The sequence below is a fragment of the Falsiroseomonas tokyonensis genome (assembly GCF_019024325.1).
Classification (GTDB): domain Bacteria; phylum Pseudomonadota; class Alphaproteobacteria; order Acetobacterales; family Acetobacteraceae; genus Falsiroseomonas; species Falsiroseomonas tokyonensis.
The window spans coordinates 233,954-451,733 of sequence record NZ_JAFNJS010000002.1; the positions used below are offsets into that span (position 1 = coordinate 233,954).

General features: G+C 71.0%; 226 protein-coding genes (2 of these 226 cut by a window edge). 100 read left to right on the top strand and 126 right to left on the bottom strand.

Annotated elements, in window-relative coordinates:
• Positions 1 to 138 carry the end of an acyltransferase family protein gene (locus J3S20_RS07225; RefSeq protein ID WP_281419486.1) on the top strand. Its footprint begins 1,035 nt before the window's first position, so 138 of the gene's 1,173 nt are visible here — the last part of the coding sequence; its start codon lies off the left edge, out of view; its stop codon occupies positions 136 to 138.
• On the opposite strand, the gene J3S20_RS07230 is transcribed toward J3S20_RS07225, so the two are convergent.
• The 9 genes from J3S20_RS07230 to J3S20_RS07270 form a co-directional block, all read right to left on the bottom strand.
• The gene (locus J3S20_RS07230) at positions 85 to 1,821 is read right to left on the bottom strand and encodes a ShlB/FhaC/HecB family hemolysin secretion/activation protein (RefSeq protein ID WP_216835779.1); all 1,737 of its coding nucleotides are present in this window, start codon (positions 1,819 to 1,821) and stop codon (positions 85 to 87) included. The genes J3S20_RS07225 and J3S20_RS07230 overlap by 54 nt on opposite strands.
• Before the next feature lie 52 nt (positions 1,822 to 1,873).
• A complete protein-coding gene (locus tag J3S20_RS07235) occupies positions 1,874 to 2,665 on the bottom strand; it encodes a heme ABC transporter ATP-binding protein (RefSeq protein ID WP_216835780.1) in 792 nt (263 codons plus the stop codon).
• Positions 2,662 to 3,729, bottom strand: coding sequence for a FecCD family ABC transporter permease (locus tag J3S20_RS07240; RefSeq protein ID WP_216835781.1), 1,068 nt, complete (start codon positions 3,727 to 3,729; stop codon positions 2,662 to 2,664). The genes J3S20_RS07235 and J3S20_RS07240 overlap by 4 nt, the downstream gene beginning before the upstream one ends.
• Positions 3,729 to 4,589 carry a heme/hemin ABC transporter substrate-binding protein gene (locus J3S20_RS07245; protein ID WP_216835782.1) on the bottom strand — a complete coding sequence of 287 codons (861 nt, stop codon included), beginning with the start codon at positions 4,587 to 4,589 and terminating at the stop codon, positions 3,729 to 3,731. The genes J3S20_RS07240 and J3S20_RS07245 overlap by 1 nt, the downstream gene beginning before the upstream one ends.
• Positions 4,589 to 5,617 (bottom strand): hemin-degrading factor, encoded by a 1,029-nt coding sequence (locus J3S20_RS07250; RefSeq protein ID WP_216835783.1) that lies wholly within the window; start codon positions 5,615 to 5,617, stop codon positions 4,589 to 4,591. Before J3S20_RS07250 ends, J3S20_RS07245 begins: the two co-directional genes overlap by 1 nt.
• 19 nt (positions 5,618 to 5,636) lie before the next feature.
• A complete protein-coding gene (locus tag J3S20_RS07255; RefSeq protein WP_216835784.1) occupies positions 5,637 to 7,673 on the bottom strand; it encodes a TonB-dependent hemoglobin/transferrin/lactoferrin family receptor in 2,037 nt (678 codons plus the stop codon).
• Positions 7,674 to 7,758: 85 nt separating this feature from the next.
• On the bottom strand, positions 7,759 to 7,917 hold the full coding sequence (hemP, locus tag J3S20_RS07260; protein WP_216835785.1) for a hemin uptake protein HemP: 159 nt from the start codon (positions 7,915 to 7,917) through the stop codon (positions 7,759 to 7,761).
• Positions 7,918 to 8,059: 142 nt separating this feature from the next.
• Positions 8,060 to 8,410: a hypothetical protein gene (locus tag J3S20_RS07265; protein ID WP_216835786.1), complete on the bottom strand. Its 351-nt coding sequence runs from the start codon at positions 8,408 to 8,410 to the stop codon at positions 8,060 to 8,062.
• A 21-nt stretch (positions 8,411 to 8,431) separates the two neighbouring features.
• Positions 8,432 to 9,382 carry a LysR family transcriptional regulator gene (locus J3S20_RS07270; protein WP_216835787.1) on the bottom strand — a complete coding sequence of 317 codons (951 nt, stop codon included), beginning with the start codon at positions 9,380 to 9,382 and terminating at the stop codon, positions 8,432 to 8,434.
• 130 nt (positions 9,383 to 9,512) lie between these two features.
• On the opposite strand from J3S20_RS07270, the gene J3S20_RS07275 reads away from it, so the two are divergent.
• From J3S20_RS07275 to J3S20_RS07300, 6 genes are all read left to right on the top strand, one after another.
• Complete coding sequence (locus J3S20_RS07275; protein WP_216835788.1) at positions 9,513 to 11,054, top strand: MmgE/PrpD family protein; 1,542 nt, start codon at positions 9,513 to 9,515, stop codon at positions 11,052 to 11,054.
• The gene (locus J3S20_RS07280; RefSeq protein ID WP_216835789.1) at positions 11,054 to 11,542 is read left to right on the top strand and encodes a GNAT family N-acetyltransferase; all 489 of its coding nucleotides are present in this window, start codon (positions 11,054 to 11,056) and stop codon (positions 11,540 to 11,542) included. Before J3S20_RS07275 ends, J3S20_RS07280 begins: the two co-directional genes overlap by 1 nt.
• A complete protein-coding gene (locus J3S20_RS07285; protein ID WP_216835790.1) occupies positions 11,539 to 12,669 on the top strand; it encodes a bifunctional 2-methylcitrate synthase/citrate synthase in 1,131 nt (376 codons plus the stop codon). The genes J3S20_RS07280 and J3S20_RS07285 overlap by 4 nt, the downstream gene beginning before the upstream one ends.
• Before the next feature lie 294 nt (positions 12,670 to 12,963).
• Entirely contained in the window at positions 12,964 to 13,365 is a 402-nt protein-coding gene (locus J3S20_RS07290) for a hypothetical protein (RefSeq protein ID WP_216835791.1), read from the top strand.
• A gap of 5 nt (positions 13,366 to 13,370) precedes the next feature.
• Positions 13,371 to 14,000, top strand: coding sequence for a hypothetical protein (locus tag J3S20_RS07295; RefSeq protein ID WP_216835792.1), 630 nt, complete (start codon positions 13,371 to 13,373; stop codon positions 13,998 to 14,000).
• A gap of 75 nt (positions 14,001 to 14,075) precedes the next feature.
• Positions 14,076 to 14,546: a GNAT family N-acetyltransferase gene (locus J3S20_RS07300; protein ID WP_216835793.1), complete on the top strand. Its 471-nt coding sequence runs from the start codon at positions 14,076 to 14,078 to the stop codon at positions 14,544 to 14,546.
• A 1-nt stretch (position 14,547) separates the two neighbouring features.
• Here J3S20_RS07300 and otnC read toward each other — a convergent pair whose 3' ends face one another.
• The 12 genes from otnC to J3S20_RS07360 are packed head-to-tail and all read right to left on the bottom strand — an operon-like array spanning position 14,548 to position 23,605.
• A complete protein-coding gene (gene otnC, locus J3S20_RS07305) occupies positions 14,548 to 15,183 on the bottom strand; it encodes a 3-oxo-tetronate 4-phosphate decarboxylase (RefSeq protein ID WP_216835794.1) in 636 nt (211 codons plus the stop codon).
• Positions 15,176 to 16,435, bottom strand: coding sequence for a 3-oxo-tetronate kinase (gene otnK / locus J3S20_RS07310; RefSeq protein WP_216835795.1), 1,260 nt, complete (start codon positions 16,433 to 16,435; stop codon positions 15,176 to 15,178). Before otnK ends, otnC begins: the two co-directional genes overlap by 8 nt.
• Before the next feature lie 4 nt (positions 16,436 to 16,439).
• The gene (locus tag J3S20_RS07315; protein WP_216835796.1) at positions 16,440 to 17,315 is read right to left on the bottom strand and encodes a class I SAM-dependent methyltransferase; all 876 of its coding nucleotides are present in this window, start codon (positions 17,313 to 17,315) and stop codon (positions 16,440 to 16,442) included.
• Between the two features lies 1 nt (position 17,316).
• Positions 17,317 to 18,357: a glycosyltransferase family 4 protein gene (locus tag J3S20_RS07320; protein ID WP_216835797.1), complete on the bottom strand. Its 1,041-nt coding sequence runs from the start codon at positions 18,355 to 18,357 to the stop codon at positions 17,317 to 17,319.
• Positions 18,358 to 18,360: 3 nt separating this feature from the next.
• Positions 18,361 to 18,759 (bottom strand): 6-pyruvoyl trahydropterin synthase family protein, encoded by a 399-nt coding sequence (locus J3S20_RS07325; protein ID WP_216835798.1) that lies wholly within the window; start codon positions 18,757 to 18,759, stop codon positions 18,361 to 18,363.
• A 14-nt stretch (positions 18,760 to 18,773) separates the two neighbouring features.
• A complete protein-coding gene (locus J3S20_RS07330) occupies positions 18,774 to 19,751 on the bottom strand; it encodes a zinc-dependent alcohol dehydrogenase (protein WP_216835799.1) in 978 nt (325 codons plus the stop codon).
• Positions 19,748 to 20,527, bottom strand: a complete 780-nt coding sequence (locus J3S20_RS07335) for a RibD family protein (RefSeq protein ID WP_216835800.1) — start codon at positions 20,525 to 20,527, stop codon at positions 19,748 to 19,750. The genes J3S20_RS07330 and J3S20_RS07335 overlap by 4 nt, the downstream gene beginning before the upstream one ends.
• A 48-nt stretch (positions 20,528 to 20,575) precedes the next feature.
• Complete coding sequence (locus J3S20_RS07340) at positions 20,576 to 21,088, bottom strand: permease (protein ID WP_216835801.1); 513 nt, start codon at positions 21,086 to 21,088, stop codon at positions 20,576 to 20,578.
• Positions 21,085 to 21,651, bottom strand: a complete 567-nt coding sequence (locus tag J3S20_RS07345) for a permease (protein WP_216835802.1) — start codon at positions 21,649 to 21,651, stop codon at positions 21,085 to 21,087. Before J3S20_RS07345 ends, J3S20_RS07340 begins: the two co-directional genes overlap by 4 nt.
• A 60-nt stretch (positions 21,652 to 21,711) precedes the next feature.
• On the bottom strand, positions 21,712 to 22,107 hold the full coding sequence (locus J3S20_RS07350; protein ID WP_216835803.1) for a hypothetical protein: 396 nt from the start codon (positions 22,105 to 22,107) through the stop codon (positions 21,712 to 21,714).
• The gene (locus J3S20_RS07355; RefSeq protein ID WP_216835804.1) at positions 22,104 to 22,496 is read right to left on the bottom strand and encodes a rod-binding protein; all 393 of its coding nucleotides are present in this window, start codon (positions 22,494 to 22,496) and stop codon (positions 22,104 to 22,106) included. The genes J3S20_RS07350 and J3S20_RS07355 overlap by 4 nt, the downstream gene beginning before the upstream one ends.
• Positions 22,496 to 23,605 carry a flagellar basal body P-ring protein FlgI gene (locus tag J3S20_RS07360; RefSeq protein WP_216835805.1) on the bottom strand — a complete coding sequence of 370 codons (1,110 nt, stop codon included), beginning with the start codon at positions 23,603 to 23,605 and terminating at the stop codon, positions 22,496 to 22,498. The genes J3S20_RS07355 and J3S20_RS07360 overlap by 1 nt, the downstream gene beginning before the upstream one ends.
• Positions 23,606 to 23,820: 215 nt before the next feature.
• On the opposite strand from J3S20_RS07360, the gene J3S20_RS07365 reads away from it, so the two are divergent.
• The 3 genes from J3S20_RS07365 (at position 23,821) to J3S20_RS07375 (ending at position 25,180) form a co-directional block, all read left to right on the top strand.
• Positions 23,821 to 24,249: a flagellar assembly protein FliX gene (locus J3S20_RS07365; protein WP_216835806.1), complete on the top strand. Its 429-nt coding sequence runs from the start codon at positions 23,821 to 23,823 to the stop codon at positions 24,247 to 24,249.
• Between the two features lie 133 nt (positions 24,250 to 24,382).
• Entirely contained in the window at positions 24,383 to 24,796 is a 414-nt protein-coding gene (dksA, locus tag J3S20_RS07370; RefSeq protein ID WP_216836391.1) for an RNA polymerase-binding protein DksA, read from the top strand.
• Between the two features lie 123 nt (positions 24,797 to 24,919).
• Positions 24,920 to 25,180: a hypothetical protein gene (locus tag J3S20_RS07375; RefSeq protein ID WP_216835807.1), complete on the top strand. Its 261-nt coding sequence runs from the start codon at positions 24,920 to 24,922 to the stop codon at positions 25,178 to 25,180.
• Positions 25,181 to 25,216: 36 nt separating this feature from the next.
• On the opposite strand, the gene rsgA is transcribed toward J3S20_RS07375, so the two are convergent.
• Positions 25,217 to 26,290, bottom strand: coding sequence for a ribosome small subunit-dependent GTPase A (gene rsgA / locus J3S20_RS07380; RefSeq protein WP_216835808.1), 1,074 nt, complete (start codon positions 26,288 to 26,290; stop codon positions 25,217 to 25,219).
• Positions 26,291 to 26,312: 22 nt separating this feature from the next.
• Entirely contained in the window at positions 26,313 to 27,041 is a 729-nt protein-coding gene (locus tag J3S20_RS07385; RefSeq protein ID WP_216835809.1) for an SOS response-associated peptidase, read from the bottom strand.
• Between the two features lie 246 nt (positions 27,042 to 27,287).
• On the opposite strand from J3S20_RS07385, the gene J3S20_RS07390 reads away from it, so the two are divergent.
• From J3S20_RS07390 to J3S20_RS07400, 3 genes are all read left to right on the top strand, one after another.
• Positions 27,288 to 28,235 (top strand): TAXI family TRAP transporter solute-binding subunit, encoded by a 948-nt coding sequence (locus J3S20_RS07390; RefSeq protein ID WP_216835810.1) that lies wholly within the window; start codon positions 27,288 to 27,290, stop codon positions 28,233 to 28,235.
• 149 nt (positions 28,236 to 28,384) lie between these two features.
• On the top strand, positions 28,385 to 30,238 hold the full coding sequence (locus tag J3S20_RS07395) for a TRAP transporter permease (RefSeq protein WP_216835811.1): 1,854 nt from the start codon (positions 28,385 to 28,387) through the stop codon (positions 30,236 to 30,238).
• Positions 30,239 to 30,372: 134 nt separating this feature from the next.
• Positions 30,373 to 31,194 carry an alpha/beta fold hydrolase gene (locus J3S20_RS07400; protein ID WP_216835812.1) on the top strand — a complete coding sequence of 274 codons (822 nt, stop codon included), beginning with the start codon at positions 30,373 to 30,375 and terminating at the stop codon, positions 31,192 to 31,194.
• A 5-nt stretch (positions 31,195 to 31,199) separates the two neighbouring features.
• Here J3S20_RS07400 and flgH read toward each other — a convergent pair whose 3' ends face one another.
• From flgH to J3S20_RS07420, 4 genes are read right to left on the bottom strand one after another with little or no spacing between them, the layout of a single operon-like run.
• A complete protein-coding gene (gene flgH / locus J3S20_RS07405; RefSeq protein WP_216835813.1) occupies positions 31,200 to 31,928 on the bottom strand; it encodes a flagellar basal body L-ring protein FlgH in 729 nt (242 codons plus the stop codon).
• Positions 31,925 to 32,845 (bottom strand): flagellar basal body P-ring formation chaperone FlgA, encoded by a 921-nt coding sequence (gene flgA, locus J3S20_RS07410; RefSeq protein ID WP_216835814.1) that lies wholly within the window; start codon positions 32,843 to 32,845, stop codon positions 31,925 to 31,927. Before flgA ends, flgH begins: the two co-directional genes overlap by 4 nt.
• A gap of 5 nt (positions 32,846 to 32,850) precedes the next feature.
• Positions 32,851 to 33,636, bottom strand: a complete 786-nt coding sequence (flgG, locus tag J3S20_RS07415) for a flagellar basal-body rod protein FlgG (protein WP_216835815.1) — start codon at positions 33,634 to 33,636, stop codon at positions 32,851 to 32,853.
• A gap of 45 nt (positions 33,637 to 33,681) precedes the next feature.
• Positions 33,682 to 34,428: a flagellar hook-basal body complex protein gene (locus tag J3S20_RS07420; RefSeq protein ID WP_216835816.1), complete on the bottom strand. Its 747-nt coding sequence runs from the start codon at positions 34,426 to 34,428 to the stop codon at positions 33,682 to 33,684.
• A gap of 278 nt (positions 34,429 to 34,706) precedes the next feature.
• Between J3S20_RS07420 and J3S20_RS07425 the strand changes: the two genes are divergently transcribed.
• The 9 genes from J3S20_RS07425 to speE all read left to right on the top strand — a co-directional run bounded on the left by J3S20_RS07425 (position 34,707) and on the right by speE (position 43,268).
• Positions 34,707 to 35,243, top strand: coding sequence for a flagellar basal body-associated FliL family protein (locus J3S20_RS07425; RefSeq protein ID WP_246602480.1), 537 nt, complete (start codon positions 34,707 to 34,709; stop codon positions 35,241 to 35,243).
• The gene (gene fliM, locus J3S20_RS07430; RefSeq protein ID WP_216835817.1) at positions 35,240 to 36,355 is read left to right on the top strand and encodes a flagellar motor switch protein FliM; all 1,116 of its coding nucleotides are present in this window, start codon (positions 35,240 to 35,242) and stop codon (positions 36,353 to 36,355) included. The genes J3S20_RS07425 and fliM overlap by 4 nt, the downstream gene beginning before the upstream one ends.
• A gap of 10 nt (positions 36,356 to 36,365) precedes the next feature.
• The gene (locus tag J3S20_RS07435) at positions 36,366 to 36,812 is read left to right on the top strand and encodes a DUF6468 domain-containing protein (protein WP_216835818.1); all 447 of its coding nucleotides are present in this window, start codon (positions 36,366 to 36,368) and stop codon (positions 36,810 to 36,812) included.
• Positions 36,812 to 37,489 (top strand): MotE family protein, encoded by a 678-nt coding sequence (locus J3S20_RS07440; RefSeq protein ID WP_216835819.1) that lies wholly within the window; start codon positions 36,812 to 36,814, stop codon positions 37,487 to 37,489. The genes J3S20_RS07435 and J3S20_RS07440 overlap by 1 nt, the downstream gene beginning before the upstream one ends.
• Before the next feature lie 70 nt (positions 37,490 to 37,559).
• Positions 37,560 to 37,940 carry a chemotaxis response regulator CheY gene (locus J3S20_RS07445; protein ID WP_216835820.1) on the top strand — a complete coding sequence of 127 codons (381 nt, stop codon included), beginning with the start codon at positions 37,560 to 37,562 and terminating at the stop codon, positions 37,938 to 37,940.
• Positions 37,933 to 38,568 (top strand): protein phosphatase CheZ, encoded by a 636-nt coding sequence (locus J3S20_RS07450; RefSeq protein ID WP_216835821.1) that lies wholly within the window; start codon positions 37,933 to 37,935, stop codon positions 38,566 to 38,568. The genes J3S20_RS07445 and J3S20_RS07450 overlap by 8 nt, the downstream gene beginning before the upstream one ends.
• 143 nt (positions 38,569 to 38,711) lie before the next feature.
• Positions 38,712 to 41,660, top strand: a complete 2,949-nt coding sequence (locus tag J3S20_RS07455; protein ID WP_216835822.1) for a hypothetical protein — start codon at positions 38,712 to 38,714, stop codon at positions 41,658 to 41,660.
• 212 nt (positions 41,661 to 41,872) lie between these two features.
• Positions 41,873 to 42,325, top strand: coding sequence for an adenosylmethionine decarboxylase (gene speD / locus J3S20_RS07460; RefSeq protein ID WP_168034390.1), 453 nt, complete (start codon positions 41,873 to 41,875; stop codon positions 42,323 to 42,325).
• A 73-nt stretch (positions 42,326 to 42,398) separates the two neighbouring features.
• Entirely contained in the window at positions 42,399 to 43,268 is an 870-nt protein-coding gene (gene speE, locus J3S20_RS07465; RefSeq protein WP_216836393.1) for a polyamine aminopropyltransferase, read from the top strand.
• Between the two features lie 122 nt (positions 43,269 to 43,390).
• On the opposite strand, the gene J3S20_RS07470 is transcribed toward speE, so the two are convergent.
• From J3S20_RS07470 to J3S20_RS07485, 4 genes are all read right to left on the bottom strand, one after another.
• Entirely contained in the window at positions 43,391 to 44,797 is a 1,407-nt protein-coding gene (locus J3S20_RS07470) for a hypothetical protein (RefSeq protein WP_216835823.1), read from the bottom strand.
• Between the two features lie 92 nt (positions 44,798 to 44,889).
• Positions 44,890 to 45,612 (bottom strand): flagellar type III secretion system pore protein FliP, encoded by a 723-nt coding sequence (fliP, locus tag J3S20_RS07475; protein ID WP_216835824.1) that lies wholly within the window; start codon positions 45,610 to 45,612, stop codon positions 44,890 to 44,892.
• Positions 45,609 to 45,899: a flagellar biosynthetic protein FliO gene (locus J3S20_RS07480; RefSeq protein WP_216835825.1), complete on the bottom strand. Its 291-nt coding sequence runs from the start codon at positions 45,897 to 45,899 to the stop codon at positions 45,609 to 45,611. The genes fliP and J3S20_RS07480 overlap by 4 nt, the downstream gene beginning before the upstream one ends.
• Positions 45,900 to 45,954: 55 nt before the next feature.
• Entirely contained in the window at positions 45,955 to 46,206 is a 252-nt protein-coding gene (locus J3S20_RS07485; protein WP_216835826.1) for a hypothetical protein, read from the bottom strand.
• 120 nt (positions 46,207 to 46,326) lie between these two features.
• Between J3S20_RS07485 and J3S20_RS07490 the strand changes: the two genes are divergently transcribed.
• From J3S20_RS07490 to J3S20_RS07540, 11 genes are all read left to right on the top strand, one after another.
• Entirely contained in the window at positions 46,327 to 46,761 is a 435-nt protein-coding gene (locus J3S20_RS07490; protein WP_216835827.1) for a flagellar basal body rod protein FlgB, read from the top strand.
• 26 nt (positions 46,762 to 46,787) lie between these two features.
• Complete coding sequence (flgC, locus tag J3S20_RS07495) at positions 46,788 to 47,195, top strand: flagellar basal body rod protein FlgC (RefSeq protein ID WP_216835828.1); 408 nt, start codon at positions 46,788 to 46,790, stop codon at positions 47,193 to 47,195.
• Positions 47,195 to 47,518, top strand: coding sequence for a flagellar hook-basal body complex protein FliE (locus J3S20_RS07500; RefSeq protein WP_216835829.1), 324 nt, complete (start codon positions 47,195 to 47,197; stop codon positions 47,516 to 47,518). Before flgC ends, J3S20_RS07500 begins: the two co-directional genes overlap by 1 nt.
• A 113-nt stretch (positions 47,519 to 47,631) precedes the next feature.
• Positions 47,632 to 47,907: a flagellar biosynthetic protein FliQ gene (locus J3S20_RS30780; RefSeq protein WP_216835830.1), complete on the top strand. Its 276-nt coding sequence runs from the start codon at positions 47,632 to 47,634 to the stop codon at positions 47,905 to 47,907.
• Positions 47,904 to 48,686: a flagellar biosynthetic protein FliR gene (locus tag J3S20_RS07510; protein WP_216835831.1), complete on the top strand. Its 783-nt coding sequence runs from the start codon at positions 47,904 to 47,906 to the stop codon at positions 48,684 to 48,686. Before J3S20_RS30780 ends, J3S20_RS07510 begins: the two co-directional genes overlap by 4 nt.
• 3 nt (positions 48,687 to 48,689) lie before the next feature.
• Positions 48,690 to 49,754, top strand: coding sequence for an EscU/YscU/HrcU family type III secretion system export apparatus switch protein (locus J3S20_RS07515; protein WP_216835832.1), 1,065 nt, complete (start codon positions 48,690 to 48,692; stop codon positions 49,752 to 49,754).
• Positions 49,755 to 49,835: 81 nt separating this feature from the next.
• A complete protein-coding gene (locus J3S20_RS07520) occupies positions 49,836 to 51,407 on the top strand; it encodes a PAS domain-containing sensor histidine kinase (RefSeq protein ID WP_216835833.1) in 1,572 nt (523 codons plus the stop codon).
• Between the two features lie 175 nt (positions 51,408 to 51,582).
• A complete protein-coding gene (gene recA, locus J3S20_RS07525; protein ID WP_216835834.1) occupies positions 51,583 to 52,614 on the top strand; it encodes a recombinase RecA in 1,032 nt (343 codons plus the stop codon).
• A gap of 58 nt (positions 52,615 to 52,672) precedes the next feature.
• Positions 52,673 to 52,954, top strand: coding sequence for a PepSY domain-containing protein (locus tag J3S20_RS07530; protein ID WP_216835835.1), 282 nt, complete (start codon positions 52,673 to 52,675; stop codon positions 52,952 to 52,954).
• Positions 52,955 to 53,047: 93 nt separating this feature from the next.
• On the top strand, positions 53,048 to 55,696 hold the full coding sequence (gene alaS, locus J3S20_RS07535) for an alanine--tRNA ligase (RefSeq protein ID WP_216835836.1): 2,649 nt from the start codon (positions 53,048 to 53,050) through the stop codon (positions 55,694 to 55,696).
• Positions 55,693 to 56,289, top strand: a complete 597-nt coding sequence (locus tag J3S20_RS07540) for a hypothetical protein (protein WP_216835837.1) — start codon at positions 55,693 to 55,695, stop codon at positions 56,287 to 56,289. Before alaS ends, J3S20_RS07540 begins: the two co-directional genes overlap by 4 nt.
• Here J3S20_RS07540 and J3S20_RS07545 read toward each other — a convergent pair.
• The gene (locus J3S20_RS07545; protein WP_216835838.1) at positions 56,266 to 56,451 is read right to left on the bottom strand and encodes a hypothetical protein; all 186 of its coding nucleotides are present in this window, start codon (positions 56,449 to 56,451) and stop codon (positions 56,266 to 56,268) included. The two genes, J3S20_RS07540 and J3S20_RS07545, sit on opposite strands and share 24 nt — an antisense overlap.
• Positions 56,452 to 56,480: 29 nt before the next feature.
• Here J3S20_RS07545 and J3S20_RS07550 point away from each other — a divergent pair, with 29 nt between their 5' ends.
• Both J3S20_RS07550 and J3S20_RS07555 read left to right on the top strand, forming a co-directional pair.
• Positions 56,481 to 57,551 carry a DmpA family aminopeptidase gene (locus tag J3S20_RS07550; protein ID WP_216835839.1) on the top strand — a complete coding sequence of 357 codons (1,071 nt, stop codon included), beginning with the start codon at positions 56,481 to 56,483 and terminating at the stop codon, positions 57,549 to 57,551.
• Between the two features lie 52 nt (positions 57,552 to 57,603).
• Positions 57,604 to 58,014 carry a hypothetical protein gene (locus tag J3S20_RS07555; RefSeq protein ID WP_216835840.1) on the top strand — a complete coding sequence of 137 codons (411 nt, stop codon included), beginning with the start codon at positions 57,604 to 57,606 and terminating at the stop codon, positions 58,012 to 58,014.
• A 3-nt stretch (positions 58,015 to 58,017) separates the two neighbouring features.
• On the opposite strand, the gene J3S20_RS07560 is transcribed toward J3S20_RS07555, so the two are convergent.
• Entirely contained in the window at positions 58,018 to 58,701 is a 684-nt protein-coding gene (locus tag J3S20_RS07560; RefSeq protein ID WP_216835841.1) for a DUF599 domain-containing protein, read from the bottom strand.
• A gap of 80 nt (positions 58,702 to 58,781) precedes the next feature.
• Positions 58,782 to 59,996, bottom strand: coding sequence for an NADP-dependent isocitrate dehydrogenase (locus J3S20_RS07565; RefSeq protein ID WP_216835842.1), 1,215 nt, complete (start codon positions 59,994 to 59,996; stop codon positions 58,782 to 58,784).
• A gap of 159 nt (positions 59,997 to 60,155) precedes the next feature.
• On the opposite strand from J3S20_RS07565, the gene J3S20_RS07570 reads away from it, so the two are divergent.
• Positions 60,156 to 61,043 carry a PAS domain-containing protein gene (locus tag J3S20_RS07570; RefSeq protein WP_216835843.1) on the top strand — a complete coding sequence of 296 codons (888 nt, stop codon included), beginning with the start codon at positions 60,156 to 60,158 and terminating at the stop codon, positions 61,041 to 61,043.
• A 65-nt stretch (positions 61,044 to 61,108) separates the two neighbouring features.
• Positions 61,109 to 61,321, top strand: a complete 213-nt coding sequence (locus tag J3S20_RS07575; RefSeq protein ID WP_216835844.1) for a hypothetical protein — start codon at positions 61,109 to 61,111, stop codon at positions 61,319 to 61,321.
• Between the two features lie 4 nt (positions 61,322 to 61,325).
• Here the strand turns inward: J3S20_RS07575 and J3S20_RS07580 are convergent, their stop codons facing one another.
• The 7 genes from J3S20_RS07580 to J3S20_RS07610 are packed head-to-tail and all read right to left on the bottom strand — an operon-like array spanning position 61,326 to position 67,011.
• A complete protein-coding gene (locus J3S20_RS07580; RefSeq protein ID WP_216835845.1) occupies positions 61,326 to 61,730 on the bottom strand; it encodes a RidA family protein in 405 nt (134 codons plus the stop codon).
• Positions 61,720 to 62,187, bottom strand: coding sequence for an acyl-CoA thioesterase (locus tag J3S20_RS07585; protein WP_216835846.1), 468 nt, complete (start codon positions 62,185 to 62,187; stop codon positions 61,720 to 61,722). The genes J3S20_RS07580 and J3S20_RS07585 overlap by 11 nt, the downstream gene beginning before the upstream one ends.
• On the bottom strand, positions 62,184 to 63,779 hold the full coding sequence (locus J3S20_RS07590; RefSeq protein WP_246602481.1) for an AMP-binding protein: 1,596 nt from the start codon (positions 63,777 to 63,779) through the stop codon (positions 62,184 to 62,186). Before J3S20_RS07590 ends, J3S20_RS07585 begins: the two co-directional genes overlap by 4 nt.
• Before the next feature lie 16 nt (positions 63,780 to 63,795).
• A complete protein-coding gene (locus J3S20_RS07595) occupies positions 63,796 to 64,959 on the bottom strand; it encodes an acyl-CoA dehydrogenase family protein (RefSeq protein ID WP_216835848.1) in 1,164 nt (387 codons plus the stop codon).
• The gene (locus J3S20_RS07600; protein WP_216835849.1) at positions 64,959 to 65,786 is read right to left on the bottom strand and encodes an enoyl-CoA hydratase family protein; all 828 of its coding nucleotides are present in this window, start codon (positions 65,784 to 65,786) and stop codon (positions 64,959 to 64,961) included. The genes J3S20_RS07595 and J3S20_RS07600 overlap by 1 nt, the downstream gene beginning before the upstream one ends.
• Entirely contained in the window at positions 65,783 to 66,280 is a 498-nt protein-coding gene (locus tag J3S20_RS07605; RefSeq protein ID WP_216835850.1) for a MarR family winged helix-turn-helix transcriptional regulator, read from the bottom strand. The genes J3S20_RS07600 and J3S20_RS07605 overlap by 4 nt, the downstream gene beginning before the upstream one ends.
• Positions 66,277 to 67,011 carry an SDR family NAD(P)-dependent oxidoreductase gene (locus tag J3S20_RS07610; protein WP_216835851.1) on the bottom strand — a complete coding sequence of 245 codons (735 nt, stop codon included), beginning with the start codon at positions 67,009 to 67,011 and terminating at the stop codon, positions 66,277 to 66,279. Before J3S20_RS07610 ends, J3S20_RS07605 begins: the two co-directional genes overlap by 4 nt.
• Before the next feature lie 105 nt (positions 67,012 to 67,116).
• Between J3S20_RS07610 and J3S20_RS07615 the strand changes: the two genes are divergently transcribed.
• Positions 67,117 to 69,420: a bifunctional salicylyl-CoA 5-hydroxylase/oxidoreductase gene (locus J3S20_RS07615; protein ID WP_216835852.1), complete on the top strand. Its 2,304-nt coding sequence runs from the start codon at positions 67,117 to 67,119 to the stop codon at positions 69,418 to 69,420.
• A gap of 24 nt (positions 69,421 to 69,444) precedes the next feature.
• Here J3S20_RS07615 and J3S20_RS07620 read toward each other — a convergent pair whose 3' ends face one another.
• Positions 69,445 to 69,768 carry a hypothetical protein gene (locus tag J3S20_RS07620; protein WP_216835853.1) on the bottom strand — a complete coding sequence of 108 codons (324 nt, stop codon included), beginning with the start codon at positions 69,766 to 69,768 and terminating at the stop codon, positions 69,445 to 69,447.
• A gap of 129 nt (positions 69,769 to 69,897) precedes the next feature.
• Here J3S20_RS07620 and J3S20_RS07625 point away from each other — a divergent pair, with 129 nt between their 5' ends.
• A complete protein-coding gene (locus J3S20_RS07625) occupies positions 69,898 to 70,791 on the top strand; it encodes a LysR family transcriptional regulator (protein WP_216835854.1) in 894 nt (297 codons plus the stop codon).
• Between the two features lie 3 nt (positions 70,792 to 70,794).
• Here J3S20_RS07625 and J3S20_RS07630 read toward each other — a convergent pair whose 3' ends face one another.
• From J3S20_RS07630 to J3S20_RS07655, 6 genes are read right to left on the bottom strand one after another with little or no spacing between them, the layout of a single operon-like run.
• Positions 70,795 to 71,511 carry an ABC transporter ATP-binding protein gene (locus J3S20_RS07630; protein ID WP_216835855.1) on the bottom strand — a complete coding sequence of 239 codons (717 nt, stop codon included), beginning with the start codon at positions 71,509 to 71,511 and terminating at the stop codon, positions 70,795 to 70,797.
• Complete coding sequence (locus J3S20_RS07635; RefSeq protein WP_216835856.1) at positions 71,505 to 72,275, bottom strand: ABC transporter ATP-binding protein; 771 nt, start codon at positions 72,273 to 72,275, stop codon at positions 71,505 to 71,507. The genes J3S20_RS07630 and J3S20_RS07635 overlap by 7 nt, the downstream gene beginning before the upstream one ends.
• On the bottom strand, positions 72,268 to 73,215 hold the full coding sequence (locus J3S20_RS07640; protein WP_246602483.1) for a branched-chain amino acid ABC transporter permease: 948 nt from the start codon (positions 73,213 to 73,215) through the stop codon (positions 72,268 to 72,270). The genes J3S20_RS07635 and J3S20_RS07640 overlap by 8 nt, the downstream gene beginning before the upstream one ends.
• Positions 73,215 to 74,138: a branched-chain amino acid ABC transporter permease gene (locus J3S20_RS07645; protein ID WP_216835857.1), complete on the bottom strand. Its 924-nt coding sequence runs from the start codon at positions 74,136 to 74,138 to the stop codon at positions 73,215 to 73,217. Before J3S20_RS07645 ends, J3S20_RS07640 begins: the two co-directional genes overlap by 1 nt.
• A 3-nt stretch (positions 74,139 to 74,141) precedes the next feature.
• Positions 74,142 to 75,332 (bottom strand): ABC transporter substrate-binding protein, encoded by a 1,191-nt coding sequence (locus tag J3S20_RS07650; RefSeq protein ID WP_216835858.1) that lies wholly within the window; start codon positions 75,330 to 75,332, stop codon positions 74,142 to 74,144.
• Between the two features lie 35 nt (positions 75,333 to 75,367).
• Positions 75,368 to 76,183 carry an alpha/beta hydrolase gene (locus J3S20_RS07655; protein WP_216835859.1) on the bottom strand — a complete coding sequence of 272 codons (816 nt, stop codon included), beginning with the start codon at positions 76,181 to 76,183 and terminating at the stop codon, positions 75,368 to 75,370.
• A gap of 103 nt (positions 76,184 to 76,286) precedes the next feature.
• On the opposite strand from J3S20_RS07655, the gene J3S20_RS07660 reads away from it, so the two are divergent.
• From J3S20_RS07660 to J3S20_RS07685, 6 genes are all read left to right on the top strand, one after another.
• Entirely contained in the window at positions 76,287 to 76,856 is a 570-nt protein-coding gene (locus J3S20_RS07660) for a nucleoside 2-deoxyribosyltransferase (protein ID WP_216835860.1), read from the top strand.
• A gap of 58 nt (positions 76,857 to 76,914) precedes the next feature.
• Entirely contained in the window at positions 76,915 to 78,624 is a 1,710-nt protein-coding gene (locus J3S20_RS07665; RefSeq protein WP_216835861.1) for a gamma-glutamyltransferase family protein, read from the top strand.
• On the top strand, positions 78,621 to 79,373 hold the full coding sequence (locus J3S20_RS07670) for a DUF1194 domain-containing protein (protein ID WP_343215180.1): 753 nt from the start codon (positions 78,621 to 78,623) through the stop codon (positions 79,371 to 79,373). Before J3S20_RS07665 ends, J3S20_RS07670 begins: the two co-directional genes overlap by 4 nt.
• Positions 79,374 to 79,481: 108 nt before the next feature.
• Positions 79,482 to 80,960, top strand: a complete 1,479-nt coding sequence (locus tag J3S20_RS07675; protein WP_216836396.1) for a circularly permuted type 2 ATP-grasp protein — start codon at positions 79,482 to 79,484, stop codon at positions 80,958 to 80,960.
• A gap of 5 nt (positions 80,961 to 80,965) precedes the next feature.
• Positions 80,966 to 81,907 (top strand): alpha-E domain-containing protein, encoded by a 942-nt coding sequence (locus J3S20_RS07680; RefSeq protein WP_216835862.1) that lies wholly within the window; start codon positions 80,966 to 80,968, stop codon positions 81,905 to 81,907.
• Positions 81,904 to 82,638 carry a proteasome-type protease gene (locus tag J3S20_RS07685; RefSeq protein WP_216835863.1) on the top strand — a complete coding sequence of 245 codons (735 nt, stop codon included), beginning with the start codon at positions 81,904 to 81,906 and terminating at the stop codon, positions 82,636 to 82,638. Before J3S20_RS07680 ends, J3S20_RS07685 begins: the two co-directional genes overlap by 4 nt.
• On the opposite strand, the gene J3S20_RS07690 is transcribed toward J3S20_RS07685, so the two are convergent.
• Genes J3S20_RS07690 through J3S20_RS07705 form a run of 4 tightly spaced genes read right to left on the bottom strand, consistent with a single transcriptional unit; the run spans position 82,639 to position 87,248 of the window.
• Positions 82,639 to 84,048: an FAD-binding oxidoreductase gene (locus J3S20_RS07690; protein ID WP_216835864.1), complete on the bottom strand. Its 1,410-nt coding sequence runs from the start codon at positions 84,046 to 84,048 to the stop codon at positions 82,639 to 82,641.
• Positions 84,048 to 85,400: an FAD-binding oxidoreductase gene (locus J3S20_RS07695; RefSeq protein ID WP_216835865.1), complete on the bottom strand. Its 1,353-nt coding sequence runs from the start codon at positions 85,398 to 85,400 to the stop codon at positions 84,048 to 84,050. The genes J3S20_RS07690 and J3S20_RS07695 overlap by 1 nt, the downstream gene beginning before the upstream one ends.
• Entirely contained in the window at positions 85,393 to 86,211 is an 819-nt protein-coding gene (locus J3S20_RS07700; protein WP_216835866.1) for a creatininase family protein, read from the bottom strand. The genes J3S20_RS07695 and J3S20_RS07700 overlap by 8 nt, the downstream gene beginning before the upstream one ends.
• A gap of 23 nt (positions 86,212 to 86,234) precedes the next feature.
• A complete protein-coding gene (locus J3S20_RS07705) occupies positions 86,235 to 87,248 on the bottom strand; it encodes an ABC transporter substrate-binding protein (protein ID WP_216835867.1) in 1,014 nt (337 codons plus the stop codon).
• A gap of 227 nt (positions 87,249 to 87,475) precedes the next feature.
• Here J3S20_RS07705 and J3S20_RS07710 point away from each other — a divergent pair, with 227 nt between their 5' ends.
• From J3S20_RS07710 to J3S20_RS07730, 5 genes are all read left to right on the top strand, one after another.
• Complete coding sequence (locus J3S20_RS07710; RefSeq protein WP_216835868.1) at positions 87,476 to 88,489, top strand: aromatic ring-hydroxylating dioxygenase subunit alpha; 1,014 nt, start codon at positions 87,476 to 87,478, stop codon at positions 88,487 to 88,489.
• A 218-nt stretch (positions 88,490 to 88,707) separates the two neighbouring features.
• Positions 88,708 to 89,634, top strand: a complete 927-nt coding sequence (locus J3S20_RS07715) for an NAD(P)-dependent oxidoreductase (RefSeq protein WP_216835869.1) — start codon at positions 88,708 to 88,710, stop codon at positions 89,632 to 89,634.
• A gap of 60 nt (positions 89,635 to 89,694) precedes the next feature.
• Complete coding sequence (gene egtB, locus J3S20_RS07720; protein WP_246602485.1) at positions 89,695 to 90,897, top strand: ergothioneine biosynthesis protein EgtB; 1,203 nt, start codon at positions 89,695 to 89,697, stop codon at positions 90,895 to 90,897.
• On the top strand, positions 90,894 to 91,835 hold the full coding sequence (egtD, locus tag J3S20_RS07725; protein WP_216835870.1) for an L-histidine N(alpha)-methyltransferase: 942 nt from the start codon (positions 90,894 to 90,896) through the stop codon (positions 91,833 to 91,835). Before egtB ends, egtD begins: the two co-directional genes overlap by 4 nt.
• A gap of 64 nt (positions 91,836 to 91,899) precedes the next feature.
• Complete coding sequence (locus tag J3S20_RS07730) at positions 91,900 to 92,325, top strand: response regulator (RefSeq protein ID WP_216835871.1); 426 nt, start codon at positions 91,900 to 91,902, stop codon at positions 92,323 to 92,325.
• A 24-nt stretch (positions 92,326 to 92,349) separates the two neighbouring features.
• Here the strand turns inward: J3S20_RS07730 and glgX are convergent, their stop codons facing one another.
• Entirely contained in the window at positions 92,350 to 94,575 is a 2,226-nt protein-coding gene (gene glgX, locus J3S20_RS07735; protein WP_246602486.1) for a glycogen debranching protein GlgX, read from the bottom strand.
• Between the two features lie 182 nt (positions 94,576 to 94,757).
• Between glgX and treZ the strand changes: the two genes are divergently transcribed.
• The 3 genes from treZ to J3S20_RS07750 all read left to right on the top strand — a co-directional run bounded on the left by treZ (position 94,758) and on the right by J3S20_RS07750 (position 99,650).
• Positions 94,758 to 96,569, top strand: a complete 1,812-nt coding sequence (treZ, locus tag J3S20_RS07740) for a malto-oligosyltrehalose trehalohydrolase (protein WP_246602488.1) — start codon at positions 94,758 to 94,760, stop codon at positions 96,567 to 96,569.
• The gene (gene treY / locus J3S20_RS07745; RefSeq protein WP_216835873.1) at positions 96,566 to 99,244 is read left to right on the top strand and encodes a malto-oligosyltrehalose synthase; all 2,679 of its coding nucleotides are present in this window, start codon (positions 96,566 to 96,568) and stop codon (positions 99,242 to 99,244) included. The genes treZ and treY overlap by 4 nt, the downstream gene beginning before the upstream one ends.
• A 97-nt stretch (positions 99,245 to 99,341) precedes the next feature.
• Positions 99,342 to 99,650 (top strand): HU family DNA-binding protein, encoded by a 309-nt coding sequence (locus J3S20_RS07750; RefSeq protein ID WP_216835874.1) that lies wholly within the window; start codon positions 99,342 to 99,344, stop codon positions 99,648 to 99,650.
• Between the two features lie 73 nt (positions 99,651 to 99,723).
• On the opposite strand, the gene J3S20_RS07755 is transcribed toward J3S20_RS07750, so the two are convergent.
• Together J3S20_RS07755 and J3S20_RS07760 are read right to left on the bottom strand one after the other, a co-directional pair.
• Complete coding sequence (locus J3S20_RS07755; RefSeq protein WP_216835875.1) at positions 99,724 to 101,157, bottom strand: NAD-dependent succinate-semialdehyde dehydrogenase; 1,434 nt, start codon at positions 101,155 to 101,157, stop codon at positions 99,724 to 99,726.
• Between the two features lie 78 nt (positions 101,158 to 101,235).
• A complete protein-coding gene (locus J3S20_RS07760) occupies positions 101,236 to 102,279 on the bottom strand; it encodes a C-terminal binding protein (RefSeq protein ID WP_216835876.1) in 1,044 nt (347 codons plus the stop codon).
• A 103-nt stretch (positions 102,280 to 102,382) separates the two neighbouring features.
• On the opposite strand from J3S20_RS07760, the gene J3S20_RS07765 reads away from it, so the two are divergent.
• Positions 102,383 to 103,144: an SDR family oxidoreductase gene (locus J3S20_RS07765; protein ID WP_216835877.1), complete on the top strand. Its 762-nt coding sequence runs from the start codon at positions 102,383 to 102,385 to the stop codon at positions 103,142 to 103,144.
• Positions 103,145 to 103,146: 2 nt separating this feature from the next.
• Here J3S20_RS07765 and J3S20_RS07770 read toward each other — a convergent pair whose 3' ends face one another.
• From J3S20_RS07770 to J3S20_RS07790, 5 genes are read right to left on the bottom strand one after another with little or no spacing between them, the layout of a single operon-like run.
• Positions 103,147 to 103,761: a flavodoxin family protein gene (locus tag J3S20_RS07770; protein WP_216835878.1), complete on the bottom strand. Its 615-nt coding sequence runs from the start codon at positions 103,759 to 103,761 to the stop codon at positions 103,147 to 103,149.
• A 58-nt stretch (positions 103,762 to 103,819) separates the two neighbouring features.
• A complete protein-coding gene (locus tag J3S20_RS07775) occupies positions 103,820 to 104,734 on the bottom strand; it encodes a carbohydrate ABC transporter permease (RefSeq protein ID WP_216835879.1) in 915 nt (304 codons plus the stop codon).
• Entirely contained in the window at positions 104,727 to 105,686 is a 960-nt protein-coding gene (locus J3S20_RS07780) for a carbohydrate ABC transporter permease (protein WP_216835880.1), read from the bottom strand. The genes J3S20_RS07775 and J3S20_RS07780 overlap by 8 nt, the downstream gene beginning before the upstream one ends.
• 58 nt (positions 105,687 to 105,744) lie before the next feature.
• Positions 105,745 to 107,079 (bottom strand): ABC transporter substrate-binding protein, encoded by a 1,335-nt coding sequence (locus J3S20_RS07785; RefSeq protein ID WP_216835881.1) that lies wholly within the window; start codon positions 107,077 to 107,079, stop codon positions 105,745 to 105,747.
• 35 nt (positions 107,080 to 107,114) lie between these two features.
• On the bottom strand, positions 107,115 to 108,161 hold the full coding sequence (locus J3S20_RS07790) for an ABC transporter ATP-binding protein (RefSeq protein ID WP_216835882.1): 1,047 nt from the start codon (positions 108,159 to 108,161) through the stop codon (positions 107,115 to 107,117).
• Between the two features lie 234 nt (positions 108,162 to 108,395).
• Here J3S20_RS07790 and J3S20_RS07795 point away from each other — a divergent pair, with 234 nt between their 5' ends.
• On the top strand, positions 108,396 to 109,577 hold the full coding sequence (locus J3S20_RS07795) for a multidrug effflux MFS transporter (protein ID WP_216835883.1): 1,182 nt from the start codon (positions 108,396 to 108,398) through the stop codon (positions 109,575 to 109,577).
• Positions 109,578 to 109,584: 7 nt separating this feature from the next.
• Here the strand turns inward: J3S20_RS07795 and tgt are convergent, their stop codons facing one another.
• From tgt to J3S20_RS07820, 5 genes are all read right to left on the bottom strand, one after another.
• On the bottom strand, positions 109,585 to 110,703 hold the full coding sequence (gene tgt / locus J3S20_RS07800; protein WP_216835884.1) for a tRNA guanosine(34) transglycosylase Tgt: 1,119 nt from the start codon (positions 110,701 to 110,703) through the stop codon (positions 109,585 to 109,587).
• Entirely contained in the window at positions 110,700 to 111,782 is a 1,083-nt protein-coding gene (queA, locus tag J3S20_RS07805; protein ID WP_456305690.1) for a tRNA preQ1(34) S-adenosylmethionine ribosyltransferase-isomerase QueA, read from the bottom strand. The genes tgt and queA overlap by 4 nt, the downstream gene beginning before the upstream one ends.
• 43 nt (positions 111,783 to 111,825) lie before the next feature.
• Positions 111,826 to 112,152 carry a hypothetical protein gene (locus J3S20_RS07810; protein WP_216835885.1) on the bottom strand — a complete coding sequence of 109 codons (327 nt, stop codon included), beginning with the start codon at positions 112,150 to 112,152 and terminating at the stop codon, positions 111,826 to 111,828.
• A 61-nt stretch (positions 112,153 to 112,213) separates the two neighbouring features.
• Positions 112,214 to 113,425 (bottom strand): DUF1501 domain-containing protein, encoded by a 1,212-nt coding sequence (locus J3S20_RS07815; protein ID WP_216835886.1) that lies wholly within the window; start codon positions 113,423 to 113,425, stop codon positions 112,214 to 112,216.
• Positions 113,422 to 114,732: a DUF1800 domain-containing protein gene (locus J3S20_RS07820; protein WP_216835887.1), complete on the bottom strand. Its 1,311-nt coding sequence runs from the start codon at positions 114,730 to 114,732 to the stop codon at positions 113,422 to 113,424. The genes J3S20_RS07815 and J3S20_RS07820 overlap by 4 nt, the downstream gene beginning before the upstream one ends.
• A 245-nt stretch (positions 114,733 to 114,977) precedes the next feature.
• On the opposite strand from J3S20_RS07820, the gene fusA reads away from it, so the two are divergent.
• Positions 114,978 to 117,059, top strand: coding sequence for an elongation factor G (fusA, locus tag J3S20_RS07825; protein WP_216835888.1), 2,082 nt, complete (start codon positions 114,978 to 114,980; stop codon positions 117,057 to 117,059).
• A 60-nt stretch (positions 117,060 to 117,119) separates the two neighbouring features.
• Here the strand turns inward: fusA and J3S20_RS07830 are convergent, their stop codons facing one another.
• The 8 genes from J3S20_RS07830 to J3S20_RS07865 all read right to left on the bottom strand — a co-directional run bounded on the left by J3S20_RS07830 (position 117,120) and on the right by J3S20_RS07865 (position 123,387).
• Complete coding sequence (locus J3S20_RS07830; protein WP_216835889.1) at positions 117,120 to 117,563, bottom strand: MaoC/PaaZ C-terminal domain-containing protein; 444 nt, start codon at positions 117,561 to 117,563, stop codon at positions 117,120 to 117,122.
• Positions 117,560 to 119,053, bottom strand: a complete 1,494-nt coding sequence (locus J3S20_RS07835; RefSeq protein ID WP_216835890.1) for a tripartite tricarboxylate transporter permease — start codon at positions 119,051 to 119,053, stop codon at positions 117,560 to 117,562. The genes J3S20_RS07830 and J3S20_RS07835 overlap by 4 nt, the downstream gene beginning before the upstream one ends.
• Before the next feature lie 10 nt (positions 119,054 to 119,063).
• Positions 119,064 to 119,528: a tripartite tricarboxylate transporter TctB family protein gene (locus J3S20_RS07840; RefSeq protein WP_216835891.1), complete on the bottom strand. Its 465-nt coding sequence runs from the start codon at positions 119,526 to 119,528 to the stop codon at positions 119,064 to 119,066.
• Positions 119,529 to 119,622: 94 nt separating this feature from the next.
• Entirely contained in the window at positions 119,623 to 120,612 is a 990-nt protein-coding gene (locus J3S20_RS07845; RefSeq protein ID WP_216835892.1) for a Bug family tripartite tricarboxylate transporter substrate binding protein, read from the bottom strand.
• 122 nt (positions 120,613 to 120,734) lie between these two features.
• Positions 120,735 to 121,424, bottom strand: a complete 690-nt coding sequence (locus J3S20_RS07850; RefSeq protein ID WP_216835893.1) for an MlaA family lipoprotein — start codon at positions 121,422 to 121,424, stop codon at positions 120,735 to 120,737.
• Positions 121,424 to 121,879 carry an NfeD family protein gene (locus J3S20_RS07855; protein ID WP_343215181.1) on the bottom strand — a complete coding sequence of 152 codons (456 nt, stop codon included), beginning with the start codon at positions 121,877 to 121,879 and terminating at the stop codon, positions 121,424 to 121,426. The genes J3S20_RS07850 and J3S20_RS07855 overlap by 1 nt, the downstream gene beginning before the upstream one ends.
• On the bottom strand, positions 121,864 to 122,814 hold the full coding sequence (locus tag J3S20_RS07860) for an SPFH domain-containing protein (protein WP_216835894.1): 951 nt from the start codon (positions 122,812 to 122,814) through the stop codon (positions 121,864 to 121,866). The genes J3S20_RS07855 and J3S20_RS07860 overlap by 16 nt, the downstream gene beginning before the upstream one ends.
• Positions 122,815 to 123,039: 225 nt before the next feature.
• Positions 123,040 to 123,387, bottom strand: a complete 348-nt coding sequence (locus J3S20_RS07865; protein ID WP_216835895.1) for an HPF/RaiA family ribosome-associated protein — start codon at positions 123,385 to 123,387, stop codon at positions 123,040 to 123,042.
• A 101-nt stretch (positions 123,388 to 123,488) separates the two neighbouring features.
• Between J3S20_RS07865 and J3S20_RS07870 the strand changes: the two genes are divergently transcribed.
• Entirely contained in the window at positions 123,489 to 124,913 is a 1,425-nt protein-coding gene (locus J3S20_RS07870) for a M20 family metallopeptidase (protein WP_216835896.1), read from the top strand.
• A gap of 240 nt (positions 124,914 to 125,153) precedes the next feature.
• On the opposite strand, the gene J3S20_RS07875 is transcribed toward J3S20_RS07870, so the two are convergent.
• The 4 genes from J3S20_RS07875 to J3S20_RS07890 form a co-directional block, all read right to left on the bottom strand.
• A complete protein-coding gene (locus tag J3S20_RS07875) occupies positions 125,154 to 126,449 on the bottom strand; it encodes a TRAP transporter large permease (RefSeq protein WP_216835897.1) in 1,296 nt (431 codons plus the stop codon).
• A 2-nt stretch (positions 126,450 to 126,451) separates the two neighbouring features.
• Positions 126,452 to 126,964: a TRAP transporter small permease gene (locus tag J3S20_RS07880; protein WP_216835898.1), complete on the bottom strand. Its 513-nt coding sequence runs from the start codon at positions 126,962 to 126,964 to the stop codon at positions 126,452 to 126,454.
• Between the two features lie 55 nt (positions 126,965 to 127,019).
• Positions 127,020 to 128,060 carry a TRAP transporter substrate-binding protein DctP gene (dctP, locus tag J3S20_RS07885; protein ID WP_216835899.1) on the bottom strand — a complete coding sequence of 347 codons (1,041 nt, stop codon included), beginning with the start codon at positions 128,058 to 128,060 and terminating at the stop codon, positions 127,020 to 127,022.
• A gap of 96 nt (positions 128,061 to 128,156) precedes the next feature.
• Complete coding sequence (locus J3S20_RS07890; protein WP_216835900.1) at positions 128,157 to 128,930, bottom strand: sulfotransferase family protein; 774 nt, start codon at positions 128,928 to 128,930, stop codon at positions 128,157 to 128,159.
• Between the two features lie 200 nt (positions 128,931 to 129,130).
• On the opposite strand from J3S20_RS07890, the gene leuB reads away from it, so the two are divergent.
• Positions 129,131 to 130,240 carry a 3-isopropylmalate dehydrogenase gene (leuB, locus tag J3S20_RS07895; protein WP_216835901.1) on the top strand — a complete coding sequence of 370 codons (1,110 nt, stop codon included), beginning with the start codon at positions 129,131 to 129,133 and terminating at the stop codon, positions 130,238 to 130,240.
• Here the strand turns inward: leuB and J3S20_RS07900 are convergent.
• Positions 130,237 to 130,956 (bottom strand): carboxymuconolactone decarboxylase family protein, encoded by a 720-nt coding sequence (locus J3S20_RS07900; protein ID WP_216835902.1) that lies wholly within the window; start codon positions 130,954 to 130,956, stop codon positions 130,237 to 130,239. The two genes, leuB and J3S20_RS07900, sit on opposite strands and share 4 nt — an antisense overlap.
• Positions 130,953 to 131,906, bottom strand: coding sequence for a Bug family tripartite tricarboxylate transporter substrate binding protein (locus J3S20_RS07905; protein WP_216835903.1), 954 nt, complete (start codon positions 131,904 to 131,906; stop codon positions 130,953 to 130,955). The genes J3S20_RS07900 and J3S20_RS07905 overlap by 4 nt, the downstream gene beginning before the upstream one ends.
• 180 nt (positions 131,907 to 132,086) lie before the next feature.
• Between J3S20_RS07905 and J3S20_RS07910 the strand changes: the two genes are divergently transcribed.
• Together J3S20_RS07910 and J3S20_RS07915 are read left to right on the top strand one after the other, a co-directional pair.
• Positions 132,087 to 132,611, top strand: a complete 525-nt coding sequence (locus J3S20_RS07910) for a cysteine dioxygenase family protein (RefSeq protein WP_216835904.1) — start codon at positions 132,087 to 132,089, stop codon at positions 132,609 to 132,611.
• 70 nt (positions 132,612 to 132,681) lie between these two features.
• Positions 132,682 to 133,566, top strand: coding sequence for a DMT family transporter (locus J3S20_RS07915; protein WP_216835905.1), 885 nt, complete (start codon positions 132,682 to 132,684; stop codon positions 133,564 to 133,566).
• Here J3S20_RS07915 and J3S20_RS07920 read toward each other — a convergent pair.
• The 6 genes from J3S20_RS07920 to hutU form a co-directional block, all read right to left on the bottom strand.
• Positions 133,563 to 133,784: a YdcH family protein gene (locus tag J3S20_RS07920; protein WP_216835906.1), complete on the bottom strand. Its 222-nt coding sequence runs from the start codon at positions 133,782 to 133,784 to the stop codon at positions 133,563 to 133,565. The genes J3S20_RS07915 and J3S20_RS07920 overlap by 4 nt on opposite strands.
• A gap of 184 nt (positions 133,785 to 133,968) precedes the next feature.
• Entirely contained in the window at positions 133,969 to 134,658 is a 690-nt protein-coding gene (locus J3S20_RS07925; protein WP_216835907.1) for a CBS domain-containing protein, read from the bottom strand.
• Positions 134,659 to 134,716: 58 nt separating this feature from the next.
• On the bottom strand, positions 134,717 to 135,127 hold the full coding sequence (locus tag J3S20_RS07930) for a PaaI family thioesterase (protein ID WP_216835908.1): 411 nt from the start codon (positions 135,125 to 135,127) through the stop codon (positions 134,717 to 134,719).
• Entirely contained in the window at positions 135,124 to 136,329 is a 1,206-nt protein-coding gene (hutI, locus tag J3S20_RS07935) for an imidazolonepropionase (protein ID WP_216835909.1), read from the bottom strand. Before hutI ends, J3S20_RS07930 begins: the two co-directional genes overlap by 4 nt.
• Positions 136,326 to 137,801, bottom strand: a complete 1,476-nt coding sequence (gene hutH, locus J3S20_RS07940; protein ID WP_216835910.1) for a histidine ammonia-lyase — start codon at positions 137,799 to 137,801, stop codon at positions 136,326 to 136,328. The genes hutI and hutH overlap by 4 nt, the downstream gene beginning before the upstream one ends.
• The gene (gene hutU, locus J3S20_RS07945; protein WP_216835911.1) at positions 137,798 to 139,468 is read right to left on the bottom strand and encodes a urocanate hydratase; all 1,671 of its coding nucleotides are present in this window, start codon (positions 139,466 to 139,468) and stop codon (positions 137,798 to 137,800) included. The genes hutH and hutU overlap by 4 nt, the downstream gene beginning before the upstream one ends.
• A 64-nt stretch (positions 139,469 to 139,532) precedes the next feature.
• Here hutU and J3S20_RS07950 point away from each other — a divergent pair, with 64 nt between their 5' ends.
• The 4 genes from J3S20_RS07950 to J3S20_RS07965 are packed head-to-tail and all read left to right on the top strand — an operon-like array spanning position 139,533 to position 143,209.
• A complete protein-coding gene (locus J3S20_RS07950) occupies positions 139,533 to 140,258 on the top strand; it encodes a UTRA domain-containing protein (RefSeq protein WP_216835912.1) in 726 nt (241 codons plus the stop codon).
• Positions 140,255 to 141,619 carry a formimidoylglutamate deiminase gene (locus J3S20_RS07955; protein ID WP_216835913.1) on the top strand — a complete coding sequence of 455 codons (1,365 nt, stop codon included), beginning with the start codon at positions 140,255 to 140,257 and terminating at the stop codon, positions 141,617 to 141,619. The genes J3S20_RS07950 and J3S20_RS07955 overlap by 4 nt, the downstream gene beginning before the upstream one ends.
• Positions 141,616 to 142,371, top strand: a complete 756-nt coding sequence (locus tag J3S20_RS07960; protein ID WP_216835914.1) for an SDR family NAD(P)-dependent oxidoreductase — start codon at positions 141,616 to 141,618, stop codon at positions 142,369 to 142,371. Before J3S20_RS07955 ends, J3S20_RS07960 begins: the two co-directional genes overlap by 4 nt.
• Before the next feature lies 1 nt (position 142,372).
• Positions 142,373 to 143,209, top strand: coding sequence for a GNAT family N-acetyltransferase (locus J3S20_RS07965; protein WP_216835915.1), 837 nt, complete (start codon positions 142,373 to 142,375; stop codon positions 143,207 to 143,209).
• 5 nt (positions 143,210 to 143,214) lie between these two features.
• Here the strand turns inward: J3S20_RS07965 and J3S20_RS07970 are convergent, their stop codons facing one another.
• From J3S20_RS07970 to J3S20_RS07980, 3 genes are read right to left on the bottom strand one after another with little or no spacing between them, the layout of a single operon-like run.
• The gene (locus J3S20_RS07970; RefSeq protein WP_216835916.1) at positions 143,215 to 144,303 is read right to left on the bottom strand and encodes a site-2 protease family protein; all 1,089 of its coding nucleotides are present in this window, start codon (positions 144,301 to 144,303) and stop codon (positions 143,215 to 143,217) included.
• A complete protein-coding gene (locus J3S20_RS07975) occupies positions 144,300 to 144,830 on the bottom strand; it encodes a lipocalin family protein (RefSeq protein ID WP_216835917.1) in 531 nt (176 codons plus the stop codon). The genes J3S20_RS07970 and J3S20_RS07975 overlap by 4 nt, the downstream gene beginning before the upstream one ends.
• Entirely contained in the window at positions 144,827 to 145,732 is a 906-nt protein-coding gene (locus J3S20_RS07980) for a polysaccharide deacetylase family protein (RefSeq protein WP_216835918.1), read from the bottom strand. Before J3S20_RS07980 ends, J3S20_RS07975 begins: the two co-directional genes overlap by 4 nt.
• Before the next feature lie 126 nt (positions 145,733 to 145,858).
• Here J3S20_RS07980 and cydD point away from each other — a divergent pair, with 126 nt between their 5' ends.
• Positions 145,859 to 147,532: a thiol reductant ABC exporter subunit CydD gene (gene cydD, locus J3S20_RS07985; protein WP_216835919.1), complete on the top strand. Its 1,674-nt coding sequence runs from the start codon at positions 145,859 to 145,861 to the stop codon at positions 147,530 to 147,532.
• Positions 147,529 to 149,184: a thiol reductant ABC exporter subunit CydC gene (gene cydC / locus J3S20_RS07990; RefSeq protein ID WP_216835920.1), complete on the top strand. Its 1,656-nt coding sequence runs from the start codon at positions 147,529 to 147,531 to the stop codon at positions 149,182 to 149,184. Before cydD ends, cydC begins: the two co-directional genes overlap by 4 nt.
• Here the strand turns inward: cydC and J3S20_RS07995 are convergent, their stop codons facing one another.
• Entirely contained in the window at positions 149,185 to 149,532 is a 348-nt protein-coding gene (locus J3S20_RS07995) for an antibiotic biosynthesis monooxygenase family protein (RefSeq protein WP_216835921.1), read from the bottom strand.
• 73 nt (positions 149,533 to 149,605) lie between these two features.
• Between J3S20_RS07995 and J3S20_RS08000 the strand changes: the two genes are divergently transcribed.
• On the top strand, positions 149,606 to 150,076 hold the full coding sequence (locus J3S20_RS08000; protein ID WP_216835922.1) for a cupin domain-containing protein: 471 nt from the start codon (positions 149,606 to 149,608) through the stop codon (positions 150,074 to 150,076).
• Between the two features lie 3 nt (positions 150,077 to 150,079).
• On the opposite strand, the gene J3S20_RS08005 is transcribed toward J3S20_RS08000, so the two are convergent.
• Positions 150,080 to 151,156, bottom strand: a complete 1,077-nt coding sequence (locus J3S20_RS08005) for an asparaginase (RefSeq protein ID WP_216835923.1) — start codon at positions 151,154 to 151,156, stop codon at positions 150,080 to 150,082.
• A 231-nt stretch (positions 151,157 to 151,387) separates the two neighbouring features.
• Between J3S20_RS08005 and J3S20_RS08010 the strand changes: the two genes are divergently transcribed.
• Positions 151,388 to 152,572, top strand: a complete 1,185-nt coding sequence (locus tag J3S20_RS08010; RefSeq protein WP_216835924.1) for an MFS transporter — start codon at positions 151,388 to 151,390, stop codon at positions 152,570 to 152,572.
• A 3-nt stretch (positions 152,573 to 152,575) separates the two neighbouring features.
• Here the strand turns inward: J3S20_RS08010 and J3S20_RS08015 are convergent, their stop codons facing one another.
• From J3S20_RS08015 to J3S20_RS08025, 3 genes are all read right to left on the bottom strand, one after another.
• Positions 152,576 to 153,547 carry a Bug family tripartite tricarboxylate transporter substrate binding protein gene (locus J3S20_RS08015; protein ID WP_216835925.1) on the bottom strand — a complete coding sequence of 324 codons (972 nt, stop codon included), beginning with the start codon at positions 153,545 to 153,547 and terminating at the stop codon, positions 152,576 to 152,578.
• A gap of 113 nt (positions 153,548 to 153,660) precedes the next feature.
• Positions 153,661 to 155,394 carry a calcium-binding protein gene (locus tag J3S20_RS08020; protein ID WP_216835926.1) on the bottom strand — a complete coding sequence of 578 codons (1,734 nt, stop codon included), beginning with the start codon at positions 155,392 to 155,394 and terminating at the stop codon, positions 153,661 to 153,663.
• A 350-nt stretch (positions 155,395 to 155,744) separates the two neighbouring features.
• A complete protein-coding gene (locus tag J3S20_RS08025) occupies positions 155,745 to 156,800 on the bottom strand; it encodes a serine hydrolase domain-containing protein (RefSeq protein ID WP_216835927.1) in 1,056 nt (351 codons plus the stop codon).
• A 161-nt stretch (positions 156,801 to 156,961) separates the two neighbouring features.
• Here J3S20_RS08025 and msrA point away from each other — a divergent pair, with 161 nt between their 5' ends.
• The 4 genes from msrA (at position 156,962) to J3S20_RS08045 (ending at position 159,883) form a co-directional block, all read left to right on the top strand.
• The gene (gene msrA, locus J3S20_RS08030; protein WP_216835928.1) at positions 156,962 to 157,507 is read left to right on the top strand and encodes a peptide-methionine (S)-S-oxide reductase MsrA; all 546 of its coding nucleotides are present in this window, start codon (positions 156,962 to 156,964) and stop codon (positions 157,505 to 157,507) included.
• Between the two features lie 10 nt (positions 157,508 to 157,517).
• Positions 157,518 to 157,943 carry a peptide-methionine (R)-S-oxide reductase MsrB gene (msrB, locus tag J3S20_RS08035; protein ID WP_216835929.1) on the top strand — a complete coding sequence of 142 codons (426 nt, stop codon included), beginning with the start codon at positions 157,518 to 157,520 and terminating at the stop codon, positions 157,941 to 157,943.
• Positions 157,944 to 158,027: 84 nt separating this feature from the next.
• A complete protein-coding gene (locus tag J3S20_RS08040; RefSeq protein WP_216835930.1) occupies positions 158,028 to 159,128 on the top strand; it encodes a YVTN family beta-propeller repeat protein in 1,101 nt (366 codons plus the stop codon).
• Positions 159,125 to 159,883 (top strand): polysaccharide deacetylase family protein, encoded by a 759-nt coding sequence (locus J3S20_RS08045; protein WP_216835931.1) that lies wholly within the window; start codon positions 159,125 to 159,127, stop codon positions 159,881 to 159,883. Before J3S20_RS08040 ends, J3S20_RS08045 begins: the two co-directional genes overlap by 4 nt.
• Positions 159,884 to 159,942: 59 nt before the next feature.
• Here the strand turns inward: J3S20_RS08045 and J3S20_RS08050 are convergent, their stop codons facing one another.
• The gene (locus tag J3S20_RS08050) at positions 159,943 to 160,287 is read right to left on the bottom strand and encodes a YMGG-like glycine zipper-containing protein (protein WP_216835932.1); all 345 of its coding nucleotides are present in this window, start codon (positions 160,285 to 160,287) and stop codon (positions 159,943 to 159,945) included.
• Between the two features lie 205 nt (positions 160,288 to 160,492).
• On the opposite strand from J3S20_RS08050, the gene J3S20_RS08055 reads away from it, so the two are divergent.
• Positions 160,493 to 161,605: a Kelch repeat-containing protein gene (locus J3S20_RS08055; protein WP_216835933.1), complete on the top strand. Its 1,113-nt coding sequence runs from the start codon at positions 160,493 to 160,495 to the stop codon at positions 161,603 to 161,605.
• The gene (locus J3S20_RS08060) at positions 161,605 to 162,201 is read left to right on the top strand and encodes a histidine phosphatase family protein (protein WP_216835934.1); all 597 of its coding nucleotides are present in this window, start codon (positions 161,605 to 161,607) and stop codon (positions 162,199 to 162,201) included. Before J3S20_RS08055 ends, J3S20_RS08060 begins: the two co-directional genes overlap by 1 nt.
• Here J3S20_RS08060 and J3S20_RS08065 read toward each other — a convergent pair.
• The 6 genes from J3S20_RS08065 to J3S20_RS08090 all read right to left on the bottom strand — a co-directional run bounded on the left by J3S20_RS08065 (position 162,198) and on the right by J3S20_RS08090 (position 167,375).
• Positions 162,198 to 163,229, bottom strand: coding sequence for a hypothetical protein (locus J3S20_RS08065; RefSeq protein WP_216835935.1), 1,032 nt, complete (start codon positions 163,227 to 163,229; stop codon positions 162,198 to 162,200). The two genes, J3S20_RS08060 and J3S20_RS08065, sit on opposite strands and share 4 nt — an antisense overlap.
• 65 nt (positions 163,230 to 163,294) lie before the next feature.
• On the bottom strand, positions 163,295 to 164,638 hold the full coding sequence (gene chrA, locus J3S20_RS08070; protein ID WP_216835936.1) for a chromate efflux transporter: 1,344 nt from the start codon (positions 164,636 to 164,638) through the stop codon (positions 163,295 to 163,297).
• Positions 164,638 to 165,468 carry a chromate resistance protein ChrB domain-containing protein gene (locus J3S20_RS08075; RefSeq protein ID WP_216835937.1) on the bottom strand — a complete coding sequence of 277 codons (831 nt, stop codon included), beginning with the start codon at positions 165,466 to 165,468 and terminating at the stop codon, positions 164,638 to 164,640. Before J3S20_RS08075 ends, chrA begins: the two co-directional genes overlap by 1 nt.
• 139 nt (positions 165,469 to 165,607) lie before the next feature.
• Entirely contained in the window at positions 165,608 to 166,423 is an 816-nt protein-coding gene (locus J3S20_RS30150) for a chromate resistance protein ChrB domain-containing protein (RefSeq protein ID WP_246602489.1), read from the bottom strand.
• Positions 166,424 to 166,494: 71 nt separating this feature from the next.
• A complete protein-coding gene (locus J3S20_RS08085) occupies positions 166,495 to 166,635 on the bottom strand; it encodes a hypothetical protein (RefSeq protein ID WP_216835938.1) in 141 nt (46 codons plus the stop codon).
• Positions 166,632 to 167,375: a sulfite exporter TauE/SafE family protein gene (locus J3S20_RS08090; protein WP_216835939.1), complete on the bottom strand. Its 744-nt coding sequence runs from the start codon at positions 167,373 to 167,375 to the stop codon at positions 166,632 to 166,634. The genes J3S20_RS08085 and J3S20_RS08090 overlap by 4 nt, the downstream gene beginning before the upstream one ends.
• Positions 167,376 to 167,550: 175 nt before the next feature.
• Between J3S20_RS08090 and J3S20_RS30785 the strand changes: the two genes are divergently transcribed.
• On the top strand, positions 167,551 to 169,170 hold the full coding sequence (locus J3S20_RS30785) for a thiamine pyrophosphate-binding protein (RefSeq protein ID WP_281419460.1): 1,620 nt from the start codon (positions 167,551 to 167,553) through the stop codon (positions 169,168 to 169,170).
• Between the two features lie 10 nt (positions 169,171 to 169,180).
• Positions 169,181 to 169,798, top strand: a complete 618-nt coding sequence (locus J3S20_RS08100; RefSeq protein ID WP_216835941.1) for a pyridoxamine 5'-phosphate oxidase family protein — start codon at positions 169,181 to 169,183, stop codon at positions 169,796 to 169,798.
• A 1-nt stretch (position 169,799) separates the two neighbouring features.
• On the opposite strand, the gene J3S20_RS08105 is transcribed toward J3S20_RS08100, so the two are convergent.
• The 5 genes from J3S20_RS08105 to J3S20_RS08125 all read right to left on the bottom strand — a co-directional run bounded on the left by J3S20_RS08105 (position 169,800) and on the right by J3S20_RS08125 (position 175,943).
• A complete protein-coding gene (locus tag J3S20_RS08105) occupies positions 169,800 to 171,035 on the bottom strand; it encodes an Hsp70 family protein (protein ID WP_216835942.1) in 1,236 nt (411 codons plus the stop codon).
• A 71-nt stretch (positions 171,036 to 171,106) separates the two neighbouring features.
• Complete coding sequence (gene serA, locus J3S20_RS08110; RefSeq protein WP_216835943.1) at positions 171,107 to 172,354, bottom strand: phosphoglycerate dehydrogenase; 1,248 nt, start codon at positions 172,352 to 172,354, stop codon at positions 171,107 to 171,109.
• 90 nt (positions 172,355 to 172,444) lie between these two features.
• On the bottom strand, positions 172,445 to 173,935 hold the full coding sequence (locus J3S20_RS08115) for a sensor histidine kinase (RefSeq protein ID WP_216835944.1): 1,491 nt from the start codon (positions 173,933 to 173,935) through the stop codon (positions 172,445 to 172,447).
• 185 nt (positions 173,936 to 174,120) lie between these two features.
• Positions 174,121 to 175,368: a M20 family metallo-hydrolase gene (locus J3S20_RS08120; RefSeq protein WP_216835945.1), complete on the bottom strand. Its 1,248-nt coding sequence runs from the start codon at positions 175,366 to 175,368 to the stop codon at positions 174,121 to 174,123.
• Entirely contained in the window at positions 175,365 to 175,943 is a 579-nt protein-coding gene (locus tag J3S20_RS08125; RefSeq protein WP_216835946.1) for a GNAT family N-acetyltransferase, read from the bottom strand. Before J3S20_RS08125 ends, J3S20_RS08120 begins: the two co-directional genes overlap by 4 nt.
• Positions 175,944 to 176,095: 152 nt before the next feature.
• On the opposite strand from J3S20_RS08125, the gene J3S20_RS08130 reads away from it, so the two are divergent.
• Positions 176,096 to 177,067 (top strand): Bug family tripartite tricarboxylate transporter substrate binding protein, encoded by a 972-nt coding sequence (locus J3S20_RS08130; RefSeq protein WP_216835947.1) that lies wholly within the window; start codon positions 176,096 to 176,098, stop codon positions 177,065 to 177,067.
• Positions 177,068 to 177,100: 33 nt separating this feature from the next.
• Here J3S20_RS08130 and J3S20_RS08135 read toward each other — a convergent pair whose 3' ends face one another.
• The 4 genes from J3S20_RS08135 to J3S20_RS08150 all read right to left on the bottom strand — a co-directional run bounded on the left by J3S20_RS08135 (position 177,101) and on the right by J3S20_RS08150 (position 182,199).
• Entirely contained in the window at positions 177,101 to 178,810 is a 1,710-nt protein-coding gene (locus J3S20_RS08135) for a hypothetical protein (RefSeq protein ID WP_216835948.1), read from the bottom strand.
• Between the two features lie 117 nt (positions 178,811 to 178,927).
• The gene (locus J3S20_RS08140; RefSeq protein ID WP_216835949.1) at positions 178,928 to 180,121 is read right to left on the bottom strand and encodes an FAD-dependent oxidoreductase; all 1,194 of its coding nucleotides are present in this window, start codon (positions 180,119 to 180,121) and stop codon (positions 178,928 to 178,930) included.
• A gap of 4 nt (positions 180,122 to 180,125) precedes the next feature.
• Positions 180,126 to 180,869, bottom strand: a complete 744-nt coding sequence (locus J3S20_RS08145) for a maleate cis-trans isomerase family protein (RefSeq protein WP_216835950.1) — start codon at positions 180,867 to 180,869, stop codon at positions 180,126 to 180,128.
• Positions 180,870 to 180,930: 61 nt separating this feature from the next.
• The gene (locus tag J3S20_RS08150) at positions 180,931 to 182,199 is read right to left on the bottom strand and encodes an HlyC/CorC family transporter (protein ID WP_246602490.1); all 1,269 of its coding nucleotides are present in this window, start codon (positions 182,197 to 182,199) and stop codon (positions 180,931 to 180,933) included.
• A 263-nt stretch (positions 182,200 to 182,462) separates the two neighbouring features.
• Here J3S20_RS08150 and J3S20_RS08155 point away from each other — a divergent pair, with 263 nt between their 5' ends.
• From J3S20_RS08155 to J3S20_RS08180, 6 genes are all read left to right on the top strand, one after another.
• Positions 182,463 to 183,644, top strand: a complete 1,182-nt coding sequence (locus J3S20_RS08155; protein ID WP_216835952.1) for a urate hydroxylase PuuD — start codon at positions 182,463 to 182,465, stop codon at positions 183,642 to 183,644.
• Positions 183,641 to 183,979, top strand: a complete 339-nt coding sequence (gene uraH / locus J3S20_RS08160) for a hydroxyisourate hydrolase (RefSeq protein WP_216835953.1) — start codon at positions 183,641 to 183,643, stop codon at positions 183,977 to 183,979. The genes J3S20_RS08155 and uraH overlap by 4 nt, the downstream gene beginning before the upstream one ends.
• Before the next feature lie 65 nt (positions 183,980 to 184,044).
• Complete coding sequence (locus J3S20_RS08165) at positions 184,045 to 185,007, top strand: 3-hydroxyacyl-CoA dehydrogenase family protein (protein ID WP_246602492.1); 963 nt, start codon at positions 184,045 to 184,047, stop codon at positions 185,005 to 185,007.
• On the top strand, positions 185,004 to 185,768 hold the full coding sequence (locus J3S20_RS08170; protein WP_216835954.1) for an SDR family NAD(P)-dependent oxidoreductase: 765 nt from the start codon (positions 185,004 to 185,006) through the stop codon (positions 185,766 to 185,768). The genes J3S20_RS08165 and J3S20_RS08170 overlap by 4 nt, the downstream gene beginning before the upstream one ends.
• 83 nt (positions 185,769 to 185,851) lie before the next feature.
• Complete coding sequence (locus tag J3S20_RS08175; RefSeq protein WP_216835955.1) at positions 185,852 to 186,277, top strand: VOC family protein; 426 nt, start codon at positions 185,852 to 185,854, stop codon at positions 186,275 to 186,277.
• Positions 186,274 to 186,744, top strand: a complete 471-nt coding sequence (locus J3S20_RS08180) for a VOC family protein (protein WP_216835956.1) — start codon at positions 186,274 to 186,276, stop codon at positions 186,742 to 186,744. Before J3S20_RS08175 ends, J3S20_RS08180 begins: the two co-directional genes overlap by 4 nt.
• 5 nt (positions 186,745 to 186,749) lie before the next feature.
• On the opposite strand, the gene J3S20_RS08185 is transcribed toward J3S20_RS08180, so the two are convergent.
• Entirely contained in the window at positions 186,750 to 187,817 is a 1,068-nt protein-coding gene (locus J3S20_RS08185; RefSeq protein WP_216835957.1) for an LLM class flavin-dependent oxidoreductase, read from the bottom strand.
• Positions 187,818 to 187,940: 123 nt separating this feature from the next.
• Here J3S20_RS08185 and J3S20_RS08190 point away from each other — a divergent pair, with 123 nt between their 5' ends.
• A complete protein-coding gene (locus J3S20_RS08190) occupies positions 187,941 to 188,894 on the top strand; it encodes a tripartite tricarboxylate transporter substrate binding protein (protein WP_216835958.1) in 954 nt (317 codons plus the stop codon).
• A gap of 160 nt (positions 188,895 to 189,054) precedes the next feature.
• Here J3S20_RS08190 and J3S20_RS08195 read toward each other — a convergent pair whose 3' ends face one another.
• Positions 189,055 to 189,441, bottom strand: coding sequence for a RidA family protein (locus J3S20_RS08195; RefSeq protein WP_216835959.1), 387 nt, complete (start codon positions 189,439 to 189,441; stop codon positions 189,055 to 189,057).
• A 74-nt stretch (positions 189,442 to 189,515) separates the two neighbouring features.
• Here J3S20_RS08195 and J3S20_RS08200 point away from each other — a divergent pair, with 74 nt between their 5' ends.
• The gene (locus J3S20_RS08200; protein WP_216835960.1) at positions 189,516 to 190,715 is read left to right on the top strand and encodes a Zn-dependent hydrolase; all 1,200 of its coding nucleotides are present in this window, start codon (positions 189,516 to 189,518) and stop codon (positions 190,713 to 190,715) included.
• On the opposite strand, the gene J3S20_RS08205 is transcribed toward J3S20_RS08200, so the two are convergent.
• The 5 genes from J3S20_RS08205 to J3S20_RS08225 form a co-directional block, all read right to left on the bottom strand.
• Entirely contained in the window at positions 190,700 to 190,879 is a 180-nt protein-coding gene (locus J3S20_RS08205; RefSeq protein WP_216835961.1) for a hypothetical protein, read from the bottom strand. The two genes, J3S20_RS08200 and J3S20_RS08205, sit on opposite strands and share 16 nt — an antisense overlap.
• A 144-nt stretch (positions 190,880 to 191,023) precedes the next feature.
• A complete protein-coding gene (locus J3S20_RS08210; RefSeq protein ID WP_216835962.1) occupies positions 191,024 to 191,854 on the bottom strand; it encodes an alpha/beta hydrolase in 831 nt (276 codons plus the stop codon).
• The gene (locus tag J3S20_RS08215; RefSeq protein ID WP_216835963.1) at positions 191,851 to 192,828 is read right to left on the bottom strand and encodes a D-2-hydroxyacid dehydrogenase family protein; all 978 of its coding nucleotides are present in this window, start codon (positions 192,826 to 192,828) and stop codon (positions 191,851 to 191,853) included. Before J3S20_RS08215 ends, J3S20_RS08210 begins: the two co-directional genes overlap by 4 nt.
• A gap of 79 nt (positions 192,829 to 192,907) precedes the next feature.
• Positions 192,908 to 193,354: an acyl-CoA thioesterase gene (locus tag J3S20_RS08220; RefSeq protein WP_216835964.1), complete on the bottom strand. Its 447-nt coding sequence runs from the start codon at positions 193,352 to 193,354 to the stop codon at positions 192,908 to 192,910.
• Positions 193,351 to 194,253 carry an ABC transporter substrate-binding protein gene (locus J3S20_RS08225; RefSeq protein WP_216835965.1) on the bottom strand — a complete coding sequence of 301 codons (903 nt, stop codon included), beginning with the start codon at positions 194,251 to 194,253 and terminating at the stop codon, positions 193,351 to 193,353. The genes J3S20_RS08220 and J3S20_RS08225 overlap by 4 nt, the downstream gene beginning before the upstream one ends.
• 64 nt (positions 194,254 to 194,317) lie before the next feature.
• Here J3S20_RS08225 and J3S20_RS08230 point away from each other — a divergent pair, with 64 nt between their 5' ends.
• The 4 genes from J3S20_RS08230 to minE all read left to right on the top strand — a co-directional run bounded on the left by J3S20_RS08230 (position 194,318) and on the right by minE (position 197,414).
• On the top strand, positions 194,318 to 195,280 hold the full coding sequence (locus J3S20_RS08230) for a Bug family tripartite tricarboxylate transporter substrate binding protein (RefSeq protein WP_216835966.1): 963 nt from the start codon (positions 194,318 to 194,320) through the stop codon (positions 195,278 to 195,280).
• A gap of 195 nt (positions 195,281 to 195,475) precedes the next feature.
• Positions 195,476 to 196,237, top strand: coding sequence for a septum site-determining protein MinC (gene minC, locus J3S20_RS08235; RefSeq protein ID WP_216835967.1), 762 nt, complete (start codon positions 195,476 to 195,478; stop codon positions 196,235 to 196,237).
• Between the two features lie 68 nt (positions 196,238 to 196,305).
• Positions 196,306 to 197,124 (top strand): septum site-determining protein MinD, encoded by an 819-nt coding sequence (minD, locus tag J3S20_RS08240; protein ID WP_216835968.1) that lies wholly within the window; start codon positions 196,306 to 196,308, stop codon positions 197,122 to 197,124.
• Positions 197,121 to 197,414 carry a cell division topological specificity factor MinE gene (gene minE, locus J3S20_RS08245; RefSeq protein WP_216835969.1) on the top strand — a complete coding sequence of 98 codons (294 nt, stop codon included), beginning with the start codon at positions 197,121 to 197,123 and terminating at the stop codon, positions 197,412 to 197,414. The genes minD and minE overlap by 4 nt, the downstream gene beginning before the upstream one ends.
• Here minE and J3S20_RS08250 read toward each other — a convergent pair.
• Positions 197,411 to 198,640, bottom strand: coding sequence for a glycosyltransferase (locus tag J3S20_RS08250; protein ID WP_216835970.1), 1,230 nt, complete (start codon positions 198,638 to 198,640; stop codon positions 197,411 to 197,413). The two genes, minE and J3S20_RS08250, sit on opposite strands and share 4 nt — an antisense overlap.
• A 69-nt stretch (positions 198,641 to 198,709) precedes the next feature.
• On the opposite strand from J3S20_RS08250, the gene J3S20_RS08255 reads away from it, so the two are divergent.
• The 4 genes from J3S20_RS08255 (at position 198,710) to J3S20_RS08270 (ending at position 202,302) form a co-directional block, all read left to right on the top strand.
• Positions 198,710 to 199,708 (top strand): LLM class flavin-dependent oxidoreductase, encoded by a 999-nt coding sequence (locus J3S20_RS08255; RefSeq protein WP_216835971.1) that lies wholly within the window; start codon positions 198,710 to 198,712, stop codon positions 199,706 to 199,708.
• Positions 199,709 to 199,814: 106 nt separating this feature from the next.
• Positions 199,815 to 200,957: an acyl-CoA dehydrogenase family protein gene (locus tag J3S20_RS08260; protein ID WP_216835972.1), complete on the top strand. Its 1,143-nt coding sequence runs from the start codon at positions 199,815 to 199,817 to the stop codon at positions 200,955 to 200,957.
• On the top strand, positions 200,954 to 201,727 hold the full coding sequence (locus tag J3S20_RS08265; protein ID WP_216835973.1) for a PIG-L deacetylase family protein: 774 nt from the start codon (positions 200,954 to 200,956) through the stop codon (positions 201,725 to 201,727). The genes J3S20_RS08260 and J3S20_RS08265 overlap by 4 nt, the downstream gene beginning before the upstream one ends.
• Complete coding sequence (locus J3S20_RS08270) at positions 201,724 to 202,302, top strand: SAM-dependent methyltransferase (protein ID WP_216835974.1); 579 nt, start codon at positions 201,724 to 201,726, stop codon at positions 202,300 to 202,302. Before J3S20_RS08265 ends, J3S20_RS08270 begins: the two co-directional genes overlap by 4 nt.
• Here the strand turns inward: J3S20_RS08270 and J3S20_RS08275 are convergent.
• The 5 genes from J3S20_RS08275 to J3S20_RS08295 all read right to left on the bottom strand — a co-directional run bounded on the left by J3S20_RS08275 (position 202,247) and on the right by J3S20_RS08295 (position 207,640).
• A complete protein-coding gene (locus J3S20_RS08275) occupies positions 202,247 to 203,383 on the bottom strand; it encodes a glycosyltransferase (RefSeq protein WP_216835975.1) in 1,137 nt (378 codons plus the stop codon). The genes J3S20_RS08270 and J3S20_RS08275 overlap by 56 nt on opposite strands.
• A 105-nt stretch (positions 203,384 to 203,488) precedes the next feature.
• The gene (locus tag J3S20_RS31090) at positions 203,489 to 205,105 is read right to left on the bottom strand and encodes a GMC family oxidoreductase (protein WP_216835976.1); all 1,617 of its coding nucleotides are present in this window, start codon (positions 205,103 to 205,105) and stop codon (positions 203,489 to 203,491) included.
• Positions 205,102 to 205,560: a RidA family protein gene (locus tag J3S20_RS08285; RefSeq protein ID WP_216835977.1), complete on the bottom strand. Its 459-nt coding sequence runs from the start codon at positions 205,558 to 205,560 to the stop codon at positions 205,102 to 205,104. The genes J3S20_RS31090 and J3S20_RS08285 overlap by 4 nt, the downstream gene beginning before the upstream one ends.
• A 68-nt stretch (positions 205,561 to 205,628) precedes the next feature.
• A complete protein-coding gene (locus tag J3S20_RS08290; RefSeq protein ID WP_216835978.1) occupies positions 205,629 to 206,666 on the bottom strand; it encodes an LLM class flavin-dependent oxidoreductase in 1,038 nt (345 codons plus the stop codon).
• An 83-nt stretch (positions 206,667 to 206,749) separates the two neighbouring features.
• The gene (locus tag J3S20_RS08295) at positions 206,750 to 207,640 is read right to left on the bottom strand and encodes a LysR family transcriptional regulator (RefSeq protein WP_216835979.1); all 891 of its coding nucleotides are present in this window, start codon (positions 207,638 to 207,640) and stop codon (positions 206,750 to 206,752) included.
• A gap of 102 nt (positions 207,641 to 207,742) precedes the next feature.
• On the opposite strand from J3S20_RS08295, the gene J3S20_RS08300 reads away from it, so the two are divergent.
• Together J3S20_RS08300 and J3S20_RS08305 are read left to right on the top strand one after the other, a co-directional pair.
• Positions 207,743 to 209,302, top strand: coding sequence for a proton-conducting transporter transmembrane domain-containing protein (locus tag J3S20_RS08300; protein WP_246602497.1), 1,560 nt, complete (start codon positions 207,743 to 207,745; stop codon positions 209,300 to 209,302).
• 25 nt (positions 209,303 to 209,327) lie between these two features.
• Positions 209,328 to 211,751: a YbcC family protein gene (locus J3S20_RS08305; RefSeq protein ID WP_216835981.1), complete on the top strand. Its 2,424-nt coding sequence runs from the start codon at positions 209,328 to 209,330 to the stop codon at positions 211,749 to 211,751.
• Here J3S20_RS08305 and J3S20_RS08310 read toward each other — a convergent pair.
• Positions 211,679 to 212,653 carry a LysR family transcriptional regulator gene (locus J3S20_RS08310; protein ID WP_216835982.1) on the bottom strand — a complete coding sequence of 325 codons (975 nt, stop codon included), beginning with the start codon at positions 212,651 to 212,653 and terminating at the stop codon, positions 211,679 to 211,681. The two genes, J3S20_RS08305 and J3S20_RS08310, sit on opposite strands and share 73 nt — an antisense overlap.
• A 97-nt stretch (positions 212,654 to 212,750) precedes the next feature.
• On the opposite strand from J3S20_RS08310, the gene J3S20_RS30165 reads away from it, so the two are divergent.
• From J3S20_RS30165 to J3S20_RS31095, 3 genes are read left to right on the top strand one after another with little or no spacing between them, the layout of a single operon-like run.
• Positions 212,751 to 213,080 carry a nuclear transport factor 2 family protein gene (locus tag J3S20_RS30165; RefSeq protein WP_246602499.1) on the top strand — a complete coding sequence of 110 codons (330 nt, stop codon included), beginning with the start codon at positions 212,751 to 212,753 and terminating at the stop codon, positions 213,078 to 213,080.
• Positions 213,077 to 213,319: a hypothetical protein gene (locus J3S20_RS30170; RefSeq protein WP_343215202.1), complete on the top strand. Its 243-nt coding sequence runs from the start codon at positions 213,077 to 213,079 to the stop codon at positions 213,317 to 213,319. The genes J3S20_RS30165 and J3S20_RS30170 overlap by 4 nt, the downstream gene beginning before the upstream one ends.
• Positions 213,319 to 213,402 (top strand): hypothetical protein, encoded by an 84-nt coding sequence (locus J3S20_RS31095; protein ID WP_343215199.1) that lies wholly within the window; start codon positions 213,319 to 213,321, stop codon positions 213,400 to 213,402. Before J3S20_RS30170 ends, J3S20_RS31095 begins: the two co-directional genes overlap by 1 nt.
• Positions 213,403 to 213,443: 41 nt before the next feature.
• Here J3S20_RS31095 and J3S20_RS08320 read toward each other — a convergent pair whose 3' ends face one another.
• Positions 213,444 to 214,352: a LysR family transcriptional regulator gene (locus J3S20_RS08320; protein ID WP_216835983.1), complete on the bottom strand. Its 909-nt coding sequence runs from the start codon at positions 214,350 to 214,352 to the stop codon at positions 213,444 to 213,446.
• Between the two features lie 110 nt (positions 214,353 to 214,462).
• Between J3S20_RS08320 and J3S20_RS08325 the strand changes: the two genes are divergently transcribed.
• Together J3S20_RS08325 and J3S20_RS08330 are read left to right on the top strand one after the other, a co-directional pair.
• Positions 214,463 to 215,002 carry a carboxymuconolactone decarboxylase family protein gene (locus J3S20_RS08325; RefSeq protein ID WP_216835984.1) on the top strand — a complete coding sequence of 180 codons (540 nt, stop codon included), beginning with the start codon at positions 214,463 to 214,465 and terminating at the stop codon, positions 215,000 to 215,002.
• A gap of 65 nt (positions 215,003 to 215,067) precedes the next feature.
• On the top strand, positions 215,068 to 215,694 hold the full coding sequence (locus tag J3S20_RS08330; protein ID WP_216835985.1) for a pyridoxamine 5'-phosphate oxidase family protein: 627 nt from the start codon (positions 215,068 to 215,070) through the stop codon (positions 215,692 to 215,694).
• A gap of 117 nt (positions 215,695 to 215,811) precedes the next feature.
• Here the strand turns inward: J3S20_RS08330 and guaA are convergent, their stop codons facing one another.
• A complete protein-coding gene (gene guaA, locus J3S20_RS08335; RefSeq protein WP_216835986.1) occupies positions 215,812 to 217,407 on the bottom strand; it encodes a glutamine-hydrolyzing GMP synthase in 1,596 nt (531 codons plus the stop codon).
• Positions 217,408 to 217,483: 76 nt separating this feature from the next.
• On the bottom strand, positions 217,484 to 217,780 hold the 3' portion of the coding sequence (locus tag J3S20_RS08340) for a calcium-binding protein (protein ID WP_216835987.1). It continues 312 nt past the right edge of the window; 297 of the gene's 609 nt are visible here — the last part of the coding sequence; its start codon lies off the right edge, out of view; the stop codon is at positions 217,484 to 217,486.

Consider the following 217,780-nt stretch of genomic DNA (forward strand, 5'->3'; position numbering starts at 1 on the left):
CTGGCCGCGCTGATGTTCAGGACCGTGGAACTGCCCTGCATCCAGCTCAGCCGCCGCATCGCCAAGGCGGTCGCCCGGCCTGCATCAGAAGCGGATCAGCAGCCGGGTGAAGACCGCACCCTCATCCAGCGCGCGTAGGCCCGCGCCGTCCGGCTGGCGGGTGATGCGGCGCAGGCCCTCGAATTCGATCTGCGCCTGCTCCGACAGCTGCAGCCGCACCCCGCCGCCCCAGGACGCCAGGCGCCGCGCGCCGACATCGCTGCCATTGTCCGTCGCGCGGGCCTCGTCGTGGAACAGGTAGAACTGCACGCCGCGCGGATCCCCCGACCAGGGCAGCGACAGATGGGTGTCGGCCCGGATCTCCAGGCTGCCGGCGATCGCCCGGTCGCCGGCCAGCTGCCCGGAATGGAAGCCGCGGCCCAGGCGGTTGCCGCCGAGGTAGAATTTCTCGGCGGGCGGCAGCGCGTCATCCGCCCATTGCACGGCGCCGGCGCCATACAGCGAAAGCATCCAGCCTTCCGCCGGCTGGAACAGCGGTTGCAGCCGGGATGCCTCGGCGACCAGGCGGGCAAAGCCGAAGTCGCTGCCGAACCGGGCGCTGGTGCCGTGGCTGCCGTCGCTGGCGCCGAACACTTCGAGCCCGCGATGCAGGCGCAGGCTGGCGGTGCTGACCGCGGCGGCGGGCGCGAAGCCGAGCAGCGCATCGCGCGCCTCGCCCTCCAGCCCCAGGCGCAGTGCGCGCACCGCGTCCCGGCTGAACCGCTCGCGCGGGGCACCATCGCCCCTGCGGAGCCGCACCAGGCTTTCGAAGGCATCGAGCTGCGCCGTCAGGGTCAGGTTGCGCGGGCGGGACCGGATCAGCGGCTGGGCCAGGCTGAGTCCTGCCACCCGCGTCTTCCCGGCATAGCCGAGCGCCGCCAGCGCCCCGCCCGGCGCGGCACGGCCGGCGCCGGCAAAGCCGCGCAGCCGCAGGCCGGAGCCGCCGAGGAAGACCTCCTGGCTGAACTGGCCGAAGGTCTGGCCATGCTGGTCGGACTGGAACACCGCCAGCTCGCTGCGCTCGCCGAAGCGGGTGAAGGCGTTCAGCTGGCCGACCAGAAGGCCCTGCCAGGCGCCGGTCGCGGTATTGCCGCGGTTGTCCAGGCTGGCGAAGCCGGAAATGGGTTCGCGTTCGAGTTGCACCAGCAGCTGCAGCGCGCCGGGGTCGCCCTCGATCGGGCGCAACAGCCCGCGGGCGGTGATGCCCGCAATGTCGCCGGCCAGCAGCAGGGCGCGTTCCAGCGCGGCATGGGGCAGGGGGCGCTGGCCGACCAGCGGGTCCAGGAAGCGCCGCACCTGCCGGGCCGCGGGGCCGATTGCGCCCTCCAGCGCCACCTCGGCCACGAAGCCTTCGGTGACCGTCAGCAGCAGGTCCAGCTGGCCCTCCGCCCCGGCCACCAGGCTGGCGCCGACCGCGACATAGGCGAAGCCGGCGGCGCGATAGGCGCCCAGCACGGCCAGCCGCGCCGCCTCGATCTCCGCCAGGGTGACGATGCGCTGGGCGAGATGGCCCGGGCGCAGCGCGGAGTCGGGCAGGGCGGTGTTGCCCCGGATCCGCACGGCGCCCAGCGCCAGGCGACGGCTGGCGCCCGGTCCGGTGGTGGCCAGGGGTTCCGGCGGCAGCAAGGGCGGGCCGAGGCTGGGGGCGGGGGCGGGGGCCACGCGCTCGATGAGGCCCGGCTGCGGCGGCACGGCCTGGGCCAGCGCCAGGGCCGGCGCGCAGGCCAAGGCGAAAGCGGCCAGGCGGGTCGCGGAAAAAGCCCGATACGCCCCCACTGCCACCCGAAACCCCGCGCCTTGTTCAACCGCCGCGCGATGGACCGTGGCGTAACGTCTAGCCTGGCGTCAACGCACCTTCGGCGCCGAGCATCGGAATCGGCCCCAGCCCGGGCAGGTGGCGGAAGGGCAGGCCATAGACGCGTTGCAGCAGCGCCGGGTGCAGCGCCTGCTCCGGCGGGCCGCAGGCGATCAGCCGGCCTTTTTCCAGCAGGGCCACGCGATCCGCGACGAAGGCGGCCTCCTGCAGGTCGTGCAGAACCACCAGCACCGCGAGGCCGCGGCGTGCCAGGCGCTTCAGCAGGCGCAGCAGACTGGCGCGGTGGCCGGCATCCAGGCTGGCGGTGGGCTCGTCCAGCAGCAGTGCCGCCGGCATGGCGGCGCCATCCAGCTGCGCCAAGGCGCGCGCCAGATGCACACGCTGGCGCTCGCCGCCCGAAAGCGTGGCGTGGTCGCGACCGGCCAGATGCGCGACATCGGCCTCGGCCAGGGCGGCGGCGATGGCGTCCTGGTCCCGTGCGGTCTGGGCCGGCTCGCCATGCCAGGGCAGGCGGCCGAGCGCCACCACGGCCCGCGCCTGCATCGGGAAGGCGACGCCGACATGCTGGCCCAGCACGGCGCGGCGTCGCGCCAAAGCGCGCGGATGCCAGGCGGAAAGGCTGCGGCCCTCCAGGCTTGCGGTGCCGGCGCCGGGCTTCGTCTCGCCGGCCAGGATCTTCAGCAGGCTGGACTTGCCCGCGCCATTCGGCCCGGCCAGCACCAGCACCTCGCCCGGCCGCAGCTCCAGCGACACATCGGTGAGCAGCGCGCGTCCGCCGGCGCGCAGCCCGAGGCCCTGGCCGGCGATCATGCCGCAGCCTTCCGGCGCAGCAGCCACAGGAAGAACGGTGCGCCGAGCAAGGCGGTGACCACGCCCACCGGCAATTCGGCCGGCGCCGCCAGGCTGCGCGCCGCCAGGTCCGCCAGCACCAGCAAGGCGCCGCCCAGCAGCGCGGAGCCCGGCAGCACCAGCCGATGGCCGGACCCGAAGCCAAGCCGCAGCAGATGCGGCACCACCAGGCCGACGAAGCCGATCAGCCCGGTGAAGGCGACGCCCGCGGCGACGGCGATGGCGGCCAGAGTCACCGCCAGGTGTTTCAGGGCTTCGACGCGGTGGCCCAGGTGAAACGCCTCCGCCTCGCCAAGCAGCAGCGCATCCAGCGGCCGGGCGAGGGCGATCAGGCCCAGCGTCGGCAGGCCGATCAGCACGGCCACCACCGGAACCTGCTCCCAGCGCGACCCGGCCAGGCTGCCCAGCGTCCAGAAGGTGATGTCGCGCACCTGGCGGTCATCGGCTGTGAAGATCAGCAGCCCGGTCAGCGCGCCGGCCAGGGCATTCACCGCGACGCCCGCCAGCAGTAGCGTGGCCACGCCGGTGACGCCGCCGATGCTGCCGAGGCGGGCCATCAGCAGCGTCGCCCCCAGCCCGCCGAGGAAGGCGGCCAGCGGCAGCATCCACAGCCCGAGCGCACCCGCGGCGACGCCGAAGACGGTGGCGCCGAAGACGATGGCGGCCACCGCCGCCAGCGCCGCGCCGGCCGAGACGCCGATCAGCCCCGGATCGGCCAGCGAATTGCGGAACAGTCCCTGCATCGCCGCCCCCGCCGCGCCGAGCCCGGCGCCGACCAGCGCCGCCATCAGCACGCGCGGCAGGCGTATGACGCCGAGTACCGCGGCATCCCGCCGGAATTCCGGCGGCAGCGGCGCCAGGCCCAGCCAATCCGCCAGCACCGCGCCGAGCCCGCCGGGCGAAATCCGCGCCGGTCCCAGCAGCACGCCCGCCGCCATGGCCGCCAGCAGCAGAACCGCGCCGCCGGCCAGGACGACGGCCGTCAGGTCACGCGCGGCCGGCGGGGCGATTCGAGAAATATGCATCACACCCAGGGCCGGGCGGGCAGGGAAGGCAGGTTCGCCCGGGGATGTAGCAGCGCCGCCAGGTCGCGCCGAGCATGGGCGGCGCGCGGGCCGAAGCCCAGCGCATAGGCGCCGTCCACGGCCATCACGCGCCGCGCCGCGGCGGCCGGTGTCACCGCCAGCGCGGTGGTGCGCAGCACGGCATCCACGCCACCCGCCTCGGCCAAGGCATGCTGCATCATCACGATCGCCTCTGGCGCCAGCAGTGCCGCGGCCTCGGCCGAAAGGGGGCGGTAGCCGGTGAAGTCGCGCAACACATTCTCCGCCCCCACGGCGCCGAGCAGCGCATCGGCATGGGTGCCGCGGCCGGAGACCAGCGGCGCGCCGCGCGCGGCGGAGAGCACGAAGATCGCCCGCACCGGGCGCAGCGCCGCCACCGGCGCATCCAGCCGCGCCCAGTCATCCGCCACCGCTTCCGCCAGCGGCCGGCCCTCCAGCCCCAGCGCCTGGGCGATGGCCAGGATCTTGCGCGGCACCGCCGCCGCCCCCGCGCCGTCCGGTATCAACGCCACCGGCGCACCGGCGGCGCGCAGCACGGCGATGGCCTGCGGCGGCCCGGCCTCATCCGACAGCAGGAGCAGGTCCGGATTCAGCGAGATCAGCCCCTCCGGCGCCAGGGACCGCAGGTAGCCCACCTGCGGCAACGCCCGGACCGGCGCGGGGAACAGGCTGGTGCTGTCCACCGCCGCCACCTGCGACCCGGCGCCGAGGGCGAAAACCGTTTCCGTCACCGCGCCGCCTACCGTCACAAGGCGGCGCTCGGCCGCCCGGGCCGCCAGCGGCAGCGTAGCCGCCAGGCCGAGCAGGGCGCGGCGCCGCATCACGCGGCGCGGTCCGAAGGCCAGGGCGAGCCGGACACCTCGGCCACCACCGCGCGCCAGTCCTCGCGTTCCGGCTGGCCCGGCTTGCGGGCGCCGAAGAGCAGGGCGATGGTCTCGCCCGCCGCGTCCAGCAACTCGATCGAGGTCACCTCGCCATCCGCGGTCGGCTTCACGACGCGCCAGGCCTCGGCGACCCCCGCCTCGCGCAGATGCAGGTTGAAGATCGGGTCCAGCACATTGAACCAGCCCGGCGTGGGACGCAGGCGGGTCACCGGGCCGGTGTGGATCTGGATGGCGCTGCGATTGCCGACGAAGACCATGATCGGCACCTCGGCGCTCGCCGCGCGCTGCAGCGTGGCGGCGGCGGCGGAGGGCGGCAGGCGCAGCGCCAGGTCCTCGCCGGCCAGCCGGAACGCCTGGCGGCGGCTGGCCTTGTGGCGGCGCAGCAGGGTGATGAAGTCGTGCGTGTCCTGCAGCGCCAGCCAGTCCTCGCGCAGCCTGGCCTGGTCCACCGGCGTCTCGACGGCGGGTGCCGTGGGCTCCGGCGGCGTCATCGGCGGCAGGGCGGCCAGCGGGGTGGCGAATTCAGCCACCAGCGCGTCCCAGGCGGCGCGGTCGGTTTCCTCGGTGGCGAAGACCTTGTGGACCGCCACGCCGTCCTTCTCGAAGATCTGGATCGAGGGGCGTTCGCCGGCCAGCGCATAGGCATGCGCCCAGCGGCTGGGAAACAGCCGCAGGTCGATATCGGGCCCCAGCACCAGGATATGGCCGGGGCCGGAGGAGACATCCTGGAAGGCGCCGTGCCGCTCATGCACCGCATGCTCGTTGCGGGTCAGCGCCATGATCCGGCCGAGGCGCGGCATGGCCCCGACCAGCGCCGCCCATTCCGGCTTCAGCGCCGTGACCGTGCCGGTGGCGCCGCAAGCGACCAGCGCGGCTTCCGTGGTGCCGAGGCGCTGCGCCGCGTCGCGGGCCCGCACCGGGCCCGACTTCAGCAGCTCCGCATGGCGTTCGTTCAGGCTGGGCATCTTGGGTTCACTCCCTGGATCAGAAGCTGACGCGCAGCGCGCCGCGGATGTTGCGGCCCACATCGTAGAAGGGCGGGGAGGGGTCGCTGTTCCAATTGGCCCGGCGGTAGGCCTGGTCGAAGACGTTATCGATCGCGAGGGAGAGCCGGACATTCGGGGCGAAGTTCGGCGTCCAGGCCGCATGCAGGTCGAGCAGCCCGTAGCCGCTGGTCTGCTGCGCCACGCCCGCCACATTCGGCGCCCGGTCCTGTTCGGCGGTGGCGGTGATGCGTCCGCCCACCACCACGCCATGCTCCAGGAAGCGATAGCCGGCCGAGAGCGTCACCCGATGCGCGGGGATGGAGGCCAGCGGCTGGTCGGTGACGCGGTTGTCGCCCTTCAGCGCCGCGGCGCCGATGCCGGCATACCAGAGGCCCGCATCATACTGCGCCTCCGCCTCCACGCCCTCGATCCGCGCCTCCGCCACATTGGCGCTGACGGTGGTGGTGCGCAGCACGGTCTGCTCGATGAAGTCGTCGATGTCGTTGCGGAAGGCCGCGACGCGGATGCGCAGGCGGTCGCCGCCCTGCAGCACGTCGGAGAAGCGGAGATTCGCGCCCACTTCCTTGTTGCGCGAGACCTCGGGCCGCAGATTGGGGTTGGGCACGAAGCTGTTGCCCGGGAAGTGCTGCCCGCCGACATAGAGCTCGGTCAGGGACGGCGCCCGGAAACCCTCGGCATAGCTGACATAGGGCTGCAGCCAGGGCGTCACCTGCCAGGCGAGGGAGATGCGGGGCGAGGCGCGTTCGGAATTGCGGTCGTTCCGCCCGTCCGGGCTTTCCTGCTCGAAGCGGTCGAGGCGCACGCCCGGGGTCAGGGTGAAGGCGCCGAGGCCGATCTCATCCTGCACGAAGAAGGCGGTGATGGATTGCTGGGCGGAAGGGAATTGCTGGCGCGGCACGCCGTTCGCGGTGCCTTCCTGCTCGTCCCGGTAGAGCTCGGTGCCGAAGGTCAGGGCGTGCCGCGTCGGGCCGAGGCCGAAGCGGGAGGTGTTCTGGGCATCAATGCCGACCGTCGTCAGCTCCGTCCGGTCGCGCACCCGCGTGCCGGTCAGGCGCTGCTCCGTCAGGTCCACATGGGTGCGGTAGAGCACCACCTGCGGGTTGAACAGCGGCAAGGCGGGGTCGTCATAGGACCAGCGGAAGGAAAGGTTTTCCGACACCGTGTCGCGGTCGGTGATGCCGGTGGTGGTCGCGGTATTGGCCGAGATCGGGATCTGGTGGTCGTCGCGGAAGCGCAGCGCGGAGAGCTGGAAGCGGTGATGGCCGGGGTTCCAGCTCAGCTTGCCGAGCAGGGAGGTCGCATTGTCCCCCGTATAGGGAATGGTGTTGTCCGCGCCGTCCGTGAAATTGTTGTTGGTGAAGCCCGCCACGGCGCCGAGCAGCGAGAAATCGCCGGCCCGCGCGCCGAGCGCCAGGCTGCCGCGCGGCCCGCTGCCCTGGCTCTGCCAGCCGGCGCCGAGCGTGCCGCCGAAGGCAGCCCCCGGCTGCAGGATATCCTCCACCTCGATGGTGCGCAGCGAGATCGCGCCGCCCAGCGCGCCGGAGCCATAGAGGGTGGAGGCCGGGCCGCGCAGCACCTCGACCTGGCGCAGCAGGTCCGGGTCGACGAAGGTGCGGCCGCGATGGCCGGCATTGAAATTGTTCCGCGCCCCATCGGTGCGCAGCACGATGCGCTCATCGCCCAGGCCGCGGATGATCGGCTGCAGCGCCGTCGTCCGGGGGGCACCGGAAGACTCGATGCCGGGGATGTCGCGGATCAGGTCCACCACGCTGCGCGCGTCGCGACGCTCGATCTCCTCCCGCCCCACCACCGTCACCGGCGCGGCGACATCGCCGGAGACGGCGGGCGTGCGGGTGGCCGTGGTGGTCACCGCATCGAGCGGCGTGACCGCGGTGCCGGCCGGCACGGCCGGCTGGGTGCTGGCCGGCGCCGCCTGCTGGGCGGAAGCCGGGGTGGCGGCGAGGGCAAGGATGGCGGCAGTCAGCGAGGCATGGGCCAGGCGGCGGTGAGCCATGGGGGCGCTCCGGTTCGAGGTCGGGGGGCCTGGCTGGCAGTCACGGGGGCTGGTGCGCGTGGGCTGGCTGGGCGGCAGGTCGCGGCTATTTCGTCAGGATGAGCTTGTCGTTGCTGGTCAGGCGCAGTCGGTAGATCTCGCCATGATGCTCGATCAGCAATTCACGCGCGCCGCGCAGCAATTCGGTGCTTGGCACCATCGCGGGGGCCGGTGTGTCCCGGGTCACGAGGGCGGGCTGGGTCATGTGGGGACTCACTGGGAGGTGTCACAAGCTTGCTACCGCAAGTGCGAGTCATTCGCAATAGATGTGACGCCGCGCCGGCATCCGGCGCGCCTCGGCGCCGGGACTCAGCCGCGGAAGTTGGCGGGGCCTTGCGCCCCGCCGGTCAGCCCCCGCGCGGGCCGCGCGGCCGGCCGCGCCGGATGACCTGCGCGCCGCGCCCGGCGCGGCTTTCGGTGGCCAGGGCCAGGGTGGCGGAGGCATCGGCGGCTTCCGCTTCCTGCAGCGTCTCCGCCGGTGGGGCCGAGACCTCCCCTTCGGTGGCGCCGAGCAGCGGCTTCAGCGTGCCATGCGTCTCGTAGAAGCCGCTATCGGCGCGTTGGGCCAGATGCGGCACGCCCTCGATGCGGAAGATGCGCCGCTGCATGGTGAGACGGGCCACCTGATCGTCGGTGGCGGGGATGAAGGCGCAACCCGCCGCGCGGGCTGCCCTGACCTGGTCGGGGGAGAGATCCATGCGCCGGGGTTAGCGCATCCGTCAGGCTTTGTCTGCCGGGGGAAGCGACGCCACAGCCTGTTGTTGTGCCTCCGCCGGGCCGGGGAACAGGCTCTCGGCGAGGGACAGGGCCAGGCGCACCGCCTCGCTCTCCCGCTCCGCATGCCAGGCGAGCGCCACGCCCACGGCATGGATCGGCCCGGCCAGCGCCCGGAAGGCGACTCCGGGCGGCCGCAGCCGCGCCATGCCGGCCGAGACCAGCGCCACGCCGAGTCCCGCCGCGACGAAGCCGAGCTGCGCCATGGCGGAGCCGACCTCCCGCTCCGCGCGCGGCGCGAAGCCGGCATCGCGGCAGGCGGCGACCATGGCATCCGAATAGGCAGGGCTGATGGCGCGCGGCAGCACCAGCATCGGCTCGTCTGCCAGTTCGGAGAGGTCCAGCGGACCGCTGCCCGCGGCCAGGCGATGCGCCTCCGGCAGCGCCGCCGCCAGCACGTCCCGGCCGAGGCTGCGCAGCCGCAGCGGGTGGCGATCGCGATCCAGGCGCAGCAGCGCGAGGTCCACCTCGCCCCGGCGCAGCGCCTCCACCGCATCGGCCGTGTCCATCTCCCGCACCGCGATGGCGGAGGACGGGCGCGCCGCCTGCAGGCCGCGCACCAGCGGCGGCAGATAGTCAAACAGTGCGGAGGTGACGCAGGCCAGCGCCACCGGCGCATGGCGGCCCTCGCGCAATTCGCGGGCGAGCTGTTCGACCTGGCCCGCGCCTTCGGCCAGGCGGCGCGCCAGCGGCAGAAGCGCCTCCCCGGCGCGGGTCGGGCGCACGCCCTTGCCGGTGCGGTGCAGAAGCAGCACGCCGAGCTCCCGCTCCAGCGCCTGGATCTGCGCCGTCAGCGGCGGCTGGGAAATGCCGAGCCGCGCGGCGGCGCGGCCGAAATGCCCTTCCTCGGCGACGGCGAGGAAATGGCCGAGGCGTCGGACGAGACGGAAATCCATGTGCCTTCAGCCTCACGCGATCCGGAAAGCCTATCGCGTTGTCACGGCAATCGGAATGGACGATGACGCGCATGCGGTCCACAAGAACCGCGGGCCCATTTCCGTCCACGGCAGATCGAGGAAGCCACACATGAAACTGCATCCCGTGAAGGTGCATCCCTCCAAGGCGCTGCTGGCGCGCGAGGACCAGCTGGCCTGGAAGATGGCTGGCGTGGCGACGGACAAGGTGGCGGTGCCGAAGGACACCGCCGCGATGATCATCAACCGCATGATCGACAATGCCAGCGTGGCGATCGCCGCGATCAACCGCCGCCCCGTCGTCTCCGCCCGCGGCATGGCACTGGGCCATGCCAAGAAGGCCGGCGGCGCGACCGTGTTCGGCGTGAAGTCCGGCACCACCGTCTCCCCCGAATGGGCGGCCTGGGCGAATGGCACGGCGGTGCGCGAGCTCGACATGCACGACACCTTCCTGGCCGCCGACTATTCGCACCCCGGCGACAACATCCCGCCCGTTCTGGCGGTGGCGCAGGCCATGGGCCGATCGGGGCGGGACCTGCTGCGCGGCCTGGCCACGGCCTATGAGCTGCACATCAACCTGGTGAAGGCGATCTGCCTGCACGAGCACAAGGTCGACCACATCGCCCATCTCTGCCCCGCGGCGGCGGCCGGCATCGGCACGCTGCTCGGCCTGAAGCAGGAGGTGGTGTTCCAGTCCATCCAGCAGGCGCTGCATACCAGCATCTCCTTCCGCCAGTCGCGCAAGGGCGAGATCAGCAGCTGGAAGGCCTATGCCCCCGCCCATGCCGGCAAGCTGGCGGTGGAGGCGGTGGACCGCTGCATGCGCGGTGAGGGCGCGCCGAGCCCGATCTATGAAGGCGAGGATTCGGTCATCGCCTGGGTGCTCTCGGGCCGCACCCAGGCCGACAGCAAGGGCCGCAAGACGGTCTATGACCCTATCTACTACGAGGTGCCGCTGCCCGAGCCCGGCGAGGGCAAGCGCGCCATCCTGGACAGCTACACCAAGGAACACTCGGCCGAGTACCAGTCCCAGGCGCTGATCGACCTGGCCTTCCGGATGCGGGAGCAGATCGCGGACATGGAGGCGATCGAGAAGATCATCATCCATACCTCGCATCACACCCACTACGTGATCGGCACCGGCGCCAACGACCCGCAGAAGATGGACCCGAAGGCGAGCCGGGAGACGCTGGACCACTCCATCATGTACATCTTCGCCGTCGCCCTGCAGGACGGGCGCTGGCACCATGTGGACAGCTACGCGCCGAAGCGCGCCGGACGGGCGGATACGGTCCGCCTCTGGCACAAGATCGAGACCACCGAGGATCCGGAGTGGACGCGCAAGTACCACTCCCGCGATCCGAACGAGCTGTCCTTCGGCGGCCGGGTGGAGATCCTGATGAAGGATGGCTCCAGGCTGGTGGATGAGCTGGGCGTGGCGAACGCCCATCCGAACGGCGCCCGCCCCTTCGGCCGGGAGCAGTACATCCACAAGTTCCGCACCCTGACCGAGGGCATCATCACCACGCGGGAGCAGAACCGCTTCCTCGAACTGGTGCAGGACCTGCCGCGGCTGACGGCGGAGCAGCTGGCGGGGCTGAACGTGGTGCTGCCGGCGGGGACGCTGGCCGAGGCGAAGCCGGGCATCTTCTGATGGCCGCGGTGGCGCTGCGGGACGCGGTGGCGGGGGATGCGGCGGCTTTGGCGTGCATCTACCTGTCGGCGCGCCAGGCAGCGCTGCCCGGCCTGGTGGAACGCTTCGACACGACACAGGTGGCGGGCTGGCTGGCAGGGCATCTGATGGCCCGGCACGCCGTCCGCCTGGCCGAGGCCGAGGGCCTGCCGGTGGGCTATGTCGGCCACGGGGTGGATCCTCAGCACGGGCCGATGGTCTTCCACCTCTACATCCATCCCGACTGGCGGCGCCGCGGCCTGGGCAGGCTGCTGCTGGCGGAGGCGTTAAGCGCCCATGCCGGGCGCCTGTCGCTGTTCTGCATCGCGCGCAACGCCGCCGCGCGCCGCTTCTACGAGACGCAAGGCTTCCGCATCATCGGCCGGTCCGATGGCGCCGAGACGGAAGAAGGGGAGCCGGATCTGCTCTACGCGATCTCTCCCACGCCGAAACACGGAGAATCCCAATGACCGAACCCACCCTCTACAAGGGCCTCGTCGGCGTCTACGCCGATGTCTCCGCCATCTCCAAGGTGATGCCGGAGACCAACAGCCTGACCTATCGCGGCTATGCCGTGCAGGACCTCTGCGAGGAGACCGACTTCGAGCAGGTGGCCTATCTGCTGTGGAACGGGGAACTTCCCACCGCGGCGCAGCTTCAGGCCTTCCAGGCGGAGGAGCGCGCCAATCGCGCGCTGTCGCCGGCGCTGCTGCGCGTGCTGCGGGACTTCCCGAAGGACGCCCACCCGATGGACGCCATCCGCACCGCCGTGTCCTTCATGGGCATGGAGGATCCGGAGGCGGGCGATGTCTCCGACGCTGCCCAGCGGCGCAAGGCGATGCGGCTTTTCGCCAAGGCGCCCACCGCCGTGGCCGCGGCCAATCGCCTGTCGAAGGGGCTGGAGCCGATCGAGCCCGATCCCGCGCTGCCCTATTGCGAGAACTTTTTCCACCTGGTCTTCGGCAAGGTGCCGCAGCCGGAGGTTATCAAGTCCTTCGACGTCTCGATGATCCTTTACGCCGAGCACACCTTCAACGCCTCCACCTTCACGGCGCGGACGGTGACCTCGACCGGGGCGGACATCCACGGCGCCATCACCGCCGGCATCGCCGCCCTGAAGGGGCCGCTGCATGGCGGCGCCAACGAAGCCGTGATGCATATGTTGAAGGAAGTCGGCAGCCCGGAAGCGGCGGTGGACTGGCTGGAAGGCAAGTTCGACCACCGCGCCTTGGTGATGGGCTTCGGCCACCGCGTCTACAAGAGCGGCGACAGCCGGGTGCCCACCATGACCAAATACGCCGAGAAGATGGCAGAGGTGGTGGGCGACCGGCGCTGGATGGAGACCAGCCGCGTGCTGGCGAAGCAGATGCTGGAGCGCAAGAACATCCATCCCAACCTCGATTTCCCGGCAGGCCCCGCCTACTACCTGATGGGATTCGACATCCCGATGTTCACGCCGATCTTCGTCTGCTCCCGCATCACCGGCTGGGCGGCGCATGTCTTCGAACAGGCCGCCGACAACCGGCTGATCCGCCCGCTGTCGCACTACACCGGCGTGGAGCAGCGTGCGGTTCCGCCTCTCGCAGCAAGGGGTTAATGCAATCCGTCGCGCCGGCTTCGGTCGGCGCGACGCAGCGATTTGCGCCGGCCGTGGCCGGCGCGATGGGCATCGCGCGGCGTCCTTCCCGCATCCTGCGCCGCGCTTCGTGCACAGCGGATGCACAAGCCTGCACCGCTTTCGTGCGATTCCGTTTGACAGGCAGGTTGCACACACGGATAGCGTGACGATGCACGCATCGCTTGACGCGATTCGCGCAGCTTCCGCCGCCAGATTACGCGACAGAACGCTGCGCATCGCGACAGCGAGGTGCGCAGCAGGAAGGATCGGTCCATGGACCGCAGGCTCGTGGGGCAAAGGATCGTGCATCGCACGCCGCGTCCCGCACCGTCGCAGGACATCACCCTGGCGCTGCCACAAGGCGCCATCGTGATGCCGCCTTGCGGCGGGAGAGTGGTCGGGGAAGGCGTCGCGCGGCATTCCGTCGCGCGCCACGCAATGCGGCAGGGCGCCGCGCGCCATGCGATGCGGCAGAGCGCCGCAGCGCGGGCGCCTTTCACCGGCACCGGCGCGAGACGGACGGCGGCAGGACGTGGCACGGCGCGATACGGGATTCGTGCCGACCTCGGAACCGCAGGTTCCAACCTGACTTTGTGGGGTGCGGCGCGGCGCGAGCCGGGCAGCCCCGCCAGCACCAGCGGAACACCAATCACCGGAACGAAGCGGAGATCCTGACCAACATGACCGACATCAACGAGACCATCGCGACCGAAGAGGCCGCGTCGCGCGCCCAGCCGATGGCGATGGCCGCCGCCCGCAAGACGGCGAAGAAGCCGGCCGCGAAGAAGCCTGCGGCGAAGAAGCCGGCCGCGAAGAAGGCCGCGCCGAAGAAGGCCGCCGCTGCCAAGAAGCCGGCCGCGAAGAAGGCCGCGCCGAAGAAGGCCGTTGCCGCCAAGAAGCCGGCTGCCAAGAAGGCCGCGCCGAAGAAGGCCGCCGCTGCCAAGAAGCCGGCCGCGAAGAAGGCCGCGCCTAAGAAGGCCGCCGCGCCGAAGAAGGCCGCTGCTGCCAAGAAGCCGGCTGCCAAGAAGGCCGCGCCGAAGAAGGCTGCCGCGCCGAAGAAGGCCGCCGCTGCCAAGAAGCCGGCTGCCAGGAAGGCCGCGCCGAAGAAGGCCGCTGCGCCGAAGAAGGCTGCTCCGAAGAAGGCCGCCGCGCCGCGCAAGCCTTCGCCGACCGCCGCCGCCAAGGCCGCGTCCTCCGCCCGTTCGGAAGCCGCCCGCAAGGGTGCGGCGACCCGCGCCGCGAAGAAGGCCGCCGCCGCTGCGGCTGCTGCCTCCGACGCGCCGGCCGCGACGCCCGAGGCCGCTTCCTAAGCCTTACCTGCCATCCCGGCGAAAGGGCGTCGTCCGCTTGCGGGCGGCGCCCTTTTCGCGTCCGAGGCCCCACGCATGACCCCTCGCATCATCGCCCTGCCGCGCGACCAGCGGCATCGCCTGGCGCCGCTGCTGGCCCTCTATGCGGCGGAGATGCGCGGCGTGCTCAACGGCGCCGTCACGGCGGCGCCGGAGGCCCAGGCCGCGCTGCTGGCCGCGCATCCGGTGGCGGAGGTGCTGCTGGCCGAGGATGCGGCCGGCGCGCCGCTCGGCTTCGCCATTCTCTTCGACCTGCCGGAGGTGGTCTTCGCCCGCCATTGCGGCATGCTCGACGACCTGTTCGTGCGGCCGGAAGCGCGGGGCCGCGGCCTCGCCCGCGCGCTGATCGCCGCCGCCGTGGAGCAGGGCCAGGCGCGTGGCTGGAGCCATCTGCGCTGGATCGTGCCGGAGGGCGATGTCGCCGCCATCGCGCTCTATGACCGCATCGCGACCCGCGCCGACTGGCGCAGCTATGTGGTGCGGATCGACCCGGCCGCCTCGCTGTGAGTCAGCCGAAGGTCCGCAGCAGGTCGTCCACCTGTTCCGCGTTCAGGCTCCGCACGCCGGGCACGCCGCGCAGCAGCAGCGCGAGGCGCGCGGCCTCCTCCAGCTCCTCCGCCGCATGCACCGCTTCGGCCAGCGTGGCGCCGGAGACGACGGGGCCGTGGTTCGCCAGCAGCAGTGCCTTGGCCGCGCGCGCGGCCTCATGCACGGCCGGTTCCATCGCCGCATCGCCGGGTCGGTAGTAGGGCACGCAGGGCAGGCGGCGGCCGATGCGCATGACGAAATAGGGCGTCAGCGGCGGGATCTCGGCATCGCCGCCTTCCGGCGCGAGGCAGGAGATGGCGGTGGCGTGGGTGCTGTGCAGATGCACCACCGCCCCCGCCTCCGGCCGCGCATCCAGCACGGCGCGATGCAGGAAGACCTCCTTGGACGGCTTGTCGCCCGAGAGATGCGCCCAATCCGGGGCGAGCTTGCTGATCCGCCCCGCCTCCAGCCGGCCGAGGCAGGAATTGGTGGGCGTCATCAGATAGCCGTCCGGCAGCCGCACGCTGATATTGCCCGCGGTGCCGACGCTGTAGCCGCGCTCGAACAGGCTCTTGGCGAGTTCGACGAGCTGGGTGCGGGCGGCCTCTTCAGACATGGGCGAAGGCCTTCAGGAAGAAGTCGCGGGCACCGAAATTGCCGGACTTCAGGGCCAGATGAATCCCGGCAGGCTCCGCAAAGGTCCAGGGCACGCCGGGGTCGATCTCGGCACCGATGCGCAGCTGCCGCACGCCGAGCGCGGAGACCACGGCGCCCGAAGTCTCGCCACCCGCCACCACCAGCCGGCCGACGCCACGTGCCACCAACCCCTGCGCCACGGCCGCCAGCGCGTGTTCCACCAGCGCGCCGGCAGCGTCCCGCCCGACCTTCGCCTGCAGCGCCGCCACCTTCTCGGGCGGCGCGCTGGCGGCGATCACCACCGGTGTCTCGGCATTCAGCTTGCCCTCGGTCCAGGACAGGGCCTGCGCCGCCAGCGCGGCGGCATCGGGGGTTGCCAGCACATCGAGCTCCAGCACAGGCGCGTGGTCGCGGGCAAAGCCGATCTGGCCGAGCGTGGCGCGCGAACAGCTGCCGGCGACGACCGCGCAGAAACCTTTGGCGGGCGGCAGGTCCGCGGCGTCGGGTCGCAGCGGCAGCAGGCCGCGCGCGCGGAAATTGGCCGGCAGGCCCATGGCGATGCCGGAGCCGCCGGTGATCAGCGGATGGCTCGCCGCGGCTTCCCCGATCGCGACCAGATGCGCATCCGTCACCGCATCGACGATGGCATAGCGCCGGCCGCCCTCGGCCAGGCGGGTCATGGCGTCGCGGATGGCATGCGCGCCCTGTTCCACCACGGCGAAGGGCACCAGCCCCACCGAGCCCTCCGTCTGCCGGCCCAGCACGCGCACCAGGTTGGGGTCGCGCATCGGCGTCAGCGGATGGTTCTCCATGCCGCTCTCGTTCAGCAGATGCGCCCCGGCAAACAGGTGCCCCTGGTAGATGCTGCGGCCATTGGCGGGGAAGGCCGGGCAGGCCAGGGCGAAGCCGGCGCCGAGGCGCTTCAGCAGCGCATCCGCGACGGGGCCGATATTGCCGGCATCGGTGCTGTCGAAGGTGGAGCAGTATTTGAAGAACAGCTGCTTCGCGCCTGCGGCCAGCAGCGCCTCCGCCGCCGCCAGGCTCTCGGCCACGGCCTCCGCCGCCGGCGTGGTACGCGACTTCAGCGCGACGACGATCGCATCGGCCTCGGGCAGCGGACCGTCTGGCACGCCGATCACCTGCACCGTCGCCATGCCGTGCTTCACCAGCATGGAGGCGAGGTCGGTCGCGCCCGTGAAATCGTCGGCGATGCAGCCGAGCAGCAGGGGCATGTCTCTATTCCTTGGGCGGCAGGCATAGCACATCGGCATGGCCGATGCGGGCGGAAAGGCGGGCGAGGCCGGCCTGGGCGCGGCGGTCCACGGCCCAATGCAGGATCCGGCTTCGGTCGCGGCGCAGCTGGCCCATGGCGGCCTGGGCATGGCCGCTGGCGAGCTGCGCCACCATCTCGGGGTCCTGGCGCGGAATCCGCCAGTCGCTCGGCGCGCGCTGCACGCTGTAACCGTGCGCCGCGAAGGCCGCCGCGATCACGCCCGGCGCGCGGGCGCCCAGCGCGATGCCACCGAATCCCTTGTCGCGTAGCTGGTCGCGGGCGAAGCCGCGGGCTACCAGCGCATCGGCCCGGTGCGGCGGGTCGAAGCGTTCGCGGCCGGTGACGTTCAGCGCGGCATAGAAGGGCAGCCGGTGCTTCGCGCAGCCGGCGGCCATGCGCGAGACCCAATCCTCGGAGACGAGGTCGCAGAGCGCGGTGTTCACCACCGCATCCACCTGGCCGAGCGGCAGGCCCTGCGGCGCCTCGCGCAGATCGGCGATCAGCCCTTCCATCCGCCAGGCGCCGCCGGGCGCATGCACCAGCAGCGTCTTGCGATTGGCGAAGGTGGCGGGCCAGTCCTGGTCCTCGGCGAAGGCGGCCGTGGTGGTGAAGGCGCGCGACAGCAGCCCGCCATCCGCATCCACCAGCGTCCAGGCCTGGGCGCGGCCGATGATGGGCGCCATCCAGCGCATCAGGGACCCGGTGCCGGCGCCGAGATCCAGCAGCCGCGGCCGCGCCGGCAGGGCGGCGGCCAGTTGCTCGGCGAGCGCCAGGTTGCGTGCGGCGCCGTCATGCGGCTCGCGCAATTCCAGCCAGTCGCCATCGAAGCTCTCGGCCATGTCAGCCTGCCTTGTCGAGTTCGGCGAGGAAGGCCGTCGCGCGATCCTCCCAGCGCGGCAGCTTCTGGCCGGCGGCCCAGGCGGCCTCCGCCATTTCCGCGCGCAGGTCGGTGTCGAAGATCACGCGGCGCATCGCCTTGCCGAGCGAGACCACGTCGCCGGGCGGGGAGATCACGCCCGCCGCCACCGGCACCACCTCCGCGATCGCGCCGCCGGCGGTGATGGCCACGGGCAGGCCGCGCGCCAGCGCCTCGGCCGCGGCCATGCCATAGCCCTCCCAATGCGTCGCCAGCGCGAACAGGTCCGCGCCAGCCCAGAGCGCGTCCAGCTGCGCACCCGAAACCTCGCCGGCGAAGGTGACGCGGTTCGCCAGGCCCAGCTCCTCCGCCAAAGCGCGCAGGCCATCCGCATGCACCGCATCGCGCGGCGGGCCGACGATGGTCAGCGTCCAGTCCAGGTCGGAAAGTCCGCCGAGCGCCCGCAGCAGCACGTCATGCCCCTTGCGCGGCACCAGCGTGCCGATGGTGAGGATGGCGCAGCCCGGCCCGCCGGAGCCGGTGCTGCGCGGCGCCGGATCGGTGCCCGGCTCCACCACGCCGATGCGCGCTTCCTCCACGCCGAATTCCGGCGGCAGGCGGCGTGCGGTCAGCGGGCTGGTGGCGACGAGGCGGGCGAAGGCCGGGAACATCGCCTGTTCCGCCGCGCGCAGCGCATCGCGCACCGGGCCGGGATTGCCGTGTTCCAGCGCGGTCGGGTGGTGGATCAGCCCGACCGCCTTTCGCTGCACCAATTCCTCCAGCTGCGGCTGGAAGGCGGGCAGGCCGAGGCCGTCGATGATGATGCGCGCATCGGGCGGCACGGCGTCCAGCGCCGCGCGGGCGCCGGCCAGCGCCTCGGTATCCGGCAGCGGATGCACGCCGGGCAATTCGATCACCTGCACGGCATGGCCCTGGGCGCGCAGGCCGGCGACCAGGCGGCGGTCATAGCCGTAGCCGCCCGAAATGGCGTCGAAGGGGGCGGGGACGAGAAAGGCGATATCCACAGGTCAGACAGGTCCCTCGAAGGCGGCCCAGGCGACGTGGCTTTCGCGCAGCAGGATCTTCAGGCCGGTCACCGCGCGGCCGCCATCGCCCAGCACGCCATCCCGGCAGGCCTTGGCCAGCAGCCCGTGGATATGCAGGCAGAGATATTCGGTGGTGGTGTTCTTGCCCGCAAAAACCTCCTCGGCATCGAGGTTGCGGTAGTCCAGCGGCGCAAGGATGGCGCGCAGGTGATCCTTCGCCAGGCCGATATCGACCAGCAGATGCAGGTCATCCAGCTGCGGCGCGCGGAACTCCGCCTCTACGATGAAGGTCGCGCCATGCAGCCGCTGGGCGGGGCCGAAGGCTTCGCCGCGGAAGGAATGGGCGATCATGATGTGATCGACGACGGTCAGGCTGAACATGCGCACACTCACTCTTATAGATAGGTGACGACGGGGCAGAGCGGTTGATGTGCGCCCGATGGTGGCGACAGCAAGGCGCCATAGGCCTCCGGCAGGTCGGAAAACGCCGTGTCGGGGCCGAGCAGCGCATCGAGGCGCGCATCGTCCAGCAGCGACAGGGCCAGCGCGAGGCGTTCCCCATGCGTGCGGCGGCCGCGCATCGCGGGGGCGACATGGCCGACCTGGGTGGAGATCAGCGACAGGCGTTTCGAATGAAAGGCCTCGCCCAGTGGCAGCTCGCAGGACTTGTCGCCGAACCAGGAGGCCTCGACCACGCGCCCCTCGAAGCCGCAGCGCGACAGCGCCAGGCGCAGGCCTTCCGCGCTGGCCGAGGCATGGATCACCAGGTCGCGTTCCGCGGGCGCCTCCGCCGGCGCACAGAAGGTCGCGCCGAAGGACTGCGCCAGCTCGGCGCGGGAGGCGTCGAGGTCGCAGACATGCAGGTCGAGGCCGGGGATGCGGCCAAGCAGGAAGGTGACCAGCAGCCCCACCACGCCGGCGCCGACCACCAGCACCCGCTCCCCGACCAGCGGCCGCGCATCCCACAGGATGTTCACCGCGGTTTCCATATTCGCGCCGAGCACCGCGCGGCGGTCCGGCACGGCATCGGGGATGGGGATGCACATGCCGGCGGGCGCCACGAAGGCATCATGGTGCGGGTGCAGGCAGAAGACGCGCTTGCCGTGCAGATGCGCGGGCCCGGCCTTCACCGTGCCGACCGCGGCATAGCCATAGGAGAGCGGTGCCGGAAACTCGCCGTATTGCAGCGGCGCACGCATCGCCGGCCATTGGCTTTCGGGCACGTGGCCCGCGAAGACCAGGCGTTCGGTGCCGCGCGAGATGCCGGAGGCGTGGGTGACGACCAGCGCCTGGTCGGGGCCTGGCACGTCCAGCTCCTGCCCGCGCAGCTCGGCCTGGAAGGGGGCGGTGATCCAGAGAGCCTGGGCCTTCATGGCGCGGAACCTTCAGAGCAGATGCCAGGCCGCGCGCGGCCGAGGGCGATGTCGAAGAGCATATCCTCGCCTATGCGGTGCGGGGTCCATTCGAAACGCAGCCCCTGGGCGATGCGGTTCGCCGGCGGCAGGGAAAAGGCGGGGATGCCGGAGCCCAGGATGATGGGGGCCACGGTCAGGTGCAGCCGGTCCAGCAGGCCGGCCGCCAGGAAGGCGGAGACGGTGCGCCCGCCGCCTTCGACGAAAATTTTTGTCAGTCCGCGCGCGGCGAGGTCGCGCAGCAGGCCGGGCAGGTCCGGCTGCACCAGCACCTCCGCCTGGCCATGCGTCGCGGCGCCGGGCGTGCTGGCCACCAGCAGGGTAGGCGCCGCATTGTCACAAAAAACCTTGTGCGTGGCGGGCAGGCGGCGCTGCGGGTCCAGCACCACGCGCACCGGGTTCGGGCCGGTCACTTCGCGGGTTGTCAGCCGCGGATCGTCGTGATGCACGGTGCCGGCGCCGACCAGCACCACGTCACACAGCGCGCGCAGGCGATGCGTGTGCAGGATATCGCCGCGCCCGCCGATCCATTGGCTGGACCCGTTGTCGCAGGCGATGCGCCCATCCAGCGTCTGCGCCAGACGGCCGATCACGATGCAGCCATCGGGCGCCGTGGGCGGCGTCAGCAGCGGCGCGAAGAGCTGGCCGAGCGTGCCGGGCGGCACGGCGCCGTCGGCGCGCGCGGCCAGCAGCGCGTTCCAGTCGGCGGTTTCGGTGGCGAGGGCTGCGTCTGTCATCTGCGGGGGATGCTATGCCGAAGCGGCAGGATTGCGGCAACTCGCGCCTCAGCGCAGCGACGCCCCCGGGAACAGCGGCAGCAGCAGCTCCGCCGCCATGCCGGCCAGCAGCGGCAGCGCAAAACTCGCCATCAGCCGCAGCACGATGAACCGGCCGCCGAGGATCGGCAGTTCCCAGGCCAGGGTCCGATGCATGCCAAGGATCGCCCAGCCGGAGATCAGCGCCACCATCTGCGCCGGCCCCGCGCCCGCCTTCAGGAAGCCCAGCACCAGCGGGAAGGTCACGAAGGGCCCGCCCGGCAGCATGCCGCCGGCCAGCGAGGCCAGCACCACGCCCACGAAGCCGCTATCCGGGCCCAGCCATTGTTCCGCCCAGCCGGCCGGGATCAGCTCCGCGATGAAGGCGGCCATGGGCAGCGCCATCAGCATCACCGGCAGCACGCGCCACAGCGCGCCGCCCGCATCCGCCACCGCGCGACGGCCGAGCGCCGGGCTGCGCCGCAGGCACATGGCCAGCGCGCCGAGCGCCACCACCCAGATGGCGATCACGCCGAAGCTCATGCCGCGCGGTCCGGCCGCGTGGTGGCCACGCCCTGCATGCCGGGCGCATCCGCGGGGCTCCAGCGGATCGGCAGCCAGCGCGCGATCAGCCCGGCCAGGATCGGCAGCGGCAGGCCGCAGAGCAGGCGCAGCAGGGCGAAGTCATGCCCGAGGATCGGCAATTCCCACACGACGATGCGCTGGAAGCCGTTCAGCGACCAGGCGAGCACGAAGGCGATCAGCGCGCCGCGATCGGCCCCGGCCTGGGCCAGCACCAGCACGACGGGAAAGGCAGCCACCGGCCCGCCCGGCATGGCCATGCCTGCGGCGGTCGCCACCAGCAGCCCGCGCAGCCCGCTCTCGGCCCCCATCCAGCGGGCCAGCGCGCCGGGCGGCACCAGCTGGCGCAGCGCGGCAGAAAGCAGCAGCCCGCCGAGGATGGAGGGCAGCACGGTCAGGATCAGGTCCCAGGTGGCGCCCAGCGCATGCTGCACGGCAGCCCAGCCGCGCAGCCACCAGACCGCGAGGGCGGAGGCCAGGGTCAGGGCGGAAATAACCAGGAATGTTGCGTTGCGGCGGAGCATGCGGGGACGCCAAGCTGCGCCCCCGCATGCGATCCGGCAAGCGGCCCCGCCGTGACAGAGTCAGGCGCGGGCGGAGAGCGACAGCGGCGCATGCCGCCCGTCGCGGTGCAGCCCGCGGTCGCCATAGGTGCCGGGACCCGAGGGGCGGGTGGCGCCGGCGATGGTCTCGATGACGCGCGACTGCAGGTCGATGGCGCGTTCCAGCAGGCGGCGATTCTCCGCGCCCAGGTCGCGCAGCCGCAGCGCCAGCTCCTCCACCCGGGCGCGATCGGCGCCCTGCGCCTTGCTGTCGGTACGGCTGGCCGCGTCATAGGCGGCGGCGAAGGCGTCGGAGGCCTGCTGCTTCGGCCGCGCCAGGGCGGCGGCGGAGGTCAGGTCGAGTCGGGCCAGTGCCTCGTTCTCGGCGCGCAGCGCCTCGGTCAGGCGTTGGGCAGCGACGATCAGCGGCTGCATCATGGGGAAGATCCTTCCGGGGTGGCGGTGGGGGAGCGTGTCGTGCCGTTTTGGGTGCCGTGGTTTTGGCGGGCGTGGCTTTGTGCCGCCGGGTCTTGTCCGGCGAGGCGGGTGAGCTCGCGCAGCACCGCCTCTCCGATTCCGAGGCCGCCGGCCTTGGCCAGGTCCTTGGCGATGGCGTCGACCAGCATCGGGCGCCACTGGCCCTCCGCCGCGCCGCCGCCGAAGGGGGCCTTGGTGTCCAGCCCCTGGAACATCGGCTGCAGCAGCGCGCCGAGGGCCTGGGCCTCGAAATCCTGGGCCGCGCGCCGCAGCCCGGCCGGGTTCTGATTGCCGCGCGGCGTGGCCAGCGGGGCAGGGGCGGCGGTGGCGCGCGGGGGGGGGATGCTCATCAGCGCACCTCCAACTCGGCCTGCAGCGCGCCGGCCGCCTTGATGGTCTGCAGGATGGTGATCATGTCGCGCGGCCCGACGCCCAGGCCGTTCAGCCCGCGCACCAGCTCCTCCAGCGTCACGCCGCCGCGCAGGATGCCGAGGCGTCGGTCCGCCTGGTCGTCCACCTCCACATTGGTGCGCGGCACCACCGCGGTCTGCCCGCCGGCCAGCGCATTGGGCTGCACCACCTGCGGCGTTTCCGTGATGCGGATGGTCAGGTTGCCCTGGGCGATGGCCACGGTGGACAGCCGCACATTGGCGCCCATGACGATGGTGCCGGAGGCTTCCTCGATGACGACCCGGGCGATCTGGTCCGGCTGCACGCGCAGCTGCTCGATCTGGGCGATGAAGGCGACCGAGTCGCGCCCGGTGAGGCTGACGCTGACGGTGCGCGGGTCGGTGGCCGTCGCCGGATTGCCGCCGGTGCTGCCATTGATGACGGCGGCGATGCGCCGCGCCGTGGTCAGGTCCGGGTTGCGCAGCGACAGGCGCAGCCGGTCGCCGCCGGCAAAGCTGTAGGCCACCTCGCGTTCCACCGTCGCGCCATTGGCGATCCGGCCGGCGGTCGGCACGCCGCGGGTGACGGAGCCGGCGGCGCCGCGGGCGGACACCGCGCCGGTGACGATCGGCCCCTGCGCCACCGCATAGACCTCCCCATCCGCGGCCAGCAGAGGGGTGACCAGCAGCATGCCGCCGGTGAGGTTCGTGGCATCCCCCAGGGCGGAGACGGAAATGTCGATCCGGCTGCCGGTGCGGGCGAAGGCGGGCAGATTGGCGGTGACCATCACCGCCGCGACGTTCCGCGTATCCAGCTGGCGTTCCTGGTCGCGCGTGTTCACGCCGAGGCGTTCCAGCACGCCGATCAGCGACTGCCGGGTGAAGACCGCGCTGCGCAGCTTGTCGCCGGTGCCGTTCAGCCCGACCACCAGGCCGTAGCCGACCAGCTGGTTCTCGCGCATGCCCTCGACATCCGCGATGTCCTTGATGCGCACCTGGGCCAGGCCGCCCATCGGCGAGAGGAGCAGGATGAACAGCAGCACGGCCAGGCCGCGCCGCAGGTCGCTCATCCTCAGGCAAGGTTTTGTCGCCACACTGCTCCTCCTCGCCGCCGCCATCCTGGTGGAGGGGCGCGGGGGTGCCTCCGCAAGCCCTGTGCCAGGGCGGAGGCGGTCCGCAGGGCGTTCCAGGCGGCAGGATTTGCCGGGGCGGGGCAGGGGCTGCCGATGGGCCTGCCGACTGGCCGGCAGATTTGGGCGGCAGATTTGGGCGGAGGAGAATGCCGATGACGGTGGGACCGGTGCGGCCGACGGGGTTCAGCGGCGTGCAGGCGGGAAGGGCGCGTCGCGCGGGCGCCGCCTTCGCCCTGCCCGGCACGCCGGAGGAAACCGCCGCCCCGCCGGCGGCCAGCGCCCCGGCCGACCTGACCGGGCTGCTGGCGCTGCAGGAATCCGGCACCCCGGCGCCGCCCGAGGCGCCCGCCGAGCGGGGCCGCAAGCGCGCCAACCGGGCGCTGGAGGAGCTGCGCGGGCTGCAGCTGGACCTGCTGCGGGGCTCCGCCGGGGATGCCGCCCGGCTGGAGCGGTTGGAGCGCCTGGCCGCGCCGCCGGAGCCGGGCGTGGAGCCGGCGCTGGCCGCGCTGCTGGCCGAGGTTCGGCTGCGCGCCCGGCTGGAGTTGGCCCGCCGAACCGTCGCGCGACCGTCATCCAACTGAAAACCGCGCGCAGATCAGGAACTTGCGCCGAAACGAGGCCTTGCACCCGCCCCATTGCCGCCACTATGGTCCGGCCGCTTTCGCCACCCGGGCGCGGGGCCCTGGGCGGCAAAGTTGGGGAAGTCCTGCCATGCTGGTAACCTTGCCGCCGGACTATCGTCCGAGCAGCGACGAAGAGTTCATGAACCCGCTCCAGTTGGAGTATTTTCGACAGAAGCTGCTGAAGTGGCGGAGCGACCTGGTGCGCGAGGCGGGGGAGACCCTGACCTCCATGGGCCAGGGCGGCATCATCGAGGCGGACCTGACCGACCGCGCCAGCGTGGAGACCGACCGCGCGCTGGAACTGCGCACCCGCGACCGGGCCCGCAAGCTGATCTCCAAGATCGACCAGGCGCTGGAGCGGGTGGAGAACGGGACCTACGGCTATTGCGAGGAGACCGGGGAGCCGATCGGCCTGCGCCGGCTGGAGGCCCGCCCGATCGCCACCCTGTCCATCGAGGCGCAGGAGCGGCATGAGCGCATGGAGCGGGTCCACCGCGACGACTGAGCGCCGAAGGCTCGCCTGGCGGGCGGGCCCGACAGGTTGCGGCTATCGCTGCCATAGGCGACCGGCGGATTGCCAGGGCGGCTGCGGCGCCGGCAACATCGGGCGTCCAGGAGGCTTCCCACCATGCAGGCATCGCCCATCGCCATCTTCGCGGCCGGCTTCATCGCCGGCGGCATCCTCCTCGGCGGCGTCGTCGCCCAGGCCCGGATCCACATGCTCACGACGGCCGTTGGGGGCGTTCCGCCGAATTCGGAAGGCAGCCTGCTCTGCGTGACGGCCACCAATGCCATTCGCGCGACCACGGGGGCCAGCCGCAACGCGAGCGTCAATGTGCCCGGTGGCGTGGGGGTATCGTACGGCGTGACCATGCGCTGCCCGCCCTGAGGCCGGCGCCGCCGCCTCAGGCAGAGTGGTCCCGCCTCAGGCGGAGGGGTCCAGCAGGTCCTTCTTGCCGGCGCGATAGGCGCGCTGCGACGAGGCCTGGCGGCGGCGCTGCATCGCCTGCGCCGCCCGGTCCCGCGCCCCGCTGGCCTCGGCCAGCTCCTGCTCCAGCTTGCGGAAATGCGCCCAGCGCGCGGCATCCAGCGCGCCCGCCTCCAGCGCCGCGCGCACCGCGCAGCCGGGCTCGGTGGTGTGGCTGCAATCGCCGAAGCGGCATTGGCTGGCCAGCTGCTCGATATCCTCGAAGACCGTGCCGAGGCCGGCCTCGGCCTCGACCAGCCCGACCTCCCTTATGCCCGGCGTATCCAGCAGCAGCCCGCCGCCGGGTAGCAGGATCAGGTGGCGGGCGCTGGTGGTGTGGCGGCCGCGGGCATCGGCCGCGCGGATTTCCTGAGTCGCCATCCGCTGCTCGCCCAGCAGGGTGTTCACCAGCGTGGACTTGCCGACGCCGGAGGAGCCGATCAGGACGCAGGTCTCGCCCGGCCGGATCTGCGCCCGGATGGCGTCGAGCCCGATTCCCTGGCGCGCCGAGACGACCAGTACCGGGCAGCCGGCGGCCAGCTTCGCGACCTCCGCCGCCGCGGCTTCCGGCGCCTCGGACAGGTCGGCCTTGGTCAGCACCAGCACGGGCCGCGCGCCGCTCTGCCAGGCGGCGGCCAGGAAACGCTCCAGCCGGCGCGGATTGAGGTCCGCATTCAGCGAGGTGACGACGAAGACCACGTCGATATTGGCGGCGATCACCTGCAGGGTCTGCTGGCTGTCCGCCGCCCGGCGGATGAAGGCGGTGCGGCGCGGCAGCACGGCATGGATGGTGGCGCTGCCCTGGTCGGGCTTGGCGGCCAGCGCCACCCAGTCGCCGGCCGCCGGATAGCCCGCCTGCCGCGCCGCATGCCGCAGCCGGCCGGAGAGCCGGGCCTCCAGGATGCCGAGGTCGGTCGCGACCAGATCGGCCTCCCGCCGCTGCACGACGATGCGGCCGGGGATATGGCCGGCGGCTTCATGCGGGGCGAAGGCCTGCGCCCAGGACTCGGACCAGCCATAGGCCCCGATCAAGAGGCCGGCCCTCGCGCCGGCATCAGCCCACCCAGTCCGGCGGCGCGTCGTCCAGCTCGGGCGGCGGGCTGGCGGTGGGGTCGCGGCGGGGCAGGCGGGCGTCGTTTTCCGTCACCTTGCCGACGCGGTTGTCGACCGGCCAGGCCAGCAGCTCCTCCGCCGGGCAGGGCACCAGAAGCTCCTGCAGGTCCTCGGGCTCCGCCGGTTCCTCGCCCAGCCAGGCATCCCAGACCTCGAAGGGCAGCACCACGGGCATGCGGTGATGCACCAGGGCCTGCTTCTCATTCGCCTCCGTCGTGATGACGGTGAAGGTGCGCAGCCAGGCGCCGTCCGGCTGCTTCCAGCCCTCCCACAGCCCGGCCACCGCCATGGGCTCGCCGCTCGCCAGCGCCACGGCATAGGCCTGCTTGCTGCCATCCTCGGCCTTCTTCCATTCGTAGAAGGCATCCATCGGCACCAGGCAGCGGCGCTTGCGGAAGGCCTCGCGGAAGGAGGGTTTCTCGGCGATGCCATCGGCGCGGGCGTTCATCAGCTTCGCCGCGTCCTTCGTATCCGTGGCCCATCGCGGCACCAGACCCCAGCGCAGCCGGTCCAGGTGGCGTTCGCCGCTTTCCGGATGCCGGCGCACCACCAGGCTGTCCTGCGTGACGGCGATGTTCCAGGAGGCGGCGTGGTTGGGGATGGGATTGGTCGTGGCGAAGAACTGCGCCAGTTCGGAAGGCGATCGCTGCAACAGGTACCTTCCGCACATCCGCCGGCGCGCTCCCTTTCCTGGCCGTGGGCAGCCTAGCCTGCCTGCGCGCGGACGGGAAACGCGGGTCAAGGGAATGTCACGGATGCAACTCATGGAAGTATTATAAATACAAACAATCCACCATATGGCGAAAACCTGCTGAATTTGTGGCGAAAATACGGCTTGCGGGCGCTTTCCGGGGTTGTCCGGGCTGGCCTCATCGGGAATAGCCACAGGGCGACCAAGACCGCAGGGAGAACGACAATGACCATTCGCACCGCAGCCGCGGCCTTTGCCATGCTCGGCACCGTCGCAATGGCGACCCCCGCCGCCGCGCAGCAGGACACGCTGCGCTTCATGACCGGGCCGCAGGGCGGGTCCTGGGTGCCGATCGCCGGCGCGCTGAAGAACATCTGGGAACGCGCCATCCCCGGCCTGACCGTGCAGACCCTGCCGGGTGCGGGCGTCGCCAATGTCCGCGGCGTCGGCGGTGGCCGGGCGCAGGTGGCCTTCGGCAATTCCATCAGCACCGTGGACGGCCTGGCCGGCCGCGCACCCTTCCCCGAGGCGGTGAGCAATGTCTGCAACATCGGCTCGCTCTATCCGCAGTGGTTCCAGGTGGTCGCGCTGGCCGATTCCGGCATCAACTCGATCGAGGACATGCGCGGCAAGCCGATCGCGCTGCAGCCGCGCGGCAATACGGCCGAGGTGGTGACGCAGCACATCCTGCAGGCGGCCGGCATGTCCTACAGCGATGTCCGCGCCAGCTTCCAGTCCAGCTACACGGATGCGGTGGGCCTGCTGCGCGACGGCCATGCGCAGGTCTTCACGCTCGGCACCACCATCCCGGCGAGCTCGGTGATGGACCTGGCGAGTGCGCGCAACATCCGGATCGTCGACCTGTCCCGCTATGTCGACCGGATGCGGGAGATCAATCCCGGCTACCAGGGCGCGCCGCTGCCGGCCGATACCTATCCGCAGCAGCAGGGCAGGCCGACGCAGATCACCTACACGGCGCATCTGATCACCAACTGCGACCGCAATCCGGAGCAGGTGTACCAGATGGTGAAGCTGCTGTGGGAGAACGTGGACACGCTGCGCAACATCGTCAGCGCGATGCGCGAAAGCACGCCGGCGACGGCGGCGGCCGATATCGGCGTGCCGATGCATCCGGGCGCGGCCCGCTTCTACCGCGAAGCGGCGTCCCGCTGAGAACGTGACAAGGCGCGCCCGGCCCGGCTGGGCGCGCGAGATGACAGGAAGGGCCGGATGACGCGCTGCCGCGGCAGCACCGTCGCCGGCCCTGATGCTTCCGACCCGCAACAAGATTACGCAGCGTCCAGGATACGGGAATCACGGCGATGAGCTACGCGCGCGCCATGCATTGGTTGGCCGGCACCGTCGCGGCCGCCATGGCCGTCTATCATATGTGGGCCATCGCCGCCTCGCCGCCCGAGGCGGTGATCTTCCGCGGCACCCATCTGCTGTTCGCGATGGCGCTGGTCTTCATCCTGTTCCCGCTGCGCCAGCGAAAGGATGCCGAGCAGCGTGCGCCGGGGCCGGAGGACTGGCTGCTCTGCGCGCTGTCCATCTGGGCGGTGGGCCGGCTGTTCGTCGACTACGACTGGCTGGTGAACCGCATTCCCTATATCGACGATCCGCGTCCCGCCGATGTGATCGGCGGCTGGCTGCTGGTGGCCCTGATCCTGGAGGCGACGCGCCGCGTCATCGGCTGGGCACTGCCGGTCACGGCGCTGGTCTTCCTGAGCTGGTCCTATTTCTTCACCGATGTCGGCGCGCTGGCCATGCTGGACCAGCTGTACCTGACGACGGACGGCATCTTCGGCTCCACGCTGGGCGTCTCCGCCGGCTTCGTGGTGATCTTCGTGCTGTTCGGCTCCTTCATGGAGCGGTCGGGCGTCGGCAAGCTGTTCATGGACTTCGCCCTGGCGCTGACCGGGCGCAGCAGCGGCGGTCCCGGCAAGGTGGCGGTGATCTCCTCCTCGCTCTTCGGCTCCGTCTCCGGCTCCGCCGTCGCCAATGTGATGGTGACGGGGCAGGTGACCATCCCGCTGATGAAGCGCAGCGGCTTCCGGCCGCAATTCGCGGCGGGGGTGGAGGCGGTGGCCAGCACCGGCGGGCAGATCATGCCGCCGATCATGGGCGCTGCCGCCTTCGTCATGGCGGAGTTCCTGGGCGTCGGCTATCTGCAGGTCATCACCTGGGCGCTGATCCCGGCGCTGCTCTATTACGTCGCGACCTTCGCCGCCGTGCATTTCGAGGCGAAGCGCTCCGGCCTCGCCGGCCTGCCGGAGCATGAGGTGCCGAAGCTCGGCAATGTCATGCGGGAAAGCTGGCACCTGTTCCTGCCGATCCTGGTCATCATCATCGGCCTGTTTGCCGGCTATTCCGCGCCGCTGGTGGCGCTGATCGCGACACTGGCCTGCTTCCCCGCCGCCGCGCTGCGCGCCAACAGCCGCCACCACGTCAGCTTCCTGGGCGTGTGGGAGGCGCTGCTGGATGGCGCGCGCAATGCGCTCGGCATCGCCATGGCGTGTGCCTGCGCGGGCATCGTCATCGGGCTCATCGCGCTCACCGGCCTCGGCATCACCTTCACCCAGCTCGTGGTGAATGTGGCGGACAACAACCTGATCTTCGCCCTGGTGCTGACCATGATGGCGGGCATCATCCTCGGCATGGGGATGCCGACCACGCCGGCCTATATCGTCATGGTCTCCCTGCTGGTGCCGGCGCTGATCGCCATGGGCGTGGTGGTGCCGGCGGCGCACCTGTTCGCCTTCTACTTCGCCATCCTCTCGGCCATCACGCCGCCGGTGGCGCTGGCCGTCTTCGCCGCGGCGGGGCTGGCCAAGACGGATATGTGGAGCAGCGGCTGGGCGGCGATGAAGATCGGCGCGGCGGGCTTCATCGTGCCCTTCATCTTCGTCTTCCAGCCGGCGCTGCTGCTGATCGGCAGCTGGGGCGAGGTGGCGCTGGCGGTGGCCAGCGCGACGGCGGGCTGCCTGCTGCTGGCCGCGTCCCTGCACGCCTACCTGCTCCGGCCCATGCCGATGTGGGAGAGGGTGGCGCTGTTCGTCGCGGCGCTGGCCCTGATCAAGCCCGGCCTCTGGACCGATGGCATCGGCATCCTCTTCGGCGGCGGCGTGCTGCTGCTGCAGCTGGTGCAGCGCCGCCGCGCCACCGCGGCGGCCTGAGCCCCACCGCGCGTAGCGCGGCCAGACCGTTCCGCGGAGCGCAGCGCGGCCCGACTGTTCCGCCGCGCGCAGCGGCGGGCAACGCGGGCTCGCCGCCCGCGTTCCTCCGTCTCACCAGCACAAGGACTGACCCGATGCCGCAGATCAAGACCCGCGACGGCACCCAGCTCTATGCCAAGATCTGGGGCAGCGGGCGCCCCGTGCTGCTGACCCATGGCTGGCCGCTTTCCGCCGATAGCTGGGACGACCAGGCGATGGCGCTGGCCGAGGCCGGTTTCCAGGTCATCGCCTATGACCGCCGCGGCTTCGGCCGGTCCGAGCAGCCCTGGACGGGCTACGACTACGACACGCTGGCCGACGACCTGGCCGATGTGATGCAGGCGACCGGGGCCCAGGACGCCGCCATCATCGGCTTCTCCATGGGTGGCGGCGAGATTGCGCGCTACATGTCCCGCCACGGCGGCAAAAGCGTGCGCCAGGCCGGGCTGATCGCCTCGGTCGTGCCCTATATGCTGAAGACGCCGGACAATCCCGAAGGCGTGGCGCAATCCGTCTTCGACGAAATGTTGGCGCAGCTGAAGGCCGACCGGCCTGGCTTCTTCGCCGCCTTCTTCAAGCAGTTCTATGGCGTCGGCATGCTCTCCAGCCCGGTGAGCAGCGAGCTGGTGGACTGGACGGTGCAGACCGCGATGCTGGCCGGGCTGAAGCCGACGCTGGCCTGCGCCGCCGCCTTCGCCACCACCGATTTCCGGCCCGACCTGCCGGCCATCACGGTGCCGACGCTGATCGTCCACGGCACGGCGGATGCCACCGTGCCGATCGATGCCTCCGCCCGCCCCGCCGCGCGCGGCATCCGCCAGGCGCAGCTGATCGAGTATGATGGCGCGCCGCATGCCCTGGCCGCCACGCACAAGGACCGGCTGACGCAGGACCTGCTGGCCTTCCTGCGCAGCTGAACCCCCTAGAAGGGCAGGATCGTATCCAGGATCTGCTGCCCGTAGCGCGGGGCCTGTACGTCGGACAGCGTGCCCCGCCCGCCATAGGCGATGCGCGCCTCCGCCAGCCGGTCGTGCTTCACCGTATTGTCGCTGGCGATGTCCTGCGGCCGGATCACGCCGGTCACGGTCAGGTCGCGCAGCTCATGGTTCACCCGCACCTGCTGCCGGCCGGCGACGACGAGGTTGCCGTTCGGCAGCGTCTGGGTGACGGTGGCCGCCAGGCGCAGCGTCACCGTTTCCGTCCGCCGCATGGTGCCTACGCCGCTGCTGGTCTGCGCGCCATTGGTCTGCACCAGCGCGGAGGGGTCGATCGTATTGGGCAGCAGGCGGGTGAGGGAGCTTTCCAGCCCCAGCAGCCGCGGCAGGCCCAGCGTATCGGTGCCCTCGCGCTCACGCTCCGTGGTGTTCTGCAGCTGGGCGGTATCCTGGATGCTGACCAGCACCGTGATCAGGTCCCCCACCGAGGCGGCGCGCTGGTCGCGCAGGAAGGTCCGGCTGCCGGGGCGCCAAAGGCTGTTGCCGCCATGGGTCGGCGCCTGCGGCGTCGGCATCGGCATGCTGACGGGCTGGTAGCCCGGCGCCGCGGTGGGGCTGGTGACCGGCGCCAAGGCGGGGGCGCGGCCGATTTCGGACAGGCGCTCGCAGGCCGGCAGCGCCAGCAGCAGCGGCAGCAGAAGGCGAAGACGGGTCATCGGCGGGACTCCACACGGACACGGCCGGGCCCGATCACCCGTGCCTCCACCACGATTCGGCTGCCGAGGTTCATCACCGGCACCAGGGCGCCGCGCGCCGCCCCTTCCATCGCGCGGCCCTGCGCGGTCACGGCCAGGCCGGGGATGTCGTACTGCATGGTCACGGTGCTGCCGCGCTCCACCACCAGGGGCTGCGACAGGTTCACCATCATCAGCGGCTGGCCGGGCGCGGCCGGGCGCCGCAGCGCCTGGCCCACGGCCTGATCCACGCGGCTGGCAACCCCCGGGCGCAGCTGGGTGGCGGCCACGCGCTGCAGCCGCACATCCTCGGGCTGCAGCACCTCGCCCGCCGCCAGGCGGCGCGCGGCCACCAGCATCTCCGCCGTCACCACGGCGCGGCCGGCCACGCGCAGGCGCTGCGTCGCCATGCCCTCCGCCATCACCGCCAGGCTCGCGCCGAAGCGCTGCGTCGCCGGGTCGAAGACCACCTGCTCCACGGCGACCTGCGGAAAGGCAGCGGCCGGGATCAGCGGCGCGTTGAAGGCCTGCAGCTCCAGCTCGGCCTCCTCCTCCGCCCCCTGCGCGCGCAGCGCGATGCGCAGCGGCTCCATCACATCCTCCCGCGCCAGGGCGCGGCCGGGGCGGTCCAGCACCACGCGATCGGCACCGCCGGAGGGGCGCCAGGCGATGTTGTTGCGCCGCGCGATGGCTGCCAGCTGCGCGGCCTCCACCACCAGCTGCTGGCCGGGGGCGGGGGCGGGGCCGAGCGGCGTGGCGCCGCGCGCGCCCAGCCCCTCGAACAGGTCCTCGAGCTTGACCGTCGCATCCTCCACCATCGCGAAGGGGCGCAGCCGCGCCATCTCCTGCGCCAGGGCGGGTTGCGCGAAGGCCAGCAGCAGCAGGGGCAGGATGCGCATGGCCTTCACCGCAGCCGCGACAGGGTGGAGAGCATTTCGTCGCTGGCCGAGATGACGCGGCTGTTCATCTCATAGGCCCGCTGGGCGGTGATCAGGTTGGTGATCTCCTGCACCACATTGACGTTGGAGGTCTCGACGAAGCCCTGCAGCACCTGGCCGAAGCCGGGCGCGCCGGGTGCGCCCTGCTGCGCGGCGCCGGAACCCGGGGAGGCCAGCAGCAGGTTGTCGCCGATCGCCTCCAGCCCCGTCTCATTGGCGAAGATCGCGAGCTGGATCTGCCCCACATTCTGCGGATCCACCTGGCCATCCAGCTTGGCCAGCACCTCGCCATTGGCATTGATGGTGACGTCGCGTGCCGCTGCCGGAATGGCGATGCCGGGCTGCACCACATAACCATCCGCCGTCACGATCGTGCCCTCGGGCGACAGCGCGAAGGTGCCGTCGCGGGTATAGGCGGTCTCGCCGGAGGGCAGGGTGATCTGGAAATAGCCATTGCCGCGGATGGCGAGGTCGAAGCGGTTCTCGGTCTGCGACAGGTTGCCCTGTTCGGAGATGCGGTAGATCGCGCCGGTCTTCACGCCGAGGCCGACCTGCGCGCCGGACGGCAGCACGCTGCCGGTATCGGCGGACTGACTGCCGACGCGGCGCAGGTTCTGGTAGATCAGGTCCTGGAATTCGGCCCGCCGGCGCTTGTAGCCGGTGGTGCTCATATTCGCGATGTTGTTGGAGATGACCTCGACGTTCGTCTGCTGGGCCATCATGCCGGTCCCAGCGATGTGCAGGCTACGCATTTTCTTCAATCTCCCGCGGCAGCACGCTGGTCTTCAAGGTCCATGTCACCGGCGCCGCAGGATGCGGTCGACGGCGGAGCCGAGGCGCTCGCCTTCCTTCTCCGCCATCTGCGCGACGAACTGGAATTCGCGCATCTCCTCGGTCATCCGCGTCAGCTCGATCACCGGGCGGACATTGCTGCCCTCCATCGCACCCTGGACCACGCCGGGGCGGTCCACCGCCTCCGGCTGTTGGCTGGCCGGCGCGGCATAGAGGCGGTCGCCCTCGGCATTCAGCTGCTGCGGATCGGCGAAGCGGACCACGCGCAGCCGGCCGACCGGGCCGTTCTCCGTGCGCAGCGTGCCATCGCCCATCACCTCGATGCGGCTGTCGCCCTGCGCCACGCGGATCGGCTGGCGGTCGGTGTTCAGCACCGCGAAACCCTCCGCCGTCACCACCTGGCCATCGCCGTTCAGGCTGAAGCGGCCGGAGCGGGTGAAGCGCTCGCCGCGCGGGGTCTCCACCGCGAAGAAGCCCTCCGGCGTGCCGAGCGCCAGGTCCAGCGGATTGCCGGTGGTGGCGACGGCGCCCGGCATGGTGTCGCGCCAGGTGGCGCGATCCTGCGCGAAGGCCAGGTCGCGGCCGCCGGACGGCACCTGCGCATCCAGCTGCCGCTCCAGCACCGTGCCGAACAGCGGCCGCGCGGCGCGGAAGCCCGGCGTATCCGCATTGGCGATATTGTTGGCGGTGACCGTGGCGGCACGGGTCTGCGCCACCAGGCGGGACAGGACGATATAGCCGGGGCTGTCCATGGCAATCGGGCTCCGCGAAAGGTCTGGGACGGCGTTCGGGGGGGTGAGGGCAAGCCCCGTGCCAGCCGGGGCGGGGGTCGGGGGCGGCGCCGGCCATGCAGCTTCTGCCGGGTCGGGGCAGGAATCGCCGCCGCACCCGGCAAGCGCGGCCTGCATTCATCCCGCCCAGCCCGCCGGTTCATCCCCATCGGGCCGCCGTCACCCTTCCTTAAGGGACCCGCGTCATGCTGGCGGTCCCGGGACGCAGCCCGGCCATTAGGAAAGGCGCGAGCGGAAGCATGGCGGCGGCAGCGGCAGCCAAGATGGATGCGGCGGCGGAGGGCGAGGCCCCCCCGGCCAAGGGCGGCGGCAAGAAGAAGCTGCTGCTCATCCTGTTGCCCGTGCTGCTGCTGGGTGGCGGCGGCGCCGGGCTGTGGTTCACCGGCATCCTGCCTGGCCTGCTCGGCATGAATCCGCCCCCCGCCGAGGCGGAGGCGGCGGAGGCCGAGCCGGCCCCCCCGCCGCGCAGCCCGCCCGCCTTCGTCGAGCTGCCGGACATCATCGCCAACCTGAACGCCACCGGCCGTCGCCCGGTCTTCGTCCGGCTGAAGGCCAAGCTGGAGATCAGCCGCGCCGAGGACGCCGCCGCGGTGACCGATGCCATGCCCCGGCTGATGGACCTGTTCCAGACCTATCTGCGGGAGGTGCGGCCGGAGGAGCTGCGTGGCAGCGCCGGCACCCACCGGCTGCGGCAGGAGCTGATGGCCCGCGCCAGCCTGGCCGCCGCGCCGGCCCGCATCACCGACGTGCTGTTCATGGAAATGCTGATCCAATGAGCGGCGAGAATCCCAATGGCACGCAGGAGGAGGACGACCTCGCCGCCGCCTGGGGCGCGTCCCTGGAGGCCGAGGGCGCGGCCGCGCCGGACCCCTTCGACGATGCGGAAGCGGCCCCGCCGGCCGATGCCGCGCGCGTGCTCAACCAGGCCGAGATCGACAGCCTGCTGGGCTTCGACAATGGCCCGGCCGGCGACAATGGCGAAAGCGGCATCGAGCGGATCATCTCCGCCGGCCTCATCGCCTATGAACGCCTGCCGATGCTGGAGATCGTCTTCGATCGCCTGGTTCGGCTGATGTCCACCACGCTGCGCAACTTCACCTCGGACAATGTCGAGATCTCGATCGATGCGATGACCTCGCTGCGCTTCGGGGACTACCTGAACTCCATCCCGCTGCCGGCCATGCTGGCGGTGTTCAAGGCGGAGGAGTGGGACAATTACGGGCTGATCGTGGTCGACAGCAGCCTGATCTATTCCATCGTCGACGTGCTGCTGGGCGGCCGCCGCGGCACGGCCGCCATGCGCATCGAGGGACGGCCCTACACGACCATCGAGCGCACGCTGGTGGAGCGGCTGATCACCGTGGTGCTGGGCGACCTGCGCGCGGCCTTCGAACCCCTCTGCCCGGTGAACTTCCGCTTCGACCGGCTGGAGGTGAATCCGCGCTTCGCCGCCATCTCCCGCCTCTCCAACGCCGCCGTGCTGTCGCGCCTGCGGGTGGACATGGAGGATCGCGGCGGGCGCATCGAGATCATGCTGCCCTATGCGACGCTGGAGCCGGTGCGCGAGCTGCTGCTGCAGCAGTTCATGGGCGAGCGCTTCGGCCGCGACAGCATCTGGGAGACCCACCTGGCGGAGGAGCTGCGCCAGACGGACGTCTCGCTGGACGTGGTGCTGGACGAGCAGACCATGCTGCTGTCGCAGGTGCTGCGGCTGAATGTGGGCGACCGCATCACGCTGTCCTCGCCGCCCGGCGCGCCGGTGCGGCTGCGCTGCGGCGATGTGGCGCTGTTCGAGGGCCAGCTGGGCCGGCGGGAGAACCGCTTGGCGGTGCGCATCGACAGCGGCCGGGAAATCCCGCTCGAAGCCGCCCTGGGGCGCGCGGCATGAGGGCCTCGCTATGAGCACGCTGGAATGGCTCGCTCAGGGCGCGCTGCTGCTGCTGCTGGCGCTGGCCGTGCCCTTCGCCTGGCGGCTGGAACGGCAGATCGTGGCGTTGCGGCGGGAAGGTGCTGCGCTGGAAGCCGGCGCCGCCGGCATCGCAGAGGCCACCGAGGCCGCGGAGGCGACGCTGACCCGGCTGCGCGGCACGGCCGAACAGGCGGGCCGCGCGGTGGCCGAGCGTGTCGCGGTGGCGGAGCCGCTGCGGGAGGATCTGCGCTTCCTGACGGAGCGGGCGGAGATGCTGGCGGACCGGCTGGACGGCCTGGTGCGCCAGGCGCGCCCCGCCACGGGCTATGCCGGGCCCGGGTCCGAACCCGCCGCGGCGCCCGAACCGCCGCCCGGCCCCGCGCCGCGCAGCGAGGCGGAGCGTGAATTGCTGCGCGCCCTGCGGGGGATCCGCTGATGTCGCGCTTACTCTCCGTCCTGCATCGCCGCCTGCCGGCCAGGCTGGCGCGGCCGCGGCTGCTGCCGATCTGCTTCGGCATCATGGCGCTGCTCGCCGTGACGAAGCTGGAGCGCATGTGGCGGATGGGCGATGCCGGCTTGCCGGGGATCAGCTCGGCGCAGGCCGCCGATCCGCCGCCGGCGGCACCTGCCCGCCCGCCCGCCGCCGCCCCTGCCGCCGCCCCCGCCGCACCCGCCACGCCGCCCCCGCCGACGGCGGAGGAGGTGGCGGAACGGGCCGTGCTGGAACAGCTCCGGGCCCGCCGCGCCGCCATCGAGCTGCGCGAGGCGCAGGCCGTGGCGCGGGAGACCATGGTGGCCGCCGCCGAGCGCCGCCTGGCGCAGCGGGTGGAGGAGCTGGTCGCGCTGCAGCGCCGGCTGGAGGCGCTGGAGCGCGAGCGCGCGGCGCGCGAGGAAGCCGGGCTGCGGGGCCTGGTGAAGCTCTACGAAGGCATGCGCCCGCGCGATGCGGCGACGATCTTCGACGAGCTGGAGATGCCCGTGCTGGTCCGGATCATGGACCAGATGCGCGAAGCCAAGGCCGCGCCCGTGATGGGGGCGATGCGTCCCGACCGGGCGCGGTCGCTGACGGCGGAGCTGGCGCGGCTGCGCGCGGCCCGCGTGTCGGCCGAGTGACGGGTGCCAGGATGGCATCGCAGCTTTTCGCCAGGATGGCGGTGGATTGGACAACAGGGGCGCAAGGCCGATGGACAAGAACACGTCAGTCCTGATCGTGGACGACTACAAGACCATGCTGCGGATCATCCGGAACCTGCTCAAGCAGCTCGAATTCGAGAATGTCGAGGAGGCGACGGATGGCAGCGAGGCGCTGGCCAAGATGCGCGCCGGCAATTTCGGCCTGGTCATCAGCGACTGGAACATGGCGCCGATGACGGGCCTCGACCTGCTGAAGGAGGTGCGCGCCGATGCGCGGCTGAAGCACACGCCCTTCATCATGATCACCGCTGAGAGCAAGACCGAGAACGTGGTCGCCGCCAAGGCCGCCGGCGTCTCCAACTACATCGTCAAGCCTTTCAACGCCGAGACGCTAAAGGGCAAGATCGAGAAGGTGATGGCGAATGCCTGACGGAAGCCCCCCTGGCGGGCCCGATCCCTCACCGGATGGCGCGCGCATCGAAACCGCGGTGCGCGCGGTGCTTGGCAGCATGTCCGGCGACCTGACGGTGGTTGAGGCCGCGCTGCTGGCCGAGCTCGAAGGGCTCGGCCGCACCGTGGCGCGCGCGAAGCAGGAAATCGCCTCGCTCCGCGTCGACGACATCACGCTCAGCCACATCCCCTCCGCCACCGATGAGCTGGATGCCATCGTCGGCCACACCGCCCAGGCGACGAATGAGATCCTGGACGCCTGCGAGACGCTGGAAGCCGTCGCCGGCCGCATCTCCGGGGCGGAATCGGACGCCCTGGCCACCGCCGTCACCCGCATCTACGAGGCCTGCAGCTTCCAGGACATCACCGGCCAGCGCATCAGCAAGGTGGTGACGGCGCTGAAGGCGATCGAGGCGCGGATCGACCAGGTGGTGTCCCGCTTCGGGGCCGCCACCACCGGCCTGCCGCCGCCCTGCAGCGAAGCCCCGGCGCCGGCCCCGGCGGAAACCGGCGAGACGGAAGGAAGGCGCCTGGCGAATGGGCCGCAGCTTCCCGGCGGCGGCGTCAGCCAGGCCGATATCGACAAGCTGCTGGCGGACTTCGATTGAGACCCGCACTGGAAAGGTCGGCACCGCAAGGGGGCGGCGCGCCGCGCCACCCGCGCCGACTTTCCGGTGCGGTCGCCCTTCTGGCGGCAGGCCTCTGGGTCGCGGGGCCGGCCAGCCCGGCGCAGGCCCAGGACAGGGTGGCCGTGCGCGCCGGCGACCATCCGAGCTTCGGCCGCCTGGTCTTCGACTGGCCCTCCAGCGTCGCCTATCGCGTGGAGGAAGCGGAAGGCCGCCTGGTGCTGCGCTTCGGCACCGCCGCTGCCTTCGACCTCGGCGCCCTGCGCCGCCCGCCGCGCAATGTGCTGGGCGTGACCGCCGAGGCGACGCAGGCGGAGATCCGGCTCGCCCCCAATACCCGCACGCGGCATTTCCGGCTCGGCAACCGCGTGGTGGTCGATGTGCTGGACGCCGATGCGCCGCGCAATGCGCCGGCCGCCGCCCCGGCGTCCGTGCCCGCCGCCCAGGCCCAGCCGGCCCCGGCGGCGACCGCCGCCCAGCAGGCCCCGGCGACCGCCGCCCAGCCGCCAACGTCCCGCCCTAGCGCGCCCACGGCCCGCGCCGCTACGACGCCTGCCGCGACATTGCCCGCTGCGACTACGCCGGCCCCCGCCGAAAGGCCGGCGCGCGCCGCGACCCCGCCGCGCGGCCAGGCCATGCCCTTCCAGCCGGCCAGCCCGCCGCCGCCCGAGGCGCCGGTGCGCGTAGAGGCCGCGCCCCGCATCCCGGTGCAGCAGGAAAGCCTGCCCGCCGCCACGCCCCCCGCCGCCGCGCCCGCGCCGGCCAGTCCAGCCCTGGCCGCGCCCGCCGGGCCGCGGCTGGTGCCGGTGCGGCTGATGCCCGGCCCGGCGCTGTCCATCCCGGCCGCCGCCGAGGTGGGTGCGGCGCTGTTCCGCCGCGGCGGCATCTGGATGGTGGTGCTGGATGCGCCGCTGCCGCTCGACCTGGCCGCGCTGCGCGCCAATCCGGCCCTGGCCGGCGCGGAGACCAGCACCGGCCCGGATGCCACCACGCTGCGCCTGCCTGCCGCCGGGCTGCGCACGCCGCGGCTTCGGCGGGAAGGCAATGCCTGGCTGCTGGACAACCCGGCCGAGGAGGCGCCGCTGCGCGCCCTGCTGCCCGAGGTCGAGCCCGGCCCGCCCGCCCGCCTGCTGCTGCGCGCCGCCGCGGCCAGCGGCAGCGTCTCCGTGCTCGATCCAGAAACCGGCACCGCCCTGCTGGTCGGCACGGTGCGGGAGGGGGCGGAGGCCGTGCCGCTCGGCCGCCGCGCCGCGGTCTTCGACCTGCTGCCGACGCGCCTCGGCGCCGCGCTTCTGCCGCGCGCGGATACGGTGACGCTGCGCGCGCTGCCCGGCCGCTTCCTGGCCGGCGCCGCCGCCGGCGCGGAGCTGGCGCTGGGGCCGGAAGTGCCCGGTGCCGCCGCCGCGGTCGCCGCCGCCGCCATGACCCGCAGCTTCGACCTGCCGGCGGAAGCGCCCGCCGCGCTGCAGGAAAGGCTGCGCAACGCCACCGCCGCCGTGGCCGCCGCCGCGCCGCTCGGCCGCGGCGCCCCGCGGCTGCGCGCGGCGGAGGCGCTGCTGGCGCTCGGCCTGCCGCAGGAAGCGCAGTCCATGATCAGCCTGGCGATGCAGGAGGATCCGGTGGTGGCGGAAGCGCCGCGCGCCCGGGGCCTGCTGGGCATCGCCGCGCTGCTCGGCGGCAGGCTGCCGGATGCGGCGGGGCTGGATCATCCGCGGCTGCCGGAGAATGACGAGATCCGGCTGTGGCGCGGCCTGCTGGCTTCCGCCCGCGGCCAGGACGGGCCGGGGAATGCCAAGGGCATCGCCGCCAGCATGCCGCTGCTGCTGTCCTACCCCGAACCGCTGCAGGCGCGCCTCGCGCCCCTGGTGGCGGAGGCGCTGCTGGCCGGCGGCGAGGCGGAGGCGGCCCGCCGCCTGCTAGCGACCCGGGAGGCGGAGGAGCCGAGCCTGCTGCTGGCCCGCGCCCGCCTGCTGGAGGCGGAGGGCGAGGTGCAGCCGGCGCTTGCCGCCTATGACCGCATCGCGCGCGGCCGCGACCGCCGGGCACGCGCCATCGCCATGCGCCGCGCGGCGGAGCTGCGCCTGGCCCAGGGCCTGCTGGATGCCGCCGGCGCCGCCGCGGCGCTGGAGGCGACGCTGGCCGCCTGGCGCGGCGATGCGATGGAGACGGAAGCTAGGTCCCGCCTGGCGGAGCTGCGCCAGCAGGCCGGTGATTCGCGCGGCGCCTTCGACCTGCTGCGCGAAACCGCGGCGCTGTTCCCCGACCTGGCCGCCGGCCTGCGGCCGCGGCAGGTGGAGGCGCTGCTCGGTGCGATCGACCGCGAGCCGCCGATGGCGGCCGTGGTGCTCTACGATGCGCATGCGGACATGCTGCCGCCGGGGGAGGCGACGGAACACGCCCTCGGCGCGCTGGCCGACCGGCTGGCGGCGCTCGACCTTCTGGACCGCGCCGGCCATGTGCTGCGCCGGGCCATGACCCGCAGCACGGACCGGGAGGCCAAGGCCCGGCTCGGCGCCCGCCTGGCCGGGCTGGCGCTGGGCGCGGGGGACAACACCGCCGCCCTGGCCGCGCTGCAGGAGACGGAGGCGCCGGGCCTTTCGCCCGAGCTCACCCGGTCCCGCCTGCTGCTGCGCGCCCGCGCCCAGGCCCGCGCAGGGCAGGCCGCGGCGGCGATGGCCAGCTACCGCGAGGCCGGGCCCGCCGGCGCCGCAGAACTCGCCGTGCTGCTGGAGGAGAAGCAGGACTGGGCCGGCGCCGCCGCGGCGCTGCGCCAGCACCTGGAAACGCTGGTGCCGCCGCCACCGGCACCGCTGCCGGAAGCCCAGAAGTCGATCGTGGCGCGCATCGCCGCCCTGCTGACGCTGGCGGGCGACGAATCGGGCCTGGCGGCGCTGCGGGCCGAGGAACAGACGCGCATGTCCGACGGGCCGCTTTCCGAGGCGTTCACGCTGTTCACCTCGGGCCGCGTCGCGGGCCTCGGCGACCTGCCGCGGCTGCGGGAGGAACTGGATACCGCGCGCGGCCTGCCCTCCCGACTGGACCGGTTGCGGGAGGAGACCGCACCGACAAGGTGATTTTCGTGCCTCCCCCCGGGGGTGACCGGCGAACAAGCCGGTCCCCCCCGGGGGGGGACCCGCTTTTTTTGCGGCCTCCGGTCCCGAATTCGCTTGCACCCCCCCCTGGTTTGCCCCATATGCCGCCGCCTTGACCCGATCTGCTTTGAACAGCCGCACTCCCGCGGCGAGCGATCATCCCGGTCATCTGCTGGCTGGAAGGAGCCCAAACCATGGAAGCTCTCGTCCAACTGGGGATGGTCTCGGATCTCCCGAGCGACGCCCAGAATGATGAGAACCGCTCGGCGGAGACGAAGGACTATTTCGTCCATCGCAACGGCGTGCGCTATGCGGGAACGCATCTGATCATCGACCTGTGGGGGGCGACGAATCTCGACGACCCCGACCATATTGACGCGGTGCTGCGCGAGGGTGCGCTGGCCACCGGCGCCACCATCCTGCACGGCCATTTCCACCACTTCTCGCCCAATGGTGGCGTGTCCGGCGTGCTGGTGCTGGCGGAGAGCCATGTGTCGATCCACACTTGGCCGGAGCGCGACTATGCGGCGCTCGATATCTTCGTCTGCGGCGAATGCGACCCCTACAAGGCGCTGCCGGCGCTGAAGAAGGGTTTTCTCGCGGAGCGCGTGCAGCTGGCCGAGCACAAGCGTGGCTTGATCGGCTAAGTCCGGCCTCAGGGCCGGACGGGTTTGGGGCGGGCCGCAGGGTCCGCCCTTTTTTGCGCGCATGGGGTTGATGATGACGACCGAAAACTGGGTGAACGAGACGCTCTACGCCGAATGGGGCCAGCGCTTCCTGGTGAAGCGCGAACTGGCGCATCTTAAGTCTGAGTTTCAGGACATCCGCATCTTCGAAAGCCACCTGCATGGCCGCGTCATGCTGCTGGACGGCGTGGTGCAGATCACCGAGGCGGATGAATTCGTCTACCAGGAAATGCTCGCCCACGTGCCGCTGCTGGCGCACGGCGCCGCAAAGCGCGTGCTGATCATCGGCGCCGGCGATGGCGGCGTGCTGCGGCGCGTGCTGCAGCACCGCACGGTGGAGAAGGCCGTGATGGTGGAGATCGACGGCGAGGTGATCCGCCTGGCGAAGGAGCATCTGCCCGCGATCGGCGGCGATGCCTGGACCGATCCGCGCGCGACCGTGATCGTGGGCGACGGCATCGACCATGTCCGCACCGCGGAGCCCGGCAGCTACGACGTCATCATCGTCGACAGCACGGACCCGATCGGGGTGGGGGAGGTGCTGTTCACCGACGAATTCTACGCGAACTGCGCCCGCATCCTGACCGAGCGCGGCCTGGTGGTGAATCAGTGCGGCGTGCCCTTCATGCAGGCGGAGGAGCTGCGCGAGACCTCGCTGCGCCGCGCGAAATCCTTTCCGGATGTGTTCGCCTATGTGGCGGCGGTGCCGACCTATGTGGGCGGCTTCATGACGCTGGGCTGGGCGGCGAAGGATGCCGGCTGCCGCCGCGTCGATGTGGCGGAAATCCGCCGCCGCGCCGATGTGGCGGGGGTGCTGGACACCACGCGCTATTGGACGCCGGAGATCCATGTCGGCGCCTTCCAGCTGCCGCCCTATATCGCGATGCACCTGCCGCGGGGGTGAAGGCCCTCTCCACCCAACGGGGGGGCGGGATGCATGCCGACGGTTGGGTGAGGGGGGCTTCACGCCATCGTCCGCTGGCGAAGACCCCCCGCCCAACCCTCCCCCCTAAGCAGGGGGAAGGGCTATGCCACCCCGGGCGGCTGCGCCCTTTCGCCCGGCTGCAATCCGCGCAGGCGTGATTCACAAAATCTCTCGCTGAAGACATCGCGCAGCGAACTGGCGATCGCGTTGCGCGCGGTCTCGAAATCCTTGCGCGCCGCGGCATCGGCCGGGTCGGCCATCGCGCGCTGCTCGGCGGCGCGGATGCTGGCGACTTCCTCGTTCAGGCGCTTGGCAGAATCGCGCGGCAGGGCGCGGCCGGCGACATAGACGGCCTGGCTGATGCCGATCAGCGTCACCAGCTGGTCCGGCAGGACGAAATTCTCCAGGTCGCCGGTGCCGCTGACCACCAGCGCGACGGCGGCGAAGAGGCTGAACAGCAGCGCCTGCACCCGCGTCACATCGATCTCGCCATCCGATTCCACCAGGTCGGTCCAGCGCGGCAGCCGCGGCGTCGGGTCCAGCACGCCGGTGCCGAGCAGCCAGAGCCGGTTCGCCGTCTGCATCGGCGAACCCTCGGTCAGCCGCGCCAGGGTGGATCCGGTCAGCGTCACGCCCAGCAGCGTCAGCACGGATTGCGACAGGTTCGGCAGTTCCCCGGTGCGCCCCATGACATAGGCATAGACCCCGGCCAGCACGAGCGTGAACAGCAGCACCTGGAAGCGCGACAGGCTGCAATAGCCGAAACTGTCCTGGGCGATGACGGTGGGCCGCAGCGCATAGGCGAGAGGGGCGGGTGCGCCCGGGCCGAGCAGCCGGCGGCTATGCTCGTATTGCCGCGCATGGATGCGCGCCGCGGCGAAGGCGAGCACCAGATAGGCCGCCAGCACGGTCAGCAGCCCGACGGCGGCGGACAGGCGCAGGGTGGAAACGAAAAGCGGCTGGCGCGCATAGGCCCGCAGCTCCCGCCCCTGGGCGCGCAGCGCACTCGCCCCCTGCTGCACCGGATCCAGGCAGAGCAGCAGCAGCACCTGCCAGGAGGAGGGCCGCCAGCCGCTGTCCAGCGTGGGAAACAGCACGGAGACGACAGTCTCGCCATCCTGCGGCGAGGGCGGCAGCACGGTGCCGCGCTGCAGGTGGCTTTCGCGCAGCTCGATCGGGGAGATGCCGTCGGGATAGGCCACCGCCTCGAAGAAGGCATGGCGCCATTCGGCGGGGGTCAGCCAGTCGGGCCGTGACACCGCGATCTCCAGCGTCGGCACCGCCTTCGAGGTCTGCCGCACGGGGCCGAGGGGCAGGGAGGGCGCGCTGGTGTTCAGGTGCCGCGCCAGGTCTTCCATCATCATGAAGCCGGAGCCAACGCGCCAGGCCTGGTCGCTCGGCAGCGGCGCGCTGCACTGGATGGCGCGGGACGGGGCGGGCTGGCCCTGCGCCAGGGCCGGCAGGCCCGCCAGCGCCAGCAGCAATCCCGCGATCAGCCCGCGCAGCATGGCATCCGCCCCCGCAACCCGCGCCGAAGCCTGGGCGCGGAGCGGCGGATGGCGCAATGCCTATTCGGTTTCGCGCGTTTCAACCTGCCGGGTCATCCGGGCACGAAGCCCTGCACCAGGCTGCCCGCGATCAGCCGCCAGCCATCCACCAGCACGAAGAAGGCCAGCTTGAAGGGCAGCGCGACCACGGTGGGCGGCAGCATCATCATGCCGAGGGACATCAGCAGGCTGGCGGCCACCAGGTCGATCACCAGGAAGGGCAGGAAGATGAGAAAGCCGATCTCGAAGGCGCGGCGCAGCTCGCTGACCATGAAGGCGGGGGTCAGCGCGCGCCAGGGCGCCTCCGCAGCCCCGGTCATCGGCAGGTTGCCGAGGTCGAGGAACAGCGCCAGGTCGGCATCGCGCACCTGCGCGGCCATGAATTTCCGGAACGGCTCCGCCGCCGCCTGCAGCCCCTCCAGCTCCCCGATCGTGCCGGCGGCCATGGGCTGCAGCCCCTGCTGCCAGGATTGCTGGAGAACCGGCTCCATGACGAAAAGTGTGAGGAACAGCGCCAGACCGATCAGCACCGGATTGGGCGGGATGGAGGGCGCGCCGATGGCGCTGCGCAGCAGCGCCAGGACGATGGCGATGCGGGCGAAGGCCGTCATCATCACGATCAGCGAGGGTGCGAGCGAGAGCAGCCCGATCAGCGCCGTCAGCTGGATCAGCCGCGCCGTGGTGCCGGAGCTGTTGGCCCCGAGGTCGAGGCTGAGGCTCTGCGCCAGGGCGCTGCCCGGCAGAAGCAGCAGCAGGGGAAGCAGCCAGCGCATCATCGCGGCGGCACCTCCGCCCCCGGGGTGCCGGGGGGCAGCCAGCCGAGCACCACCTCCTGCGCGCCGCCCGTCAGCAGCAGCAGGGACCGGTCGTCGCAACGCAGCAGCAGCAGGCGCCGGCGGCCGTCCAAAGCGAGCGTTTCCTCCACCGCCAGCCGGCGCCCGGCGCGGGCACCCATGCCCGCGGCCCGCGCCGCGCGCCCGGCCAACAGCAGGGCGGCGAGCACGGCGACCAGGGCGGCGGCGGCGGTGAGGGTGGCGGTGATCAGGCTGGCGGTCTCGGTCATCCTGTCCTCTCGGCGCCGGCCTTTTGGCGGCGCATGCGGCGGGCCCGCATCGGGCTCAGCGGCGGGCCACCTCGGCCGCCAAGTCGTTCACCTGGTGCAGCAGGCTCTCCAACGCCGGGCGCAGCAGGCGGCCTTCCTCCGGCCGCAGGGCGAGCACGGCGGCGCAGAGCGCGGTGGCGTCGCGGTCCAGCCCCTCCAGGTCCACCTGGCGGCCGCCCTGCACCAGGGCGCGCGCCACCAGAACGGTGCCGCCCATGGCCTCGATGGCGGCATGCACGGCCTGGGCGTGGGTGGCGACTGACGGCATGGCGGCATTAGCGCAGGGCGGGGTGAAGGAAGTCTCAACGGCGGCGGATCCAGGTGAGAAAGGGGGTTCGGGCCCGGCGCTGGAAACTCTTCCTTCACCCCTGCGGGCCAGGATGGGCGCATGGACGCCATCCCACCTGCATCTGCCGCGCCTGCGCGGGCCCAGCCGGCCCGCGCCGTGGGGCCGCTGGACCTCGCCGCGCGGCGGGTGAACTGGCTGGACCGGCGGCAGGCGGTGCTGGCGCAGAACATCGCCAATGCCGATACGCCAAACTACCGGCCGCACGACCTGCTGCCCTTCGCCCGGCACCTGGCCGCGTCCCTTCCGCCGGCCATGGCGCGCACCGCGCCCACGCATCTGGCGCCCCGCGGCGGCGGCCAGGCCGGCGCGCCGGAGGATCGCCAGGTGGCGGAGGCGGTGCCGGATGGCAATGCCGTCTCCCTGGACCGAGAGGCGGTGCGCATCGCGGAGACCGATACGGCGCATGCGCTGGCCATGGCCGTGCATCGCAGCTTCATGGGCATGTTCCGCCTCGCCCTCGGCCGTCAGGGCTGAGGCGGGCGTCTGGAGGAGAGCAGGAGATGGATCTCGATCGGGCGCTGCGCATCTCGGCCGCCGGCATGGCGGCGCAATCCACCCGGCTGCGCGTGGTCGCGGAGAACCTGGCCAATCGCGACAGCACGGGGGAATCCGCCGGTGCCGATCCCTATCGCCGGCGCACCGTCACCTTCGCCAATCGCCTGGACCGCGCCATGGGCACGGAATCAGTCGAGGTCTCCCGCATCGGCACCCAGCCGGGCGAATTCCCGACCCGCTTCGACCCGGCGCATCCGGCCGCCGATGCCAATGGCTACGTCAAGCTGCCCAATGTCGACAGCGTGGTCGAGGTGATGGACATGCGCGAGGCGCAGCGCAGCTACAGCGCCAATCTTTCCGTCCTTGAGACCACGCGCGGCATGCTGACGCGGGCGATCGAGGCGCTGCGCTGATGGCCATTGGCCCCGCGGTGTCCTCTGTGCAGGCGGCGGCTGCCTATGCCTCGGCGGGGGCCGGGGCGGTGGGCGCCTCCGGCGCTTCCGCGGCGGCGGCCGGCGGGGTGGATTTCGGCGCGGCGCTGTCGCGCGCGATGGAAACCGGCGTGCAGATGGGCCGCACCGCCGATGCCAGCGCGACCCAGGCGCTGATGGGCCAGGGCAGCGTCTCCGACGCCGTGCTCGCCATCTCCCGCGCCGAGCTGGCGCTGCAGACCGCCGTCTCGCTGCGCGACCGGGTGGTCGCGGCCTATCAGGAGGTGATGCGCATGCCGATCTGACCCGGCTGCGCGCTGCCGCCCGGACCTGGCCTGCCGGGGGAGACGTGACGAGGCTGCCCAAAGGGGCGGCGACGAGGCGCCCGAGGGCGTCGGTGAGGGGCCAGGAGGGCCGGATGTCGGAACAGGCCATGGGCCAGGCGCTGAGGGAAGCGCTGTGGATCTCCACCCAGGTCATGGGACCACCCCTGCTGGCGATCCTGGCCATCGGCCTGGTGGTATCGCTGGTACAGGCGCTGACGCAGATCCAGGAGGCGACGCTGGCCTTCCTGCCCAAGCTTGTCATCGGCGGTGCGCTGATGCTGCTGCTGGGCCCTTTCACCACCACCGTCATGTCGGCCTGGACCGCCTCGCTCTTCGACCGGATGGTCGCCATTGGCGGGGCGCCGTGACCGAAGCCGACCTCGCTCTGGTACAGGCGCTGCCGGCGCTGGCCTTCCAGGCGGTGCTGGTCTTCGCCCGGCTGGGGGCGGCCGCGATGCTGCTGCCGGGCCTGGGGGAACAGGAGGTGCCGGCGCCGCTGCGGCTGGGCCTCGGCCTGGCGCTGCTGGCGCTGCTGTTCCCGGTGGTCGCCCCCGGCCTGCCGCCGGCGCCGGAGGATGCGGCGGAAGCGGCCCGGCTGCTGTCGATCGAGGTGGTGGTGGGGCTCTGGATCGGCGGGCTGGCGCGGTTGGCGATGACCGCCTTCGCCATGGCCGGCCAGGCGATCTCGGCGCTGATCGGCCTGGCGGGGCTGCTGGTGATGGATCAGACGCTGGGCGCCCAGGCCACCGCGCTGGGCCGCGCCTTCGCGCTGCTGGCGGTGGTGCTGGTGCTGTCCACGGGGCTTTATGCCCTGCCGCTGCGGGCGCTGGCCGAAAGCTATGCGGTGATCCCGGTGGGCGATCCCTTCCCGGCCGGGGCGGCGGTGGAGGCGCTGGCCCAGGCGGGGGCGGATTGCCTGGCCCTCGCGCTGCGGCTGGCCGCGCCCTTCGTCGTCGGGGCCGTGGTGCTGAACGTGGCGCTGGGCCTGCTGGCGCGGCTGGCGCCGCAGGTGCAGACCTTCTTCGTCGCGGTCCCCGGGCAGATCCTGGCCGGGCTGGCGCTGCTCGGCCTGCTGGCGCCGCCGATGATCGCGAGTTTCGCCGAGGCCGCGCGCGCCAGCTTCGGCGCCCTGCCGGGGCTTCGCTGAGCCATGGCGGAAGGCGGCGAAGGCGGCGATGCCGCCGATCGGACAGAGGCCGCCACACCGCGGCGGATCGAGAAGGCGCGGGAGGATGGCCAGGTCGCCATGTCGCGGGAGGCGGTGGGCTGGGCGGCGCTGGCCGGCGGCACCCTGGCCGCCATGCTGGCCCTGCCCGTCACCGGCAGCGAGATGCTGCGCGCCATGCGCGCCACGCTGGAACGCGGCCATGCGCTGGAGATGACGGACACCGTGCTGCGCCTGTCCGGCCACGGGCTGATGGCGGTGCTGCCGGTGGCGGCGGCGGCAGGCTTCGGGGCCGTGGCCGCCACCCTGCTGCAGACCGGCGGGCTGGTGACGGCGAAGAACATGGCGCCGCGGCTGGACAAGATCAGCCCCTGGGCCGGGCTGAAGCGCCTGGTTTCGCCGGAATCGGCGGTGGAGCTGCTGCGCAACCTGCTGAAGCTGGGGCTGGTGGGGGTCGCGCTGTGGTATGCGCTGGGCGACCTGCAGGAGATCCAGGCGGCGCTGCACCAGGCGCCCGGCGCGCTGCCTGCCACCGCCGGCGCCGCCGCCCTGCGGCTGATGCTGGCCGCGCTGGTCGCCTTCGCCGGCATTGCCGGGCTGGATGTGATGTGGGTGCGCTACCGCCACTTCAGCCGCCTGCGGATGAGCAAGCAGGAACTGCGCGAGGAAGCGAAGGACTCCGAAGGCGACCCGATGCTGAAGGCGCGGCGCCGGCAGATGCGCCAGGCGCAGGGCCGGCGACGGATGATGGCCGCCGTGCCGCGCGCCGATGTCGTGGTGACGAACCCCACCCACTACGCCGTGGCCCTGTCCTATGGCGGCGACAGCGCCGCGCCGAAGGTGGTGGCCAAGGGCGTGGATGCCATGGCCGCCCGGATCCGGGACGTGGCGCAGCAGCATGGCGTCCCCCTGGTTGCCAATCCACCCCTGGCCCGCGCCCTGTGGCGGCTGGAGGTGGATGCCGAGATCCCGCCCGAGCACTACCAGGCGGTTGCCGAAATCATTGCTTACGTCTGGAGACAACGTGGTGCATCCTCGCGTTCAGGTTGATCTTCATTCGGTGTTTTTCGCGTGGAACGCATGGGCAGCACAGATCCGGTGCCTCCCAGCCCCGGGGCCGAGGAGCGCGGCATGACCGAATCTCGAAACCGGTTGCAGGCGCTGCTGCGCCGTGCGCTGCGCCCCAACCCGGACCCCATGCTGCGGGCGGTGCTGGAAGCGGCCGGGGTGGGCATGGCCCTGCTGGATGCCGAAGATCGGCTGACCGCCTGGAACAGCGACTTCGCCGGCCTCTGCGGCCCCATGCTGCCGCCGCGGGACGGTCTGCCGCTGACCCAGCTCCTGGCGCGGGAGGGGCGGGAGGAAGTGCTGGCGGCGCTTTCCGGCGGGCAGAAGCAGCTGGTCACGCTGGCCGGGGAAGGCGGCCCGAAGCTGGAGGCGGAGCGCCGGCCGCTGCCGGGACCGGACCGGCTTTCGGTCCTGCGCCTGGCCCGCCCGGCCTCCCGCCCGCCGGAGCAGGCGGCGGCGGCGGCGCGGCTGCAGGCGGTGGGCGCACTGGCCGGCGGCATCGCGCATGACTTCAACAACCTGCTGACCGCCATCGCCGGCAGCGCCGAGGCCGCCCTGACCCGGGCGCCGGATGGGCCGGCGGCGCCGGAGCTGCGCCAGGTGATGGAAAGCGCCGGCCGCGGCGCCGCCCTGGTGCGCCAGCTGCTGGCCTTCGCGCGCCAGCAGGCGCTGCGGCCCCGCGTGGTGGACCTGAACGAGGCCGTCGCCTCGATGGGCGAGCTGCTGAAGCGGCTGCTCGGCAGCCGGGTGAAGCTGGCCCTGACGCTGGAGGAGCCGGCGCGGCGTGTGCGGATCGACCCGACGCAGCTGGACCAGGTCATCATGAACCTGGCGCTGAATGCGCGCGACGCCATGCCGGAAGGCGGCGCCATGCGGATCGGCACCGGGCATGCCGTGGTGCTGCGGCCGGAACAGCTGGGCAATGAGACGCTGCCCGCCGGCCGCTATGCCCTGCTCGAGGTCTCGGACAGCGGCGTCGGCATCCCGGCCGATGCCCTGCCGCGCATCTTCGACCCCTTCTTCACCACCCGGCGCGACCAGGGCGGCACCGGGCTGGGCCTGTCCACGGTGCATGGCATCGTCCGCCAGTCGGGTGGCTTCATCTCGGTGGACAGCAAGCAGGGGGAGGGCTCGCGCTTCCGCATCTGGCTGCCGCGCCATGACGGCCCGGCCGATCCGCCGGTGCCCACCGCCATGGTCGCCGCGCCAGGCCCGGCCCTGCCGGCGCCCGCGGTCCCCGCGGTGCATTACGGCAGCATGCCGGTGCTGTTGGTGGAGGATGAGGTGCCGCTGCTGCGCCTGGCCGAACGCGCGCTGCGCCGCGCCGGCTTCGAGGTGATGAGCGCCGGCTGCGCGGAGGAGGCGCTGGAGATGCTGGACCGCGGCGCGCCGGCGCCGCTGGCCATGGTCTCCGACGTGGTCATGCCCGGGATGGACGGGCTGGAACTGGCCGGCCGCCTGCGCGCCATCTGGCCGGACCTTCCGGTGCTCCTGGTCTCCGGCTATGCGGAGGCGGCGCTGGGCCGCGACCTGGCGGCGGAGCGGATCCGGCTTCTTGCCAAGCCCTATAGCCTGGGCTCCCTGGTGGCCGAATTGCGGGCCATCCTGCCGGCGGGAGCGGTAAAAGTTTCCTAAATGTTCTTGTCGGAATCGCTGTTCCGCGCGATATTCCGCTCAGCAGGCAGAGAGGCCTCGGCGGGCCCACAGGGCACAGCTGAAGGTTTTTCCCGCCAGGGGATTGACCGGCAGGTGGTGAACCTGCCTCAATTTCACCCATAGGTTGAGATCGGATTTCGGGAGAGCGAGCCGCATGGACAAGACCAAGGCTCTGGATGCCGCGCTGAGCCAGATCGAACGCGCCTTCGGCAAGGGCTCGATCATGCGGATGGGCAACAAGGCCGCGACGGATGAGGTGGAGGTGGTCTCCACCGGCTCCCTCGGCCTCGACCTCGCGCTCGGCATCGGTGGCGTGCCCAAGGGGCGGATCATTGAGATCTACGGGCCGGAAAGCTCGGGCAAGACCACGCTGGCCCTGCACATGATCGCGGAGGCACAGAAGAAGGGCGGCACCTGCGCCTTCATCGACGCGGAACATGCGCTCGACCCCGGCTATGCCAAAAAGCTGGGCGTGGATGTCGAGAACCTGCTGATCAGCCAGCCGGATGCCGGCGAGCAGGCGCTGGAGATCTGCGACACGCTGGTGCGCTCGGGCGCCATCGACGTGCTGGTGGTGGACAGCGTGGCCGCCCTGGTGCCGCGGGCCGAGCTGGAAGGCGAGATGGGCGACAGCCATGTCGGCCTGCATGCCCGGCTGATGTCCCAGGCGCTGCGCAAGCTGACGGGCAGCGTCAGCCGTTCCAACACCCTGCTGGTCTTCCTGAACCAGATCCGCCTGAAGATCGGCGTGATGTTCGGCAATCCGGAGACCACGACGGGCGGCAATGCGCTGAAGTTCTACGCCTCCATCCGCATGGAGATCCGCCGGATCGGCGCCATCAAGGACCGCGACACCACCACGGGCAACCAGACCCGGGTGAAGGTGGTGAAGAACAAGATGGCGCCGCCGTTCCGGCAGATCGAATTCGACATCATGTATGGCGAGGGCATCTCCAAGGTCGGCGAGTTGATCGACCTCGGCGTGAAGGCCGGGATCGTCGAGAAGTCCGGCGCCTGGTTCAGCTGCGACAGCCAGCGGATCGGCCAGGGGCGGGAGAATGCGAAGCAGTTCATGCGGGACAACCCGGCCATGGCGGAAAGCGTGGAGAAGCGCATCCGCGACCAGGCCAGCGGCCTGGCCAGCGCCATGCTGGCCGGGGAGGGCGAGGAAGCGGCGGCCGAATAGGGAACCTTCGGGCTTCCGGGCGTTGGATGACGGAACCGTAATTTAGCCTGGAGGCTTCATGGTCCGTCTTCCGCTCGCCGGCTTCGCTGCCGCTGTTCTTCTGCTGGCCACGCCGGCCTTCGCGCAGGCCCCTGCGCAGCTTGCGCCCGGTCGCTGCGCCGGGCAGGTGGATATCAGCCGCGCCATCGAGATCGCGCGCGGCGCCGGCATTGCCCGCGTGGACCAGGCGGAATGCGACGATCGGCACTGGGAGGTGAAGGGCCGCGACGCCCAGGGCCGGGAGATCGAGGTGGATGTGGCCCCGGCCGATGGCCGGGTGGTGAAGGTCGACCGCGACTGAGGCCGGGTGGCGGGGCGGCCGCGCATCGCCCCGCTTCCGGTTTGGCCTATTCTGCTCTAACGATCGCGGCCCCTTGCGAGACATGCCGAGACCATGAGCAGCAGCAACGATATCCGCGCCACCTTCCTGGATTACTTCCGGCGCAATGGCCATGAGGTGGTGGAAAGCTCCCCCCTGGTGCCGCGCAACGACCCGACGCTGATGTTCGCCAATAGCGGCATGGTCCAGTTCAAGAACGTCTTCACGGGCCAGGAAAAGCGCGGCTACCAGCGCGCGACGACGGCCCAGAAATGCGTGCGGGCGGGCGGCAAGCATAACGACCTGGACAATGTCGGCTATACGGCCCGCCACCACACCTTCTTCGAGATGCTGGGCAATTTCAGCTTCGGCGACTACTTCAAGGAACAGGCGATCGAGCATGCCTGGACCCTGCTGACCCGCGACTTCGGCCTGCCGAAGGACAAGCTGCTGGTCACCGTCTATTCCGAGGATGAGGAAGCGCCGGTCTATTGGAAAAAGGTGGCTGGCCTGCCGGACAGCCGGATCATCCGCATTTCGACCTCCGACAATTTCTGGCGCATGGGCGATACCGGCCCCTGCGGCCCCTGTTCCGAAATTTTCTACGACCATGGCGACCATATCCCCGGCGGCCCGCCCGGCAGCCCGGAGGAGGATGGCGACCGGTTCATCGAGATCTGGAACCTGGTCTTCATGCAGTACGAGGAAGGCCCGCCCGGCACCCGCGTGCCCCTGCCGCGCCCCTCGATCGATACCGGCATGGGGCTGGAACGCTTCGCCGCCATCCTGCAGGGCAAGCACGACAACTACGACACGGACACGCTGCGCGCCCTGATCCTGGCCAGCGCCGAGGCGACCGGCCAGGAGCCGGATGGCCAGTGGAAGACCAGCCACCGCGTGGTGGCCGACCATCTGCGCGCCGGCACCTTCCTGATGGCCGATGGCGTGCTGCCCTCCAATGAGGGCCGCGGCTACGTCCTGCGCCGCATCCTGCGCCGCGCCATGCGCCACGCGCACATGATGGGCGCGCGCGAGCCCCTGCTGCACCGGCTGGTGCCGGCGCTGACCCGCCAGATGGGCGCGGCCTATCCCGAGATCCTGCGGGCCGAAGCCCTGGTGGTGGAGACGCTGCGGCTGGAGGAGACGCGATTCCGCAGCCTGCTGGAGCGCGGCCTCGGCCTGCTGGCGGAGGAATCGGGCAAGCTGGGTGACAAGGGCACGCTGCCCGGCGACGTTGCCTTCAAGCTGTATGACACTTACGGCTTCCCCCTCGACCTGACCCAGGACGCGCTGCGCGGCGAGGGCAAGTCTGTCGATACCAAGGGTTTCGCGGCCGCCATGACCGAGCAGAAGCAGCGCGCCCGCGCCGCCTGGGCCGGCTCCGGCGAGGCCGCCACCGAAACCCAGTGGTTCGACCTGAAGGAGAAGCTCGGCGCCACCGAATTCCTCGGCTATTCGACCGAGAGCGCGGAGGGTTCGATCCTCGCCATCCTGGTCGACGGCAAGCCGGTGGAGGCCGCGCCCGCCGGCGCCGAGGTGGCCGTGGTGCTGAACCAGACGCCCTTCTATGCGGAATCGGGCGGCCAGGTCGGCGATGCCGGGCTGATCTCGGCGGGTGAGGCCTGCCGTATCGTGGTGCGCGACACGCAGAAGAAGCTCGGCGAGCTCTTCGTCCATTACGGCGTGGTGGCGCATGGGGAGGCGAAGCTGGGCCTGCCGGTGGTGGCGGAGGTGGACCACACCCGGCGCGGCACCATCCGCGCGCATCACTCGGCGACGCACCTGCTGCATGAGGCGCTGCGCCGCCGTCTCGGCACGCATGTGGCCCAGAAGGGTTCGCTGAACGCGCCGGACCGGCTGCGCTTCGACGTCTCCCAGCCCACGCCGATGACGGATGAGGACTTGGCCTGGGTCGAGACCGAGGTGAACGCCCGCATCCGGGAGAACGCCGAGGTGGTGACCCGGCTGATGACGCCCGACCAGGCGGTGGCGATTGGTGCCATGGCGCTGTTCGGCGAGAAGTATGGCGACGAGGTCCGCGTGGTCTCCATGGGCCACGACCCGCAGGCGGTGGAGCGCCACGGCGTCTATTCGCTGGAGTTGTGCGGCGGCACGCATGTGAAGCGCACCGGCGATATCGGCCTGTTCCGGATTGTCTCCGAAGGCGCCGTCGCGGCCGGCATTCGGCGCGTCGAGGCGGTGACGGGGGAGGCGGCGCTGAAGCTGCTGGAGGAGCGCGACCGGCAGCTGAACGAGGCCGCCGCCGTGCTGAAGGCGCGCCCCGCGGAGTTGGCCGATCGAATCACCAGCCTGCTGGAGGACCGGAAGAAGCTGGAGCGCGAGGTCTCCGAGCTGCGCAAGAAGCTGGCCACCGGCGGCGCCGCGGCGGAGGTCGAGGAGATTGCCGGCCTGCGCGTGGCGCTGCGCGAGCTGGGCGAGATGCCGCCCAAGGACCTGAAGGGCGTGGTCGAGGCCATCCTGCAGTCCGGCACCGCCGATGTGGTGGCGGTGGTGGCCACGGCTGAAGGCAAGGCCAGCGTCTTCGTCGGCATCGGCGAGGCGGCGAAGGGGAAGACGGACGCGGTGACGCTGGTGCGCGCGGCGAGCGCCGCCATCGGCGGCAAGGGCGGCGGCGGCAAGCCGGACATGGCCCAGGCCGGCGGGCCCGATGCGGCCAAGGCGGGTGAGGCGCTGGCAGCGGTGCGGGCGGCGCTCGGGGGGTGAGCGGGTCGGTCGATCCGGCCTCGGCGGCGGAGGTGCTGCGCCAGGCGCAGACCCTCATCCTCGGCCAGATCGACGCCAGCAAGTCGCTGGACCTCAAGGCGATGGCCGTCTTGCAGGCCTCCCAGGCCATGGCGGTGGCCGGCCTCGGCGGCGCGGCACTGGGGCTTTCCGGGCAGGATTGGCTGCCCTGGCGGGGTGCCGTCGACCTGCTGGCCACGGGCGGCATGGCCGCCATCGCCGCGCTGATCGCCGGCTGGTCGCTGCGGGGCAGCGAGATCGCGGCGCCGGCGCTGCGGCCCTCGACGCTGCTGGACCGAGAGGCACAGAAGCTGCCGCCGGCGCAGCTCTGCCTGTTCCTCGCCTATGAGCTGGACCGGGCGATCGAGCGGAACAACCTGGCCGCCCAATCCGCCGCTCGGCGTTTCGGCGCGGCGCTCTATGCCGCCATCCTCGCGCCCCTGTTCGGCGTTCTGGCGGCCGCGACCTTGGCCATCCCGCAGTGGCGGTCCTTCATCGGCATGGCCCTTGGCTGCCTTGCCGCGCTGCTGCTTCTCCGGCAGATGATCCGGCTATTTGGAACCAGCAGTCGGTAGCCGGCTGTATTTCAGCGGCCCGAAGGACTTGATGAGATAGTCCAGCTGCACCGGCGCGGCACCCGGCAGGAAGGGATTGCCGCCTGGCGTGACGGGCGCTGCCGCAGCGGGCTTCTCGGCCGGCTCGGGCGGTGCGGGTGGCTGGGCGGGCTTGTCCGACATGGGCAGAGTATAGGAAGCACACCAAGGCCATGCCAGTGCCAGACACACGCGCCCGCGCCCTCGGCTTCGCCCCCGGCCTTTTCGCCGCCGGGCCGCTGAACGCCATCACCGATGTCGCCGGCGTTCGCGTCGGCCAGGTCACGGTGATGGAGGGCGAGGCGACGCGCACCGGCGTCACCGCCATCCTCCCGCATCCCGGCAACCCTTTTGCGGAACGCGTGCCCGCCGGCCTCTTCGCCATGAACGGCTACGGCAAGATGGCCGGCGTGACGCAGCTGCAGGAGCTGGGGGAGCTGGAGACGCCGATCCTGCTGACCAACACGCTCGCGGTCGGCCGGGCGGTGGAGGCGCTGGTGGACTGGACTCTGGCCCAGCCGGGCAATGAATCGGTGCGCTCGGTCAATGCCGTGGCGGGCGAGACCAATGACGGCCGCCTGAACGACATCCGCGCCCGCGGCGTCACCCACAAGCACATGCTGCAGGCCCTGGCCGCCGCCACGGATGGCCCGGTGGCGGAGGGTTCGGTCGGCGCCGGCACCGGCACCATGGCCTTCGGCTGGAAGGGCGGCATCGGCACCTCCTCCCGCCGCCTGCCGCCGGCGCTGGGCGGCTGGCTGGTGGGCGCGCTGGTCCAGGCCAATTACGGCGGCGCCCTGGTGATGGATGGCCTCCCCGTCGGGCGGCTGCTGAAAAAGTACTACCTGGCGGAGCATGCGGCGGAACAGGCGGATGCGGATGGCTCCGTCATGGTGGTGGTGGCGACCGATGCGCCGCTGTCGGACCGCAACCTGCAGCGCCTGGCGCGCCGCGCCATGGGCGGCATCGCCCGCACCGGCGCGGCCTTTTCCGATGGTTCAGGCGATTACGCGCTGGCCTTCGCCACCCACCCCGCCGTGCGCCGCGCGGCAGGGCAAGGCGCGACCGAGGACTGGCCGAATGACCGCATGTCACCGCTTTTCGTCGCGGCGGCGGAGGCGACCGAGGAGGCGGTGCTGAACGCGCTCTGCTGCGCCACCACCGTCGAAAGCCGGCTCGGTGGGCGGCGCGTGGTGGGTCGCGCCCTGCCGCTGGACCAGGTGGCGGCGCTGCGCCGGGCTTAACCCTTCGCTCGCGCTTCTGCGGCAGTTTTCCCGCGGCAGCGGCGGAGGTGGCGTGGAGATCCTGGCGGGCGGGGTGGTGCTGGCCTTGCTGGTGCTCGGCCTGGGCATGCTGGTGCGGCGGCTGCTGCGGCGCCTGGCCGTGCTGCTGCGCGGCCTGCTAACGGTGCCGGCACGGCCGACCGGATACCAGTTGCGCGGCCTGCGCCTGGCCCATAGCCGCGCCCTCGTCCGCTCCGAACAGCGCCGGGCGGAAGCCCTGGCGGCAGAGGTCATGCGCCTGCGGGTGGAACTGCGGATGGCGAAGCAGGCCCCGGCGGAGCCGCGCTTCCAGCGGGCCAAGCGCGAATTCGCCCGCCGCTTCCACCCGGACCGCCTGCCGCCGCGCAGCCCGGACCGAAGCATCCGCATCGCCATCTTCCGCGAATACTGGGCTGTGCTGCGCGGCATCGAGCGCAGCCGGTAGCGCCTATCCCTCGCCCGCCACCGCATGCCGCAGCGCGCTGCGGAATTCCCGCCGGTGCAGCTCCCGCAGCACAAAAAGGCTGGTCGCGATCAGCGCCAGCGGATGCACCACCCATGCCAGCGCCGCCAGCCCGAAATAGTAGCTGCGCAGGCCGGTGTTGAAATGCCGCGCCGCCCGGTTCGCCACATCCGCAGCCATGTCGGCCAACGCCATGGCCTGGCCATCCGGCTTGCCGCAGGGAATGCCGCCCACCAGGATGGAAGTATAGTTGAACTGGCGCAGCGCCCAGGTCAGCTCGAAGAAGGCATTCACGAAGATCAGAAGCAGCAGGCCGATCTTGATCTCCCAGCTCGAATCATCCGGCACCGCCGCATAGGGCAGGGAGGCAACGACGCGCCGGCCGAGATCGGGCGCCCCCAGCAGCGCCACCAGGCCACCCAGGATGAAGATGCTGGTGGTGGCCAGGAAGCTGGTGCTGTTCATCAGATTGCCGATCGCCGCCATATCGGCGATGCGGTTTTCCCGCGTCAGCATCGCGCGCATCCAGCGGCGCCGGTATTCGTCCATGGCCGCGATCACACTGGCCCGGCGGATGCGGGGCACGCGGTCGACGATATTGGAATAGCCCAGCCAGCAGCCGGCGAAGATCGCCAGGGCCGACCAGTCGAGCAGGGTGAAGGCGAGCATGCGCCGTTATACCGCAGTGCAGCATAAGCCCGCCACCACCTTGTCGGCCGGGCGAAGGGCCCGGCCGAGCTGGCCGTGGATCAGGCCATCTTCTTCTTCAGGTTCTCGTCCAGCTTGGCGAGGAAGGCCTGGGTGTTCAGCCAGGGCTGGTCCTTGCTGATCAGGATGGCGAGGTCCTTGGTCATGTCGCCGGCTTCCACCGTCTCGATGCAGACCTGCTCGAGCGCATTGGCGAAGTCGACCACGTCCTGCGTGCCGTCGAACTTGCCGCGATAGGCCAGGCCGCGGGTCCAGGCGAAGATCGAGGCGATCGGGTTCGTGCTGGTCTCGCGGCCCTTCTGGTGCTCGCGGTAGTGGCGGGTCACCGTGCCGTGCGCGGCCTCGGACTCCACCGTATTGCCGTCCGGGGACAGCAGCACGGAGGTCATCAGGCCGAGGCTGCCGAAACCCTGGGCCACGATGTCAGACTGCACGTCGCCATCGTAGTTCTTGCAGGCCCAGATATAGCCGCCTTCCCACTTCAGCGCGGAGGCCACCATGTCGTCGATCAGCCGGTCCTCATAGGTGATGCCGGCCTCCTTGAACTTGGCGGCGAATTCCGTGTCGTAGATCGAGCGGAAAATATCCTTAAAGTTGCCGTCATAGGCCTTCAGGATGGTATTCTTGTGGCTGAAATACACGGAATATTTGCGCGCCAGGCCGTAGTTGAAGGAGGCCCGTGCAAAGCCCTCGATGGAGGCGTTCAGGTTATGCTGGCCCATGAAGACGCCCGGGGCCTTGAACGGGAATTCCCCGATCTCGACCGGTGCGCCGCCGCCCTCGGGCGTATAGGTCATGGTCACCTTGCCGGCGCCGGGGATCTTCATCTCGACGGCGCGGTAGATGTCGCCATAGGCATGGCGACCGACGACGATCGGCTTCGACCAGTGCGGCACCAGGCGCGGCACGTTCTGGCAGATGATCGGCTCGCGGAAGATCGTGCCGTCCAGGATGTTGCGGATGGTGCCGTTCGGGCTGCGCCACATCTTCTTCAGGCCGAATTCGGCGACGCGCGCCTCGTCCGGGGTGATGGTCGCGCACTTCACGCCGACGCCGTACTGCTTGGTGGCATTGGCGGCGTCCACCGTGACCTGGTCATCGGTCTGGTCCCGGTACTCGATGCCCAGGTCATAGTACTTCAGGTCGATGTCGAGGTAGGGCAGGATCAGGCGGTCCTTGATGAACCCCCAGATGATGCGCGTCATCTCATCCCCGTCCATCTCGACGACGGGGGTCTTCACCTTGATCTTGGCCATGCCTGTGTCCTTGCCTGTCTCTGCCGCCGGCCGACCGGGCCGGGACGACGCCATCACGCCGAAGGGTGGGAGGTGGCGGAACATGCCAATCGGACCCCGCCGCGGCAAGCCCATGGGGCCGCAACCTTTCCGCGCCGGATGCCAGGGGAAGGGCGCGGCATGATCGCGCCCGGCCGGGGCCTGCCGGCCTGGCTTGCCCTGCTGCTGGTCCTGGCCGGCCCAGCCGCCGCGCAGCCGCAGGGCGGGCCGCTGTCTGCGGGCGGAAGCCCGTGGCTCTGGGGCCTGGCGCTGCTGGCGCTGATCCTGGCGCTGGGCCTGGGCTGGGCCCTGCTGCGCCTGCGGGCGGCGGCCGCGCGCCACCAGCTGCTGGCGGCGCAACATGCCGAGCTGCGCGAGGTCGTGGACCGCGCCGAGGCCAAGGCCCGGCAGTTGGACGGCGCCTTCGCCGCCATGACCGATGGCGTGATGGTCACCGACGACGCGCTGCGCCTGGTCGGCTGGAATACGCGATTCCCGGATTATGCCGGCGTGCCGCGCCGCGCGCTGCGCATCGGCATGCCGCTGGAGGAAGTGCTGCGCCTGCAAGCGGAGGCCGGGGAATTCGGCCTGGTGGATCCGGAGGCGGAGGTGGCGCGCCGCATGCAGATCCTGCGCAGCGGCCGGATCCTGGAACGGTACACAAGGGAACGCCCGGACGGCACGCTGCTGCAGCTGCGCCGGGCGCCGCTGCCCGGTGGCGGCTTCGTGACCCTCTATACGCCGATTTCGCCCGCCACCGAGCAGAACGGCCAAGCCTCCGGCCTGGCGGGGGAATTCCGCCAGGAATGGACCAGCCGCGCGCCGCGGCTGATGGCTGCCGCCGCCGATGCGGATGTGCTGGCGGCCCAGGACGCCGCCCATGCGCTGCGCGGCATCGCCGCCAATGCCGGCTGGCCGGCCGCCGCGGCCCTGCTGGCGGAGGTGGAGGCCGCGGCGCGCGCCGGGGATGTGACGGAGCTGCGCCTGCTGACCAATCAAGTGCCGCTGGACCCGCCCGACGCCGCGTGACGTCCGGCCGGTGCTGGATTCCCGGCCCGGCGCGCCCAGATAGCAGTCCGGACGAGGGAGATCGGATGATGATTCTGCGAATGGCCGCCGGCACGATGATGGGCGCCGTGGTGCTGACCGGCGCCGCGGCCACGCTGGCGCTGGGCGCCGGCGCCGTCGGCACCGTGCTGCTGGCGCGCCGGCTTTGCGAGGAGCGCAAGGGCTGGAAGGACGGTGCGAAGGACGCGGCGGAGCCGGAGATCGGCATGCCCGAGGCCGGTATCCCCGACCCGGCGTAAGCCTTCAGTCAGGCAGGATGGCGGTGGCCTCGATCTCGACGCGCGCTTCAGCCTCGACCAGCGCCACCACCTGCACCAGGGCCATGGCGGGGAAGTTGCGGCCCATCACGGCGCGATAGGCGGGGCTGAGTTCCGCCAGGCTGGCACGGTATTCGGCGATGTCCACCACATACCAAGTGAGGCGCGCCACATGCTCCGGCCCGCCGCCGGCCACCGCCAGCACCGCCAGGATGTTTTCGAGCGCCTGGCGCACCTGGGCAACGAAGCCCGTGGCAAATTTCCCGGTCGCATCCCAGCCGATCTGCCCGCCGACGACCACAATGCGCCCGCTTCCGATCATGCCGTTGGAATAGCCGCGCGGGGCGGGCCAGCCCGGCGGCTGCAGCGCGGTCAGCAGGTTATCGGGCATCCGCGCAACGCTCCTGGTAGCTTGTCAGCGCCGCGCGCAGATCGGCCGGGATCGGCACGGCGCGGCGTTCATCGAGATGGGTGGTGGCGGTCACCAGCTGCAGGCGCAGCAGCTCCGCCGATCCGCGATGCACATGCATGGTGAAGGCGTAGGACGCGCCGCCGATGCGGGTGATCAGCGGCGTCAGCAGCACTTGGTCGCCCATCAGGCCGGGGGCGAAGAAATCCGCCTCGGCATGGGCGAAGCCGGTGCCGATGCGGCGGGCGGCGTGCAGCGCGTGGAAATCGACGTCGAGCGCGTCGCGAAAAAAGTCCTCCACCGCGGCATTGGCGAGGGCGAACCAGCTGGCGAAGAAAACGATGCCGGCCGGGTCGCAGTCGCCAAAGCGGATGCGCGCGCTGGCATGGAAGGCGCGTGCGGGCAGGTTCTCAAAAGGCAGGGGAATCGGGCGGGTCATGCGCCGGCTTCGGCCTTCTGGCGCAGGGCGAAGCGCTGCAGCTTGCCGGTTTCCGTGCGCGGCAGGGATTCGCAGAAGACCACGCTGCGCGGGTATTTGTAGGGCGCGATCTCCGCCTTCACATGGTCCTGCAGGGCCTTGGCGAGCACGGGGTCGCCGCGAAAGCCGGGCTTCGGCACGATATAGGCCCGCACCACCATGCCACGTTCCGCATCAGGCGCGCCGACCACGCCGCATTCAGAAACGGAGGGGTGGGTCAACAATGCGGCCTCCACCTCCGGCCCCGCAATGTTGTAGCCGGCGGAGACGATCATGTCGTCGTTGCGCGCCTGGTACCAGAAATAGCCGTCCTCATCCTGGATGTAGGTATCGCCGGTGATGTTCCAGCCGTGCTGGACGTAGTTCGCCTGGCGCGGGTCATCGAGGTAGCGGCAGCCGGTCGGGCCCCTCACGGCGAGCCGCCCGGGCGTGCCGCGCGGTACCTCCTGCCCGGCCTCGTCCACGACCTTCGCGATATAGCCGGGCACGGGCAGCCCGGTGGCGCCAGGGCGGATGCGGTCCTCGGTGGCGCTGATGAAGATGTGGAGCATCTCGGTGGCGCCGATGCCGTCCATAAGCTTGAGGCCGGTGGCGGCGAGCCAGGCCTCGAAGATCGGCTTCGGCAGGGTTTCGCCGGCGGAGACGCATTTGCGCAGGCTCGACAGATCGTGCTGGGCGGCGTGGGCGGCCATGACGCGATAGGCGGTGGGGGCTGTGAAGCAGATGGTCGCGCGGTGCTGCGCGATGGCGGCGGGCAGATCCTCGGGCGGGGCGCGTTCCAGCAGCACGGCGCTGGCGCCGACGCGGAAGGGAAACAGCACCAGCCCGCCGAGGCCGAAGGTGAAGGCCAGCGGCGGGGAGCCGATGAAGATATCGGTGGGCTCGGGCCGCAGCACCTGCATGGCGTAGCCGTCGCAGATGGCCAGCATGTCGCGGTGGAAATGCAGCGTGCCCTTGGGCTCGCCGGTGGAGCCGCTGGTGAAGCCGATCAGGCAGATGTCGTCGGCGGCGCTGTCATGCGCGGGGAAGCCGGGCGCGGCCTGCTCGACCATCGCCTCCAGCATGCCATCGCCCCAGGTGACGAGGTGCCGCAGATCCGGCCCATCCGCCTTGCGGAGCTCGTCGGCCAGCCGCGCATCGCAGAGCGCATGCGTGATTCGCGCCTTGCGGAGCATCTGGCCGAGCTCCTTGGCGCGCAGCAGGGGCATGGAGGCGACCACCACGCCGCCTGCCTTCAGCACCGCAAAGTAGGCGGCGACCATCCAGGCATTGTTGGCGGAGCGCAGCAGCACGCGGTTGCCGGGCATCAGGCCGAGGCGTTCCACCAGCACGCGGGCGATGCGATCGACGCGATCGGCGAGCTGCGTGTAGGTCAGCGTTTCGGCCGGCGTGATGAGGGCAGGGTGGTCGCCGCGGCCGCGTTCGATATTGCGGTCCAGCAATTCGACGGCGCAGTTCAGCCGCGGCGGGTACTGGAATTCGGGCCGGTCGAGCAGGAAATCCGGCCACTGATCGCGGGGCGGCAGCCGGTCCTGGCAGAAGGTGTCACGCATCTCGTCCATCCTCGTTCTAGTCGAGTGACGTGCGAAGCTGGCGTTCGGATCGCGCGATGACGACGCGCTGAATCTCGGAGGCGCCTTCGTAAACGCGAAGCGCCCGGACCTCCCGGTACAATTCCTCGGCCTTATGGCCCTTGGTGACGCCGAGCCCGCCATGGATCTGGACGTTGCGGTCGGCGCAGCGTTGCGCGGCCTCGGTGGCGTGCAGCTTGGCCATGGAGGCCTCGCGGCTGACGCGCGGCGTGCCGGAATCCTTCAGCCAGGCGGCGCGATAGACGAGCAGGGCGGAGGCTTCGACATCCACGGCGCTGTCCGCGATGGCGGCCTGCGACATCTGCTGGTCGAACAGCGTGCCGCCGAAAATCTTCCGCGCGCTCGCGTGCTCCACCGTCATGTCCAGCGCGCGGCGGGCGAAACCGAGGGCGGCGGCGCCGACCGTCGCGCGGAAGACGTCGAGGGTGGACATCGCAACCTTGAAACCCTCGCCCGGCTTGCCGAGCATGTCCTCGGCGGCCACGCGCACATCCGCAAAATCCAGGCGGGCGAGGGGGTGCGGGGCGGTGACTTCGATGCGCTCGGCGACGGTCAGGCCTGGCGCATCGGCCGGCACGAGAAAGGCCGAAAGCCCCTTGGCGCCAGGCGCCTCGCCGGTGCGGGCGAAGACGATGGTGGTGGCCGCAATGCCGCCATTGCTGATCCAGGTTTTTTCGCCATTCAGCCGGTAATGGCCATTGCCATCGGGCGTCGCGGTCAGCGCGAGCGCAGACACGTCGCTGCCCGCCTCCGGCTCGCTCAGCGCGAAGGCGGCCAGCGCCGTGCCGGCGCGCGCACCCGCCAGCACTCGTTCCCGCTGCGCCGCGCTGCCGAACAGCGTGACAGGCCCGGTGCCGAGGCCCTGCATGGCAAAGGCGAAATCGGCGAGGCCGCTATGCCGCGCCAGGATATCGCGCGCGATGCAGAGCGACCGCACGTCCAGCACCCCGTCCGCCGGGCAGGGCACGCGCAGCAGCCCGGCCTCACCCATGGCGCGGGCCAGGCGGATGACGCTGGCATCCGCATCGTGCTCATCCGACAGCGCCTCGGCATGTTGCGCCGCCCAGGCCTCCACCTCCGCCGCCCATTCGCGGTGGCGCGGTTCGAAGAAGGGCCAGTCGAGGAAGGAGCTGTCGGCCATTAGTCGCCCTTGAAGACGGGGCGCTGCTTCGCCACGAAGGCGTCGAAGGCGCGCCGGAAATCCTGCGTGGTCATGCAGAGCGCCTGGGCCACCGCCTCGGCCTCGATCGCCTGCTCGATGGACATGGCCCATTCCATGGCAAGCATGCGCTTGGTCATGGCATGGGCGAAGGCCGGGCCTTCCGCGATGCCGCGCGCCATCTCGGCCGTTGCGTCCAGCACCGCCTCCGGCGCATGCAGCGCATTGAAGAAACCCCAGGCCAGGCCTTCCTCGCCGCCGAGGGACCGGCCGAGATAGAGCAGCTCGCTCGCCCGCCCCTGGCCGATGATGCGCGGCAGGATGGCGCAGGCGCCCATGTCGCAGCCGGCGAGGCCGACGCGGTTGAACAGGAAGGCCACCTTTGTCCGCGCCGTGCCGAGCCGCAAATCCGAGGCCATGGCGATGATCGCACCCGCGCCGGCGCAGATGCCGTCCACCGCCGCGAGGATCGGCTGCGGGCAGGCGCGCATCGCCTTCACCAGGTCGCCGGTCATGGCGGTGAAGGCCATCAGTCCACGCGTGTCGCGCTCCAGCAGCGGGCCGATGATCTCGTGCACGTCGCCGCCTGAACAAAAATTGCCGCCGGCGCCGGTGACGACGAAGGCGCGCACCTGTTCGTCATGTACCGCCGCCCGGAAGATGGCGGTGAGCTCGGCGTAGCTGTCGAAGGTCAGCGGGTTCTTGCGCTCCGGCCGGTTCAGCGTGAGCGTCGCGACGGCGCCCGCCACCTCCAGCTTCACATGCTGCGCGGCGTAAGCCGAGAGCGGGCCGGTGATGGCGGTGATCATGCGCTGGGCTCCGGCGGCAGGGCGTTGCGGACCGAGATTTTCGTGTGGCCGAGCAGGCGGAACAGCGCGCCACGCTCCACCGGCGTCACCCCGGCCAGAAGCTCCGCGATCCAGCCCTCATGCGCCGCGGATTGGCGGGCGAATTCGCGCCGGCCTTTTGCTGTCAGGCGCAGCAGCTGGGCGCGGCGATCGCCGGGGCGGGCACGGCGCTCGATCAGGCCCTCCGCCTCCAGCCGCGTGGCGAGGCCGGTGACATTGCCGTTGCTGACCATCATGCGGCGCGAGACCTCGCCCAGCGACAGCCCTTCCGGCGCGCGGTCCAGCGCGGCCAGCAGGTCGAAGCGGGGCAGGGTGGTGTCGAAGTCGCGGCGGAGGCGGGAGCGGATCTCACCCTCGATCAGCGTGGTGCAGGTCAGCAGCCGCAGCCAGAGGCGCAGCTCGTCCTTGTGGCCGGGGGGCGCATGGGCGAGGGCGGTCTCGGCATCCACGCTCATGTCTCGCCCCCATCCACCGCGATGGCCTGGCCATTGATGGCGCCGCTGCCGGGCCAGCAGAGTGCCAGCGCCGCGGCCGCCACTTCCGCCGGCTGCACCAGGCGGCGCTGCGGGTTGTGTTTTGCGAGCTCCGCGCGCGCGGCGGCTTCGTCGCGGCCGGTCTTCGCCATGATGCGGGCGACGGACTCCGCCACTATGTCGGTCTCGGTGAAGCCGGGGCAGATCGCGTTCACCGTCACGCCCTTGGTCGCCACTTCCTGCGCCAGGGACCGCACCAGGCCGAGCAGCCCGTGCTTGGCGGCGGCATAGGCGGTGACATAGGGATAGCCCTTGAGGCTGGCGGTGGAGGCCACCATCACCACGCGGCCGAAGCCAGCCTCGATCATGCCCGGCAGAACGGCCTGCGTGACCGCAACGGCGCCCATGACATTCACGCGCCACATTCGATCGAACAGCGCCGCATCCGATTTCAGGAAGAGCGCGCTTTCGGCCGCGCCGGCGGCATGCAGCAGGATGTCGAAACGCGGCAGCGCCGGCAGGGCATTGATATCGGCCGCGATGTGAACCGCGGCATCCCCCGCCGCCACCCGCGCCCGCAGCGGCGCCTCACGCCGCCCCAGCACCGTCACCCGCGCCCCGGCCGCCGTCAGCGCCGCGGCGCAGGCGGCGCCGATGCCGCTGCCGCCACCGGTCACCAATGCCGTCCTGCCCTGGATTGTGCCCGCCTGCATGATGCTTGAAGCCTAAAACATTGCGCGGGCCTTGCGCAACATCCGGTTGAACCCTCATTCCTTGAAGCCTAAACTATTCCAGAGAGCGACCAGGGGGCCGAGGTGATGCGGATCGCGGTGATCGGTGGCGGCCCGGCGGGCCTGTATTTCGCCATCCTGACGAAGCGGGATTTTCCGGCCTCCCGCATCACGGTGGTGGAGCGGAACCAGGCCGAGGACACCTTCGGCTTCGGCGTGGTCTTCAGCGACGCCACGCTGGACGCTTTCAAGCAGGCGGATGAGCCGAGCTATCGCGCCATCACCGAAAGCTTTGCCTATTGGGACGACATCGCGATTGTCGCCAAGGGGCAGGAGCACCGCGTTGGCGGTAACGGATTCTGCGGATGTTCGCGCCGCACGCTGCTGATGCTGCTCGCCGCGCGGGCCCGAGAGCTGGGCGTGGAGCTGGAGTTCCGGCGCGAAGCCTCGCCCGAGGATTTCCCGGATGCCGACCTGGTCGTCGCCGCGGACGGCATCAACTCCCCCATCCGCGAGCGCTTCGCGGAGCATTTCCAGCCCGAGGTCGACCTCCGCCCCAACCGCTTCGCCTGGATGGGCAGCACCCGGCCCTTCGACGCCTTCACCTTCTTCTTCAAGGAAACGCCGCACGGCATCTTCATCGCCCATTGCTACCAGTACGAGGCCGGCGCCAGCACCTGGGTGCTGGAGACGGACCCCGAGACTTTTGCGAAGGCTGGGCTGGAGGGCATGGACGAGGCGGCGAGCGCCGCTTTCCTCGAAGGCGTTTTCGCCGAGGAATTGCAGGGCCACCGCCTGATCACCAACCGCAGCCAGTGGCGCCGCTTCCCCACCATCAAATGCGCCCGCTGGGTGCGCGGCAATGTGGTGCTGCTGGGTGATGCCAAGGCCAGCGCGCATTTCTCCATCGGCTCCGGCACCAAGCTGGCCATGGAGGATGCCATCGCGCTGCACCAGGCCTGCCGGGCCGAGAGCAACGTGGCCAGCGCCCTGCACGCCTTCGAGACCGGGCGGCGGGAGGATGTGGAGAAGACGCAGCACGCCGCCAATGTCTCCCTCGTCTGGTTCGAGCATGTGAAGCGCTTTTGGGGATTCTCGCCGACGCGCTTCGCCTTCGGCGTGATGACACGCAGCAAGGCCATCACTTGGGACAATCTGGCGCTGCGCGCGCCGGATTTCGTGGCGGAGACGCAGCGCGCGGTGGCGGAGGAGGCGGGCGGTGACCCGCGCAGGCCGCCGATGTTCCAGCCGCTGGCGCTGCGCGACATGAAGCTGGCGAACCGCGTCGTCGTCTCGCCCATGTGCATGTACTCGGCGCAGAACGGTGTGCCCGGCGACTTCCATCTCGCGCATTACGGCGCGCGGGCCATGGGCGGCGCCGGGCTGGTCTTTACGGAAATGACCTGCGTCTCGCCGGAGGCGCGCATCACCCCGGGCTGCGCCGGGCTATGGAACGACGCGCAGCAGGCGGCCTGGACCCGCATCGTCGATCTGGTGCATGCGACCTCGGCCGCAAAGATCTGCCTGCAGCTCGGCCATGCCGGCCGCAAGGGCGCGACCAAGCTGATGTGGGAAGGCATGGACCAGCCGCTGGAGGCCGGCGCCTGGCCGATCCTCTCCGCCAGCCCGATCCCCTACTACAAGCACAGCCAGGTGCCGCGTGAGATGACGCGGGACGACATGGACCAGGTGAAGGCGGATTTCGTCGCCGCCGCCGAACGCGGCCTCGCCTGCGGCTTCGACATGCTGGAGCTGCATTGCGCCCATGGCTATCTGCTGGCGAGCTTCCTTTCGCCGCTGACCAATTCGCGCACCGATGAGTATGGCGGCCCGATCGAGAACCGCCTTCGCTACCCGCTGGAAGTCTTCGCGGCACTCCGCGCCACCTGGCCGGCGGAAAAGCCGATGTCGGTGCGCATCTCTGCCACCGACTGGGCGGAGGGCGGCCTTTCGGATGCGGATTGCCTGGCCATCGCGCGCGCCTTTGTCGCCGCCGGCGTGGATCTGGTGGATGTCTCCACCGGCCAGACGGTGGCCGATGCCAGCCCGGTCTATGGCCGCATGTTCCAGCTTCCCTGGGCCGACATGATCCGCAACGAGGCCGGCGTGGCCGTGATGTGCGTGGGCAACATCACCAGCGCGGACCAGGTGAACACCATCATCGCCGCGGGGCGCGCAGATCTGGTGGCGCTCGGGCGCCCGCATCTGACGGACCCCTTCTTCACCCTGCATGCCGCAGCAGCTTATGGCGTGCGGGATGTCGCCTGCCCGCCGCAATACCGCTGGGGCCAGGCTGCCGCGCTGCGCAATGCGGCGAAGGACCAGGCGGAACTGCGGGAGCTGAAGCTGAAGGCTCGGCCGGCGAGCCATGCACCGCGGGCGGCGGAATAGCGCCTCCCGCGGGATCGGCGCGCATCAGCCGCGCGGGGCGGCGGCGGGCAGCTCGACGCGCAGGCTGTTCTCGCCGCGGCTGAACACCGCCGGCACGGTGCCGGCCGGGGCGCGCTGCACGAACTGGTCATCGAGATAGGTCACGATGACCTCGCTGCCCGTCACCTGCCGCACCGCCACGGCGCCGCCGCCGAGGATATTGCCCTGCGGGCCGGGCCCATAGACGATCTCGGCGCTTTCGCCGGAACCGATGGTGCGGGGAAACTGGTCCTGGGCGAAGGCGCCCTGGCTCGACAGGCCGGCCAGCAGGGCGGTGGCGGCGAGGAGGCTGCGGAGGGTGGTGCTCATGTCTGCGATCTTTCCAGTTTGTGAGGCAGTCGACCCGATGTCGCTGCCGGTGACGGGAAGATGCCGCCGTAGCCCGCCCCGCGGGATTGCCTGTTCCTCTTCGCCCGGTATGCGCGGATGCATGGCTCCGTGACGACGCCAAGGCATCTGGACTGGAGCCTGCTGCAGGCCTTCGTCCTGGTGATGCGGACCGGCAGCCTCTCCGCCGCCGCGATCCAGCTGAAGCTCACCCAGCCCACCGTCGGCCGGCAGATCCGTACGCTGGAGGAAGCGGTGGGGGAGGCGCTGTTTGACCGCACGCCGCAGGGCCTGCGCCCGACCGATCGGGCCCAGGCGCTGTTCGACCATGCGCTGGGCCTGGAACAGGCGGCGCAGGCGCTGGCCACTGCCATGGCGGGCAAGCTGGATTCCCCCACCGGCACGGTGCGCGTCACCACCAGCGAGCCCTTCGCCGTGGAACGCCTGCCCGTCCTGCTGAACCCCTTCATGGAAGCCAATCCCGGCATCACCATCGAGATGCTGGCCAGCAACCAGGTGGAGAACCTGCTGCGGCGTGACGCCGATATCGCCATCCGCTTCGCGCGGCCGGAGCAGCCGGACCTGGTGGCGCGCCAGGTCGGCATGATGGAGCTCGGCGTCTTCGCGCAGGAGGGCTACCTCGCCCGGCACGGGGAGCCGCAGACCCTGGCGGAGCTGGCGCAGCACCGCATGGTGGGCTTCGACCGCGACCCCTTCGCGCGGCGCGTGGCAGAACGATTGGCGCTGCCGGTGGAGAGCTGGCGGGTGGTTTATCGCTCCGACAGCATGGTGGGCCAGCATGCGGCCGTGCGCGCCGGGCTCGGCATTGGCGTCATGCAGGTGGCGGTCGGCGAACGCGCCGGGCTGCGGCGGCTGATGCAGGCGGAATTCGCGCCGAAGCAGGCGGTCTGGCTGGTGGCGCATGCCGATGTCCGCCAGGGCCGCCGCTTCCGCGCGGTCTTCGACCATCTGGCGGCGGTGCTGCCGGGCGAATTCCGGGGCTGAATTCTACAGATGCAGGTAGGTGTCGCGCACCTCCGGCGCCGCCTCCAGCTCGGCGCTGGTGCCGGTCCAGACCGTGCGGCCCTTCTCGATCACCACATGGCGGTCGGCGAGGCGCGAGACGGCGGCGAGGTTCTTGTCGATCAGCAGGATCGCCTGGCCCTCCGCCTTCAGCTGCGCCAGCACGGACCAGATCTCGGCGCGGATCAGCGGCGCCAGGCCCTCGGTCGCCTCATCCAGGATGAGCAGCCGCGGATTGGTCATCAGCGCGCGGCCGATCGCCACCATCTGCTGCTCGCCGCCCGAGAGTTTGGCGCCGGCATTGCGGCGGCGTTCGCGCAGGCGGGGGAAGAAGTCGTAGACCGCGGGAAGGGTCCAGCGCGGCGCGCCAGCGCCGCGATGCGCGGCGGTGGCCAGCAGGTTTTCCTCCACCGTCAGGGTCGGGAAGACCTGGCGGCCCTCCGGTACCAGGCCGAGGCCCTGCTGCGCCAGGCGATGCGCGGGCAGGCCGGCGACCGCGCGGTTGTCCAGCACGATCTCCCCGCCCCAGATGCGACCGCCGACGCTCGGCAGCAGGCCCATGATGGCGCGGATGGTGGTGGTCTTGCCCATGCCGTTGCGGCCGAGCAGGGTCACCACCTCGCCGGGCCGGACTTCCAGATTCACGTCGAACAGCACCTGGCTGCCGCCATAGCCGGCGGTGAGGGATTCGAGCCTCAGCATGATGCCATAAGGGGAATGTCGTCCTCGCCGAGATAGGCGGCGCGGACCTCGGGGTTCTCGCGGATGCGGTCCGGCGTGCCGGTGGCGATCAGGCGGCCATAGACGAGGACGGAGATGCGGTCCGCCATGGCGAAGACGGCCTGCATGTCGTGCTCGACTAGCACGATGGTGTAGCGGCCACGCAAACCGCGCAGCAGGCCGACCAACCGCTCCGTCTCCTCCGGCCCCGCGCCGGCCAGTGGCTCGTCCAGCAGCAGCAGGCGCGGCTGGGTGGCGAGCGCGATGGCGAGCTCGAGCTGGCGTTTTTCGCCGTGGCTCATGGCGCCCGCCGGCGTCGCGGCGCGATGGGCGAGGCCCACCTGGTCGAGGGCCGCCATCGCCGCCGTGTTCAGGCGGCGTTCCGTGGCGGCGGGGCGGAAGAAGCGGAAGGAGGTGCCGTCGCCGGCCTGCACGGCCAGCGCCGTGTTCTCCAGCGCGGAAAAGGCCGGGATGATCGAGGTGATCTGGAAGGACCGCGCCAGGCCAAGGCGCGCGCGGCGGTGCAGCGGCAGGCCGGTGACGTCGCGGCCCGCGAAGAGGATGCGGCCGGAATCGATGGGCAGCACGCCGCTGATCTCGTTGATCAGCGTAGTCTTGCCGGCGCCGTTCGGGCCGATGATGGCGTGGATCTCGCCCGGCGCGACATCGAGCGAGACGTCGTCCGTGACGGTCAGCGCACCGAAGCGCTTGCGCAGGCTGCGGAGCGCGAGCACGGCCTCAGCCACGGCGCAGCATCCGGCCGAGTTGCGCCGGCAGGCCGGCGAGGCCGTGCGGCAGGAAGAGCACGGCGAGGATCAGCAGCACGCCGAAGATCATGCGCCAATGCTCCCACTGATGCGCCAGCCACTCCTCCAGCAGCACGAAGCCGAGCGCACCGATCAGCGCGCCATGCAGGCCGGAGAGGCCGCCGAGGATCACCATGAACAGCAGCTCGCCGGAGCGCTGCCAGGAGATATAGGCCGGTGCGACGAATTCGGTGGCATTGGCAAACAGGAAGCCGGCCGCGCCGCCGATGGCGCCCGCGATGACATAGGCGGTGAGGCGATAGGGATAGGGCGAGAAGCCGAGCGCCTGCGCCCGCATCGGATTGCCGCGCACCGCGCGCAGCACCCGGCCGAAGCGGGAGGCGAGCAGCATGTGACAGAGCAGCCAGCTCGCCGTCAGCGCGCCCAGGCAGACGAAGTGAAAGACCAGGCGGTCCGACAGGATGCGCGTGCCATTCACCTCGCTCCGCGCATAGAGCGTGTAGCCATCATCGCCGCCATAGCCGGAGAGCGAGCTGGCGGTGAAGAAGGCCATCTGTCCGAAGGCCAGCGTGATCATGATGAAATGCACGCCGCTGGTGCGGATTGCGATGGCGCCGGTGACCAGCGCGAAGCCGGCCGCCGCCAGCATCGCCACAGGCAGGACGACCATTGCATCGACGACCTGCAGATCGTCCAGGATCACCACCGCATAGGCGCCAAAACCCAGCATCGCCGCATGGCCGAGCGACACCAGCCCGGCCCCGCCCACGATGAAGGAGAGCGAGACAGCGGCCATGGCCAGGATCATGGCGCGGGCGAGCAGGGTGAGAATGTAGCCCTCGCCGAAGCCGGCGAAGGGCGCCAGGCCGAGGGCAGCCAGCAGCAGCAGCGCCGGCGCTTCCTTCCGCAGCCAGCCCATCAGGACGCGCGCACCGGAAACAGTCCCGCTGGCCGAAATGCAAGGATCGCGGCCATGGCGATGTAGATCAGCATGGAGGCCAACGCCGCGCCCACCTGCCGCGCCGCGGAGGGATCGAGGAACAGCCGCATCAGGTCCGGCGCCATGGTGCGGCCCAGCGTCTCCACCAGCCCGACCAGCAGCGCCGCGAGGAAGGCGCCGCGGATGGAGCCGATGCCGCCGATGACGATGACGACGAAGGCGAGGATCAGCAGGTTGTCGCCCATGCCGGCCTCCACCGAGAGGATCGGCGCCGCCATCACCCCCGCGAAACCCGCCAGCATGGCGCCGAAGCCGAAGACCAGCATGAAGAGCCGGCGGATATCCACGCCCAGTGCCGCGACCATCGGCGCATTGGTGGCGCCCGCGCGGATCAGCATGCCGACGCGCGTGCGCTCCACCAGCCACCAGAGCAGCCCCGCGGTGGCGAGGCCACCGGCGATGATCGCCAGGCGATAGTGCGGGTAGAGCAGCCCGTCCATGATCGGGAAGCCGCCGGTCAGCGCCGCGGGCATCGGCACCTGCAGCGGCGCGGAGCCGAACAGCAGTTTCACCCCGTCGTTCAGGATGAGAATGACGCCGAAGGTGGCCAGCACCTGCGCCATGTGGTCGCGGTCATACAGATGCCGGAACACCAGGAATTCCAGCACTAAGCCGACCAGCAGCGTCGCCGGCAGCGCCAGCAGCAGCGCGATCCAGAAGCTGTCCGTCTGCGCGGCGAAGTAGGCCGCGAAATAGGCGCCGAGCATGTACTGCACGCCATGCGCCAGGTTGATGAAATCCATCACCCCGAAGACCAGCGTCAGCCCGGCGGCGACGAGAAAAAGCAGGATGCCGAGCTGCAGCCCGTTCAAACCCTGGACGAGCAGCAGCGTCAGCGACATGCGTCAGCCCGCCGGCATGCGGCACTGCGCCGCGAAGGGGTCGGTCACGTTGTCATAGACCTTGCGCACATGCTCGGTCTGGAACTTGCCATCCGGCCGCTGCGCCACCTTGGCCAGCCAGAAATCCTGCACCGGGAAGTGGTTGGCGCCGAAGGCGAAGTTGCCGCGCACGCTGCGGAAATCCGCCGCCTTGATGGCGTTGCGAAGCGCGCTCTTGTCGGCCAGGTTGCCGCCGGTCTTGGTCACGGCGCTGCCGAGCAGGATCGCGGCGTCATAGGCATGCGCGGCGTAGCTGGCCGGCACGTAGTTGAACTGCGCCTCGAAGTCGCGGACGAAGCGGGCGTTCTGCTCATTAGGCAGCGTGGGCGTCCAGCTCGTGCCGGTCTGGAAGCCGATGGCCGCCTCGCCCTGCGCGGGGAGGGAGGCCTCGTCCACCGTGAAGGCCGACAGGAACGGGATATTGGCGAGGCCCGCCTGGCGGTACTGCCGCACGATGGCGACGCCCAATCCGCCCGGCATGAAGGTGAAGACCGCATCCGGCCGCGCCGCGGCGATGCGCGCGAGCTCGGCGGAAAAGTCCATCTGGGTCAGCGGCGTGAACATCTCGTCCACCACCGTGCCCTTGTATTCGGACTTGAAGCCCGCGACCGCGTCGCGCCCCGCCTGGTAGTTCGGCGCCAGCAGCATCACGCGGCCATAGCCGGCATCCTGCGCCGCCTTGCCCATCACCGCGTGGTTCTGGTCGTTCACATAGGAGGTGGCGAAGAAATACGGGTTGCAGCCACGGCCGGCGAAGGGGGAGGGGCCGGCATTGGTGGAGATCAGGAAGGTCTGGCTATCCGTCACCGGGCGCATGATCGCGGCCAGGATGTTCGAGAAGACCACGCCGACGACGAAATCGACCTTGTCGCGTTCCAGCGCCGCGCGAACCTTGGTGACGGCGGCATCGGGGCGCAGCTCGTCGTCGATCAGCAGCACCTCCGCCGCGCGACCGCCCAGCTTGCCGTCCAGGTGGCGCATGCCGAGCAGGAAGCCGTCCCGCAGATGCGTGCCCAGCGTCGCCGCGGGACCCGTGGCGAGCGCCACCAGCCCGATCTTCACCGGCGCGGCCTGCGCCCGCGCCACCATCGGCGCGGCCAGCGCGCCCGCCGCCAAACCCAGCGCATGGCGCCGGCCGAATTGGATGCTCATCATGGTCCCTCCGTCTCCCGTATTATTTTAAGCTTGAACTATCCCGCGCTTGCAAGCTGTTTGGCGCGCAGCACGACATCGCTGTCGGGATCCGCCATCGGTGCCAGCACGGTGAAGTGGTCGGCGCCCGGCAGCAGGGTGCAGCCGCCACGCCAGGCCGCCGCCATCTCGCGGCTCTGCCGGATGAATTCGCCGCTCTCGGCGCCGCCGACCACGCAATGCAGTGCGCCGGCGGGGCGCGGCAGGAAGCGCGGGGAGAGGCGGCGCGCCTCGGCGCGGTCCAGCTTCAGCGCCACGCCGATGCTGGTGTGGCGCAGCGGGTCCAGCTCGAAGACGCCGGAGATCGGCAGCGCGGCCTGCACCAGCCCGGCGGGCAGGGCGGGATCCAGCGCCGGCCAGTCGGTGGCCAGCAGCATCGCGGCCAGGTGCCCGCCGGCGGAATGGCCGCTCGCCACCAGCCGCCGCCCGTGCCGGCGGTGCAGCATGGCCGCTGCCGCATGGATCTGCGCCACGATGGTGGCCAGCGTGACCTGGGGACACAGGTCGTAGGAGGGCACGGCCACCGCCACCCCATGCAGGTTTAGCCCGCGCGCGCAGTGGGAGACGAATTCGCGGCCCAGCCCCTGCCAATAGCCGCCATGGATGAACAGCGCGATCGGCGCATCCCGCGCCGTCGCATCCGGCCAGAACAGGTCGAGCCTTTCCCGCGCGCCCGTCCCATAGGGCAGGGCGAGCTCCACCGCCGGGCAGGCCTCTCGCCATGCGGCGGATTCCGCCTGCCAGGCGGCGATATGGCGCGGATGGTCCGGGACGCGGGCGCGGTTGTTGTATTCAGCTTCGAGATCGAGGGTCATTGCGGCCCATTGCACGCGCCGGACCGCCTTCCGGCAAGCCCGAATTCCGCGCAGGCAGGGGCCCCGGTTCCTCAACCCGGGCCGGATCGGGCATGATGGGCGGATGAAAGTCTATCTCGCCGGCCCCGACGTCTTCCTGCCCAATGCCACCGAGATGGGGGAGGCGAAGAAGCGCCTCTGCGCCCGCCATGGGCTGGAGGGCGTGTTTCCCGCCGACCCGCGGCCCGAGGAGGTCGAGCCGGGCGTCCCCCTCTGGTACGCCATTTATCGGCGCAACGAGGCGCATATGCGCGCCTGCGACGCGCTGGTGGCGAATCTCACGCCCTTCCGCGGCCCCTCCGCCGATCCCGGCACGGTCTATGAGCTTGGCTTCATGCGGGCCCTCGGTCGGCCGGTGTTGGGCTATACCAACGATGCCGCGGATTTCACCACCCGCACCCTCGGCCTGGTCCCGGCGCCGGCCGCCCGCAACGCCGCCGGCCGCTGGCTGGACGGGCAGGGCATGGCACTGGAGAATCACGGCCTGGCCGACAATCTGATGATCGAGGGCGGCATCCGCGCGGCGAATGGCCTGCTGGTGCGCCGCGACGTGCCGGAAGCCGAGCGTTGGAGCGACCTGGCCGCCTTCGAGGACTGCCTTCAAGCTCTCGCGGCTTCGCTTCGTCGCGGTTGACAGCTAGGCCCCGAGGCGCGGAGCCTGCATCCCAGTTCACACCGATGCTGGAAACCCCATGACACTGCCCCCGACCGGCCGCCCCACCATCAGCGGCACGCGCCACGCCATCAGCGCGGGCCACTACCTGGCGGCCGCGGCGGGCTATGCCATCCTCGAGGCCGGCGGCAATGCGGTGGATGCGGGCTGTGCCGCGGGCCTCGCGCTGGGTGTGCTGCAGCCGGACCTGGTGAGTGTGGCGGGCGTCGCGCCCATCCTGATCCGCAAGGCGGATGGCACGGTGGAGAGCATCGCCGGCCTTGGCCATTGGCCGCGCGCGACCCCGCCCGATGTCTTCATGCGCGAGCATGGCGGCCAGATGCCGCCGGGGGTGCGCCGCATGGTGGTGCCCGCCGCCATCGATGCCTGGATCCAGGCCCTGTCCCGTCACGGCACGATGAGCTTCGGCGAGATCGCCGCCGCCGCCATCCGCTTCGCCGGCGAAGGCTTTGCGATGTACCCGCTGCTGCGGGAGAGCATCACGGCGCATGAATCCGAATACCGCACCTGGGCGCAGAACGCGGCGATCTTCCTGCCCGGCGGCAAGGTGCCGGCGCTCGGCCAGAAATTCGTGCAATCCGACCTCGCCCGAAGCCTGGCCTATATGGTGGACCAGGAACGCGCGGCTTCGGGCAAGGGGCGGGAGGCCGGCCTCCAGGCCGCGCATGACGCCTTCTACAAGGGCGACCTGGCGCAGCAGGTGGTGAAATTCGTCCAGGCCGAGGGCGGCTTCCTCTCGGCCCAGGACATGGCGGAGTATCGCAGCCGGATCGAGCCCGTGGTGTCCCGCGACTGGCGCGGACACACCCTGCTGACCTGCGGCCCCTGGTGCCAGGGGCCGGCGCTGACAGAGGCGCTGCTGATCGTCGAGCGCCTCGGGCTGGACGGGCTGGCGCATAACTCCGCCGCCTATATCCATGTGCTGGTGGAGGCGCTGAAGGGCGCGCTGGCCGATCGCGAATACCACTTCGGCGACCCGGCCATGGTGGACGTGCCGCTGGAGCAGCTTCTCTCGCCCGGCCATATCGCGGCGCGCGCGGCGGCCATCGACCTGAAGCGCGCGCATCCGGGCCTGCCGGAGCCCATCCTCGGCCGGGGCAACGACCTGCCCGAGGCGAGCCGCGCGGCCCTGCCGAAGGTGGAGGCGGATACCTCCTACGTCGCGGTGGTGGACCGCTGGGGCAATGCCTTCAGCGCCACGCCCTCCGACGGCTCCTGGAACGTGCCCGTGGTGTCGGGCACGGGCCTGGTGATTTCGGGCCGCGGTTCGCAGAACCGGCCGGACCCGGCGCATCCCTCCGGCGTCGCCCCCGGCAAGCGGCCGCGGCTGACGCCCAACCCGGCCATGGTGGTGACGAAGGATGGCGGTGCCATGCCCTTCGGCACGCCGGGCGGCGATGTGCAGATCCAGGCCATGCTGCAGGTCATGCTGAACATCCTGCATTTCGGCATGGAGGTGCAGGACGCCATCGAGGCCCCGCGCGTCGCCAGCTATTCCTTCCCCTCCTCCTTCGCGCCCTACGAATACTTCCCGGGACGCCTGGCGGTGGAATCGCGCATCCCGGAGACGGTGCGGGCAGAGCTTGCCGCCCTCGGCCATGAGGTGAAGCCCTGGCCGGACATCACCTGGCTGGCCGGCAGCGTGGAGGTGGTGCTGGATGATGTGGCGGCGGGCCTGAAGCGCGCCGGCGCCGATCCGCGCCGCCCCGCCTACGCCATCGCCTCGTGATTCCGCGCCGCGCCCTGCTGGCCGCGCCGGCGCTGGCGGCAGCGCCTGCGCGGGCCCAGGTGGGAGCCGCGGGCGCGGCGGTGGACCTGCTGCTGGTGCTGGCGGTGGATGCCTCCGGCTCGATCGACGCGGATGAATTCGCCCTGCAAAGGGATGGCATCGCGGAGGCCATCGCCCATCCCGCGGTGCTCGCCGCCATTCGGTCCCGGCCGCGCGGGGCCATCGGCGTCGCCATGGTGGAATGGGGCTCGCCGGGCGGGGCGGCGACGGTGGTGGACTGGATGCGCGTGACGGATGCCGCCAGCGCCACGGCCGCCGCGGAGGCGATGCGCGACGCGCCGCGTTCGCGCCAGTCCTACAACGCCATCGGCGACGCCATCCTGCACGCCACCGCGCTGATCGCGGCCGCCCCCTGGCGGGCGGAGGAGCGCACCATCGATGTCTCGGGCGACGGCCCCGATATCCGCAGCCTGACGCCGGCGGCGGAGGCGCGGGACTACGCCGTGGCACAGGGCATCGTGGTGAATGGCCTGGCGATCGAGGCCAGCTCCGCCTGGCGCGACGGCCGCCTCGCCGCGGCCTATGAGCGCGATGTCATGGGTGGCCCTGGCGCCTTCGTGATGCGGGCCGAGGACCGGCGCGACTTCGCCCGCGCCCTGCGCGCCAAGCTGATCCGGGAGGTGGCGCTGCATCCGGCAGGGGCACAATCCGCCCATGCCACAGGCAAGGTGGGCGCAAGCGGCGCCTAGCGGCCGCCCCGCGCCCCTTCCCAGCCGGGACCATTTCCCCCAAGGTCGTCCCAGAACAGGGAATGCTGGACTCTCAATGTGACCGAAACCGGCCGCGCTTTCGACGAGATGCATGAAGATGGCGCCGTGCGCCCTGCCTATGCCGGCATCGCCGCCTGGCTCCAGGCGCATGGACTGGAGGCCCTGGCGGTGAAGCGGGCGGAGGCCGAGGCCCTGTTCCGCCGCGTCGGCATCACCTTCGCCGTCTATGGCGAGGGCGGCGACCCGGAGCGGCTGATCCCCTTCGACGTCATCCCGCGCATCCTGGCCCGCGCCGAATGGGATCGCCTGGCCACCGGCCTGACCCAGCGCGTGAAGGCGCTGAACATGTTCATGGCCGATGTCTACGGCAAGCAGGAGATCCTGGCGGCCGGCCTGATCCCCCGCGCGCTGGTGCTGGAAAACGAGGCCTATTGCCCGCAGATGCAGGGGTTTGTCCCGCCCGGCGGCATCTACAGCCATATCTCCGGCATCGACCTGGTGCGCACCGGGGCCAACGACTTCTACGTGCTGGAGGACAATTGCCGCACTCCCTCCGGCGTCTCCTATATGCTGGAGAACCGGGAGGCGATGCTGCGGCTGTTTCCGGCGCTCTGTGCCAGCCACCGCTTGGCGCCGGTCAGCCACTATCCGGAAGATCTGCTGGAGACGCTGAAGGATGTGGCGCCGCCGAACTGCAAGGGCGAGCCCTGCGTCGCCATCCTGACGCCGGGCCATTTCAACAGCGCCTATTACGAACACTGCTTCCTGGCCGATGAGATGGGCGTGGAGGTGGTGGAGGGCGCCGACCTTTTCGTGCAGGACGACGTGGTCTTCATGCGCACCACCGCCGGGCCGCGCCGCGTGGATGTGCTGTATCGCCGCGTCGATGACGACTACCTGGACCCGAAGGTGTTCCGCCCGGACAGCATGCTGGGCGTACCCGGCATCTTCGGCGCCTATCGCGCGGGCAATGTCACCCTGGCCAATGCGCCGGGCGCGGGCATCGCCGATGACAAGGCGATCTACCCCTTCGTGCCGGAGATGATCCGCTTCTACCTGGGCGAGACGCCGCTGCTGCAGAACGTGCCGACCTTCCTCTGCGAGCGGGAGGCGGACCGCGCCTATGTGCTGGCGAACATTTCCGACCTGGTGGTGAAGCTGGCGCGGGGTTCAGGCGGCTATGGCATGCTGATCGGGCCGCATAGCACGGCGGAACAGCGCGCGGAGTTCACGCGGCGCATCCTGGAAAAGCCGGCGGATTACATCGCGCAGCCGACCCTGGCGCTGTCCACCGTGCCCTGCCTGGCAGGGGAGGAGATCGCGCCGCGCCATGTGGACCTGCGCCCCTATGTGCTGACCGGCAAGGCGGTGCGGATCGTGCCCGGCGGGCTGACCCGCGTGGCACTGCGGGCGGGGTCGCTGGTGGTGAATTCCTCCCAGGGCGGCGGCACCAAGGACACCTGGGTGGTGGATGACGCGCCCAGCCAGTCCCAGTCGCAGAGCCAGTCCCAATCCGGCGGCGGGCGGCAAAGCCAGAGCCAATCCCAGTCGCAGGGGCAGGGGTAGCCGCCATGCTCTCCCGCACCGCAGACAGCCTCTACTGGATGGGCCGCTACACCGAGCGCGCCGGCAACCTCGCGCGCGGCATGCAGGTGGCGCTGCGCATGGCCGGGCTGGGCGAGAGCCTCGGCGATACCGACAATGAATGGCGCAGCCTGCTGGTCGCCACCGGCGCCGAGCCCGGCTTTCGGGCCGAGCATGCGGAGGTGACGCCGGAGGCGGTGATCCGCTGGCTGGCGATCGACGCCAAGAACCCGTCCTCCATCGCCAATTGCATCGAAGCCGCGCGCAGCAATGGCCGCGCCGTGCGCACGGCCCTGACGGTGGATATGTGGGAGGCGCTGAACGACACCTGGCGCGAGATGCGCCTCCTGGCCGGCACCGCGACGGATGCCGACCGGCTGCCGGGCTTCCTGGACTGGGTGCGCGCCCGCACGCTGCTGTTCAACGGCGCGGCGGCCGATACCATGCTGCGCGACGATGGCTGGCGCTTCGTGCATCTGGGCGTGATGCTGGAACGCGCCGACAACACGGCACGTCTGTTGGACGCGAAGCACACGGCGCTGGATGGGCCGGAATCGGAAGGCGCGGTCGCCTATGCGCAGTGGCAGGCGCTGCTGCGCTCCGTCTCCGCCTTGCGGTCCTATCAATGGGTTTATCACACGCGGCTGCAGCCGAAGCTGGTGGCGGATCTGCTGATCCTGCGGCCGGAACTGCCGCGCTCCCTGCTCGCCTGCCATCGGAAGGTGGACCAGGTGCTGGACCGCATCGCGGAATCCAGCGGCGGCCGTCGCGGTGCCTGTCATCGCCTGGCGAGCGAGGCCCATGCGGGGCTGCGCGAGGCCCGCATCGAGGACATCCTAGCCGGCGGGCTGCACGACTTCCTGACGCGCATGATCGACCGCAATCTCGATCTCGGCCGCGAGATCGCCGACTTCTACCTGCACGCATGACCTATTGCGTCGGCCTGCTGCTGGATGCGGGGCTGGTGATGCTGTCCGACACCCGCACCAATGCGGGTGTCGACAACATTTCCGTCTTCGGCAAGACCTTCGTCCACGAGACACCCGGCGAGCGGGCCCTGGCGCTGCTGACGGCCGGCAATCTGGCGGTGACGCAGGCGGTCTGGAACCGGCTGCAGGAGGGGGTGAAGCTGGACGGCCAGCTTCTCACCCTGGGCAGCGCCGAAAACATGTTCCGTGCGGCGCAGCTGGTGGGTGCGGCGGTGCGGGAGGTCTTTGCCACCGATGGTCCCGGGCTGCGCGACCATGGGCTGGGCTTCGACGTCTCCATCCTGCTCGGGGGGCAGATCGGCACGGCGCCGCCCCGGCTGTTCCTGGTTTATGCAGCCGGCAATTTCATCGAGGCGACGGCGGACACGCCCTTCCTGCAGATCGGCGAGCACAAGTATGGCAAGCCGATCCTGGACCGCGTGCTGAGCCCGGCAACGCCGCTGGCCGATGGCGTGACGCTGGCGCTGATCAGCATGGACAGCACGCTGCGCTCCAACCTGACCGTTGGCCTGCCGATCGACCTGACGGTGATCCGCCGCGATGCGCTGGCCGTTTCGCTGCGCCGGCGCATCACGGAGGAAGACGCCTATTTCGCCTTCCTGCGCCAGCGCTGGTCCGAGAGCTTGCGCGAGGCCTACCAGGCGCTGCCGCGGCCGGATTGGCTGGATTAGCTACTCCAGCACTTCCTCCACCTCCGGCGCATCGGCGCGGCCATAGAGATAGAAGCCGCGCTTGCGCTCCGGCGTCCAGTCCGGGTCGTCCCAGGCGATCATCTTGCCCGGGTTCAGCAGGCCATGCGGGTCCGCGATGCGCTTGAAGTCGAGCTGTTCGGAATCGATGCGCTTCATCCCGCCTTCCTCCAGCGTGAAGGCATGCGGGTTGAAGATGGGGGCGCCGGCTTCCTCATGGATGCGGATGATCTCGGCCAGCCGCTCCTCCGTCGTGAAGCGCACCAGCTGCAGGCCGAAGCAGGAAACGACGCCGTTGAGGCGAACGAATTCCAGGTGCTGCATCACCTCATCGCCGAACAGCGCATCCATCTTCGCCACCAACTCGAAGTGGTGCGGAGCGGGGAAGAGGGTTTGGAGGTAGGTCAGGCCGCGATCAACCTTCAGGGCCTGCAGTGTGGTGTGGTTCCAGGTGAATTCATACAGCGGCGTTTCGGCGGCCTCGGTCGGCGCCGCATGGATCTGCCGGCCGCCGAAGCGCGCCAGCAGCGGCGGCAGCAATTCGAGGAAGGGCTCGGCCACCATGGCGAGGGAGGTCGCGGTGCCGGGCACCAGAATGCCGAGGAAGGGTTTGAAATAGCGCTGCGCCACGCCGGGCGCGACAACGCCGGCCATCTTCTTCACGATGCCGTCGCTGGAAACCAGGGCTTCGGAGAAGCGGGCGGCGGAGATGGTGTCGGGGAACTCGGACAGCACGTCGATCCAGTCCCAGGCCGGCGCCAGGGGCATCTCCAGCTCGGTGATGATGCCGTTGGTGCCATAGGCGTGGTTCGCCTTGTCGATCTCCGCCCCGCGCAGTTCCAGCACCCGCGGCTCGGCCTCCATCGTCACCACGCGCAGGCCCAGGATATTGCCGGGCTCGCGCAGCTTGCCGTAGGTGCAGGACCCGATGCCGGAGGAACCGCCGGCGATGAAGCCGCCGAGGCTCGCGGTGCGCTTGGTGGAGGGGTGGAAGCGCAGCTCGCCGCGCACCTCCCGCCGCGTGATCGCATCGAGGTCGATCAGCTTGATCCCGGCCTGTGCCCGCACGACGCCGGGCTTGGTCCAGATCACGCGGTTCAGGCCCATCAGATCCAGCACGACGCCGCCCTTCAGCGGCATGGCCTGGCCGTAATTGCCGGTGCCGGCGCCGCGCGGCGTCAGCGGCACCTGGTGCTTCACGCAGGCGGCCATGATGGCGATGACCTCGGCCTCGTCGCGCGGGCAGGCCACCGCCTCCGCCGTCACGCCGTTCAACTGGCGCTTCAGCACGGGCGAGTACCAGAAGAAGTCGCGCGAGCGCTGGCGCACCAAGGCGGGGTCGGTGATCCAGTCGATGGCCGGCAATTCGGCCATTACGGCTTGAACGGACATCAGGCCTCCAAGGGTGTGAAATCGCGCATCTTGCCGGGGTTGAGCAGGCCGAGCGGATCGGTGCGCTGCTTGAAGCCGAGCTGGTCGCCGGGCACGCGGCGATAGTTGCTGCCTTCCTCGATGGTCAGGACGTGCGGATTGGCGATGCCGATGTTGTGGGCCTCGAAGGCGGCCATGATCTCGGCCAGACGTTCGGCATTGGTCCAGCGGATGACGGGCAAGGCGGACATGGTGAGGCGGCCGCCGAAGCGGACGCATTCCGTGTGCATCCAGACCTCGTCGCGGAAGGGGATGCGCACGGCCTCGATCGCTTCCAGTGTGTTCTCGAAGGGGAAGCGGCACTGCAGATAGGTGACGCCGCGATCCTTCTTCAGCACCTGCAGCGTGGTGTGGTTCCAGCAGTATTCGTAGAAGGGCGTCGCGTCGCCATCGCGCTCGGCCTCCACGGTGGATTGCTCGGCGACGATGGTGCCGCCGTGTTCCGCCGCCAATTCGCGCAGCGCCAGCAGGGCGGAGGGCGCCACCATCACCAGGGCCAGCGCATGGCCAGCGGGCACGGCATCGGAAAGGCCGCGGAAGAAGGGGGGAAGCTGGCTGTCGAAGACGCCGCACATCTTCTTCGGGATGCCGTCCGCGAAACTCAGCTCCAGCGCGAAGCGGCTGGCGGGGACGAAGTCGGGGAAGGCGATGGCCACGTCGCGCCAGTCCTGCGCCGGCGTCAGGGGCACGCGGATGCGGGTCAGCACGCCGGTGGTGCCATAGGTGCGGTTGACCGGATTGGCCGCCATGCCTTCCAGATCCAAGATGCGCGGCGGATCGGTCATGGTGGCCACGCGGGCGCCCAGGAAATTCCCGCGCTCGCGCATCGTGCCGTGGCTGATGCCGCCGACCCCGGCGCCGCCACCGGCCACGAAGCCGCCGATGGTCGCGGTGCGCTTGGTGGAGGGCCAGAGCTTCAGCTCCCAGCCCCGCTCCCGCGCCCAGAGGTCGAGGTCGATCATCTTCGCCCCGGCCTCCACCTCCACCACGCCATCGGTCAGCGCGATCGGCGCGGACATCGCCGACATGTCGAGCACGATGCCGCCTTCCAGCGGCACGCATTGCCCGTAATTGCCGGTGCCGCCGCCGCGCTGCGTGACCGGCACGCGCGCCGCCCGCGCGGCGGTGAGGATGCGCAGAACCTCCGCCTCGTTGCGGGGTTTTGCGAAAAGCTCGGCGGACTTGCCGTCCAGCAGCGCCTTCAGGATCGGGCTGTACCAGTAGAAATCGCGGCTCTTCTGCCGCAGCAGGGCGCGATCGGTGGAGAGTTCGATCCCATCCAAGGCGGCGACCAGGGCTGCGATATCAGCCATGCGGGGAGGGCTCGTTGGCAAGAAAACCCTCGGCATCGAAGGCCGCGACCTGGCCCCAGAGCGTCGCCATCTTCTCGGCCGCGAAATCCAACAGCTGCTCGCCGATTTCCGTCGTCGCCAGCGAGGCATCGCCCACGGCGCCGGCCGGATTCAAATCCTGCGCCTGCCAGGCCAGCGGCGCGCCGGCATCGGGCGCCATGTTCGGCGCGATATTGGACACGCCCTGCCAGCGGCTCACGAAATTCACCGCCTTGTCCATCTTCACCAGATGAGGGGTCAGCGCGAGCATCACGCTGGTCTCGTCGCGGCCCGCATGGATGCCGTACTTGCCTTCCACCGGGTCCTTCAGCGCCTCCGGCTTGCCCATCCGCGCCCACATGGCGTTGATCGCCAGGATGCCGTGCTGGATGCGGATGCGGCGGCAGGCGATATCGAGCACCGACACGTTGCCGCCATGGCTGTTGACGATCACCAGCCGCTTCACGCCGGCCCGCGCCACGCTGGCGCCGATATCCGTCACCAGCGCCAGCAGCGTCTCTGGCGAGGTGGTGACGGTGCCGGGAAAACGCAGGTGCTCCACCGAGCAGCCCACGCATTGCGTCGGCAGAACCAGCACCGGCAGATCGGCCGGCGCCACCTTCAGGGTGCGCGCGATGACGCCCTGGTTGATGGTGGTATCCACCGAGACCGGCAGGTGCGGCCCGTGCTGCTCGATGCTCGCCACCGGCAGCACGGCCACGGTATTGGCCGGCAGGTCGCGAAACGCGGGCCAGGGCAGGTCCTGCCAGTAGCGGGTGGGAAGCGGGGCCATGGCGGGACCTTTCTCGAGGCGCCTCATGACTGCCGGAGATCGGCCGCCGGGGGCAGGTAGGACGGGTCGTAGATATCGGAGGCCGGCAGAGGGCGCGAGATGCCGAAGGCCTCCCGCACCGCGTCGATGTTGCGCTGCAGCCGCGCCATGTCCACCTGGCCGAAGCCGTTCTGGCGCACATGCGGCGTGAAGGTCAGACGGTCCAGCGCCATGCGCAGGCGCTCCGTCTCCAGCGCCACATCGGTCAGCGGCTCGCGCCGGCGGAGATTGGCGATGGTGGCGTCGGGGTCGCGCAGGCTGTCGTATTGCGCGCGCACCAGGCCGCGGATCAGGCCCGTGACGGCCTGCGGATTGGCCGCCGCCCAGCGCCGCGTGGTGATGAGGGAGGTTGCGAAGAAATTCGCGCCCACATCGCTGAACAGCATGGTGACGATATCCTGCTCCGCCACGCCCAGGCCGCGCAGCGAGAAGATGCCGGAGGTGATGAAGCCGGTGATGGCATTCACCCGGCCCTGCGCCAGCATCGGCTCGCGCAGCTGCGGCGTCACGCTCTGCCAGCGGACGCTCGCCGGATCAAAGCCGGCCGCCTTGGCAAATGCCGGGAAGAGCTGCCGGCCGGCATCGGATTCGGGGGCCGCCAGCGTCTTGCCCACCAGGTCGGCCGGGGTGCGGATGTTCTCGCGACGCAGGGTCATGACGGCCAGCGCCGTGGCGTCATGCAGGATGAAGGGCGTGAAGAGGTCACTCTCCGGCCGCTCCAGCTTCATGCGGATGGTGGGCGAGAGGTCGGCGACGCCGACATCATAGGCGCCGGCCGAGATCTTCACCGGCACGTCGCCGGAGCCGAAGCCGCGATCCATGGTGACGTTCAGCCCGGCCTCGCGGAAATAGCCCTTGTCCAGCGCCAGCACGAAGGCGCCCTGCGGGCCCTGCAGCGCCCAGTCCAGGGTGAAGCGCACATTGGTCAGGGACTGCGCGTGCACCGCGGGGGCGGCGAGGGCGGAGCCGATCAGGGCGAGGGCGTGGCGGCGGCGCATGGTGATCATCCTGGCGATGAAGATTGCCGCGCTGTTAGCAAGCCCGGTACGGCGGATGGAAGCCCGTTCTGCCCGAAACCTTGGCGTCGAAGCCCGGGGTCTGCTGCTTTCATGGGCGATCTGGCGAGGGACTGGGCGGATTACCGCAGCCAACCGGCGCGTGGCGCTTGCAAGGGCAGGCGCGCATTTGCACGCTGAAGTCCTGACGCCTTGCGAGGACCCACCGGATGCGCCCCACCGAAACCCCGCTGCTGCGCCGCTTCTGGTACCCCGTCATGCCGGTCGGCCACCTGGCCGAAGGCCCGAAGCCCTTCCGCCTGCTCGGCCAGGACCTGGTGATCTGGCTGGATGGGGAGGGCAAGGCCGCGGCCATGGATGACCGCTGCTGCCATCGCACGGCCAAGCTTTCGAAGGGCTTCTATACCTCCGGTCGCCTCGCCTGCGGCTATCACGGCTGGGAATTCTCGGCCGATGGCCGCGTCATGCGCGTGCCGCAGCGCCCGGTGGACCGGCAGGGCGCCACCAATATGCGCGTGCCCTCCTACCAGGCCGAAATCCGCTACGGCCATGTCTGGGTGGCGCTGGAGAACCCGCTGTATCCGCTGCCGGATTTCGAGGAGGAGGGCCTCGGCTTCCGGCGCATCGACGAATTCTATGAGGTCTGGAGCTGCGCCGGCCTCCGCCTGATGGAGAACAGCTTTGATAATGCCCACTTCGCCTTCGTCCACCGGACGAGCTTCGGCGACCAGGGCCACCCTGAACCCGCTAAGCTGGAGATCGAGGAGCACGAGGACGGCTTCATGATGATCACCGAGGTTCCAGTGCGGAATCCCGAGATCCAGAAGAAGGTCCTGAACATGGAAAGCGACACCACCGTCCGCCACATGCGCGGCCGCTGGTACGCGCCCTTCCTGAGAAAACTGCGCATCCAGTATCCGAATGGCCTCAGCCATTCCATCGTCACCTGCGCCACGCCGATCGACGATGCCTCCTCCATGGTCGTGCAATTCGTCTTCCGCAACGACACGGAGCAACAGGCCAAGGCCGCCGATGTCATCGCCTTCGACCGCATCGTGACGGATGAGGACCGCGACATCCTGGAAAGCACCGACCCGGACGTGCCGCTGGACCAGATAGGCATCGAGATGAACATGCCCAGCGACCGCCCGGGCGTGCTGATGCGGCGGATGCTAGCGCGCATGATCGCGGCGCATCAGCCGGCGCTCGAGGCGGCTGAATAGGGCCTGCGGACAGTTGGGGCCGGGATGCGGCCGGCGAGGGATTTTTCGTGCTGGGCAGGAAGACAGCGGAGCCGATGGCACTCCATCGGCGAGCATGGCTGACGCACCCAGCGCGGAAAAGCACCGCTGGACGCGCCCGCAGCCCAACTGTCCGCAGGCCCTCACGCATTGACCTGCGGCCGCCCGTCCCCGATGGACGGGCCGACCGGAGGACAAGCATGCCGAAGCCCGATATCCTGCTGCTGAGCGAGATGATCCAGCCCGCCGCCGTGGCGGCGTTGCAGGCGCTGTTCACCGTCCATGACGGCCGCAGCCCCGAGGGGCTGGAGGCGGCTCTGGCCGGGCAGGGCGGCGTCATCCAGGGCCTCGCCATTTCCGGCCGCAACACCGTGGACCGCGCCCTGCTGGACCGCCTGCCGGCACTCCGCATCGTCGCCTGCTTCAGCGCCGGCATCGACAAGGTGGATACCGCCGCGCTGGCCGCACGCGGCATTCCCCTGACGAACACCTCCGCCGTGCTGGCGGAGGAGGTGGCGGATCTCGCCATGGCGCTGCTGGTGATGGCGCGGCGCCGGCTGCTGGCGGCGGATGCCTATGTGCGCAGCGGCGACTGGGCGGCGCTTGGCGACTTCCCCTTCGGCCATTCCATCCAGGGCTGCCGCATGGGGCTGCTCGGCTTCGGCCATATCGGCAGCGCCATCGCGCGCCGCGCCCAGGCCGCGGGGCTCAGCCTGCGCTACTGCACCCGCAGCCCGCGCCCGGGCCTCGACCTGCCCTTCCACCCCACGCCCCTGTCCCTGGCGCAGGACAGCGACATCCTGATGGTCGCCACCACCGGAGGCGCCGCGAACCGCGACCTGGTGGACGCCCCCACCATCCGCGCCCTCGGCCCTGGGGGCACGTTGATCAACATCTCCCGCGGCGAGGTGGTGGAGGAGGCGGCGCTGCTGGCGGCGCTGGAGGATGGCGGGCTGGGCTCGGCCGGCCTCGACGTGTTTCGGAACGAGCCGCGCATCGACCCGCGCTTCACCGCCCTGCCGAACGTGGTCCTGGCCCCCCACATCGCCAGCGCCACTGTGGAAACCCGCGCCGCCATGGGCGCGCATGTGGTGCAATCCCTGCGGCGCGCCCTGCTGCCGGACTGACCCCGAAACCCGGCTGTTCCTGCCGCGTTCCTGGCGCTGAACCGGGAGCGCCACGACAGCATGAACCAGATTTCCATGGGGCGCCCCGCGGCCGCGCGGCACCTCCTCGACCGCTATCTCTCCGTCCGTGCGCGGACCGAAGCGCTGGCCGCGCCCCTCTCGGCCGAGGACCAGGTCGTGCAATCCATGCCGGATTGCAGCCCGACCAAATGGCATCGCGCCCATACCACCTGGTTCTTCGAGACCTTTCTCCTGCTGCCGCACCTGCCCGGCGCGCAACGGGTCAACGAGGATTACGCGACGCTGTTCAACAGCTACTATGTCGCCGCCGGCCCGCGGCATGCCAGGCCACAGCGCGGCATGATCACGCGCCCGAATGGCGCCGCCATCGCCGAATATCGCCGGCAGGTCGATGCCGCCATGGCGCGGCTGCTCTGCGCCGCGACGCCCGAGATCGCCTCTCTGGTGGAGCTCGGCCTGCAGCATGAGGAGCAGCACCAGGAGCTGCTGCTGACGGATGCGCTGCATGCGCTGTCCCTGAACCCGCTGCGCCCGGCCTATGATTCTGGCTGGCAGGACCCCGCGCCGGATGCGGCGATGGCTAGCATGCTGGAAGGGCCGGAGGGTCTGGTCGAGATCGGCCATGACGGCATCGGCTATTCTTTCGACAACGAGACGCCGCGCCACCGCCACTATCTGGCGCCCTTCCGCATCGCCAACCGCCTGGTGACCAATGGCGAATGGCAGGCCTTCATCGCGGATGGCGGCTACCGCAGCCCGCTTCTGTGGATGAGCGACGGCTGGGCCGCCTGCCAGGCGCAGGACTGGCAGGCGCCGCTCTACTGGGAGGAGCGGGACGGGGCATGGCGACAGTTCGGCCTTGGCGGGCTGCGGCCGATCGATCCCGCCGCGCCGGTCCGCCACATTTCCTGGTACGAGGCCGATGCCTTCGCCCGCTGGGTTGGCCGCCGCCTGCCCACCGAGCAGGAATGGGAAGCCGCCGCCACCCGCCCGGGCTTCGCCGAGGCCGAGGGCATCGCCTGGCAATGGACCGGCAGCGCCTATCGCCCCTATCCCGGCTTCCGCCCCTGGGAAGGCGCCGTCGGCGAATACAATGGCAAGTTCATGGTGAACCAGATGGTGCTGCGCGGCGGCTCGTTGGCCACCGCACCAGGCCATTCCCGCGCCAGCTACCGCAACTTCTTCCCGCCCGACGCGCGCTGGCAATTCACCGGCCTGCGCCTGGCGGAGGATGCGGCATGAGCGCCGCGGTCGAGCTGCAGCCGGCCCTGGTGGCCGATGCGATCGCGGGCCTGTCCGCCACGCGCAAGACTCTGCCGTGCAAATGGCTCTATGACGCCGAGGGCACGCGGCTGTTCGAAGCGATCACCCGCCTGCCGGAATACTACCCGACGCGGACCGAGGTGCAGATCCTGGACCAGCGCGGCCGGGACATCGCCCAGGCGGTAGGACGTGGCGCGGCCGTGGTGGAATTCGGCCCCGGCGACGGCGCCAAGGCGGTGCAGCTGCTGGGCGCGCTCCAGGCGCCGGCGGCCTATCTGCCCGTGGACATCGCCCCCGAATGGCTGGAGGACGTGGCAGAGCGCGTGACCGGGGCTTTCCCGCACCTGCCCGTGCGCCCGGTAGTGGCGGATTTCACCCGGCCCTTCGACCTGCCCGCCCATGCCGGCGGCAGCGCCGCGCGGCTCGGCTTCTTCTCCGGCTCCACCATCGGCAATTTCGAGCCGGAGGAGGCGGTGGCCTTCCTCGCCCGCGCCCGGGCTACCCTGGGGCCAGGGTCGCGGATGCTGCTGGGCGCCGACCTGGTGAAGGAGGTGGCGATCCTGGAAGCCGCCTATGACGACAGCGCCCGCGTCACCGCCGCCTTCAACCTGAACCTGCTCGCCCGGCTGAACCGGGAGGCGGGCGCCGATTTCGAACTGGACGGCTTCGCCCATGCGGCGCGCTGGAATCCGGGGCGGGAGCGCATAGAGATGCACCTGGTCGCCCGCCGCCCCCAGCGGGTGCGGCTGGGCGGCCGGGTCTTCGCCTTCGCCGCCGGCGAAAGCATCCACACCGAGAGCAGCCACAAATACCGCCCCGACCGGCTGCGCCAATTGGCCGAGGCGGCCGGCTGGCGCCAGGCGCGGATCTGGACGGATCCGGAGGAGATGTTCTCCGTCTGGCTGCTGGAGGCCTGAGGCCCCCGGCGGAACCTGCGGCCGGGGTCGCCGTTCTGGCGACGTCAGCCGGAGGGAGGAGACGATGCCGGAGAACCGGACACGCAGCGTGCTCGTCGTCGAGGACGAGGATCTCGTCGCCATGGCGACCGGGGAGGCGCTGGAAGGCCACGGCTTCCATGTCTGCGGCACCGCCGCGACCGAGGCCGCCGCGCTGCGCCTGGCCGCCGAATGCGATCCGGACTTCGCCGTGGTGGACCTGCAACTGGCTGGCGGCGGCAGCGGATTGAGGGTGGGGCGGGCGCTGGCGGCGGAAGGGGTGCAGGTGCTCTACGCCACCGGCCATGGCCCCGCCTGGCGGCAGGAGATGGAAGACACCGGCGCCCGCGGCTGCATCGCCAAGCCCTATGATCCGGGCGATGTGCCGCGCGCGCTGGAGGCGCTGGACCGCTTGCAGCTCGGCGCCGCGCCGCGGCGCCTGCCGCCGGAGATGCACCTCTTCGTCGATTGAGGGGCACCCCCGCCGGCGGCCCGGCTATTCCGCCGGCGGAGGTTCCGGCGCCTCGGGCTTCGGGATGGGCGGCGGTGCGGCGCCGGCCAGCAGGGCCGTGCGCGCCGCGGTCAGGATGGCGCGGCCACCGGCCTCGGGGTGCAGCACCAGCAGCAGCAGCGAACGGCCGGTGACCAGGTAGGGGTGGCCGAATTCGAAGGGCTCGGGCTCTTCCAGCTCGGGCTTGTTGGTGTCCACCAGCAGCAGCCAGCGCTGGCCCGCCGGCGGCTCCGGCAGGGCGAATTCCACCACGTTGTGATGCGCGTTCAGCACCACCAGCATGGTGGCATCGCCGGCGGGGCGGCGGATGCCGGTGGCCTGGGCGCGGCCATCCAGCAGCATGCCGAAGCAGCGCGCATTGGGATCGTCCCAGTGCCCGTTCTCCATCTCGGTGCCCGAGGGGGTGAGCCAGCTGACGTCCTTGATGCCCAGCTCCTCATCCATCGCGCCGTTCAGGAAGCGCGCCCGGCGCAGCACGGGGAAGCCTTGGCGCAGCGCGATCAGCTTGCGGGTGAAGGCGGCCAGGTCGCGGCCGGCGGCATCGATGGTGGCCCAGTTCACCCAGGACAGTTCGTTGTCCTGGCAATAGACGTTGTTGTTGCCCTGCTGGCTGCGGCCGAATTCGTCGCCCGAGAGCAGCATCGGCGTGCCCTGCGACAGCAGCAGCGTGGCCAGCATGTTGCGTTTCTGGCGCTCCCGCAGCGCCGTGATCTCGGGGTCGTCGGTCGGTCCCTCGACGCCGTGGTTCCAGGAGATGTTGTGGGCATGGCCATCCTGGCCGCCCTCGCCATTCGCCTCGTTGTGCTTGTCGTTGTAGCTGACCAGGTCGTGCAGCGTGAAACCGTCATGCGCGGTGATGAAGTTCACGCTGGCCCAGGGCTTGCGGCCGCGCCGGTTGAACAAGTCGGCCGAGGCGGTGAGGCGCGCCGCGACATCCGAGGACTGGCCCTCGTCGCCCTTCCAGAAGGCGCGGATGGTGTCCCGGAAGCGGTCGTTCCACTCGGCCCAGCCGGGCGGGAAGCCGCCCACCTGGTAGCCGCCCGGCCCGCAATCCCAGGGCTCCGCGATCAGTTTGACGCGGGACAGCACCGGGTCCTGCCGGCAGGAATCCAGGAAGCCGCCGCCCTCGTCGAAGCCGTGATCCTCGCGGCCAAGAATCGTCGCCAGGTCGAAGCGGAAACCGTCGACGCGCATCTCGGTCGCCCAGTAGCGCAGGCTGTCATTCACCATTTGCAGCACGCGGGGATGCGAGAGGTTCAGCGTATTCCCGGTGCCGGTGTCGTTGATGTAGTAGCGCGGCTGGTCCGGCAGCAGGCGGTAGTAGCTGGCATTGTCGATGCCCTTGAAGGACAGCATCGGGCCTTTCTCATTGCCCTCGGCGGTGTGGTTGTAGACCACGTCGAGGATCACCTCGAGCCCGCCATCATGCAGGCGCGCGACCATCTCCTTGAATTCGGAGAAGGCGAATTCTCGGTTGCGCGCATAGCGCCGCGCCGGGGCGAAGAAGGAGATGGTGTTGTAGCCCCAGTAGTTGGTGAGGCCCTTGTCCAGCAGGAACTGGTCGTTGAGGAAGGTGTGCACCGGCAGCAGCTCGACCGAAGTCACGCCGAGGCCGCGCAGATAGTCCACCACCTCCTTGGAGGCCAGGCCGGCATAGGTGCCGCGCAGCTCCTCGGGCAAGGCCGGATGCGTCTTGGTGAGGCCCTTCACATGGGTCTCGTAGATCACCGTGCGGTCCCAGGGGACGGAGGGGCTGCGTTCGCGGCCCCAGGTGAAGGCGGGGTCGATGACGCGGCATTTCGGCATCAGCGGGCCGCTGTCGCGCGTGTCGAAGGTCAGGTCGTCGCCGGTTTCCAGCTCATAACCGAAGCATTCCGGGCCCCAGGTCAGGTCGCCCACGAGGGCGCGCGCATAGGGGTCGATCAGCAGCTTGTTCGGATTGAATCGGTGGCCCGCCTCCGGCGCATGCGGCCCGTGCACGCGATAGCCGTAGATGGTGCCCGGCCGCGCATCCGGCATATAGCCGTGCCAGACCTCGTCGGTGAATTCGGGCAGCGCGATGCGCTCGATCTCGGTTTCGCCGGCATCGTCGTAGAGGCAGAGCTCCACCTTGGTGGCATTGGCGGAGAACAGGGCGAAGTTTACGCCCAGCCCGTCCCAGCTGGCGCCAAGCGGAAAGGGAAGGCCTTCGCGGATCCGGGAACGCCGCATGACCTGCGGCGCTTCATTGGCTGTCCGTATCCGCATCCCCAAGCCCCCATCCGTCCCATCCCGGCCCGAGACGGAACCGGCGGCTGCACAACATTCCAGGCCGCGCCGCGTTCCCGCGGCGCAGCAGAGGAATTTTTCGCCTGCGGATGGAACGAAGCGACCGCCTGCCGGTTTCCGGGGGCATGAGCAGCCCCCGCGTAACGCGTGCCCACTCCATGCCCTTCGGCGCATCGGTGCAGCCGGATGGCGCCCTGCGCTTTCGCCTCTGGGCGCCTGCCCATGCCGAGGTGGGGCTGGAGATCGACGGCGCGGCGCCGCTGCCCATGCAGCGGGAGGAGGGGGGCTGGCACGCTTTGCAGACGCGCGCGGCGCGCCCCGGCAGCCGCTACCGTTTCGTGCTGCCGGACGGGCTGCGCGTGCCGGACCCGGCCTCCCGCCACCAGCCGGAGGATGTGCACGGGCCGAGCGAGGTGATCGACCCCGCGGCCCATGCCTGGACCGATGCCGGCTGGCGCGGCCGCCCCTGGGCGGAGGCGGTGCTGTACGAATTGCACATCGGCACCTTCACGCCCGAAGGCACCTTCGCCGCCGCCATCGCGCGCCTGCCGTATCTGGCGGCGCTCGGCGTCACCGCCATCCAGATCATGCCGGTGGCGGATTTCCCTGGCGGGCGGAACTGGGGCTATGACGGCGTGCTGCCCTTCGCGCCCGACGCCAGCTACGGACGGCCGGAGGATCTGAAGGCCCTGGTCCAGGCCGCCCACGGCCATGGGCTGATGGTGATGCTCGACGTGGTCTACAACCACTTCGGGCCCGAGGGCGCCTATCTGCATGCCGTCGCGCCCCAGGCCTTCACGGATCGCCACAAGACGCCCTGGGGCGCCGCGCTGAATTTCGACGGCGCCGATGCCGCGCCGGTGCGCGCGTACTTCATCCACAACGCGCTCTACTGGATCGAGGAATTCCACCTCGACGGGCTGCGGCTCGATGCGGTGCACGCCATCATCGATGACAGCCCGAAGCACCTGCTGGAGGAGCTGGCGGAGCGGGTGCGCGCCGCCGTGCCGGACCGGCCGGTGCACCTGGTGCTGGAGAATGAGGAGAACGAGGCGCGCCGCCTGCAGCGCGACGCCCGCGGCCAGCCGCCGCACTATACGGCGCAGTGGAACGACGATGCGCATCACGTGCTGCATGTGGCCGCGACCGGCGAGCGCAGCGGCTACTACGCCGACTACCAGGGCGACACGGAAGCGCTGGCCCGCGCGCTGGCCGAGGGCTTCGCCTTCCAGGGCCAGATGATGCCCTATCGCGGCCATCCGCGCGGCGAACCGAGCGGTTCGCTGCAGCCCACCGCCTTCATCGCCTTCCTGCAGAACCACGACCAGATCGGCAATCGCGCCTTCGGCGATCGGCTGTGCCAGATCGCGCCGCGCGCCGCGCTGCGCGCCGTGGCGGCGGTGGCGCTGCTGCTGCCGCAGGTGCCGATGCTCTTCATGGGGGAGGAGTGGGACGCCGCGCAGCCCTTTCCCTTCTTCTGCGACTTTGGGCCCGAGCTGGCGGATGCCGTGCGCGAAGGCCGTCGCGCCGAATTCGCCCGGTTTCCAGAATTCGCCGACCCAGCAATGCGCGAACGCATTCCGGATCCAATGGCGGAGCCAACCTTCGCCTCCGCCAAGTTGCGGTGGGACGACGTGGCGAAGCCGTCGCATGCCGAGGCGCTGGGATGGCACCGCGCCATCCTCGCCGTGCGCCATGCCGAGATCATCCCGCGGCTGTCCGGGATCCGTCGCGGCGGGACCTGGCGCGTGCTGGGCGAAGGCGCCGTGGAAATCACCTGGGCGCTGCATCGTGGCGGCAAGCTGCACCTGGCCGCCAATCTCTCCGCCACCACCTTGCCCGAAATGCCAGAGGCTGGCCGCGTGATCTGGCGCGAGGGTGCGGCCACGGGCCTGGGCCCCTGGACCGTCCGCTGGTCCATCGAGGAATCCGCATGACCGAAGCCGTGACCCCGCGCGCCACCTACCGGCTGCAATTCCATGCCGGCTTCGGCTTCGCCGATGCGGCGCGGCTCGCGCCCTACCTGGCGCGGCTCGGCGTCAGCCATGTCTATGCCTCGCCCTATCTCAAGGCGCGGCCGGGCAGCACGCATGGCTATGACATCGTCGACCACAATGCGCTGAACCCGGAGCTGGGCGACGAACAGGCCTTCCGGGACATGGTCACCGCCTTCCGCGCGCATGGGCTGGGGCAGATCCTCGACTTCGTGCCGAACCACATGGGTGTGGGCGGGGCGGACAATCCCTGGTGGCTCGATGTGCTGGAATGGGGCGAGGCATCGGACTACGCGGGCTGGTTCGACATCGATTGGCGCCGCGGCCGGCTGCTGGTGCCGTTCCTGGGCGACCAGTATGGCGCGGTGCTGGAGGCAGGGCAGTTGGCACTGCGCTTCGATGCGGCGGCCGGAAGCTTCGCCGTCTGGGCCTATGACACGCACAAGCTGCCGATCTGCCCGCTGCATTACGGCCGCGTGCTGGGCGATGCGCATCCCGAGCTGGAACGCCTAGGCGACGCCTTTGCGGGTTTGCCGGACTGGCGTCCGCGCATCGTCGCCCGCGCGCGCGACCTGCAGGCGGAGCTTGCCGCGCTGGTCGCCGGCGATGCCGCGCTGCTGCGCGCGGTGGAGCAGGCGGTCGCCGCGCTGAACGCGGAGCCCGTCCGACTGGATGCGCTGATCCGTGACCAGCACTGGCGCGCCGCACACTTCCGCGTCGCGGCGGATGACATCAACTACCGCCGCTTCTTCAACATCAACGAGCTCGCCGGGCTGCGCATGGAGCTGCCGGAGCTTTTCGAGCATGCGCATCGCCTGGTCTTCGCACTGCTGGCCGATGGCACGCTGGACGGGCTGCGCATCGACCATGTCGATGGCCTGCTCGACCCGAAGGGCTATCTGGAACAGCTGCGCGCCGCCGCGCCGCGCCCCTTCTACCTGGTGGTGGAGAAAATCCTGGCGCGCCATGAGGCCTTGCGCGCGGACTGGCCGGTGCAGGGTACAACGGGCTACGAATTCGCCAACCTCGTGCTCGGTGTGCTGGTGGACCCGGCCGGTGAGGCGCCGCTGACGCGCCTCTACGCCGACTTCACCGGGGCGGAGCAAGATTTCGACGCCATCGTGCAGGACTGCAAGCTGCGCATCATGCGCAACGAGATGGCGGGAGAGCTGGCGATGCTGGCCCGCGAAGCCGCGCGCATCGCGCAGCAGACGCCGCGCAGTGCCGACTTCACGCAGAACATCCTCTCCCGCGGCCTGGCCGCCGTGGTGGCCGGCTTCACCGTCTATCGCAGCTATGTCGATGCCGCCGCCCCGCCGACGGCGGAGGACCGCCACGCGATCGAGGAAGCTGTGGCCGCCGCGAGGCGGCAGGAGCCGGACCTCGACCCCAGCGTCTTCGACTTCCTGCACCGCCTGCTGACCACCGACCTGGTGGCCGAGCCCCGCAGCGGCTTCAGCCGCCACGCGGTGCAGCGCCTGGCCATGCGGGTGCAGCAATACAGCGGCCCGATCATGGCCAAGGGCCTCGAGGACACGGCCTTCTACCGCTACAACCGCATGGTCGCGCTGAACGAGGTGGGGGGGCACCCCGACCATTTCGGCGTGTCGCTGGAGGAATTCCACGCCGCCAATGCGGAGCGCGCGCGGCACTGGCCCCAGGCGATGCTCTCCACCTCCACCCACGACACCAAGCGCGGCGAGGATACCCGCGCGCGGCTGGCCGTGCTGGCCGGCATGCCGGAGGAATGGGCGCGCCAGGTCCGCAACTGGTCCGCCATCCTGCGCCAGGGGGAGGGCGCGCCGGACCGCAACGACGAATACCTCTTCTACCAGCTGCTGCTCGGCGTCTGGCCCGTGCAGGGGCCGGATGCGGAGCTCGTCGCGCGGCTGGAAGGCGCCATGACCAAGTCGATGCGGGAGGCCAAGCGCCATTCCAATTGGGCCGCGCCCAATACCGACTATGAGGAAGCCGTTCTGGGCTTCGTCCGGCGGGCGCTGGACAGCCAGGACTTCCTCGCCGCCTTCCTGCCCTTCCAGGAAAGGGTGGCCCGGCTGGGGCTGGAGTTCAGCCTGGTGCAGACGGCGCTGAAGCTGACGCTGCCGGGCATGCCGGACATCTACCAGGGCGCGGAGTCCTGGGACCTCAGCCTGGTGGATCCCGACAACCGTCGGCCGGTGAACTATGCCGCGCGCGACTCGGCGCTGGAGTCGGTGACGGAAGCGCTGGCGAAGGACCCAGGCGGGGCCTGGGCGGCCATGGCGGAAGGCTGGCGCGACGGGCGCATGAAGCTGGCGCTGACCGCCCAGCTGTTGGCGCATCGCGCGGCGAATCCGGCGCTCTACGCCCAGGGCGACTACCAGCCGCTGGCGGCATCCGGCGCCGCCGCGCCGCAGCTTCTGGGCTTCGCCCGGCGGCACGGCGATTTGGAGATTCGCCTTGTCGGAGCACGATTCGCGCCGCAGCCGGACTGGCAGGACAGCAGCCTGGACTGGCCGGGGAAAGATACCGAATGGCGGGACCTGTTGACGGGGCAGGTGATCCGTCCGCAGGGCAGGTTAACGCCCGGTGAAGCCCTGCGCAGCCTGCCGGTGGCCGTCTTCGCGCGGATCCGCTGATACACTGCGATAACCGAAACATGCAGCTTGCCGCGAATCACACGCTGACATTCGCGGCGGTTCCGGCTATGCGACCGATATCGCAAGGAGCCAGTGCATGTCGAAGAAGTTTCTGACCGACGTCATCGTGAAGTCGACCGAGATGCCGGCCAATGCCGCCGGCCGGCTCGCGGCCGACATCATCGCAGCCATCAAGGGGGAGATCGTCCAGTCCGGGCGCTTCACCATCCCCGATTTCGGCGCCTTCAGCGTGCGGGAGACGGCGAAGCGCACCGCGCTGAACCCGCGGACCGGCGAGAAGGTGGCGGTGAAGGCCGGCGCGACGGTGCGCTTCAAGGCCAGCAAGGCGCTGAAGGAATCGGCGCTGGCCGGCATGAAGAAGGCGAAGCGCAAGGCCAAGGCCTGATCCCCGCGGGGCTTCGGCCCCGCGACCGTGACGCAAGGGGCACCGGATGGCGACATCCGGTGCCCTTTCGCGTTTACAGGCCGGCCTGGCTGACGAACTTCGTGTTCAGATAGGCCTCGATCGCCTCCGACCCACCCTCGGAGCCATAGCCGCTGTCCTTCATGCCGCCGAAGGGCACTTCCGGCAGCGCGAGGCCCAGGTGGTTGATGGTCATCATGCCCGATTCGACCCGAGCCGCGATGGCATTCGCCGTCTTGGCGCTGCGGGTGAAGGCATAGGAGGCGAGGCCGAAGGGCAGGCGGTTCGCTTCCTCCACCACCTCCTCCAGGTCGCCGAAGGGGGCGATCATGGCGACGGGGCCGAAGGGCTCTTCGTTCATCATCCGGGCATCGCGGCCGACGCCGGTCAGCACGGTCGGCTGGTAGAAATAGCCCTTGTTGCCGATCCGCTCGCCGCCCGTGTGCACCTCCGCCCCGCGCTGCCGTGCATCGGCCACCAGCCCCTCCACCCAGGGCACGCGCCGCTCATGCGCCAGCGGGCCCATCTGCGTGTCGGCATCCATGCCGGCGCCGACCTTCAGCGCCTTGGCATGGGCGGTGAACCGCTCGACGAATTCCGGGTAGGACTTCTGCTGCACCAGGAAGCGGGTGGGGGAGACGCAGACCTGGCCGGCATTGCGGAATTTCGCGCCGGCCAGCGTCTTCGCCGCGAGTTCGAGATCCGCATCGTCGAAGACGATCGCCGGCGCATGGCCGCCGAGCTCCATGGTCACGCGCTTCATGTGCTGGCCGGCGAGCGCCGAGAGCATTTTGCCGATCGGGGTGGAGCCGGTGAAGGTCACCTTGCGGATGACCGGGTGCGGAATCAGGTACTCGCTGATCTCGGCCGGCACGCCATAGACCAGGTTCGCCACGCCCTTGGGCAGGCCGGCATCCGCGAAAGCGCGGATCAGCTCGGCGGGGGAGGCCGGGGTCTCCTCCGGCGCCTTGACGATGATGGAGCAGCCGGTGGCCAGGGCGGCGGACAGCTTGCGGACCACCTGGTTGATGGGGAAGTTCCAGGGCGTGAACGCGGCGACGGGGCCGACCGGCTCCTTCACCACCAGCTGGTACACACCTTCCGCACGCGCGGGGATGACGCGGCCGTAGGCGCGGCGGGCTTCCTCGGCGAACCAGTCGATGATGTCGGCGGCCGCCATCACCTCCATCTTCGCCTCGGCCAGCGGCTTGCCCTGCTCCAGCGTCATCATCTGCGCGGTGGCATCGGCGCGGCTACGGAAGATATCGGCCGCCTTGCGCATCAGCTTGGAGCGGTCGAAGGCGGAGACCTTCTTCCACACGGCAAAGCCGCGGGCGGCGGCCTCCAGCGCCTCATCCAGGTCGTCGGTGGTGGCATGGGCAACCTGGCCGATGACTTCCTCGGTGGCCGGGTTCAGCACGGGCAGGCTACGGCCGCCGCGGGCGGCGCGCCAGGTGCCGTCGATGAACAGCTGGGTATCGGGATACATGCGCGTCTCCTATGCGTCTTGGCGCGGAAGGTGCCACAGGGACGCCAAAGGGGGAACCAGGGGGGAACCGGGGGCAGTTCAGCTGTTCGGCCCGCGCTCCATCGCATAGGGCTGCCAGCGGCGCAGGCCGGAGCCCGGCAGCACCGTGGGATTCACGCAGGACATCGGCCAGCGGCCGGACAGCACCAGCGCCAGCTCCTGCCCCGCGCGCCGCTTGCGTGCCTCGTCGAAACGGGCCGAGGCGCTGGCATTGTGCGGCGAGAGGATGACGTGGGGCATCTTCAGCAGCGGATTGTCCGGCTTCACCGGCTCGATCTCGAAGACATCAAGGCCGGCGCCGGCGATGCGCTTGGATTGCAGCGCCTCGATCAGCGCCGCCTCATCCACCGTCGGGCCGCGGCCGGTGTTGATGAAGATGGCGTTGGGCTTCATTTTCGCGAAGTGACGCGTGGTCAGCATATGGCCGGTCTCGGGCGTGGCCGGCGCGTGCATGGACAGGAAATCGGATTGCGCCAGAACCTCGTCCAGGCTGGCCGGCACCACGCCGAGCGCGCTCATCGTCAGCTCATCCACAAAGGGGTCGTAGGCCATCATGCGCAGCCCGAAGGCCTTGGCGCGCAGCGCGACCAGGCGGGCGACGCGGCCGAAGGCGACGAAGCCGAGCGTCTGGCCCATCAGCCGCGGCACGGTGGAAAGCTGCGGGCGCCCTTCCGTCCAGCGGCCCTCGCGCACCATGCGGTCCTGCTCGATGCAGCGGCGATGGGTCGCCAGCAGCAGCATCATGGCGTGGTCTGCGACTTCCTCGATGAAGGTGTCGGGGCAATTGGTCACGGCGATGCCCTGCGCGGTGGCGGCGACCACATCGACGTAATCCACGCCCACGGTGGCGCAGGTGATGACCTTGGCCTTGGTCAGCGCCTGGATCATCGGTGCGGAGAAGCGCATGCCCTTGGCATAGACTGCATCGGCCTCCGGCGCCGCGGCGATGAAGCCTTCCTCCGTCGCCGGGCATTCGACGATCTCGGCGCCGAGCCGTTCCAGCGCCTCCATCTCCAGCGCATAGCCGCCACCATGCGTGGTGAAGGAGGCGCCTGCGGGCGTCAGGATTCTGGGCTTGGACATGGCTGCGTTTCCCTTCGATTGACCACAGCTTGCATCCGCTACGGGGGGCCGACAAGCGCGCGGCGCGCTGCTAGCCTGCGTCTGCGACAAGGGAGAAGCGAAAATGGCGCGTTTGGCGGGCAAGGTCGCCTGGGTCACCGGGGCGGGCAGCGGCATCGGCGAGGCCGCGGCGCTGGCGCTGGCGGAGGAGGGCGCGGAACTGGTGCTGACCGGCCGCCGTCCCGCGCCGCTGGAGGATGTGGCGGCCCGCATCAAGGCCCAGGGCGGCACTGCGCATGTGCAGCCGGCCGACATGATGGATGCCGCGGCCGTGAAGGCGGTGGGCGCTTTCCTGGCCGAGAAATTCGGACGGCTCGACATCCTGGTGAACAATGCGGGACTGAACATCACGCAGCGCCGCTGGGCAGTTCTGGATGCGGATGGGGTGGATGAGCTGGTGCGCGGCAACCTGGCCTCCGCCTTCTATGCGGTGACGGTGGCGCTACCGCTGATGCGGCCGCAGAAGGACGGCGTGCTGATCCACACCGCCTCCATGGCCGGGCGCAATATCTCCATGCTTTCGGGTGCGGGCTACACGGCCGCCAAGCACGGCGTGGTGGCGATGAGCCACACCATCAACATGGAGGAATGCGTCAACGGCATCCGCAGCTGCGCCCTGCTGCCGGGGGAGGTGGCGACGCCCATCCTCGACAAGCGCCCGAACCCGGTGAGCGCAGAGGAGCGCGCGCGCATGGTGCAATCCGCCGACGTCGGCGATCTGGTGCGCTACATCGCCTGCCTGCCGAAGCATGTGACGATCAACGAGGTCTGGATCACGCCGACGCATAACCGCAGCTATGTGGCGGCGCTGAACCAGAAGCTCTGAGTCTACTCCACGCCAGGGAAGGGCTTGGCCTGCAGCAGCCGCGCCAGATGCGCGGCGCTGCTGGCCAGCATTTCGGCGGTCTCCGTCACCTTTTCCGGCGTCTTCTTCAGATCCTTGAAGTCGACATCGCCCATCGCCTCGCCCACCCAGTAGCAGCTGGCGGAGGGCGGGATGGTCCAGCCCGTGTCGTTCAGCGCCTGGAAGATCTGCGCGGCGGAGGCATGCGCGCCATCCTCATTGCCGACGACGGCGGCAACCGCCAGCTTGCCGTAGCTCGGCATGCGGCCCTGGTCGTCGGTTTCCGAGATGAAGGCGTCCATCCGCTCCAGCACCCGCTTGGCGACGCTGCTGGGCTGGCCGAGCCAGATCGGGCCGCCGAGGATCAGGATGTCATGCGCCAGGATCTTTTCCCGAAGCGCAGGCCAGTCGTCGCCCTCGCCCTCATCCGACGTCACGCCTGGCTTGATATTCAGGGCGGCGACGCGGACCGTTTCCGTCACCTCCACCTGCTGCTCCGCGAAGGCCGATTTCAGCACGGCGAGCATGGCGTCGGTGGAGGAGGCTTCGCTGGCATCGGACTTCAGCGTGCAGTTGAGGGCTAGCGCCTTGATCGCCATGGCGGGAACTCCGGAGGGGTCGCGGTGCAAGCGCCCCGCCGGCCCCTCGGTTCCGCGTCTATTCCTTCACAGCGCCGGTGAGGGAGGAGACGTAGTAGTCCACGAAGAACGAATAGAAGATCGCGACGGGCAGGGACCCCAGCAGCGACCCCGCCATCAGCGCGCCCCACTGGTAGACGTCACCCGTCACCAGCTCAGTCAGGATCGCCACCGGCACGGTCTTGTTCTCGCTGCTCTGGATGAAGGCCAGCGCGTAGATGAATTCGTTCCAGGACAGGGTGAAGCTGAAGATGCCGGCGGAGATCAGGCCCGGCACGGCCAGCGGCAGGGTGATCTGCCACAGGATCTGCAGCCGCGTCGCGCCATCGATCAGCGCGCATTCCTCCAGCTCGAAGGGGATCGACTTGAAGTAGCCGATCAGCAGCCAGGTGCAGAAGGGGATCAGGAAGGTGGGATAGGTCAGGATCAGTGCGAAGGGCGTGTCGAACAGCCCGAGCTGGAAGACCATCGTGGCCAGCGGAATGAACAGGATGGAGGGCGGCACCAGATAGGCGAGGTAGATCGCCAGCCCGACATACTGGCTGCCCTTGAACCGAAGCCGCTGGATGGCATAGGCCGCCAGCGTGCTGGCGAACAGCGACAGCACGGTGGAGCAGACCGAGACCAGCATCGTCGTCATCAGCCACTTCGGATAGGCCGTCTCGAACAGCAGCAGGCGGATGTGGTCGAGGGTGGGGGAGCTGATCCAGAAGGGATTGTGCTGGGCGAAGTCATACAGCTCGGCGTTCGGTTTGAAGGCCGTCACCGTCATCCAGTAGAAGGGAAACAGCAGGATGATGACGAAGCAGGCCAGCGGCAGGTAGAGCAGCACAAAGCGCCGCGACTTGCTGTCCCAGGCCATCGCCTCCGGCTGGGCGGAGGAGGTGTTGGTGGATTTCGCCTCGGGCGCATTCATCGCGGCGGCCTCAGTCATTGCCCTCTCCCTGCTGCCACTTGCGCCGCGCCAGGCCGAAATAGCTGAACAGCGTGGCGAAGACGAGGAAGGGGATCATGGAGACGGCGATCGCCGCGCCCTCTCCCAGCTGCCCGCCCGGAATGCCGCGCTGGAAGGCCAGCGTCGCCAGCAGATGCGTGGAATTCACCGGCCCGCCGCGCGTGATGGCATAGACCAGCTGAAAATCGGTGAAGGTGAAGATGATGGAGAAGGTCATCACGATCGCCAGGATCGGCAGCAGCATCGGGAAGGTGATGTAGCGGAAGCGCTGCCAGGCGCTCGCCCCATCCAGAAGCGCCGCCTCGTAGAGCGAGGGCGAGATGGTCTGCAGCCCCGCGAGCAGCGAGATGGCGACGAAGGGAATGCCGCGCCAGATATTCGCCGCGATCAGTGACCAGCGCGCCGGCCAGGCGGTGTTGATGAAGTCGATATTCGTGTCCCGCCAGCCCAGCACATCCACGAAGACATAGGAGATGATGGAGAATTGCGGGTCGTAGATCCACCAGAAGGCGATGGCAGACAGCACGGTGGGCACGATCCAGGGCAGCAGGATGATGGCGCGCAGCAGCGACTTCATCGGCAGGTGCTGATTCAGCAGCAGCGCGAGCCAGAGGCCCAGCGCAAATTTCCCGATGGTGGCGACGCCCGTGTAGAAGACGCTGTAGAAGACCGCGTTCCAGAAGATCGGGTCATCCGCCAGCCAGATGAAATTTTCCAACCCCACAAAGATGCCGCTGCGGCCGATGGTGGTGTCCGTGAAGGCAAGCCAGACGCCGAGGCCGAGCGGATAGGTCAAAAAGGTCATCAGCAGGCCGACGGCCGGCAGCAGGCAAACGAAGGCGAGGAACGGCTTCCAGTCGAACAGCCGCGAGAGCGCGCCCTGCTTGGGGCGCATCTTGGTCCAGGTCGGCGCGGCGGTTGTCGCGGACATGATGGCTTCCCGGATGGCGGAACGGCGCCCGCTTGTCGCGGGCGCCGCCCCGGATTGCTCAGCGGCGAGAGCGGAAGAAGCGGCGCGCGCGGCGCTCCGCCTCGGCGGCCGCCTGCTGCGGCGTCGCCTGGCCGGAGGCGACGGAGGCGCACATCTGCACCATCACGTAATCCGCATTGGCCGCGGCCGAGGCCTCGCTGATCGGGCCCTTGTAGCCGGCGTAGAAGGTCGTATCCATCACGCCCTTGAACACCGAGATCTTCGGGTCGCCGCTGCTCCAGGTCGCGCTGTTGTTGTAGGCGACCAGCGGCTGCGACCAGTAGCCGAGATTGGCCTGCAGCCAGGGGTCGTACTGCGCCGCCTCCAGCATGAACTGCAGGAAGGCCTTGGCGGCATTGGGATAGCGGCTGTGCCTGAAGACCATGGCGTTCAGCGTCAGCCCGGCCATGGGCGAGGTCTGCTGCGTGCCCTTGGGCAGCAGGGTCATGTAGGTGTCGTCCGCGATGGCGCGCATCGCCGGGTCGTTCTTCAGCGAGAAATACAGCGAGACGCCATTCGCCGTCAGGTGGCATTCGCCGGCGGAATAGGCGCGGTTGTTGCTGATATCGCCCCAGGCGATGGTGCCGGGGATGAAGGTCGCATAGAGGTCCTTCAGGTATTCCAGCGAGCGGATCGTCTCCGGGCTGTTGATGGCGACGTTGTTGTTCTCATCCACCAGATAGCCGCCGAAGGACCAGACCAGCCACTGCGCGAAGCCGTTGCCGTCACCCACCGCATTGCCCAGCGCGAAGCCGGAGGGCTTGCCCACCCGCTTCAGCTCCTGCGACATCTTCAGATAGCCGGCATGATCCTCGGGCGGGGCGTCGAAGCCGACGGAATTCAGCGTGGACTTGCGCCAGACCAGGGGGCCGCCGGAGGCGCCGAAGGGCAGGCCGACCCATATGTCGGTGCCGGCGCGCTTGCCGTAGCGCTGCGCCATGGCCTTCCAGCCACCGTATTTCTGGCCGAGATAGGCGGCGACATCGGCCATGTCGACCAGCTTGTCGGCGTAGATATGCGGCGCCTCGTTGAAGCCGATGATCAGGTCGGGGCCGGCGCCGGTATTGGCGGTGACGGCGGTCTGCTGGGTGATGTCCTCCCACCCCACGAAGTCGACGCGCACCTCGACGCCCGTCTGCTGCGTGAAGCGTGCGGCATTGGCGCGGAACACCTCCTCATCCGGCTGCACGAAGCGCACCGGGCGCAGCATGCGCAGCGTGGCACCGCGTTCGATCGGCAGGGAAGGGGCGGTGGCGGATTGCGTGGGGATATTGGACTGCGCGAAGGCGCGGGGGGCTGCCAGCGCCGCTCCGCCCAGTGCGAGCGCCGCGCGGCGTGTGATGAGGTAGGCCATTTTCCCGATTCCTCCTTGTTTGTCGTTGGTTGTCTTCAGCCTGGCAGGCGCGCTCCATCCGGCCCGAACAGATGCACCAGTCCAAGGTCGGGCAGCACCCGCAGCTTGTCGCCCGGGCGCCCCTGCACGCGTTCGCGGAAGGCGCCGGTCACCACCGTCTCACCCAGCCGCATCGTCACCTGCGTCTCGGACCCCGTCGGCTCGACCAGCACGATGGTGCCTTCGACGCCATCATCCGAAAGGCTCATATGCTCCGGCCGGATGCCGTAGGTGGCGGCATGGGGGGGCGCGCCCGGCGGCAGCGGCAGCAGCGCGCCGCCCTGCGTGCGGAAGCCCTGCGGCGTCACCTCGCCGGGCAGCAGGTTCATCGCCGGGCTGCCGATGAAGCCGGCAACAAACAGGTTCGCGGGCTTGTCATACAGCGCCAGCGGCGCGCCCGCCTGTTCGATCCGCCCGCCATTCATCACCACGATCTGGTCGGCCATGGTCATGGCCTCGATCTGGTCATGGGTGACGTAGATGGTCGTTGTGCCCAGGCGCTGCTGCAATTCGCGGATCTCGGACCGCATCTGCACGCGCAGCTTGGCATCCAGGTTGGACAGCGGCTCGTCGAACAGGAAGACCTGCGGATGCCGCACGATGGCGCGCCCCATGGCGACCCGCTGCCGCTGGCCGCCCGAGAGCTGGCGCGGATAGCGGTCCAGCAGCGCATCCAGGCCGAGGATCTTGGCGGCGCGCTGCACCTCCTCCTCCATCACCTGGGGCGGCGCCTTGGCCAGCTTCATGGAGAAGGCCATGTTCTGCCGCACCGTCATATGCGGATACAGCGCGTAGTTCTGGAACACCATGGCGATGTCCCGGTCCTTCGGCGGCACGTTGTTCACCACGCGCCCGTCGATCGCGATCTCGCCGCCGCTGATGTTCTCGAGCCCCGCGATCATGCGCAGCAGCGTGGATTTGCCGCAGCCGGATGGGCCGACCAGGACGACGAATTCGCCATCCGAGATCTCCACATCGACGCCGTGCAGGATGCGGGTGGTGCCAAAGGATTTGAGCGCCTGCCGCACCGAGACCGTTGCCATCTTTCCGTTCCGTCCTCCCACGTGCCGCCTTTACCGGCGACTACGCCCGCGAAGGCTACACACGCCTTCGCGCCCCGCGCAACCTCGCCACCGGCCGACGGGCGCCGCGGTTTGCAGGATTAAGGCGCGGAAGCCGCCAGCGCGGCGCATGGCCGTCCCGCCCGATCCTGCGCTGGACGAAGGCTGGGGCGCGGGTCTAGGCAAATGCTGCATAGCAGCAAGGCCGATCCCCCCATGCCTGAGCACTACAGGCGCCTCGCCGCCCTCCTCGGCGCCCTGACCGCGCTGGGGCCGCTGGGCGTGGACATGTACCTGCCCGCCTTCCCCGCCATGGGCGCCGACCTCGCCGCCAGCCCCGCCGCCATCCAGCGCACGCTCGCCGTCTTCCTGCTCGGCATGGCCGCGGGCCAGCTGGTCTATGGCCCGCTGTCGGACCGCGTCGGGCGGCGCCTGCCGCTGATGATCGGCATGGTGGTCTTCACCCTGGCCTCCATCGGCTGCGCGCTGGCGCGTTCCGCCGATGCGCTGGTGGCGCTGCGGCTGCTGCAGGCGCTGGGTGGCTGCGTCGGCGTGGTGGTGGCGCGTGCGGTGGTGCGCGACCTTTGCGACGAGCGCGGCGCGGTGCGCATGATGTCCATGCTGATGCTGGCCATGGGCGCGGCGCCGATCCTGGCGCCGATGCTGGGCGGCTGGCTGCTGGCGGCGCTCGACTGGCGCGCGATCTTCTGGTTCCTGGCCATCTATGGCGCGGTCGCGCTGCTGGTGATGCAGCAATGGCTGCCGGAAAGCCTGCCGGTGGAGCAGCGGCGGCAGGACGGGCTGGGCCAGGTGATGCTGGTCTATGTCCAACTGCTGCGCGATCGCCGCTTCCTGTCGCATGCGCTGGCGGGTGCGCTGCCGATGGCGGGGCTGTTCGCCTATCTCGTCGGCTCGCCGAACCTGCTGATGCAGGTGCATGGGCTGGGGCCGCTGGAATACGGCATGGCCTTCGGCGGCAATGCCTTCGGCCTGATCCTGGCGAGCCAGGTCATCAGCCGCCTGGTGCGTCGCAGGCAGCCGTCCCAGCTGCTGGTGGTCACGCTGTCGCTGCTGGCGGTGGCGGGGATCGGCGTGGTGCTGGCGGTCCTCAGCGGCGCCCTGCTGCCGCTGCTGGCCGCCTTCTTCCTGTATCTGGCGCTGATGGGATCGGTGCTGCCGCTGTCCTCGGCGCTGGCCATGGCGCCGATGGGGCGGATGGCGGGCAGCGCCTCGGCGCTGATGGGCACGCTGCAATTCGGCATTGGCGCCGTGGTGGGCGCGGTGCTGGGCGCCTTCGGCGGCACATCCGCGCTGGCCATGGGCGTGCTTATCGCGCTGGCGGGCAGCGGCGGCCTGGCCGCGCATCTGCTGCTGAAGCGCAGCGCGGCGGGGGCCTGAGCCTGGCTCAGCCCGCTTCGGCTTCCGCCCAGCCCGCCGCGATCGCCGCGGCCTCCGCCTCGAAGCGGCCTTCGAGGATGGCGTTGCGCAGCCGCGTCATCAGGGTCTGGTAGTAGCGGATATTGTGCCAGGTCAGCAGCATCGGGCCGAGCATCTCCTCGGCCTTGATCAGGTGGTGCAGATAGGCGCGGGAATGGTTGCGGCAGGCAGGGCAGTCGCAATCCGGGTCCAGCGGCCGCGTAGCCTCGGCATGCTTCGCATTGCGCATGTTTAGCACGCCGCGGCTGGTATAGGCGCGGCCGGTGCGGCCGGAGCGCGTCGGGATCACGCAGTCGAACATATCGACGCCGCGGCGGACGGATTCGATGAGGTCGGAGGGCGTGCCGACGCCCATCAGGTAGCGCGGGGCATCCTGCGGCAGCAGCGGCGCGGTGAAGTCCAGAACGCGCAGCATTTCCGCCTGGCCCTCGCCCACGGCGAGGCCGCCGATGGCATAGCCCTCGAAGCCGATTTCGGTCAACGCGGCCACGCTCTCGCGCCGCAAATCCTCGAAGACGCTGCCCTGGACGATGCCGAACAACCCGTGGCCGTCGCGCGCGACAAAGGCCTGGCGGGACCGCGCGGCCCAGCGCATGGACAGTCGCATGCTCTCGGCGGCCTGCTCCTCCGTCGCCGGGAAGGGCGTGCATTCGTCGAAGCACATGGTGACGTCGGCGCCGAGCAGGTGCTGGATCTCGACGCTGCGCTCGGGGGTGATGCGGTGTTTGGAGCCGTCGATATGGCTCTGGAAGGTCACGCCGTCCTGGTCCAGCTTCCGCAGGCCGGACAGCGACATCACCTGGAAGCCGCCGGAATCCGTCAGGATCGGCCCGTGCCAGTCCATCATCCGGTGCAGCCCGCCGAGCCGCGCCACGCGCTCCGCCCCCGGCCGCAGCATCAGGTGGTAGGTGTTGCCCAGCACCATGCGCGCGCCGGTGGACCGCACCGCATCAGCGGTCATCGCCTTCACCGTGCCGGCGGTGCCCACCGGCATGAAGACCGGCGTCGGCACCTCGCCATGCGCCGTGTGCAGCATGCCGGCCCGCGCCGCGCCGTCGCGCGCTGCCATCTTCCAATGCAGGGTCATTCGGCAGCGTCCTGTTCGCAGCGGAACAGCAGGCTGCCGTCGCCGTAGGAGAAGAAGCGGTATTCTTCGCGGATCGCATGCGCATAGGCCGCGCGCATGCGGCGCGTGCCGCAGAAGGCGGAGACCAGCATCATCAGGGTCGACTTCGGCAGGTGGAAATTGGTCAGCAGCGCATCCGCCGCGCGGAAGCGATGGCCGGGCAGGATGTAGATGCCGGTCAGCCCGCGGAAGGGCGTCACCGTGCCATCCTCGGCCGCCGCCGATTCCAGCGTGCGCAGCGCCGTTGTGCCGATGGCGACGATGCGCCGCCCGGCGGCGCGGGCCGCATTGATGGCGGCGGCGGAGCCTTCGGGCATCTCGCACCATTCCTGGTGGATGCGATGCGCCCGCGGATCCTCGTCCCGCACCGGCAGGAAGGTGCCGGCGCCGACATGCAGCGTCACCGACACCCGTCGCACGCCCCGCGCATCCAGCGCCGCCAGCAGCCGGTCCGTGAAATGCAGGCTCGCGGTCGGCGCGGCAACGGCGCCGGGATGGCGCGCAAAGATGGTCTGGTAGTCCGCCGCATCCTCGGCGCGCGGCTTGCCCTCGCGCTGGATATAGGGGGGCAGGGGAATCTCGCCCGCCTGTTCCAGCGCCGCGGCCAGCGCCGCCTGGTCCGGGCCGAAGTCGAACAGGGCGGAGCCGCCTTCCTGCCGCTCCACCACCCGCGCGGTGCAGCCGGGGGCGCCCTCGATCTCCACCACATCGCCCGCGCGCAGACGCCGCGCATTGCGCACCAGCGCCTGCCACAGCCCGCCGCCCTCGGCGCGGTTCAGCATGATCTCGATGCGCGCCTCGCCGCGCCGGGCGCGCAGGCGGGCCGGGATGACGCGGGTGTCGTTCACCACCAGCACGTCGCCCGGCTCCAGCAGCCCCGGCAGGTCCAGCACGCCGCGATCCGCCAGCCCTTCCGGCCGCACCACCAGCAGCCGCGCGGCATCACGCGGCCGCGCCGGCGCCTGGGCGATCAGGCGCTCCGGCAGGGCGAAGTCGAAATCCTCGGTGCGCAGCGGGGGAGGGGCAGGGGCCTCGGGCATGGGCGCGGCATGTGACCCGCCGCGCCCGCCTTGTCCAGTTGGATCAGCCCGCCGGGCGCCAGCGGACCACGTCGCTGCTGGCGGAGGTCTCGCCCTCGGTCACGCCGATCACGGCCGAGACATCCACCTTGCCGCGGCCCGGCACCTCCAGCGTCGGCGGCTCGACACTGATGATCTGCGAGCCGGCCGGCGCCTCGACATGGCCGGCGGGGCGAGCCTCGCTGGCCTCGGTATCGGCATCCCCCGCGCTGGTCGGGCTGCCGCGGCCGGCATAGCCCACGCCTTCCATCGGCGCGAAAGTATAGCGCGTCTCGGTCGCGCCATCCTCCTGCCGGGTCTCGTAGCGATAGATCGGGAAGCTTTCGGCCATGCGGGTCGGTCCTGTTTCGGTTGCGGTTGCAACGCAGGTCCCGCGCCGGGGGTTGCGCGCCCTATGCCCGCACCAGTCCTCGCATGGCCGGCGCCTCGTCGCTGCCGGGGAAGGCCCGCGCCACCGCGGCGTCGGGCAGGCGCAGATGGTCGCGCAGCAGGCCCTTGGCGATGCTGCGCAGGTCCCGGGTGGGCTGCAGGTCGCGGTTCTCGAACAGCTTGTCCTCGGCCAGGCCCGGCCAATCGGCCACCACCCGCCCGCCGGTCACCGCGCCGCCGGCCAGGAAGGCGACGCCGCCGGTGCCGTGGTCGGTGCCCTGGTTGCCGTTCACCCGCGCGGTGCGGCCGAATTCGGTCACCACCAGCACGGCGGTCCTGGCCCATTCGGCGCCCAGTCCCTCCTTCAGCTGTCCGAGGCCTTCATCCAGCGCCCGCAGCGGACCCATGATGCGGCCCATCTGCTGCACATGCGTGTCCCAGCCGCCGAGCTCCAGCGCCGCCACGCGCGGCCCGCCCGGCTCGGCCAGCAGGCGACCGGCGGTGCCGGCCAGCGTCGCGAAGGTCACCCGCTCCCGCTCCGGCGTGCCCAGCGCCTGGGCGACGAAGCCGCGCGCGCGCATGCCCTCGGCGAAGGCCGGGCCGATCAGCGGGTCGGCCTGCTGCAGGGCCGCCAGGCGGTACATCAACTCCGGCGCCGGCCGGTCCAGCCCCGGCGGGGCATAGGCGCCGACCGGCACCGGGCCGCGCAGCAGCAGCGGCACGCCGGTGCCCACCGCCAAGCCGGTGCGGGCCTGTTCGCCCGGTGGCAGGGCCTGCAGTGCGCGGTTCAGCCAGCCGCTGGCCATGCGCTGGCCGCTGCCCGATTCCAGCAGGTCCTGCGCCTCAAAATGGCTGCGGCTTCGATAGGGGCCGGCCACCGCATGCAGCATGGTGGCCTGGTCCGCCGTGAACATGCCATGCAGGTTGCCGAGCGCCGGATGCAGGCCGAAGGTTCCGCCGAGGTCCAGCAGCCCTTCTTCCTGCCCGGGCTCCGGCAGGGCGAGGCGTTCGCGCAGCCCCTTCAGCGCCGGGTCGCCATAGGGCTGCACCACATACAGCCCGTCCAGCGCGCCGCGCAGCAGGATGACGACCAGGCGGCGGTCGCCCGGCGCCTGGCCGAAGGCCAGCCGCGCCTGGCCGGCCACGAAGGTGGCGCCGAGGCCCAGCAACAGGCCGCGGCGGCCGATACGGAAGGAGGCGTGGGGCGCGGCGCCGCAGGCGGGGGATTCGCTCATCGGTGCATGAACTCCGGGCTGCCGAGCAGCAGGGTCAGCGCATCGCGCACCGATCCGGCGCGGCGCATCTCGGTGGCGGTTTCGGCGCGGGCGAGCGGGCCGAGGGCGGCCTCGGCCGCCGCGCCGGGATCCACCCGCTCCATCCGCCCGGCCAGGGTGAAGGCCCAGTCGACGCGGCGCATCAGCGCCTCCGGCGTCGCCCAATCCGCCGCCACATCGGGCCAGCCGATCGGCTGCTGCGCCGTCCAGAGCGGCTGGGAGAGGCTGCCCAGGCCGGCCAGAACCAGCCGCGCCTGACCCTCCCGCAGCCCCAGCGCGCGGCCGGCGGCGATGACATAGTCCATCGGCGTGCGGAACTTGCCGAGTGGCGGGTCCCAGGCCTGGGGCAGGGCAACCAGGGTGCGGGCGGCGGCGCCGAGGTCGCCCTTGCTCTCGCGCAGGCTGCGCTCCAGCGCGCTGACTGCCTGGGCCGGCGGCTGGTCCGCCACGAAATGCCGCGCCAGCTTCACCGCCAGGTGGCGCCAGGTGGCCGGATGCTCGGCCAGGAAGCGGATCGCCTCCTCCCCGGCCGCCTCGCCGGCGCCGAATCGGCGGCCGAGCAGGCGCTTCTCACCGGGTTCATGGTTGCGTCCGCGGAAGACGAAGCCGTAGGGCTCGCGCCCACCCTCAAAAGACCAGCCGGTGAGGATCTTGGCCAGTTCCTGCACATCGCCCTGGGTGTAGCCGCCGGCCGGCGACAGGGTGTGCAGCTCCAGCATCTCCCGCGCCAGGTTCTCGTTCAGGCCGCGGCGGGCGCGTTGGCCGCCGGGGCTGTTGGGGCCCAGGGAGCCGGCATTGTCCAGGTAGATCAGCATGGCCGGGTGCCGGGCCACCGCGACAGCCATATCGGCGAAGCGGCCGGTGACATGCGGCCGGATGGCATCCCGCTCCAGGCTGCCGATCAGCAGCGCGGTGCTGCCGGACCGGCGGCTGACGGTGAAATGGTTCATCCAGAAATCGACCAGCCTTTCCCGGAAGGGCTGGTCGGCGGTCAGCCGGCGGCTGGCCCAGGCCAGCGTCTCGGTCCGCAGCAATTCGGCCACGGCAGCGCGGGTCTGCATCGGATCGCCTTCCGGGTTGCGGGCGCGGCGGGCGGCGAGGTCCTTGCCGCGGACCTCCAGCGCCTGGGCCAGGCTGGCGCCTTCGGGCGGGGGGGCGGGCCGGTCGATCTGCTGCAGGAGCCAGGCCTCGGGCTGCGCCGGCGGCGCCTCCCCCAGGCGGAGACCCAATCCGAAGCGGATCGCGGCGATATGGGCCGGGGATTTCATGCGCTGCAATTTAGCACGCACGGCACGGCTGTCCCTGCAGGCTTTCGTGACATAGCGTGACCCTTGCCTCGGCTCCGGGCCCTCAAATCCGGCCGGCTGCCGCCCCGGATTCGCGCGCGAACGCTTGCAAAACCCGGTGGGAGAGGGCATGTCCCGCCGCGAGAAGACGATACTCGACATCATTGCGCGGGCGGCAACGGGCGAAAGCCCGCGGTCGGACCCGCTTTCGCCTATGGAGACCCATCGTGGCGCGCACTGAACTGGCCCTGATCCGCAACATCGGCATCACCGCGCATATCGATGCCGGTAAGACCACCACGACCGAGCGGATCCTGTACTACACCGGCAAGTCCCACCGGATCGGTGAGGTGCATGACGGCAACACCACGACGGACTACATGGCGCAGGAGCGCGAGCGGGGGATCACCATCACCTCCGCCGCCGTGACGGCGATCTGGAAGGATCACCGCATCAACGTCATCGACACCCCCGGCCACATCGACTTCAACATCGAGGTCAACCGGTCGCTGCGCGTGCTCGACGGCGCCATCTTCATCATCGAGGGCGTGGCCGGCGTGCAGCCGCAGTCCGAGACGAACTGGCGCCTGGCCGACCGCTACAACGTGCCGCGCATCATCTTCATCAACAAGCTGGACCGCACGGGCGCCGATTTCTATCGCGCCGCGGAGACGCTGACCGAGAAGCTGGGCATCAACTGGGTCACCCTGCAGCTGCCGATCGGCATCGAGGACACCTTCATCGGCGTCGTCGACCTGGTCGAGATGAAGGCCATCATCTGGAAGGGTGACGAGCTGGGCGCGCAGTACGAGTACCAGGAGATTCCGGACGAGCTGAAGGAGAAGGCGGCCGAGTACCGCCAGAAGCTGGTCGACACCGCCGTCGGCATCGACGAGACGGCGATGGAGGAATATTTCGACAAGGGCGACGTCTCCGTCGAGACCCTGAAGAAGTGCATCAAGAAGGGCACGATCAGCGGCGAGTTCCGCCCGGTGCTCTGCGGCACCGCCTTCAAGAACAAGGGCGTGCAGCCGCTGCTGGATGCGGTGCTGGACTACCTGCCGAGCCCGATCGACATCCCCGGCATCAAGGTGGCGCCGGAGGAAGGCCAGGACGAGACGGCCGACCGCCAGGTGATCCCGGCCGATCCGGACGCGCCCTTCGCCGGCCTCGCCTTCAAGATCATCAACGACAAGTACGGCAACCTGACCTTCGTGCGCGTCTATCGCGGCACGCTGCGCCAGGGCGACATGGTGATGAACACCACCAAGGGCCAGCGCGAGCGCATCGGCCGCATGTTCCAGATGCACGCCGACAAGCGCGAGGAAATCAAGGAAGTCTTCGCCGGCGACATCGCTGCCTTCGTCGGGCTGAAGGACACCGGCACGGGTGACACCCTGGCCGATGGCGCCGATCCGGTGGTTCTGGAGCGCATGGCCTTCCCGGTGCCGGTCATCGACATCTCTGTCGAGCCGAAGACCAAGGAGGGCGTCGAGAAGATGACGCTCGGCCTGCAGAAGCTGGCGGGCGAGGACCCCAGCCTGCGCCTGCGCACGGACCAGGAGACGGGCCAGACCATCCTCTCCGGCATGGGCGAGCTGCATCTCGAGATCATCGTCGACCGGCTGATGCGCGAATACGGCGTGGACGCTCATATCGGCGCGCCGCAGGTGGCGTACCGGGAGACGATCACCAAGAGCCACACCGAGACCTATACCCACAAGAAGCAGTCGGGTGGTTCGGGCCAGTTCGCCGAGGTGAAGATCGTCTTCGAGCCGAAGGAGCGGACCGAGGGCATCGAGTTCGTCAACGGCACCACCGGCGGCTCCGTGCCGAAGGAATACATCCCGGCGGTGGAAAAGGGCATCAAGGTGCAGGCCGATACCGGCGTGCTGGCCGGCTTCCCGACGGTGGACTTCAAGTTCACCCTGGTCGACGGCAAGTACCACGACGTCGACTCCTCCGCGCTCGCCTTCGAAATCGCCGCCAAGGCCTGCTTCCGCGAAGGCATGAAGAAGGCCGGCCCGGTGATCCTGGAGCCGATCATGGACGTGGAAGTCACCACGCCGTCCGACCATGTCGGCGACGTCGTTGGCGACCTGAACCGCCGCCGCGGCGTGATCCAGTCGCAGGACATGGCCGGCACCTCGGTCATCGTCCGGGCGCATGTGCCGCTGAAGGAAATGTTCGGCTACATCTCGAACCTGCGCGGCATGACCAAGGGCCGCGCCAGCTTCTCGATGCAGTTCCACCACTACGACCCGGTGCCGCGCAACGTCGCCGAGGAAATCATGAAGAAGTCCGCTTGATCCCATCCGGGACGGGCGACGGCAGCGGCGCGGGGGGCAACCCCCGCGCCGTTTTGCGTTTCAGCGCTTCAAGAAATGCGTGCCCAGCGCATCCAGCACCACCCGGCCTTCCGCGGTGGTGGCGACCAGGTAGCGCAGCTTCGCCACCGCCATCTCCGGCTTGCTGCGGCTCACGCGCATCTCCGCCACCTCCAGCCGCATGGTCACGGACTCGTCCGGTTCCAGCGGCGCCGGCCAGGACAATTCCACGCCGCCGCCGGCCAGGTTGATCTCGGCCAGCAGCCCGCTGCGGATCAGGTGGCCGACGGCCGCGGAATAGGTGTGCAGCCCGCTGGCCACCAGCCGGCCAAAGACGGAATGGCGCGCCGCCTCCTCATCCAGGTGGAAGGGCTGCGGATCCCATCGCGCCGCGAAATCCAGCACCTCCGCCCGCGGCAGGACGAAGCCGCCGAGGTCGAAGGACTGGCCCGGCGCCAGATCATCGGCCGAGCGCAGCGGCGTCATGCCGGGGCCGCGGCCGGTGCCCGCCGGAAGCCGCGGGCCAGCATCACCAGCCAGATCAGCAGGGTGAAGACGCCCAGGCTGCCGGCGATCGGGCGGCTGAAGAATTCCAGGAAGGCGCCGTCCGCCTTGATCATGGACTGCACGAAGGTCTGCTCCAGCATCTCCCCCAGCACCAGGCCCAGGATCAGCGGTGCGATGGGAATGCCGTGCTCCTCCATCACCCAGCCCAGGACGCCCATGGCCAGCATCAGCACCACGCCATAGAGGCTGTTGGTCATGGCGAAGCTGCCCACCAGGCAGAACAGCAGGATGACGGGCAACAGCAGGTTGCGCGGAACGCGCAGGATCTGCCGGGCCGACTTGATGGCGGCCCAGCCCAGCGGGAACATGATGAGATTGGCCAGGATGAAGATCAGGAAGACCGCGTAGATCAGCTGCGGGTTTTCCTGGAACACGGTGGGGCCCGGATTCATGCCCTTCATGTACAGCACGCCGATGACGATGGCGGTGATGCTGTCGCCCGGAATGCCGAAGACCAGGGCTGGGATCCAGGCGCTGCCAAGGGCCGAGTTGTTGGCCGAGGTCGCATCGACGATGCCCTCCACCTCCCCGGTGCCGAACTTCTCTGGCTGCTTGGAGAAGCGCTTGGCCACCGCATAGCTGATCCAGGCCGCGATATCGGCGCCGGCGCCGGGCAGGGCGCCGATGGCGGTGCCGATGGCGCTGCCGCGCAGGAAGTTCAGCCAGTAGCGTCGCGTCACCTCGCCCAGCCCGCGGAACAGGCTGCCCACCGCCTGCGGCACAGCCTTGGTCGCCAGGTCGAAGGTCACCGCGCCGCGCATCAACTCGCTCACCGCGAACATGCCGATCATGGTGGCGATGAAGTTCACGCCGCCCATCAGGTTCACGTCGTCGAAGGTGAAGCGCGGAAAGCCCGCCGCCGGATCGATGCCCACGGTGGCCAGCAGCAGCCCGAAGAACAGGGACAGAAAACCCTTCACCGGGTCGGCATTGGACATGAAGACGGCGCAGGTCAGGCCGAGGCAGGCCAGCCAGAAATACTCATAGGAGGAGAAGTTGATGGCGACTTCGGCCAGCAGCGGCGCGAAGGCGATCAGCACGGCCACGCCGATCAGCCCGCCACCCACGGAGAAGACCAGGTTCACGCCCATGCAGAGGTTCAGCTGCCCCTTCTGCGTCATGGCGTAGGATTCATCGGCGTAAGCCGCGGAAGCCGGCGTGCCCGGCATGCGCAGCATGGCGCCGGGGATGTCGCCGGCGAAGATCGCCATGGTGGTGGCGGTGACGATGGCGCCCAGCGCCGGCACCGGCGGCATGAAGAAGGTGACCGGCACCAGCAGCGCGGTGGCCATGGTGGCGGTCAGCCCCGGCATGGCGCCGACGAACATGCCGAAGATGGCGGACAGGCCGATGACGGCCAACACGAAGGGGTCGAAGACCAGGCCGAAGGCCTCGATCAGCGGATCCATGGCTTGGTCCTCACAAGACGCTGTCGAGGACGCCGCGCGGCAGCGGCACGCGCATCAGCCCGGCGAAGAACCAGTGCACCAGCAGCGTCATCCCCGCCGCCACCGGCAGCGCCACCACCGGCCGCGCCTGGAACCACAGGAACAGGCCCAGCAGCAGCAGGAAGGCGGTGGGGATGAAGCCCAACGGGTCCGAGACCAGGATATAGGCGAGGGAGGCCAGCGGGATCAGCAGGAAGGAGACCACGCGGCGCGGCTGCGCCATCCAACCCTCCACCACCAGCAGCGGGGCGCGCTGGCGCAAGCCGCGCAGCAGCAGCACCAGCGCGCAGAAGCCGATGCCGGCGGCCAGGATGCGCGGAAACAGGTTCGGTCCGTAGTCCTGGCCGGGGAAGGAGGGGAAGAAGGTGGTCAGCCACCAGACCCAGCCGGCGAAGCCGAGCAGCAGCGCGCCCAGCAGGGCATCATTCATACGCATGGCAGGCCTTCCGGACGCCGCGGAGCAGAAGGGGCGGCAAAAGCCGCCCCTAGGGGATCAGCCCAAGGAGGCGGCTTCTGCCGCCCCCGAGGGATCAGCCGCGCGCCAGGCCTGCGCCGCGCATCGCCTCGCCCATCGCCCGGTCGCCTTCCGCCATGAAGCTGGCGAAGCCGGCCGCATCCTGCCAGACCGTGCCGAAGCCGCGGCTGGTCATGAATTCCTTGAACTGCGGATTCTCATAGGCCGCCTTCAACGCGGTGCCGTAGCGTTGCGCGATCGGCGCCGGCAGACCCTTCGGCGCCGCGATGCCGCGCCAGGCGCCGACCGAGTAGTTGATGCCCAGCGTTTCGTTCAAGGTGGGCACCTGGGCGAACATCGGGTTCCGCGCCGGCGCCATGATGGCCAGCGACTTGGCCCGGCCGGCATCGATCATCGCCCGCGCCTCCGGCACCGAGCAGGTGACGATGTCGACGCCGCCGGCCGCCAGTTCCTGCATCGCCGGCGCCGCGCCGTTCGAGGGCACCCAGCGCACATGGTCGCCCTTCAGCCCCATCGCCTGCAGCCAGCCCACCAGCGCCAGGTGCCAGATGCCGCCCTGGCCGGTGCCGCTGGCCTTGAAGGTGCCGGCCGGCCGCGCCTTGATGGCATCCGCCAGCGCCTTGATATCGGCATAGGGCGAATTGCTGGCCACCTGCACGCCCGGCGGGTCCGAATTCATCAGCGCCAGCGGGGTGTAGGATTCGGGGTTGAGCTGGGTCAGCCCCTGCCAATGCATCATGGTGATTTCCACCGTGATCATGCCGATGGTGTAGCCATCCGGCGCCGCCGTCGAGATGGCCGAATGCCCGACCACGCCGGACCCGCCGGTGCGGTTCACGACGTTCACCGGCTGGCCGAGGTCCCGCTCCAGCAGGCTGCCCACGATGCGCGCCGTGGCATCGGTGCCGCCGCCGGCGCCCCAGGGCACGATCAGCTGGATCGGGCGGTTCGGCCAATTGCCCTGGCCGAGGGCCGGCATGGCGAGCGGTGCGGTCAGCGCGGCGCCGCTGGCGGCCAGCAGGGAACGGCGGGACAGCAGGGTCATCGGATCGTCTCTCCTCCTCTGCGCCCAGGTTGCTCCCGGGCACTTAGGGGCAAGGCTAGGCCGGGTTGCGCGGCGGCTTCAAGCCAGGAGAGGCGCGGCGAGGCGGTTTCGTTGCGCCGGGGTCAGTCCGCCTCCGCCAGCTGATCCTCCGCTTCCTGGGCCAGGCGATCCACGGCACAGCGGGCGGCGCGGCGCTGCAGATAGGCGCTGCGATAGACGGCATAGGGATCCAGCGCCTGCGCCTCGACCCGGCTTAGCTCGCCGGAGAGCTGGCTGTATTCCACCATCAGGTCGCTGCCGCGCCAGGGCAGGAAGAGGTGCGGGCCCAGCGCCTGGGCCAGGCCGGCGCTGCTGGCCAGCATCGCCCCGGCATCGCGCAGGGTGGAGGGGCCGAGGATCGGCAGTACGAGGTAGGGCCCGCTGGGAATGCCCCAGGCGCAGACCGCATCCGCCGGCAGAGCGACGCGCCGCGCGAAACCCCATTCCGCCGCGCTGTCCCGGACCCCGCCCAGCCCCAGGCTGGAATTGATGCCGAAGCGGGCCGTCGCATGCCAGGCGAGCTCGAAATCCCCCGCCGCCAGGCCGGAGATCGCCGTGATCGGCTCCCGCAGATTGGCGAAGGCATTCGCGATGCCCTGGCGCAGCGGTGGCGGCGCGTGGGTGACATAGGCGGTGACCACCGGGTCCAGCAGCCAGGACTGCACCACCCGGTTGAAGCCATGGATGCGACGGTTCACCCCCTCCAGCGGATCGGGGGCCGCCTGGGCGAGCCCGGGCGCCAGCAGCAGGGCCGCGAGGAGAAGCCGCCGCATCAGGCGGGCTGCCCGATGTCGTCGTGGATCGGCCGCACCACCAGCACAACGCCCTCCACCGCTTCCACCCGCACCGGCGCGCCGATCGGCGGCAGCGCCATGCCGGGCGGCAGCCGGGCGGGCCATTCGCTGTCGCCGAGCCTGACCCGCGGCGCGCCATCCGGCCCGAGCAGCAGCAACGCGCGGCGCCCGGCCAGCCCCGCCTCCGGCGCATTCACCCGGCGGTCCGGCCCGCGGCGGCCGCGGCGCAGCGCCAGGGAGGCCGCCACACCCGCCGCCAGCAGCACCAGGAAGACCAGCACGGTCGGCGCGAAGCCAAGCCCGGTGCCGAGCAGCAGCACCAGCCCGGTGCCGATCGCGGCCATGCCGGCCCAGAGAAGATAGACGCCGGGCAGCACCAACTCCGCCCCCAGCGCGACCAGGCCGAGCAGGATCCAGATCAGGCCCGGTTCCACGGACGATCCCCCGGCAACGCTCCGCCGCCCGGCACGGTAGGCGGCCGGTCGGGGCCGCCTTGCGTGCCGCGGAGCAATTCCATGGCCTGGGTGATGCCGCCGGCCAGCGCGGCACTCTCCATCGGCACGATGACGAGGCGGGAGGAGGGGTTGGCGGCCATCGCCTCGAAGGCCTTCACATACTTGTCCGCGATGAAGTAGCGCAGCGCATCGGCGCCCGCCCCGGCGGCGGCCTCGGCCACCATCTTCGTGGCATTGGCCTCCGCCTGGGCCAGCGCCTCCCGCGCCTCGGCATCGCGCAGCGCGGCATCGCGGCGGCCCTCGGCCTGCAGCACCAGGGCCTGCTTCTCGCCCTCCGCCTTGGCCACGCTGGCGCGCCGCTCGCGCTCCGCCGTCATCTGCAGGTTCATGGCGCGGATCAGCGTGTCCGGCGGCTCGATCTTGCGGATCTCGACGCGGCTTACCTTGGCCCCCCAGGGATCGGTCGCACCATCCAGGATATTGAGCAGCGAGGTATTGATGCGGTCGCGGGAGGAGAGCGTCTGGTCCAGGTCCATCTCGCCGATCACGGCGCGGATATTGGTCATGGCCATGGCGACCAGCGCCTGGGTCAGGTCCTGCACCGCATAGGCGGCCTTGGCCGGGTCCATGATGCGGTAATAGACGATGCCATCCACCGCCACCGTCGCATTGTCCTTGGTGATGACGGACTGCTCCGGGATGTCGAGCACCACCTCCTGCACATTCAGCTTGTGGCCGATGCGGTCGACGAAGGGGATGATGAGGTTCAACCCGGGGGAGAGCAGCCGGGTGAAGGCGCCGAAGCGCTCCACCGTCCAGACCTGGCCCTGCGGCACCGTGCGGATGCCCTGGGCGACGGTGACGACGGCCAGCAGCAGCAGCACGACAAGCACGATGGTCGGCAGGGACTCCATAGGGGCGCCTTTGGTCTCACCGGCATGCCGGCTTCGGGTGGAGTGGGGGGCGCCATGCTGGCGCGGGCTGCGGGCGCCATCCTGGCGCGGGATCGGACCCCCATCCTGGAGTACCGCCGCCGCGCCGTCCTGGCGCAGGCGGGCCAGAGCCTTCGCCTGCCGCAGCTCCCTCATTCTGCCCTGGATCGCCGATTCTTGCCAGAGGCTTAAGGCGCGGCCGGATCCTTACCGAAATTCATTATCCCGCAGCGAGGCATTGCCCTTGTGGTCGGTGCGGGGCGCCAGCGCCGTATCCAGCGCCCGGCTGAGCTTGCCCAGCGCGCCATTCATCGCCTTCGGCACCGTCTCCGCCTGGTGGGAAACCGCGATCGGTGCCTTGCCCGTCGGCCGCGCCTCCACCATGCAGCGCTTGTCCTGCGCGCCGCCCTTCAGGGCGTTCACATCGCCGAGATGAACCTCGACCCGCGTCAGATGCGCCTCGAACCGCCCCACCGCCTCGGCCACCGCCTGCTCCACCCGCGCGATCAGATCGGCGCCGCCCGCGCCATCGGGGGTGTTCACCTGGATCTGCATGCCGACCTCCCTTACCGTGAAGGAAGGCAACGCGCTGGCCGATCAGGGCGTTTCCGGCGATACTCCCGCTTTCGCCTTCAGCCTCGGCCAAGGAGCCCATCATGCAGAATTCGGAACAGATCTGGCAGCTCGTCGACCAGCGGCGCGAGCCCTATGTCGAGCTCTCGGACAAGATCTGGGGCATGCCGGAGCTCTGCTACGACGAACACCGCAGCTGCGCCGAACACAAGGCGATGCTGGAGGCCGAGGGCTTTCGCGTCACCACCAATGTCGCCGGCATCCCCACCGCGGTGATGGGCGAGGCCGGCGAGGGCGGGCCCGTCATCGCTATCCTCGGCGAATACGACGCCCTTCCGGGCCTGTCCCAGGAAGCCGGCGTGACCGAACCGCGCCCGGTCCCGGGCGAGAGCCGCGGCCATGGCTGCGGCCATAACCTGCTCGGCTCCGCCAGCCTGATGGCCGCCGCCGCGGTGAAGGACTGGCTGAAGGCCAACGGCCTGCCCGGCCGCGTGCGCTACTACGGCTGCCCGGCCGAGGAAGGCGGCGCCGCCAAGGGCTTCATGGTGCGCGACGGCGCCTTCGACGATGTCGACATCGCCATCACCTGGCACCCGGCCAGCTTCGCCGGCGTCGACGACATGATCTCGCTCGCCAATACCCGCATCGATTTCTCCTTCATCGGCCGCGCCAGCCACGCCGCCGCCGCGCCGCATCTCGGCCGCTCCGCCCTCGATGCCGTCGAACTCATGAATGTCGGCGTGAACTACATGCGGGAGCACATGCCGAGCGATGCCCGCATCCACTACGCCTATCTCGACGCCGGCGGCATCGCGCCGAACGTGGTGCAGTCCACCGCCAAGGTCCGCTACCTGATCCGAGCCCGCAACGTGACCGAGCTCAACGCCCTCGTCACCCGCGTGCGCAAGATCGCCGATGGCGCCGCGCTGATGACGGAATGCACCGTCTCCACCCGCGTCGTCTCCGCCGTCTCCAACCTCATGGGCAACACCCCGCTGGACAAGGCGATGCAGGCCAATCTGGACCGCCTCGGCGCGCCGGAATGGGACGATGCCGACCGCGCCAAGGCGGCCGAATTCCAGGCCACGCTGTCGGAGGAGGACATCCTTTCCGCCTGGCGCCGCGTCGGCGTGGAACCGCGCCCCGGCGAGGTGCTCTGCGAACAGGTGGTCCCGGAGAACGCCAAGGGCGTGCCGATGATCGGCTCCACCGACGTCGGCGACGTCTCCTGGAAAGTGCCCACCGTGCAGGCCCGCGGCGCCACCTGCGCCATCGGCACACCCTTCCACTCCTGGCAGCTCACCGGCCAGGGCAAGCTGCCCGCCGCCCACAAGGGCATGATCCACGTCGCCAAGGTCATGGCCGGCACCGCCATCGACGCGCTGCAGAACCCGAAGCTCATCGCCGAGGCCAAGGCCGACCACGCCAAGCGCACCGGCGGCAAACCCTACGAAAGCCCGCTGCCCGCCGACGCCAAGCCGGCGCTGGACATGAGCGTCTCGGTCTGAAGGTCCACGCAGGTGGTTGCAGGAGGGGCGCTGCCCCTCCTGCACCTCCCCGCAAAGGGCTTTGGCCCTTTGAACCCATGAACATGAGCGGAAATGGAGAGGGGGCCGGGGTGACCGCTTGTTCAGCGGTACCTCTGGCCCCCTCTCCATTTCCGCTCAAGGTCCTCGCGGTCCAGGGGCCGGGCCCCTGGCAGGGGGTGCAGGGGGACAGCGTCCCCCTGCAAAGCCACTCGCGCGGCCCTACAGATCCCCGAATGCGCGTGGCAGGAACAGGGCCAGGTCGGGGATGAAGGCCACCAGCAGCAGGGCGGTCAGCATGGCCAGGACGAACCACAGCACCCAGGGGATGGTGGATTCCATGGAGGTGTTGGCGACTTTGCAGGTCACCATCAGGTTCACGGCCATGGGGGGTGTGAAGGCGCCGATGGCGACGTTCATGGTCAGCAGGATGCCGAACCAGGTCAGGTCCCAGTCGAAGCTTCTGGCGATCGGCAGCAGGATCGGCAGGAAGACCAGGAAGATGGAGATGGCGTCGATCAGCATGCCGGCCACCAGCACCAGGGCGGTGATCATCAGCAGCATGATGGTTTCGTTGGCGGTGATGCCGACCAGGGTCTGGGCCAGGGCGTCGAAGGCGCCGACGGTGCTGCCGGCATGGGCGAAGATGCTGGCGAGTGCGATGATCATCAGCACCACGGCGCTGATTTCCGCGCTGTCGCGCAGCGTGGCGTAGATATCGGCCCAGCGCAGCACGCGGTAGATGACCAGCCCGACGAACAGCCCGTAGAAGACAGCGACGACGGCGGCTTCGGTGGGGGTGAAGGCGCCGGAGCGCAGGCCGCCCAGGATGACGATGGGCGCGAGGAGGCCCCAGATCGCGTCCTTGAAGGAAGCCCAGAGCGGCGGTCGTTTTTCCTCGGGCGGTGGCAGGCCGAAGCCGTGGATGCGCGCCAGCAGGATGGCCGGCACCAGCAAAGCGAGGCCGGCCAGCAGGCCGGGGATGACGCCGCCCAGGAACAGCGCTGGGACGGACACGCCCGGCACCAGCACGGCATAGACGATGAAGGGGATGGAGGGCGGGATCAGCACGGCGGTGGACCCGGCGGCCGCGATCAGGCTGGCGGAATAGGCGCGCGGATAGCCCTGCTTGATCATCGCCGGCAGCATGACGGCCGCGACCGCCGCGGAATCCGCGGCGCCCGATCCGCTGATGCCGCCGAGCACCAGGCAGACCAGCACGGCGACGATGGCGAGCGCGCCGCGCCGCGGCCCGACCAGCGCCTGGGCGAAGACGACGAGGCGCGCGGCGACGCCGGCGCGTTCGAAAACCATGCCGGCCAGGACGAACATCGGCAGCGCCAGCAGCGGGTATTTGGCGATGCCGGTCCAGATGTTGGTGGGCAGGGCCATGATGCCCAAGCCTTCGATGGCGATCACCAGGAAGCCGGCCAGGCCGAGCGAGACGCCGATCGGCACGCCCAGGAACAGCAGCGCGAAGAACACGCCGAGCAGGATGAGGGAGCCTTCGAGCGCCATGGCTAGCCGGCCTTTGCCACGCGGATCATGCGTCCCAGGATGCGCAGGCAGATCACGGCAGACAGCAGCGGCATCCAGACCGTGTAGTACCAGGACGGCACGCCGAGGCCGGGTGAGAGCACCTCGAAGCGGTATTCGTCCCAGGTGTACCAGGCGCCGTACCAGGCGATGAAGCCGAAGATCAGCAGGCAGGAGGCGAGCACCGCCTGTTCCACCAGCCGTGCGATGCGCAGCGGCAGGCGTTCGGTGAAGAAGGTCATGCGGATGTGGCGGTCGTTGCCGAAGGCGGCTGCGGCGCCGACGAAGGCCATCACCACCATCAGCGCCACTGAGTATTCCTCGGTGAAGGCGAAGGAGACGTTGGTGAAGTAGCGCACCACCACATTGCCGAAGGTGATCAGCGCCAGCACGCCCATGATGGCCGCGCCGATCGCGCCTTCGATGGTCACCGGGATGCGCGGGGGCGCTTCCCCCAGTTGCAGGCCGGGGGCCTGGATATCGGCGTGCTCGGTCATCGGGGCTTTCCGCCAGGCGGGCGCGGCGGGTCAGCCCCGCCGCGCCGGCAGTCCATCAGGCGCGCGCGCCGGAAACGGCGGCTTCGGCGCGGCGCACCAGGTCGGCGCCCACGGTCTGCGCGTATTTGTCGTAGACCGGGCGCGTGGCGCGGGCGAAGGCCTGCTTTTCAGCATCCGAGAGGATGGTGACGGTGACATTGCGCCGCGCCAGTTCATCGAGCGAGCTGCGGTCGCCATCGGCGCCGAGGCCCTTGCGGCTGGCGGCGATCTGCTCCTGCGCCGCCTGCTGCGCGCAGTCCCGCACCAGCGCCTGGTCCTCGGCCGAGAAGCTGGCCAGCACCGGCTTGGTCAGCAGGAAGATCCCGGCATCGGCCACGTAGTTCCAGATGGTCAGGTAACGCTGCGCCAGCGTGTCCATGCGGAAGCCGAGGAACAGGTTCACCGGATTCTCCTGCCCATCCACCGCGCCGGTGGACAGTGCCGGCTGCAGGTCGGCGAAGGACATCTGCACCGGATTGGCGCCAAGGGCGGTGAAGATCTCGGAGAAGATGGCACCGGCGGCGAAGCGGATCTTCATGCCGCGCAGGTCTTCCGGCGTGCGGATCGCCTTCTTGCTGTTGGAGATTTCCCGGAAGCCGTTCTCGCCCCAGGCCACCGGCTGCACGTCACGGGATTCCAGCGTGCGGAACAGCTCGGCGCCGATCGGGCCCTTGATGATGGCATCGAAGCCGCGGCTGTCCTGCAGCAGGAAGGGCAGGGAGAACAGGTTCATCTCCCGGATCTGCGGGGAGATGTTGATGGTGGAGAAGACCGCGAAGTCGATCACCCCCTGGCGCATCGCCACCAGCTCCCGCGTCTGGTCGCCGCCGACCAGCTGGCTGCCGGGATAGACCTTCACGTTGATCCGCCCGCCGGAGCGTTCGGTCACCAGCTCCGCCCAGCGGAAGGCACCGTCCGCCAGGGGGATGGTGCGGTTGCCGACGACGGAGAGCTTGTATTCGGGCTTGTAGCGGCTCTGCGCACGCGCCACGAGCGGCGCGGCGAGCGCGCCGGCGGCGGCGGCCAGCGCGATGCGCCGGGTGATCAGGCTGGTCATCGGTACCCCTCCCATTCTCCGCCGCGGCTTGCCGTGCGGCTTTTCGTGGCCGGCAGAATGCGGGGGGCCGCGCCCGTTCCGCAAGGGGGTGGTTTTCTAGGCGCCGGACCTGGCCAGCCAGGCGGCGGCGGCGTCGAAGGGCTCGGGGTCCAGCCCCGTCTCGGCGGGCGCGCGGCGCAATTCGGCATAGACGCGCTTCACCGCAGCCGGCACGTCCGGGTCTCGCAGCAGGGTTTCCGTACCGGCCTCGTGGTGGCGCAGCGCGGGGGTCAGGAAGGCCACCGTCTCCAGCGCCGTCTCCCGTCGCACCGGCATGCCGAGATGGGCGAGGCAGCCGCGCCAGTCGCGCAGCAGGTCGTCGTAGTGCAGGACGGTCCGCGGCAGGTCGCGGCTGCCGGCCTCGGCTGCCAGCACATGCGACAGCCACAGGGCCAGGGCGCGGGGCTTCGGCATCTTCTCCCGCACCTCCAGCGATCGGGCGACCTCCAGCGGGTTGCGCACCGGCAGCAGCGCCAGCGGCGTGGCGCCGAAGCGGGCGAGCGCCGGCAGCCAGACCGGCAGCAGCCGGCAGATGCGCGGATCCTTCAGCACGAAGGGTTCGGGGCCGGGGAATTCGGTGGCGAGCAGCTCCACGGCCTCGGCCACGAAGGGCTCCAACGCGTCCGGCGGCAGCAGGCCCGGCGGCAGCGGGCGCGGGTCGTCGTAGCGGCTGCCGGCGGCGGCCAGGATGCGGTCGTCCAGCGCCGCCACCTCGGCGGATTCCCAGAAGCCGCGCGGATTGTCCCGCGCCGGTTTCATCACCCGCGCCGGCAGCGAAAGCCCGTGCAGGGACAGCACGCGCGTGAGGGCGGAGGTGCCGGAGCGGTGCATGCCCAGCACCAAGACGGCAGGTCGGGCTTTGGGCGAAGGCGCCGGGGAGGGGGAGGCGGATTCCATCGGCGCGCAGACTGCCACGCCGCCCCGCGCCAAGGCAAAGCCGCAGCTACAGCAGCAAAGGCGTGTCACGGGCTTGACGCGAAGGGCGCGCGGCGGCGCCATGCGGGCCAACCAAGTTCCGGGAGTCTCGCCGCATGACCAAGCCCGTCCGCCTGCCTTTGCATGTCCTGGTCCTCGGCGGGGACGGCATCGGGCCGGAGGTCACGGCGCAGGCGCTGCGGGTGCTGCGCCGGATGCAGGCGAAGCACGACCTGCCGCTCACCATCGAGGAGCAGCCCTTCGGCAATGCCACCTGGCGCGCCACCGGCAGCCTGATGCCGGCCGAGACGCATGCTGCGGTGGATCGCGCCGATGCCGTGCTGTTCGGCGCGGCGGACAGCCTGGGTCGCGCCGCCATGCCGGCCGAGGAACGCGCCCGCGGCAGCCTGCTGTCGCTGCGCCGGCGGCTCGGCCTTTTCGCCAATCTGCGGCCGGTGCGGACGGAGCGCGCGTTGGACGCAGTCTCCCCCTTCAAGCCGCAGACGCTGGCGGGTGTGGACCTGGTCTTCGTGCGGGAGCTGTCGGGCGGCGTCTATTACGGGGAGCCACGCGGCATCGAGCGTGACGCGGATGGCAGGCGGCGCGGCATCAACACGCATATCTACGACGAGGACCAGATCATCCGCGCCGCGCGCTTCGCCTTCGCACTCGCGCGCGGCCGACGTGGCCTGCTGACCAGCGTGGACAAGGCCAATGTGATGGAGGCCGGGGCGCTGTGGCGCCAGGTGGTGACGGCGCTGCACCACGACGAATTCCGCGACGTGCGGATGGAGCACATGCTGGCCGATACCTGCGCGCTCATGCTGAACCGCGAGCCTAGGCGCTTCGACGTGATCCTGACCGACAACCTGTTCGGTGACGTGCTGTCGGATGCCGCCGCGGGCCTGGCCGGCAGCCTCGGCCTGCTGCCCAGCGGCAGCCTTTCGGCGCCGCGGCCAGATGGCAGGCGACGGGCGCTGTACGAGCCGGTGCATGGCTCGGCGCCGGATATCGCGGGGAAGGGCGTGGCCAATCCGCTCGCCGCCATCCTGTCCGTCGCGCTGCTGCTGCGCTGGTCGGCGGGGGCGGAGGAGGCGGCGCAGGAGGTGGAGGCGGCGGTGACCGCGGCGCTCGATGCCGGCGCGCGTTGCGCCGACATCGCTTTGCCGGGCGAGGCGGCGCTGGGCACGGAAGCGATGGGCGAGGCGGTGCTGGCCCGCCTTTAGCCCGGCGTCACACCCGTCGCCTCGTCATGCCCGCCCTGGCCGGTCAGCGCCGCCCAGGCACGAAAACGCGGGCTGGCGGGCAGGGCGCCGTCGGCGATGAGAGCCCGCCAATGGCCGCAGGCCTCGACGAAGCGCGGCACACTGCCGGGGAACATGGCCAGGCTGATCGCCTCCGCCATCGCCTCCTCCTCCACCCCATCCGCATAGGCCGCGGCCAGGTGCCAGGCGAAAGGTCGCCAGCGGGCGCGGCACACCTGCACGGCGAGGCCCGCCAGATGCACCAGGCGGATCGGCGCGGCGGGCGCCACGATCCGCAAGGTTGCCACGTAGCTCGCCTGCGGATCGAAGGGCGCCAGCTGCCGCCCCCAGTCGCGCGCCGCGAAGTCGAAGGCCTCCGCGCCGATGGCGAAGGCGGCTGACGCAAAGGCGGCACCAATGGTCTCGTCCGTGCCGCCGGCCGCGCGGAACTTCGCGATGTGATGCGTCGCCAGCGCCTCGTCGGTCGCGGCCAGCACCGCCATCCAGACGAATTCCCGGTCGTGGTGGCTCAGCACCCGGTCGTCCAAAGCCAGGGCCGTATAGGCGGCGTCGTAGCCTTCCAGCAGCTTGGGAAAGGCCAGCGCCATCAGCCCGTGATGCGGCAGCAGGTAGCCGCGCTTGGCGCGCACCTCGGCGAGCCGCGCCTCCAGCTCCGCCGTCGTCTCCGCGCCGCTCATTCGACGCGGATGTTCGCGCTGCGGGCGATCTCGGCCCAGCGGGTGACCTCGCTCGCCACCATCGCGCTGTACTCGGCCGGGGTCATCCGGTTGGGCGGGGCGCCGAGGCTCGCCAGGCGCTCGACCAGCGCCGGCGTGTTCAGCCCGGCGACGACCGCGCGGTTGATCTCGGCGGCCTGGTCGGCGGGCATGCCGGCGGGGCCCGAAAGGCCGAACCAGTTGGTGGCGACCAGGTCGGGGAAGCCGGCCTCCACCACCGTCGGCACATCCGGCCAGCGCGCGGCACGCTCCGGCAGTGTGATGGCGAGCAGGCGCAGCCGGTCGTTGTTGCCGATATCCGGCACCGCCGCGATCAGCCCCTCCACCTGGCCGCCGATGACATCCGCCGTGGCCGGGGCGCTGCCGCGATAGGGGACATGGGTGATATCGACCCCGGCCGCCCGCTTCAGCAGTTCCAGCTTCACATGGGAGGAGGTGCCGATGCCGGTCGAGCCGAAGCGCACCGCGCCCGCCTGCGCCTTCGCACGCGCCACGAGGTCCGCCATGCTGCGGATCGGCCCATCGGCCGCCACCGCAATGGCGGAAGGCACGGCGGCGACCAGCGCGATATGCCGGAAATCCGTCACCGGATTGTAGGGCACGCTACGGTTCACCGCCGGCCCGATTGCCTGGCTGGCGATATTGGACAGCAGGATCACGCCCTCCGCCGGGCCGCGGGCCACCGAATCCGATCCGATGGCGCCGCCGGCGCCGGCCCGGTTGTCCACCACCACCGGCGCGCCCAGCGCCTGCTCGATCTCACGCGCCGCCAGCCGGCCCAGCAGATCCGCCGTGCCGCCGGCGGGGAAGGGCACCACCAGGCGCAGGGGCCGGCGGGCGGATTGGCCAAGGGCGGGGGTGGCAAGGCCGGGGGCGAGCAGGGTGGCGGCCAGAAGGCTGCGGCGGCGCATGGCGGGATCTCCGAACTTGTATCCCACAGCATAGCCCGGCCCGCCGAGCCGCAAAGGGGGTGGTCGGCACAGGATGATCGATCTGTCTGTCGCCGAAGAATTGGAAAGACAGTCTCTTTGGGCGTTGCGTGAAGAAAAATTCGCGGTGTAGTCTGGGCTCGTCGAGGAACAGCCTTAGCCATGACCTTCATCCGCACCCGCTCCCCGCGCGAAACCATGCTGGCCGGCATCGCCGCCGCCGCGCGGCACCCTTTGGCGGAGCGCCCGCGGGCCGTCGCGGCCGCCATCGAGGCTTTCGCCGCCGATCCGGCGCTGCTGGAGGGGATGGACTGCCCCTGTTGCCCCGACCGCTACATCCGCCACCTGCTGCAGAGCGACGAGGAAGCGGGCTATGCCGTGGTGGCGCTGGTCTGGCGCCCGGGCCAGATGTCCCCGGTGCATGGCCACAAGACCTGGTGCGCCTTCGCCGTCCACCAGGGCACGTTGACCGAGACCTACTATGCCGCGGCCGAGGCCGAGGGCGACCTGCCGCAGCCGCGCAGCACGCAGCTGCTGCACCCCGGCCAGGGCAGCCACGGCCCGGCCGATCCCGCGCTGATCCACCGCCTGGCCAACCTCTCCTGCCGCACCGCCATTTCCATCCATTGCTACGGGGTGGGCTTCGACCGCTTCGGCCAGGACGTGAACGAGGTCCACGCCGCCTGACCGGCCCGCCCCTGGGAAGGGGGCGAGGGTGCGGGTAGGGTAAGGGTGTGATCTCCTCCCCCAGCCGCGCGTGAACCGGAATGTCCTGATCGGCCTGTGCTTCGGCCTGGCCGCGGCGCTGACCTGGGGCGGGCAGGCGGTGGTGACCCGCAGCGGCACCGTCGCCGGCTATTCGCCGCTGGATCTCGCCATGCTGCGCTATGGCGCCGCCGCGCTGGTGCTGCTGCCCTTCGCCTGGCGGGCGCGGCGGGTGCTGGCCACGATCGGGCTGCCGAAGCTGATGGGGCTGGTCGCCACCGGCGGCGCGGCCAATGCGCTGCTATTCGGCTGGGGGCTGGTCTATGCGCCCGCCAGCCATGGCGGCACGGTGGCGCCCATCACCGCCGCCGTCATGGGTGCCGTGCTGGCCGTGCCGCTGCTGGGCGAAAGGCCGACGCGGGGGCGGGCCATCGCGCTCGGCTTCATCGTCTGCGGCATCCTGCTGATCGGCTGGGACGGCATTTCGGGCAGCCATCCGGGCGCCTGGCGCGGCGACCTGATCCTGATCGGCGCCGGCACGGTCTGGGGCGCCTTCACCGTGTTGCTGCGGCGCTGGCGCATTCCGGCGCTGGCCGGCAATGCGGCCATGTGCATCCTCTCCGCCCTGGTGCTGCTGCCGCCCTGGCTCTGGCTGGGCGGCGGCGTGGTGCCTGACATGCCCTGGCAGTCCAACCTGCTGCAGGGCTTTGCGCAGGGTGTGCTCTCCTCCGCCATCGCCACGACGCTCTATGCCCGGGCGGGGGAGCTGATGGGCGCGACGCGCACCGCCTGCCTGACCACCATGGTGCCGGTGGCCGCGGTGCTGATGTCCGTGCTGATCCTGGGGGAGCCGCTGGGCCTGGCCAAGCTGGCCGGGGTAGTGCTGGCGGTCAGCGCCATGCTGATCGCCGTGCTCTTCACCGGCCGCCGGGTTTAGGGTGCGGCATCCTCTCGCGCCCAGCGCGGCATGCCGCAGCCGCCGAGTGCCGCCACGCGGTCCTTGGCCAGGGACTTTTCCCGGCTCAGCCGCCGGATCAGCGCCTCATCCGGGGTGGAACGTGCCCGCTCGGCCGCAATCAGCCGGTCCAGGTCCGTCAGCCGCTCCACCAGACGCAGCCTGAGCAGACCGCCCGACGCGCCGTAGCCTCCATCCATGACGCCCTCAGCCTCCACTTTCCGTCGCTGCGCGGGGGCGCGGCGGTTGGGAGGCCCGACATCGCGGGAACCGGGGGGTTCGCCGCCAGAGGGGCCCGGGCCTCTAGACAGGATGCTGGTCCCGCTTTCTGACGATTTCAAGACGAATCCGGGACAGCGGCTCCGCAAGCGGGTCACGCTTGCCTCAGCCCGCCGGGGCTTCCGCCGTGCTCCGCTCCACCATCATCGTCACGCCGCGCACGCCGGGCACCGTCTGCGCCAGCACCTTCAGCCCGCGTAGCACGGCCTCGTCCCGGCAATAGCCGTGGAATGAGACGACGCCATTCTTCACGTCGAAGAAGATGGCATAGGCGTCGATCCAGGGCTGCTGCTTCATCGCCTTGGCCAGCGCACGGCGGATCCGCTCATCCGGCGCATCCGCCATCAGCTCCGCGGAGGGTTGCAGCAGCGCGCGGATCAGGTCGGCGCGGGAGACGATGCCCACCAGCCGGCCGTCCCGCAGCACGGGAATGCGGCGGATGGCCCGTTCCTCCATCGCCTTGGCCAGGGTCTCCAGCGGCGTGTCCTCCTCCGCCGTCACGGCGCCACGGGTCATGGCATCGCCGGCGGTCTGGCCATGGGCGCGGGCGAAGCGGTCTGCCTGGGCGGCGGCGGATTCGAACAGGCCGGCGATCCAGGACCGCGGCGCATCGGCCGGCGCGGCCAGGCGGCGCAGCAGGTCCCCTTCCGTCAGCATGCCGAGCAGGCGCCCCTTCGCATCCACCACCGGCGCGCCGGAGAAGCCCCGTTCCGCCATGGCGCGGGCGGCCACGGCGATCGGCGTGCCGGGCTGGAAGGTGACCGGGTCGGGCGTCATCAGGTCACGCGCGCGCATGTCTCTCTCCTCCTAAGGCCTCTGCGGACCGAAGGGGTGCCCTATTATGGAATTTTTGTCACTTTGACCCTGTGGCAGCCCAGCTCGTGGTCACATGGGCGCAGGGTTCGGCGGCGCCCTCGGCGCGCAGCGTCACCTCGCCATAGGACAGGGTGCGGCCGCGCTTGATGACGCGCGCCTCGGCCAGCACGGCGGTGGCGGGCGGCCGGCGCAGGAAGGTGATGGCGAGGCTGGCGGTCAGGCTCTCGTCGCGCCCCTCGCTCAGGGACAGCAGCGCCACCCACATGGCGACATCGGCCAGCCCCATCAACGCGGGGCCGGAGACGGTGCCGCCGGGGCGCAGCATATCCTCCCGCGCCGGCAGGCGCAGCGTGGCGAGGCCCTCGCCATAGGACAGCACCTCGATCCCCCAGGCGCCGGCGAGCGGCACCCCTTCGCGCACCCGCGCCTGCATTGCGGCGATACTCATCGCCCGGCCACCACGCGGCCGAGGCAGGGGTTGCGGCCGATCCAGTAGCAGAGTTCGGCGGGGCGGGAGATGCCATACAGCGCCAGGTCGCAGCGCAGGCCGGGGGCGAGGGCGCCGCGATCGGAGAGGCCCAAAGCCGCGGCGGCGTTGCTGGTGACCCCGGCCAGCGCCTCGGCCACCGTCAGACGGAACAGGGTGCAGCCCATGTTCAGCATCAGCAGCAGGGAGGGGGCGGGGCAGGAGCCGGGGTTGAGGTCCGTGGCGAGCGCCATGCGCAGCCCGGCGGCGCGCATCGCGGCGATATCGGGGAAATGGGTTTCGCGGATGGTGTAGAAGGCGCCGGGCAGCAGCACGCCGACCGTGCCGGCGGCCGCCATGGCGGCGATGCCTTCGGCGCTGGCATATTCGATATGGTCGGCCGACAGCGCGCCGTAGCGTGCGGCGAGCGCCGCGCCGCCATCGTCGCGCAGCTGGTCCGCGTGCAGTTTCACGGGCAGCCCGGCGCGGCGGGCGGCGTCGAAAACCCATTCGGTCTGCTCGGCCGAAAAGCCGATGGCGCTGTCGGTGAAGGCGTCCACCGCATCGGCAAGGTTCTCGGCGGCGATGGCGGGGATGATCTCCTCCGCCACGTGCCGGGCAAAGTCAGCGGCGCGGCCGGCGTATTCCGGCGGCGTGGCATGGGCGGCGAGCAGGCTGGTCTGCAGCGAAACGTCCCGCAGCCCCGGCAGGCGCCGCGCGGCGCGCAGCATGCGGGCCTCGGTCGCGAGATCGAGGCCGTAGCCGGATTTCACCTCGAGGGTGGTGACACCCTCCGCCAGCAGCAGGTCGAGGCGCGGCAGGGCGGCCTGCACCAGCGCGTCCTCGGAGGCCTCGCGGGTGGCGCGGACGGTGGAGAGGATTCCGCCGCCGGCCTTGGCGATGGCCTCGTAGCTCGCGCCTTCCAGCCGCATCTCGAATTCGCGGGCGCGGTCGCCGGCGAAGACCAGGTGGGTGTGGCAGTCGATCAGGCCCGGCAGGATCCAGGCGCCGTCGCAATGCCGTGTTTCCGCCGCCGTGGCCGGCAGTTCCGCCCGCGGTCCGACCCAGGCGATGCGGCCATCCTTGGCGGCGATCGCGCCATCCTCGATCACACCGAGCGGGTCGCCGTCGCGCGGCACCATTGTGCAGAGATTCGCGTCCAGCCAGACGCGGTCGAAGATCATGCGGGCAGCTCCACCAGGGCGGCGAAGGCGCCAGTTTGGACCAGCCGGCGCACGGCTTCCATATCGGGGGCCATGAACCGGTCGGCATCCCAGGGCGCCGCGACGCCGCGGACCAGGGCATGGGCCGCCTGCAGGGGCGGAGAGGTTGTCAGCGGCCGATGGAACTCCAGCCCCTGCGCCGCACACAAAAGTTCGATGGAGAGGATGGACGAAAGATTTTCGGCCATCTCGCCCAGCCGCAGCGCGGCACCGGTGGCCATGCTGACATGGTCCTCCTGGTTCGCGCTGGTGGGCAGGCTGTCGACGCTGCGCGGCGTGGCGAGCGCCCGGTTTTCGGCGACCAGCGCGGCGGCGGTGACCTGCGCGATCATGAAGCCGGAATGCAGCCCGCCCTCCGCCACCAGGAAGGCCGGCAGGCCGCTGGTCACGGGGTCCACCAGCAGGGCGATGCGGCGTTCGCTGATGGCGCCGAGTTCCGCGAGTGCCAGCGCGATGGAATCGGCGGCGAAGGCCACCGGCTCCGCATGGAAATTGCCGCCCGACAGGATGTCGCCATCGGCCATGATCAGGGGATTGTCGGTGACCGCATTGGCCTCGCGTTGCAGGACCGCCGCGGCATGGTCCAGCAGGTCGAGGCAGGCGCCGGCGACCTGCGGCTGGCAGCGCAGCGAATAGGGGTCCTGCACCCGCGTATCGCCTTCGCGATGGCTGTCGCGGATGACGCTGCCGGCCATCAGCCCGCGCAGCGCCGCGGCACAGCGGATCTGGCCGGGCTGGCCGCGCAGCGCATGGATGCGTGCATCGAAGGGCGTGTCGGAGCCGCGCGCCGCATCGACGCTGAGCGCGCCGGCCACCAGCGATGTGTGCAGAAGATCCTGGGCCGCGAAGAGGTTTGCCAGGGCGATGGCGGTGGAGACCTGCGTGCCGTTCAGCAGCGCCAGGCCCTCCTTCGGCCCGAGGGTGAGCGGCACGATCCCCGCCTCGGCACCCGGCCTGCGCTCGCCATTGACGAAGACCTCGCCTTCGCCGACCAGCATCAGCGCGAGATGCGCCAGCGGCGCCAGGTCGCCCGAGGCGCCGACCGATCCCTTGGATGGAATAACCGGCAGCGCATCCGACGCCAGCAGCGCGAGCAGCGATTCCGCCACCGCTACGCGCACGCCGGAGGCGCCGCGCGACAGCGACAGCGCCTTCAGCGCCAGCACCAGCCGCACCACCGGCGCGGGCAGCGGCGCACCGGTGCCGGCGGCGTGGCTGCGCAGCAGGTTCAGCTGCAGCTGCGCGAGTTTCTCGGGCGCGATGCGCGTGGAGGCGAGTTTCCCGAAACCCGTGTTCACGCCATAGATCGGGCCATCCTCGGTGAGCCGCGCGGCGAGCACGGCCGCGCCCTGTTCGGTCGCCTCGCGCCAACCCTCCGGCAGCTCGAAGCGCGCGCCCGCCATCACGGCGCGCAGCGTGGCGAGGTCGATCATCGCAGGATGCCCGGCAGGTCGAGGCTCTTTTCGCGGGCGCACTCCAGCGCATCCTCGTAGCCCGCATCGGCATGGCGCATCACGCCCGTCGCCGGGTCGTTCCAGAGCACGCGGGCGAGCCGCCGCGCCGCGGCCTCCGTCCCATCCGCCACGATCACCATGCCCGCATGCTGGGAAAAGCCCATGCCGACGCCGCCGCCGTGATGCAGCGAGACCCAGGTGGCCCCCGAGGCCGTGTTCAGCAGCGCATTCAAAAGGGGCCAGTCGGAGACGGCATCCGATCCATCGCGCATCGCCTCCGTCTCCCGGTTCGGCGAGGCGACGGAGCCGGAATCCAGATGGTCGCGGCCGATGACGATCGGCCCGATCTCGCCGCGCGCCACCATCTCGTTGAAGGCAAGGCCCAGCCGGTCCCGCTGCCCGAGACCCACCCAGCAGATGCGCGCCGGCAGGCCCTGGAAGGCGATTCTTTGCTGGGCCATGTCGAGCCAGTTGTGCAGGTGCCGGTCGTCCGGGATCAGCTCCTTCACCTTGGCGTCGGTGCGCCGGATATCCTCCGGGTCGCCCGAGAGCGCGGCCCAACGGAACGGCCCGACGCCGCGGCAGAAGAGCGGCCGGATATAGGCCGGCACGAAGCCGGGGAAGTCGAAGGCAGTTGCAAGACCTTCCTCCTTCGCCATTTGCCGGATGTTGTTGCCATAATCCATGACGATGGCGCCGCGGCTCTGGAAATTTAGCATCGCCTGCACATGCGCCACCATCGAGCGCTTCGCCGCGGCGGCGACGGCGGCCGGATCGCTCTCCCGCATCGCGGCCCACTGCGCCAGCGACCAGCCGGCCGGCAGGTAGCCATTGGCGGGATCATGCGCGCTGGTCTGGTCGGTGACGATATCCGGCACCACGCCGCGCCGCACCAGCTCGGGAAAGATTTCGGCCGCATTGCCCAGAAGCCCGACGCTGATGGCGCGGCGCTCCGCGCAGGCCGCGCGAATCATCGCCAGCGCGGTGTCGAGATCCTCCGCCTTGTGGTCGAGGTACTTCGTCTCCAGCCGCTTCTCGATGGAGGAAGGCTGGCATTCCACCGCCAGCACGCAGGCGCCGGCAAAGACGCCCGCCAGCGGCTGCGCGCCGCCCATGCCGCCAAGCCCGCCGGTCAGGATCCAGCGCCCCGCCAGGTCGCCACCAAAATGCTGGCGCCCGGCCTCCGCGAAGGTTTCGTAGGTGCCCTGCACGATCCCCTGGCTGCCGATATAGATCCAGGACCCCGCGGTCATCTGGCCGTACATCATCAGGCCCTTGCGATCGAGCTCCGAAAAATGCTCCCAGGTGGCCCAGCGCGGCACCAGGTTGGAGTTCGCGATCAGCACGCGCGGTGCATCGGCATGGGTGCGGAACACGCCGACGGGTTTGCCGGACTGCACCAGCAAGGTCTGGTCCTCCTCCAGCCGCTTCAGCGTGGCGACGATGCGCTCAAAACTGTCCCAGTCGCGCGCGGCGCGGCCGATGCCGCCATAGACCACGAGCTCGCCCGGCTTCTCCGCCACCTCGTCATCGAGGTTGTTCATCAGCATCCGCATCGCCGCCTCCGTGGTCCAATGGCGGCAGCTGAGCTCCAACCCGCGCGGGCTGCGGATGGCGGGGGCGTTGCGGCGGCGCGGATCGGTCATGCGGGGGCTCCGTGTCTCACCGCCAGCATTGCGGCTGACAAAGATTATGTCTAGACATAATCGGATGACCCGCCACGCCGCCATCCGCGCCGAGATCGAGGCGCGCATCCTCTCCGGCGCGCTCCGCCCCGGCGACAAGCTGCCTTCCGAGGCCGAGCTGGTGTCGGCGCACGGCGTGGCGCGGATGACGGCGAGCCGTGCGCTGGCGGATCTGGTCGCCGCCGGGCTGGTGGTGCGCCGCCGCAAGGCCGGCAGCTTCGTGGCCGCCCCGCGCGCGGAGGAGGCGCTGCTCGGCATCCCCGACCTGCGCGCCACCATCGGCCCCGGCCACCGCCACGCCGTACTGTCCCGCGCGCTGCGGGCCGCCACGGCGGAGGACCGCGCCCGGCTGGGCGCCCTGCCGGGCGGTGCCCGCGTGCTGGCGCTGCGGGTGCGGCACGAGGCCGGCGGCGTGGCGATGGCGCTGGAGGACCGCCTCATCAGCCTGCACGCCGTCCCCGAAGCCCGCGCCGAGATTTTTGCGAATTCGCCGCCAGGCTCCTGGCTGCTGGATCGTGTCCCGTGGACCGAGGCGGAGCACCGCATCAGCGCCATCACCGCGGATGCGGAGACCGCCGGCCTGCTCGGCCTCGCGCCGGGCGCCGCCTGCCTGGTGCTGGACCGCCGCAGCTTTCGCGGGGCGGAGGCCGTGACCGCCGTGCGCCTGACCTATCCCGGCGACCGCCACGCCTTCACCGGCCGCTCCCGCCCATTGCGCGAGGCGCCGCAACCAGGAATACGGGACGCATGAGCAAGACCTTCCTCGCCAGCGCCGCGCTGCTGCCGCAGGGCTGGGCGCGGGACGTGCTGATCGAGGCTGATGCCGCCGGCTTCATCACCGCCGTCACCCCTGACGCCGCGCCGCTGGGCGCCACGCGCCGCCTGTCCGGCGCCGTGGTGCCGGGCGTGCCGAACCTGCATTCCCACGCCTTCCAGCGCGCCATGGCCGGCGGCGCTGAACGCCGCAGCCCGATGGGTCAGGACAGTTTCTGGACCTGGCGCGAGACCATGTACCGCTTCGTCGGCCGCTTTGCGCCCGAGGATGCCGAGGCCGTCGCGGCGCAGCTCCACGTCGAGCTGCTGGAGCACGGTTTTACGGGTCTCTGCGAATTCCACTACCTGCACCACCAGCCGGACGGCACGCCCTATGCGGACCGCGCCGAGATGGCGCTGCGCAATATTGCCGCCGCACGGCGGACGGGCATCGGGCTGACCATGCTGCCCAGCCTCTACCGGCATGGCGGCATTTTCGGCGTCGCACCGCATGACGGCCAGCGGCGCTTCCTGAACGACCTCGACGGCTTCCTCGCCATCGTGGAGGCCACGCGCGCCGCCATCGGCGCCGACCCGCAGATGGCCCTCGGCCTCGCCCCGCATTCGCTGCGCGCCGTCACGCCCGAGATGCTGCGCGCCATCCAGGATTTTGCGGGCCCCATCCATATCCACGCCGCCGAACAGCCGAAGGAAGTCGCGGAGTGCCTGGCCGCGACCGGCGCGCGGCCGGTGCAGTGGCTGTTGGACCACGCGCCGCTGGATGCCCGCTGGGTTCTGATCCATGCGACGCATATGGATGCCGGCGAGATCTCGGGCCTCGCCCGTTCCGGCGCCGTCGCCGGCCTCTGCCCGACCACCGAGGCCTCGCTCGGCGACGGCATCTTCGCGCTGCCCGCCTACCTCGCCGCCGGGGGACGCTTCGGCATCGGCACGGACAGCCATGTCGGCACCGCCCCGCGCGAGGAGCTGCGCCAGATCGAGACCAGCCAGCGCCTGCGCGACAATTCCCGCTCTGTCGCCACCGCCGACCAGAACCCGCATCCCGGCCGCACGCTGCTCGACGCCGTCCTCGTCGGCGGTGCGCAGGCCAGCGGCCGCCCCATCGGCGCCCTCGCGCCCGGGATGCGCGCCGATCTCGTCGAGCTCGATGCGCAACACCCGACCCTGCTGGGCCGGGACGGGGATGCGCTGCTCGACGCCTGGGTCTTCAGCGGCCAGTCCAACCCTGTCCGCACCGTCATCGTCGGCGGCCGCGTCGTGGTCGAGGCCGGACGGCATATCGACGCCATGACCATTCGGGACCAGTTTGGCGCCGCAATGCGGAGACTCTTGGCATGAGTGGACAGTTGGACGGCCAGGTGGCGGTCATCACCGGCGGCAGCCGCGGCATCGGCCGCGCCATCGCGCTGCTGTTTGCGCGCGAGGGCGCCGATATCGCCTTCTGCCACCTGAACGACGCCGAAGGCGCCGCCCCCGTCGTCGCGCAGATCGAGGCGCTCGGCCGCCGCGCCTTCGCGGCCTCCGTCGATGTCGCGGACCTGCCGGCGCTCCGCGCCTTCATCGCCCAGTCCGAACAAAAGCTCGGCCCCTGCGACATCCTGGTGAACAATGCCGGCCTGAACATCCGCGGCGCCATCGAGACCATCACCGAGGAGATGTACGACCGCGTGCTAGACGTGCATGTGAAGGCGAGCTTCTTCGCCGCCCAGGCGGTCTGGGCCGGCATGGCCGCGCGTGGCCGCGGCCGCATCATCACCACCGCCAGCCAGCTCGGCCTGAAGGGCGCGCCGAACATCGTGCCCTATTGCACCGCCAAGGCCGCGCTGATCGGCATGACCCGCGCGCTCGGCCATGAAGGCGCGCCCAAGGGCATCCTGGTGAACGCCATCGCGCCGGGGCCGGTCGCCACCGATCTCACCGCGCAGCTCGGCCCGGAATGGGCGGCCAATATCGGCGCGAAACTGCCGATCGGCCGCGTCGGCCAGCCGGAGGAGATCGCCGCCGCCGCGCTGCTGCTGGCCTCCTCCCCGGGGGGAGACTTCTTCGTGGGCGCGACGCTGTCGCCCAATGGCGGGGACATCATGCACTGACATGGCACGCCTCATCACCCTGAGCGCGGCGCAGGCCGCGACCGCCGTCGAATGGGCCGCGGCCGAGGGCTGGAATCCCGGCCTCTCGGACCTGCCCTGCTTCCTCACCCAGGATCCCGGCCTGTTCCTGGCCATGGAGGAGGACGGCGCGCTGCTCAGCCTGATCTCCGCCACGCGCTACGGCCAGGATTTTGGCTTCATCGGCTTCTACATCGCGCGGCCGGAGCTGCGCGGGCAGGGGCACGGCATGGCGGTGTGGCGCGCCGCCATGGCGCAGCTGGAAGGCCGCCTCATCGGGCTGGATGGCGTGGTCGCGCAGCAGGACAACTACCGCAAATCCGGCTTTCGGCTCGCCTGGAACACCATTCGCTTCGGCGGGGTCCCGCTTCGCCCGCCGGTGCCGGCGCAAGGCATCGTGTCCGCGGCGGAGGTACCCTTCGAAGCCCTGGCCGCGCTGGACCGCAGCGTCTTTCCGGCAAGTCGGGAAAGCTATCTGCGTGCCTGGATCGCCCAGCCCGGCCATGTGGCGCTTGCGCAAGTCACCGATGGCGCGGTCACCGGCTTCGGCGTGATCCGCCCGGCGCGGGAGGGCCACAAGATCGGCCCGCTGACCGCCGAGACCCCGCAGGTGGCCCAGGCCCTGGCCGCCGCGCTGATCGCCCGCGTGCCGAATGGCCCCGTCTTCCTCGACGTGCCGGAGCCGCATCGCGCCGCCGTCGCCCTGGCCGAAAGCCTCGGCCTGACGCCCGGCTTCGAGGCGGCGCGCATGTACACCGGCCCCGCCCCGCAGATCCGGGCGGAGCGGCTGTTCGGGGGCATGAGCCTGGAACTCGGCTGAGCCTTTCAGCCGGCGCGTGCCGCGCGCGCCGCCTCCAGCATCAGCATCTCGCCCAGGTTTTCGTGCGTCAGCACGCCGACCAGGCGGCCGCCCGAATCCACCACGCCGATCGGGCCCGCGGCCTCCTGCATCACGCGCAGCGCCTCCTCCAGCGCCGCGCGATGCGGCACCACCGGCACCTCCCGCCGCATCGCCTCCAGCACCGGCGCATCCGGGCCCTCCTGCTGCAGGGCGCGGATCAGGTCGCTGCGGGTCAGGATGCCGCGCAGTCTTCCGCCGCCATCGACCACGGGAAAGTCGGTCTGCGCGGTGCGGATCAGTAGCTCCGCCGCATCGGCAATGCGTGCCGTCACGGGCAGGCTCTCGAAGCGGGTGATCATGGCGTCTTCCGCCGCCATGCCGCGCGAAAGCTCCCGCAGCTGAACCGCTTGCGCCTCCGCCTGCGCGCCGAGCCAGACGAAGAGCGCGACGAAAACCATCAGCGGCGCGCCGTTCAGCAGGCCCAGCAGCCCGAGCCCGAAGGCGAGCGCCTGGCCGATGCCGGAGGCGATCTCGGTTGCCCGTCGCGCGCCCACGCGCATCGCCAGCAGCGCCCGCAGCACGCGCCCGCCATCCATCGGGAAGGCCGGCAGCAGGTTGAAGACCACCAGCGTGACATTCACCCAGAACAGCCGCGCCAGCATGCCATGCGCCGGGTCTTCGAGCGCGGTCGCCGCCGCCATCGCCGGCACGCCGCCGAGTGCCAGCAGCAGCAGAAGCGCGATCACCACATTCACCGCTGGCCCGGCCAGCGCCACCACCAGCTCCTCCGTGGGTTTTTCCGGGATGCGTTCCAGCCGCGCCACGCCGCCGATCGGCAGCAGGGTGATATCGGGCGTGCGCACGCCGTAGCGGCGGGCGGCCGCGACATGGCCGAATTCATGCAGCAGCACGCAGCCGAAGAGCAGGCAGATGAAGACGATGCCCTGCACCGCCGCCGGCAGCCCGCCCTGCATCCCATGCGCCACGCCGATCCAGGCCAGCAGCAGCAGGAAGGTCAGGTGCAGCCTTATCTCCGTGCCGGCGATGCGGCCGAGCGGGATGGACCAGCTCATGGCGGCGCTTCCTGCGGTGTCGGCCGCAGCCGGGTGACGGGAAAGCCCTGCGCCGCGGCGATGCCGACGGCCTCGGCATATTCGCCCGGCGGCAGCACCGGCCGGCGCGACAGGATCCAGAGGTAGTCCCGCCCCGGCGCGCCCACCACCGCCCAGCGATAGCCGGGATCCAGCCCGATCACCCAGTAGTCGCCATAGAAGGGCCAGAAGAAGCTGACGCGCAGCTTCGCATTGCCGCTGCCCTCCACGACATAGGCCTCGCCCTCCGCCAGCCGCGGCGCACCGGCATCGTCCAGGCAGCGGTTCAGCACGCCCACCTTGCCATCCGGCCGCGGCGTATAGGTGGCGGTGGTATGGGTGCAGCCGCGCGGGCCGTCCTGGAAGCTGTTGGGCAGGCGCGCGATTTCGAACCAGGTACCGGCGTAGCGGGCCAGGTCCACCTGCGGCACCGTCGCCACCGGCGGCCGATCTGGCGCGGTGGCGCAGGCGCCGAGAAGCAGCAGGACAGCAACCAAGGCGCGCTTCATGCGGGATACTCCGAGCCGGGCACCACGCCGGGCGGCAGGGCTGCCACGTGTTCGAAAATGGCGCCGGCGGTGGTGATCCAGATCGTGTCACGATGCTGCGCGATCTCGCCCAGCGCGCGGCGCAGATGCCGCATGCGATGCGGCTGGCCGATGATATACGGGTGCAGCGCGATGCCCATCACCTGCGGCAGCCCGTCCCGCACCTGGTGCAGGCGCTCGTGGAAATCGTCCAGGATCATCTCGGCGAAGGCGGCCGCGCCATCCTTGCGGCCGACGATGGCGGGGATGTCGTTCACCTCCTGCGGATAGGGCATGGCGAGCAGTTTTCCCGCGCGGGTGTTCATCCAGACCGGCGCGTCATCGGCGCACCAGTTCATGCTGTAGGCATACCCCGCTTCCGCCAGCAGGTCGGGCGTGACGCGGCTCTCGGCGATCCAGGGGCTGAGCCAGCCGCGCGGGGCCTGGCCCTCATGCCGGCGGATCGCCTCCGTCGATTCGGCAATCAGCGCGGCCTCCTCGGCCTCCGGCAGGATGGACTGGCGCTCGGAATTGGTGCGGCCGTGGCCGGCCATCTCGTCGCCCCGGGCGCGATGGGCGGCCACCAGTTCCGGCGCGTAGTCATACATGGCGCTGTTCAGCAGCACGGTGGCGGGCAAGCGCAGCTCGTCCAGCAGTTCCAGCAGCCGCCAGGCGCCGACGCGATTGCCATAGTCCCGCCAGGCGAAGTTCAGCACATCCGGCTGCGGCCCGCCGGCCGCCAGTTCCGCCCCCAGCCCCTCGGCGAAGGCGAAATGCTCCAGATTGACGCCGAGATAGACCGCAAGCGCCGCGCCGCCGGGCCAGGCATAGGGCGTGCGGCCGGACCAGCCGGCATAGTCGTAGCGTCCATGGGTAGGCAGCATGGCGGGCCTCCGGCAGCGGAAGCCGGCAGGTTGGGGTATTCGCGGCACAGGGCAAGCCCGATCGGTTCACCGAAGCGCCGGGGGGTGATGACCGTGGCTCCGCCCTGGCCTATTCTCCGCCGCGATATGACCAGGGCGAGACAGGGGGGGGATGCGGCGTCCGCGCTGCTGCAGCGCGAGGCGCGGGCGGCGCGCGGCCGCCTGGGCCTGCCCGTGGGGCTGGGCCTGGCGCAGATCCTCATCGGCATTGCCCAGGCCTGGCTGGTAGCGGGGCTGATCGCCGGGCTGCTGGGCTTTGGGGCGGCGGGCTGGCCGGCGCTGGGCGCCGTAGCCGCCCTGGCGCTGGTCTCCGCCGGGCTCGGCGTGGCGCAGGAAAGGGCGCTGCTGGCGGCCGGGGAGGCGGCGAAGGCGCGCCTCCGCGCCGATGTCTTCCACCGGCTGCTGGCCCAGGCGGCGGAGGATTCCCGGAGCGTCGGTGAGCGCGCCGCCCTGGTGGTGGACCGGATCGAGGCGCTGGAAGGCTTTCTCACCCGTTGGCTGCCGGCGGCCGCACTCGCCATCGCCGGCCCGATCCTGGTGGCCGGCGCCGCCTTCGCCGTGGATGCGACCAGCGGCGCCATCCTGCTGGCCGCCGCCCTGCTGGTGCCGGTCGCCATGGCGGTGACCGGCATCGGCGCCGCCCAGGCCAGCCGCCGGCAATTCGCCGCGCTGGACCTGCTCTCCGGCCGCTTCCTGGACCGCATGCGCGGCCTGCCCACCCTGGTGCTGTTCCGGCGGCAGGAGGCGGAGGCCGAGGCGCTGGGCCGCGCGGCCGAGGATCTGCGCCAACGCACCATGCGGGTGCTGCGGGTGGCCTTCCTGTCTTCCGCCTCGATGGAGGCGCTGGCCGCCGGCGCCATCGCCTGCCTGGCCATCCGGCACGGCGCGGTGCTGGGCCAGAACCATCCGGACCCGGCCGGCGCCATCTTCTGCCTGCTGCTGGTGCCCGCGCTGTTCACCCCACTGCGCGCCTTCTCCCAGGCCTATCACGAGCGCCTGGCCGCGCGCGGTGCGGCGGCCGAGCTGGCGCCGCTGCTGGAGAACGAGGCGCCGGGCGGGCTGAAGCTGGAGGAAGTGCCGGACCGCGTCGTGGTCAGTTTCCGGGATGTGCGGCTGACCTACGACCCCAGCCGCCCGCCCGCCCTGGATGGCCTGACCTTCCGGGTGCTGCCCGGCGAAACCCTGGTGCTGGCGGGACCTTCGGGCGCCGGCAAGTCCTCCATCCTGCGGCTGCTGATGGGGTTCCGCAGGCCGGATGCGGGGCGCATTTCGCTCAATGGCCAGGACGCCACGCTGCTGGCACCGGCGGAGCTGCGCCGCCTGTCCTCCTATGTCGGCCAGCGCGCCCATCTGTTCCGCGGCACGATCCGGGAAAACATCGCCCTGGCCCGGCCGGAGGCGACGGAAGCCGAGGTGGAGGCCGCCGCCACCGCCGCCCGCGTGACGGATTTCGCAAAGACCCTGCCGCAGGGGCTGGAGACCCAGGTGGGGGAGGGCGGCTTCGGCCTGTCCGGCGGCCAGGCGCAGCGGGTCGCCATCGCCCGCGCCTTCCTGCGCGACACGCCGCTGGTGCTGCTGGATGAGCCGACGGCGCATCTGGACCCGGGAACGGAGGCCGATGTGCTGGACAGCCTGCGCCGCCTCTGCACCGGGCGCACCGCCCTCATCGCCAGCCATTCCCGCGCGGCGCAGCGGGCGCTGGGGCGGGTGCTGGAGATCGAGGGCGGGCGCGCGCTGGGCCAGCGGATGGCGGGCGAATGACGGCTGACTTGCTCCGCGTTTTGAGTCTTTGGCGCGGCCGGGCCGGCTGGCTGCTGGCCGGCATGGCCATGGCCTGCGGCGCGGTGCTGGCCGGACTCGCGCTGCTGGGCCTCGCCGGGCGCGGGGTGGCGGAGGGCGTGACCCAGGCGGCCGTCTTCACAGGCGGCGCCGCGGCGCTGATCTGGCTTCGGCCGGTCATCATCCTGCGCCCCCTTTTGCGCTACCTGGAACGGCTGGTCACCCACGCCGCCACCTTCCGGGCGCTGGCCGATACCCGCATCTGGTTCTTTCGCAGGCTCGCCGAACGGCTGCCGGCGGGGCTCGGCTTCCGCCGGGCGGGGGACCTGCTGGGGCGGCTGGTCTCCGACATCGATGCGCTGGACCGCGTCTATCTCGGCGCGCTGGTGCCGGGCGTGGCGGGGGTGGCGGCGGTGCTGGCCATCGCGCTGATCCTGGGCGCCATCGACCCGGCCCTGGCGGCGCTGGTGGCGCTGCCCCTGGCGCTCGCTTTGCTGCTGCCGCCGCTGCTGGCGCCGGGGGCGGCCGCGGCCGGGCAGCGCGTGGCGGAAAGCCAGGGCGCGCTGCGCGCCGTGGTGGTCGATCCGCTGACCGGCATCGAGGATACGCTGGCCGCTGGCGCCGAGCCTCGCGCCAGCGCCCGCGTCGCGCGGGAAGGGGTGGCGCTGGCCGAGGCGCAGCGGGCTCTGGCACGGCGCGGCGCCTGGGGTGGTGCGGCCGGCGCGCTGCTCGGCCAGGCCGCCATGCTGGGCGCGCTGGGCTATGGCCTGGCCATGGGCGAGGCCGGGGTCGCCGCCGCGGTGCTCGGCCTGTTCCTGGCCACCGCGGCCGGGGAGGCGCTGGGCCTGATGCCGCGCGCCGGCGCCGCGCTGGCCGCCGCCGGGGCCAGCGCCCGCCGGCTGTTCGAGGCCGCCGACCAGGCCCCGCCCGTCGCCGAGCCGACCACGCCCGCCGCCATGCCGAAGGGCCATGCCATCCGCATCCGCGACCTGCAATTCGCCTGGACCAAGGACGGCCCGCCGGTCTTCGAGGGGCTGGACCTCGACGTGCCGGAAGGCGCGCGCATCGCGCTGCTCGGGCCCTCGGGCATCGGCAAGTCCACGCTGGCCTCGCTGCTGCTGAAGTTGGCGGCGCCGCAATCGGGCAGCATCACGCTCGGCGGCGCAGATCTCGCGACGCTGCCGGCCGATGCGGTGCGCGCGCGCATCGCCTGCCTGACCCAGGATGCACGGCTGTTCGACGACAGCATCGAGGCCAACCTCCGCATCGGCCGGCCGGAGGCGGAGGAGGGGGCGCTGTGGCAGGCGCTGGACCGCGCCGGGATCGGGGAGGTGGTGCGCAGCCTGCCGGAGGGCCTGGCGACCCGCTGCGGCGAGGCCGGCGCCCGCTTCTCCGGCGGCCAGGCGCGCCGCCTGGTGCTGGCCCGCGCCCTGCTGTCCGAGGCGCCGGTGCTGATCCTGGACGAGCCCGCCGCCGGGCTGGACCCGGAGACGGAGCGCGCCTTCCTGGAGACGCTGGGCGAGGCGACGGCCGGACGCAGCGTGATCCTGATCGTGCACCGGTTGGTGGGCGTGGAGCGGCCGACGCGCATCCTGCGACTGGCCGCGGGGCGCGCCATGCCGGCGATGGGGTAGCTAGGTGCCGTGCGCCGCGCGGCTATCCGCCGGCGCCTGGTCCCGTTCCCGCATCCCATAATCCCGCAGCACGCCCGCCACGCGCAGGCGGTAATCGGCGAAGACGCCGGCGCGGCCCTTCGCTTGCGTCACCCGATGCGCGCCACGGTTGCGCCAGGCCGCCACCGCCGCTTCGTCCCGCCAGAAGGACAGGGACAGCAGCTTCGTGGGGTCGGCGAGCGACTGGAAGCGCTCGATCGACAAGAACCCGTCCACCTCCTGCAACTCCGCCCGCAGCGCGGCGGCGAGGTCCAGGTAGTGCTGGCGCTCGCCCTCGGCTGGCCAGACTTCAAAGATCACGGCAATCATGGGGCCTCCCGCACCCAGCCTGACGGTCAGGCGGTGGCGATGCTACGGTGACGACCGAAGCGAGGAGGCGCCGATGCCCGCAGCCACACCCTTCGATCCGCGCGACCTGCCCGAGAGCAACGCCACCACCTATCCCGAACCCTTCGCCACCAGCGCTCGCCAGCGCTGGAACCGCAGGCTGGGCGATGCGGCGGGGCTGACGCAGTTCGGCGTGAACCTGACGCGCATCGCGCCGGGCGGCCGATCCTCCCAGCGCCACTGGCATCTGAAGGAGGACGAATTCGTCCTCGTGCTGGAAGGCGAGGCCGTGCTGCACAGCGACGCCGGCGAGCAGGTGCTGCGCGCCGGCATGTGCGTGGGCTTCCCGGCCGGCAACCCGGACGGCCACTGCTTCCTGAACCGATCGGCGCGCGACGTGCTGCTGCTGGTCATCGGCAGCCGGATGCCGGGGGAGGTCGCGACCTATCCCGACATCGACATGCTGGTGGGCCCCGGCCCGGATGGCGTGCGTCGCTTCACGCGGAAGGACGGCACGCCCTACTGAGGCTCAGAAAAAAGCTTCCTTCACGCCGCCCAGCCAGAAGCCGAGCGTCGCCTTGGTCTCTGTGGTCGGCACTGGCTTCTCGAAGACGATCTCGGTGCCGCCGACCAGCGCGCCGGTGCTGTCGGTGATCGGGTCGTTCACCTGGTCGATCAGCGCCTCCGCCTCCGCCACCGGCAGCACGCCGTAATGGCCCAGCGTGCGGGCCAGCACGCCGTACTTGGCGCGGGAGGATCCGTCCGCGATCTTGATGCAGATGCCCAAGCCCCGTTCCGGCACCAGGGCCATCACGAAACCTTCCGCGCCCCCCTTCAGCACCACGCGGCCCTGGGTCGCACGGAAGATGCGGGAGGTAGCGGAATCCATGCCCGAGATATGGTCCGGATGCGCCTGCATGGCGCCCAGCACCCGCTTCGCAGCCGCGCGCCGCGCCGGATTCGCGGAATAGCCGAGGCTGAGCCGCGCCGCCGCCTTGGCCAGGTCGCGCATCGGCAGCGCCAGGGCCGGCAGGCCGCAGCCGTCGCGGCCCATCGGCAGCCCGGACGCATCGCGGCCGATATAGTCGGACAGGATCTCGAGATAGAGCCTTTGGGCCGGATGCGCGGCATTCCCGTAGTCCAGGCCCGCGCCCAGGTGGCGCGCCACGGTCAGGAAGCCGCAATGCTTGCCGGAGCAGTTGTGGTACAGCCGCCGCGGCCCGCCCTCGGCGAAAGCGGTCGCCTGGTCGGCCTCGCGCCGCGGCAAAGCCGGGCCGCAGACCAGGGCGCTTTCGTCCAGCCCCAGCCGGCCGAGCCAGTCGCTGACCAGCGCGGTCTGGAAGGGCTGCGCATCATGCGAGGCGCAGGCCATGGCGATGTATTCGTCGGACAGGCCATAGGCCTCCGCCGCGCCGCTCTCGACCAGCGCCATCGCCTGGAAGGGTTTCAGCGCGGAGCGGGGGAAGGTCATCAGCCCCGCATCGCCCCAGCTGCCGACCAGCCTTCCCTCGAAATCGGCCACCACGACGGTGCCCCGGTGCACGCTCTCCACCACAGGGCCGCGCCAGATGCGCGCGAGCTCGACGAAGTCTGTGCCGTCCCTCATATCCGTATCCCTCCGCAGACCTGCCTTTGTGAAGCTGCATGTTCGGTTTCGCAAGCGGCATATGTCAGGCATTCCGCACCTCGTGTGTCAATGTGGCCTGACAGTCACCCGGCTTGACGATATGTCCATGCTGCGGTGCATCATGACCGCCGCCGCAGTGGAGTCAGCGCCACGTCCGAATCCCCAGGCCGCCCCCCAGGCCGCCCCCCGGGCCGAAACGGCGGCGCCACCGTGCCGCTGCTCGCCACCGTCGCCTTCGCCAATGCGCTGGGCGCCGTGATCTTCTTTCCGCTCGGCCCCTTCCTGGCACGCGACCTCGGCATCCCGGTCGAGGATGCGGCGCTGACCACCACCTTCTACACCCTGGCCGCCGGGCTGGGCGGGCTGGTCGGCGCGCTGCTGCTGGGCGGCGTCAGCCGGCGCGCGGCGCTGCTGGGCTCGCTCTGCGGCCTCGGCGTGTTTTCGTTGGCCACCTTCCTGGCGCCGAACTTTCCGCTGCTGCTGGCGGCGCGGGCCTGTGCCGGGGCCTGTGCGGGGCCGCTGATGGCGGCGGTGGTGACCAGCATCGCGGAATCGGTGCCGGAGGAGCGGCGCAACCGCGCCGTCAGCAGCGTGACGGGCGCCTATGGCCTGGCCCTGGTGGCGGGACTTCCGCTGGCGCTGGTGCTGGGCGCCACGGCGGGTGGCTGGCGGGTGCCGATCCTGGCGATTTCGGGCCTCTATCTGCTGCTGCTCTGGCCGGTCTGGTGGCTGCTCGGCCCGCGCCCCGGCCAGCCGCCGCCGGCGCCGCGGCCGCGGGTGACGCTTTCCGGCCTGGCGCGCCTGCTGGGGCGGGGGGAGAGCCTGACGGGGCTGGCGCTGATCGGCGCGGCCTCCTTCGCCACGCTGCTGGTTTCGCCGCACATCGCGGCCTATGCGCTGGGCAATGCGGGGCTGGGGGAGCCGGCGCTGCGGGTGATCTACCTGGTGGGCGGCGCGCTGGCCGTGCTCACCACGCGGGCCACCGGCACGCTGATGGACCGTGTCGGCGTGCTGCCGGCCTCCCTCACCGTGGGCTGCGTGCTGACCACGGTGCTGGTCGCGGCCTTCGCGCTGAGCGGGCCGGCCTGGCTGGTCACGGGGCTGCTCGGCACCGTGCTGGCGGTGCAACTGGCGCGCAGCACCGTGGCCCAGGGTAGCGCCACCCGCGTGGCCCTGCCGGCGGAGCGGATGAGCTATCAATGCCTGGTCGCCGCCACCACCAGTTTCGGCCAGGGGCTGGGGGCCGCGGCCTCCACCCTGGTGGTGCGGGAAAGGCCGGATGGCGGGCTGGACCATATGGGCTGGCTGGTCGGCGCCAGCATCGCGCTCGCCTGGCTGGCGCCGCTGCTGGTGGTGCTGCTGCACCGCCAGCTGGAGCGGCGTGGGGCGGAGTGAGGCTCAGCCGGTCGTGACGTTGGCGGCCCGCACCACCGGCCCCCAGCGGTCGAATTCGGCGCGGACGAAGGCATCGGTCGCCGCCGGGTCCATCCAGATCGGTTCGCTGGCCAGCGAGGTCAGGCGGGACTTCACTGTCTCCGACTCCAGCGCCTCCTTCATCGCCTGGGCCAGGCGGTCGATCACCGGGCCGGGCGTGCCGCGCGGGGCGAACAGGCCGGTCCAGCTGCGCACGGCATAGCCGGGCATGCCCTGCTCCGCGATCGTCGGCAGGTCCGGGCGGATGCGCACCCGCTCCGCCGTGCCGACGCCGATGATGCGCACGCGCCCGCCTTCGGCCGGGCCCACCACCGTCGGCAGGTTCATGAAGGCCATGGGGATGGTGCCGGCGATCAGGTCGTTCGCCACCGGCCCGCCGCCGCGATAGGGCACGTGCACCATCTCGGTGTTCGACATCATCCGGAACAGCTCCCCCGCCAGGTGGTTGGAGGAGGCGGTGCCGGAGGAGCCGAAGGACATGCCGCCGCGCGTCGCGCGAATCTTGGCCAGCAGCTCCTGCACATTGCTGACGCCGAGGCCAGGATGCACCGCCAGCACATTCGGCACGTCCACCATCATGGCGATGCCGGTCAGCGCGTCGCGCACGTCATAGCCCAGGTCGGGCGAGACCAGCGCGTGGAACACATGGTTGGAGGCGGAGGAGACCAGCAGGTTGTAGCCATCCGGCCGGGCGCGAACGATCTGCCCCATGCCGATGGACCCGCCGCCGCCGGCGCGGTTCTCCACCACCACGGATTGCCCGAGGCGTTCCTGCAGCTGCGGCGCGACCAGGCGGGCGACCACGTCGTTGGACCCGCCTGGCGCCCAGGGCACGATCAGGGTGATGGGCCGGGTCGGCCAATTGTCCTGCGCCCGGGCGAGGCCGGGTGCGAGGGCGGGCGCGGCGAGGGCGGCCAGGAGATGGCGGCGCTGCATGGGGATCCTCCGGTTCTTGTTCTGGCGCGAAGAATGCCGGGGCCGGGGGTCGCACGCCAGGGGGCAGGAAGGGTGGGGCCGCGCGACAGCAAGCGCGGCCCCTTCGCGGTGGTTCAGCCGAAGACGCTGAAGTCCGCGTTGGTCATCGCCAGGCCGGTCGAGACGACGGCGAAGGCCACCGCCGCGGTCGCGCCCGTGCCATCCGCATCGAAGGAGAGCTGGCCGGTCGCGGCATCGTACAGGATCCGGTCCTCGGCATCGCCCGCTGCGGCGCCCAGGAAGAAGGCATCCGCATCCGGCTGGCCCTGCGCCAGCCCGGTGAAGATGCTGCCCTGCAGCAGGATCCTGTCGGACCCCACGGTGAAGTCCGTGATGGTATCGACCTGGTCCTGGCCGAGCGCCGTGTTGAACATGAAGTCGTCGGCCTCCGTGCCACCCGTCAGCTGGTCTGCGCCCAGGCCGCCCATCAGCGTATCGGTGCCGGCGCCGCCCAGGATGGTGTCGTTGCCGGCATGGCCGATCAGCTGGTTGTTGGCACCCTGGCCCATGATCCGGTTGTCGAGCTCATTGCCGTCGCCGCGGGTCGCGCCGCCCAGCAGGTTGAGGTTCTCGACCTCGGCCACCAGGGTGTAGCTGATGCTGGACTGCACCAGGTCCGTGCCACCGCCGGCGAACTCGATCACCTGGTCGGAGCCACTGTCCACCACATAGCGGTCATTGCCCGTGCCGCCTTCCATGGAGTCTTGCGCCGCGCCGCCATCGAGGGTGTCGTCGCCCGCGCCGCCCAGCAGCGTGTCGCGCCCCGACCCGCCATTCATCCGGTCGTTGCCGCCGCCACCCTCCAGCCGATTGTCCTGGGCATTGCCAACCAGGCGATCCGCATGGGCGCTGCCCTGCACATTCTCGAAGCCGCTGAAGCTGTCGCCCGTCGCGTCACCGCCCGAGGCGAAGTCCTTCGCGAGGTTGATCGAGATGCCGCTGCTGCTGCCCGTGTAGCTCAGTGTGTCGCGCCCGGCGCCGCCGATGAAGACATCGAGGCCCGCCCCGCCGCGCACCAGCACGCCATTGGCGGCGGAGAGCGAGGCGGCATCCACCGTATTGCCCATGGCGCCGCCATAGATGGTGATCTGCGCATCGGGCAGGCGGGAGAAGTTCGCATCGGTCACGATGATGCTGTTGGCGCCGAGCTGCGACAGGCGGAAGGACTCGATGCCGCTGACGCCGGTGATGCCGACCAGGCCGGCGCTGCTGACATTGATGACGTTGCCGCTGCCGTCGCCGGTCTCGAGGCCGCCGCGGATCGAATCTGTGCCCAGCGCCGCGGCCGAGACCGCGATGATATTGCCGCCGCCGCCGAGGGAGAGCGTATTCGCCGTGCCTTCGCCGAGCAGGATGCGGTTGGCGCCGATGCCGACCGTGATGGTATTGGCATCGCCGTCGCCCACCAGGATGCGGCTGTCGCCGTCGCCGCTGGTGATGGCGTTCACGCCATCGCCGACGACGATGCGGTTGATGCCATCGCCGGCGGTCAGGGTGTTCTGGCCGTTGCCGGCCTGCATGTTGGTCGGGCCATCGGCCACGACGACGGTGTTGTTGCCGTCCTTCAGGCTGATGCGGCTGGCGCTGAGGCCGGAGACGGTGATGGTGTTGTTGCCGCCGCCGGCAAAGATGCTGTCGTCGCCACCGGCGAAGGTCAGGGTGTTGTTGCCATTGCCCAGCGTCACGGCATCGCGGCCGCCGCCGAAGGTCAGCGTATTGTCGCCGTTCTCGCCGGTGACGATATGGTCGTCATCGCCGAAGGTGCGGGTGTTGCTGACATTGCCCAGGTTGACATAAACGGTGGCCATGTTTTTCTTTTCCTTGCCGTGGGCTTGTCTTGCGAACCTGGTCCGGTGACATGCCGCGCGGACATGTCACGCCATCGCCGCGCGGCCGGATGACGCCATGGGGGCGCCGCGCGGCATTTGCGTTCCAATGGGTTGGACTGGGCAGGCAGGGGGAAGGGGAGGCCGGCCCCCCGAGCGAGGGGCAGGGACTGAGGACGGCCGGTCGGCACATCACTCAGTTCGTATTTAAGTAAATACGTTGTTTGGCGACGAACGCCTAACTAATTTTAGCGAAACTGTAAGTATTTGGCGGAAGGTGCCGCGACCGTGATGCGGCGGGCGGGCGCGTCGCCGCGCCTTTCCGCGGCCCTTCAGCCCAGCGCCGCCGCCACCTTGGCGCAGAAGGGGCCCACCGCATCCGGGTGCACCCAGCGCAGCACGGCCACCACCTCGCCGCCCGGCCAGATCCAGGTGACATTGCCGCCGGCGCCCATGGCGAAGACGGAATCGGCCGGCGCCTCCTTCCAGCGGCCGGCGCCGTTCAGCCACCAGAGGAAGCCGTAGCTCGGGTTCAGCGGGCAGGGGGCGATGGATTGTTCGATCCAGGCCGCCGGCACCACCTGCCGCCCCTCCCAGGCGCCCTTGTTCAGCACCAGCTGGCCGATGCGGGCCTGGTCCTCAGCATGGATGCGCATGCCGGCGCCCCAATGCGTGCCGCCGGGCACGGAGGGCAGGCGGCGGCCCTCGATCTCCACCCAGGCATTGTCATAGGGGTACCAGACCCAGTCCCGGCTGCCGCCGATCGGGTCCAGGATGCGCTCGGCGAAAACCTCCGGCAGCGGGCGGCGGAACAGGTGCAGCAGGGACAGCGACAGGCGGTTCACGCGGACGTCGTTGTATTCCCAATAGGTGCCGGGGCGCTGCAGGGCGCGGTCCATGCCCTTGGGGCCGGAGCCTTCGCGGGCCAGGTCGCGGCCGCGGTCGATGCGGTCGGACTTGCCAAACAGTTCGCCCTCCCACTCGCTGGTATTGGTCAGCAGGTGGCGCCAGGTGATCTCGGCATTCTGGTCGGATTCGAAGCCGCCATCCCGCACCCGCACGCGCACCGGCTCGTCCAGGTCCGGCAGCAGCCCATCGGCCTGCGCGATGCCCGCAAGCAGCGAGAGGTAGGATTTCGCGGCGCTGAAGGTCATGTCCGCCTGCCGCGTATCCCCCCAGGAGGCGACGCGCTGGCCGCGATGCAGCACCAGCCCGTTCGGCGCGCCGCGCGGAAACACCGGGCCGAGCACGGCATTGTACGGTGGCGGGTCGAAATGCCCGGCTTCGAGATGCGCCAGCAGGTCGCGCGGGAAGGGGGATTCATGCGCCTCGGCGTAGGCCACGGCGTCGGTCAGGCGGGGGGGCAGGTGCGGGGATGGCTGCGTCATGCGGCCAGGGTGCCCGCGCCTGCCGCGGCCTGGAAGCCCCCGCGAAACCTTTTGAACGGCTTTGGCGAAGTGCTGGCCGTGACCCGGTGAAGGCGTCGCCGCCCCCTGCATCCGCGGCGGAAAACGCCCATATACCGGTCCAACGCAGGAGAGATCCCATCATGACGACGGAAACCGCCACCCTGGGCGGCGGCTGCTTCTGGTGCATCGAGGGCGCGCTGCGCCATGTCAACGGCGTCAGCCGCGTGGAAAGCGGCTATGCCGGCGGCCATGTGTCCAACCCGACCTATGAGCAGGTGTGCGGCAAGCAGACCGGCCATGCCGAGGTGGTGCAGGTGGAATTCGACCCCGCCGTGGTGAGCTATGCAGACCTGCTGCGCATGTTCTTCACCCTGCACGACCCCACCACCAAGGACCGCCAGGGCAACGATGTCGGCCCGCAATACCGCAGCATCATCCTGTACCACTCGCCCGAGCAGCAGCAGACGGCGAAGGATGTGATGGCCGAGGTCGAGGCCTCCGGCATCTGGGGCGCCAGGCTGGTGACCGAACTGGTGCCGCTGGAGAAGTACTGGCCGGGCGAGGCCGAGCACCAGGACTACTTCGCCCGCAACCCCTGGTCGGGCTATTGCCGCGTGGTGGTGGCGCCGAAGGTCGCCAAATTCCGCAAGAGCTTCGCCCACCGCCTGAAGTCCGCCGCGGCCTGAGGAGAGACCCATGAGCCTGTTCAGCAAGGACAAGCCCGCCGAGACCTTCCCGGTGCAGAAGTCGGAGGCCGAGTGGCGGGCCGAGCTTTCGCCCGAGGCCTTCAAGGTGCTGCGCCAGCACGGTACGGAACGCCCCGGCACCAGCCCGCTGCTGTCCGAAAAGCGCCCCGGCACCTTCGCCTGCGCCGCCTGCGGGCATGAGCTGTTCGACAATGCGACGAAGTTCGAAAGCGGCACCGGCTGGCCCAGCTTCTTCCGCCCCCTGCCCGGTGGCATCGCCACCACCACCGACCGCAGCTTCTTCATGACGCGGACGGAGGTGCATTGCGCCAATTGCGGCGGGCATCTCGGCCATGTCTTTCCGGACGGCCCGGCGCCGACCGGGGAACGCTATTGCATGAATGGCGTTGCGATGGTGTTCCAGCCGGCGGGTTAATCCGCCGGCAAGCGGGACCCTGGACAATTCCAAGCCGGACAGCGATTCTGCAAAACGCACTTCCGCCGCTCGAAGGGCCTTCCCGTGCACTGGCGTAGCCTCGCCCTTTGCCTCGCGCTCCTCCTGCCGGCCGGAGCGCGGGCGGATCTGGTCTATGTGCTGAATTCGGCGGATGCCACCATCTCGGTGCTGGATGCGGCGACGCGCACGGAGCGCAACCGCATCCCCGTGCTGCGGGAGCCGCATCACCTGGTGGTGACGCCGGACGGCCGGGAATTGCTGGTGGCGGATTCCGGCGGCAACGAGGTCTTCTTCCTCGACCCCGCGACCGGCCAGGTGCTGCGGCGCGCGCCGATCTCGAACCCCTACCACCTGGAATTCAGCCCGGATGGCCGCTTCCTGGTCATCGCCAGCCTGCGCCGCGGTCAGGTGGATGTGCTGGATGCCCAGACGCTCGCGCTGCTGCAGCGCTTCCGCCCCGGCGACAAGCCCAGTCACATCGCCTTCAGCCCGGACAGCCGCATGGTCTATGTGACCATCCAGGGCGATGGCCAGGTCGCGGCCTTCGACCTGCAGACCATGACCGAGGCCTGGGTCGAGCCAGTCGGGCCGGAACCCGCCGGCATCATCTGGCATCGCGGCAAGCTGGTCCTTGGCATCATGGGCAGCACCCATTTCGTCACGCTGGACCCCACGACGCGGGAGGTGGCGCCGGCCTTCACCCTGGGCCGCGGCGCCCATACCATCTACCCCGCGCCGGATGGCCGCGCGCTTTATGCGACCAGCCGGGTGGACAGCCGGGTGGCCGAGATCGACCCCGAAACGCTCACCGTGCGCCGCACCTGGGCCATCCCCGGCGGGCCGGATTGCCTGACCTTCGACCCCCAGGGCCGGGTCTGGATGACGCTGCGCTGGTCCCGCTCCGTCGCCATCCTCGACCCGGCGGCGGACCGTTGGGAAACGGCGCGCGTCGGCCGGTCGCCGCATGGCATCTTCTACAAGTCGATGGGGCAGGGCGCCGATTTCGCCATGGCGCAGCCTGGCGCCGTATCCGGCACCCGGCCGCTGCCCGCGCCGCTGCCGGGCCGGCCGGGCGCGACGCCGCCGGCGGCGGCCGGGCTGGTGCCGGGCAGTATCCCGCCGCATCCGCCTGTGCGGCCGGCCTCTCTGCAACGCCCGCGATGAAGGCGGGCCGTCGGGCCCTGCTGGCGGGCGGTCTCGCGGCACTGGCCGCCCCGGCACTGGCCCAGGGGCCGCAGGGTTGCCGTGGGCAGGTCTTTCTCACCATCGACACGGGCTGGAGCCGGGAGGCCGATTCCATCGCCGCCATCCTGCGCCGCCATGCGGTCACCGCCACGCTCTTCATCGCGGACGAGCCCACCTATCGCGGCGACACCACCCTGTCCGAAAGCTGGGCGCCCTTCTGGCGCGCCCGGGTGGCGGAGGGCCACAGCTTTGCCAGCCATACCTGGCGCCACTGGTATTTTGCCAATGACCCCGGCCCGGGGCGGACCACCTTCCGGTCGCGCCGTGGGCAGGGGCAGGAGGTGCTGGACCAGGCGGGGCTCTGTGCCGAACTGGCCCGCCCGATCGCGGCGCTGCGCCGTTTCGCGCCGGAGGCGCGCGTGCTGCCGCTGTGGCGCGCGCCGGGCGGGATCGTCACGCGCAATGCGGTGGCCATGGCCGCCGCCTGCGGCCTGCGCCACCAGGGCTGGACCCGCAACGGCTTCCTGGGCGACGAGCTGGACAGCTCTGCCCATCCCAACGCCGCCCTGCTGCGCCGCAACCTGGCCAATATCGGGCACGGCGAAGTGCTCGTCATGCATTGGGGCGTGCGCAGCAGGCGCGAGCCCTTTGCCGGCATTCTGGAGGCGCTGGTCACGGGCCTGCTGGCCCGCGGCCTGTGCTTCGCGCCGCTGCCGCCCGAAGGCGTGGCCTGACGTGCTGTTTCAGCGCATTTTCCGGGTCGCCTTGCGAAGCCGCAAGGCTTGAAAATGCTTCAGCGATAGTTCGGCTGGTAGCCGGCCGGCGGGGCGCCCTGGTGCCAATTGCCGTACTGGTCGTACCAGCCGCCGTAGCGGGGGTCGCGCTGCTGGGCGACATACGGATCCTGCGGAATCCGCTCCGGCTCCGGCGCCGGGGTCAGCGCGCCGCCCACGGCACCCAGCGCGCCGCCGATCAGCGCGCCGCGCCCGGCGCTGCCGGTGACGGAGCCGATCAGCGCGCCGGCGCCGGCGCCCAGCGCACCACCGGCCAGCGCCCGCTGATTGCGGTCGTTCGGATCGCTGCAGGCGGCCAGCGCCAGGATGGGGGTTGCCAGCAGCAGGGCGCGGGATGGGCGCATGGAGGGTCTCCTCGTCAGGTGACAGATGTCGGGTCGCGCCCGGCCGGCGCCAAGTCCGGTCGGGGCGTCGTAACCACAACGTGCCGGCCGGATCGGGGTTCTTTTGTGGTCGCAAGCGCGCCTTCGCATGGCGCCAGAACGTGGCTTTTCCCTCATCTGCGCGGCCTGCTAGCCTGCCGTCTCGGCAAGACAACGGATGGGCGGCATGGACAGGCGGATGATGCTCGGCGGCGCCGCGGCGCTGCTGGCGGGCGCCAGGGCGGCAGGCGCGCAACAGGCCGTGCCGCATCACGGCGTTCCGATCCCGTCCGACCGCATGGCGCCGCTGCGCGGCCAGGGGCCGGTGGTGCTGACCCCCGCGCAATATGCCCAGCGCTTCGTCGACAGCCCCGCACCCGCCGGCCCGCCCGGCCGCTGGGTGAACCGCGCGCCGCTGCCGCTGCCGCGCACGGAAATGGCCTGGGCCGCCGAATGGGCTGGCAAGCTGCATGTCGTCGGCGGCTATGCCGAGCAGCAGGTGAACAACACCTGGCACCACATCTACGACCCCGTCACGGACAGCTGGCGGGAAGCCGCCCGCCTGCCGCGCGGCGCCAATCATGTGGGCGTGGTGGCCACCGGCGGCCGGGTCTATGCCTTCGGTGGCTTCAGCAACCAGAATCGCGGCGCCGATACGCTGGCCTTCGCCTATGACGTGGCCGCCGATCGCTGGGACCGGCTGGCCCCCATGCCACGCCCGCGCGGCGCCGGGGCGCTGGCCGTGCTGGACGGCAAGATCCACCATATCGGCGGCGCCTCGGAGCCGGAGGCGGAGCGCGCCTCGGTCGGCTGGCACGAGGTCTATGATCCGCAGGCGGACAAGTGGGAGATGCGCAAGGCGCTGCCCGGCGCGCGGGACCATGCCGGCGTGCTGGCGCATGACGGCGTGATCCACATCATCGGCGGCCGCTTCAACACCTTCGAATACAATACCGGCCTGCACCATGTGTACCTGCCGGCGCAGGACACCTGGGTGGAACGCGCGCCCCTGCCCACGCCGCGCTCCGGCCACGGGCTGGTGCTCTACCGCGGCCGTTTCTTCGCCATGGGCGGCGAGAGCGGCTGGTTCGAGAACCGCATGCTGACCGGCCGCGTGCACGGCCAGATGGAAAGCTACGACCCGGTCACCGACACCTGGCAGCACCACGCCCCGATGCCGACGCCGCGCCACGGCATGGGCGCCGTTACCATCGGCGATTTCATCTATGTCGCCGGCGGGGGTCCCGTGGTGGGCGGGGGAATCAAGACCGCGGTGCATGAGGCCTTTACCCTCGGGTGATGCGGCGCCGGTCCTTCCTGGCGGCGCCGTCGCTGCTGCTGGCGGCGCCGGCTGTCGCGGCCACGGCGCAGGGCGAGGCGGCGGCGGCCTTGCTCTCCGCGTTGCGCGCTGGCGGCGTGGTGGTCGTGCTGCGGCATGGCATCACGGATCGCAGCCAGGCCGATACCGGCCGGCTGGAAGACCGGGCGGGGCAACGCAACCTCTCCGAGGCCGGGCGCGCCCAGTCGCGCCGCCTGGGTCAGTCCTTCGCCGCGCGCGGCATCCGGCTGGGCGAGGTGCGGACCAGCCCGGTGTTCCGGGCGCGCGACACGGCGGAGCTTGCCTTCGGCGCCCGGGCGGTGGTGGAGGCGCGGCTGACGGCGGATGACTACACGCCCGATCCGGCGCTGCTGGCGGCGAACATCGCCTGGCTGCGCGACCGCGTCCGCCGCCCCTCCGCGCCCGATGCGGTGGATGTGCTGGTCGGCCATATCGTGCCGCTGGGCATGGTGCTGGGGCGCGGCCTGAGCCAGGCGGAGTATCCCGAAGGCGCGCTGGCCATTTTCGCGCCCCAGGCGGGTCTGCTCGGCATGCTGGCGGCGGAGACGCTGGCCTAGGGGTTGGGCTTCGGCGGCTCCCGGATCGCAACCTCCGAGGATTTCAGCACGCTCGGCACCAGCCGTTCCGAGAATCCGGCCAGGAAGCTCCAGACCACCAGCAGCGCCAGCTGCGCATTGGGCAGCACCAGGCTGAGCGAGGTGATCGGCGCCGTGGCCTCCTTCGGATGGGCGAACTGGTCGAAGCCCAATTGGGAAAAATTCGGGATCAGCGCGCCCCCCACCACGCCCGAGAGCAGGAAGAAATAGACGATGATGGCGCCCGTGGTGCCGACCGCGCCGCGCAGCACATTGGACCAGAGGCTGCGCGCATCGTTCAGCTCGCCCAGCGTCATGGCGGCGCGGTTCGCCTGCAGCGTCAGCAGGCGGCTGAACATGGCGCCGAAGAAGCCGGTGCTGGCGGCGGTATAGAGCGGCAGCCAGGCCCAGCCGGAAAAGGCCAGCGGCCCCGGCGGGACCGGGCGCGGCGCCAGGTAGATGGCGAGATAGGGCAGCAGGAAGATGGCGCAGCCCACGATGCCAAGGAAGGCGACCAGCCGCGCCGCCTTCTTCTGGATCGGCCGCGCGTGGAATTTGCGCTGCAGCGTCGTATGCGTCTCCTCCAACACCGCCAGCAGCAGTGCGCGCAGCCGCGTCGCGCCACCCGGCTTCAACCCGGGCGGGGTCTGCGCGGTATCGCTGACCAGCGGCAGTGCGGCATCGAAATAGGACTGCAGCCGCGGCGCGCTTTGCACCCGCTGCTCCACCGCCTGGTCCAGCCGGCGGCGCAGTTCCGCCACCAGCGTCTCCTCCGGCTCCAGCAAGGCGAGGCGGCGCTCGGCCTGGTAGATGCGGCTCCAGAGCAGGTCCTCGGGTTCCGCCGCGCCGTCCAGGCAATCGGCACGCAGCTTCGCGATGGTGGCGCGGATTTCCGAAAGCTCCGGCGGCAGCGGTCCTGACGAGGCCAATCGCCCTGCCAGGAAGTCGGCCCGTACCTCCAGCTGCGCCAGGTGGTTATGGACCATGGGATTCTGCGGAAGGATCGTCATGGCCTGCCTCCGGCGCCGCGGCAGGGATCAGGCCATGTTGCGCATGGCCTGGCAACGAAAGCCTGTCAGCCCAGCAGCGCCCGCATCAGGAAGCCCGCCGCCGCGGTCACGCCCAGCGTGCGCAGCAGGCCGAGCTTCAGGCCGAACAGGCTGACAGCCGCCAGCAGGCTCAGCAGCAGCGCATCCCAGTTCAGCGTGGCGAAATCCGGCAGGTCCAGCCGCAGCGGGCCGAAAGCCACCGGCTCGATCTCTGCGAAAAGCACCCGCAGCCCGAACCACAGCGCCAGGTTCGCGATCACGCCGACGACCGCGGCCGTGACGCCCGCCAGTGCGGCCTTGAGCCGCGGCTGGGCATGCAGCCGCTCCACGAAGGGGGCGCCCAAAAAGATCCAGGCGAAGCAGGGCGCGAAGGTGACCCAGAGCGCCAGCAGCGCGCCCAGCACGCCGCCCCAGAGGCCCTGGAAGCTCCCCTGGGCGCCGAAGCCCGCCAGGAAGCCGACGAATTGCAGCACCAGGATCAGCGGCCCCGGCGTGGTCTCCGCCAGGCCCAGCCCCGCCAGCATATCGGCCGCCGAAAGCCAGCCGTAATGCTCCACCGCCTCCTGCGCCACATAGGCCAGCACGGCATAGGCGCCGCCGAAGGTGACCACGGCGAGCTTGGAGAAGAACCAGGCGATATCGCCCCAGGGCACGCTGCCCAGCAGCAGCGCGACGGGCCAGGCCCAGAGCGCCAGCGCGATCAGCCCCGCAGTGCGGGCCTTGCGCGCCAGGCGCGGGATGCGGTCCGGATCGGCGGCAATGGCGGCATCGAGCAGCGCCGGCGGCCCCTCCGCCGCCTTGCCATGGCCGGCGCTGGAAAAGGCCTGCGGCAGCGCATAGCCGATCGCCGCCGCGGCCAGCACCACGACCGGGAAGGGCAGGTCCAGCGCGAAAAGGCCGAGGAAGGCGGCCGCCGCCACCGCCCAGGGCAAGGCGCCGCGTAGGGCGCGCCGGGCCACGCGCAGCAGCGCCTCCACCACCACCACCAGCACGGCGCATTTCAGGCCGAAGAACAGCGCCGCCACCAGCGGCACGGTGCCGAGCGTGACGTAAAGCATGGACAGCGCCAGCATCACCGCCGCGCCCGGCAGGATGAACAGCAGCCCCGCCGCCAGCCCGCCGCGCACGCCATGCATCAGCCAGCCGAGATAGGTGGCAAGCTGCTGCGCCTCCGGCCCCGGCAGCAGCATGCAGAAGTTCAGCGCATGCAGGAAACGGGCGTCCGAGATCCAGCGGCGCTGCTCCACCACCTCCCGGTGCATCACCGCGATCTGCGCGGCGGGGCCGCTGAAGGACAGCAGGCCGATGCGCAGCCAGACGCGTAGCGCCTCGCGGAAGCTGGGGAACAGGTGGCCGGGCTGGATGTCCATCAGACGGCGCTCCGGGTAGGCCAGTTTTGGGCAGGCCAGTTATGGACTTCCTCCGTGGCATCGCGGCACCACAGGTAGAAGGAATCGTACAGCGCCAGGCCCGCCTCTAGCTGCGCCAGGTCGTCGCCATGCAGGCGCGAAAGTCCGAGCGAGGCGGCCAGCAGCCCGGCACATTCGGGGGCCAGTTCCGGCCGCGCCGTATCCGCGCCGCGCACCAGCAGGGCCAGGCGCTGCAGCGCCGGACTCTCCAGCCCGAATTCGGCCAGCATGGTGTCGAAGCTGCAGGTCTCGCCGCGATGGCTCCAGAACACGCCGTCGATGTCGAAGGGCGTGGCGCCGAAGCGGTCGGCCACGGCCGAGACCTCGGACGGGGCGGTGAACAGGAACACCGCCTGGCGGTCGATGAAGCGGCGGATCAACCAGGGGCAGGCGATGCGGTCCACCTTCGGCCTGCTGCGCGTCACCCACAGCGTGCGGCCCTGCGCATCCCGCGGCGGCAGCAACGCATGGCGGAACAACGGCAGTCCGGCATCGCGCCAGGCGACAAAGCCGCCGGCCAGTGAACGCGCCTCGGCGCCGGCATGACGCAGCCAGGCGGCGGCGCCCTCGGATAGCTTCAGCCCATGCTGGCAGATCACCACGACGCGCTGGCCTTGGAACGACGGCGCCCAGTCGTCGACCCGGCGATAGTCGAGCGGCCTTGCAGCCGGCAGGCTGCGCGGGTCCTCGGCCACATGCTCGGCCACGCGGACATCGATGAGATGCGGCGCGTCGGATTGGCCAAGCAACTGGAACAGGTCTTCAGGAGATATCGAGGGGGCATGCAACATGAGCGTCCAACTCCCGTATCGGGCGGGTGGACGCGATGCTTGGGCGGATGCCTGATGGGGCGATCGCGACGGCCCCATATGGGAGCCTAGGAGCGTGATGCGCTTTGGGTCAAGTCTTCGCGCGCCGACTTTGCCACAATCACGCGTAGTCCTGGTTCGGCCAGATGTGGACTTCCTCCGTGGCGTCGCGGCACCACAGGTGGAAGGCGTCATACAGCGCGAGCCCGGCCTCCAGCTGCACCAGGTCGTCACGATGCAGGCGGGACAGGCCGAGCGAGGCGGCGAGCAGGCCGGCGGATTGCGGGGCCAGGTCGTAGCGCGCCGTCTCCGCGCCGCGCACGATCATCGCCAGGCGCTCCAGCGTCGGGGTGCGCAGGCCGAATTCCTCCAGCATCGTGTCGAAGGTGCAGCCATCGCCGCGATGGGTCCAGAACACGCCCTCGATGTCGAAGGGCGTGGCGCCGAAGCGGTCCGCCACCAGCTCCACCTGGGACGCCGCGACGAAGAGGAAGACGGCGCCGGGGTCGACGAAGCGGCGGATCAGCCAGGGGCAGGCGATGCGGTCCACCTTGGGCCGCGCGCGGGTGACCCAGACGGTGCGGCCCGCGGCGTCCCGCGGCGGGATGGCGGCGGGCTCCAGCAGCGGCATGCGGGCGGCGCGCCAGGCGGCGAAGCCACCCTCCAGCACCTGCGCCATCGCCCCCTCATGCCGCAGCCAGGCGGCCGCGCCCTCGCTCAGCTTCAGGCCCTTCTGGCAGACCAGGATCACGTCCCGGCCGCGGAATTCCGGCGCCCAGGCGGCGACATCGCGATGGTCCCGCTGCTGCGAGGCGGGCAGCAGCCGCGGATCCGCCGCGATATCCTCCGGCAGCCGCAGGTCGATCAGCACCGGCCCCTCGGGCAGGCCGATCAGCCGGGAGACCTGTTGGATGGTGAGGGCGTTTGCGGAGGGCATGGCGGTCGGTCCCGATCAGGCGCGCTGGCGAGGCGCCGATACCATGGTCGGAGTGCGTGGGGCAGGGCGGATCAGCGCGGCCCGCGCGGGGAGGACGGCACGCCGCAGCCGCAATCCTCGCCAGCCGGGGGCTGGGCGGGTGGGGGGGCCTGCTGCGCCGCGGCCGGCAGGGCCAGCAGCACCAAGCAGCCCAGCGCGACGATGAACTTCATGTCAGCCCCCTCACAAGCAGCGACAGGCCGGAGACCAGCAACAGGCCAAGCAATACCAGGCGGAACCCCTCCGCCGGGATCCGCCGATAGGCGAGCACGCCGAGCCAGGCGCCCAACGCGAGCGCCGGCAGCGCCACCAGCAGCATGCGCGCACTCTCCCGCCCGAAGAAGCCACCGGCCAGCAGGGCGATGGCGGCGGCGATCTGCATGGCCACGATGAACGGCTGGAAGATGGCCCGCGCCTCGTCCTTGCGCAGCCCCTTCAGGTCCCCCCACATCGCCGGCAAGGCGCCGGAAAAACCGCCTACGCCCCCCAGAATGCCGCTGGCGAAGCCGACCGCCGCATCCGCCCCGGCGCCAGCCCGCACGGCGGAAACGGGGCGCCGCCGCGCGATGCCGAGCAGCGCCCAGCCGGCATAGGCCACCAGCAGCAGGCCCACCCCCATGACGATGGCCGCCGCATCGACCCGCGCCAGCACCAGAACGCCGAGCGGCGTGCCGAGGACGCCGCCCAGGATATAGGGCCGCAGCACCTGCCAGCGCAGCGAGGGCCAGATGGCGCCCAGCGTGCCGAGCTGGATCAGCAGCGAGCCCAGCACCAGCACCGGCGCAGTCTGCTGCGGCGGCAGCCAGTGGAACAGTATGCCGGCGGCAATCAGGTTGAAGGCAAAGCCCGCGAGGCCGGAGGCGAAGGCGGCGATGAAGCAGCCGGCGAGCAGGATGAGGATCTCGAAGGACATTGCGGTTCCAGGCGCTGCCACGTCACGCCCCCGAACCAACCGCACTCCCGCCCGGCGCGCCACCCCCCAAGGGTTGCAAAAGCCGGCCGCCGGGCCCCGGCCCGCATGCCTTGTGCGCCTGCCGGGCGCGTGGTCCTGTCGCGCCAATCGAAAGCCGATGGGGAAGATGGAAACGATGGCGCTGCGCGGTGCGGATGTTCTGGTGAGGGGCCTCAAGGCCGCCGGGGTGACGCGGATCTTCACCCTGTCCGGCAACCATATCATGGAGGTCTTCGACGCCCTCGTCGGCTCCGGGATCGAGCTGGTGCATACGCGGCAGGAGGCCGCGGCGGTGCATATGGCGGATGCCTATGCGCGGCTGACCGGCCAGGTGGGCGTGGCGATGGTCACCGGCGGGCAGGGGCATGCCAATGCCACCGCCGCGCTGTGCTCGGCGCTGGCGGGTGAGGTGCCGGTGCTGCTGCTGTCCGGCCATGCGCCGCTGGCCGATCTCGGCAATGGCGCCTTCCAGGAACTGCCGCAGGCGGAGCTCGCCGCGCCCATCAGCAAGGCATCCTGGGCGGCGCAGACGGCGGCGGGACTCGCGCAGGATGTGGCGCGCGCCTTCGGCATCGCCCTGTCCGGGCGGCCCGGTCCGGTGCATCTCAGCCTGCCGACCGATGTGCTGGAGGCGGAGGTGGAGACGGCGCCGGTGCCGGAGGCCGCGGCCTTCGCCGGCCGCCCCATGCCGCTCGGCGCCCCCAGCGCGCTGCTGGTGGCCCAGGCGGTGGCCGCCGCCGCGCGCCCGCTGCTGATCGCGCCCCCGGCGCTCTGCACCCCCACGGGCTTCGCGGCGATGGCGGCGCTGGAGGCGGCGAGCGGCCTGCCGGTGGTGCCGATGCAATCGCCGCGCGGCCTGGCCGATCCCTCCCTGGGTGCCTTCCCGGAGGTGCTGGCGGAGGCGGACCTGGTGGTGCTGCTGGGCAAGCCGCTCGACTTCACCCTGAAATTCGGCCGCAGCCCGGCCACCGCCGCCACATGCGGCTGGATCCTGCTGGAGCCGGAGGGCGCGCTGGTGGCCCGCGCGCAGCGGCTGGTGGGGGATCGGCTGGTCCTGGCGGCCATGGCGGATGCCGCCAGCAGCATCGCGGCGCTGTCCAGCGTGATGCAGCCGGTCGCGGCCCAGGGCGGCTGGGCGGATCGCGTGCGGCAGGCGGTGGCCTGGCGCCCGGCGGACTGGGCGGCGCTGGCCGGCGCGCCGGCGGGGCCGATCCGCTCCGGAACGCTCGGCTTGGCGGTGGCCGAGGCAGTGGCGGCCCAGGATGCCACCTTCGTCTGCGATGGCGGGGAGATCGGGCAATGGGGCTTGGCCACCATGCGCGGCGGCCGGCGCCTCGTGAATGGCGTGGCGGGCGCGATCGGCGTCGGCATTCCCTTCGCCATCGGCGCCCGCGCGGCGCTGCCGCGGCCGACCCTCGCGCTGATGGGCGATGGCAGCTTCGGCTTCCACATGGCGGAGCTGGACACGGCCGCCCGTCACGGCCTGCCCTTCGTCGCCGTGGTCGGCAATGACAGCCGCTGGAATGCCGAGCACCAGATCCAGGTGCGCGACTATGGCGCCAATCGCGCGCATGGCTGCGAATTGGCGCCCGGCACGCGCTACGACATGATCGCCACCGCACTCGGCGGCCATGGCGAGCAGGTGACGGAAGCGCGGGACCTGGCCCCGGCGCTGGCCCGCGCCTTCGCCAGCGGCAGGCCCGCGGTGGTCAATGTGGTGATCGAGGGCCAGCCGGCGCCGACGCTGCGCAGATGAGGGACAGGCGATGAACGACCCGCATGCCGTGACCAGCCTGGCGGCGCTGGAGGCGCTGTATGGCGAGGTGAATGCGAATTCGCAGCTGAAGGTGCGACGCGACATCGACGTGCCGAGCCGCGACTTCATCGCCCGCAGCCCCTTCTGCATCCTGTCCACGCGCGGCGCCGATGGCGCCGTGCATGGCACGCCGCGCGGCGATGCGCCGGGTTTTGTCCATGTGCTGTCCGGCACCGAGATCGCCTTGCCGGACCGTCGCGGCAACAATCGGCTGGATGCGTTGCGCGACATCGTGGCCGATCCGCAGGTCGCGCTGCTCTTCCTGATCCCCGGCGTGGGGGAGACGCTGCGGGTGGCAGGCCGCGGCACCATCACGGCCGACCCGGCACTCTGTTCCCAACTGGCGGAGCAGGGCAGGGCGCCGACCACCGTGCTGCGCATCGCGGTGGAGGAGGTCTATTTCCAATGCGCCCGCGCCCTGCTGCGCTCCGGCCTCTGGGGCAGCACGCCGCGCCCGGCCGGCGTGCCGACGGCGGGCCAGTTCCTGAAATCCGCGACCGCCGGCGCCTTCGACGCCGAGACCTACGACGCCGAGGCGCCGGCCCGGCTGGCGGCCAACCTCTACTGACTCAGGCCGCCATCAGCGCCAGCCCCTCCGCCACCGAGACGAACTCGCCGCCCGCCACCACCCGGTCCTCGCCGAAGCGATCCGTGAAAATCCGGCGCACGGCGGGGACGAGGGAGGATCCGCCGGTGAGGAAGACGCGGTCCACCGCCTCGGCCGGCAGCGCCGCATCGGCCAGCGCGGCATCGACGGCGGCGCGCATCTGGGCGAGTTCCGGCGCGATCCAGCCCTCGAAATCGGCGCGGGTGATCTCCGCCGCCACCTCGAAATCCGCGTGGCGGAAGCGCAGCGTGGCGGCTTCCGCGCGGGAGAGGTCGGCCTTGGCGGTGGAGACGGCGCGGTAGAGCGCATAGCCGGCCTCGTCCTTCACCAGCCGCACCAGGCGGTGCAGCTGTTCCGGGTGTTCGGCGGTGCGGGCCACCGCCTCGATATCCCGCATGATCCTGGGCGCGCGCATCAGGGACAGCAGGTGCCAGCGGGCGAAGCTTCCATACCAGGCGGGGGGGATCGGCAATTCCGTGCCGGTGACGCGATAGGTGCCGCCTTTGCCCAGCAGCGGGGACACCACGCGGTCGATGATCCGGAAGTCGAAGGCATCGCCGGCCACGCCGACGCCCGCATGGCCGAGCGCCGTCACCCGCCGCGGCGGCCCGGGGTCGAAGCGAAGCAGGGAAAAATCGCTGGTGCCGCCGCCGAAATCGGCCACCAGCACGGTGGCGGGGCGGTCCAGCGCCTGGGCGAAGCGCTGGCCGGCTGCGGCGGGTTCCAGCGCCACCTGCACCTGCTCCATGCCGGCCAGCGCGAAGGCGCGGCGCAGGCGCTGCTCGCCCAGCGCGTCATCGGCCGATTCGCCCACGAAGCGCACCGGGCGGCCGACCACCACGCGGGCGCCCGCCAGGTCGTCCCGGAAGGGCGCCAGCAAGGCGCGCAGGAAGACCGCCACCAGCGGCTCCAGCGCCCAGGACTGGCCGAGGATGCGCGTCTCCTGGAAGCTGCGCTGCGCCAGGTAGCTCTTCATCGACATGATCAGCCGGGCTTCGAGCGGGTCGTCCAGATAAGCCTCGATGGCGGCGGGGCCGGCGGCGTGCGTCGTGCGGCCATCGGCGCCATTCCAGAAGCAGAGCACGGAGCGGAAGACATCCTCCGTCGCATGCCGCAGCACCCGCACGCTGCCATCGGCCGCCTGGGCGGTGACCACACTGTTGGTGGTGCCGAAATCGATGCCGATGACGGGTTGCATGGGGGAGGCTGCCTTGGGCCGGGGAGGGGCGCGGCTTAGACCCTACAAGCCGATCCCTGGCAACCCCGCGCTCAGCGCCGCTCGTAGATCAACCTTGCGCGCACCGTCCCCGGCAGGCCGCGCAGCTCGGCCAGGATCGCCTCGGCCTCGGCGCGGGCCTCGACGCTTTCCACCACCACATAGCCCAGCTCGGAATCCGTCTGGTAGTACTGCGCCGCGATGTTCAGCCCCCGCCGGCCGAAGCAGGCGTTCATCTGGGACAGGATGCCGGGCGCGTCGCGGTGCAGATGGGTCCAGCGGGCGCCCGTGGGGCGGGCCGGAAGCTGGACATTGGGCAGGTTCACGCTGCCCATGGTGGCGCCGCTGTCCGAATATTCCACCAGCTTGCGCGCCACCTCCACCCCGATGCGGTCCTGCGCCTCCGCCGTGCTGCCGCCGATATGCGGGGTCAGGATCACGTTCGGCAGGCCCTGCAGGGGGGAGACGAAGGCCTCCCCGTTCCGCTTCGGCTCCTCCGGGAACACGTCCAGCGCCGCGCCCAGGATGCGCTTTTCGCGCAGGGCCGCGGCCAGCGCCGGCACGTCCACCACCGTGCCGCGGGCATTGTTGATGAAGACGGCGGAGGGCTTCATGGCGGCGAATTCGCGCGCGCCCATCATGCCGATGGTCGCCGGCGTCTCCGGCACATGGATGGTCACCACATCCGACTGCGCCAGCAGGTCGTGCAGGCTGGCGGCGGGGGAGGCATTGCCATGCGGCAGCTTGCCGGTGTGGTCGTGGTAGAGCACCCGCATGCCGAAGGCCTCGGCGAGGACCGAAAGCTGGCTGCCGATATTGCCGTAGCCGATGATGCCCAGCGTCTTGCCGCGCATCTCCCAGCTATTGGCCGCCGACTTGTCCCAGCCGCCGGCATGGGCGGCATTGGACTTGTCGACGATGCCGCGCATCAGCATCACCGCTTCCGCCAGCGTCAGCTCCGCCACGCTGCGGGTATTGCTGAAGGGCGCGTTGAACACGGCGATGCCCCGCCTTGCGGCGGCGCGCAGATCCACCTGGTTGGTGCCGATGCAGAAGCAGCCGATGGCGATCAGCCGGTCGGCGGCGGCCAGCACCTCCTCCGTCACCTCGGTGCGGGACCGGATGCCGAGGATATGCACGCCCTTCACCGCATCGATCAGCGCCTGGCCTTCCAGGGCCTTCTTCTCGCGGTGGATGGTGACGTAGTCCGCCTGGCCGAACAGGTCCACCGCGCTATCGGCGATGCCTTCCAGCAGCAGGATCTTGATCCGGTCCTTGGGGAGGGAGATGCGGTCGTTCATGCGCCTGGCCGTGTGAAAGCGGGCGCCTTCTGCGCCCTGGCTGGCCGGGAGGCAAGGCCCGCCCGCCGCGGGTGAGCCCTTACCTTCAGGTCAGCCGGGCGCGTTCCAGGTCAGCCCCGTCTCCTCCGCCGCGTCCCCGGCCTGGCTCGTCAGCGGCAATTCCAGCGTGCAGGCCAGGCCCGCGGGGCGCCAATCCATCAGGATCCGCCCGCCCAGCTGCCGCCGCACCGTGCCATCCAGCACCCTTGTGCCGAAGCCGGGCTGCTGCGGGGTGCCGGCCACCGGCGGCCCGCCGGTCTCGGTCCAGGCGAAGCGCAGCCGGCCCGCATCCAAGGTCCAGCGCACCCGCAGCCGGCCGGTCTCGACCGAAAGCGCGCCATGCTTCACGGCATTGGTCGCCAGTTCGTGCACCAGCATGGCCAGCGGCTGGGCGGTGGCCGCGGGCAGCGCCACGGAAGGCCCTTCCAGCGTGGCGCGGCCCTGATGGCCGGGCGCCTCCCCGAGGAAGGGCAGCAATTCGCCGGTGAGCATGGCGAGCAGGTCGACCGCCGCCCAGCTTTCCTTGGCCAGCAGGTTATGCGCCCGGGCCAGCGCCGAGACGCGGCCCTGCAGGGTGCGGGAGAAGGTCTCCACATCCGGCGCCCGGGTCAGTCGCACCGCGGCCTGCACCACCGCCAGCAGGTTCTTGGCGCGGTGGTCCACCTCCCGCGCCAGCAGGGTCTGGCGTTCCTCCGCCTCCCGCCGCTCGGTGATGTCGAGCACGGAGCCGACATGGCCGAGATAGGCGCCGGCGGCATCCAGGCGGGGTTCGGCCGCGTCGATCGCGAAGCGCCAGCGGCCATCGGCCTGGCGCAGCCGGTATTCCACACGCAGCGGGGCGCGGTTGCGGACCGCTTCATCAAAGAGCAGTTCGGTTGCCTGGCGATCCTCGGGATGCACCGCCTCGAGCCACCCCGCGCCGAGACCCGTGGCCGGGGTCTGGCCGGTGAAGGCGTACCAGCTGCGATTCAGATGGGTGCAGCTGCCGTGCCGGTCCGTCACCCACATCATCGCCGGCGCCGCATCCAGCAGGGCGCGAAAGCGGCCCTCATTCTCCCGCAGGGCGCGTTCGGCCAGCACCTGGCGGGTGGTCTCGATGCAGGTGCAGAACAGGCCGGCGATGCGGCCCTGATCATCATGTGCCGGGCTGTAGGAGAAGGTGTACCAGCTGTCCTCCGGATAGCCGTGCCGGGTCAGCACCAGGTGCAGGTTTTCTCCCCAGGTCGATTCGCCCGCCAAAGCGCGCTGCACCATGGGCAGCAATTCGTCCCAGACCTCGGACCAGATCAGGCGGAAGGGGCGGCCCAGCGCCTCCGGATGGCGGTTGCCCAGCATGGGCGCATAGGCGGCGTTATAGAGGAAGATCAGCTCCTCGCCCCAGGCCAGGAACATGGGCTGGCGCGAATGCATCATCAGCCGGTAGATCGTGGCCAGTGCCGGCGGCCAGTCCCGCTGCGCGCCCAGCGAGGTCTGGGTCCAGTCGATTCCCGCCTTGCCCTCAGCCGGCACCCTGGCCGCACCCTCGCTCAAGCCTTCCGGCATTCTCGGCCTCGCAGCATCCGGCGGCCGAGGTTCGGCGCGCCGGCAGCCCCCAATGGTGGCGCGGTGAAAGCCCGGATCCGCCGGCCGCAGGGCGGTGCGGGCGCCGGGCAAGCCGGAACCGTAGCACAGGCGGCCCGGCGGCGCCGTGTCCATCAAGCTGAATTTTTTGACAGCTGCGCGGGGTTTCAGCTGTCGGCGAGCCGCCGCAGCACCCGCGCCAGCACGGCCGCCCCCTGCGCCACCTGGGCGGGCGATGAATACTCCGCCGGGTGGTGGCTGATGCCGCCGCGGCTGGGGATGAAGATCATGCCGGTGGGGCAGAGCGGCACCAGGAACTGCGCATCATGGAAGGCGCCGGAGGGCATGCGCTTCGGCTTCAGGCCGAGCTCCCGCGACGCCGCCTCGATCGCGTCCTGCACCATCGGGTCGAAGCGGGCGGGCAAGGCGTGGAAGGTCTCCGTCACCGTCGCGCGGCACTTCGTCATCGCGGCCTCAACGGTGGCGGCCACCGCATCGCCCCGCGCGGTCAGCACCGCCGCATCCGGGTGGCGCAGGTCGATGCTGAAGCGCGCCAGGTCGGCGACCGTATTGGAGGAATTGGGAAAAACCTCCACCCGCCCCACGGTGAAGCGCAGCACATCCTCCGGATCCGCGGTCAGCGCGTTCAGCGCGGCGATGGCGCGGACCATGTCCTGCACCGCGTCCTGGCGCAGGGACAGCGGCGCGGTGCCGGCATGGTCGGTCTTGCCGGCGATCTCCACCACGAACCAGCGGCTGCCCTGGATGCCGGTGACCACGCCGATATCCAGCCCCTCCGCCTCCAGCAGCGGGCCCTGTTCGATATGCGGCTCGACATAGGCGAAGGGAGTGAAGCCGAGCGGGCGGCGGGGGATATCGGCCTCCGCCGCCAGCAGCCGGGCCAGCTCCTCGCCGAAGCGCATTCCGTCCCTGTCCTGCACCTCGTCCCAGGTCTCGGGCGGGCGAAATCCTGAAAAGGCCATGCTGCCCATGCAGCCGGGGGCGAAGCGGCCGCCTTCCTCATTGGTCCAGGCGACGATCTCGATGGACCGCTTCGTGGTCAGGCCCGCCTCGCGGATCGCCTGCACCGCCTCCAGCGCCGCCAGCACGCCCCAGATGCCGTCGAAGCGGCCGCCCTTGGGCTGGCTGTCCATGTGGCTGCCGGTGAGGATCGCGGGCAGGGAAGGGTCGGTGCCCTCATGCCGCAGGAACAGGTTGCCCAGCGCATCGACGGAGGGCGCAAGGCCCAGCGGCAGCGCCCAGGACAGCAGCAGGCGGCGCGCCTGGTGGTCCAGGTCGGTCAGCGCCGCGCGGTTCACGCCATCGCCCGGGATGGCGCCGAGCCGCGCCATCTGCATCAGGCGGTCCCAGTGCCGCTGCTCGCTGACCTGCATCCCGACCGGCTCCTGCGTCATGCCTGCGGAGTATCAGGCGGCAGGTCGATGCGGAAGCGGAGGCCTTCGTCGCCGCCATGCTCGGGCGACTTGCGGAAGCGTTCGACCAGCCGGCCGCCGCAGGCCAGGATGACGCGCTGGGAGGCGAGGTTGCCGGGGTCCGTCGTCAGCTCCACCCAGGGCAGGCCGCGCGCCGCGGCCTCCGGCAGCAGCCGGGCGAGGGCCTGGCGCGCGAGGCCCTGCCCCTGGCGGGACGGGACGATGTTGTAGCCGACATGGCCCAGCACATAGGGCGGCAGCGCCGCCGAGCCGGGCTGCCAGCGTAGCCCGATCACCCCGCAGAAGCCGTCCTGCCAGATCCAGAAGGTCACGCCGGGCAGGCGTGGCTTCAGCGTGCCATCCGGCTGCCGCACCGGGTCGCCCGCGCCCTCGGGGTCGTGCAGGCTGGCGAGGAAGGCGTCCGCATCTGCCTCGATCGCCGCCAGATGCTCCGCCGCCAGCGCCTCGGCGCGCACCGTCGAGGGCTTCCAGCCGGCCCGCAGCGCCGCGACGTAGGACGGAAGGTCCCGCCGCGCGGGGATGCGCAGTTCCACCATGATCCCGCCTCCGATCGCGGCAGCATGGCCGGATGATTGACCAAGCCGCCAGCAGCGATGACGCATGGCTGCTCCGACGGACGCGAAAAGGGGGCTGACGCGGCGCGCGGCTGACCTGACACTGCGGGAAGACAATCTGGGATGCCGCCGCCATGCGACGCCGCCACCTGCTTGCCAGCCTGCCGCTGCTCGCCACCCCCGCCCTTCTGCACGCGCAAACCCCCTGGCCGGAGCGGCCGGTGCGCATCCTGGTGCCCTTCGCGCCGGGCGGAAATACGGATGGCCTGGCGCGGCTGACGGCGGAGATGCTGCAGGCCGAGATCCCCGGCGGCAGCTTCGTCGTGGAGAACCGCACCGGTGCCGGCGGGCTGATCGCGGCGGAGGCGATGGTGCGCGCGCCTGCCGATGGCCACACGCTGATGATGGTGGCGGTCGCGGTCCTCGCCGTGGCGCCGGCCGCCATGTCCCAGCCGCCGCGCTTCGATCCGGTGGCGGATGTGACGCCGATCGTGAACCTCGGCACCAATCCCTTCGTGCTGATGGCGCATCGCAGCGTCGAAGCCTCGGACCTGCCGGGGCTGATCGCCTGGATGCGGGCGCGGTCGGGCAACTTCCCCTATGCCTCCGGCGGCGTCGGCAGTTTTCAGCATTTGTCCATGGCGCTTTTGCTGCAGCGCCTCGGCATCCAGGCGGAACACGTGCCTTACCGTGGCGGCGCGCCGGCGCTGGCCGATCTCATCGCCGGGAACGCCCCGGTGATGTTCGCCAATCTGTCGGAGGCGGTGCCGCATGCGCAGAACCCGGCGGTGAAGCTCTACGGCGTCTCCAGCACGACCCGCGCCGCGGCACTGCCCGAGGTGCCGGCGATCGCCGAGGTGGTGCCGGATTTCGAGACCATCACCTGGAACGGGCTGATGGGGCCGAAGGGCCTGCCGCCGGCGCTTGTGGCGCGCATCCACGGCATCGTCGCCGCCGCCCTGCAGCGCCCGGCGGTGCAGGCGCGCATGGCGCAGATTGGCGCCGACCCGCTGGGCGAGGGGCCGGCGCCCTTCGCCGCCCGACTGCGCGCCGATGTGGCGCGCTGGGGCGATGTGGTGCGGAGCGCCGGGATCCGCCTGCAGTAGGTCCGCTTAGCGCGCGGACGCTGGAGCGCGCGCTCAGCGCGCGACGGCGCCGAGGCCCAGCCGCCGCGCCGTCTCCGCCGGCCCGGCGCCGGAGATCTCCGACATCTCCTGCAGGCTGATCGGCTGCGGCGGGCGGAGCGTGAATTCCAGCTCCCGCGGCTGGCGGATGAAGCTGGCCAGCGCCTGGCGCACCGGCAGGAAGGGGTCGGCCTGCGGTGCCGGGGCAGCGGCGGCCGGAGCGCCCTTGCGGGCCGGGGCGGGCGCGGTGCCGGGGCGGGCGGGCGGGGCCTCGCCCGGCACCGGCATGGCCAGCGCCATCTGCGCCAGCTGTTCCCGCAGCCGGTCCTCCGGCACCCGCTGGTTGCGCGCCTGCTGGGCGATCAGCCGGCCGACCAGGCCGTGGTCGCGCAGCGTCAGGGTCAGGCCATGCAGCCGCGCCTGCATGAACTGCGCCATATAGGCCTCCGACTCCGTCGGTTCGCCCGGCTGCGGCAGGGGCACGCCGGTGAGATTTGCGCTCAGCCCCAGCGTCGCCGCCTGGTCCCAGGTCAGGGTGAAGGGATCGACCTCCATCATCCCGCCCTCGCGCCGCCCGGTGGCGCGCAAGGCGGATCCGCCGGTGATCTCGCGATAGCCGAGCCCCTCCAGCCAGCCGGCGCTGCCGGCCGGCGGCACGATGCGCAGGCCCTGCAGATCCATGCTGGTCATGGCCAGGCCGCCGGGATCCATGCTGGCCTCCAGCGCGGTGCGGCCCAGTGCGAAGACCGGCTGGCCGCCGGCCTCTGCCGACAGGCCTTCCACCACGATGCGCTGCGGCGTGCCCGGCACCGGGTCCGGCACCTGCTTCTCCTCCATCACCGCGGCGACGCTGGTGGCCATGTCGATGCCCTGCAGGGCGACACGGCCCATGCGCAGATTGCCCGGGCCCATGGCGCCGAAGGGGGCCGCCACCTGCACGCCTTCCAGCGCCGCATCGGTCAGCCGCCCGGGCACCCAGTCGCGCAGCGCAAAGCGGCCGATGGTGACGTCAACCTGCTTGTCCGGGTCGCGCAGCCGGGCGCCTTCCAGCGTCATCGACTGGACCGAGAACTGGCGGACATCCGGCATGCTGCCATCGAGCGGTGGCAGGACCATGGATTGCACCGCGGCGCGGCCCAGGCTGAAGGCGTTGGCCGCCTTGCCGCCGCCCTGGAAATCCAGCCCTTCCACCGTGGCGGCGCCCAGCACGCCCGGCCCATAGCCCTGGGCGGTGGCGCGGGCGAGCGTCAGGCTGCCCTCGCTGCTGGTGCCGCGCAGCGCCTCCAGCTCCAGGGTGCCGAGCTCGAAGGTGGCGGGGTCGAGGCGCGCGCCCTCCGCCGGCAGGGACATGCCGCCGAGCACCAGGCGGGCGGCCTCGAACCGGTCCTCGCTGGCCCCGATATTGGTCACCAGCAGCACGCTCCGCGCCTCCGCCCGGCCGAGGCGGGTGGCGGTGACGTCCTGCACCACCAGCTCCGTCACCGCGATGCGCTCCCGCGGGGCGGTGATGGTCAGGTCACCGAGGCGCGCTCGGCCGGTGACCGGGTCCACCTCCCGGCTGCCGACGGCCAGCCGGGCCTCGGGGCCGAAGGCGGCGCGCAGGCGTTCCAGCGCGGCATCCAGCTGACGCTCCGCCTCCGCCTGGGCCAGCGCGCCCGCCCCGGCAAGGGCCAGGGCGCCGGTGAAGACGCCGGTCAGGATGAACATGGCAGGGCGACGGCGCATGGCGGGCTCCCGGATTGTTGGCGCCCAACCTATGCGGGAAGCCGCCGCCGCGTCCAATGCCGCGCGCTGCTCAGGATTGCGTGTTGTTTCAGGCGCCCGGTTTGTTTCAGGGCCAGGTCAGGCGATGGCGGCGGCGGCGCGGACGCCCTCGATCATGCTGGTCTTCAGCAGATGCGCCCGCGCCTTGGCCGGATCGGCGGCGATGCCCTGCAGCTCGGCCAGCCGCGCGCTGCGGGCGGCGGGGTCCTTCTCCTCCAGCGTCTTCTTGTTGGCGATGGTCATGGCCTGCAGGAAGGCCTCCGCCACATGGCGGCGCTGGCGGTCGTAGCGGTCCAGCAGGTCGTCCGGACCGCCGGCCAGCACGGCGGAGATGCGTTCGGCGGCCAGGATCGCGTCATGCACGCCAAAATTCATGCCCATGCCGCCGAGCGGATTGTTCACATGGGCGGCGTCGCCGGCCAGCAGCACGCGGCCGAGCCGGAACCGGGCCGCGACGCGCTGGTGCACGGCATAGAGATTGGTGTGCACCACCTCATAGCCCGCCGCGTCCGGGATCAGCGCGGCCAAGCGTTGGGCGGCCGCGGCGCGGTCCAGCAGTTCGGCCTCGGGCGCCGCCGGGTCGGTCGGGAAGACGATGCGCCAGAGGCCGGGCGGGGCCTTGCCCGGCACCTTGAAAAGCGCACACCAGGTGACGGGGTCCGAGACATAGGTGGAGATGGCATAGCCCTTCGCCGCCATGTCGCGCGGCGTGGTCACCACCAGGAAGCGCTCGGGATAGGTGAAACCCTCGAAGCCGATGCCCTGGCTCTTGCGCACCACGCTGCGGCCACCATCGGCGCCGAGCACATAGGCGGCGCGGTGCGTGGTGCCGTCCTCGGTCGTCACCGTGACGCCATCCGCATCCTGCGCCACGCCGGTGACAGTGACGCCCCATTGCACCGCGGCATGGCTGTGCCGCGCCAAGTGGTCGAGCAGGATGCGGCACAGCTTGTGCTGCTCGCATTGCAGCCGGAAGGGGAAGGGTGTGACATCGGCCAGGATGCCGAGGTCGAATTCCGCGACCACGCCTTCCTCCCGCCCCCGGAACTGCCAGACCGGCGCGCGGATGCCCTGCGCCAGCAGGTCCGCGGTGACACCGGACTCGTCAAACATCTCCATGGTCGGCGGGTGGATGGTGGCCGCGCGGGGGTCCTCGAAGGGCTCCGTATGACGTTCCAGCACGCGCACGGACACGCCGGCGCGGGCCAGCATCAGCGCGGCGCTCAGCCCGGCCGGGCCGGCGCCCGCGATCAGGACCTGCGGATCGGCCATGCGCTCAGTGCTCCGCCAGGATGCGGCCATGGCCCTCGATGCGGTCGGCGATGCCGCTGGTGCGCAAGGCGTGCCAGGCGAGAACGGCATTGATCGCCAGCACCGGCTTGCCGAGCCAGCGCTCGCCCTCCGCCGCCACATCGACGCCCACCAGGTTGGTGCCGACCTGCACCAGCGCCTCCACATCCGGCCCGTCCAGCCCGGTCAGGCTGGCGCGGATCTCGGCCGGCTGCACCTGGGCGATTTCGCGTGGGGAGGGGCATTTCAGGCCTTTGAGCCGCACCACCTCGAACCCTGCCTCGGCGAACCAGGCCTGCACCATGGCGTCCCCACGCGGCTGGTGCGGCGTCAGCACGGCGATCTTCTTCGCACCGAAGGCGCGCAGCGCCTCGGCCGTCGCAAAACTGCCCATGGTGACGCCGACGCCGGCCTTGGCCTCCAGCTCCGCATTCAGCTTCCGCGAGGCTTCGAGCCCGCCCCAGAAAGCTTCCAGCGCCACGCCCATCACCAGGTGTTCCGGCCCGCAGGTCATCACCTGCTCGATCGCAGCACCCAGCCCGTCCCGCATCGCCTGGACGTGCTCGAGAAAGGCCTGCTCGCTGGTCAGCGGCCGTTCCTTGATGGAGACGCGGGCCAGGTGGAAGGTCACGCCGGGCGGGCGCAGCGCGTCCACTTCCGGCTGCACGATCGTATTGGTGGAGGGCACCACGAAGCCGATCCGCTTCCGCCAGCCCAATGCGTCCGCCATGCCCGAAACTCCCAATTGTCCGGACAGGTTAGGCGCGGTCGCGGCGCGGGAAAAGCCGGGGTCAGGCCTCCGCTTCGGCGGGCAGGGGCCGGATCACGAGTCGATCGATGCGCTGGCCGCGGCGTTCCAGGACGCGCAGCGCATAGAAGCCGATGGTGACCTCCGCGCCCACCGCGGGAATGCCGCGCTGGCGCGCCACCAGCAGCCCGCCGACGGTCGCCGCCTCATCCTCCGGCAGGTCCCAGCCGAGCTCGCGGTTGATGTCCCGCACGCGCAGGTCGCCGCGCACCTCCACCTCGCCATTCTCCGCCAGGTCGCCGAGGATCGCCTCCCCGCGCTGAACGATCTGGCCGACCACGACCTCGACGATATCCTCCAGCGTGACGATGCCTTTGAGCGACCCGTATTCGTCCAGCACCATCGCCATCTTGATCGGCGCCTTGCGGAAATCCTGCAGCTGTTCGCGCAGCGGCCGCGTCTCGATCACCAGGGAGGCGGGATGCGCGACGGCGGCCAGGTCCATCCGCGCCGCATCGCCGCCGGCGGCCTGCAGCGCGCGCAGCACATCGCGCGCATGCACCACGCCCAGGATCTCCTCCCCATCGCGGCCCCAGAGCGGGAAGCGCGCATGCGGGGAGGCGAGCACCCTGGCCAGCAGCTTCTCCGGCGTTTCGGCGAGATTCAGCGCGACGACGCGGGAGCGGTGCGTCATCACGTCGCGCACCGTCATGTCGTCCAGCGCCAGCACGCCGCGCAGCATGCCGCGTTCCTGCCGCGCGGCGAGATCGGCCGGGCCCGCATGGCCCATGCCGTGCAGGTCGATAGCGCCGAGCAGTTCATCCTCGGTGATGCCGGGCCGATCGGCCTCCGGCGTCTTGAAACCCAGCAGGCGCAGCGTGCCGCGCACCACGATATTCACCAGATCCGCCACCGGGCCGAGCAGCCGCATGGTGCCGGACAGCACCGGCACCACGCGCATCGCCGCGGCATCCGGCGATCGCAGCGCCAGCGTCTTCGGCAGCACCTCGGAGAAGATGACCAGCAGCGCGGTCATGACGAGGGAGGCATAGGCCACGCCGCCCTCGCCGAACCAGGAGATCAGCAGGGCGGAGGCCAGCGCGGTGGCCGTCGTGTTTACCAGGTTGTTGCCGACCAGGATCGCGGCCACCACGCGGTCCTTGCGCTCGCTCAGCCGGCCGAGGGTGATGGCCTTGCGGTCGCCTTCCTTGGCGCGGCGGGTGACGAAGGCGCGGCTGGCGGCGGTGAAGGCGGTCTCCGTGCCGGAAAACATGGCCGAGGCACATAGCAAGGCCAGGATGATCCCGAGCATTGCCAGACTGGACGCGTCCATCGAGAAACTGCACCTCATCGCCAGGGCGCGCGCCAGGCCGCCGATTGCGGCCGGATCGTCGCCGGAGGCTGCCCCTAGCATGATTCGGTGCCCCGAGGGGGGCGGCGCGGCACACAAGGCCGCAAGCGGGCCCGGTCCTGGGTTCTCGGTCATTCGGCTGGACGGCGGGCGGCAGCGAGGCGATTGTTGCGCCGCAAGATGGCGCAGCGGGCCTTCCCCGGCGCCGAAGGATCCTTGGGACGATGGACCTCGCCTACCTCGCCGAATGGGCGAATCTGCTGATCCGCTGGCTGCACCTGATCACCGGCATCGCCTGGATCGGCACCAGCTTCTATTTCATCGGCCTGGACAACCAGCTGGATCCGCCGCGGGACGGCAACCCCCTGGTGAAGGGAGAGCAGTGGTCAATCCATGGCGGCGGCTTCTACCACAAGCAGAAATACCTGAACGCGCCCGCCAGCCTGCCGGAGAAGCTGCACTGGTTCAAATGGGAGGCCTATTGGACCTGGATCAGCGGGTTCTCGCTGTTCATGCTGATCTATTGGGGCCAGGCCAGCACCTATCTGGTGGACCCGGCGGTCATGGACCTTTCGCCGGGGGTCGCCGTGGCGATCTCGGCCGTCATGCTGGTGGCGGGGTGGGTGGTCTATGACCTGGCATGCCGCTCGAAATGGGGGGAGAACGAGGCGCTGCTCTCCGCCTTCGGGGTCGGGCTGCTGGTGGTCGCGGCCTTCATCGCTTGCCACGTCTTCTCGGGTCGCGGCGCCTTCCTGCAGATCGGCGCCATGACCGGCACCATCATGGTGGCCAACGTCGCCATGGTGATCATTCCGGGCCAGCGGAAGATGGTCGCCGCCATGCAGGCGGGGCAGGTGCCGGATGCGAAATACGGCCGCTGGGGCAAGCAGCGCAGCGTCCACAACACCTACCTGACCCTGCCGGTGCTGTTCCTGATGATCAGCCCGCACTACCCGATGACCTGGGGCGCGCAGTGGAACTGGGTGGTGCTGTTGGCCATCACGCTCGCCGGCGCGCTGGTGCGGCAGTTCTTCGTGCAGCGGCAGTTCGGCCGCAACCCGGTGGCCCTGCCCATCGCGGCGGTGGCTGTGATCGGCCTGATGGCCTTCGCCCTGATGCCGGCGCGCCAGCCGCCAGGGGCGGAGGCGCCGGCCTTCGCCGAGGTGCAGGCCATCACCGCCGCCCGCTGCGCCAGCTGCCACGCCGCCCGCCCGACCCAGGAAGGCTTTGCCGAGGCGCCGAAGGGCGTGCGGCTGGATGAGCCAGGGCAGATCCGCCGCTGGGCGCAGTCCATCCGCCAGCAGGTGGCGACAGAAGCCATGCCGCCCGGCAACCTGACCGAGATCACGGCCGAGGAACGCGCCAAGCTGATCGCCTGGGTCGCCGCAGGGGCGCCCCGCGAATGAAGGCCTCCGCACTGACCACCCATATCCTGAACACGGCGAGCGGCGGGCCGATGGCCGGCGTGCGGGTGGAGCTGTTCCGCCATGATGCCGGCGGCCCGGTGAAGGTGACCGAGGCGGTGACAAATGCCGATGGCCGCACGGATGCCCCACTGCTGACGCCCGAAACCTTCGCGCCCGGCACCTATGAGCTGCGCTTCCATGTCGGGGCGCAGTTCGGCGGTGATGGGTTTCTCGACGTCGTGCCCATCCTCGTCCGCCTGGCGGCGGGGCAGGGGCACTACCACGTCCCGCTGCTCTGCTCCCCGTGGTCCTACGCCACCTATCGCGGCAGCTGAGCCGCGACTTGCCCGGCAGGCGCAGCCGGGCCAGTTTCGCCGCCTGATCTTCGGGGTGGAACGCAATGGGCATCAAGGTCGCGGTCATCGGCGCGGGCACCATGGGGCATGCGCTGGCGCTGGTCTTTGCCCTGGGCGGGCATGAGGTGCGGCTGACCGACAGCAGCATGGCCACCCTCGACAAGGCCGGCAGCCTGATGGAGACGGCGCTGGAGACGCTGGTGGTGGCCGGCGAGGCGCCGCGCGAGGCCGATGCCGAATGGCTGCACCAGGCCGTGACGCGCCTGCCCGTGCTGGCCGAGGCGCTGGAAGACGCCGACCTGGTGCTGGAGGCGATCATCGAGCAGCCGGAGGCCAAGCGCGCCCTGTTCGCCGAGATCGACCGACTGGCGCCGGCGGCCGCCATCATCGCCAGCAATACCAGCTACCTCGACCCCTTCCCGCTGATCCCCGCGGCGCGGCAGGACCGGGCGCTGATCATGCATTGGTACACGCCGCCCTATCTGGTGGACCTGGTCGATATCGTGGGCGGCCCTTCCTGCGACCCGGCGGTGGTGACCTTCGCCGTGGAATTCTGCCGCGCCATGGGCAAGCGCCCAGTGGTGATGCGCAAATTCGTCCCCGGCTACATCGCCAACCGCGTGCAATCCGCCATCGCGCTGGAGGTCCAGAAACTGCTGGATGAGGGCGTGGCCACGGCCTCCGAGATCGACACCGCGATCATCGAGGGCATCTCGCTGCGCCTGCCGATCCTGGGTGTGCTGGCCAAGGCGGATTTCACCGGCCTCGCCTTCACCCAGACCAGCCTGGCCAACCGCATGTACGAGCCGCCGCCGGTGCGCGGCAAATGCGATGCGGTGGATGCGCTGGTGGCGCAGGGCCGCACCGGGGTGATGGCCGGCGCCGGCTTCTACGACTGGCCGGGCGAGACGGCGGATGTGCTGGAGGATCGGGACCGACGGCTGCTCGCGCTGAAGCGCGCGCTGCGACAGATCGGCACCATGGCGGGGGAGGGGCGGGAGGCATGATCACCTATGATCTTCGCGGCAAGGCGGCGCTGGTCACCGGCGGTGCCTCCGGCATCGGCCTGGCCACTGCGACCCTGCTGGCGCGCAGCGGTTGCGATGTCGCGATCAATTTCCTCGCCGGCGATGCGCGCGGCGCGGAGTCCGTCGCGCGGCTGCAAGGCGAGACCAATGCCCGCATCCTGGCCGCGCCCGGCAATGTGGCCGATGCGGCGGATGCGGCGCGGATGGTGCAGCAGGCCGTCACGGATCTCGGCCGCCTCGACTACCTCGTGAACAATGCCGGCACGCCCGGCACGCCCACTGCCATCGCGCCGCATGAATTCGAGCGGCTGACGGAGGAACTCTGGGATGCGGTGCTGGAGGTGAACCTCCGCGGTGTCTTCCGCTGCGCCAAGGCGGCGGGGCCGGCGCTGCGCGCGGCGAATGGCGCCATGGTCAACATCGCCTCCATCGCCGGCATCAATTCCGCCGGCTCTTCCATGGCCTATGGCGCGACCAAGGCCGGCGTGATCTCCCTGACCAAGAATCTGGCGCGTGGCTTGGCGCCGGAGGTGCGGGTGAATGCGGTGGCACCAGGGGCCGTCGACAGCACCTGGATGATCGAATGGACCGAGGAGCAGCGCCGCTCCTCGATCGAAGGCGCGCTGCTGAAGCGCCGCTGCAAGCCGGAGGACCTGGCGGAGGTCATTGTCTTCCTGCTGGCCGGCGCGGCGATGGTGACTGGCCAGACCGTGGTGGTGGATGGTGGGCTGACCACCTGATCCTCGCGCGGGCGTGACGCCGCCTGGCTTGCGGAACTTAACCAAACGGTTTACCATTTTGGCATCCATCGAGAGGTGCCGCCATGCCGCGCATGATCTTCATCAACCTGCCGATCACCGACCTGGAGCGCGCGATCGCCTTCTACGAGGCCATCGGCGCGCAGCGTAACCCACAGTTCAGCGACGCCACCGCGGCCTGCATGGTGCTGTCCGAAACCATCCATGTGATGCTGCTGACGCATGCCAAGTTCGCGCAATTCACCAGCAAGCCGATCGTCGATGCACGATCCGCCTGCGAGGTGATGCTGTGTCTCTCGGCCGAAAGCCGGGCGGAGGTGGAGGACCTGCTGCAGCGCGCGACGCGCGCCGGCGGCGCCAAGGACCCGACTCCGGTGCAGGATCACGGCTTCATGTACGGCCGCAGCTTCGCCGATCCGGACGGGCATATCTGGGAAGTGATGTGGATGGACCTGGAAGCGGCGAAGCAGGCGATGGGGGCGCCGGCATGAGCGGGCTGACGATCTGCCTGTGGTATGACGACGAGGCGGAGGAGGCGGCGCGCTTCTACGTGCAGGCCTTCCGGGATGCCGGCAAGCCGGCGGAGCTCGGACCGACGATGCGCCAGGGGGTGGATACGCCGGTGCTGACCGCGGAATTCACCCTGGATGGCCAGCGTTTCGTCGGCCTGAATGGCGGGCCCGCCTTCAAGCCGACCATGGCACATTCGCTGATGGTGGAATGCCGCGATCAGGCGCAGATCGACCACTTCTGGTCGCGCCTGTCGCAGGGCGGGGAGACCAGCCAATGCGGCTGGCTGATCGACCGCTGGGGCTATGCCTGGCAGATCCTGCCGGCGGAGATGATGGCCATGGTCCGCGACCCGGACCGCGGGCGTGGAGAGCGCGTGTTCCGGGCCATGCAGGGCATGACCAAGCTCGACATCGCCGCTCTGCGCGCCGCGCGCGACGCCGGCTGAGCCGGCTATTCCGCGGCCAGCGCCGGCGCCGCGGCGCGGAATTGCGGCGCGACCTTTTCCATGAACAGGCGCAGCGACTGCGCCGCCAGCTCGGCCGGCATGGGGCCGAGCCGGAAGCTGCCGATGACGCCGCCGATTCCCGTCGCCTCCAGCTCCGCCATCCGCGCCGCGACGGTGGCGGGGGATCCGGCGATCAGCGCCTTGGCGGGATCGACGCGCGCGGGGGGCACCGTCTCCTTCTTCATGATGATGCCCTGCTCGGCATAGATGCGCTCGCGCAGCGCCTTCCGCTGTTCCTGCATGGCGATGAAGTTCGGCACGGCGATGCGCGCGGCCTCCGCATCCGTCTCGGCCACGAAGATGTTGCGCCAGCACCAGCTCTCGGCGAGGCAGGCTTCCACCTGCTCCGGCCCGAAGCCCGCTTCCAGCATGGTGGCGCGGTATTGCAGCAGCCGGTCGCGCGTCGTCTCGTAGGACTGCACGTTCATCAGGAAGGGCAGGCCGCGCCGCGCCAGGTGCAGGGCGCCGGCCTCGGATGATGCCGCGCGGATCACATAGGGATGCGGTTTCGTGAAGGGTGTGGGGCGCAGGCGCGGGATGCTCAGCGTCCAGTGCTTGCCTTCGTGCCGCATGCCCTCAGAGCTGGTCCAGGCCTGGAGCATGATGCCCTCGGCCTCCTCATAGCGTTCCAGCGCTTCCTCGGCCGGGATGCCGTAGCCCTGGTATTCATAGACATTGTAGGCGGTGCCGCGGCCGAGGCCGACGATGACGCGGCCGCGCGAGAGATTGTCCAGCAGCGACATCTGCTCCGCCAGCCGCGTCGGATGATGCAGCGAGACCTGCGCCACCGCGAAGCCCACCTTGATGCGCTTCGTGGCGGACAGGATCGCCGCGGCGAAGGTCACCGGATCGACATAGGCGCAGTTGCCGTCGAAGTGATGCTCCGCCAGCCAGATCACCTCGAAGCCCAGCTGCTCGCAAAGCAGCGCTTCCTCCATCGCCTCGCGGATCGCATCGGCGTCCCGGTCGGGGTCGCGGCTCTCGGGGAAGAGGAAGTTGCTGAAGCGCAGCATGCGGCGGCTCCGGAACGTCAGGACAAAAGCCTAACACCCCGCGACGCCCGCGCAACCTTCCACTTGCATCGCGCCAATGTGCGGATGTTAGGATCATCCCTGCCCCTTGCGGAGGTTCACGCCTTGCCCAAGCGTCGCAGCCTGCTGGCCGCCGGCCTCACCCTGCCGGCCATCGTCTCCCGCGCCCAGGCGCAGGATCGTCCGGTGCAGCTGATGGTGGGCTTCGCGCCCGGCGGCAATATCGACCTGGCCGCGCGCATGGCCGCACCCTTCTTCGAGAAGTATCTCGGCCAGCAGATCATCGTGGTGAACCGGCCCGGCGCCGGCGGCATGATCATGCTGAACGACCTGGCCGCCGCCGCGCCGGATGGCCGAACCGCCGCGCTGGTCTCCTTCCCCGCGCTGGTCACCGCGCTGTACGACAATCGCCCGCGCTACACGGTGGACAGCTTCGCCTATGTCGGGCTGCTGACGGATGAGCCCTACACCATCTTCGTCGGCCCCAACTCGCCCTATCGCAGCCTGCCGGAGCTGATCGCGGCGGCACGGGCGCAGCCGGAGGCGGTGACCATGGCCGGCGCCGGCGTCGGCAGCGCGCCGCACCTGGCGCTGATGCAGCTGGAACGCGCCGCCGGCGTGCGCTTCACCTGGGTGCCGACGCCAGGCGCGGGCCAGGCGATGCAGCTGGTCCAGGGCGGGCATGTGGCGGGGTCCATCTCCACCGTCAGCCTGACCGTGCGCGCGCATATCCAGGGCGCGCTGCGCGTCCTGGCCCTGATGTCCGAAAGCCGCTGGGACCGCGCGCCGGACCTGCCGACGACGGGGGAGGCCGGCTGGCCGCTGGAAGCCGGCTCCGCCCGGGGCTTCGCCCTGCCCGCCGCCACGCCTGCGCCGATCCTGCAGCGCTGGGAGGAGGCGGTGCGGCGCACCGCGCAGGACCCGGAATTCAAGGCCATGACGGATCGCGACTACCTGATCCTGCGCTACATGGACCGCGCCGCCATGACCGCCTTCGTGCAGCGCGAGAATGCGGCCTATGGCGCGATCTGGCGCAGCACGCCCTGGAAGGCGTCCTAGGGCCTATGGACAGTCGGGCTGCGGGCGCGTCCGGCGGTGCTTTTCCGCGCTGGGGGCGTCAGCCATGCTCGCCGATGGAAAGCCATCGGCTCCGCTGTCTTCCTGCCCAGCACGAAAAATCCCTCGCCGGCCGCATCCCGGTCCCGACTGCCCACAGGCCCTAGTACACCGCGGCGATGCACTCGATCTCGAGCAGGAAGTCGGGCACCGGCAGGGCCGCCACCACGCAGGTGGTGCGCGCGGGCAGCGCATCGGCCGGGAAGGCCGCGGCATAGAGGCGGTTCATCTCCGCCACGTCGCCCGCCCGCGTCAGCAGCACATTCGCCTTCAGCACGCTGCGCATATTGCTGCCGCCTTCCTCCAGCGCACGCTTCAGATGGCCGATGACGATGGCGAATTGCGCGGCGAAATCCCCCTTCGGCACCCCATCCGGCCCCATCGGCCCGATGCCGGAGACATAGAGCGTGGCGCCGTGGCGGACTGAGAGGGCGAAGGGCGGCCAGGCGCGGCCGGTCTCGGGGGGCATGAAGCGGCTGATCTCGGGCATGGCTCTCTCCTGGCTTTACGGCGCCACCAAGCGCGTTCCACCATATCCGCGCAACCGCACCGCCCGGAGAAATCATGCCGCAGGTCGATACCGCCCGCTTCCTGAAGGATCTGCACGAGCTTCGAAAGATCGGCGCCTACAAGACCGGCGTGCATCGCCCGACCTATTCGCCCGAGGATATGGAAAGCCGCCGCTGGCTGATGGAGCGCATGGCCGAATGCGGGCTGGAGCCGGCAATCGACGGCATCGGCAATGTCATCGGCCGCCATCCCGGCGCCGGGCCGAAGCTGCTGGTCGGCAGCCATATCGAAAGCCAGAACCAGGCCGGCTGGCTGGATGGCGCACTCGGCGTGATGGCGGGCGTGGCGCTCGCGCGCGCAGGCCTGCCGGTGGATGTCATCGCCTTCGCCGATGAGGAAGGCCATTACGGCGGCTTCATCGGCAGCCGCAGCTTCATCGGCGAGCTGCCGGAGGAGGAGATCGACCGCCTGGCGAACCGCTACCACGGCAAGCCGCTGCGCCAGGCGCTGCGTGAGGCGGGGCTGGAGGGGAAGCCCCGCATCCAGCGGGAGCCCGGCCGCCACAAGGGCTTTTTCGAACTGCATATCGAGCAAGGTACGCAGCTCGAATCCGCCGGGCAGCAGGTCGGCGTGGTGACCGGCATCGTCGCCATCTGGCAGTGGCGCATCACCATCGAGGGCATGCAGGACCATGCCGGCGGCACCACCATGGCGGAGCGCCGCGATGCGGGGCTGACTGCCGTGCGACTGCTCGCCATGCTGGACGAACGCATGCCGATGGCCTGCGGCCCACGCAGCACCTGGACCTGCGGCCGCATCAGCCTCGACCCCGGCGCGGCCTCCATCATTCCGGGCCGGGCGGAGGTGCTGTTCCAGTTCCGCGACGTGGAGGAACCCATCCTGCACAGGATGGAAGCCTGCCTGCGCGCCTGCGTGCAGGAGGCCAATCGGCGCGAACGCTGCACGGTGACGCTGGAGGCGATGAGCCTCTCCAAGCCCGCGCTCTGCGATCCGGCCATGCAGGCGGCGCTGGCAGCGGCGGCGGAGCAGCTGGCGCCGGGCGGCTGGCGGCGCATGCCGAGCGGGGCGGGGCATGATGCGCAATACATGGCGAAAGTGATGCCGGCGGCGATGCTCTTCTCGCCCTCCATCGGCGGCATCAGCCACCACTGGTCGGAGGATACGAAGGACGAGGACCTGGCGAAATGCGTCGAGGTTCTGGCGGAAGGCGCGGCGCGCTACCTGGCAAGCTGAGCGCTTGCCTCAGCCGCCATGCATGCGATGGGCGAGGTCGTGCAGGATTGGGTGCGCTGCTGCGCGGCGACCGGACCCTGGGGATCGAGGAAGGCCAAATGCGACCCCTCGCAACCGCCGCGCAGCAGCAGGATGAGCGGCGCGATGATCCCGAGGATCCTCATGGGGCGCCCTCATTCGCGCAGGCTTGGCGGAAGCGGCATGGGGGATGCAGCCCGAACAGGCAGCCCGTCCCGCACCCTGGACGGTGTCCAGGGCAGCCCTTCCGGCAACGTTGTCCCGGAGCGACGGTTCCGGGCGCCCCCGCCTCAGCTCAGCAATGTCTCCGCCAGCCGCAGCAGCGACCCGCCCGGCTGCCGCAGTGCTTCCAGCACCCGAAAGTGGTCGGCGCCGGGGATCGGCACCAGCGGCCCGGGCGCATGGGCCGCGCTGCGCAGGGCGTGAAAGTCGCGGCTCTGGCGCACCAGCTCCGGCAGTTCCGCGCTGCCGTAGGCTACCGCCAGCGGCTTGTGCACCACGGGGCGGCGCATGGGCGAAAGCTCCGCGATCTCCGCCTCGCTCAGCTTCAGCGCCGCGTTCAGGTAGGTGTCACGGATCGGCGCCAGTTCGAAGATGCCGGAAATCGCCAGCCCGGCCGTCACCGCCGGATGCTCCAGCGCCAGGGCCGTCAGATGCCCGCCGGCCGACCAGCCGGAGGCGACCAGCGGCCCGGCGATGCCGTTCTGCGGCCCCTGCGCCGAAAGCCAGTCCAGCGCCCGCTGGATCTGCCAGGCGATGGTGGTCAGCGAGGCTTCGGGCGCCAGCGTGTAGCCGTTGAAGGCCACCGACCAGCCCATGGCCAGCGCGCCCTCGGCCAAATGGGAAAAGTTCTCGCGCCGGTTCCGCTGCCAATAGCCGCCATGGATGAAGACCAGGCAGGGCGCGGCCGGGTCGCGGCCCGGGAACAGGTCCCAGGCCTCCCGCTCGCCCTCGCCATAGGCCAGGTCGAGATGCTGCGGATGCGCGGCGCGAAAGGCCTCCGCCGCCGCATCGCGTTCCACGATCAGCGCCGGGCTGTCCGCGACGGCCTCGGCATTGTTGTAGGCCGCATCACGCGCCGCCTGGTCGGCGGTCGCCCAGAAATCCGGAAGCGCGCTCATGGCGTCAGCAGCCGGATCGGCTTGTCGGCGATATAGGCTTCGATGGTCTCGACCGCGCCGTGGAAATAGGCGGCGAAATTCTGGCGCGAGACATAGCCCAGATGCGGCGTCAGGATCGTATTCGGGCAGGCGAGCAGCGGGTGGTCCAGCGGCAGCGGCTCCCGGTCGAAGACGTCGATCCCGGCGCCGGCGATGCGGCCCTCGGTGAGCGCGGCGATCAGCGCCGGCTGGTCGATCAGCGGGCCGCGGCTGGTGTTCACGATATAGGCGCTGGGCTTCATCGCCGCGAGCTCCGCCGCGCCGACGATGCCGCGGGACCGGTCGGAGAGGATCATGTGCAGCGTCACCACGTCCGACTGCGCGAAGAGCTCCGCCTTCTCCACCCGCGTCGCGCCGGCGGCGGCGGCGGCCTCGGCGGTCAGGTTCTGGCTCCAGGCGATGACCTTCATGCCCAGCGCCTGGCCCACCTTGGCCACGCGCGTGCCGAGCTTGCCGAGGCCGACCACCCCCAGCGTCAGCCCTTCCGAGGAGGTGCCGATGCTGTTGGGTGCGCCGCTGGCTTGCCAGGTGCCGGCGCGCAGGCTGGCCGTCTGCGCCGGCAGGTCGCGCAGCAGGCCGAGGATCAGGCCCCAGGTGATATCGACGGTGGGCGCGCCGGCGGAGGGCGTGCCGCAGACAGTGATGCCCTGGGCATTGGCGGCGGCGACATCGAAGGCGCGGTTGCGCTCGCCGGTCGTCATCAGCAGCTTGAGGTTGGGCAGGCGCTTCAGCAGCGCGGCCGGGAAGGGCGTGCGCTCGCGGATCCCGAGGATGGCGTCGAAGGGCAGCAGGCGTTCGACCAGCGCGTCCTGGTCTGCCAGGTTGTCGCGGAAGACCTGCACGGAAAGGCTCGGCGGCAGCCGCTTCCAGGGGCCCATCTCCAGGGCCACGCCCTGGAAGTCATCGAGGATCGCCAGCCTGTTCAGCGTCGCCATGCCGTCTGCTTCCTTCCGTATCCTGGTGCCGGTCCTTGGCCACCGGGTCACCCGCAATGCGTGCAGCTTCGGCTTGGCGTCAATGGGGGGTGGGGATGAGAAGGCCCTCGGCCGCGCGTCGCAACCCATCCGGAAGTGCCGTCGGCCGGCGCTGCGTGGCGCGGTCCACATAGACGTGCACGAAATGGCCCTCGGCGCTCACCCGCTCCTCCGCGCCGCGGAAGATGCCGATGCCGTAGCGAATCGAGGTATTGCCCACGCGCTCCGCGCGCAGCCCGGCGGTGATGGGGTCCGGAAAGGCGATCGGCGCATGGAACCGGCACAGCGTCTCCACCACCACCCCGATCACCGGGCTGTCGACCAGGTTGATGGCGCCGGCCTCCAGCAGGAAGCGCGCCACCACCGTGTCGAAGTAGGAGTAGTAGGTGACGTTGTTGATGTGGCCGTAGATGTCGTTGTCCATCCAGCGGGTCGGGATCTCCAGGAAGTAGCGGTAGTCCGCGCGGCCCGGCAGCGTCCTGCTCATGCCAGCGCCTCCGCCACCAGGGCGGTGTCGACGCAGGCGGCGAAGCCGGGGCGGCGGGGGATGGCGCCGACGCCGAACATGGCGCCCTCCAGCGCGTCGAAAGCCGCTTCGGGGAAGACCGGGTCCCGCGCCCAGACGCCGAGCTGCCGGTAGCGGGCGATGCCGGATTCGAGGACTGGGCGCTCCAGCCCCTCGAAATAGGGCGCGACCGTCGCCGCGACCTCCGTCACCGGCGCCGCATGCAGCCAGCGCTGCATGGCGGCCAGGCCCCGCACCAGGCCGATCATCGCCTGCCGCTTGGCCGCAAGCGCGGCGCGCGTTGCATAGAAGGCGGTGTAGGAGGTGGGGCCGCGATCCGCCTGGGCGTGCCAGACCGCACCGCCGGCGGCGACCGCCTGGCTGGCGAAGGGTTCGAAGAGCTGCGCCACCTCGATCTCGCCTTCCAGCACGGCCGCCGCATTCTCCGCCATGCTCCGCCCCGTGGTCACCGCCAGCTGCTTCGGGTCTAGGCCAATCTGGAGAAGGTCCTGCTGCAGGCACCACCAGGGGGTGGGCACTTCGCTGACCACGCCGAGGCGCATTGCCGCCAGATTATGCAGGTTGAATCCCGGATTGGCGCCGCGCCCGACCAGCAGGAAGGGGTCGCGCATCGCCACGCCGGCGAAGCTCACCAGCGGGCTGTCCGGGTCGGCGGCATGGTCGCGGATCACCCGCATCGGGCCGGACCAGGCGAGATCCGCAGCGCCGGACAATAGGTTGGCGACCGCGCGATCCGGCTCCCCCACCGTGATCAGCTGCACCTCGACCCCCTGGGCGGCGAAGTCGCCGCGCGCCAGGGCGGCGTAGAAGGGGCTGTAGAACAGCGCCCGGAACGGCTCTTGCAAGACTATGGTGGTCACGCGTCTCTCCCGCTTCGCAGGGCATGAGACATCACCCAAGCCGCCGAGAGAAGGGACACACCCCATGCCGCTTTCCCGCCGCCTGCTGCTGGCCGGCCTTGCCGCGCCCGCGCTGCTTTCCAACGCCGCCCGCGCCCAGGGACGGCCGCTGCGCGTGGTGGTGCCCTTCGGCGCCGGCGGCCTCACCGATGTGGTGGCGCGGATCCTGGCCGAGCCGATGGCGCAGACGCTGGGACGGCCGCTGGTGATCGAGAATATCGGCGGCGCCGGCAGCACCATCGGGGCCGCGAACCTCGCCCGCTCCGCCCCCGACGGCAACAGCATCATGGTCGGCAGCGTCGGCCATGCGGCGATGAAGGCGCTCTACGCCAGCTTCCAGTACGACCCGGTGACCAGCTTCGCGCCCGTCTCCCTGGTCACCCGCCAGCCCTTCGTGGCCGCGGTGCATCCGGCGATCCCGGTGACGGATCTCGCCGGCTTCCTGGCCTGGCTGAAGTCCCGCAATGGGGAGGCGAATTTCGGCACCGCCGGCATCGGCGCCTCCTCGCACCTCGCGGCGGAGCTGCTGCGCAAGATGGCGGGCGTGTCCTTCACCGTGGTGCCCTATCGCGGCACCCCGGCCGCGGTCTCGGACCTGATGGCCGGGCGCATCGACTTCATGATCGACAGCCAGACCCTGCTGGCGCCGCTGATGGCGGATGGAAAGGTGCGGGGCCTTGCGGTGACCAGCGCGGAACGGTCCACCCTGCTGCCCGCTTTGCCGACCATCGCGGAGGCCGGCGTGCCGGGCTACGATGCCGCCGCCTGGCAGGCGATCTATGCCCCCGCTAGCACCCCCGCCGCGCCGATCCGCGCCATATCCGATGCGGCTTCCGCCGCGCTGCGGGACCCCGCGACGCTGCGGCGGCTGAACGAGGCGGGGGTCGATGCCTATGCGGACAATTCGCCGGAGGCGGCGGCGCGGCATCTTTCGGCCGAGGTCGCGAAGTGGGGCGGGCTGGTGCAGGAACTCGGCCTGCGCGGCTGAAAAGCGCCCGATTCGGGCTTCACGCGGCATGCCAATTGCGGGCGCCAAGCGCCTGCAAAGCGTCATGCCTGCGTGAGAAGGCTTCGCGCTCCGCCGGCGCATGGGTATAGAGCAGGATCACGCCGCCCGTCACACGCCCTTCATCCTCGCCCCAATGCCCTGGCCCCCCCTCTGGACGGAAAATCCCCCCTCGCGATGTCCGCTGCCGCCCCGTCCTCCGCGCCGCGCCTCGAACCCTTCCGCCTGCGCGGGGCGAATTTCAACCTGCTGGTGATGCGGCTGCTGGACCATCGTGTGGAGGCGCTGGTGCCCGCGCTGGGCGACCAGTTCCGCCGCGCCCCCGGCTTCCTGCGTTTCGCCCCGGTGGTGATCGGGCTGGACGACATTCCCGCACGGCCGGAGGAGGTGGACTTCGCCGGGCTGGTGCAGGGGCTGCGCGCCATCGAGATCGTGCCGATCGGCACCACCGGCGGCACGCCGGAAATGCGCATTGCCGCCCAGGGCGCTGGCCTGCCGCCGCTGCGCCAGGCCGGCGGGGCGCGGGAGGAGGAGTTTTCTCCCATGCCCGCACCTGCGCCCGCCATGCCGGTGGCCGCGCCGGCGCCCGTGGCTGAGGCCCCCGCGCCGCGCGTCGCCATGGTGGTGGACCAGCCGGTGCGCGCCGGCCAGCGGATCTGGGCGCAGGGCACCGACCTGATCGTGGTCGGCACCGTCAATCGCGGTGCCGAGGTGATCGCGGACGGCAATATCCACGTCTATGGCCGCCTGCTCGGCCGCGCCATCGCCGGCGGGCAGGACAATGCGGAGGCGCGCGTCTTCGCGTTGCATTTCGACCCCGAACTCGTCTCCATCGCCGGCTACTACGCCGTGCGGGAAGGGCTGGGGGAGGCGCCGATCGGCAAGACCGTGCAGGCACGGCTGGTCGGCGAGCATATGCGCTTCGATCCGGTCGGCTGACGCCACCGGAGACGCTTTTTGGAATGGTCGCGGCGCCCCCGGCGGGGGGCGCGGTTCAGGGGGTCAGCATGGCGGAAATCATCGTGGTCACGTCTGGCAAGGGGGGGGTCGGCAAGACGACATCGTCGGCCGCCATCGCCACCGGCCTGGCGCAGCGCGGCAAGCGCACCGTCGTCATCGACTTCGACGTGGGCCTGCGCAATCTCGACCTGATCATGGGTGTCGAGCGGCGGGTGGTCTTCGACATCGTCAATGTCATCAGCGGCGAGGCGCGGCTGAACCAGGCGCTGATCCGCGACAAGCGGGTGGACACCCTCTCGATCCTGCCGGCCTCCCAGACCCGGGACAAGGACGCGCTGACCAAGGAAGGCGTCGGCAAGATCATCGAGGAACTGTCGAAGGACCACGACTACATCGTCTGCGACAGCCCCGCCGGCATCGAGAAGGGCGCGCTGCTGGCGCTGTACTTCGCCGACCAGGCGATCATCGTGACCAACCCCGAGGTTTCCTCGGTCCGCGACAGCGACCGCATCCTGGGCGTGCTGCAGTCCAAGTCGAAGCGCGCCGAGGACAAGCGGGAGCCGGTCAAGGAACACCTCCTCGTCACCCGCTACGACCCCGCCCGGGTCGAGAAGGGGGAGATGCTGAAGCTGGAGGATATCCGGGAGATCCTGGCCATCCCGCTGCTCGGCGTGATCCCGGAGAGCGAGAGCGTGCTGAAGGCCTCCAACACCGGCAATCCGGTGATCATGGACCAGGAAAGCGCCGCCGGTCAGGCCTACAAGGACGCGGTCGGGCGCTTCCTGGGCGACAAGATCGAACACCGCTTCCTGGAGCCCACCAAGAAGGGTCTGTTCTCACGCCTGTTCGGGGGGAGGGCGGCATGAGCTGGCTTGCTGATCTCTTCAAGGGCCGCAGGGCCGAGCCGCCGACCGCGGCCAATGCCAAGGAAAGGCTGCAGATCGTCCTGGCGCATGAGCGCATCGGGCGGACGCGGGAGGATTTCCTGCCGAAGCTGCAGATGGAGATCGTGGCGGTGGTGGCGCGCTATGTCGCGATCGACCCCGGCCGGGTGAATGTCTCGCTCGACCGCGGCGGCGACATGTCGACGCTGGCCATCGAGATCGACCTGCCCGGCCCCGCCGCCAGCGCACCCCGGCGCGCCGCGGCAAGCTAAAGGGTCGGGCGCAGGATGCGGATGGCCTCGGCCACCCCATCCTCCTCGGCCATCCGGGCCGCTAGCTGCGCGGCGGCGGCGGCGAAGGCCGGATGGCCCACCGCCTCGCGGATCGCGGCGGCCAGGCGCGGCGCGGTCAGGGCCCGGTAGGGGATCGGCGCCGGCCCCGCGCCCAGCGCCTGCACCCGGCGGCCCCAGAAGGGCTGGTCGCCGAAGACGGGGCAGAGGACGGACGGGCGGCCGGCCCGTAGCCCCGCATCGGTGGTGCCGGCGCCGCCGTGATGCACCACCGCCGCCATGCGCGGAAACAGCCAGCCATGCGGCGCCTCCTCGATCACATGCAGCCCGGGCCGCGGTGCCGCCAGCGCCAGGCCGCCCCAGCCGGTGGCCAGCACGCCGCGCTGCCCGGCCAGGGCCAGCGCCTCCGCCACCAGCGCGCCCATCCGGGCCGCATCCTCGGCCGGCAGGCTGCCGAAGCCCAGATAGACCGGCGGTGGCCCGGCGGCGAGGAAGGCGGCCAGCGCCGCGGGCGGGCTCCACGGCCGCGCCGGCATCACCCAGGCCCCCGTCACATGCACCCGCGCATCCCAATCCGCCGGGCGCGGCAGCAGCGCCGGGCTGTAGGCCTGCAGCACCCCGGCCGGCGCGGCGCCTCGGCCAGCCGGCGGCAGCCCCAGCCGCCGCGCCCGCCAGTCGCGCAGCGGCACGCGCGCCAGCCGGTCCGCGGCGCGCAGCATCAGCGCATGGCTGGCGCGGTTCAGCGGGCCGAGCTCGGCGAAGGGCAGCAGCGGGGAGGGAAAGGCGCGGGTCGGCGCCAGCGCCGGCAGCGGCAGCGCGACGAAGCAGGGAATGCTCAGCCGCTCCGCGATATGCGCCCCACCCAGCGCCTTGGGATGGCAGACCAGCAGGGACGCGCCCTGCGCCGCCTGCCACTGCGCCTCCAGCAGCGCGCGGAACATCGGCCCGCGGCCGCGCAGCAGGCGCAGTGTCGCCAGCAGCCGGTGGCGGCCGGCAATGGCGGCGCGGCCCTGCGGCGTATCGATCAGCTCGAGCAGATCGCCGGGCAGGGGGGCGAAGGCCAGGCCTTCTGCCTCGATCGCCGCCTGGAAGCGGGGCGCGGTGGCCAGGCGCACGGGCAGGCCCGCATCCCGCAGGCCGCAGGCCAAAGCGAGGAAGGGCTGCACGTCGCCGCGGGTGCCCAGCGTCTGCAGGACGATCAAGCTCATCTCCTCACGCGGGTCCGGTCCCCGCCGCAGCGGGTTCCGGCGGGGCGGGCGCATGCCCATATAGCTGGCATGACCACGCTCTCCGTCCTCGACCTTTCGCCCATTCCCGAAGGCAGCGATGCCGGCCAGGCGCTGCGCAATTCCGCCGATCTGGCGCGGCATGCGGAACAGCTCGGCTACAACCGCTTCTGGATGGCCGAGCACCACAATATGCCCGGCATCGCCAGCGCCGCCACCGCCGTGGCGCTGGCCCATGTCGCCACCGGCACCAGCCGCATCCGCATCGGCGCCGGCGGCATCATGCTGCCCAACCATGCGCCGCTGATGGTGGCGGAGCAGTTCGGCACGCTGGCCGCGCTGCATCCCGGCCGTATCGACCTCGGCCTCGGCCGCGCCCCGGGCACGGACCAGCTGGCCGCCCAGGCGATGCGCCGCAGCCTGGTGCAGGAGGACGATTTCCCGCGCGATGTCATGGAGCTGCTGGCCTATTTCGAGCCGGAGCAGCCGGGCCAGCAGCTGCGCGCGGTGCCGGGGGCCGGGCTGGCGGTGGAGGCCTGGATCCTCGGCTCCTCCACCTATGGCGCGCAGCTGGCGGCCATGCTGGGCCTGCCCTATGCCTTCGCCTCCCATTTCGCGCCGGCGCAGATGCGGGCGGCGATGGAGATCTACCGCGCCCGCTTCCGCCCCTCCGCGCGCCTCGCCGCGCCGCATGTGATGCTGGGGGTGAATGTGGTGGCGGCGCCCACCGATGCGGAGGCGCGATTCCTGTTCTCCTCCTTGCAGCAAGCCTTCGTGAACCTGCGCACCGGCCGCGCCGGCAAGCTGCCCGCCCCGGTGGAGGGCTTTGCGGAGCGGCTGGACCCGCGGGCGCAGGCGATGCTGGACAATGCGCTGTCCTGCTCCATCGTCGGCGGGCCGGACACCGTGCGGCAGGGCCTGCAGTCCCTGCTGGCGGAGACCGGCGCGGACGAGCTGATGGTGACGGCGCAGGTGCATGACCATGCGGCGCGGCTGCGCTCCTTCGGCATCCTGGCGGAGGCCGCGCAGGAGGCCAGGCTCGCCGCCTGACGCGGCGCTGCATCCTTTCGCGCCGCCGGCCGTTACCCCTTCCACCCGCCGCTTTCCCGCGGCGTGGCTGGATCAAGGAATACGGAATGCGCCGCGCCGCTGCCGCATGAGAGGCCTGCACCGCCTGCCGGACCCGGTGGTCCTGCGCGACCCCGCCGCCGCCATGCTCGATGCGCTGCGCGATGCCGCGCCGGTCATCAGGGCGGAAGCCGCCGGGCTGGACGAGGATGGCAGCTTCCCGCAGGGCGGCCTGGCGGCCTTGCGGCAGGCCGGGCTGCTGGCCGCACCGCTGCCGGTGGGAATGGGGGGCGCGGGCCTCGGCACCTCGCCCGATGGCGCCTTGCCGCTGACCAATGCCCTGCGCCTGATCGGCCGCGCCAGCCTGCCGCTCGGCCGGGTCTTCGAGGGGCATGTGAATGCGCTGCGCCTGGTGCTGCGCCATGGCAGCCCGGCCCAGGCGGAGGCCGCGGCCCGGGATGCCCGGCAGGGGCGCCTCTTCGGCGTCTGGAACACCGATGGCTTCGGGGAGGCGCCGCTGGCCTTGGCTGATGGCGTGCTGCGCGGCCGCAAGATCCTGTGCTCCGGCGCCGGCTGGGTGGAGCGTGCGCTGGTGACGGCGCGCGAGGCGGCGGAGGCTCCGCCGCAGATGCTGCTGGTGGCCCTGGCGCCGGGCGAGCGCGCGGATCTCGCCCCCTGGACCGCGCAGGGCATGCGCGCCTCCGCCACCGGCGCGGTGGATTTCACCGGGCTGCCGGCTTCGGCCATCGGAGTGCCGGGCGATTATCTGCGGCAGCCCGATTTCTCCGGCGGCGCCTGGCGCTTCGCCGCCGTGCAATGCGGCGGGCTAGAGGCGGTGCTGGGCCTGCTGCGCGCGCATCTGCGGCGCACCGGCCGCGGCGGTGACCCGCACCAGGCGGCACGTCTCGGCCAGGCGGCCATCGCCGCGGAGACGGCGCGGCTCTGGGTGGTGGCGGCGGCCGAGCGCGCCGAGGCGGCCGAGCCCGCCAGCGACGTGGTGGCGCAGGTGAACCTGGCGCGGCTGGCGGTGGAGCGGGCGGCGCTGGATGTGCTGGAACTGGCGCAGCGCTCCATCGGCCTGCAGGCCTTCATGCGGCCCAACCCCATCGAGCGCGTGGCCCGCGACCTGGCCACCTATCTGCGCCAGCCGGCGCCGGATCGCGCGCTGGTGGAAGCCGCCGCGCATGTGCTGGCGGCGGAGGCCGAGCCCGGCGACCTGTGGGACCGATGAAGGCCGGCGACTGGCTGCGCGCGGCGGAGCGCGACCTGCCCACCGGCACGGACCCGGCCGCGCTGCTCGGCCCCGATGGCGCCGCGCTGGTGCTGGCGCCGCATCCGGATGACGAGAGCCTGGGCTGCGGCGGCCTGATCGCCGCCTGCGCCGCGGCGGGGCGGCGCGTGACCGTGGTGGTGGTCAGTGACGGCGCCGGGTCGCATCCGGGCTCGGAGGCCTGGCCGCCGCCGCGCCTGGCGGCGCTGCGGCAGGCGGAGACGCGCGCGGCGGTGACCGAGCTGGGGCTGGATGCGGGGCGGGACCTGCATTTCCTCGGCCTGCCGGACCGCGCCGTGCCGTGGCAGGGGCCGGCCTTCGACGCAGCCCTGGCGCGGCTGGCGCAACTCGCGCCCGCGCGCTGCACCATCCTGGCCGCCTGGCAGCACGACCCGCATGCGGACCACGCCACCAGCTTCGTGCTGGCCCAGGCACTGCAGCGGCGCCTGGCGCCCGGCGCGCGGCTGCTGGCCTATCCGGTCTGGGGCCTGGCGCATGCCCATCCGGTGCCCGGCTTCCCGCTGCCGCCGCCGCCCGGCATGCCGGCGCCGCCGCGTGGCTACCGGCTGGATGTCCGGCCCTGGCTGCCTGCGAAGCGCCGCGCCATCGCGGCACATCGCTCGCAGCTCGGCCAGGTGGTGCGCGACGATCCGGTTGGCTTCGTGCTGCCCCAGGCGCTGCTGGACCTGGCCTGCCGGCCGCAGGAACTGTTCCTGGAGGAGGCCGTATGACCAAGCCCAGCCTGCCGCCGGACTATTTCGAGGCGCTGTACCAGGCCGATCCCGACCCCTGGCGCTTCGCCGAAAGCGCCTATGAGCGCGACAAGTACCGCGACACGCTGGAGGCCCTGCCGCGCCCGCGCCATGCCAGCGCGCTGGAGGCCGGCTGTTCCATCGGCGTGCTGACCGCCGCCCTGGCGCCGCGCTGCGAGGCCCTGTTGGCGGTGGATGCCGCGGCGGCGCCACTGGAAGCCGCCCGCACCCGCTGCGCCGGACTGCCGCAGGTGACGATCCGCCAGGCGGTGCTGCCGCGGGACTGGCCCGAGGGCCGCTTCGACCTGATGCTGTTCTCCGAGGTCCTGTACTACCTCGACGCCGCGGACCTCGATCGCCTCGCGACGCGGGTCGCCGAGGCCCTGGCGCCGGGCGGCGACATCCTGCTGGTGCACTGGACCGGGGAGACCGACTATCCGCAGACCGGCGACGCGGCCGCGGAAGCCTTCTGCGCCGCGCTGGCGCCGCGGGCGGAGGTCACGCTTCGGCAGCGCAGGCCGCGCTATCGGCTGGATCTGCTGCGCGGCCGCTGACCCAGCTGCGCCCGAAGCGCAGTAACTTCAGCAGGGCGCGCAGCCGGGCCGTTTCGCCCGGCAGCTCCGCCATCCGCAGGGGGCGCCGCTGCAGGGCGGGGGCCGCGTGCTGCAAGGCCTCCCAGGCCGGCCAGAAATGCGGCATGGCGGCAATCTTCCGCAGCTGGTCCAGGGGCAGGCCCAGCGCCAGCGCCAGCCGGCGCGGATCACCCAGTCGCGGCCGGCCCTCATGCAGGCGCCGCAGCGCGTTCCGGCAGCGCAGCCGCAGCAGCGCGGCCAGCGCCGGCTCCAGCCTTTCATCCGCTGGCGCTTCCGGCTCCGCCAGGCGCCGGCGCAGCGTATCGGCCATGCCGCCCAAGGCGCGCCCCTGCAGGCGGCAGGAGACGATGACGCGCGCCGCCGGCGAATGTCGCACCCGCAGGCCGGCGCGCTGCAGCGCCGCGAACAGCGCCCGGTCCTCGCCCACCGGAACCTCCGGCAGGCCGCCGACGGCCTCATAGGCGGAGAGGCGCAGCGCGATGGAGGCGCCGGAATGCACCGCATGGCGCGGCCAGGGGTCGTGCGGATCGGCATCCACCAGGCTGGCCATCTCCTCCAGCAGCGCGGCGTAGCCGGATTCCAGCGCTTCCCGCCGCCGCATCGGCGCGGGCAGCAGGGCCGCCTCCTCGGGGTCGGGCGCATAGGTGCCGGCCACGGCATCCGCGCCGGCGGCGAAGGCCGCCAGGTTGGCGGCGATCCAGCCGGGCGTGGCGCGGCCATCGGCATCGGTGCTGAACAGCAGCGCCCCCTGCGGCGGGTCGGCGCCGAACAGGGCGGCACCCGCCTCCATCGCCGCCCGTCGGGCGCCGCCGGCATGGGCGCGGCCGGGCGGCAGCCGGCATTCCCCGACCTCCAGCCTGAAGGGCAGGCGGGGCGCCAGGGCGCGGGCCAGGCCGGCGGTGTCGTCGGTGCAGTTGTTGGCCATCACCAGCACCGCCACATCCGCCGCCGCCACGCCCTGCTGGACCGCCAGCGCGGCGAGGCAGGCGGGAAGCTGGGCGGCCTCATCCCTTGCCGGGATGGCGATGACGAGGCGCGGCATGGGGCGGGGCGACGATTGCATCGGGGTGGGGTGGCAACGCGGCCTGGCCCCCGCCGTTCCGCCCGGATCAGTCCAGCCGCCCCGGCAGGCGGCCGGCGCCCGGCCTCAGGCCGCCTTGCCCATGATGAAATCCGCCGCCCGCTCCGCGATCATCAGCGTGGTCGCGTAGGTATTGGCCGAGGGCATGGACGGCATGATGGAGGCATCCACCACCCGCAGCCCGGCCATGCCATGCACCAGCAGCCGGTCGGACACCACGGCGGTCGGGTCCGTATCCGGCCCCATCCGCGCCGTGCCGATCAGGTGATAGGTGGTGCTGCCGTTCTTCTTGGCGAAGTCCAGCAGCTCGTCGTCGGATTGCGCGGCGGGGCCGGGCAGGGTCTCGCGCTCCAGGAAGCGGGAGAGCTGCGGCGTGTTCAGCATGCGGCGCACCAGGCGCATGCCGGCCAGGTGCACGCGGATGTCCATCGGGTCCGAGAGGTAGTTCGGGTTGATCTCCGGATCCTCGAAGACATTCGTGCTGCGCGCGCGCACCCAGCCGGTGCTTTCCGGCCGGTGCTGCCAGGACCCGGCGGTGACGCCCGGATAGTCGTCCAGGATATAGACCTTGCCCTCGGCATAGCTGCCGGGGGTGAAGACGCATTGCAGGTCCGGCTGGTCCAGCCCCTCGAAACTCTTCCAGAAGACATGGACGTGGGAGGGGGCGGTGGCGAGGATATTGGGCTTGCCCATGGCCCAGCGCGCGAGCTGCGCGCCCAGCTTCAGGCCGCGCCCGAGCTGGTTCAGCGTCTCCACCCCCGGCTTGGCGCGCATCACGAGGCGGGAGGCGTAGTGGTCGCGGAAATTGGACCCGACACCGCGCAGCTCATGCACCACCGGCACGCCGAGACGGCCGAGCAGATCGGCCGGTCCGACGCCCGAGACCTGCAGCAGCCGCGCGGTATTGCAGGTGCCGGCGGAGACGATGACCTCCTTCCGCGCCAGCACGCGCTTCGGCGCCTCGTTCGGGCCGTGCAGGTATTCGATGCCGGTGGCGCGCTTGCCCTCGAACAGGATGCGGCTGGCCCGCGCATCGGTGCGCACCTCCAGGTTCTTCCGCGCCATGGCCGGGTGCAGGAAGGCGCGGGCGGCGGAGACGCGGCGGCCGTTGCGGATGGTGCGCTGGTAATAGCCGACGCCGGCCTGCTCGCCGGAATTGTAGTCCCTGGCGCGCGGGATGCCGAGGCCGAGGCAGCCCTCGATGAAGGCCTCGGAGACCGGGTGGATCCAGTCCATGTCGGTGACGGGGATGCCGCCTTCCGTGCGGCCGCGCGTTTCGTCACCCAGGCCGATGCGATTCTCGCTGCGGCGGTAGTAGGGCAGGCAATCCGCATAGCCCCAGCCGCGATTGCCGCGCTGCGCCCAGCTGTCCAGGTCCGCGGGCTGGCCGCGATTGTAGATCATGCCATTGACGGAAGACCCGCCGCCCAGCGTCCGCCCCTGGGTGGTGCTGATCCGCCGGCCGCCCGTCATCGGGATGCCCTCGGTCTTGAACTGCCAGGTGACGCCGGGGTCGGCCAGCGTCTTCACGAAGCCGGCGGGCAGGTGGATGAAGGGGTTGCGGTCGGGCGGGCCGGCTTCCAGCACGCAGACGGTCACGCCCGGGTCGGCGGTCAGCCGGTTGGCCAGCACCGAACCCGCGGCGCCGGAGCCGACGATGACATAGTCGAAGGTCTCGCTCACTTCAGCAGCACCACGGCCTCGATCTCCACGGCGATGCCGCGCGGCAGGCTGGCCAGGCCGACGGCGGAGCGGGCCGGGCGCCCGGCCTCGCCGAAGACCTCCACGAACAGGTCGGTGCAGCCATTGATGACCTCAGGCTGATGGCCGAACTCCGGCACCGCGCGGACCATGCCGAGCACCTTCAGGATGGTGTCCACCCGGTCCAGGGAGCCCAGCGCATCCCGCATATTGGCCAGCAGGTTGAGGCCGCAGAGCCTGGCGGCCGCATAGCCCTGCTGCACATCGAGATCGGCGCCCACCAGCCCGGTGATGGAGCTGCCATCGGCCCGGCGCGGCCCGACGCCCGAAAGGAACAGCAGCCCGCCGCCGATCCGCCAGGGCACGTAGTTGCCCATGGGCTTGGGCGTGGGCGGCAGGTCCAGCCCCAATTCCTTCAGGCGCGTCTCGGCGGACATCTTCGGTACACTCCCCCTTGGGGCGGCCATCTTGCCGCCGCCGTGGCGGCTGATCCACCCCCGGGCGATCAGAGGCCCAGCGCCGCGCGCACCCGTGGCCGCACCTCGCGGCCCAGCAGCTCGATTGAGCGCAGCATGCCGGGCTTGTCGCGCGCGGCGGAGCTCATCTGGAAGGTCAGGCGGTCGATGCCGCCCAGATCGCGGGAGGAGGCGAGCACCTTCTCCGCCACCTCCGCCGGGTCGCCCACCAGGAAGGCGCCACGCGGGCTGACCAGGGCGTCGAACTGCGCCCGCGTCGCCGGCGGCCAGCCGCGCTCGCGGCCGATCTTGGTGAACATGGCCTGCCAGCCGGGGAAGAAGCGGTCCCGCGCCTCCTCGCTGGTCTCCGCCACGAAGCCGAAGGCATGCACGCCGACGCGCAGGCTCTCCGGCGCATGGCCCGCCTGCGCGCCGGCGCGGCGATACAGGTCGACCAGCGGGCGGAAGCGCGCGATCTCGCCGCCGATGATCGCGATCATCAGCGGCAGGCCCAGCAGCCCGGCGCGGGCGAAGGATTCAGGGGTGCCGCCGACGCCGATCCAGATCGGCAGCTTCTCCTGCTGCGGCCGCGGGAAGACGCCCTGGCCATTCAGCGGCGGGCGGAACTGGCCGGACCAGCGGATATGGCTCGCTTCCCGCAGGCCCAGCAGCAGCTCCAGCTTCTCGATGAAGAGCGCGTCGTAATCCTTCAGGTCGAGGCCGAACAGCGGATAGGCCTCCACCGAGGAGCCGCGCCCCACCACCATCTCCGCCCGGCCGCGGGAGATCAGGTCGAGGGTCGCGAATTCCTGGAAGACCCGCACCGGGTCGGCGGCGCTGAGCACGGTCACGGCGCTGGTCAGGCGGATGGACTGGGTGCGGGCGGCGGCGGCGGCCAGGATCACGGGTGGCGCGCTGTCGAGATAATCCTCCCGGTGATGCTCGCCGATGCCGAAGACATCGAGCCCGGCGCGATCCGCCGTCTCCACCTCCTCCAGCAGGAAGGCCATGCGGTCGGCATCGCTGCCCTCCACCTGGCCATTGGTGCCGGTGAGCTTCGCGGCGAAGCTGTCGATGCCGATGTCCACTGCACTCTCCTTCTTCGCCAGGCGCGGCCGGCCCCGATCTGGCGCGCCGCGCCCGGCTTGTCGACCGGCCCTGTCCGCAGGCCCTAGGCTTCGGCCGGCGTGATCGCGGGCTGCAGCAGCAGGCGGACCAGGGGGTTCGGGAAGCGGCGGGACATGGTGACGGCGTGGAAGGTCTCCACGATGCCCGGCAGTTGTTCGCCTTCCACCAGCACGCCCGCCGCGATCTCGTCCTTCACCACGATGGGCGGCAGCACGGCCAGGCCGATATCCTCCCGCGCGAGGAGGCGCATCATCGCCATGTCCTCCACCTCCGCCACGATCTTCGGCCGCACGCCCAGCGCATCGGCCAGGGAATCGAAGCCGGTGCGCACGCTGCTGTCGAGCGTCGGCAGGATGATGGGATGGCTGCGCAACCGGTCCGCCAGGCTGGCCGCATGGCCCAGGCGATCCGGCGTGCCGACCAGGCTCACCGTCCGCTCCGCCAGGCGATGGGTGACGAAGGGCCGCAGGGCATCGGCGGGCGGCGCCTGGTTCAGCAGGACCAGGTCGAGGTTCAGCGCCTCCAGCGCCCGCAGCAATTCGCCGGCGCTGCCGGAGCGCAGGATGAGGTCGATCTCGGTGCGGCCGAGCACCGGGCGGAGGAACTCCATCTGGAAATTGCGCGACAGCGTGGCCAGCGAGCCGAGGCGCAGCGCCTGGCGCGTGCCCCCTGTCTGCCGCAGCGTGCCGAGCATTTCCTCGCCCGTGGCGAAGATGGCGTCCGCATGGTCCAGCACGATCTGCCCGGCCTCGGTCAGGTGCAGCGCCCGGCCGCGCCGCTCGAATAACGCATGGCCCAGGCGCTCCTCCAGCTTGCGGATCTGCACCGAGAGGGCGGACTGCGTCAGGTTCAGCCGTTCCGCCGTGCGGGTCAGGTGGCCGTCATGGGCGACGGCCCGGAAGTAGCGCAGGTGGTTGTAGTTCAGCTCGGCCATATCGTTCGTCTATAACGAACGATTCTACGCGAACAATGCATTTTTCTGGGTCGATGCGGATCGCTATCGAGGGCGCCGCCATCGATCCCGGGGATTGCCGTGTTGCTCACCCTGCTGCCCTTGTTCGCGCCGCTGCTGCTGATCGCCGCCGCCGTCTTTGCCTTCCGCCGCGGCGGGCCGCGGGTGCCGGCCCTGGCGGAGGCGGCGGGCTTCGGCGCGCTGCTGGTGGCCCTTGCGTCGCTCGCGCTGCTGCTCGCGCGCGGTTCCGGGACCAGCGGGCTGGTCGGTTGGGGTGGCATCGGCCTTTCCGCCCGGCTGGATGCGGTGAGTGCCGCCATGCTGCTGCTGGTGTCCTTCGTCGGCTGGGTCGTGCTGCGCTACAGCCGCACCTACCTGGATGGCGAGGCGCGGCAGGGCTGGTTCACGGGCTGGCTCTGCGCGGCGCTGGCCGGCGTGCTGTTCCTGGTGCAGGCCGGCAACCTGGCCCAGCTTCTGGCCGCCTGGATCGCCACCAGCCTGGCGTTGCACCGCCTGCTGCTGTTCTACCCCGAGCGCGTGGCGGCGCAGCGCGCGGCGCGGAAGAAGCGCGTCTTTTCCGCCATCGGCACCGGCGCACTGCTGGGTGCGGGGCTGCTGGCCTGGATCGGCTTCGGCACCACCGATATCGCCGCCATCAATGCGCTGGCCCGGGAAGGGCAGGGGTCCTGGCTGGCCGTCGCGGCCGCCGGCCTGCTGGCCCTGGCCGCGGTGCTGAAATCCGCGCAATTCCCGACCCATGGCTGGCTGACCGAGGTGATGGAGGCGCCGACCCCGGTCTCCGCCCTGCTGCATGCCGGCGTCATCAATGCCGGCGGCTTCCTGCTGATCCGCTTCGCCGATGTGATGCTGGCTGCCCCCGGCGTGCTGGCGGTGCTCGCCATGCTGGGCGGCTTCACGGCGCTGTTCGGCGCGCTGGTGATGCTGACCCAGCCGGCGGTGAAGACCTCGCTCGCCTGGTCCACCGTGGCGCAGATGGGCTTCATGATCCTGCAATGCGGGCTGGCGCTGTTCCCGCTGGCCCTGCTGCATATCCTGGCCCATTCGCTCTACAAGGCGCATGCCTTCCTCGCCTCCGGCGGGGCGGTGGAGCAGGTGGCGGGGCTGCGCCGGCCGGGGCCGGTGGCGGTGCCCGATGGGGCGGCGGTGGGCCGCGCCTTCCTGCTGGCGCTGGCCATCTATGCCGGGATCGGCGCCGCTTTCGGGCTCGCCTTCGGCTTCGGCCAGAAGTCGCCCCAGGCGCTGGCGCTGGGCGGCATCCTGATCTTCGGCGTCGCCTATCTGCTGGCCCAGGGCCTGGCGGATGCCGCGCCGCGGCCGCTGACGCGCCGGACGGCCTTCTATGCCGCCGCCGCCGCGGTGGGATACTTCGCGCTGCAGAGCGCCGCCGAATTCCTGACGGCGGGGGTGCTGCCCGCCACGCCGGCGCCCGGCCGGCTGGAATGGACGCTGATGCTGCTGGCCGTGCTGAGCTTCGGCCTTGTGGCCGTGGCGCAGGCGCTGTTCCCGCTCTGGGCCACCCATCCCGCCGCGGCGGGGCTGCGCGTCCACCTCTCCAACGGGCTCTACGCCAATGCGGCGATCGACCGGATGCTGGGCGGCTGGGCCCTGCGGAAGGCCTCGTGACGCCATGAAGACCGGGACCCTCCCCATGACCACGACCGAAGCCCCGCTGCCGACGCCCGATGCCATCCTTGCCGCGGCCGACCAGGCGGCGCGCGCCATTCCCCCGCTCTGGCCGCTGGCCTCCAGCGTCGCGGTCAATCCCTTCCTCGGCCAGGCGGGAGAGCCGCTGGCGATCGCGGCGGCCCGCCTACGGCGGGCGGCGGGCATCGCGCTGACCATGCCGCGCGCCTGGTATGCCGACAGGCTTATCTCCGGCGAGATCGCCGCGCAGGACCTGCAAGAGGCCTGGCAGGCGGCGCCGGCGGCGCTACGGCCGGCGACCCCCCAAGCCGTGACGCAGGCCTTGCGCCAGCAAGCCGCGCCGCCGCAGGCGCTGCCGACGGTGGCGGAACTGGCGCGCGAGGCCGCCGGCATCGACTGGCCCGGCCTCGTCAACGAACGCATCGGCCATTGGGCGGCCAGCCATTTCGACCAGGGCCAGGCGCTCTGGGCCAGCGCCCCCGCCGCCGGCGCCTATGCGTCCTGGCGGATGGTCGCGACGCATGACCTGACGCCGGAGATCCTCGGCCTTCCGGGCTTCGCGCAGGCCGTGGTGGATGCGCCGATCCGTGCGGAGGCGGCGATTGCAGACGCCGTCGCCCAGCTCGGCCTCTCGGAGGCTGCGCTGCCGGGCTATTTCCACCGGCTGCTGGTGACGCTGGGCGGCTGGAGCCAGGTGGCGCGCTATCGGCTCTGGCAGGCGGAGTTGGAGGGCGGCACGGATGCGACGGTGACCGACCTGCTGGCGATCCGCCTGAGCTGGGAGGTCGCGCTGCTGCGCCGCTATGGGGCCGCGATCGCGCCCGGCTGGAAGGCCGCCATCGCCGCCTATGCCGAGCCGGTGGCGCCGACGGCGGAGGATGTGCTGGACGCCATCCTGCAGGAAGCGGCGGAGCGCGGGGCGCAGCGGCGGTTTGGCGCGCTGCTGGCGCGGGCGCCGGCGCGGCTGGCCGACTCTGCGCGGCCCGCACTGCAGGTGGCCTTCTGCATCGACGTGCGTTCCGAAGTCTTTCGGCGGGCGCTGGAAAGCCTGGATCCCGGCATCCAGACGCTGGGCTTCGCGGGCTTCTTCGGCCTCGGCCTCGGCCATCGCCGCTTCGGCTCGGATGTGGTGGAGGCGCGGCTGCCGGTGCTGCTGAAGCCGGCCGTCTTCACCTGCTCCGGCGAAGCGACGCCGGAGGTGGCGGAGGCGGACCTGGCCGCGCGGATCGGCGCGCGCGCGAAGCGCGCCTGGGGGCGCTTCAAGCTGGCGGCCATCTCCTCCTTCGCCTTCGTCGAGGCCGCGGGTCCGATCTATGTCGGCCGGCTGCTGCGCGATGCACTGGCGCTGAAGCGGGCCGCGGCGCCGAAGGATCCGGCTCCGCGCCCGGCCCAGGCGCTGGACCTGGAGACCCGCCTGGCCACGGCCAGCGCCGTGCTGAAGGCCATGTCGCTGACCAGCGGCTTCGCGCGGCTGGTCCTGCTGGCCGGGCATGGCGCCAATGTGGTCAACAACCCGCATGCCAGCGCCCTGCATTGCGGCGCCTGCGGCGGCTATACGGGCGAGGTGAATGCGCGGCTGCTGGCCGCCCTGCTCAACGACAGCGAGGTGCGCGCGGGCCTTGCCGTGCGCGGCATCGCCATTCCGGAGGACACGCTGTTCCTCGGCGCGCTGCACGATACGACGACGGATGCGGTGACGCTCTACGCGGAGGATCATCCCTCCGCCGCGCATGCAAGGGATCTCGACCAGGCGGCGCGCTGGCTGGACTCCGCCGGGCTGCTCGCGCGCGATGAGCGCGCGCTGCGCTTGCCGCGGGCCAGGGGGCGCGCGGACATCCTGCTGCGCGCGCGGGACTGGGCGGAGCTGCGCCCCGAATGGGCGCTGGCCGGCTGCCAGGCTTTCGTCGCGGCGCCGCGCTCGCGCACCGCGGGGGCCGACCTGGCCGGCCGGGCCTTCCTGCACGACTACGACTGGCACCGGGACGAGGATTTCCGCGTGCTGGAGCTGATCCTGACCGCGCCCGTCGTCGTCGCCAGCTGGATCAGCCTGCAATACTACGGATCGACCGTGGCGCCCGAGGTCTTCGGCGCCGGCAACAAGTTGCTGCACAATGTCACCGGCGGGATCGGCGTGGTCGAAGGCAATGGCGGCCTGCTGCGGCCCGGCCTGCCCTGGCAATCGGTGCATGACGGGACGCGGCTGGTGCATGAGCCGCTGCGCCTTGCCGTGATGGTGGAGGCACCGGCCGAGGCGATCACCGCCATCCTCGACCGCCACAAGCAGGTGCGCGCGCTGTTCGACAATCGCTGGCTGCACCTGTTCACCCTGGACGAGGCGGGCCGCATGGCCAGGCGCTATGTCGGGGACCTGCGCTGGGAGGCGGCGGGCGAGCGGGCCGAGGCGGAGCCAAGCCTGGTCCCGGGCTGATCGGCCCGTTTCGTGGCAAAGTCGCGCGCCATGGCGATGAAAGCCTGGAAGGCCGCGGAGGCGTGGCGGCGGCTGGGGTAGTAGAGACACAGCGGCGGCAGCGCCGGGGTCCAGTCCTGCAGGACCTGGACCAGCCGCCCGGCCGCGAGATCCTCGCGGATATCGGGCTCCATGAAATAGCCGATCCCGACCCCATCCAGCGCCGCGAGCCGTGACAGGCTGGCCTCATCCAGCGTGATCGGGCCCTGCACGTCGATCTGCACGTCCTGCCCCGCCTTTTCGAAGCGCCAGCGATACAGCGCGCCATTCGGCAGCCGCACGCGGATGCAGGGATGCGCCAACAGGTCCTGCGGCAGCCGCGGCAGGCCATGGCGGTCGAGATGGGCGGGCGAGGCCGCGACCGCGAAGCGCCGCGGCGGGCCGAGGGGCAGGGCGATGGTATCGGCGGGCACGAGATCCGCGCCGCGCAGCCCGAGATCGAAGCCGGCGGCCACGACATCCACCAGCCGCCCCTCCGTCACCAGGTCGATATGCACCCGCGGATGGCGCCGCAGGAATGCCAGGATCAGCGGCGCCAGGATCTCGCGCGCTCCCGTGGGGAAGGCGTTGATCCGCAGCGTGCCGGAGGGGGTTTCCTGCTGCGCCCGCGCCGTGTCCATCGCGCCCTGGATGGCCCCCAGCGCCGGGCCGACCTGCTCCACGAAGCTGCGCCCGGCATCGGTGAGGGAGACGCTGCGCGTGGTGCGGTTCAGCAGCCGGACGCCCAGCTGCCGCTCCAGCTTGCCCACCGCATGGCTCAGCGCCGTGGTGGACAGGCCGAGATCCAGCGCCGCCGCGCGGAAGGAGCCGTGCCGGACGATGGCCAGCACGGCCTCGAGCTCGATCAGGCTGGGTCGCGCCATTATCCCGGTTTTCGTGATGCTGCGTGCCGCTTTGTCCCGATTATCCCGGGCATTGTCGAGCCCCAGATTGGCACTGCCATCATCAAGGAACCAGGCCATGCCCATCCCACTGCCCGAGCCCGTCGCGGCTTTCGTCGAGGCCAATGCCCGTCTCGACGTCGATTCCATGTTGCAGCCCTTCGCCCGGGACGCGGTCGTCCTCGACAATGGCAAGCGTTTTGCTGGCCAGGCCGGGCTGCGAAAGCTGTTCGAGGAGGAGGTGGTCCCGGTCCGGGCGATCTTCACGCCGGACACCGCCCGCCAGGAGAAGGACCAGCTGGTCCTCGAAGGCCCCGCCCATGGCGACTTCAAGGGCAGCCCGATCCGCTTCACCTATCGCTTCACCCTCGGCGGCGATGCGATCCAGGCGCTGGAGATCACGCTGTGAAGGTGGATCCGGAGGAATTCGCGGGCAAGCGCGTGCTTGTCAGCGGCGGCACCAAGGGGCTGGGACGCGCCACGGTCGACCGCTTCCTGGCCGGCGGCGCGCGGGTGATCACCGCGGCGCGCGGCCTGCGGCAGCCGGTGCAGGGAATGGACTTCGTGCAGGCCGACCTGACGACGGCCGAGGGCGGCGCGGCATTCCGATCGGGCGTGGGGCGGAGCCCCATGAGGTCGCGGACCTGATCGCCTACCTGGCTTCCGACCGCGCGGCCGCCATCCACGGCGCGGAATTCGTCATCGACGGCGGCACCGTCCGGACGGTGTGAGGCCGGCACGGCCCGCCCTTCGGCGGGCCGCAGATGGGGCCCTAGCTCGGTTCAGGCAGGCAGAGCCTTGTGCGCGCGAAGTAGCGGCGCGCCTCGCCCACGAAGGCCTGGATGTTCGGCGAAGCCCGCCGGCTCGCCTGGTAGACGAGGCTGACCGGCACGGGCTCCGGCTCGCTCTCCGCCAGGATGCGGCAGAGGCGTCCCGCCGCGACCGCTTCGCGCACCTGGTAGGACAGCAGGCGGGCGACGCCCTGGCCGCGCTCGACCGCATCGATCACCGCGTCCGCGGCATTGATCGACAGCTGCGGCGTGATCCGGACGACGGTCTGGCCCTGGGGCCCGAAGCGCCAGTCGTCGGTCGAGCCCACGCCGTCGAAGGAGATGATCCGATGCTGGCGCAGCTCCGCCGGCGCATTGGGCCGGCCGGCCCGCGCGAGATAGGCGGGGCTGGCGACGACGACGCGGTGCACCTCCGCCACCTTGACGGCGACCAGCGCGCTTTCCGCCAAGTCGCCGATGCGCACGGCGACGTCGAACCCCTCCTCGACCAGATGGGTGACGCGATCGACGAAGGTCAGCCGGATGACGAGGCCGGGATGGGCCGCGCCCAGCGCTTCGGCAACCGGCAGGACATGCAGTCGCCCGAACAGCACCGGCGCGGTGACCGACAGCGTGCCGCGCGGCGCGGCATCCTCGCCGCGTACCAGGCTGCGGACGCTTTCGATCTCGGCCAGCAGCTCGCGGCACTTGTCGGCAAGAAGCGCGCCGCGCTCGGTCAGGCGGACGGCGCGGGTGGTGCGGTTGAACAGCGCGACGCCGAACTCCGCCTCCAGCATCGCGACCGCGCGCGTCGTCGTCGCCGGCGACCAGCGCAGCTGGCGTGCGGCCTCGGCGAAGCTGGCGCGGTCGGCAACGGCGAGGAAGCCGCGCATGGCATCCAGGCGATCCATTCCATTATTTCAGGATTGGAAACAATGAACTGTCAATAGAAGGAATTATCATCGTCTCCTGATCGGCGCATCCAAGGCCTCGCAGCGGCCCCGCTGCCCGGAGCCAAGCCATGAGCCGCCTGACCATCCCCGCTCGCACCGCCGCCCCTGCCGCCTCTCAGCCGCTGCTGGACGCCGTCGAGAAATCCCTGGGCGTCGTGCCCAACCTGTTCCGCCTGGTCGCCCTCAGCCCGGCGGCGCTGGAGGGCCTGCTGGGCCTCAACGGGTCGCTGTCCAAGGCGCTCGATGCCAAGACGCGCGAACGGATCGCGCTCGCCGTGGCCCAGGTAAATGGCTGCGACTATTGCCTCTCGGCGCATAGCTATCTCGCCCTGAACATGGCCAGGCTGGACGCGGCCGAGATCGCCGCCAACCGCCAGGGTCATTCGAAGGATCCCAAGGCGGATGCCGCCGTCGCCTTCGCCGCCCGGGTCGCCACCGAGCGCGGCCGCGTCAGCGATGCGGACCTCGCCGCCGTCAAGCTGGCCGGCTTCACCGAGGCGCAGATCGTCGAGATCGTCGGCCTGGTGGCGCTGAACGTCTTCACCAACCTCATCAACAACGTGGCCGACACCGAGATCGACTTCCCGGTCGTCCGCGCCGCAGCCTGACCTCCGCCCGCACGGCGGAGGCGCACCTTTCCTCCGCCGGTCACCCCTTCGCCCCGGAGCGCATCATGGGTCACCGCTTTCTCGAACTGGCCACCAGCCCCGCCGCGCGCGCCGCCCAGGCCGCCCAGGGCAGCCGGGCGGCCTATGCCCGGATGGAGGGCGGCCAGGCGCTGTTCGACCAGCTCGGGCCGCGGGAAGCCGCCTTTATCGCGGCGCGCGACAGCTTCTACATTGCCAGCGTCAATCCCGATGGCTGGCCCTACGTGCAGCATCGCGGCGGGCCGCCGGGCTTCCTGAAGGTCCTCGATGACCGCCGCCTCGGCTTCGCCGACCTGGCGGGCAACAAGCAGTACCTCACGCTGGGGAATGTCGCGACCGAGGATCGGGTCGCGCTGTTCCTGATGGACTATCCCAATCGGCGGCGGCTGAAACTGCTGGGCCGGATGCATGCCGTCGATCTCGCGGCCGATGCGGCGCTGGCCGACCGCCTCGCTTTGCCGGAATACCCGGCGCGGATCGAGCGTGGCTTCGTGATCGTGGTCGAGGCCCTGGACTGGAACTGCCCCCAGCACATCACCCCGCGCTTCACCGAGGCGGAACTGGCCGAAGGGCTCGCCCCGATCCGCCACCGCCTGGAGGCGCTTGAGCGCGAAAACGAGGCGCTGCGGGCGCGCCTTGCCGAGGCCGGATAGGAGGTCAGACCGGAGGCTCGCCCCTGGACCGGGCACCGATCTGGAGCGCCGAGGGCCGGCGCGGCGTCTACAGCCCTGTCCGCCAGAGCCTCCGCGTGTCGCCGTCCCGACCGCGCGTCATTCCCACTCGATCGTCCCGGGCGGCTTGCTCGTGATGTCGTAGGTCACGCGGTTGATGCCGCGCACCTCGTTCACGATGCGCGCCGCCACGCGGGTCAGGAATTCCATGCTGAACGGGTAGACATCCGCCGTCATGCCATCCGTGCTGGTCACGGCGCGCAGCGCGCAGGCGCTGTCATAGGTGCGGCCATCGCCCATCACGCCGACGGTCCGCACCGGCAGCAGCACGGCGAAGGCCTGCCAGATGGCGTCATACAGGCCGGCGTTGCGAATCTCCTCCAGGTAGATCGTATCCGCATGGCGCAGGATATCGGCCTTCTCCTTCGTCACCTCGCCGGGGATGCGGATGGCGAGGCCGGGCCCGGGGAAGGGGTGGCGGCCGACGATGGTCTCGGGGATGCCAAGCTCGCGGCCCAGCACGCGGACCTCGTCCTTGAACAGGTCGCGCAGCGGCTCCACCAGCTTCATGCGCATCCCCTCCGGCAGGCCGCCGACATTGTGGTGCGACTTGATGGTGACGCTGGGGCCGCCGGTGGCGGAGACGCTCTCGATCACGTCCGGATAGAGCGTGCCCTGGGCCAGGAAATCGGCGCCGCCGATCTTCTGCTGCTCCTCCTCGAAGACCTCGATGAACAGCCGGCCGATGGTCTTGCGCTTGATCTCCGGGTCGGTGACGCCGGAGAGCTGGCCGAGGAAGAGGTCGCTGGCGTCGCGATGCACCAGCTTGATGTTGAAGCGGTCGCGGAAGGTGGAGACCACCTGTTCGGACTCATTCGCGCGCATCAGCCCGTGATCGACATAGATGCAGGTCAGCTGGTCGCCGATCGCCTCATGCAGCAGCACCGCGGCGACCGAGGAATCGACGCCGCCCGACAGCCCGCAGACCACACGGCCGGTGCCGACCTGCGCCCGGATCTTGGCGATCATCTCCGCGCGGAAGGCCCCCATGGTCCAGTCGCCGGAGCAGCCGCAGACGATGTGGGAAAAGTTCTTCAGCAGCGCGGCGCCATGCGGCGTGTGCACCACCTCCGGGTGGAACATGGTGCCGTAGTAGCGGCGCTCGTCATTGGCGATCACGGCGAAGGGCGCGCCCTCGCTGGCCGCCACCACGCGGAACCCTTCGGGCAGGCGGGTGATGCGGTCGCCGTGGCTCATCCAGACCTGTTCGCGCGCGCCGGGGGCCCAGACGCCCTGCGTGATTGCGCAGTCGCCGGTCACGTCGATATGGGCGCGGCCGAATTCCCGCAGATGCCCGCCCTCCACCAGCCCGCCGAGCTGATGCGCCATGACCTGCTGGCCGTAGCAGATGCCGAGGATCGGCAGCCCCATCTCGAAGATCGCCTGCGGGGCACGGGGGCTGCCCTCATCGGTTGCGCTGGCCGGCCCGCCCGAGAGGATGATGCCCTTGGGCGCGAAGGCCCGGATGCGGTCATCGGGGGCGGCGTTGAAGGGCCAGACCTCGCAGTACACGCCGGATTCGCGCAGCCGGCGGGCGATGAGCTGCGTCACCTGGCTGCCGAAATCGAGGATCAGGATCCGGTCGTGATGCTGCGCGAGGGGGGCGGAAGCGGCATCGGGGGCGGCGTGTGTCATGGCGCCTAACAGCACAGGGACGCCCCGCCGACAAGCCGTTTCGCCGGGGGGCAGACCCCCGGCGATAGGCTTGGCGTCAACCCGGCAGAGTGATCTGCTCCATGCCGAAGAACTTCACCACCTCGCCATTGATGGTGATCTGGCCATTGGCCGGGCCGTTGAAGACGATGGCATTGCCGTTGATGGTGTAGCTGGCGCCGTCATACATCTGCAGCCCAGCCTGCAGCTGCTCCATGGTCACGCCCTGCAGCATGACGTTGTCGGTGCCGTTGCCGCCATGCAACTCGTCGGAGCCGTCGCCGGGCTGCCACCAGAAGGTGTCGCTGCCCTCGCCGCCGAAGACCTTGTCGCCGTCGCCGGCGCCGCCGCGCAG

Bases quoted from the DNA above. Each gene is read 5' to 3' on its own strand.
- J3S20_RS07665 (WP_216835861.1), top strand. From the start codon at position 76,915: ATGACACTGCCCCCGACCGGCCGCCCCACCATCAGCGGCACGCGCCAC.
- cydD (WP_216835919.1), top strand. From the start codon at position 145,859: ATGACCAGGGCGAGACAGGGGGGGGATGCGGCGTCCGCGCTGCTGCAG.
- flgC (WP_216835828.1), top strand. From the start codon at position 46,788: ATGGATCTCGATCGGGCGCTGCGCATCTCGGCCGCCGGCATGGCGGCG.
- J3S20_RS08090 (WP_216835939.1), bottom strand. From the start codon at position 167,375: ATGTCCTTCGAGATCCTCATCCTGCTCGCCGGCTGCTTCATCGCCGCC.
- J3S20_RS07400 (WP_216835812.1), top strand. From the start codon at position 30,373: ATGCCGCAGATCAAGACCCGCGACGGCACCCAGCTCTATGCCAAGATC.
- J3S20_RS07600 (WP_216835849.1), bottom strand. From the start codon at position 65,786: ATGATCACCGCCATCACCGGCCCGCTCTCGGCTTACGCCGCGCAGCAT.
- J3S20_RS08015 (WP_216835925.1), bottom strand. From the start codon at position 153,547: ATGCAGCGCCGCCATCTCCTGGCCGCCCTCGCCGCGCCCGCCCTCGCA.
- J3S20_RS30780 (WP_216835830.1), top strand. From the start codon at position 47,632: ATGTCGGAACAGGCCATGGGCCAGGCGCTGAGGGAAGCGCTGTGGATC.
- J3S20_RS07650 (WP_216835858.1), bottom strand. From the start codon at position 75,332: ATGATGAGCATCCAATTCGGCCGGCGCCATGCGCTGGGTTTGGCGGCG.
- J3S20_RS07580 (WP_216835845.1), bottom strand. From the start codon at position 61,730: ATGCCCGATAACCTGCTGACCGCGCTGCAGCCGCCGGGCTGGCCCGCC.
- J3S20_RS07830 (WP_216835889.1), bottom strand. From the start codon at position 117,563: ATGACGCCGCTGCGCTCGGCCGATGATCTGGCGCCGGGCCAGTCCTTC.
- J3S20_RS07440 (WP_216835819.1), top strand. From the start codon at position 36,812: ATGTCGCGCTTACTCTCCGTCCTGCATCGCCGCCTGCCGGCCAGGCTG.
- J3S20_RS07880 (WP_216835898.1), bottom strand. From the start codon at position 126,964: ATGACCGAGCACGCCGATATCCAGGCCCCCGGCCTGCAACTGGGGGAA.
- J3S20_RS07565 (WP_216835842.1), bottom strand. From the start codon at position 59,996: ATGGCCAAGATCAAGGTGAAGACCCCCGTCGTCGAGATGGACGGGGAT.
- J3S20_RS07810 (WP_216835885.1), bottom strand. From the start codon at position 112,152: ATGGCCGAAAGCTTCCCGATCTATCGCTACGAGACCCGGCAGGAGGAT.
- J3S20_RS07640 (WP_246602483.1), bottom strand. From the start codon at position 73,215: ATGGGCTGGCTGCGGAAGGAAGCGCCGGCGCTGCTGCTGCTGGCTGCC.
- treY (WP_216835873.1), top strand. From the start codon at position 96,566: ATGACCGAAGCCGTGACCCCGCGCGCCACCTACCGGCTGCAATTCCAT.
- msrA (WP_216835928.1), top strand. From the start codon at position 156,962: ATGACGACGGAAACCGCCACCCTGGGCGGCGGCTGCTTCTGGTGCATC.
- glgX (WP_246602486.1), bottom strand. From the start codon at position 94,575: ATGCGGCGTTCCCGGATCCGCGAAGGCCTTCCCTTTCCGCTTGGCGCC.
- J3S20_RS07930 (WP_216835908.1), bottom strand. From the start codon at position 135,127: ATGAGTATCGCCGCAATGCAGGCGCGGGTGCGCGAAGGGGTGCCGCTC.
- dctP (WP_216835899.1), bottom strand. From the start codon at position 128,060: ATGACCAGCCTGATCACCCGGCGCATCGCGCTGGCCGCCGCCGCCGGC.
- J3S20_RS07530 (WP_216835835.1), top strand. From the start codon at position 52,673: ATGGTCCGTCTTCCGCTCGCCGGCTTCGCTGCCGCTGTTCTTCTGCTG.
- J3S20_RS08265 (WP_216835973.1), top strand. From the start codon at position 200,954: ATGAAGGCCGGCGACTGGCTGCGCGCGGCGGAGCGCGACCTGCCCACC.
- treZ (WP_246602488.1), top strand. From the start codon at position 94,758: ATGAGCAGCCCCCGCGTAACGCGTGCCCACTCCATGCCCTTCGGCGCA.
- J3S20_RS07920 (WP_216835906.1), bottom strand. From the start codon at position 133,784: ATGGATGGAGGCTACGGCGCGTCGGGCGGTCTGCTCAGGCTGCGTCTG.
- alaS (WP_216835836.1), top strand. From the start codon at position 53,048: ATGAGCAGCAGCAACGATATCCGCGCCACCTTCCTGGATTACTTCCGG.
- J3S20_RS07815 (WP_216835886.1), bottom strand. From the start codon at position 113,425: ATGAGCGAATCCCCCGCCTGCGGCGCCGCGCCCCACGCCTCCTTCCGT.
- J3S20_RS07355 (WP_216835804.1), bottom strand. From the start codon at position 22,496: ATGAGCATCCCCCCCCCGCGCGCCACCGCCGCCCCTGCCCCGCTGGCC.
- J3S20_RS07575 (WP_216835844.1), top strand. From the start codon at position 61,109: ATGATGATTCTGCGAATGGCCGCCGGCACGATGATGGGCGCCGTGGTG.
- J3S20_RS07290 (WP_216835791.1), top strand. From the start codon at position 12,964: ATGGACCGCAGGCTCGTGGGGCAAAGGATCGTGCATCGCACGCCGCGT.
- J3S20_RS08115 (WP_216835944.1), bottom strand. From the start codon at position 173,935: ATGCCGGAAGGCTTGAGCGAGGGTGCGGCCAGGGTGCCGGCTGAGGGC.
- J3S20_RS07365 (WP_216835806.1), top strand. From the start codon at position 23,821: ATGACGGTGGGACCGGTGCGGCCGACGGGGTTCAGCGGCGTGCAGGCG.
- J3S20_RS08155 (WP_216835952.1), top strand. From the start codon at position 182,463: ATGGACCTCGCCTACCTCGCCGAATGGGCGAATCTGCTGATCCGCTGG.
- J3S20_RS07520 (WP_216835833.1), top strand. From the start codon at position 49,836: ATGACCGAATCTCGAAACCGGTTGCAGGCGCTGCTGCGCCGTGCGCTG.
- minE (WP_216835969.1), top strand. From the start codon at position 197,121: ATGAGCTGGCTTGCTGATCTCTTCAAGGGCCGCAGGGCCGAGCCGCCG.
- J3S20_RS07955 (WP_216835913.1), top strand. From the start codon at position 140,255: ATGAGCAAGACCTTCCTCGCCAGCGCCGCGCTGCTGCCGCAGGGCTGG.
- J3S20_RS08320 (WP_216835983.1), bottom strand. From the start codon at position 214,352: ATGGATCGCCTGGATGCCATGCGCGGCTTCCTCGCCGTTGCCGACCGC.
- egtD (WP_216835870.1), top strand. From the start codon at position 90,894: ATGAGCGCCGCGGTCGAGCTGCAGCCGGCCCTGGTGGCCGATGCGATC.
- minD (WP_216835968.1), top strand. From the start codon at position 196,306: ATGGCGGAAATCATCGTGGTCACGTCTGGCAAGGGGGGGGTCGGCAAG.
- J3S20_RS07645 (WP_216835857.1), bottom strand. From the start codon at position 74,138: ATGTCGCTGACGCTGCTGCTCGTCCAGGGTTTGAACGGGCTGCAGCTC.
- J3S20_RS08100 (WP_216835941.1), top strand. From the start codon at position 169,181: ATGAACGACCCGCATGCCGTGACCAGCCTGGCGGCGCTGGAGGCGCTG.
- J3S20_RS07655 (WP_216835859.1), bottom strand. From the start codon at position 76,183: ATGACCCTCGATCTCGAAGCTGAATACAACAACCGCGCCCGCGTCCCG.
- J3S20_RS07960 (WP_216835914.1), top strand. From the start codon at position 141,616: ATGAGTGGACAGTTGGACGGCCAGGTGGCGGTCATCACCGGCGGCAGC.
- J3S20_RS07605 (WP_216835850.1), bottom strand. From the start codon at position 66,280: ATGAGCGTGGATGCCGAGACCGCCCTCGCCCATGCGCCCCCCGGCCAC.
- J3S20_RS07245 (WP_216835782.1), bottom strand. From the start codon at position 4,589: ATGCGGCGCCGCGCCCTGCTCGGCCTGGCGGCTACGCTGCCGCTGGCG.
- J3S20_RS07890 (WP_216835900.1), bottom strand. From the start codon at position 128,930: ATGCACCGCTCCGGCACCTCCGCCCTCACGCGCGTGCTGTCCCTGCAC.
- J3S20_RS07300 (WP_216835793.1), top strand. From the start codon at position 14,076: ATGACCCCTCGCATCATCGCCCTGCCGCGCGACCAGCGGCATCGCCTG.
- J3S20_RS07350 (WP_216835803.1), bottom strand. From the start codon at position 22,107: ATGATGCAGCCGCTGATCGTCGCTGCCCAACGCCTGACCGAGGCGCTG.
- J3S20_RS07700 (WP_216835866.1), bottom strand. From the start codon at position 86,211: ATGGCCCCGCTTCCCACCCGCTACTGGCAGGACCTGCCCTGGCCCGCG.
- J3S20_RS08000 (WP_216835922.1), top strand. From the start codon at position 149,606: ATGCCCGCAGCCACACCCTTCGATCCGCGCGACCTGCCCGAGAGCAAC.
- J3S20_RS07545 (WP_216835838.1), bottom strand. From the start codon at position 56,451: ATGTCGGACAAGCCCGCCCAGCCACCCGCACCGCCCGAGCCGGCCGAG.
- J3S20_RS07695 (WP_216835865.1), bottom strand. From the start codon at position 85,400: ATGGCTGATATCGCAGCCCTGGTCGCCGCCTTGGATGGGATCGAACTC.
- queA (WP_456305690.1), bottom strand. From the start codon at position 111,782: ATGCCCGAGGCCCCTGCCCCTCCCCCGCTGCGCACCGAGGATTTCGAC.
- J3S20_RS08150 (WP_246602490.1), bottom strand. From the start codon at position 182,199: ATGCTCGGGATCATCCTGGCCTTGCTATGTGCCTCGGCCATGTTTTCC.
- J3S20_RS07585 (WP_216835846.1), bottom strand. From the start codon at position 62,187: ATGACCCGCCCGATTCCCCTGCCTTTTGAGAACCTGCCCGCACGCGCC.
- guaA (WP_216835986.1), bottom strand. From the start codon at position 217,407: ATGACACACGCCGCCCCCGATGCCGCTTCCGCCCCCCTCGCGCAGCAT.
- uraH (WP_216835953.1), top strand. From the start codon at position 183,641: ATGAAGGCCTCCGCACTGACCACCCATATCCTGAACACGGCGAGCGGC.
- J3S20_RS08050 (WP_216835932.1), bottom strand. From the start codon at position 160,287: ATGCGCCCATCCCGCGCCCTGCTGCTGGCAACCCCCATCCTGGCGCTG.
- J3S20_RS07660 (WP_216835860.1), top strand. From the start codon at position 76,287: ATGAAAGTCTATCTCGCCGGCCCCGACGTCTTCCTGCCCAATGCCACC.
- J3S20_RS07715 (WP_216835869.1), top strand. From the start codon at position 88,708: ATGCCGAAGCCCGATATCCTGCTGCTGAGCGAGATGATCCAGCCCGCC.
- J3S20_RS08125 (WP_216835946.1), bottom strand. From the start codon at position 175,943: ATGGTGGAACTGCGCATCCCCGCGCGGCGGGACCTTCCGTCCTACGTC.
- J3S20_RS07425 (WP_246602480.1), top strand. From the start codon at position 34,707: ATGGCGGCGGCAGCGGCAGCCAAGATGGATGCGGCGGCGGAGGGCGAG.
- egtB (WP_246602485.1), top strand. From the start codon at position 89,695: ATGAACCAGATTTCCATGGGGCGCCCCGCGGCCGCGCGGCACCTCCTC.
- J3S20_RS07235 (WP_216835780.1), bottom strand. From the start codon at position 2,665: ATGATCGCCGGCCAGGGCCTCGGGCTGCGCGCCGGCGGACGCGCGCTG.
- J3S20_RS07280 (WP_216835789.1), top strand. From the start codon at position 11,054: ATGGCCGCGGTGGCGCTGCGGGACGCGGTGGCGGGGGATGCGGCGGCT.
- J3S20_RS08105 (WP_216835942.1), bottom strand. From the start codon at position 171,035: ATGCAACCCGTCATCGGCATCGATTTCGGCACCACCAACAGTGTGGTC.
- J3S20_RS07975 (WP_216835917.1), bottom strand. From the start codon at position 144,830: ATGAAGCGCGCCTTGGTTGCTGTCCTGCTGCTTCTCGGCGCCTGCGCC.
- J3S20_RS07250 (WP_216835783.1), bottom strand. From the start codon at position 5,617: ATGCCCAGCCTGAACGAACGCCATGCGGAGCTGCTGAAGTCGGGCCCG.
- flgA (WP_216835814.1), bottom strand. From the start codon at position 32,845: ATGCGCATCCTGCCCCTGCTGCTGCTGGCCTTCGCGCAACCCGCCCTG.
- J3S20_RS30150 (WP_246602489.1), bottom strand. From the start codon at position 166,423: ATGCCCTCCGCAAACGCCCTCACCATCCAACAGGTCTCCCGGCTGATC.
- J3S20_RS07870 (WP_216835896.1), top strand. From the start codon at position 123,489: ATGCAGAATTCGGAACAGATCTGGCAGCTCGTCGACCAGCGGCGCGAG.
- J3S20_RS07385 (WP_216835809.1), bottom strand. From the start codon at position 27,041: ATGTGCGGAAGGTACCTGTTGCAGCGATCGCCTTCCGAACTGGCGCAG.
- J3S20_RS07450 (WP_216835821.1), top strand. From the start codon at position 37,933: ATGCCTGACGGAAGCCCCCCTGGCGGGCCCGATCCCTCACCGGATGGC.
- speE (WP_216836393.1), top strand. From the start codon at position 42,399: ATGACGACCGAAAACTGGGTGAACGAGACGCTCTACGCCGAATGGGGC.
- J3S20_RS08170 (WP_216835954.1), top strand. From the start codon at position 185,004: ATGATCACCTATGATCTTCGCGGCAAGGCGGCGCTGGTCACCGGCGGT.
- J3S20_RS07335 (WP_216835800.1), bottom strand. From the start codon at position 20,527: ATGACAGACGCAGCCCTCGCCACCGAAACCGCCGACTGGAACGCGCTG.
- chrA (WP_216835936.1), bottom strand. From the start codon at position 164,638: ATGGACATCCAGCCCGGCCACCTGTTCCCCAGCTTCCGCGAGGCGCTA.
- hutH (WP_216835910.1), bottom strand. From the start codon at position 137,801: ATGATCGACCTCGCCACGCTGCGCGCCGTGATGGCGGGCGCGCGCTTC.
- fliP (WP_216835824.1), bottom strand. From the start codon at position 45,612: ATGATGCGCTGGCTGCTTCCCCTGCTGCTGCTTCTGCCGGGCAGCGCC.
- J3S20_RS07485 (WP_216835826.1), bottom strand. From the start codon at position 46,206: ATGCCGTCAGTCGCCACCCACGCCCAGGCCGTGCATGCCGCCATCGAG.
- J3S20_RS07390 (WP_216835810.1), top strand. From the start codon at position 27,288: ATGACCATTCGCACCGCAGCCGCGGCCTTTGCCATGCTCGGCACCGTC.
- recA (WP_216835834.1), top strand. From the start codon at position 51,583: ATGGACAAGACCAAGGCTCTGGATGCCGCGCTGAGCCAGATCGAACGC.
- J3S20_RS07265 (WP_216835786.1), bottom strand. From the start codon at position 8,410: ATGGATCTCTCCCCCGACCAGGTCAGGGCAGCCCGCGCGGCGGGTTGC.
- J3S20_RS08185 (WP_216835957.1), bottom strand. From the start codon at position 187,817: ATGCTGCGCTTCAGCAACTTCCTCTTCCCCGAGAGCCGCGACCCCGAC.
- J3S20_RS07785 (WP_216835881.1), bottom strand. From the start codon at position 107,079: ATGGCCTACCTCATCACACGCCGCGCGGCGCTCGCACTGGGCGGAGCG.
- J3S20_RS07435 (WP_216835818.1), top strand. From the start codon at position 36,366: ATGAGCACGCTGGAATGGCTCGCTCAGGGCGCGCTGCTGCTGCTGCTG.
- J3S20_RS08230 (WP_216835966.1), top strand. From the start codon at position 194,318: ATGCCGCTTTCCCGCCGCCTGCTGCTGGCCGGCCTTGCCGCGCCCGCG.
- J3S20_RS07760 (WP_216835876.1), bottom strand. From the start codon at position 102,279: ATGTCCAAGCCCAGAATCCTGACGCCCGCAGGCGCCTCCTTCACCACG.
- J3S20_RS07470 (WP_216835823.1), bottom strand. From the start codon at position 44,797: ATGCTGCGCGGGCTGATCGCGGGATTGCTGCTGGCGCTGGCGGGCCTG.
- J3S20_RS07780 (WP_216835880.1), bottom strand. From the start codon at position 105,686: ATGTCCGCGACAACCGCCGCGCCGACCTGGACCAAGATGCGCCCCAAG.
- J3S20_RS08065 (WP_216835935.1), bottom strand. From the start codon at position 163,229: ATGACGATCCTTCCGCAGAATCCCATGGTCCATAACCACCTGGCGCAG.
- J3S20_RS08295 (WP_216835979.1), bottom strand. From the start codon at position 207,640: ATGGCCGAGCTGAACTACAACCACCTGCGCTACTTCCGGGCCGTCGCC.
- J3S20_RS07315 (WP_216835796.1), bottom strand. From the start codon at position 17,315: ATGGCCGAGAGCTTCGATGGCGACTGGCTGGAATTGCGCGAGCCGCAT.
- J3S20_RS07680 (WP_216835862.1), top strand. From the start codon at position 80,966: ATGCTCTCCCGCACCGCAGACAGCCTCTACTGGATGGGCCGCTACACC.
- J3S20_RS08045 (WP_216835931.1), top strand. From the start codon at position 159,125: ATGAAGGCGGGCCGTCGGGCCCTGCTGGCGGGCGGTCTCGCGGCACTG.
- J3S20_RS08135 (WP_216835948.1), bottom strand. From the start codon at position 178,810: ATGCGCCGTCGCCCTGCCATGTTCATCCTGACCGGCGTCTTCACCGGC.
- J3S20_RS08270 (WP_216835974.1), top strand. From the start codon at position 201,724: ATGACCAAGCCCAGCCTGCCGCCGGACTATTTCGAGGCGCTGTACCAG.
- J3S20_RS08310 (WP_216835982.1), bottom strand. From the start codon at position 212,653: ATGGCGCGACCCAGCCTGATCGAGCTCGAGGCCGTGCTGGCCATCGTC.
- J3S20_RS07865 (WP_216835895.1), bottom strand. From the start codon at position 123,387: ATGCAGATCCAGGTGAACACCCCCGATGGCGCGGGCGGCGCCGATCTG.
- J3S20_RS07550 (WP_216835839.1), top strand. From the start codon at position 56,481: ATGCCAGTGCCAGACACACGCGCCCGCGCCCTCGGCTTCGCCCCCGGC.
- J3S20_RS07755 (WP_216835875.1), bottom strand. From the start codon at position 101,157: ATGTATCCCGATACCCAGCTGTTCATCGACGGCACCTGGCGCGCCGCC.
- J3S20_RS07630 (WP_216835855.1), bottom strand. From the start codon at position 71,511: ATGCTGAGGCTCGAATCCCTCACCGCCGGCTATGGCGGCAGCCAGGTG.
- J3S20_RS07925 (WP_216835907.1), bottom strand. From the start codon at position 134,658: ATGCGCGCGCGTGACCTGATGACGCCCGACCCGGTCACCTTCCAGCCC.
- J3S20_RS07500 (WP_216835829.1), top strand. From the start codon at position 47,195: ATGGCCATTGGCCCCGCGGTGTCCTCTGTGCAGGCGGCGGCTGCCTAT.
- otnK (WP_216835795.1), bottom strand. From the start codon at position 16,435: ATGCCCCTGCTGCTCGGCTGCATCGCCGACGATTTCACGGGCGCGACC.
- J3S20_RS08260 (WP_216835972.1), top strand. From the start codon at position 199,815: ATGAGAGGCCTGCACCGCCTGCCGGACCCGGTGGTCCTGCGCGACCCC.
- J3S20_RS08075 (WP_216835937.1), bottom strand. From the start codon at position 165,468: ATGTTGCATGCCCCCTCGATATCTCCTGAAGACCTGTTCCAGTTGCTT.
- J3S20_RS08145 (WP_216835950.1), bottom strand. From the start codon at position 180,869: ATGGCGGACGCATTGGGCTGGCGGAAGCGGATCGGCTTCGTGGTGCCC.
- leuB (WP_216835901.1), top strand. From the start codon at position 129,131: ATGACCAAGCCCGTCCGCCTGCCTTTGCATGTCCTGGTCCTCGGCGGG.
- J3S20_RS07240 (WP_216835781.1), bottom strand. From the start codon at position 3,729: ATGCATATTTCTCGAATCGCCCCGCCGGCCGCGCGTGACCTGACGGCC.
- J3S20_RS07775 (WP_216835879.1), bottom strand. From the start codon at position 104,734: ATGACTGAGGCCGCCGCGATGAATGCGCCCGAGGCGAAATCCACCAAC.
- J3S20_RS07420 (WP_216835816.1), bottom strand. From the start codon at position 34,428: ATGGACAGCCCCGGCTATATCGTCCTGTCCCGCCTGGTGGCGCAGACC.
- J3S20_RS08180 (WP_216835956.1), top strand. From the start codon at position 186,274: ATGAGCGGGCTGACGATCTGCCTGTGGTATGACGACGAGGCGGAGGAG.
- J3S20_RS07615 (WP_216835852.1), top strand. From the start codon at position 67,117: ATGCGGATCGCGGTGATCGGTGGCGGCCCGGCGGGCCTGTATTTCGCC.
- J3S20_RS07270 (WP_216835787.1), bottom strand. From the start codon at position 9,382: ATGGATTTCCGTCTCGTCCGACGCCTCGGCCATTTCCTCGCCGTCGCC.
- J3S20_RS08055 (WP_216835933.1), top strand. From the start codon at position 160,493: ATGGACAGGCGGATGATGCTCGGCGGCGCCGCGGCGCTGCTGGCGGGC.
- J3S20_RS07685 (WP_216835863.1), top strand. From the start codon at position 81,904: ATGACCTATTGCGTCGGCCTGCTGCTGGATGCGGGGCTGGTGATGCTG.
- J3S20_RS08215 (WP_216835963.1), bottom strand. From the start codon at position 192,828: ATGGCGACGCTGAACAGGCTGGCGATCCTCGATGACTTCCAGGGCGTG.
- J3S20_RS07995 (WP_216835921.1), bottom strand. From the start codon at position 149,532: ATGATTGCCGTGATCTTTGAAGTCTGGCCAGCCGAGGGCGAGCGCCAG.
- J3S20_RS07515 (WP_216835832.1), top strand. From the start codon at position 48,690: ATGGCGGAAGGCGGCGAAGGCGGCGATGCCGCCGATCGGACAGAGGCC.
- serA (WP_216835943.1), bottom strand. From the start codon at position 172,354: ATGAACGACCGCATCTCCCTCCCCAAGGACCGGATCAAGATCCTGCTG.
- J3S20_RS07675 (WP_216836396.1), top strand. From the start codon at position 79,482: ATGCATGAAGATGGCGCCGTGCGCCCTGCCTATGCCGGCATCGCCGCC.
- J3S20_RS07360 (WP_216835805.1), bottom strand. From the start codon at position 23,605: ATGAGCGACCTGCGGCGCGGCCTGGCCGTGCTGCTGTTCATCCTGCTC.
- cydC (WP_216835920.1), top strand. From the start codon at position 147,529: ATGACGGCTGACTTGCTCCGCGTTTTGAGTCTTTGGCGCGGCCGGGCC.
- J3S20_RS07965 (WP_216835915.1), top strand. From the start codon at position 142,373: ATGGCACGCCTCATCACCCTGAGCGCGGCGCAGGCCGCGACCGCCGTC.
- J3S20_RS07980 (WP_216835918.1), bottom strand. From the start codon at position 145,732: ATGCTGCCTACCCATGGACGCTACGACTATGCCGGCTGGTCCGGCCGC.
- hutI (WP_216835909.1), bottom strand. From the start codon at position 136,329: ATGATCTTCGACCGCGTCTGGCTGGACGCGAATCTCTGCACAATGGTG.
- J3S20_RS07790 (WP_216835882.1), bottom strand. From the start codon at position 108,161: ATGGCAACGGTCTCGGTGCGGCAGGCGCTCAAATCCTTTGGCACCACC.
- J3S20_RS07820 (WP_216835887.1), bottom strand. From the start codon at position 114,732: ATGAAATCCCCGGCCCATATCGCCGCGATCCGCTTCGGATTGGGTCTC.
- J3S20_RS07770 (WP_216835878.1), bottom strand. From the start codon at position 103,761: ATGGCGATCAAGGCGCTAGCCCTCAACTGCACGCTGAAGTCCGATGCC.
- J3S20_RS07730 (WP_216835871.1), top strand. From the start codon at position 91,900: ATGCCGGAGAACCGGACACGCAGCGTGCTCGTCGTCGAGGACGAGGAT.
- J3S20_RS07285 (WP_216835790.1), top strand. From the start codon at position 11,539: ATGACCGAACCCACCCTCTACAAGGGCCTCGTCGGCGTCTACGCCGAT.
- J3S20_RS08325 (WP_216835984.1), top strand. From the start codon at position 214,463: ATGAGCCGCCTGACCATCCCCGCTCGCACCGCCGCCCCTGCCGCCTCT.
- J3S20_RS08175 (WP_216835955.1), top strand. From the start codon at position 185,852: ATGCCGCGCATGATCTTCATCAACCTGCCGATCACCGACCTGGAGCGC.
- J3S20_RS07840 (WP_216835891.1), bottom strand. From the start codon at position 119,528: ATGCGTATGAATGATGCCCTGCTGGGCGCGCTGCTGCTCGGCTTCGCC.
- J3S20_RS08195 (WP_216835959.1), bottom strand. From the start codon at position 189,441: ATGCCCGAGATCAGCCGCTTCATGCCCCCCGAGACCGGCCGCGCCTGG.
- J3S20_RS07710 (WP_216835868.1), top strand. From the start codon at position 87,476: ATGCGCCCCACCGAAACCCCGCTGCTGCGCCGCTTCTGGTACCCCGTC.
- J3S20_RS08250 (WP_216835970.1), bottom strand. From the start codon at position 198,640: ATGAGCTTGATCGTCCTGCAGACGCTGGGCACCCGCGGCGACGTGCAG.
- J3S20_RS08285 (WP_216835977.1), bottom strand. From the start codon at position 205,560: ATGTCCGCCGAGACGCGCCTGAAGGAATTGGGGCTGGACCTGCCGCCC.
- J3S20_RS08210 (WP_216835962.1), bottom strand. From the start codon at position 191,854: ATGAGCGCGCTTCCGGATTTCTGGGCGACCGCCGACCAGGCGGCGCGT.
- J3S20_RS07255 (WP_216835784.1), bottom strand. From the start codon at position 7,673: ATGGCTCACCGCCGCCTGGCCCATGCCTCGCTGACTGCCGCCATCCTT.
- J3S20_RS08220 (WP_216835964.1), bottom strand. From the start codon at position 193,354: ATGAGCAGGACGCTGCCGGGCCGCGCGGACTACCGCTACTTCCTGGAG.
- J3S20_RS07330 (WP_216835799.1), bottom strand. From the start codon at position 19,751: ATGAAGGCCCAGGCTCTCTGGATCACCGCCCCCTTCCAGGCCGAGCTG.
- J3S20_RS07395 (WP_216835811.1), top strand. From the start codon at position 28,385: ATGAGCTACGCGCGCGCCATGCATTGGTTGGCCGGCACCGTCGCGGCC.
- J3S20_RS08025 (WP_216835927.1), bottom strand. From the start codon at position 156,800: ATGACGCAGCCATCCCCGCACCTGCCCCCCCGCCTGACCGACGCCGTG.
- J3S20_RS07860 (WP_216835894.1), bottom strand. From the start codon at position 122,814: ATGGAGTCCCTGCCGACCATCGTGCTTGTCGTGCTGCTGCTGCTGGCC.
- J3S20_RS07950 (WP_216835912.1), top strand. From the start codon at position 139,533: ATGACCCGCCACGCCGCCATCCGCGCCGAGATCGAGGCGCGCATCCTC.
- fliM (WP_216835817.1), top strand. From the start codon at position 35,240: ATGAGCGGCGAGAATCCCAATGGCACGCAGGAGGAGGACGACCTCGCC.
- msrB (WP_216835929.1), top strand. From the start codon at position 157,518: ATGAGCCTGTTCAGCAAGGACAAGCCCGCCGAGACCTTCCCGGTGCAG.
- flgG (WP_216835815.1), bottom strand. From the start codon at position 33,636: ATGCGTAGCCTGCACATCGCTGGGACCGGCATGATGGCCCAGCAGACG.
- J3S20_RS07345 (WP_216835802.1), bottom strand. From the start codon at position 21,651: ATGCTCCGCCGCAACGCAACATTCCTGGTTATTTCCGCCCTGACCCTG.
- otnC (WP_216835794.1), bottom strand. From the start codon at position 15,183: ATGTCTGAAGAGGCCGCCCGCACCCAGCTCGTCGAACTCGCCAAGAGC.
- J3S20_RS08120 (WP_216835945.1), bottom strand. From the start codon at position 175,368: ATGACGCAGGAGCCGGTCGGGATGCAGGTCAGCGAGCAGCGGCACTGG.
- tgt (WP_216835884.1), bottom strand. From the start codon at position 110,703: ATGACCCTGCATTGGAAGATGGCAGCGCGCGACGGCGCGGCGCGGGCC.
- J3S20_RS07325 (WP_216835798.1), bottom strand. From the start codon at position 18,759: ATGTTCAGCCTGACCGTCGTCGATCACATCATGATCGCCCATTCCTTC.
- hemP (WP_216835785.1), bottom strand. From the start codon at position 7,917: ATGACCCAGCCCGCCCTCGTGACCCGGGACACACCGGCCCCCGCGATG.
- J3S20_RS07610 (WP_216835851.1), bottom strand. From the start codon at position 67,011: ATGCAGGCGGGCACAATCCAGGGCAGGACGGCATTGGTGACCGGTGGC.
- J3S20_RS07905 (WP_216835903.1), bottom strand. From the start codon at position 131,906: ATGCGCCGCCGCAGCCTTCTGGCCGCCACCCTGCTCGCCCCCGGCCTT.
- J3S20_RS07480 (WP_216835825.1), bottom strand. From the start codon at position 45,899: ATGACCGAGACCGCCAGCCTGATCACCGCCACCCTCACCGCCGCCGCC.
- minC (WP_216835967.1), top strand. From the start codon at position 195,476: ATGTCCGCTGCCGCCCCGTCCTCCGCGCCGCGCCTCGAACCCTTCCGC.
- J3S20_RS08005 (WP_216835923.1), bottom strand. From the start codon at position 151,156: ATGAGGGACGGCACAGACTTCGTCGAGCTCGCGCGCATCTGGCGCGGC.
- J3S20_RS07595 (WP_216835848.1), bottom strand. From the start codon at position 64,959: ATGGCCGACAGCTCCTTCCTCGACTGGCCCTTCTTCGAACCGCGCCAC.
- J3S20_RS07445 (WP_216835820.1), top strand. From the start codon at position 37,560: ATGGACAAGAACACGTCAGTCCTGATCGTGGACGACTACAAGACCATG.
- J3S20_RS08085 (WP_216835938.1), bottom strand. From the start codon at position 166,635: ATGAAGTTCATCGTCGCGCTGGGCTGCTTGGTGCTGCTGGCCCTGCCG.
- J3S20_RS07690 (WP_216835864.1), bottom strand. From the start codon at position 84,048: ATGTCCGTTCAAGCCGTAATGGCCGAATTGCCGGCCATCGACTGGATC.
- J3S20_RS07490 (WP_216835827.1), top strand. From the start codon at position 46,327: ATGGACGCCATCCCACCTGCATCTGCCGCGCCTGCGCGGGCCCAGCCG.
- J3S20_RS07910 (WP_216835904.1), top strand. From the start codon at position 132,087: ATGACCTTCATCCGCACCCGCTCCCCGCGCGAAACCATGCTGGCCGGC.
- hutU (WP_216835911.1), bottom strand. From the start codon at position 139,468: ATGACCGATCCGCGCCGCCGCAACGCCCCCGCCATCCGCAGCCCGCGC.
- J3S20_RS30785 (WP_281419460.1), top strand. From the start codon at position 167,551: ATGGCGCTGCGCGGTGCGGATGTTCTGGTGAGGGGCCTCAAGGCCGCC.
- J3S20_RS08140 (WP_216835949.1), bottom strand. From the start codon at position 180,121: ATGGCCGATCCGCAGGTCCTGATCGCGGGCGCCGGCCCGGCCGGGCTG.
- J3S20_RS07765 (WP_216835877.1), top strand. From the start codon at position 102,383: ATGGCGCGTTTGGCGGGCAAGGTCGCCTGGGTCACCGGGGCGGGCAGC.
- J3S20_RS08060 (WP_216835934.1), top strand. From the start codon at position 161,605: ATGCGGCGCCGGTCCTTCCTGGCGGCGCCGTCGCTGCTGCTGGCGGCG.
- J3S20_RS07295 (WP_216835792.1), top strand. From the start codon at position 13,371: ATGACCGACATCAACGAGACCATCGCGACCGAAGAGGCCGCGTCGCGC.
- J3S20_RS07900 (WP_216835902.1), bottom strand. From the start codon at position 130,956: ATGAGCGGCGCGGAGACGACGGCGGAGCTGGAGGCGCGGCTCGCCGAG.
- J3S20_RS07560 (WP_216835841.1), bottom strand. From the start codon at position 58,701: ATGCTCGCCTTCACCCTGCTCGACTGGTCGGCCCTGGCGATCTTCGCC.
- J3S20_RS08205 (WP_216835961.1), bottom strand. From the start codon at position 190,879: ATGAGGATCCTCGGGATCATCGCGCCGCTCATCCTGCTGCTGCGCGGC.
- J3S20_RS07875 (WP_216835897.1), bottom strand. From the start codon at position 126,449: ATGGCGCTCGAAGGCTCCCTCATCCTGCTCGGCGTGTTCTTCGCGCTG.
- J3S20_RS08305 (WP_216835981.1), top strand. From the start codon at position 209,328: ATGACCACGACCGAAGCCCCGCTGCCGACGCCCGATGCCATCCTTGCC.
- J3S20_RS08330 (WP_216835985.1), top strand. From the start codon at position 215,068: ATGGGTCACCGCTTTCTCGAACTGGCCACCAGCCCCGCCGCGCGCGCC.
- J3S20_RS08165 (WP_246602492.1), top strand. From the start codon at position 184,045: ATGGGCATCAAGGTCGCGGTCATCGGCGCGGGCACCATGGGGCATGCG.
- J3S20_RS07835 (WP_216835890.1), bottom strand. From the start codon at position 119,053: ATGGATCCGCTGATCGAGGCCTTCGGCCTGGTCTTCGACCCCTTCGTG.
- J3S20_RS07845 (WP_216835892.1), bottom strand. From the start codon at position 120,612: ATGACCCTGCTGTCCCGCCGTTCCCTGCTGGCCGCCAGCGGCGCCGCG.
- speD (WP_168034390.1), top strand. From the start codon at position 41,873: ATGGAAGCTCTCGTCCAACTGGGGATGGTCTCGGATCTCCCGAGCGAC.
- J3S20_RS07850 (WP_216835893.1), bottom strand. From the start codon at position 121,424: ATGCGGCGGCTTCTCCTCGCGGCCCTGCTGCTGGCGCCCGGGCTCGCC.
- J3S20_RS07620 (WP_216835853.1), bottom strand. From the start codon at position 69,768: ATGAGCACCACCCTCCGCAGCCTCCTCGCCGCCACCGCCCTGCTGGCC.
- J3S20_RS08200 (WP_216835960.1), top strand. From the start codon at position 189,516: ATGCCGCAGGTCGATACCGCCCGCTTCCTGAAGGATCTGCACGAGCTT.
- J3S20_RS07970 (WP_216835916.1), bottom strand. From the start codon at position 144,303: ATGAGCTGGTCCATCCCGCTCGGCCGCATCGCCGGCACGGAGATAAGG.
- J3S20_RS07275 (WP_216835788.1), top strand. From the start codon at position 9,513: ATGAAACTGCATCCCGTGAAGGTGCATCCCTCCAAGGCGCTGCTGGCG.
- J3S20_RS07795 (WP_216835883.1), top strand. From the start codon at position 108,396: ATGCCTGAGCACTACAGGCGCCTCGCCGCCCTCCTCGGCGCCCTGACC.
- J3S20_RS07590 (WP_246602481.1), bottom strand. From the start codon at position 63,779: ATGCGTGACACCTTCTGCCAGGACCGGCTGCCGCCCCGCGATCAGTGG.
- J3S20_RS08130 (WP_216835947.1), top strand. From the start codon at position 176,096: ATGCGACGCCGCCACCTGCTTGCCAGCCTGCCGCTGCTCGCCACCCCC.
- J3S20_RS07340 (WP_216835801.1), bottom strand. From the start codon at position 21,088: ATGAGCTTCGGCGTGATCGCCATCTGGGTGGTGGCGCTCGGCGCGCTG.
- J3S20_RS07570 (WP_216835843.1), top strand. From the start codon at position 60,156: ATGATCGCGCCCGGCCGGGGCCTGCCGGCCTGGCTTGCCCTGCTGCTG.
- J3S20_RS08275 (WP_216835975.1), bottom strand. From the start codon at position 203,383: ATGCCGCGCCTCGTCATCGCCATCCCGGCAAGGGATGAGGCCGCCCAG.
- J3S20_RS07750 (WP_216835874.1), top strand. From the start codon at position 99,342: ATGTCGAAGAAGTTTCTGACCGACGTCATCGTGAAGTCGACCGAGATG.
- flgH (WP_216835813.1), bottom strand. From the start codon at position 31,928: ATGACCCGTCTTCGCCTTCTGCTGCCGCTGCTGCTGGCGCTGCCGGCC.
- J3S20_RS07705 (WP_216835867.1), bottom strand. From the start codon at position 87,248: ATGCGCCGCCGCCACGCCCTCGCCCTGATCGGCTCCGCCCTCGCCGCC.
- J3S20_RS30165 (WP_246602499.1), top strand. From the start codon at position 212,751: ATGCCCATCCCACTGCCCGAGCCCGTCGCGGCTTTCGTCGAGGCCAAT.
- J3S20_RS08255 (WP_216835971.1), top strand. From the start codon at position 198,710: ATGACCACGCTCTCCGTCCTCGACCTTTCGCCCATTCCCGAAGGCAGC.
- J3S20_RS07375 (WP_216835807.1), top strand. From the start codon at position 24,920: ATGCAGGCATCGCCCATCGCCATCTTCGCGGCCGGCTTCATCGCCGGC.
- J3S20_RS08020 (WP_216835926.1), bottom strand. From the start codon at position 155,394: ATGGCCACCGTTTATGTCAACCTGGGCAATGTCAGCAACACCCGCACC.